This window comes from Rhodococcus sp. JG-3 (genome assembly GCF_000482405.1).
GTDB lineage: Bacteria > Actinomycetota > Actinomycetes > Mycobacteriales > Mycobacteriaceae > Rhodococcoides > Rhodococcoides fascians.
This window is the reverse complement of the sequence record NZ_KI519398.1, coordinates 2,760,497-2,991,182: the sequence shown is the minus strand read 5'-3', so window position 1 is coordinate 2,991,182 and position 230,686 is coordinate 2,760,497. Positions and strand designations below refer to the sequence as shown.

Here is a 230,686-nt window from a genome sequence, read left to right as displayed (position 1 = left end):
TGCAGGTACCCGGCTCGGACTCGTCGGCATTGACCACCAGATAATGCTCTTTACCGTCGTTCTGCGGGATGAAGCTCCACTTCGTTCCGGTCGGAAATCCTGCGCCGCCGCGACCGCGTAATCCGGATTCCTTGACGAAGGCGATGAGGTCGTCGGGGTCCATCGCGAGGGCCTTCTCGAGCCCGCGGTATCCGTCGTGGCTTCGGTAGACGTCGAGCGTCCAGGAATCCTTTTCGTCCCAGAACTCGCTCAACACCGGCGTCAGGGCCATGTCACGCTCCCTTCGTCGGTGGATCGGTCTCGGTGGTGTTCGGTTGTGGTGGCACGGTCGCCGAGGGTGCCGGTGCGGGCTTGTCTCGCACCGTCTCCGGTGCGGCCGCGGCTCCGACGTCCGGGTGATCGTCGTTCGGTCGTGCCCCGGCCTCGGGTGCCGACATCGCGTGTTCGCGCGCGTATCGCAGTCCGGCCAGGGTGGCATGGCCTGCACTACCGGTCGCTTCGAGTGCCTCGGGCCGATCGTCGGAAAATCCGGCGAGAATCCGCTCGGTCTCGCGGAACGTGCACAGCGGTGCTCCACGCGTCGGAGTGACCTGGGTGCCGGATCGAAGTGCATCGACCAGATCCCGCGCAGACGACGGGGTGCTGTTGTCGAAGAACTCCCAATTGACCATCATCACCGGGGCGTAATCGCATGCGGCATTGCACTCGATGTGTTCGAGGGTGATCGTGCCGTCGGCGGTGGTACCTCCGTGCTCGACGTCCAGGTGATCACGCAGCGCGTCCATGATGGCGTCGCCGCCCATGACAGCACACAGCGTGTTGGTGCACACGCCGACGCGGTACGTCCCGGTGGGTTCGCGTCGATACATCGAGTAGAAGGTCGCGACTGCAGTCACCTCCGCCCCGGTGAGTTCGAGTACCTTCGAGCAGAATTCGATTCCAGCGGGCGTGAGGCAGCCGTCCTCGGCTTGCACGAGATGGAGCAGCGGCAGCAGGGCCGATCTGGCCTGCGGATAGCGCGCGACGACGATATCGGCGTCGGCGTGCAGCCGGGCGAGCACCTCGGCGGGATACGACGTTCGTGCACCCGGCGTGGCCAGTTGCACCGGTTCGTCCGGCCGGGCTCCGAGTTGGATCAGAACCGGTTCCGACTGGGGCTGCGCGGTCATCGATCCACCCCACCCATCACCGGGTCGATACTGGCGACCGCGGCGATGACGTCGGAGATCATTCCGCCCTCGCACATTGCCGCCACCGCTTGCAGGTTGGTGAAGGACGGATCTCTGAAATGCACTCGGTACGGCCTGGTTCCACCGTCGCTGACGATGTGTACCCCTAGCTCCCCTCGCGGCGACTCCACCGAGGACAACACCTGGCCGGCCGGGACCCGCATTCCCTCGGTCACCAGTTTGAAGTGGTGAATCAGCGATTCCATCGAGGTGTCCATGATGGTCCGCACATGCTCCTGAGAGTTGCCCAGGCCATCGGGTCCCGAGACCAGCTCGGCCGGCCACGCGATCTTCTTGTCGTCGATGACGACCGGCCCGGGACGCAGGCGGTCGAGGGCCTGTTCGACGATCTTGAGCGATTCCTTCATTTCTTCGACGCGAATCAGATATCGCCCGTAGCAGTCGCATCCGGTGTCGGTCACCACGTCGAACTCGTAGTTCTCGTACCCGCAGTACGGATCGGACCGTCGCAGGTCGTAGGGCAGTCCGGTCGAACGCAGCACCGGACCGGTGACGCCCAGCGCCATACATCCGGTGAGATCGAGATAACCTACGTTCTCGGTTCTGGCTTTCCAGATCGGGTTGTCGTTGAGCATGAGTTCGAGGTCGCGCAGGCGTCCCGGCAGCACGCGAAGGAGCTCACGTACTCTGCCGACCGCGTCCTCGGGTAGGTCCTGCGACAGTCCGCCCGGCCGGATGTAGGCGTGGTTCATCCGGAGCCCGGTGATGGCCTCGAAAACGTCGAGTATCAGCTCGCGCTCACGGAACCCGAACAGCATCGCGGTGACCGCTCCCAATTCCATTCCGCCCGTGGCCAATGCAACGAGATGCGACGAGATGCGATTCAGCTCCATCAGCATCACCCGGATCACCGTGGCGCGCTCGGGAATGTCGTCGGTTATACCCAGTAGCTTCTCCACGCCGAGGCAGTATGCGGTTTCGTTGAAGAACGGCGACAGGTAGTCCATCCGGGTGACGAACGTGACGCCCTGGGTCCAGTTTCGGTACTCGAGATTCTTCTCGATTCCCGTGTGCAGATAGCCGATCCCGCAACGAGCCTCGGTAACGGTCTCGCCCTCTATTTCGAGAATCAACCGCAGCACGCCGTGGGTTGACGGGTGCTGCGGGCCCATGTTGACCACGATCCGCTCGGTACTCGATCCGCGGGCCAACTCGACGACGTCGTCCCAGTCCCGTCCGGAGACCGCGTAGATGGTTTCGTCCGTTGCACTCATCAGTTGTACGACCTGCGCTCGTTGGGAGGCGCGACGCGAGCGCCCTTGTACTCGATGGGAATTCCGCCCAGCGGATAGTCCTTGCGTTGTGGATGACCGACCCAGTCGTCGGGCATCTCGATCCGCGTCAATGCAGGATGACCGTCGAAGACGATGCCGAAGAAGTCGTAGACCTCGCGCTCGTGCCAGTCGTTGGTGGGATACACCCCGCACAGCGACGGACTGTGTGGATCGTCGTCGGGGACGGCAACTTCGAGTCGGAGCCGACGGCCGTGCGTGATGGAGACCAGATGGTACACAACGTGCAACTCCCGGCCGATCAGGTCCGGATAGTGCACACCCGATGCGCCGGTACACAATTCGAATCGCAATTCTTCGTCGTCCCGTAGCGCCTGGGCGACGGCAGGCACGTACTCCCGCACCAGATGCAGCGTCAATTCGCCGCGATGAATCACCACCCGTTCGACGGCGGCGTCGAACGTAGCGACGGGGTTCACAGCAAGAAGGACGGTGGCCAACCGATCGACGAGGGCATCGAAGTAGCCGCCGTAGGGCCGCGTCGCGGTGTCCTCCGCTGCCGCCGGCGGCACCAATCGGCCGTAGCCCGACGTGTCGCCACTACCGCGAACCCCGAACATCCCGCGTGGCCGCTGAGACATTTTTCCTGGCGGCTGAGACATCCCACCCGGCGGCTGCGCCGTCATCGGAGCAAACCCTTCAGATCGATCGTCGGGGTGGACGAGAGTGCAGCCGCCTCGGCGGCCGCTCGCACCTGTTCCCGGTTCACACCCAACGGCATCTGCTGAATCTTTTTGTGCAACTCCAGGATTGCGTTGAGCAGCATCTCGGGCCGAGGCGGGCACCCGGGCAGATAGATGTCGACGGGCACGATGTGGTCCACTCCCTGGACCACCGCGTAGTTGTTGAACATTCCGCCCGAGGATGCACAGACACCCATGGCGAGAACCCATTTCGGTTCTGCCATCTGGTCGTAGACCTGCCTCAACACCGGAGCCATCTTCTGGCTGACGCGGCCGGCCACGATCATCAGATCCGCCTGCCGGGGGGACGCGCGAAACGCTTCCATTCCGAATCGCGCGAGATCGAAACGGCCGGACGTGGTGGCCATCATTTCGATGGCACAACATGCGAGCCCGAAGGTGGCGGGCCACAGCGAGCCCTTACGTGCGTACCCGGCCAACCCCTCGACGGTGGTCAGCAGGAATCCGCTGGGTAGCTTCTCTTCGAGTCCCATCGATCACGCTCTTTCGCTTCCGCAGAATGAGAACAGTGCATCGTTCCGTCGTCGTATCCGAGATCGTGTGGTCAGTCCCAACCGAGCCCGCCTCGCCGCCACTCGTACACGTAGGCCACCGACACGTTCACGACGAACAACGCCATCGCGACGAGCCCGAACGCACCGAGAACGTCGAGGTGGACGGCCCAGGGATAGAGGAAGACGATCTCGATGTCGAAGATGATGAACAGCATCGCGGTGAGATAGAACTTCACCGGAAATCGTTGTCCCGTAGGCGCATGCATCGTGGGTTCGATTCCACATTCGTACGCGTCGAACTTCGCTCGGTTGTATCGGGCGGGTCCCACCATCGTGCCGACCATCACCGAGAAGACCGCGAACGCGACTGCGACGGCACCCAGGACGAGAATCGGAACGTAGGCGTTCATTCGGGCATCCGCTCCCTCGATCGACGACCGCGCCGCCGCGAAAGTAAATGCGACGGCCGTACCAATGTGACCTGAACCACACAGTATGGGTTCGGTGCAGATCTCGCGGGATTTCGAGCAGTCCAGTTTCGTAAACCGTTGACGCGCATGGGCCACCCACCCTCGGACCCAATCATTGATGTGATCCACATCACTCTTGCCTCACATGCGGTCCACACCGCGAGGGACGACCAATCACCGAACATTTCCGGCCACCCGACCCGGGCTGCCGCCACCACTGAGGAGAGACGATGAAGTCGATTTCCGTCTCGGCGCTCGCCGCCGAGGGACTGGGAACTGCCCTGCTCGTGATATTCGGCGTCGGCACCGCCGTCATCGCGGGCGACACCGTCGGAACCCCGGGCATCGCCCTGGCGTTCGGACTCACACTGCTTGCCCTCGTCTACGCGATCGGCCCGATCTCGGGCTGCCACATCAACCCGGCCGTGACGATCGGAGCCCTGATAGCTCGCGCCATCACCCCGATCAAGGCTGCGTTCTACATCGCCGCCCAGGCCGCAGGTGCAGTGATCGGCGCGCTGGTCGTACTGTTGGTCGCATCGGGCCGTCCCGGGTACGACATGTCGTCGGACGGTCTGGGCACCAACGGATTCGGCAGCTCCTCGCCCGGAGCGTACGGCTTGGCGTCGGTCGCGGTGTTCGAGACGATCGCGACCGGCCTGCTCGTACTCGTTGTACTCGCCACCACGGCCCCCACCGTTCACCCCGTCGTGGCGGCCGGCATCCCGATCGGCCTCACCCTGACCGTGGTTCACCTGCTGGGCATCGGAATCGACTCGACCTCGGTCAACCCTGCTCGGTCCCTCGGCCCCGCCCTCGTCGCCGGCGGCCCTGCCCTGTCACAACTGTGGGTGTTCGTGGTGTTCCCCGTGCTCGGAGCTGTTGTCGCCGGCTCGATCCACCGGTTCGTGCTGACGGTGCCCGCATCGGAGAAAACGGTCTGATCTACCGCGATCGAGAGACCCTGGCACCGACGCGACCCGAGTGCTGCCTCAGCAGATCGACCACCGCGCGCCCGAGTCGAATCGGATCCACTGGATGGGGAACTGCGGCCTCGGCGCGCGACCAGTCGGCCAACCACCGGTCGTCGGGGCGTCCGATGAGCACCAGCACCGGCGGGCAGTCGTCGATCTCGTCCTTGAGTTGCTTGGCCAAACCCAGTCCGCCGACGGGCGAGGACTCACCGTCGAGGATCGCCACATCGATTCCACCCGCGTCCAGGTGCTCGATGACCACGGCCGCGGTGGCAACCTCGACGAAGTCGACGACGCCGAGCGCCGGATCGGGCCGGGTGCCCACCGCAGACATCACCTGAGCGCGCGTGGCCGCGTTACTGCTGTACACGAGCACATGCACCTGACCTGCCGAACTTGCTCTCGCTGTGGCGTCGGACACACCGCGATGGTAGCGCGGCCCCCGGTGGACCGGGCCCGAACGCACGTCGCAGAGGTACTTTCGCGTCGTCGACGTCGGGTGGCGGCAGCTCAGGAGATGGTGACGATCACGGCGGCCGGTTCCTCGGTGCTGTGCACCGCGAAGTCCGGACGGTCTGACGCCACGGCGACGAAGGACTGTGAGATTCCATCGGCATCGGCCAGGAAGTCGACCGCCACCACGGCGGAGTCCGGCTCGTTGCGAATCCGATCCGGCCCGGCATACGGAACGACGGTGACATCCGGCTCGGTCGAGGTACCGGCGATGTCGACCTGGAGTACGGCTCGCCCGGGAAGCGCGACCGGCTCACTGGTTCCGTATCGGACGGCCTCGTCGACGTAGCGCACCGTATAGGACACCGGCCCGTTGCCGCGCAGTCGATACTCGACGGAGGAGGCTCGCAACACCACGTCCGTCACCGCCACGGGTGAGCCCGACGGGTGACGAATTCCCTCCAGCGACAGTCCCGGCACGACCGGCGGCACCGTTTCGGTGGGGGCGGTCGGCGCGGTGAACGGGTCACCGACCACGAGCGAGCCGGTGGCGGTCTCGAAGTTCGGTGACGACGACGCATCGGGCGTCGGGCGAGGTGCCTCACCGGCGGAGCAACCGACGAGCAGCACAGCAGCGAGCAGTGGCGCTAAGACCGACCCGGCCGCCACAGGCCTGCGATACCCCTCGCTCATCGACTCACCGTACAGATGAAACCGATCGGTTCAATAGTGTCGATCGGCCGCAGTTCGGTCACGGTCCCACCTGCCGCAAATCCTGCTAGCGTCGTCGAGCATGGAGCCCACGAGCTATTCGTCCGGTGAACGCGTGTTCGGACCTCCCAACGGGACGTTCGACGCGGACTGGGCGGCCACTGCGCTGCGGTCCAACCGACCGGAATTGGACCACCCGACCTCGGTGCGACTGGTCGAGCGGGCCTGGGAGTTGCTTCGATCGTCGAATCTTCGCGGCGAGCCACTCGCGACGGCTCTGGATCTCGAGCCCGGCCTCGCCTCGGCGGTCGCGGCCGTGGCAACGGAGACGGCGGAGCTCTACCTCGACCGACGGTAGGTCTATCGGTCGACCACCTCCGTCGCCAACCTCGCATTGCGGCGCCCGTAGGCGAAGTAGATCAACAGACCGAGGGCCAACCAGACCAGAAACCGTATCCACGTCTCCACCACCAGGTTGGCCATCAGGTAGACGCACGAGAGCCCGGACAGAATCGGCACGACGGGAGACAGCGGAACCCGAAAGGGCCGCTCGAGATCCGGCTTGGTCCGACGCAGGATCGGCACTGCCGCCGAGACCAGCAGAAACGCGAACAGGGCTCCGATGCTGACCATCTCGGCCAGTTCCTTCAGCGGTACCAGGGCCCCCAGCAGCGCCACGAACACCACGACGCCGACGGTCAACCGGGTCGGAGTCCCGAAACGGGGAGACACCTTCGCAACCGACTTGGGCAGCAAACCGTCCCTGCCCATCGCGAAGCCGATTCGGCTGATGGTCACCAACTCGACCAGAATGACCGACGTCAGACCCGCGACGGCCGCTATCGAGACCAGAACACCCGCCCAGCCTGCACCCACAGAATCGAACGCCTTGGCAATGGGTGCGCTGTCGTCGAGCTCGGTGTATTTCACCATGCCGGTGACGACGAACGCGACCATCATGTACAGCAACGTGCATGCCACGAGCGTGCCGATCAGTGCACGAGGCAGATCATGGGCGGGCCGCTCGGCCTCCTCACTGAGATTGGCAACGGCCTCGAATCCTGTGTAGGCAAAGAACACGACCGCTGCAGCGGTGACGACGCCGGCAAATCCGAACGCCGAGGGTGCGATTCCGGCCACGGCCTGCATCAGGGGCTGATCGAGCGTCGAGCCACCGGCCTCGGCGGGCACGGACTCGGGCACGAAGGGAACCAGGTTCGACTTCTGGACGAAGAACAGGCCGGCGATCACGATGAACACCGAGATGGCGACCTTGATCAGGACCAGCACGTTGGTCACTCGCGCCGACTCCTTGACTCCCACAGCGGCAATGACGCCCAGCACCGCGACGATGGCAACAGCCCCCACGTTCACCGGCGCTTCCTCCGTGAACAAGCTGGGTGGCAGAGAAAAGAGATCCGCGAGGTAGCCGGACCAGCTTCGAGCGACAACGGCAGCCCCCAAAGCGAATTCGAGGATCAAATCCCATCCGATGATCCACGCGAACAGCTCCCCCAGGGTGGCGTACGCGTACGTGTACGCACTGCCCGCCGTCGGCACGGCCGATGCAAGTTCCGCATAACACAGTGCGGCAAGCAAACTCACGACACCGGCGATGACGAAGGAGATCACGACCGCCGGGCCGGCATTTTCTTTGGCCTGTACACCGGTGAGCGTGAATATGCCGGTTCCGATGACGATGCCGACCCCGAAACCGACCAAGTCGCGTAACCCGAGCTGCTTGCGCAGACTGCCGGACCCCTCGTCGTCGACGTCGCTCTCGATCTCGTCGACGGACTTCGTGCGAAACATTCCCATTTCCCGACGCTAAGCCATCCACTGTTTCCGCGCCGGAGGAAAGGTGGTGTTTGTTTTCGCAATTGTCGGTTATCCGGACAAATCGGAAATGCTTGCGTCACAACGGTCCTCGGGACCGAGCGACACTAGGACCGTCCCAAGAATTGTTCGGCAAAAAATCCGGCCAGCAGTACCGCGGTCCCGCCGATCTCGCCGACGATCAGAGCGAGCATGAACAGGTGCGTCCCCGGAACGGGATGGACGAACTGATTCTCGGTGTCTCGCCGGATCCCGTGCACGGTGTAGCCGGCGATCGCGGCGACGAAGAACACCAGCACCACCACCGCTGCGGTCAGGTCGACCACCGTCGGCCAGGCGCTGTAGTGCGCGAGAGCCGCAAGAACGAGCGCAGCGAAGGAGTACATCAACGCTGCCCGATGCGCGATGTCGACGTATCGGTGCGCGGTTCCGTCGCTCGACCTTTTCATCTGGTGGTACTTGAGTACTCCGAGCGCCAACGCCCACATCAGCAACACACCCGACGCGAACACGATCACTTTCGTGTCGATCTCCAACTGCATCCGCGCCTCCCCTGGTTCCGCTGTCCGGGCCGAACGTAGCACCGGACGCAATAGCGGTTACGGTTCCGCAATGCCGGCCGACTCCGCCCACACTCAGAACGACTGCGCATTGCGCTTCGAGTGGGGCCTGTCCGCGATCGACGCCGTGGTCGCCGGTGCCGACATCGCCGTCGTCGTGGACGTCCTGTCGTTCACGACCACTCTGACGGTGGCGATGGACGCCGGAATCGACGTCGTACCCAGCCGATGGCGCGACGACCGTGCCACCCACCTGGCCGAGCAACACGACGCCGTTCTCGCAGTCGGCCGTTCGGTTGCCACGCCGGGAGACGTCAGCTTGTGTCCTGCCACCGTGCGCGCCGCCGCACCGCCACCGAGTCGACTCGTGTTGCCGTCGCCGAACGGTTCCACGATCGCCCACGCACTCGCCGCCCGGGTCGACGCGTGCGTGGGCGCATCGCTCCGCAACGCCGCCGCGATCGCGCAGTGGGTCGTCGACGAGCACCCCCACAGCGTGATTGCCGTCATAGCCGCCGGCGAGAGATGGCCCGATTCGTCGTTGCGGCCCGCAGTGGAGGACCTGTGGGGTGCCGGAGCCGTGCTGGCACCGCTCGTGGAGTCCGGCCTGTTCGATCCATCCCCCGAGGCGGTGGTCGCTGCGACCGCGTGGCACGCTGCCGCGGCGGATATAGCTACCGAGCTGCGGCGATGCGGCTCGGGGCGGGAGCTCATAGCGATGGGCCACCCCGAGGACGTCGACATCGCCGCCGAAGTCGGTTCGAGTTCCTGCGTGCCGATACTGCGCGGCGATACCTTCGTCGAGCACCGAGGCCGATAGCCCCATCGGGCCTCCGAAACCCGCACCGACGCGGCCGATCGTGTCCGAAATTTTGATCGGAACACGGAATCACGGATCATACGGTGGTGAGTACGGAACGAGTCGCCCCGAAGACCACCGTCGTTGTACCGACGTACAACGAACGCGAGAACCTCCCCAAGCTGGTCGAACTGCTGGCCGGGCTGAAGGTCGAGGGGCTCGGTGTTCTCGTGGTCGACGACAATTCCCCCGACGGAACCGGTGACATCGCCGACAAACTCGCCATCGACGGTCCCCTCGAGGTCTCCGTTCTGCACCGCACCGAGAAGAACGGTCTGGGCCGCGCATACGTGGCCGGCATGACACGGGCCCTCGACGAGGGAGCCGACATCGTGATCCAGATGGACGCCGATCTGTCGCACCCCACCGAGGTGATTCCGGCGATGATCGACAAGCTGCAGAGCACCGACGCCGCGGTCGTGCTGGGTTCGCGCTACGTCCCCGGCGGTTCGGTCGCGGCGGACTGGCCGTGGCACCGCAAGGCGCTGTCGGCGTGGGCCAACTTCTACGTGAACACGATTCTTCGTCTCGGAGTCAAGGACGCCACCGCCGGCTTCAAGGCATGGCATGCCCGCACGCTCCGTACGATCGACGTCGCGTCGGTGGAGAGCAACGGGTACGCGTTCCAGGTCGAGATGAACTACCGCACCGTCAAACACGGGCTCACTCTCGCCGAGGTACCGATCACGTTCGAGGAGCGCAGCGAAGGCGAGTCGAAGATGAGCCTGTCGGTCCAGCTCGAATCAGCCTTGGTGCCCTGGAAGTTGTTGCGGAACAAGAAGAAGCTCTGAGCACACCTCATCTCGACATCGGCCCACGGTGCTCATGACGCCGCCTTGACATCGGCGGCGTACAGATCGACGTACTCCTGACCCGACAGGTCCGCCAACGATGCCATGACCTGATCCGTGACAGCACGGATGATGACCCGATTGGATTGTCCCCCGGCATATCTGGAGAAGTCCATCGGTTCGCCGACGACCAGTCGCACCTTTGCCGGTCTCCACATCCGCGAACCCACCGGATTGAACCCGAGCGTTCCGTGGACGACCACCGGCACGACGGGAGCACCGGTCTCGATCGCGACCCGCGCCATACCGGTTTTACCCTTGTACAGTCTGCCGTCGGGTGACCGAGTGCCTTCCGGATAGACAGCCCAGATGTCCCCCTGTCGCAGAACACTTTTCGCGGCTTCGAGCGCCGGCTCCGAGGCGGCGGAGCCGCGTCGATCGACCGGGACTTGGCCCGTCGCGGAATAGAACCACCGGAGCGCGGCCCCCTTGACACCTCTACCGGTGAAGTACTCGCTTTTCGCGATGAACGTGACCCGACGTCGAACCAGAAGAACGAGAAAGAAAGAATCGACGACGGTCAGGTGATTTCCGGCGATGATGACCGGACCGGAGGTCGGAAGATTGTCCAGGCCGACCACCGACGGACGGCCGAGAACTCGGAGAATCGGTCCGATGAGCACGTATTTGAACAACAGGTACCACATGGTTCGACCCCTTCGGCTGGACAACGTCGACGCCGAGAGTAGACAATGTCTACGTGGCGGACAACCTCAGGACCCGATTGGTGGACGCAGGCGTGCGATTGCTCGACCGTGACGGGCAGGACGGGCTGACGATCAGAGCGGTGACCCGAGAGGCGGGAGTGTCGCACGGTGCCCCGCGGCGATACTTCCCGACGCTGAACGCTCTGGCCGCAGCCGTGGCCAGGGTCGGGCTCGTCGATCTCGGTGAACGAGCGACATCGGCGGCTCGGCAGTCGAATTCACCCCTGACTGCTCTCGACGCAATTGCCGAGGCCTACGTGCAGTTCGCGGTGGAGCGACCGGCGATGTTCGCGCTGATGTTTCGGCACGACCTGCTGGAGGGTTCCGGCGAGAAGCTCTCCGACACCTCACGCCCGCTGTTCGATACGTTGATCGAGACGGTCGGTGCGGTTGTTCCGGAGAATCCACAGTTCGTAGCCCTGCGACTGTGGACCTCCGCGCACGGGATCGCGGCGCTGCACTCCACGCGGGCGCTCGACCCCATAGGCGGCACGCCGATGGTGACATCCCTGATCCGCCGCGCAGTGCGCGACGCGATCAGGAACGTCAGCGAATCAGAGACTTGACCGACGCGGGCAATTGCCGGACCGACTTGTACGGCCCCACCACGGCGGCACCGAAGGGCCGATCGAGCAACACCGCCGCGACCTCACGCACCTCGTCGTTGCCGACACTGTCGATACGCGCCAGGGTGTCGGTGATGTCTCGGTGATTGCCGTAGTTCAGTTCGCTGCGACCGATACGGTTCATCCGAGAACCCGAATCTTCCAGTCCCAGCACCAATCCACCGCGCAACGACCCCTTGGCGCGAGCGCACTCGGCATCGGTGATGCCCTCGGCCGCAACCTTGGCGAGCACCTCGCGAATCACCGTGGTGACCTCGCCCAGGTTCTCCGGCTGGCATCCCGCGTACACCGAGAACGCCCCGCTGTCGGCAAACGTATCCACCGAGGAGTACACCGAGTAAGCCAGTCCGCGCTCTTCCCTGATCTCCTGGAACAGGCGAGAACTGAGCCCACCGCCGACAGCAGAATTCAGTACCGACAATGCCCAGCGGTGTCCTTCGTGACGTCCGAACGCCCGTACGCCCAGGCACAGATGCGCCTGTTCGCTGTCCCGGGTGGTCAGGCTCAGCGTCGGATTCTGGCGCAATCGCGCTGTGCCGCTACGCTTTTCGGCCGGCCTCAGGCCCTTTTCCAGATGACCCGCGAAGGCGCGACGTACCAAGGACACAATCTGCTTGTGATCGACGTTGCCTGCGACGGCGACGACCATCCGTTGCGGCGTATAGCGGCGAACATGGAACGAATGCAGTTGGGAACGGGTCATCGATTCGATGGATTCGACAGATCCGATGATCGGACGCCCGATCGGGTGATCACCGAACATCGCTTCCAGGAAAGCATCTCCCAGGAGATCCTCGGGATCGTCGTCGCGCATGGAGATCTCTTCGAGGACCACCTGACGCTCGACGTCCACATCTGCCGATCTACACCGACCACGAAGCACCACATCGCTGACGAGATCGATCGCGAGCGCGACGTCCTCGTCGAGCACGTGCGCGTAGAAGCACGTGCTCTCCTTGGAAGTGAATGCGTTCAGCTCTCCCCCGACACCGTCCATCACCTGGGCGATCTCGAGCGCACTACGCGTCGGCGTCGACTTGAACAGCAGATGTTCGAGGAAGTGCGCGGCACCGGCGACGCTGGGTTGCTCGTCGCGCGAGCCGACGCCGACCCACACACCGACCGATGCCGAGCGAACGCCGGGAACGAACTCGGTGACGACCCGAAGGCCGCCGGGCAGAGTCGTGCGTCGAACGCCCGTGTCGGTGCCGCTGGTCTCTGGAACGGCCGAACGGTACGTCCCGAGGGGACGTACCGTTCGGCTCGCTTGCTTCTTACTCAGCGCTGACCTCGGCGGGTGCCTCGGGAGCGTCGGCGGGAGCAGCTGCATTGTCGTCTTCGACGGGAACGAGGCTGATCTTGCCGCGGTTGTCGATATCGGCGATCTCGACGCGCAACTTCGACCCGACGCTCACGACGTCCTCGACCTTGTTGATGCGCTTGCCGTTACCGAGCTTCGAGATGTGCACCAGTCCGTCGCGGCCCGGGAGCAGCGAGACGAATGCACCGAAAGCCGTTGTCTTGACGACGGTTCCGAGGAATCGCTCGCCGACCTTCGGCAGCTGCGGGTTGGCGATGGCGTTGATCATGTCGATCGCGGCCTGTGCGGACGGGCCGTCCGCTGCACCGACGTAGACAGTGCCGTCATCTTCGATCGAGATGTTGGCACCGGTCTGCTCGGTGATGGAGTTGATCATCTTGCCCTTGGGCCCGATGACCTCGCCGATCTTGTCGACCGGCACCTTGATCGCGGTGACGCGAGGTGCGTACGGGCTCATCTCGTCCGGGGTGTCGATGGCCTCGGCCATGACCTCGAGGATCGTCGTGCGAGCATCCTTCGCCTGTGACAGCGCGCCGGCGAGCACCTTGGAGGGAATGCCGTCGAGCTTGGTGTCGAGCTGCAGGGCGGTGACGAAGTCCTTGGTTCCGGCGACCTTGAAGTCCATGTCGCCGAACGCGTCCTCGGCACCGAGGATGTCCGTGAGGGCGACGTAGCGAGTCTCGCCGTCGACCTCGTCGGACACGAGGCCCATCGCGATACCGGCAACCGGGGCACGCAGCGGCACACCGGCATTGAGCAGCGACAGAGTCGATGCGCAGACCGAGCCCATCGAGGTCGAGCCGTTGGAGCTCAATGCCTCGGAGACCTGGCGGATGGCGTACGGGAACTCTGCCTGGCTGGGCAGAACCGGCAGCAGAGCGCGCTCGGCGAGTGCGCCGTGACCGATCTCGCGACGCTTCGGCGAACCGACGCGGCCGGTCTCACCGGTGGAGTACGGCGGGAAGTTGTAATGGTGCATGTAGCGCTTGGACGTCTCGGGCCCGAGCGAGTCGACCTGCTGCGCCATCTTGACCATGTCGAGGGTGGTGACGCCCAGGATCTGGGTCTCGCCGCGCTCGAACAGAGCCGATCCGTGGGTACGCGGGATGATCGCGACCTCGGCGGACAACGACCGGATGTCGGTGATGCCGCGGCCGTCGATGCGGAAGTGATCGGTGAGGATGCGCTGGCGAACCGACTTCTTGGTCAGTGCGCGGAACGCGGCACCGATCTCCTTCTCGCGGCCGGCGAAGCTGTCTCCGACCGAGGTGAGGACCTGAGCCTTGACCTCGTCGAGCTTGTTCTCGCGCTCGGCCTTGCCGGCAATGGTCAGTGCCTCGTTGAGCGGGATCTTCGCGGCGTTCTCGACGGCTTCGAAGACGTCGCTCTGGTACGCCGGGAAGACCGGGTAGTCGCCGGTCGGCTTGGCGGCCTTGGACGCGAGCTCCTGCTGTGCGGTGCACAGGGCTGCGATGAAGGGCTTCGAGGCCTCGAGGCCCTCGGCGACAACTGCCTCGTTGGGTGCGGTAGCGCCGCCCTCGATGAGCTCGATGACGTTCTCGGTGGCCTCGGCCTCGACCATCATGATCGCGACGTCGGCGTCGGCACCGGAGCCGGAGACGATGCGGCCGGCGACGACCATGTTGAACACGGCCTTCTCGAGCTGCTCGTTGGTCGGGAACGCAACCCACTGCTTGTCGATCAGCGCGACGCGAACGCCGCCGATCGGACCGGAGAACGGCAGGCCGGCGATCTGGGTCGATGCCGACGCGGCGTTGATCGCGACGACGTCGTACAGATCGGCCGGGTTGAGGCTCATGACCGTGATGACGACCTGGATCTCGTTGCGCAGTCCGTCGACGAACGTCGGACGCAGCGGCCGGTCGATCAGGCGGCAGGTGAGGATGGCGTCGGTGGACGGACGGCCCTCGCGGCGGAAGAACGATCCGGGGATACGGCCCGCGGCGTACATGCGCTCTTCGACGTCGACCGTCAGCGGGAAGAAATCGAATCCCTCACGGGGGTGCTTGCCTGCCGTCGTTGCCGACAGCAGCATGGTGTCCTCGTCGAGGTACGCGGCGACTGCGCCTGCGGCCTGCTGTGCGAGGCGACCCGTCTCGAAGCGGATGCTCCGCTTACCGAAAGAGCCGTTGTCGATGATCGCTGTTGCTTCGTAGACGCCTTCTTCGGCGTCCAATGTTGTGGTGTCCGACATGTGTTCTGTTCTCGTCCTCTCGTCTTTGCCGTGCCCGCGTGGACACACCACCAGCCCTCCTGGCTGTGGCGGCATACCTGTGCCGTCCATCTCCGAGAGTTCGTCTCGGGACGCGGCTGCGCGGAGGCGGCCATCGATCGAAGCCCTCCGGATCTCGTATCCGAAAAGCCACTACCGAAGACCGACACCACGGCGTGACAGGCATACACGGCGGTGTGCGGATACCGTGTATCCGCTGGTCGTGCTGACTATCCTGATGTTGCGGTACAAACACAGAAAGCCAACGAGGAACAGTCTAAGCACTGCCTCGTTGGCTACTGCACTATTGCTGCGAGTCGGGTGTACACCGGCGCGTCGAACCATGCATCGGCAACATCCTCGCGTCGATCGAAATTATCGACGCAGACCCAGACGCTCGATGAGCGAACGGTAGCGAGTGACGTCTACCTTCGCGATGTACTTGAGCAGACGACGACGACGTCCGACCAGCAGCAACAGGCCGCGGCGGGAGTGGTGATCGTGCTTGTGCATCTTGAGGTGCTCGGTCAAGTCGACGATGCGCTTGGTGAGCATTGCAACCTGCGCCTCGGGCGAACCCGTGTCGGTGGGGTGCAAGCCGTACTCGCCGAGAACGGCCTTCTTCTGTTCGGTGGTCAATGCCACTGGTACTACTCCTGATCAATGACGTCCGCGTGAAAGGAAGCAACGGGCCCCGCCGTGGACGATGCATGATCATCCGGGCGGTATCGAAGCCGGTGCAGCCGCCGCGGACCGCAGCGAACACCGAGGAGTCAGCCTATCAGGCTGCGCTGGCGGCCAGGATCGAGCGGGCCCGGTCGGCGTCCCGGCCCATCTCCTCCACGAGAGCTTCCATGGAATCGAACTTCTCCATTCCGCGCAGTCGCTCGACGAAGTCGACGGCCACGTGCTGCCCGTAGAGGTCTCCCTCGCCGTCGAGCACGAACGCCTCGACGGTCCTGGTGCGTCCCGAGAACGTGGGATTCGTGCCCACCGACACCGCCGCCGGGTGCCGCTCCCCCGGAGTGACCGTCCCCATGATCGGACCCGGACCGAGCACGGTGAACCAGGCGGCGTAGACCCCGTCCGCCGGTATGGCCGAGTACATCGGCGGAGCGACATTGGCTGTGGGATAGCCCATTTGACGGCCGCGTCCGTCGCCGTGCACGACGACACCCTCGACGCGATGCGGGCGGCCGAGCGCTGCAGCTGCTGCCGCGACGTCCCCGGCGTCCACGCACGACCTGATGTAGGTGGACGAGAACGTGACGGCATGCTCGGCCAACAGGTTGACTCCGTCGACTGCGAAGCCGGACCGTTCGCCGATCTTGCGCAGCATGGGGACCGTCCCGAGCGCCTTCTTCCCGTAGGTGAAGTTCTCGCCGACGACCACTTCTGCAACGTGCAGGCGTTCGATGAGGATCTCGTGCACGTATCGCTCGGGGGTGAGTTTCATCAGTTCGGGCGTGAACGGCATGACGCAGAACACGTCGATGCCCAGTTCCTCGGCCAGTTCGGCACGCCGGGTCAACGTCGTCAACTGCGCGGGGTGACTACCCGGACGGACCACTTCCATCGGGTGGGGGTCGAACGTCATGAGCACACTGGGTACGCCGCGTTCCCGAGCTGCGGCCACTGCTCTACCGATCAACTGCGCATGTCCGCGGTGAACGCCGTCGAACACACCGATCGTGAGCACACATCGGCCCCAGTCGGCAGGTACATCGTCGAGACCTCGCCATCTCTGCACACCGCGAAGCCTACGGCCCGGCGGCCGCTCGGTCATCCTCGGACAGGCGTGTCGCGTGCGGCAGGTATGGACAAAAGGGTGTCCCCACGGTAAATATTTCGGGGTGCCTAACTTATTTCTTCGATCTCGCGGATCTCGCGTGGGTCGAATCGTTGCGAGCTGGGCCGTGGCGGGACTGCTGGTAGCGACGTCGAGCGGATGCGCTCGCGCGGTCGGCGACGACGAGCCGACGTCGATGGACGACGGCAGACCGTTGGTGCTGACGACGTTCACGGTGCTGGCCGACATGGCCGCGAACGTTGCAGGCGACCATCTCCGTGTGGAGTCGATCACCAAGGCCGGAGCCGAGATTCACGGGTACGAGCCCACACCCGGCGACCTACGCACTGCCGAAAGCGCCGATCTGATCCTGGACAACGGTCTGGGACTCGAGGCGTGGTTCGAAAAGTTCGTCGAGCGGGTGCCCGCACCGCACGCGGTCGTCAGCGCACACGTGGAACCCGTCTACATCCGCGACGACGCGTATGCGGGCAAGGCCAATCCACATGCCTGGATGTCGCCGGTCGTGGCGGAGACCTACATCACCAACATCGCCGACGCGTTCGTGGCGCTCGACGCTGTCCATGCCGAGGAATACCGCGCCAACGCCGCCGCGTACATCACCGAGCTGCGGTCGGTCGGCGACGAACTGGAATCCGATCTGGCCCAACTTCCGGCGCAGCAACGTGCTCTGGTGACGTGTGAGGGCGCGTTCGGCTATCTGGCCCGCGACTTCGACCTGCAAGAGGCGTATCTGTGGCCGGTCAATGCCGAACAGGAAGGGACACCCAAACAAGTGGTCCGCACCATCGATTTCGTACGTGACAACGACGTGCCTGCCGTCTTCTGCGAGTCGACCGTCTCGGACAAGGCTCAGCTCCAGGTCGCCGACGACACGGGTGCCCGCTTCGGCGGAAAGCTGTACGTCGACTCCCTCAGCGCCGCCGACGGACCCGTGCCCACCTACCTCGATCTGCTGCGTTACGACGCGCGGCTGATCGCCGACGCGTTGGTGGGCACGCGATGACCCGGCACATCTCGGGTGCGAACCGGGACGGTGCCGCGCTGACCGTCGACGCCGTCGACGTTCGGTACCGAGACGTCGTGGCGCTGGTCGGCGCGAGCCTGACCCTCGCACCCGGACGCGTCTGCGGCCTGGTCGGAATGAACGGATCGGGTAAGTCGACGCTGTTCAAGGCCATCATGGGCGTCGTCAAGACCGATGCCGGTTCGATCACGGTCTTCGGTGGCGACCCCGCCCGGGCCCGCAAAGCCGGGACGGTCAGCTACGTGCCCCAAGCCGAATCGGTCGACTGGACCTTCCCCATCAGCGTCCGGGACGTGGTGATGATGGGTCGTTACGGCAAACAGAACTTTCTCCGAACACCTCGAGCGGCAGACAGAGCTGCGGTGGACGCGGCCCTGAGACGAGTCGATCTCACCGAGCTCGCCGATCGACAGATCGGGCAACTCTCCGGCGGACAACGCAAACGGGCATTCGTGGCCCGCGCCATCGCTCAGGAAGCGTCGCTGCTGCTGCTCGACGAGCCGTTCGCAGGAGTGGACAAGAAGACCGAGGCGACGATCACGCGACTCCTCCGAGAACTGGCCGCTCAGGGTGCGTCCGTCCTCGTGTCCACCCACGATCTGCACGCCCTTCCGGAACTGTGCGACGAGGCGATCCTGCTGCAGCAGCGGGTCCTGATGCACGGCAGTCCAGCCGAGGTGTTGCGCCCGGAGAACCTGGCACTGGCCTTCGGCATGGACCCGTCGAGGATCGACGAACTGGGCGCGAGCTCTCCAACTTCGGAAGTGAGCTGAACCGTGTACCTGATCGACTTCGTCGTCAATCCTCTCGAATACACCTTCATGCAGCGTGCGCTGTTGGTGACCGTCACCGCCTCGATCGTCTGCGCAGTGTTGAGCTGCTGGCTCGTACTCATCGGCTGGTCACTGATGGGGGACGCCGTATCGCACGCGGTACTCCCCGGCGTCGCCCTGTCCTATCTGCTGGGTGCGCCGTTCGCCATCGGCGCGCTGCTGTTCGCACTCATCGCGGTCGGTGCCATCGGGGTGGTTCGCAACACCACCATCGTCAAGGAGGACGCCGCGATCGGCGTCGTGTTCACCACGTTGTTCGCCCTCGGCGTCGTCCTGATCTCCAAGTTTCCGAGCCAGATCGACCTCAACCACATCTTGTTCGGAAACCTGCTCGGGGTGTCGCAGTCGGACATGATCCAGGTGTTCGTGCTCGGCGGGCTGGCGTTGGCCGTGATGGTGATCAAGCGTCGCGATTTCACTCTGTTCGCCTTCGACCGCACGCAGGCTCGCGCGGTCGGTATCAATCCGAGCGTGATCTCGGCCGCGATGTTGACGCTGCTCGCGCTGACGACCGTCGTGGCGCTACAGGCCGTCGGCGTCATCCTGGTCGTCGCCATGCTGATCACACCCGGCGCAACCGCATACCTACTCACCCACAGCTTCGGCCGCATGCTGATGATTGCCCCCGCCATCTCGGTGGGCTGCGCCCTGGTCGGTATCTACGCCAGTTTCTATCTCGACGTCTCCTCGGGTGGCAGCGTGGTGCTGGCCCAAGGCCTGGTGTTCGTGCTGGCCTACCTGTTCAGCCCGGCGCAGGGCATCGTCACGCGCGCTCTGCGCCGCCGAGGACAGGTGACGGTGGCTCCGGCCGGGTGAGATGTCTTTTTCCATTGGATTGCCTAAGCTCGGCGACGTGGCGCAACGAAAAGACGATCCAGCTCCGGCCGACGAGGGCGTACAGCTGTCCGCAGTTGCGCAGGACTACCTCAAGGTCATCTGGACGGCCAGCGAATGGAGTGAAGACTCCGTCAGCACCAAGATGCTCTCCGAACGAATCGGCGTATCCGCATCCACGGTGTCCGAGGCGATTCGCAAACTCGCCGATCAGGGCATGGTGGACCACGCCCGGTACGGTGCCATCTCACTCACCGAGAAGGGCCGACTGGCGGCCATCGGCATGGTCCGTCGACATCGCCTCATCGAGACCTACCTCGTTCGCGAACTCGGGTACGGCTGGGACGAGGTCCACGACGAGGCAGAAATCCTCGAACATGCGGTATCCGATCTGATGATGGATCGGATAGACGCCAAACTCGGCCACCCCGAACGAGATCCACACGGGGACCCGATTCCGTCGGCCAACGGATCCATCGACACGCCGTCCGCAACCAGACTGAGCGAGTACCTCGACGGTCAGTCGGGACGAGTGGCTCGTATCTCCGATTCGGACCCCGCAATGCTCCGGTACTTCGATTCGGTCGGCATCGAGCTCGATCTACCGATCACCGTGGTCGAACGACGCGACTACGCCGGCACGGTGGCGATCGAACTCGCCCGACGCGGCAGCACGGAGTCCATCGATCTCGGTCACCGCGCCGCCGAAGCGATCTGGATGGTTCCGGCCACCTGAGCGGTGCAGTCCCCTCGGTCGCAGGGCCGACTCGAACGGGAAATCAGTACCCGCGCAGTGTTGCCGGCCGCACCACCATCACCGAGCTCGCCCGCTTGCCCTTTTCCTGCAGCAACGCGATGGTGTGCCCGGTGGGATCGACAGCCGCGTAGACCCCCTCGATTCCGACGGGATCGAGCCAGCGTCCCTGGCTGAGCGACTCCGCTTCGGCGGCATCGATCTGTCGGTGCGGAAATGCGGTGCGCGCGGCCTCGTCTATATCGAGGCCCACAGCGGGATTCTCGGCCAATTCCTCGAGCGTCACGGCGTGGTCGAGCGTGAACGGCCCGACCCTGGTTCTGCGCAGAACCGTCAGGTGGCCGCCGACGCCCAGTGCTGCGCCGAGATCCCGTGCGAGCGCGCGCACGTACGTCCCCGACGTGCAGTCCACCTCGACATCGAGGTCGACGAACCGGCCATCGGAATCGACGACATCGCGGCGAGCCGTCACGTCGAAGCGAGTGACAGTGACCTTGCGAGCGGCGAGGGTGAACTCCTCACCGGCGCGCGAGAGCTTGTGTGCCCGCTGACCGTCGACCTTGATGGCACTGACACTGGCCGGAACCTGCTCGATGTCACCGGTGAGTGCGGCAACCCCGGCCGCGATGTCCGAATCCGAGACATTCGTGGCCGGGACGTCGGCGAGCACCTCACCCTCGGCGTCATCGGTCGTCGTACTGCGCCCCAGTCGCACAGTGGCGGTGTACGACTTGGTCGTCAGCGTCAGCAATCCGAGCATCTTGGTCGCCCGCTCGACGCCCAGAACCAGCACCCCGGTCGCCATGGGGTCCAACGTCCCCGCATGACCGACCTTTCTGGTCTGCAACAACTTTCGGCACGACGCGACGACATCGTGACTGGTGACGCCCGGCCCCTTGTCGACCACCAACACACCGGCACCGACGAGACCGGACGAGATCTTTCCGCGAGCACTCACGAGAGTGCATTGTGCCAGGCGCGACGAGCCGGTCGTCACATCACCGAGATCGCCGTCATCACCAAACCGTCGGACACCATCCATCGACCGTCGAAAGCCGTCAGCGGAGGTCCGGACACGGTGTCGCCCGGGACCAGCAGTTCGGATCGAAACGTTCCCGAGATGTCGTCACCGGTGCCGGTGCGCTCGAACGTGATGTGCGCGTCCTCGAACCCCAGCCAGCGACCGGTCAGCGGCTCCCAGGCCTTGTACGTCGCCTCCTTGGCGCAGAACAACACTCGATCCCAGTGGACGTCTTCTCGGCCCGCGGTCGAGAGCCACTCGCGCTCGGCTTCGAGGCTGACCGCGTCGAGCACACCGTCGGGAAGAGGTCCGTGTGGCTCGGCATCGATTCCCACCGAGCGAACCTGCATGGCGTAGCCCAGAACGGCACCGCGGTAGCCGTCGCAATGCGTCAACGACCCCACCACTCCCTTCGGCCACTGCGGTGCGCCGGAGGTGCCGCGCATGATCGGCGCGGGCTCCACACCGAGCTTCTGCATCGCCACACGCGCGCAGTGTCGAGCCGAGGTGAACTCACGCTTGCGCTTGTCCACCGCCTTGGCGACCAACGGCGCTTCGAGTGGGTGCGGCATCAAACCCGGTGGATCGGTGAACAATTCGGCCGAGACGACCCCGTTGGGGAGAATCGATTCGATCACTGGCCTGCCCTCATCTTCTCGACCTCTGCCTCCATCTCGGGCGTCACGGTGAAGTGCCCGCCCCATTTGTTCAACGTGCCCGGCGGATACTCGGGAACCGGAAGAATTTGGCGCAGAACGTTGTTCGGCAGTCCACGGCGCTGCCATTCGCGCGGGTAACCCACCGAGACCTCCTCGAAGCGGACGCCGTCGTAGTAGGTGGTCCGCGGGATGTGCAGGTGACCGTACACCGAGCAGATCGCGTTGTACCTGGTGTGCCAGTCGGCCGTCAGCGTCGACCCGCACCACAGGGCGAACTCCGGGTAGAACAACACCTCGGTCGGCTGACGCACCATCGGAAAGTGGTTGATCAGCACGGTGGGAACCGTGGTGTCCAGCGCGTCGAGGCGCTCGCGGGTGGCGTCGATACGGGCATGGCACCAGGCATCGCGCGTCGCATACGGCTGAGAGGACAGCAGGAACTCGTCGGTGGCGACGACGTTCTTCTCGCGCGCGATCGCCAGCCCGTGCTCCTTGTCCCGCGCACCCTGCGGGAGAAACGTGTAGTCGTAGAGCAGGAACATCGGCACTATCGTCGCGGGTCCACCTTCGCCTTCCCAGAGCAGGTAGGGATCCTCGGGAGTGACGACGTCGATCTCGCGGCAGAGATTGACCAGGTACTCGTACCGAGCCGCTCCGTGGATCTGAACGGGGTCCTTCACCGTCGTCCACAACTCGTGATTGCCCGGAACCCAGATCACTTTCGCGAAGCGGCTGCGCAGCAGCTCGAGCGCCCATTTGATGTCGTCGGTCTTCTCCGAGACGTCTCCGGCGACGATCAGCCAATCCTCGGGTGACTCGGGATGAATGTCCTCGGTGACAGGTCGATTGCCTCGATGTCCGACATGAATGTCGCTCACTGCCCATAACTTGGCTGCCACTGATGATCCCTTCCGATGCACTCGGCCGCCGACGTCGAATCGCCACAACCGCCCGAGAACGTACCAACCTCCAATACTCCCCGGAGATTCCGCAGCGGTGCACGCGGGGTGAACCGCTGCGGTTCGTCGGACGGCTCCGAAAGGAGGGTCCACGCACCAACGACCGCAGATTCGGGTATATGGTGCCATCTATGACGCTTTTGCGGATAGGTGCAGGAAACGGCATCGTGCGATGACGGCACCGCCGATACGGGTACGCGACGCCGCCGCACTGCTCGGAGTCAGCGACGACACCGTCCGCCGGTGGATGGACAGCGGGACCCTGCCCTCCCGCGACGACGAGACGGGCCGCAAGGTCGTCGACGCGCGCGCTCTCGCGCAGTACGCCCGCGAGCACGCCGCTCCCCCGCCCGAGGTGGCATCGGGCGGTAGCTCTGCCCGGAACCGACTCGTGGGGCTGGTCACCGAGGTGGTCTCCGACGCGGTCATGAGCGAGGTCCGCATGCAGTGTGGGCCGTTCACCATCGTGTCCCTGATGAGTACCCGGTCGGTCCAGGAATTGGGGCTCGAACCGGGCTCCATCACCGTCGCGGTCGTCAAGGCCACGACCGTCATTGTCGAAACCCCCTAGGACCGAAGGACGATGTCAGTGAAGAACATTCGAGCGGTTCACGGTGCTCTGGTCGCGGTCGCCCTGATGCTTGCAGGGTGCGCGGCAGACCCCGCTGCCGAGGACGCTCCGCAGGACGGGGGTTCGAGCACGCTGACCGTGTTCGCGGCGGCATCACTGCGCTCGACGTTCACCGCCCTCGGCACCCGCTTCGAGCAGGAACATCCCGGCACTACAGTCGATTTCAGCTTTGCGGGCTCCTCCGATCTGGCCGCGCAACTGGTCAACGGTGCACCTGCCGACGTGTTCGCCTCTGCCGATACCAAGAACATGAGCACGATCGTCGATGCCGGCCTCGTCGCCGGCGACCCGGTCGATTTCGCCTCCAACACCCTCACCATCGTCACTGCCCCGGGTAACCCCAAGGCCGTCCGGTCGTTCGCCGATCTGGCGAAACCCGATGTGCTGACGGTGATCTGCGCGCCGCAGGTGCCGTGCGGCGCGGCCACGGCAGCCGTCGAGAACGCCACTGGAACCGACATCCCGGCAGTCAGCGAGGAGTCGTCCGTCACCGACGTTCTGGGCAAGGTCACCTCCGGTCAGGCCGACGCCGGACTGGTGTACGTCACCGATGCAACGGGGGCCGCAGACGCCGTCACCGCCGTGCCTTTCCCGGAATCGAGCGGGGCGGTCAACACCTATCCGATCGCAGCATTGAGCGGATCCGACAACGTGGACACGGCCCGCGCCTTCACCGACTTCGTCGCCGGACCGATCGGCCGTGAAGTGCTGACGCAGGCCGGTTTCGCGGCACCGTGACCGGGCACGCCGCGGGCACAGGTCCGACCGTCGGCGTACCCGGATGGATATTCGTCCCTGCCGCTGCCGGAGCGCTTCTCGTCGTCGCGCCGTTGGCCGCGATGTTCACCCGAATCGACTGGACGAACTTCTTCGGGCTCATCACGTCCGAGTCCGCAGTAGCCGCACTGCTGTTGAGTCTGAAGACGGCCTCGGCGAGCACGGTGTTGTGTGTGCTCCTGGGTGTGCCGATGGCAACGGTCCTCGCCCGCAGTTCGTTTCGCGGTCTGTCGACGCTGCGTTCCCTCGTCGTCCTCCCACTGGTGCTCCCCCCGGTGGTCGGCGGTATCGCCTTGCTCTACACGTTCGGTCGCCAGGGGCTACTGGGCGAACATCTCGATGCCTTCGGAATCCGGATCGCGTTCACCTCGACGGCCGTGGTGCTCGCCCAGGCCTTCGTATCGTTGCCCTTCCTGGTGGTCAGCGTCGAGGGCGCGCTGCGCACTGCCGGTGACCGATACGACGTGGTGGCCGCAACCTTGGGCGCTCCCCCTACGACGGTCCTGCGCCGCGTCACCCTCCCCTTGATCCTGCCCGGGTTGACGTCCGGAATCGTTCTCGCGTTCGCGCGCGCACTGGGAGAGTTCGGCGCGACGCTGACGTTCGCCGGTTCTCTCGAGGGAGTGACCAGAACCCTGCCCCTCGAAATCTATCTGCAACGCGAGTCCGACCCCGACGCGGCGATAGCCCTGTCGCTCGTCCTCGTCGTCGTCGCGGCAGTGGTGGTCCTGGCCGCTCGCGGTACTCGAACGACGGGAACACCATGAGTTCGCTACACCTGCGCGCCACCGTCGCGGCCCGGGGCGTCGATCTCGAGCTGGATGTCGCCGAGGGTGAAACAACGGCGATCCTGGGACCGAACGGCGCAGGTAAATCCACACTGCTGCAGCTCGTCGCGGGCCTGGCGCCACCCGACGACGGCATCGTCCACCTGGGCGAGGACGTTCTGACCGACACGACCGCAAGGACGGCCGTTCCGGTGCACGCCCGCGGCATCGCGACTCTGGCACAGGAGACACTGCTGTTTCCTCACATGACCGCACGGACGAACGTCGCATTCGCACCACGTAGTTCCGGCGCCGACCGGAGGACGGCCGGGGCAGTGGCCGATCGATGGCTCGACGCAGTCGGAGCCTCTCACCTGGCCGAGCGCCGCCCGGCACAGCTGTCCGGGGGCCAAGCTCAGCGGGTTGCCATCGCCCGCGCACTCGCCGCCGATCCCCGACTCCTCCTGCTCGACGAACCGCTCGCCGCGCTCGACGTCGACACGGCCCCGGCCATCCGAAGACTGCTGCGCACCGTACTCCGAGAGAACGGTCGTACGGCACTGATCGTCACCCACGATCTGCTCGACGTCGTCGCACTCGCCGATAGCGTTGCCGTCGTCGACGGTGGACGCGTCGTCGAACGCGGTTCGGTCGCCGACGTTCTCACCGCCCCGCGAAGCGAGTTCGGTGCTCGCATGGCCGGGGTCAATCTGATCTCGGGCCACGCACTCACCGTCGGCGACACCACCGCGCTGCGCACGCCGTGGGACACCGTCGTGCACGGCTCGGGGCAACACGGTTCGGGGACGCCGGTGGTCGCAGTCTTCTCCCCCGCTGCGGTTTCGGTACACCTCACCGCGCCGCACGCCAGCCCGCGCAACGTCTTCGAAGTAGTCATCGAGGAGATGGAAGTGCAGGGCTCGGGCATCCGCGTCCGAGCTCGTCCGCACCCCGACGGCACACCGGGTATCGCGGCAGACATCACCGCCGCCGCGGTATCGGAGCTGGGCCTCGAACCCGGCCGACGGGTGTTCTTCGTCGTCAAGAGCCGCGAGGTGGTGCTGCATCCGGCCCTGGTGTCACGGCGGTGATGCATGCGAACGCGATCAGTCTCGCAGTTGCCGATCGCTACCGGTCACGAGCCATTTACCCGACAGCACTCGACCGGCGACCGCGACCATGCGCAGGCAGACGAACACACCCAGACCCAGCCAGATGCCCACGACACCCCAGTCGAACACCAGGGCAGACCAGATGAACGGCAGGAACCCGACGATCGCACACGCCATCGTGGCGTTACGCAAGAACGCGGCGTCGCCGCTGCCCAACAGCACCCCGTCCAACGCGAACACCACACCGGCCACTGGGATGATCGCCACGAAGATCCACCAGATCGCCTGCATCTGATCGATCACCGAGGCGTCGGTGGTGAACAATCCCGGGACGACCGGCTGCCCGGCGGCGAACACCGCCGCCAGGACCACCGCGAAGACCGTCGACCATGCCGTCAACCGGCGTGCGAGCGCACGCGCATCCTCGGTCCTGCCCGCACCCAGGGCCGCTCCCACGAGTGTCTGCGCAGCGATCGCCAACGAGTCGAGCATCAACGACACCAGGTTCCACAGATGCAGCACCACCTGATTTGCCGCCACCGACGCGGCACCGAATCTCGACGCGACCGCTGCGGCAGACAGGAAGCACGCCTGGAACGCGAGACTGCGCACGATCAGATCGCGGCCGAGCACCAGCTGCGCCCGCATGACCGACCAGCGCGGGCGCAACGGCGCACCCGACCGCCCGAGGGCACCGACGAACAGAGCGCCTGCGACACCTTGGCCGATGACGTTCGCAACGGCCGAGCCCACCAATTCGAGCCGGGGAAATCCGAGCAGGCCGTGGACGAGGAGTGGACACAGCACCGCCGACACGCCGAAACCGAGCACGACGAACCGCAATGGTGTCGTCGTGTTCTGCACGCCGCGCATCCAGCCGTTCCCGGCCAGCGATATCAGAATGAACGGCACCCCCACCAGCGCCACACGCAGCCACAGCAGTGCCTCCGCGGCAATGTCACCGCCACCGGCCAGTAGCGACACGACGGGGGCGGCGAACAACTGGACCACGAGGACGATCGCGAGACCGATGGCCACCGCCAGCCACGTCGCCTGCACCCCTTCCCCGACGGCGTCGCGCTCACGACCGGCACCGTGCATGCGCGCCGCACGCGCAGTGGTTCCGTAGGACAGGAAGGTCAGCTGCGTGCTGACCTGAGCGAGGACGAGCCCCCCGATCGCCAAGCCGGCCAGGGCCAACGCGCCGAGCCGGCCGACGACCGCCGCGTCGAACAGGAGGTAGAGGGGTTCGGCGGCCAGAACTCCGAGCGATGGAAGCGACAGCACGAGAATTCTGCGAGCCGTGACAGGGGTGGAACTCACGACGCCGACAAGGCCTCACGGAGCGCATCGATCACGTCGGGGAGCTCACCGGTCGCGGTGTAGCCAGCGGCGTTGTGATGCCCACCGCCGCCGAGCCCGGTCGCCACTGCAGATACGTCCACCTGCGTCTTGGATCTGAGCGACACCACCCAGACCGACCCGAAATCCTGCTGCTTCAACACCGCGGCCACCTCCGCCTCGGAGGTGGTCCGCACGATGTCGATGACACTCTCGATCTCCTCCGACCTCAGACCGGCCGAATCCTCGCTCCGGATGACGGCGTACACGAGCCCCCGTCCGCCCGCCGCGTCGGGCAGCAACTCGGCCGAACCCAGTACCGCCCCGAGCATCGGCAGCCAGTCGAAGGGGTGCGTATCGAGGAGGCGACGGGCGATACGTGCACCGTCGATGCCGGTCGCGAGCAATCTCTCGGCGAGCAGATGCGAGCCCGGCCGCACCCACCGGAACGACCCGGTATCGGTGACCAGACCCGCGAACAGCAGATGCGCCAGGTCCGCATCGATGTCGACACCCCACCGATCCAGCAGGCGGACGATCACGGCCGTGGTGGACTCGGCGGACGCGTGGACGACGTTCAGTGTTCCGAACCGCGTGTTGCTCCGGTGATGGTCGATGACCAGGGACTCCGATGCGGAGTCGAGCCGCTCGCCGAGCGAACCGAGTCGACCTCGGCTTCCGGCGTCCACGGTGACCACCAGATCGACCGATTCGGCTACCTTCTCCGGCTCCACCAGCAGATGCCGGTTCGGTAGCTCTTCCATCGATTGCGGCAGAAACGCGGGCGCGGCGAACGCCACCTGCACCTGCGCGCCGCGACGTTCGAGTACCGAACCGATTGCCAATCCGCTGCCGATCGTGTCGGCATCCGGCTGGACATGGCAGAGCACGGTCACCGAGGAAGCGCGCTCGAGCATCTCGATCGCACGCGCCAGATCCTCGTCCAGCTCGAACTCCGAACCATAGCCATCGGACATCTCAGTCGGCTTCGGCTGGCTCGACGGCTTCTGCATCGCCGCGATCCGCGGGGGACTCCTCGCGGGGAGCCTTGTACGGGTCCGGGTCTCCGGCAGGCTTCGCGTTCGCCCGGGCGCGAGCCAGCTCCTCGTCGGCCGCGCGAGCCCGTTCGAGGAGCTCTTCCATGTGTCGGGCGGTGTCGGGGACGGTATCCGTCACGAACGTCAGCGTCGGAGTGAACCGCACACCGGTACCGGCTCCGACCTTCGAGCGGAGAACGCCCTTGGCCTTCTCCAGACCCGCCGCAGCTCCCTGCAGATCGGGCGGGGTATCGAGATCCTCGCCCATCACCGTGTAGTACACCGTGGCGTCGTGCAGGTCGGCCGTCACCTTCGTGTCGGTGATGGTGACGAACGCCAACCGTGGATCTTTGATCTCGTGGTCGATCGCCGTCGCAACGATAGCGGCGATTCGCTTGGACAACTTACGAGCCCTGGCCTGATCCACCACGACAATCACACTCCTCTTTCATGGCCGGACGTCACTGCAGTGCGACGTCTCGGCGATTACGCTCCAACATTCGCCGAACACGTTCGACGAACTCCCCGATCTAATCCTCGGGGCCGAAAATTCTTCGGCGTACTGCCAACAGTTCCAGATCCTGACGCTCGGCGACGTGCCGCTCGCACTCGTCGAGCTTGTCGTGCAACAGGTCGACGTTCGTGCCCGCCGCTGCCACGCCCAACATCGAACGCCGAATACGTTCTCGCTCACCGGTTTCGGCGGCAGACACTCCCAGCCTCTGCAGATCGCCGAGAACCGGTTCCACCATCGACCGTTTCTCGGCGAGCGAACGCACGTCCCCCAACAACACGTCCAACTCCAAAGCACCCAGATACACGCTGACGTCGCCCCTTCGATCAGCTCCGACGACAAAGCCGGTGGCGGTACATATGTCGTACCACCACCGGCTCGTCCCCGGAGTGCAGTGTCACTCCCCTGGCTTCACCACCGAGCCGACGTGACCGGGAACGGAGCTGTTCAGCTCCGGACCTGTTCTAGTCGCGCGGCTTTTCACGGAGCTCGTACGCCTCGATGACATCGCCCACCTTGATGTCGGAGTACGTCACCGTCAAACCACACTCGTATCCCTCACGAACCTCGACTGCGTCGTCCTTCTCGCGGCGAAGCGAGGAGATCGTCACGGTCTCGGCCACGACCGCATTATCACGGAGCAGGCGCGCCTTGGCGTTGCGACGGATCGTACCGGAGGTGACGAGGCAACCGGCGATGTTTCCGACCTTCGAGGAACGGAACAGCGCGCGGATCTCGGCCTGGCCCAGAGCGACCTCTTCGTAGATCGGCTTGAGCATGCCCTTGAGGGCCTTCTCGATCTCGTCGATGGCCTGGTAGATCACCGAGTAGTACCGAATGTCGACGCCCTCGCGGTTGGCGAGTTCGGTTGCCTTGCCCTCGGCCCGCACGTTGAAGCCGATGATGATCGCGTTGGATGCCGACGCCAGGTTGACGTTGGTTTCCGTGACGCCACCGACACCGCGGTCGATGACGCGCAACTCGACTTCGTCGTCGATCTGAATACCGAGCAAGGCCTCTTCGAGCGCCTCGACGGTTCCCGAGTTGTCACCCTTGAGGATCAGGTTGAGCTGCGAAGTCTCCTTCAGAGCTGCATCGAGATCGTCGAGGCTGATGCGCTTGCGACTCTTGGCCGCCAGAGCATTGCGCTTACGGGCATTACGGCGATCGGCGATCTGACGGGCGATCCGGTCCTCGTCGACGACCAGAAGGTTGTCGCCTGCACCGGGCACCGACGTGAAGCCGATGACCTGAACGGGCCGGGACGGCATCGCTTCGGTGACGTCCTCGCCGTGCTCGTCGACCATACGACGCACGCGGCCGTAGGCGTCGCCGGCGACGATCGAGTCACCGACGCGCAGCGTTCCGCGGGCGATGAGCACGGTGGCCACCGGACCGCGACCGCGGTCGAGGTGTGCCTCGATGGCGACACCCTGGGCATCCATGTCCGGGTTGGCACGCAGATCGAGTGACGCATCGGCCGTCAGCAGCACCGCTTCGAGGAGGGCATCGATGTTGGTGCCCTGCTTGGCGGAGATGTCGACGAACATCGTCTCGCCGCCGTATTCCTCGGCGACCAGACCGTATTCGGTCAGCTGCTGCCGGATCTTGTCCGGGTTCGCGCCTTCCTTGTCGATCTTGTTGACCGCGACCACGATCGGCACGTCGGCCGCCTGGGCGTGGTTGATGGCTTCGACCGTCTGCGGCATGACACCGTCGTCGGCCGCGACCACGAGGATCGCAAGGTCGGTGGCCTTGGCACCACGAGCACGCATGGCCGTGAAGGCCTCGTGACCGGGGGTGTCGATGAAGGTCACGAGACGCTCGTTGCCTTCGAGCTCGGTCAACACCTGGTACGCACCGATGTGCTGCGTGATGCCGCCGGCCTCGCCTTCGCGCACCGTGGTGTTACGAATCGAGTCGAGCAGTCGAGTCTTACCGTGATCGACGTGGCCCATGACGGTGACCACCGGGGGACGCTGCTCGAGATCTTCCTCGCCGCCGGCATCTTCGCCGTAGGTGAGATCGAACGAATCGAGCAGTTCGCGATCCTCGTCCTCGGGACTGACGACCTGCACGACGTAGTTCATCTCGCCGCCGAGAAGCTCCAGCGTCTCGTCGTTGACCGACTGCGTCGCGGTGACCATCTCACCGAGGTTGAACAGTGCCTGCACGAGTGCAGCGGGGTTGGCGTCGATCTTGTCTGCGAAGTCCGACAGCGATGCTCCGCGGGCGAGACGAATGGTCTCGCCGTTGCCGCGGGGCAGCCTGACGCCGCCGACTGCGGGAGCCTGCATGCTCTCGTACTCGGCGCGTTTCGCCCGCTTCGACTTGCGACCGCGGCGGACTGCTCCGCCGGGCCGACCGAACGCACCTGCTGCTGCGCCACGCTGACCGGGACGGCCACCGCCGCCGGGACGGCCACGGAAGCCACCTGCGGGAGCGCCGCCTGCCGGTGCACCACCGGGAGCGCCACCGCCGCGGTAGCCACCGCCACCGCCGCCGCCCGGACGTCCACCCGGTGCGCCGCCGGGGCGACCGGGACGGCCTGCTGCGGGGCCGGGACGTGCCGAACGAGTCGGCATCGCACCCGGATTGGGGCGAGGAGGCATGGAGCCCGGGCTGGGCCGAGGTCCGGCCTGACCCGGTGCGGGACGGGGGCCGCCCTGTCCGGGAGCCGGACGAGCGCCGCCTGCCGGTGCGGCCGGGCGGGGTCCGCCCTGTCCGGGAGCCGGTCGTCCGCCGCCGGGGCGCGGAGCACCGGCACCGGGAGCGGGTCGCGGGGCCGGTCGTTCGACCGGAGCCGACGAGTACGGGTTGTTTCCGACGCGCGGAGCCTTCGGGCCGGGCTTGGGGCCAGGACCAGCGGGCTTGGGGGCGGCCGGAGCCGACGCGGTTGCCTCGGCCGACGCGGCAGGTGCCTGCTCGACCGGAGCAGCGGGTGCTGCCGGACGAGGGGTGGGCGCAGCCGGTGCCGGCGTGGGCGCAGCGGCCGGTGCCGAAGGGGCAGCGGGAGCTACCTCTGCGGGCGACTGCGCTGCCGGAGCTTGCGCTGCGGGTGCCTGTGCAGCGGGGGCCTCGGGCTCGGCCGGGCGGGATGCCGGCTTGGGTCCGGGACGAGGTCCACTCGGCTTTGCTGCGCCGGGCTTCGCGGCGGAATCCGACGCACGATGTGCTGCTGCGCGACCGTTGGGTGCTGCTGCACCGGACGCCGGCGCGTCCGCGTTTGCGGACGGGAAGGATTCACGAAGTCGACGAGCCACGGGGGCTTCGACTGTGGATGATGCGGACTTGACGAACTCGCCTTGCTCTTTGAGCCGTGCGAGTAGTTCCTTACTGGTGACACCGAGTTCTTTTGCCAACTCGTGCACGCGGGCCTTGCCTGCCACTGCTCTCCTCACTGAGAGGCCGAGCGAGGCTTGGTGCCCGCACGACCTCGGGTTATCTCCGATGGACGTTCATCGTTGGTGCTTCACGGTGTGCTCATCAGTGCTGTTGCCTGTTCTTGTCGACGGGTGTTGCTCTTGTCGTGTTCTCGCCGTGCAGCCGTTCGTGCTCGTCGAGCACGTCCGATACTGCGGACGATTCCACATTTCCCGATATCCGAAACGCGCGGCCGAAGACTCGGCGACGTTCCGCATTGTGCAGGCATTCTCGGTTGTAGTGCAACCAAGCACCACGACCGGACATCGAATGCCGGATGTCGGGGACGAGAGCGAATTCGTACGAACCAGCTTCTCGAACCACGATCCTCAACAGATCGGCGGCCGGCACTCGCTCCCTGCACCCGACACATGTACGATTCGGCCGGCTTGTCACAACCGGATTCTCGCGTTCACGTCTCCGAGCGGAGAGGTCGTTACCGAACCATCGACCACTCTACCGCTGTATTGCCTCGATCTCCGCATTCCGGCCCTAGGCGCTGGTCGTCTCGGGTGCCGCCGCGTCACTGCGGATGTCGATACGCCAACCGGTCAATCGAGCGGCAAGTCGAGCGTTCTGCCCTTCCTTGCCGATCGCCAGCGACAACTGGTACTCCGGGACCACCACTCGCGCCGCGCGAGCGGCTGCGTCCACCACGGTCACAGACACAACCTTCGACGGCGACAGTGCATTCCCGACGAACGTCGCCGGGTCCTCGTCGAAGTCGATGATGTCGATCTTCTCGCCGGCCAGTTCGCTCATCACATTCCGCACGCGCTGCCCCATCGGCCCGATACATGCACCCTTGGCGTTCAGGCCCGAGACCGTCGACGCGACCGCAATCTTCGAGCGGTGCCCCGATTCACGCGCTACCGCCACGATGTCGACCGAACCGTCGGCGATCTCGGGCACCTCGAGCGCGAACAACTTGCGCACCAGATTGGGGTGTGTGCGCGAGAGCGTGATCTGCGGGCCGCGGTTGCCCCGCGCGACTCCGACGACGTAGCACTTGATGCGCTCACCGTGCTCGTACGTCTCCCCCGGAACCTGCTCGGCGGGCGGAAGCAGGCCGTCGGCCCCGTTCGCCTCGCTGCCGATCCGGACGATGACGGTGCCCTTGGCGTTGGCGCGCGTATCGCGCTGAATGACGCCGTTGACGATTTCACCCTCGTGGGTCGAGTACTCCCCGAAGGAGCGCTCGTGCTCCGCATCGCGCAAACGCTGCAGAATCACCTGACGAGCGGTGGTGGCAGCGATCCGGCCGAAGCCTTCCGGCGTGTCGTCCCACTCGGAGATCAGATTGCCCTCGGCGTCGAACTCCTTGGCCATCACCCGGACGGAACCGGTCTTGCGATCGACGTCGATTCGCGCGTTGGACTGGTGCCCCTCGGTGTGCCGGTAGGCGGTCAACAGCGCGGTCTGGATCGTCGAGATCACCATCTCGATCGGAACGCCCTTGTCCGCCTCGATGGCGCGCAGAGCTGCAATATCGATATTCACTTGTCCGACCCTTCTTCCGGTGCTTCCACATTCACGATTTCGTCGGTGTTCGCGGGTGACGGCCTACCGCCCACCACGCCGCCCGCAAGATCCATCTCTTCTGCGGTCGGCCGCGAAAATTCTACCTGCACAACAGCTTTCACAACATCGGCCAGCGCGATCGATCGTGTCGAGAGAACTCCCTTGTCCTTGATCACGAGGGCAACCGAGTCACCGTCGAGAAGTCCGACGCGGCCCTCGACCTTGCCGTCGGCGAGTTCGATCCGCACCTTGCGACCACGCGCGCGACGCCAATGCCGTGGTTGTGTCAACGGGCGATCGATTCCGGGAGTGGTGACCTCGAGGGTGTACGGCGCTTCGCCGAAATCGGTCACGCCGTCGAACACATCGGAGATCACCCGGCTCAATTCCGGTAACGCGTCGAGGTCGACGCCGTCTTCACGGTCGACCATGATGCGCACGGCACTGTGTTTACCGGCAGCGACCACGTTCACGTCCTCGAGGTCGTAGCCCCGATCTCGAACCAGGTCGCCGAGCAGTTCGACAACCCTTTTCTGGGACGGAACAGGCATGTCGCGAACTCCTCGTGTGTAGTTGTCGGCAATGCGGCACAGGTGCGCCGGACCGCGTTTGGTGAACCAACAGACTACCGCCCCGCAGGTGGTGCTCGCGACCACGCACGGCCGAGGCGACACACGGGCACGGCGCGTGTCGCCTCGAGGGTCCGACACGGTCGAGGGTCTGGCACGATATCGGGGTGCCCACGCCGACCGCCCCTCTCTCGTTGAACAGACGTGGGTTGTTCCGGCTCGCCGGTGCCGCCGTACTCACAGCGGCCACGGCGTCGACCGTCACGGCTTGCGGCGCGGAGGAAATCTCCGGTCCCGCACTCGATTCTCTGACGGCACAGTTGCGCTCCGCTCGCTCCGACGCCGCGGCTGCGTCTTCGGCGGCAACGGTCGCTCCCGATTACGCAGGAGCTCTCGGCGTGGTCGCGGCCCAGCGGACCGAACATGCGGATGCACTCGAGACCGAGATCGCCCGGGCTACCGGAGCGACCACCGACACCTCGTCGGCGACTGCCACGACGACCACGAGCGCGGCCCAGTCCGCGCCGCCACCCGATCTCGGCGCGGTGCGCGATGCGCTGACCGCCTCGGCACGCAGTGCGGCGACCGCCGCCCGCGACGAAAGCGGTTATCGCGCCGGCCTTCTCGGGTCGATCAGTGCCTCGTGCACGGTGTTCGCTCAGGTGGTACTCGCATGAGCGATCTCGGACCCGAACAACAGGGGCTCGTCGATGCACTCGTCGCCGAGTACGCAGCCGTCTTCGCGTACGGGATCGTCGCGGCGTTCTCCAACCCGACCCGAGCAGACATGGTGGCCGCGTGCACCGCGGCACACCGAGCGCGTCGAGACTCGACCATCGACGCACTCCGCGCGGCCAGCGTCACAGCGCCCCTGCCCGATCCGGCATACGCGTCTCCGTTTCCGGTGACCGATGCGATCTCGGCTGTGCAGCTCGCTGTTCAGGCAGAGATCGACACGAGTGTGGCGTGGCGCTCGGCCGTCGAGCGCAGTCGATCCGGCGGCACTCGCGAGATGGGCGTCCAGGCACTGACCGAGGCCGCGATCAGACTGGCCACATGGCAGCAGATCCTCGGCGTCACACCGTCGTCGACGGCTTTTCCCGGTCAGCCGTGACCACGTCGTCCGCCGGACCGGCGGAACGACCCGGCATGAACAGTGCCGCAACCAATCCGATCGCCACCGCCCCTGCGCCTACGAGTAGAGCGGGTGCCAACGCGTCGGTGTATCCAGCGGGGGTGAGTGATCCTCCGTTTCCGATGAACACCGCCGTCAGGACGGCGATTCCGAGCGCAATTCCCACTTCCCGCACAGTGGAGTTCGCACTGCTCGCCGTGGCGTGATCGTCGTCGTCCATGTCTCGCAACACTGCGGTCGCCGAGGGCGCGAAGGTCAACCCCATGCCGACTCCGGCCATCAGCAGCGCGGGCACCATCGACAGGTAGGCGGTGTCGGGTCCGAGGATCAGTGCCATCCACACCAGTGACAGCGACTGCAACGCCAGTCCGGACACCAACAAGCCGCGCAAGCCGACTCGATCGGCCACGAGACCCGCAATGGGTGCGACCACCATAGGCGCGGCGGTCCAGGGCAATGTGCGAAGGCCCGCCTCGAACGGGCTGTAGTGCATCACTATCTGCAGGTACTGAGCAAGCAGGAACACGGCCCCGAACATGCCGAGCGAGAACGTGATTCCGATGATGTTCGCCAGCGTGAAACTGCGTGATCGGAAGAGCGTCAACGGCAGTACCGAGAACGGGGTTCGCCATGCTCGGGAGACGAACGCGAGGAGAAGCACCGCAGAGCCGACGAAGCTCGCGAGCACGGTGGTCGATGCCCATCCGTCGTCGTTGCCGTGGACCACCGCCCACACGAGCAAGAACACCCCGCCGCCCGCGAGCACCACACCCAGTAGATCGAGAGGTTGCCTGCGTCCGGTCGACTCGGTCAGGGCGATGTACGCCAGCGGTACCGCGACGAGTGCCACCGGGACGTTGATCCAGAAGATCGCTTGCCAGGAAATACCGTCGACGACCGCACCACCGACGACAGGCCCGAGTGCGACACCGAGGCCCGAGACACCTCCCCAGATTCCGATTGCCATGGCTCGCTTGGCAATCGGGACGACAGCTGCGAGCAGAGTCAGCGACAGCGGCATGATCGCCGCGGCACCGAGGCCCTGTATCGCCCGCGCGGCGATGAGCATTGCCGGACTCGTGGCGAGCGCGCTGGCCACGGAGGCCGCGGTGAACAGCGCTATCCCGCCGAGGAACACCGCGCGCCTGCCCCAGCGATCGCCCAATGTCGCTGCGGTGAGCATGAATGTCGCGAAGCTCAGCGTGTAGGCGTTGAGGAACCACTGCAGCTGTCCGACCGACGCATTCAGATCCTGCTGGACCACCGGCAGCGCGCTGGTCATCACCAGATTGTCGAGGGTCGCCATGAACATGGGCAGGGATGCGGCGACGATTCCCAGCCACACGGGAATCGACCGAGCGGCGGGGTGCACTGCAGGCGGAGAGGCTGTAGCGGTCATGGCGAACGTCCCGTCTCGAGTTTGTAAGCATCGAATGATTACTTATGATGCGACCGTAAGTTATCGACTGATAACCTGTCAATATGTCCGACACTCCCACGCCCAAGCCCCGAGCAACCCGAATGGACGCGGCCGACCGTCGAGAACTCGTCCTCGACGCCGCGACACGAGCGTTCGCACGCGGGGGCTTTGCCGGGACGAGCACCGATGCGGTGGCCAAGGAAGCGGGCGTCTCGCAGCCGTACGTGGTTCGGATGTTCGGAACCAAGGTCGAATTGTTTCGGCTGGTCTTCCAACGCTCCATCGACGGCATCATGACGGCGTTCGACGCAGTGCTCGCTTCGGGGCCTCTGGACCCGTCGGACGACGAGACCTGGGCCGACCTGGGCGGTGCCTACGCCGATCTGGTGGCCGATCGCGACCTCTTGATGGTCATGATGCACGGGTTCGGTGCAGGGTCGGTACCCGAGATCGGCCGCCAGGCACGAGAAGGAATGGGCGCGATCTACAACCAGATCCGCAGCGGTACCGGGTGTTCGGAAGATCAGGCTCGGCAGTTCATCGCGCACGGAATGCTGCTCAACGTCTTGTTGTCGATGCAGGCACCGGAGCATCCGGAGGACAGCGACGGACTGCACGAGATGACGATGTGCGCGTTCGGAACCAAGCTCGTCCCAGCCGATTCCGGACAGCTGTGACGCCTAGGGACGCATCTCGTACCGACCGTCGTACGTGACGACGTCGTTCCAGACCGTCTCGAATCGTGCTGCGTCCACCACCGGCTTGCGTACGGCGTCCAGCGCCCATTTCTGCTGCGCATCGGTCGACGACGGCTTTCCGTACAGCGCGACGGCGTAGCCGGAGAAGTCCCTGATCTGGAAGTCGAAGATCTGGTCCAGCATGTCGGTAGAGATCTCGTCGGCCTGTTCGAGGATCAGGTGGCCGTAGACGACGAGTGAGAACAGATGCCCCACCACGAGCAGGAAGTCGAGGTCCTGTTGCTGCGACTCGTCGGGGGCGCACTCGGCGAGGAACGACGCGAACGCCTGGGCCTGCTCGTAGAAACGACCCACGTTGGGAACACCGGAATGCTTGCGATACACCGGGTTCCAATCGTGGAACCGAACCGAACTCGCGCCGCGAGCGGGGCCTTGGGCGAAGAAGAATCCGTCGTCGACGGCGTCGGTGAACCTGGTGACCTCCGCCTGATCGGTGGGCGAGAACATGTATGCCGGCATGAACTTGAGCATCAAGGCGACGTTGACATGCACCGTTCCCTCGAGTTTCGGCAGTGTTCCGATCAGTTGCGCGGCTTCACGGAAGTAGGTGTTCTTCTCGTACCCCTTGGCGGCGATGACGTCGTGCAGCAAGCGGACCACTGTCTCGCCCTCGGACGTCACCTTGGCCTTGGTCATGGGGTTGAACAACAGGTAGCGCCGGTCGCCGGGACCCGCAGCGCGGAAGTAGTCCAGCGCACGCGCACTGAACAGCTTCATGGCGGTCAGCCGCGAGTAGGCATCGACGAATGCACTGCGCACATGGGGGAATTCGGTGACACGGTTGCCGTACAGAATCCGATTGTTGGCGTGTGTGATCGCCTCGTAGAACGCGTGCTCGCAGATGCCGATCGAGCCGGTGCAGAGGTTGAACTTGCCGACGTTGACGGTGTTCAGTGCAGCCGAGAACGCGTCGGGTCCGGTATGCAGAATGTCCTCGCGGCGAACGGGATAATTCTCGAGCGAGAAGGTACTGACGTACATCTGGCCGTGAACGACGCTCTCACGCAACCGATACGCGGGATGCGAGCTGTCGGCAACGAAGAAGACGTACGACTCCGGCCCGTCGATGTCGGTGCGTCTACCGAACACCGACACCATGCCCGCCACGTTGCCGTTACCGATGTAGTACTTCTCCCCCGATGCCGTGAATTCGACGGTGTCGGAACCCTCGACGGCGGGCGTCAACAGCATGTCGGTGGAGTAGACGTCGGCACCGTGTGCGCGCTCGGACAATCCGAATGCCATGACGCCGCCGCGGTCGAGCTCACGCGCTGCGCGGCGCTTGGCGTCGTCGTTGTCGCTCATCCAGATCGGGCCGAGGCCGAGCACCGTGACCTGCCAGGTATACCAGTAGGCCAAGCCGTAGAACCCGAGAATTTCGCTCAGAGCGGCGTTGCGGGCAGCGTCCCAACGAGCGTTGGGCAACCCGTTCGCATACTCGGCCGGCGTCGAGAATGTGGCGAACAGTTTCTGCGCTGCGACGAACTCGAGGAAGTCGGCGGGCCAGACTCCCTCGAGATCGTCGGCGAGCAGCCTGGCCTTACCGCGATTCTCGAACCAATCGATCAGTGCGCGGAGCTGACGACGAGATTCCTCGTCGAGCTCGGCGGGATCGAAAGTTGTCGGATCGAACAGCGCAAACTGAGCCACGGTGTGACCTCTCCTAGTCGTGTGACCCGAAGCTACCAGCGAGTAGACCGGCGCGTGGGGAGATCGAGCGTGGAGAGATCGGGGACGGACTGTTACGCGGTGGTGCGCACCGCGGCGACGATCTCGTCGACCGCGGAATCGATGTCGAGTTCCCGGCTCTCACCCGAGAATCGGTCCCGGATTTCGACCTTGCCATCGGCCCAACCGCGGCCGAGGACGACGACGAGCGGTACGCCGATCAGTTCGGAGTCCTTGAACTTCACGCCGGGCGAGGCCTTGCGGTCGTCGAAGAGAACCTCGATGCCCTGCGAATCGAGTTGCGTCGCAATGGATTCTGCGCCGGCGCGCGCGGCCTCGTCCTTGTTCGCGATCACCAGATGTACGTCGGCGGGTGCTACCTCCGAGGGCCACCGAAGGCCCTTGTCGTCGTGCATCTGCTCGGCGATGACGGCCACCAGACGGGAGACACCGACGCCGTAGGACCCCTGTACGAGTCGCACGGGCTTGCCGGTCTCGCCGAGTACGTCGACCGAGAATGCATCGGTGTACTTGTAGCCCAACTGGAAGATGTGCCCGATCTCGATTCCGCGAGCGCTGACCAGCGGCCCCTGTCCGTCGGGTGACATGTCCCCGTCACGCACCTCGGCGGCCTCGATGGTGCCGTCGGGAACGAAGTCGCGGCCGGCCACGAGGTTCACCACGTGCTTGCCCTGCACATCGGCACCGGTGATCCACGATGTTCCGTTCACCACCCGAGGGTCGACGAGGTAGCGAACTCCGTTGGCCTGCAGCGCACGTGGCCCGATGTATCCCTTGATCAGAAACGGGTGAGCAGCAAAATCCGCGTCGGTCAGCAATGCGAATTCGGCAGGCTCGAGCGATGCTTCGAGGCGCTTCTCGTCCACCTCACGGTCACCGGGCAGGCCGATGGCCAGCAGCTCCCACTCGCCACCGGCGGACCGCACCTTGAGCAGGATGTTCTTGAGCGTGTCGGCACCGGTGACGGTACGACCCAGATCTGCGCCGTTCGCCCACTCGACCAGCGTCGCGATGGTGGGAGTATCGCCCGTCTCGTAGTCGACCGCGGCAGGCTGCCCCTCGATGGCGATGGGGTCCGGTGCCGGGGTCGTGACGGCCTCGACGTTGGCCGCGTATCCCGATTCGATGCACCGAACGTAGGTGTCCTCGCCGATGTCGCTCTCGGCCAGGAATTCCTCGGACGCACTTCCGCCCATCGCGCCGGACGTCGCGGCGACGATGACGTAGCTGACCCCGAGCCTGGCGAAGATGCGCTGGTAAGCGTCGCGGTGTGCGGCGTAGGACCGCTTCAGTCCGTCCTCGTCCATGTCGAAGGAGTAGGAATCTTTCATGACGAACTCGCGTCCGCGCAGAATCCCGGCGCGAGGACGCTCTTCGTCGCGATACTTGGTCTGAATTTGGTACAGCGTGACCGGCAGGTCCTTGTAGGAGTTGTATTCGGCCTTGACCGTCAACGCGAACAACTCTTCGTGGGTCGGACCGAGCAGCATGTCGTTGCCCTTGCGATCCTGCAACCGGAACAATGCGTCCCCGTATTCGGTCCACCGGTTCGTCGTCTCGTACGGCTCACGCGGCAGCAGGGCGGGCAGCGAAATTTCCTGTGCCCCGATGGCGTTCATTTCCTCACGCACGACGCGTTCGACCTGTCGCAGCACCCGGAGACCCAGCGGCAGCCACGAGTAGACGCCCGGCGCGATACGACGAACGTAGCCGGCGCGAACCAACAGCTTGTGGCTGTCGACCTCGGCGTCGGCCGGGTCGTCGCGAAGGGTACGAAGGAACAGCTGCGAAAGACGGGTGATCACGGGTTGTCAGACTAGTCGGTGGTGCAGCGCCTGCGGATAGGCGGCCGCGAAGTGAGTAGCCTTGACCCCCGTGCTGATTCTGCTGCCTCCCTCCGAGACGAAGTCCGACGGCGGTTCCGGAGCACCTCTCGATCTGGACCGGTTGTCGTTGCCGTCCCTGCTTCCGCTCCGCCGAACGCTTGCCGACGCCCTGGTCCGGCTCTCCGACGACGTCGACGCGTCCATCACCGCTCTCGGTCTCGGTCCGACCCAGGTGGACGAGATCGAACGAAACGCTCGCCTGTTCGCCTCGCCCACCACTCCGGCCCTGCGCCGGTACACAGGAGTGCTGTACGACGCTCTCGGGGCGTCGACCTTCACCCGTGCCGGACGCGCGCGTGCGGATGCCAGGCTGTGGATCGGGTCGGCACTGTTCGGGGCCGTTCGCGCGTCCGACCCGATTCCGTCCTATCGACTCTCCGGCGGGTCGTCCATTCCGAACTTCGGGACGTTGCGAGCGCACTGGAAGCCTCGACTGTCCGAGGCCCTTCTCACCGAGGCCGAGGGAATCGTCGTCGACCTCCGGTCCGGCACCTATCAACAGCTCGGGCCCATCCCCGGGGCGATCACGGCAACGGTGCTCACCGAGAAGCCCGACGGCAGTCGTTCGGTGGTGAGCCACTTCAACAAGCATCACAAGGGATTGCTCGCACGCGCGCTGACCCTGACCACGGCCGAGCCCAAAGATGTGAAAGCTGTTGCGCGCGTGGCGTCGAAAGCTGGTCTTCGAGTCGAAGTGGCGTCGGACACCGAACTGATCGTGCTCACCGAATGAGCGCCGTTCCGGAACTGCTGCGACAAGGAGCCGACGCATCCGTCGGCAAGAACAAGAGTCAACGCATCGCCGACGACATCGCCGATCGTCTGGTCTCGATGCAAGCGAACGAACTCGGCACGCTGGCACTGACCAACATGGTCGGCACGCTGTACGAGAACGGTTGGCAACCACTGGATCTGATGCATGTGGTCCGGCGTCAGCACACGGTGGCCGTGACGAATCTCGCTGCCGCGGCGCTGCTGCACCATGCCGATCTCATCGAAGCGGACTCCCGCGCCCCGCACGATTGGGTCGATCAGATGTCGGCGATCTGCGAACAGTTCCCGACGGTCGCAGCCCGAGTGGACGCCACTCCCGACTTCCTCACGGCGTACCTCGTGGCGTCCGGCAAGTCCGACTACATCGCCGCCAGCGATCAGTGGCTCGACGTGCTCACGCTGCTCGGCCAGTGGCAAACCCTCCCCCGTTGGCCGCAACTGGGTGCCAAGCCTTCGCAGTGGCCCCGCACACGCTCGTCGGTGCCGACGACCACCGGCTCGGATTCACCGAACAGCAAGATGCTGGCCAAGATTCGCGGTCTGCTGGCCAAGGCCGATGCCACCGATTTCGCGGAGGAAGCCGAGACGCTGACCGCCAAGGCGCAGGAGTTGATGACGCGATACTCGATCGACACGCTGCTGTTGGCCGAGGGTCATCTCGACGTTCGCGGTCGACGGGTGCACATCGACGGTCCGCACGCACCCGCCAAAGCCCAGCTCTTGCACGTCGCCGGTACTGCCAACCGGGTCAAGACGATCTGGGACGCGGAGTACGCCGTTGCGACGCTGGTGGGCGCGCCGGTAGACGTGGAACAGGCCGAGCTCGTCTTCACCTCGTTGCTGGTGCAGGCAACCCGAGCTCTCGGCCACTCGCCCGAAGCCAAGAAGCGAAAGAAGGCCGGCTCGGCCGCATTCGGCAAGGCGTTCCTCTACGCCTACGCCATCCGAATCGGAGATCGTCTCACCGATGCCGACGCGCATGCCCTCGACGAGGCGAGACAGGAATCGGGCGACCTGCTGCCGATTCTCGCGGCACAGACCGTTGCCGTGGAAGCGGAGTTCGACCGCCTCTTTCCCACCGCCAAGCCGATGCGCGGCCCGCGCCTCGATGCCGAAGGATGGGATTCGGGACGAGCCGCGGCCGACCGAGCCGATCTGTCCCGCTGAAACATTCCACGAGGTTCGTCGACCGATTCGGGAACTGTTGTAGCTTCAAGTCAGTTGAGCAGACATGAACCGAACACGCGCAGCTGCTCGACTCACCGTGCCCGTTCTGGTCGCACTGTCCGCCATCGCGGCGTGCGGTACGTCGCCCTCCACCCCGGAGCCGAACGACGTCTCCGTCGCCGCGCAGTCGCCCGACGACCGCTCCGACAGCGTCACCGAATCACGCAACGAAGAAGCAGCGCTGACGCTCTTCGAATCTGCATTCACGGCCGAAGAACCCGCCGCCGCCGCGTCGGTCGTGGCGGAGAACGCCGTCGATCGACCTGGACCAGCGGTGGGGCCCGACGCGATCGTCGCCCGATTCGAGGCCACCCGGACACGGATTCCCGGTGCACGAGCCGTCGTCAAGCATGTCGCGGCCGATGGCAGATGGGTCGCAGTGCACTGGCAGGCCACCGCTGATCCGGAATCCGAGACCACCGGTGAAGCGAACATCGACCTCTTCGCCTTCGACGGCGGCAAGGTCACCGAGCACTGGGCCATGACGCAATCCGTGCCGGCGACGTCGATGAGCGGCAACACCATGTTCAGTGACCTCTACCGCTACCCGACCGCGCCCACCGAGCCGACCGAGGACGAGGAAGAGCGCCGACGCATGTCGGTGACGGCTACCTACGACGCGCTCTTCCGCGAACACGACGCGTCCGTGCTCGCGACCGACTTCGCCCCGTCCTACCTGCAACACAATCCGATTGCGGGCAACGGCACCGCGGCACTGCAACAGTTCTTCGCCGGCGGCGCGCAGTTCCCTGCCTCGGAATCGGTCGTCTCGCTGGCCGACGGCGATCTGGTGTGGACGTTCGCGAAAGCGCCGGGCGCAGCAGAATCCGACCCCTTCGTCGCGGGAGACATCTTCCGGTTCGACGGCGCCATCGTCGAGCACTGGGACGTCGTTCCGGAGTAGCGACCGCTGTCGGTCGATGACCGCCGGCAAGGCAAAATGGACCGGTGCCCGAGACTCTCGACGACATCGTGACCAGGACATCGGAACTACTGGCCGAGCGCGACGTGGCCGCGTTGTCGACCCTGATGGCGGGTCTGTCCACGACGAACGCGGTCAGAATGCTCGAACGGGTCGACTCGGCGCAGCGGGCGGTTCTGTTTCGACTGTTGCCCAAGGACGAGGCCGTGGTCGTGTTCGAGCGTTTCGACGCGACCATTCGCAGCGAGCTGTTCGAAAGTTTGCGTAGCGACGACGTCATCGCCCTGTTCGAGAACCTCGACCCCGACGACCGAGTGGAACTGCTCGACGAGCTGCCCTCCAACATCGCGCATCGCATGATGCTCGGCCTATCGCCCGCACAACGGGCGCTCACTGCACCGATGCTGGGCTACGACCGCGGGTCGGTCGGCCGTCGAATGAGTCCGGAGTACGTGCGCCTACGCAACGACACGACGGCAGCCGAGGCTCTCGACGCGGTACGAAGGACCGGTCCCGACGCAGAATCGGTGTACCTGCTGCCCATCACCGACGACCGTCGTACGTTGCTCGGTGTGGTGACGCTCGCCGATCTCGCGACGGCGGATTCGACCACGCCGGTGGGAGAGCTCCATTCGTCGCATCCGGTGGTGCGGGCGGACTCGTCGGCGGAGGTCGCGGCACGTCTGTGTTTCGAGCATCGCAGTCCGGCGGTGGTGGTGGTCGACTCCGAACAGCGCCTGATCGGCATCCTCACCCTCGAGCAGTCCTCTCGCATTCTCGAGGAGGCCGAGGACGAGGACGCAGCCAGGGCGGGCGGTGCGGAACCGCTGCGTCGGCCGTACCTGTCGACGCCGGTCCTGTCCATCGTTCGTTCGCGCGTGGTCTGGCTGCTCGTGTTGGCGTTGTCGGCCATCCTCACCGTGCAGGTGCTCGAGATCTTCGAGCACGCACTGGCCGCGGTGGTGACCCTCGCGCTGTTCATTCCCCTGCTCACCGGCACTGGCGGAAACACCGGTTCGCAGGCCGCGACCACGGTGACCCGCGCGCTCGCCCTGGGTGACGTCCGCCCGCGCGACATCGCCGCTGTGCTGTTTCGCGAGGTCCGCGTCGGCGCGACGATGGGAGCGATGCTCGGAACGTTGGGGTTCGTCATTGCCGGACTCGTCTACGACTGGCACCTGGGCCTGGTCATCGGCACGACGCTGCTGTCGATATGCACGCTCGCCGCGACGGTCGGCGGTGCGATGCCGCTGATCGCCAAGAAGATCGGCGTCGACCCCGCGGTGTTCTCGACGCCCTTCATCTCGACCTTCTGCGATGCGACCGGCCTGATCGTCTACTTCCTCATCGCCAAGGCCGTACTGGGAGTCTGATCGGCCCCGCTCGTCAGCCCTTCTGGGCGTCTTCCTGCGCGGCCTGCGCCTGGGCCACCTGCTGCGGGGTGAATCGGATGAACAGTGCGGCGATGCCGGCGATCACGGCGCAGACCGCGCAACAGAACAGCGCGAACATGTAGCCCGAGCTCAATGCATCGAGTTGGCTCTCGTTCATCAATGTCGCCGGCCCGGATATCCCGCCCAGCGAGAGAGTGCGCGAGGTGACCAGCGCACCGATGACAGCCAAGGCCAACGGGCCACCGAGGGTTTGAGCAACCAGGGAAATCGCGGTCAACGGCCCGATTTCGGTGGGGCTCACCCCGGCGATGGCGCACAGCGGGAGCGGCACCACCGTCAGGCCCACACCGAAGCCGATGCCGATGACAGGAAAGAACAGTCCGGGGAAGTACGACGAGTCCGCGTTCATCGTGGTGACCGACACCATGAGCCAGCCGACCATGATGACGGCACCGCTCAGAATCAACCAGCGCGGAGCGATCCGGGCCACCAATTGCGAAGCCAGGAAGGCCGCGGCACCGAGCCCGAAAGCGAAAGGCACGAACGCCAGACCGGCTTGCAGAGGGCTGTAGCCCAGAATGTCCTGGACGAACAGGGCCACGTATGCGGCAAGGCTGAACATGACTCCACCGGCGAAGAAGATGGCCACGAAAGTCGCGACTCGATCCCAGTTTTCGAACAACGAGAAGGGCAGCAGCGGATTTGCTGCGCGCCGCTCGACCAGCAGGAACAGTCCTAGGAATATCAGTCCGGCGATCAGAGACACGATGACGATCGGACTGGTCCAGCCCAGTTCGGTGCCTTCACTCATCGCCAGCACCACACCGGTGCACCCCAGTGTTCCGAGAATGGCACCCGGCACGTCCAGGGCCAACCGCGTAGCCGCGGTTTCCTTCAAAGCAACCAGTGCCAGGCCGATGATGACCACACCGAGTGGAACGTTGATCAGGAAGATCCACCGCCACGACACTTCGGTCAGAGCGCCGCCAAGTATGAGCCCGACAATGGATCCGATACCGGTCATGGCTGCGAAAATGGCAATGGCCTGATTGCGTACCGGCCCGGGCGCGAAGGTGGTCGCCACCAAAGCGAATGCCGTGGGCGACGCCACCGCGGCACCGACCCCCTGCAGTGCCCTCGCCGCAACGAGCGTGGCTTCGTTGACTGCCAGTCCGCACAGCAACGAGGCGATCGTGAACAGGACGACGCCGGCGAGGAACATCTTCTTTCGCCCGAAGGCGTCGCCGAGCCTGCCGCCGAGCAACATCAGCCCACCGAAGGCCAACGCGTAGGAGGTCAACACCCAGTTGCGCCCGGCGTCGGACAGACCCAGATCGGCCTGCAGCGGAGCCAAGGCCAGGTTGGCGACGGTGCCGTCGAGAACCACCATCAGTTGCAGCCCGCTCAGGACGATGATCGCCATCCCGAACGCTCGAGTCGTCACCGGGTACTTGATCTCGGTGGCGGAGGTGTTGGGCATCGATGACTCAGGCACGAGCGTTCACGTTACCGGCGTGTACAGAGAACCCGGCCACGGTGCCGATGACGACGATCGCCGGCGGCCTAATTTCGGCCTCGCGGACCGCGTCGGCGACGGTGCTCAACGTGGCCCGAACTTCACGTTGGGTGCGCATGGTGCCCTCCTGAACGACGATGACGGGGGTGTCCGACGGGCGGCCGCCCGCCACGAGTACATCGGCGAACAGCCCGATGCGCTCGACGGCCATCAGCAACACGATTGTGCCCTTGAGCTTGGCCAACGCGTCCCAGTCGACCAGAGAATCGGGATGATCGGGGGCCACGTGACCGCTCACGACGACGAATTCGTGGGTGACGGCGCGATGCGTCACCGGGATTCCGGCCGAGGACGGAACCGAGATCGCGCTGGTGATGCCCGGTACCACCGTGACCGGAATGCCCTCGGCGGCCAGCGCTTCGAGTTCCTCGTAACCGCGACCGAAGACGTACGGGTCACCGCCCTTGAGCCGAACCACGAACTTGCCGGCCTTGGCACCGTCGATCAGCGCCTGGTTGATGGCTTCCTGCGCCATTGCCCGGCCGTACGGAATCTTCGAGGCGTCGATGACCTCGACGTGTGGTCCGAGTTCGGCGAGCAACTCGGGTGGAGCCAGCCGATCGGCCACCACGACGTCCGCGTATGCCAGCAGTCTGCGGCCCCGGACGGTGATCAGATCCGGGTCGCCCGGACCGCCGCCCACGAGCGCGACACCGGTCAGCGGCGCGTGCGCCGAGTCGGCCACGACGCCGGACTGCAGCGCTTCGACGACGGCATTGCGCACGGCGGCCGATCGGCGATGTTCGCCGCCTGCCAGCACTCCCAGCGTGAGGCCGTCCCATTCGGCCGACGCCGGAGTGACGGCTGTGCCGTCCTTGGCGATGTCGGCACGGACACAGAAAATCTTGGACGCGGTCGCTTCCGCAACAATGGCGATATTGGTCTCGGCCTCGTCGGTGCAGGCGATGGCGTACCAGGCGTCGGCCAGATCGCCGTGGCGGTAATCGCGCAGTTCGAGCGTCACCTGCCCTGCTGTCGCCATTGCCTCCACGGCCGGAGTGGCCTCGCGGGTGACCACGTGGACCACTGCTCCGGACGAGATCAACAGCGGTAGTCGACGCTGTGCGACGGTGCCGCCACCGACCACGACGACGCGCCGCCCTTCGAGATTCAGGCCGACCAGATAGGGAGAGTCAGTCGCGTTCACGAGAGGAAACGCTACCGCGCGCGCTGGACTCGCTTCTCGTCCCATACGGGCTCGGCTGCTTCGTAAACCTGCCCGGTGGCACCGAACACCAGGAATCGATCGAAACTGCGGGCGAACCACCGGTCGTGTGTCACCGCGATCACGGTGCCCTCGAATGCCGCGATGGCGTCTTCGAGCGCATCGGCCGACATCAGGTCGAGGTTGTCGGTCGGCTCGTCGAGCAGCAGCAGCGTGGCGCCGGAGAGCTCGAGCAGAAGAATTTGCACACGTGCCTGCTGCCCGCCCGACAGGTTGTCGTAGGACTGTTCGGCCGCGCGGGCCAGACCGTATCGGTCCAACGCTCGGCCGGCAGCCTCACGGCCCATGCCGTCCCGGTGCTCGTTGCCCATGTGAAGGATCTCGAGCAGCGTGTTGCCGGCAAGATCCGGACGCGTGTGCGTCTGCGCAAACAGACCGGGCCGTACCCGGGCCCCGAGTACCGCTGTCCCGGTGTGCGGAACGGGCGCGAGTGCGAGTTCCTGGACCGGCTCGTGCTCCTTCTCGGGATCGGTGCCGCCGTTGGCGAGCAGACGCAGGAAGTGCGATTTGCCCGAGCCGTTGGAACCCAATACCGCCACGCGATCGCCGTACCAGATCTCGGTGTCGAACGGTTTCATCAGGCCGGTCAGTTCCAGGGCCGTGCACACGAGCGCGCGCTTGGCCGTTCGACCACCGCGCAACCGGACGGTGACGTGCTGCTTGAGCGGCACGGCCTCGGGCGGTCCGGCCTCCTCGAATTTGGCCAGTCGCGTTTGCGATGCGTGGTAGCGGGCGGCGACGCCGTCGTTGAACTTCGCCTTCTCGCGCAGACGCAACACCAGCGCGCGCAGTTTGACCAATTCCTCGTCCCACCGCCTGCGCAGTTCGTCGAGTCGCACGTTCCGGTCTTCCCGCGCTGCGTGATACGTCGCGAACCCACCGCCGTGCACCCACGCGGTGGCCCCGCTCACTCCCGGCTCCAGGGTCACGATCCGGTTGGCAGCGTTGGCGATGAGCTCCCGGTCGTGGCTGATGAACAGGACGGATTTGTCGGAGTCGCGAATGGTCGCTTCGAGCCAACGTTTGCCGGGCACGTCGAGGTAGTTGTCCGGCTCGTCGAGCAGCAGCAGATCGTCGGTGCCGGCGAACAACGACTCGAGCACGAGCCGCTTCTGCTCACCGCCACTGAGCGTCGAAGCCGCGCGCCACTTCGCGCGATCGAACGGCATACCGAGCGCAGCCGTGGTCACCTTGTCCCAGAACGGTTCCAGGTCGTAGCCGCCCACGTCGCCCCAATCGGACAGGGCCTGCGCGTACTTCATCTGGGTCTTCTCGTCGTCGACCTCGATCATCGTGTTCTCGGCGGCGTCGAGCGCAGCAGCTGCGGACCGCACGGCTGGGGACGCGACCGACAGCAACAGGTCACGCACCGTCGAGTCGTCTCGCAGTTGCCCGACGAACTGCCGCATCACCCCGAGCGAACCGGAGCTCGACACCGCGCCCTCGTCGGGAGCCTCGTCGCCCGCCACGATGCGCGTCAACGTCGTCTTACCGGTTCCGTTGGGCCCGATCAGTGCGGTCTTGGCACCGTCGCCCACCCGGAAGCCAACGCCGTTGAGCAGCTGCCGTCCGTCGGGCAGGAAGTACACGATGTCGTTGAGTTCGAGATGGGCCACAACGAACCAGCCAACCCCATTAGCCCCTCGATGGCCAATCGTTTTCACCCGAGCATGGCGGGGATGCCTGCTCTAGGCGAGCGCCAGGCTGGACGTTCGTGTCAGGACCTGCTTCCCGGCGTCGTCGACGTGGGCATGGTGGACCTGCAGTCGCGCCGAGTCGCCGTGCAGGGTCAGCAGCATGACCCCGTTGTCGAACCACGGGCCCGCCTCGGCCTGCCACTCGACACCCGACGGGCCCACGTGGGCGGCCCGCGCGAGCTTCGACAGGATCCTCGCCGCCGGGCGTTTGACGGCAAGTTTGTTGACCGCGCGGATCGGCAGATTCAGCGGATTGCGGAACGGAGACATCGTCAGCTGATACGTCGCAGGCACGTCGCGCCCGCCGACACCGAAGTCGGCGTTCGCGACGTACGAGCAGTGCACGTCTCCCGAGAGCCACATGATCGACGCGGGCTTGTCGTCACCGCGCGAGAGCTCACGCGTCAGGGCTGCCATGTCGTTGAACGAGTTGGTGAATGCGGCCCAGTGCTCGAGGTCGAGTCCGATTCGCATCTTTTCGGCCACCTTGGCCGACCTCGGCCCCCAACTCCCCTGTGCCACAGCCTCGTTCCACTGTTCTAGATGATGCAGTGCCGGCAGCATCAGGTACGGCAGTGACGATCCGAACAGCAGGTGTCGGGGCGTCGTCTCGAGTGCGCGCTCGCGGACCCACGCCCATTCCTTCTCGTCGACCATTTCGCGGTTGTCGGGGTCGAGATTTCGTGAGCAGCGTGAGTCGATCATGATCAGACGGGTGTCGCCGAAATCTCGATAGAAGCTCCACCGGCCGGTCTCGGGGGCTCGATCGACACGTAACGCGAAGTCGGCCAACAGTTTCTCGCGATCCGCATCGGTCTCGGCGGAGCGAACGGCGGCGTACATCTCGTCCCCCGCCAGTTCTTTCGGCGAGAGATTGCCCAGATGTTGATACACCCAGTACGACGAGTACGCCCCGATCACGCGGTCGTTCCACCACGGCCGGGTCTCGATGTCACGACGCCAGGAGGCCGACGAATTCCAGTCGTCGCGCAGATCGTGATCGTCGAGAATCATGCACGACGGGATGCTCGCCAACAGCGTCCGCACCGGCTCGAGTCCCCACGATTCCCGGTACAGCCACGAGTACTCCTCGAAGTCGCAGATCTCGTTCTCCGCGTCGGTGCCGATGGCACTGGTCGGTCCCTCTCCCGACTCCCGTCGCGCCTGCAGTCGTTCGACTATCTCGGGCGACGGGTCGTCGGCGTACACCTGGTCACCCAGAAGCAACAGGGCCTGGGGCCACTGGCCCGGATCCTGCTCGATGAGGGCAGATCCGAGCCCGGCGAGTGCATCGGCACCGATCGTCTTCAGAGACTTCGCGCTGTAATCGTCGCCGCGCCGACACGACCCGAACGCAAGCGTGACCGGCCCCGCTGCGTCCACGGTGTGGATGCTGGCTCGCTTGCCGTCCTCCGGCCACACCCTGTGCTCGTCGACGAACACCTCGTAGCTCACCGGCGCGTTGGCGGGCAGGCCCTCGAGTGGAACGAGCGCGAAGTGGTGACCGTGCACTCCCCACGTTCGTTCCGATGCTCGGACGCCGACATCGGTGACGACGGTGACGGTGCACGGGTGCGCCATCTCGAACCACAGGGTCGCGGTCTCGGTGCCGACATAACGAACGATCGGGCCGAGTAGAACCAGACTGTCGGAACTCATTCGACCCACAGTGCCCTCGTCGGCTCGCTTTCGCCAGTCAGTGCGGCGGATCCGCCGGTTCTTCGTCCGTCGCGGCCACCGCGACGACCACGGTGGCCCCGACTGCCTTCGAAACCAGCAGCCGCCGCGCCGAGCCGGCCAACAGAGCCGACGCTTCCGCGACGCTGGCAGTACCGACTGCGTCTCGCACCCGGTCCGACCCGGATTCGGTGACGACTGCAGACAGGTCCGACGCCGAGAACGTCGCTCCTCGAACACCCATTCTCGACGCGATCGCTGCCACCAGTTCTGCTTTTCGGTCGATCGATGCGATGCTCACCACCGACCAGTTCTCGTGCATCACCTCGGTGATCGCCCGCAGTACCTCGTCGGGTCCGACCCCGGCTCTGGCGCCGATTCCGATGACGACGCCGCGCCTCACACGCACGCGTAATCGTGTGCGGCAGCGACGAATCGAGTGATCGACTCGGGGTTTCCCGCCGCGTGTGTGTGCAGATACGACGCGTGGACACCACCCTGCACGAAACCCTCGCGGGCGGCGGTTCTGCCGTCGACCCCATGCTTGTGCCAACCCCACGCCGCCGGTGCGCTCTCTCGGACGTCCACCAGTTTCGTTCGGTGGAATTCGTGGCCGGTGACGCGACTACCCGCGTCGAACAGCGTCGACGATTCGAGGGCGACGGCATCGCGGTATCCGAGGGTGAGCGTGTTCCCGAATTCCGCGTCGACGTCGACCACTCCGGCCATGGCGTGGCCGTCCAATCTCCTTGCGAGATAGAGCAACCCGGCGCATTCGGCATGTATCGGCAATCCGCGGGCCGCCGCTGTCCTGATATCGGCGAGGAGCACTTCGTTCGCCGCGAGGGCGGCGGCATGCTCTTCCGGGAAGCCGCCGGGGAGCACCACTCCTGCTGTGCCCGAGGGTAATCCGTCGCGCAGCGGATCGAAGACCGCAACATCTGCGCCGGCGGCCCGAAGCAGTTCGACGTGCTCGGTGTAGCCGAAGGTGAACGCCGGGCCGCCGGCGACAGCGATCACCGGTGCGCCGCCGGACGGTCTGACCTCGAGCGCAGGGTTCCAGGCCGGGACTGGCACCGACGAACGCGCCAGAGCCTCGACCGCCTCGATGTCCACGAACTGTGCGACCAATGCACTCATCGCGTCGACCGCATCGGTAGCGGCACCGCCGTGCTCCACCGCGGTGATCAGCCCCAGATGCCGTGACGGAACGACCAATTCACTCATCCTCGGCAGGGAGCCCAGAACCGGAACACCCACTCGTTCGCAGGCCTGACGGAGCACCTGTTCGTGCCGATCACTGCCGACGCGGTTGAGAATCACACCGCCGATCCGCACACTCGAGTCGTAGGTGGAGAATCCGTGCAGCACGGCGGCGAGGGATTGACTGTGCCCGCGTGCGTCGACCACGAGCACCACCGGCGCGCCGAGCATGGCCGCCACTCGCGCGGTCGAGCCCTCGGCGGACGCCTCCCCCGGACCGGTCATGTCGATCTTGCCGTCGAACAGGCCCATGACGCCTTCGACCACCGCGATGTCGCAGCCGCTGCTGCCGTGCAGAAACAGTGGGCCGATGCGGTCGGCACCGACCATGACCGCGTCGAGATTTCGACCGGGCAGGCCCGCGGCGAGCGAGTGGTAACCGGGATCGATGTAGTCCGGGCCGACCTTGAACGGAGCGACCCGACGGCCGGCACCGCGCAGGGCACCCATCAGTCCGGTGGCGACCGTCGTCTTTCCGCTGCCCGACGCGGGTGCCGCGATCACCACGGCCGGACACGACCGGTTCACCATTCGATGCCCCGCTGCCCTTTGCGACCCGCATCCATCGGGTGCTTGACCTTGGTCATCTCGGTGACGAGGTCGGCGGCCGCGATCAACTCCGGCGGAGCGTCGCGGCCGGTGATGACGACATGTTGGTTGCCCGGCCGATGTGTCAGCACCTCGACCACCTCCGCGACGTCGACCCAGCCCCACTTGAGTGGATAGGTGAATTCGTCCAACACGTAGAAGCGATGGGATTGCTGCTCGATGCGCCGTGCGATCTCACGCCAGCCTTCGGCCGCGGCGTCGGCGTGGTCGACCTCGCTGCCCTTCTTGCGAGTCCACGACCACCCCTCCCCCATCTTGTGCCATTCGACAGCGCCTCCGATTCCGGTGCTCTCGTGCGCGTCGCCCAGAGCACGAAACGCCGCTTCCTCGCCCACCTTCCACTTCGCACTCTTGACGAACTGGAACACGCCGACGTCGAAACCCTGGTTCCAGGCCCGCAACGCCATTCCGAACGCAGCGGTCGATTTCCCTTTACCGGGACCGGTGTGGACGGCGAGCACCGGCAGATTGCGGCGCTGACGAGTCGTGAGGCCGTCCTCCGGAACGGTTCCCGGAGCAGGTACTCCCTGTGGCATCGCGTGTCCCCCTACGCCGCTGCGCGAACGACGGCGGTGACCTGCTCGGCCGACAGGTCCGCGAGCGCCACGTATCCGCCTCCGAGACAGCCGGCGAAGTCCGCGGCCAATCCCAGGCGCACCATGCCCGACTCGCAGTCGACGACGACCGACGCGATCTTGTCCGCCGCGATGCGGCCGGCGGCGATTCGCGCCCGACCGACGGGATCGGTGCCGCCCGTGGCACGCCCATCCGTCAGAGCGACCACCAACGCGCGCCGCAGCGGGTCTCGAACCTTCTCGCGCAGCACCAACTCTCGCGCGGTCAGGAATCCCTGCGCCAACGGAGACTTGCCCCCGGTCTTCATCTTTCGCAGCCGCGTCACAGCGACATCGACCGAGGACGTCGGCGGCAGTACTGTCTCGGCCTCGGTGCCGCGCACGGTGATGACCGCGACCTTGTCGCGCCGTTGATAGGCGTCACGGAGCAGTGAGAGCACCGCACCCGTCACCGCCGACAGTCGGTCTCGCGCAGCCATGGATCCCGACGCGTCGACGACGAAGACGATGAGGTTGCCCTCGCGCCCCTCCTTGACGGCTCCGCGCAGGTCCTCGGGCGCCAGTCGCAGCCGCCCGGACGTGCGCCCACGCACCACCTGCTGCTCGGCTGCCGCGAACAACGTACCGATCAGATGCAGACCCCGGCCCGGTTCGACGGTGGGACGAACCGACCGTCCGTACGAGGACCTCGACCGCGAGCGCCTACCCGGAGCACCTTCACCGACCCCGGGAAGCTCGATGAGCCGCGCCTTGAACTGCGCGCCCGGTGTTCCCGCCTGCCGATCGCTGCCCGCACCGGTCGGGGCCTTTTCCTGGCTGTCGGCCGGTTCCTGCGGCGTGTCGGATTCCGTACTCGACGGCGCGTCGGGAGTTTCGGCCGCGTCGGGCTTCGGTGCTCCTCCATCACCGTCGGGATCCGGCTCCGGCTCGGGATCGGGTTGCTGCTCGGCCTGTTCGGCGGCGTCGCGCATGGCGTCGTCGAGCTGCTTGTCGTCTATACCCGGCTCGTCGAAGGGGTCGCGTCGACGCCTGTGCGGTAGCGCCAATTCGGCCGCGACGCGCACGTCCTCCTCGGTCACCTCGCTCGCGCCTCGCCACGCGGCGTGGGCCGAGGCCGTACGCGCGACCACCAGGTCTGCGCGCATACCGTCGACGTCGAACGATGCGCACAGCGCGGCGATGCGCCGAAGTTCCTTGTCGCTCAACACCACATCATCGAGGATCGTGCGTGCAGCCACGATCTGCGCTGCAACGGCGGCGTCCTCGTCGACGTACGCTGCCGCGAACGCGTGGGGATCACGCTCGTAGTTCATACGCCTGCGCACGACATTCATGCGCACGTCCACATCACGCGACGCGGTGACCTCGACCGCCAGACCGAATCGGTCGAGCAACTGTGGCCGGAGCTCACCCTCCTCGGGATTCATCGTGCCCACGAGGACGAATTGTGCTGGGTGAGAATGCGATACGCCGTCTCGTTCGACGTGTACGCGACCCATCGCCGCCGCGTCGAGCAGGACGTCCACGAGGTGGTCGTGCAACAGGTTCACTTCGTCGACGTAGAGAACGCCGCGGTGTGCCGCTGCGAGCAGGCCGGGTTGGAATGCTCGTTCCCCGTCACGCAGTACCTTCTCGAGGTCGATGGACCCCACCACGCGGTCCTCGGTCGCTCCCACCGGAAGCTCGACCAGCTTGGCCGGGCGGGCACCATCCTCGTCCTCGACGGCAGGCAGCAGAGTTGCGAGCGCCCGAACCACCGTCGATTTCGCGGTCCCCTTCTCGCCGCGCACCAGCACACCGCCGATACCGGGGTGCACCGCGCACAGAATCAACGACAACCGCAGCTGATCCTGACCGACGATCGCACTGAACGGATACCCCGGTTCGGGGACACTGCTCTCTCGCTGCACAACCAATTCCCTTCGTGCTCGGAGTTCCGCGCCGAGCGTTCGGTGGACGACACGAAGCCGGGCGGCGATCTGGCTGACAGGAGAACACTCCTGAACACAGTGGCGGGACCGCGCCTGGTTCTCACAGGACTTCTCCGCACTCGACTTCGAACGGAACACTACCGCCGAACGAACGAATGCCACACACGCCTGGACGTGTGTGGCATTCGTAGCTTCGGATCCGAACGGGCTGTTACGCCTCGCTCCAGGCGGTGCCGCCACCGCGACGCATCGGAGTGTGCGGAATACCGTCCTCGAGTACTTCCTCGCCGTCGGGCAGGAAGCCGTGCTTGGCGTACATGTCGACGAGGTAGCTCTGCGCGTTGATCCGGCACGGTGCCGAACCGACCTCGGCCAGGGCGGCCCGCAGAATTCGCGTGGTGTGTCCCTGTCCCCTGGCCGAACGCTGGGTGCACAGGCGGCCGATACGGAACGCCTTCTCGCCGTCGTCGTGCTCTTCGAGCAGACGCAGTGTGCACACCACTTCACCGTCTCGTTCGAGCCAGAAGTGCCGCGTCTCGGTCAGCAGGTCGCGTCCGTCCAACTCCGGATAGGCGCAGGCCTGCTCGACCACGAACACCTCGACACGCAGCTTCAACAGGTCGTACAACGTGCTGTTGGACAGGTCTAGTGCCCACGATCGTTTGAGAGCTGCTGCTTGCGTATTCATACCTTTTGCTATCACACACCCGTGTGCTGTGCGAGCTCACGCGAACTTTCCAGCTCCAGCGTCTTCGAGGTCCAGGCCCAGACCTCGTCGAACAGCGAGCTGTTCTGAGCCAGTTTGACCCCCAGGGACGGGACCATTTCCTTGAGCTTGGGCTGCCACGCGTCGTATTTGTCTCCGAAGCACCGCTGCAGCACGTCCAGCATGGCCGGTACGGCAGTCGATGCGCCGGGAGAGGCACCGAGCAGGCCCGCGATGCTGCCGTCGGCAGCGTTGACCACAGCGGTACCGAACTCGAGAACGCCGCCGCGTCCCTTCTTGCGGATCACCTGCACACGCTGACCGGCCGTGACCAGCTCCCAGTCCTTGGCGACGACGGTCGGCGCGAACTCCCGCAGAGTCTCGACCCGATCGGCCTGCGACTGAGCCAACTCGCTCACCAGGTACTTCACGAGCCCGAGCTCGGTCACGCCGACGCCGAGCATCGACATCAGGTTGCCCGGCTTGACCGAGCCGGGCAGATCGGTGATCTTGCCCTGCTTGAGGAACTTCGGTGACCATCCCGCGTACGGTCCGAACAACAATCCCTGCTGGCCGTTGATGACGCGCGTGTCGAGGTGCGGCACCGACATCGGCGGTGCTCCCACCGAGGCCTTTCCGTACACCTTGGCCGAGTGCTGCTCGATCAGTTCGGGGTTGGTGCACCGCAGCCATTCGCCGCTGACGGGGAACCCGCCGAAGCCCTTGATCTCGGCAATGCCCGACTTCTGCAGCAGGTGCAGCGCGCCACCGCCCGCCCCGACGAACACGAACTTGGCGTTGACGGTCTTCTTGGCACCGGTGCGCTGGTTCGCCACCTTGACGTCCCACGTGCCGTCGGACTGCTTGGTGATGTTGCGCACATCGTGCCCGAAGTGCACGGTGCCACCCGCAGCGGACAGGTAGTTCAGCAGCTGCTTGGTGAGTGCACCGAAGTCGACGTCGGTGCCTTCCTGACTCCAGTTGAGCGCGACCGGATCGGAGAAGTCACGGCCACGAGCCATCAGCGGCAGTCGCGCGGTGAACTCGTCCTTGGAATCGATGTACTCCATGCCGGCGAACAGGGGGTTGCCGACGAGCGCCTCGTAGCGCGCCCGCAGGTACTTCACGTTGTCCTCGCCGTGCACGAAGCTCACGTGCGGGATCGGGTTGATGAAGTTCTTGGCGTCGGAGAGGACGCCGGTTTCGATGCCGTGGGCCCAGAACTGCCGCGAGACCTGGAACTGCTCGTTGACGTTGAGCGCCTTGGCGATATCGACGCTGCCGTCCTTGTTCTGCGGCGTGTAGTTGAGCTCGCAGAGCGCCGAATGCCCGGTGCCTGCGTTGTTCCACGCGTCGCTGCTCTCGGCCGCTGCGGCGTCGAGACGTTCGTAGACGTCGATCGACCAGTTCGGCTCGAGCTGACGGAGCAGCGCACCGAGGGTGGCGCTCATGATTCCGGCACCGACCAGAACGACGTCGGTCTTGATCCGCTTACCCTGCTCATCTGTGGACACTGGAGAATCGACTTCCTTGTCTGTAAAGGTCTCGGCCGGTGGCGGTATCGGTCCGAGAACTCTTCTGTAGAGGGTTACTCACCCGATGCGGTCAGGTTACTAGCTGGGCCTACCCCATCGGACACCACGTCAACCTGCTCTCGATTGTGCTCCTCGGACGCTGTCGGCGGCGCCCACTACAGTTGTGATCTGTGACTACCTGGGTTCCCGATGTCCTCGGCGACGGCTACGAACAGACGACCATCCCACTCGGAGACGATCCGGACGGCGAGGGCCAGGTCGAGGCCACTCTGGTGCGGTATCAACCGCCGGGTGTCGCCAACTTCGACCGCGCGGTGATCTATGTCCACGGATTCACCGACTACTTCTTCCAGCGACACATCGCCGAGCATTTCGCCGAGAAGGGATACGCGTTCTACGCGCTCGACCTGCGCAAGTGCGGACGATCGCGCCGTGAGGGCCAGACCGCACACTTCGTGACCGATCTGGCGATGTACGACGCCGAGCTGAACGAGGCGCTGAGCCTGGTCCGCGCCGAGCGCGCGGACGCGCCGGTGCTGCTGATGGCGCACTCCACCGGTGGCCTCGTGTTGCCGCTGTGGCTCAACCGTCTCAACCGTCAGGAGGGCGGCTCGTCCGGGTTGGGCCTGGCAGGCGTCGTCCTCAACAGCCCCTGGTTCGACCTGCAGGGCCCGCCGGCGATACGTAGCGTCGGTACCGCGGCGATCGACGTGATCGGCAGATTTCGGGCAAAGACGCCGGTCCCCGGGGGCGGCTTGGATACCTACGGCCTTTCCCTCGCGGCATCGGAGCAGGGCGAGTGGGATTACGACCTGGACTGGAAACCCCTCGCCGGCTTCCCCATCACCTTCGGCTGGATCCGTGCGGTCCGGCACGGGCATGCCGAGCTGCACCGCGGCCTCGATATCGGAATTCCGTCGTTGATCCTTCGCTCGAAGGTGACGCATTTCTCCCGCCGCTACAGCTCGGCCGTCGACGCGGCCGATGCCGTTCTCGATGTCCGGCAGATCGCCCGTTGGGCCGGCTGCCTGGGTGATCGAACCTCGATCGTCCCCATCGAGGGCGCACGCCACGACGTCTTCCTGTCCACCGAGGGCCCTCGCTCACGGGCCTTCGAGGAAATGGACGAATGGCTCGAGTGGTTGCACCGGGGAGAGAAGACCGACCACGCGTCGGGCAAGGACCACACCGAGATCGGACACATTTCATGACAGAACATTTCGACGTCGTCATCATCGGCTCGGGCTCGGGAAACTCGATCGTCGATCAGAGGTTCGACGACAAGAAGGTCGCCCTGATCGAGGAGAATGCGACGTTCGGCGGTACGTGCCTCAACGTCGGCTGCATCCCCACCAAGATGTACGTGTACGCGGCCGAGGTGGCTCGTACGGTGCGAGATTCCTCCAAGTACGGCATCGATGCGCACGTCGACACGGTCCGCTGGCCGGACATCGTCGAGCGGGTCTTCGGACGTATCGACCCCATCTCCGAGGGCGGCAAGCGATACCGCGCCGAGGGCAGCCCCAACGTCACGCTGTTCGAGGGTCACGCACGCTTCGTCGCCCCGCGCACCATCGACACCGGAACCGGTACGACCATCACGGCGGACCAGATCGTCATCGCGGCCGGCTCACGTCCCACCGTGCCGCAATCGATCGAAGATTCCGGTGTCACCTACCACACCAACAACGACGTCATGCGCCTACCGGCACTGCCCGAACACCTCGTGATCCTCGGATCCGGTTACATCGCAGCCGAATTCGCGCACGTGTTCTCCGCACTCGGATCGAAGGTATCGATCGTCGCCCGTAAGGATTCACTGCTGCGCGCGTTGGATGCCGATATCGCGAAACGATTCACCGAGCTCGCCCGGGCCAAGTGGGACGTTCACCTCGATTCCGGTGACACGCGCGGGATTTCCGAGGGCGGACTGCACGGCGTCGAACTTGCGGACGGCACCAAGGTCCTCGGAGACGCGTTCCTCGTGGCCGTCGGCCGGCAGCCCAACGGCGACCGACTGAATCTCGGTGCTGCTGGGATCGAGCTGGACGACGAGGGCCGCATCACGGTCGACGAGTTCGGCCGCACCACCGCCGAGGGCGTGTTCGCACTGGGCGACGTCTCCTCGCCGTATCAGCTCAAGCATGTGGCCAACCAGGAAGCGCGCGTCGTCCAGTACAACCTGTTGCAGGACGCCTGGCACGGCGACACGTCCGCGTTGCGTACCTACGATCACCGCTTCGTTCCCGCTGCCGTGTTCACCGATCCGCAGATCGCGGAGGTGGGTATGACCGAGGAACAGGCCCGAGACGCAGGGCTCGACATCACGGTGAAGGTCCAGAACTACGGCGACGTCGCCTTCGGCTGGGCGATGGAGGACAGCGAAGGGCTGTGCAAGATCATCGCCGAGAAGGGCACCGGCAAGATACTCGGGGCTCACATCATCGGAGCTCAGGCCCCGACTCTCATCCAGCCGCTCATCCAGGCGATGAGCTTCGGACTGTCCGCCCAGGACATGGCCCGTGGTCAGTACTGGATCCACCCAGGACTGCCCGAGGTGGTCGAGAACGCCCTCCTGGGCCTCGACCTGTAGGTTTCGATCACCAGGGGCTGGTGCGGAGCACGATCTCCGTGGCCAGCGCCGCCGGGGCGTCGGCCGCGACATGTTCGACGCCGTCGAGCGCGACGACCCGAAAGTCCGAGTAGACGAAGCGGCCGCTGTTGTCGGCGGACGGACGCATCTCGGAGTTGCCGATGACCAGGGTCGTCGGCAACTCGATTGCGGGGCAATCGGCGTCCCGCACGATGCCCCGATGGTCGGCGATCGCCGGGTGGCAACGATCCACGGCGATGAGGCTGGCAAACCGACCGAAAGTCTTCGCCGCCAGTCTCCAGGCCGATTCCGCACCGGCACCGCTCCCGACGAGGTGGACCCACGACAGCTTCAGCTCGTCCAGCAAGGCGAGAACAGCGTCGTCCCCCACTCCGTCGATGTCTTCCACCGCAACGGTTTTCAGATCCGAGTTGTGCAAGCGCTCGCTCACCGAGTCGTAGCCATCGACCGAATCGCCGATGTCCGGCAACAGGAGCACGGCGTGCCGACTGTCCGGTCCCGCTACTCGTACCGACACAGACCCGCCCGCAGCACTCACATGCGTGAACTCCATGGGGACGACGGTACTGCCTCTTGCCAGAACCACGCACCGGTTCTATGGTTAGTTACATGAGTAATGAACCAGTGAGGTACCGAACCTCGCCGCCGCGGCGGTGGCTCTGATGGACGAGGGCAGGCCGATCTTCCTGCAGATCGCCGAGCTCGTCGAGAACTCGATCATCGACGGCTCCCTGGCCGAGGAAGAACAGGTTCCCTCCACCAACGAGCTCGCCGCGTTCCATCGCATCAATCCGGCCACAGCGGGCAAAGGGCTCGCGAAGCTCGTCGCCGACGGCGTCGTCTACAAGAAACGAGGGATCGGAATGTTCGTCACCACAGGCGCACGGGACGCACTCCGGTTCCGTCGACGCGATCTGTTCGCCCGTCAGTACATCGACCCGCTGGTCACCGAGGCACGCAAGCTCGGAATGACCGTGGACGAACTCAAGACCATGCTCGACAACTGGGAGGCAGCGCGATGAGCATCCACGATATCGGTACGCCCGACGAACTCCGCCGCGTCGTTGCGTCGGCCACACACCTGACCAAGAAGTTCGGCTCGTTCACCGCCGTCGACGACGTGAGCTTCGAGATCGAACGCAACAAGATCTACGGCTTCCTCGGCCGCAACGGAGCAGGCAAGACCACCGTCATGCAGATGATGACCGCCCAGATGCGCGAAAGTGATGGTGAGATCTCGGTATTCGGCGAACGCCCGTGGGAGAACCCACGCGCTCTGAGTCACGTGTGCTTCGTCAAGGAAAGCCAGAAGTATCCCGACGATTTGAAGGTCAAGAACGCCATTGCGCAGGCCTCCCACATTCTTCCGCACTGGGACAACGACTTCGCCGCCGAATTGCTGCGCGATTTCGACCTCCCGTTGGGTCGCAAGATCAAGAAGCTCTCTCGCGGAATGACGTCGGCACTCGGAATCGTCATCGGTCTCGCGTCCCGAGCGCCACTCACCTTCTTCGACGAGCCCTACCTGGGGCTGGACGCAGTCTCACGACACATGTTCTACGACCGGCTGCTGGCCGACTACGCGGAGAACCCCCGAACGGTCGTTCTGTCGACACACCTCATAGACGAGGTCAGCAATCTGATCGAGCACGTGATTCTCATCGACAAGGGAAGAATACTGCTCGACGCCGAGTCGGACGATCTGCGCGAGAGAGCATTCGAGATCACCGGTCCGACCGAGGCTGTCGACCGGTTCGCTGCAGAGCATCGAATCTTGCACAGAACTGCTCTCGGCTCGACAGCCCGAGCGACGATCGACGGGCGACTGAACGATCACCAGCAATCCCTCGGCGTGGCGTCCGGTCTCAGCATCGAACCGATTCCGTTGCAGCAGTTGATCATCGATCGAACCACTGCCCATTCCGGCTCTATCCACGAGTCGACCACCGCCGAGGAGGCCTTGTCATGAAGCGCATATTGAACGTAGCTCGGGTCCACAACACCTCCTGGGCAACCACATTCGCGTGGCCCCTGGGAATTCTCGTCGCAGTGTTCGTGATCACCTACGGCATCTTCTCGGTCGTTCCGGAAAGCGATTCGGATTTCAGCTTCAGCGGCGGCGTGTTCTCGGTCTATGGGTTCGCTATTGCCTTCTACGTCACGGCTATCACCCAGTGCTTCCCGTACGCCCTGAGCCTGAGCATCACACGTCGCGAATTCCTCACTGCGACAGCACTGGTGGGGGTAGCACAATCGGTCGCCCTCGGCACGATCGTCTACCTGTTGTCGGTCGTCGAAGCCGCGACCGGCGGCTTCGGGCTGAAGATCCGCATGTTCGGTCTGGCCCGCTACGCCACCGACAACCCGCTCCTGCAGTGGCTGACTCTGGTGATCGGGCTACTGCTGATCGGGTCCATCGGGGCGTTCGTCGGAGTCGTCTACCGGCGCTTCCGCACGAACGGTCTGTTCACGCTCGGACTCGCCGGCCTCGTCGTCTTCGGAGGCGGCGCGATCGTGATCACGTGGCAGAACTGGTGGCCCGACGTCGGGACTTTCTTCACCGACACCCCACGCGTGCTTCTGCTGGTGGTCGTTCCGCTCGTGATCACCGGGATCTTCTCGACCGTCAGTTGGATGGGCTTGCTCAAAGCATCTGCGTAACGATCTTTTTCGTCGAGCCGTCGACGCCGTTCTCTATCAGATCGAGAACGGCGTCGATATCGATGTTGCTGTCCACCAGATCCGCCAGCAGATCCAACTGCTGTTCGCGAAGGGCCGCAACCGACGTGTCGGATGCAACCTCGAATCCTGCGCGACCCGCCTTCCCCGCCACCCAGGCAAGAAAGGATCGACGGAAATCACCGGATTCGAGGAGTCCGTGCCAGTGAGTTCCCACGACACCGCCACGCACACTGCCCTCGCCGACGCCCCCCGCGGTCGTCAGCAGGGCATCGTCTTCGTTCCGGACCACTCGTCCATGGTGAATTTCGTACCCCCGCACGGGATCCGAGCCGAATGTGACGGAACGACCACTCACCTGCACGAGTACCTTCTCGGCCGCGAATTCGATGTCGAGATCGAGCAATCCCAGTCCCTCGACCGTTCCGACGCCTGACTCCACGGAATCAGAGATGGTTCGGCCCAACATCTGGTAACCGCCGCAGATGCCGAGAACCGGCCTCCCCGCAGCGGCGCGCTCGGAAAGGGCACGAGCAAGACCGGTGCGCCGCAACCATTCCAGATCCGACACCGTGGACTTGCTGCCGGGGACGACCACCAAATCCGCATCCTCGAGCCGAGAAGGCTCGGTGACCCAGTGCACCGACACTCCGGGCTCGCACGCCAGCGCCTCGACATCGGTCGTGTTGGAGATCCTCGGCAATCGCACCGCCGCCACCCGCAGCCACTGCGAGCCGAGCGGAGGACGGGGCCTGCCCACGGGCGCATCGGGAACGGTGCCGAGCGAATCCTCCGCGTCCATCCACAACCCGTCAGCGAACGGAACGACTCCGTACGTCGGCCGACCGGTCAACGCCCGCAACTGGTCGAGCCCCGGTGCCAACAGAGCCGGATCACCCCGAAACTTGTTGATCACGAACCCTGCCACGAGAGCCTGATCCTCGGGTGACAACACCGCCACCGTCCCGAACAGGTGCGCCAGCACTCCCCCGCGGTCGATGTCGCCCACCACGATCACCGGCAGCGACGCCGCCCTCGCCAATCCCATGTTGGCCAGATCGGTGGCGCGTAGATTGATCTCGGCCGGTGACCCGGCACCCTCGCAGATCACCACGTCGAATTCGGCACGTAGCGAGGACAACTCGTCGGCGACCACATGCCGGAGCGCCTGCCGATGTTCGATGTAGTTGCTCGCACTCACCTGGGCCACCGCACGCCCGCGCACCACCAACTGCGACGTCCGATCACTGCCGGGCTTGAGCAACACCGGATTGAACCGCACGCTGGGCTCGAGGCCACAAGCGGCCGCCTGCATCGCCTGAGCCCGGCCGATCTCGCCGCCGTCCAACGTGACGACCGAGTTGTTCGACATGTTCTGCGCCTTGAACGGGGCCACCCGAACACCCCGCCGCGCCAGCATCCGGCACAGGCCGGCGACCAACACACTCTTGCCTGCATCGGAGGTAGTGCCGGCGACCAACAGAGCGCCTTTCACGGCAGTATCAGATTTCTATTCACTCCGCAGGCTCCGCTCACGGCAGTGTCAGGATCTCGCAACCCGTCTCGGTCACCACGAGCGTGTGCTCGAACTGTGCGGTCCACTTCTTGTCGTGCGTGACCACGGTCCAGCCGTCGTCCCACATCTCGGCGTTGATCGTGCCCAGGTTGATCATCGGTTCGATGGTGAACGTCATGCCCGGCTCGATGATGGTCTCCACCGACGGCTGGTCGTAGTGCAGCACGACGAGGCCGTTGTGGAACGTCGTACCGATGCCGTGGCCGGTGAAGTCCTCCACCACGCCGTAGCCGAAACGGTGCGCATAGGACTCGATCACTCGCCCGACCACGTTCAGGGCGCGCCCCGGCTTGACCGCCTTGATGGCCCGCATCGTCGCTTCGTGTGTCCGCTCGACGAGCAGGCGCGCCTCCTCGGACACGTCACCCGCCAGGAACGTCGCGTTGGTATCGCCGTGCACACCGTCGATGTACGCGGTGACGTCGATGTTGACGATGTCCCCGTCCTCGATCACCGTCGAATCGGGGATGCCGTGGCAGATGACCTCGTTCAGCGAGGTGCAGCACGATTTCGGAAAACCCTTGTAGCCCAACGTGGACGGGTAAGCGCCGTGGTCGACCATGTACTCGTGTGCAATACGGTCGAGCTCATCGGTGGTCACTCCCGGTGCCACGGCCCGGCCCGCTTCCTGCAGAGCGCGAGCCGCGATCTTCGACGCCACGCGCATCTTCTCGATGACCTCGGGGGTCTGCACCCACGGCTCGCTGCCTTCGTTCACGGTCGACTTCCACGCGTATTCGGGTCGCTCGATCGACTTCGGCACGGAGAGGACGGGCGAGACGACGCCTGGCACGAGTGGCTGACGGGGCTTGCTCTCGGCGGTGACAGACATGCCGTCCAGAGTAGTCGTCGCAACCGTGTCCAGAAGAACCAGCGCTGCTGGTCGAGGCCACCGAATCCGCAACCGCGCGACGGGATATGATCTGGGTCACGTTCGCCGTCGACGTACCCGAACCGAGGAAGGAAGCGTCGTGGTCCATTCCAGTCTGTTGCGCCCCCGGGACGGCGATGCCCTTAGCGCCGAACTACGCCAGGTCGCCGCGACGTCCGCCGTGCCCGTCGTGTTCGGCGGGGAAGTGTCCTCGGAAACGCTGCACCTGAGCGAATTTCACGGCACCCGCACGCGTGGGCTGGACGGGCTCGCCATCCCGCCCAGGTCCGGTCTCGGTGGCCGGGTCATGGACCAACGTCGGCCCGCGGCCGTCAGTGATTACGGCGCGTCGATGTCGATCACCCATCACTTCGACCGGCCGGTCCTCGGCGAGGGCCTCAAGTCGATCCTGGCGGTGCCGGTTGTCGTCGCCGGAGCAGCCCGCATGGTGATGTACGCAGCGGTGCGAGAACGCGGCCCCCTCGGTGATCGAGTCGGCGACATCATGACCGCCGCAGCCCGGCGCCTCGGTCAGGAGATCGCCATCCGGGACGAGGTCGACCGCAGGGTGCGCCTCATGGAAAGTGCGCGGGCCACGTCGGACGGGAACCTCTCGCGGACGGCCGAGTTGCGCGGTGTGCACGACGAGCTCGCCGAGCTCGCTCGGTCGATCGGAGACGCGGCGGTCAAGCACAGACTGGACGCGGTCACCGCGCGACTGGCAGCAACGCTCGGTCGGACGGCGAACCAGGACAGCGACTCCGGCGACTCGCAGGCATTGACGCCACGCGAGATCGACGTCATCTCGCAGGTCGCGCTCGGTTGCACCAACGTCGAAGTCGCGGCACGGCTGTCGATCGGTGCCGAGACGGTCAAGTCCTATCTCCGCAGCGTGATGCGAAAAACCGACTCGCACACTCGATACGAAGCGGTTCTCGCGTGTCGTCGACTCGGGCTGTTGTCGGGCTGAACCCGGCCCACCGGCGTAGCGCTCAGTACCCCGGCGGAAGCTGCTCGAACATCTCCCGGGTGACGGCGACCGCATTGTCCGAGCTGCCGCCGCGTACCACCAAAGTCGCGAAGGCGATGTCGCCTCGGTAACCGACGAACCACGAATGCGATCCGCCCTCGACCTCTGCTTCTCCGGTCTTGCCGTACACCTCGCCCTGGTCGGCGATCCGTTCTGCGGTGCCGCTGGTGACCACCGAGCGCATCATGCCGCGTAACCCGTCGACCATGGCAGGTTCTATCGGTGGATGATCGCCGGTGATGGCGGTTTCCCGTCCGACCAGAAGATTTGGAACCGGTGTGGAGCCGTGGGCAACCGTCGCGGCGGCCAGTGCCATCCCGAAGGTCGAGACGACCACCTTGCCCTGGCCGAATCCGTCCTCGGTGCGCTGGACGAGTTCGTCCGCGGGCGGGACCGAACCGGAGTCGGTCGGCAACCCCACGACGTCGTAGTCCGGACCGACGCCGAACTGGGACGCGGCCACGGTCAACGCGTCGGGCGACATCTCGCTCGCCAGCTTCGCGAAGGAGGTGTTGCACGATCGGGTGAACGCGGTGCTCATGGTCACGTCACCGAGAGCGAACTCGTTGTAGTTGGGGACGCTTCGTTCGCCGATCTCGATACGACCGGGGCACGGAACGGTGCTCCCCGGGGTCGCGAGTCCGCTGGAGATCGCCGCCCCGGCGGTGATGATCTTGAACGTCGAACCCGGTGGGTAGAGACCGGCCGACGCGACCGGTCCGTCCCGATCGGCGGCCGGATTCTGCGCCACAGCGAGGATGGCCCCGGTGGACGGCTGAATGACCACCGTCATGGCCTGCTCGGCCCTGGCGTTCACTGCTCGTTGGGCCGCGACCTGAATATTCCGATCGAGGCTGATCGAGAAGGACGGTGCCGGCTCGGGCGGGGTGTCGGTGAGGACGTCGATGTCGACGCCGTTGCGGTTGCTGGTCACCACGCTCCAGCCGGCCTTGCCGTCGACGTCGTCGATGACGGCCTTCTTCACCTGGCCCACCAGGTCCGGCGCGAAGGTGGGGTCGGTGGACACGAGATCCGATTCGTCGGACGCCGTGACACCGGGGATCTCGGTCAGCGCCGCCGAGATGGGTTCGAAGTCGCTGTCTCGCAGCAGCGCCACCGGGTAGTCGCCGTCGACGGAAGTCGCCGACTCCACGATCGACTGGGCCGTGATCGACGCGTCGAACGGTGTCAGCAGTGTCGACAACGCCGTCGCCGAGGCCACGACGTTGTTCGCGGCCGACGCGTCGAACTTGATTCGATGTACGACCCCGGGCACCAGGACGTCGGTGCCGGAGCGCTCGTTGACCCGAGCGCGTGGTGCAGCCGTCGAGCGCAAGGCCATGGTCTGCGTGTCACCGAGCTTCGGGTGGATGTCCGAGGCGGTCCACCGCACCACCCACTCTCCCGCACTCCGACCCATGTTCAGTTGGCCGTCGTACGTCCACACCCGATCCTTGGGCAGCTGCCAACGATAGGTGTAGCCGACTGTGGCGGTGTCGCCGTCGACTCGAACCGACGTCGTCTCGGCGTCGAGGGCCTCCGCTTGCAGATTGGTCCACGCCTCGCGTAGCGCAGTGGCTGCGGCGTCCGGCTTGTCGGTATCGGCGGCGGCCGTGGGGATGTCGTTGGCCTCGAAGGCCGCGAGGAATGCCTGAGCTAAGGGCTCCGGACCGTCGGGCTTGGGTGTACACCCAGTGAGGCAGGCACCGACGACGGCACCGATCACGGTCACCACGCCCAGCCGTCCGCGCATCCAGGTCGCATCACGTGATCTCATTGCGCCCCATCGTAATACGGCCGGTGCGTCGACCACGGCAACGAATCGCGTTTCGGGACAAGCCGATCGAGCGACCGTTCTCAGTCCAGCAGCACCGTGGTGAACGTCGCCACTTGCGTCAGACCGATTTTCGCGTAGGCCCGGCGCGCGACGTAGTTGAAGCTGTTGACGTACAGGCTCGCAGTACGCCCCTGGCGGACGACCGAGTTCACCACGGTCGCCGTTCCGGATGCACCCAGGCCGTGCCCGCGTCGGTCCGGGTGCACCCATACTCCCTGGATTTGCCCGACCGTCCCGGACTGCGAGCCGATCTCGGCCTTGAACACCACGCGGCCGTCCTCGAATCTGGCCCAGGCACGTTGCGCTGCAATGAGACTGGCGATCCGACGCCGGTATCCCCTACCGCCGTCGTTCAGTCGCGGGTCGACGCCGACCTCTTCGATGAACATGGCAACGGCTGCGGTCAGATACACGTCCAGCTCGTCGGGTCGAACGAGCCGAACGAGAGGATCATGCGAGATGGACGACGGTACCGACGTGGCCAACAACGGTTGCTCACCGCGTACCTCTCGCGCCGGACCCCAATCCGTCTCGAGCATTTCCCACAACGGAAGCGTCAACTCCGCTCTGCCGACCAACGACGAGCACAGACGCGGCCCACGGCACGCGCGGTCCGCGAAGGAACGAAGATCGTCGCTGGAACCGAGCAACGGAACCAGATTCGCACCGTAGAAGCACAGCGACTCGTCCGGACCGCCCCTGCTCCACATCTCGCCGTGGAACGACCTCGGATCGAGGCCCGATTCCTGCACACGCGCGGCGACCATGCAGGTTGCAACGGGGTCGGCGTCGAGCACCCGGAGCACGTGCGCGACGTCCCGATTACCGAGAGGCTTCGCACCGAGGAGCTTGAGCACCTACCGACCTCCTGACCCACCTACCGCGTACGCACCGATTCTGAAGCGAATCATTCCAGACAATGTGTTCCCCCGGTGGCAGAGCGGCAAACCGGACGCCGAACAGGTGTACCCGCTCAGCTGACGGTGACCACCGGCGCGCCACCGCTGGCGATCTCGTCCTTCTCGAACTCCTCGGCGATGCGCATCGCTTCCTCGATCAACGTCTCCACGATCTGCGCTTCGGGGACCGTCTTGATGACCTTGCCCTTGACGAAGATCTGGCCCTTGCCGTTGCCCGACGCGACACCGAGGTCGGCGTCGCGGGCCTCGCCCGGCCCGTTCACGACGCAGCCCATGACCGCGACGCGTAGCGGGATCTCCATGCCTTCGAGTCCCGCAGTCACCTCGTCGGCGAGGGTGTAGACGTCGACCTGTGCGCGACCACACGAGGGGCAGGACACGATCTCGAGTTTGCGCGGGCGCAGATTGAACGACTGCAAGATCTGGTTTCCCACCTTGATCTCCTCCGCCGGCGGTGCCGACAGGGAAACTCGGATGGTGTCGCCGATGCCCTTGGACAGCAGGGCCCCGAATGCCACAGCGGACTTGATGGTCCCCTGGAAAGCCGGCCCCGCTTCGGTGACACCGAGGTGCAGTGGGTAGTCGCACTGTGCCGCCAACTGCTCGTACGCAGCGACCATGATGACGGGGTCGTTGTGCTTGACCGAGATCTTGATGTTGCCGAAACCGTGCTCCTCGAACAGGCCTGCTTCCCACAGCGCAGATTCGACGAGCGCCTCGGGTGTCGCCTTGCCGTACTTCTTCATCAGCCGCGGGTCGAGGGAGCCGGCGTTCACACCGATGCGGATCGGAATGTTCGCGTCACCGGCCGCCTTGGCGACCTCCTTGACGCGGCCGTCGAACTCCTTGATGTTGCCCGGGTTGACGCGCACCGCTGCGCACCCGGCGTCGATGGCCGCGAAGATGTACTTCGGTTGGAAGTGGATGTCGGCGATCACCGGAATCTGGCTCTTCTTGGCGATGATCGACAGCGCGTCGGCGTCGTCCTGTGTGGGGCACGCAACACGAACGATGTCGCAACCCGACGCCGTCAGCTCTGCAATCTGCTGCAGGGTGGCGTTGATGTCGTGGGTCTTGGTGGTGCACATCGATTGCACCGAGATGGGGCTTTCGCTTCCGACACCCACCGACCCGACCTGGAGCTGCCTGGTCTTTCGACGTGGCGCGAGTACGGGCACCGGCGGTGCGGGCATTCCCAATCCGACTGACACGGACACAGTGGCCTTCTTTCCTAGCTACGACTGTCGAGTCTACTTAGAACAATTGAATCGGGTTGACGATGTCCGCCGTGAGCGTCAAGAGAGAGAACCCGATGAAAACAATGATGACCACGTAGGTGACGGGCATCAGTTTCATGTAGTCCACCGGCGCACCGTCGGGCAGGCCGCGACGATTGCGGAAAATGTTGCGTATGCGCTCGTAGATGGTCACGGCGATATGGCCACCATCGAGTGGCAACAGCGGCACGATGTTGAACACACCGAGGAAGAAGTTGAGCGACGCCAGCAGCCCGACGAACGTCTGCCAGTTGTCGTTTTCCACGGCCTGGCCACCGATGACACTTGCTCCGACGACACTCATCGGCGTGTCGAGCCCTCGTTCACCACCGAAGATCGAATCCCACAGCGCCTCCACCTTGCTCGGCAACTGCACCAACGCTTTCCCGGTCTGCACGAAGATGTCCCCGGTGAAAACAAAGGTCTCGGGCACTGCTTCGATCGGGTTGTATCGAATGTTCGGCGGTGGACCGCCGGTGACGCCGATCGCTCCCACGGTTGTCGAGTTCTTCGCTTTGGTCTCAGGATCGACGACGTAGCGCTGAACCTGAAGGATCGGAACGCTCAGAGTCTGCGAAGCACCGTCGCGATCGACTGTCAGATCGGCCGACCCGGTCGAGTCCCGAACGGCGAGAACGACGTCGGACCAAGTCTCTGTCGGCTGACCGTTCACCGCAGTGATGATGTCGCCCGTGCGCAGTCCGGCTTCGGCAGCCGGACCGTCTCCCGAACACGGCGCAAGTTCACCGTCCTCGGTCTGGGACGTGCTGACACAACCGATGCCCTGGACCGTCGTTGTCGGCGTCACCCGATCCGGCGTGCCCCAGCCGAGCACCAACACGTAGACCAGAACGATTCCCAGCACGAAGTTCATCGCGATGCCGCCGACCATGACGACGATGCGCTTCCATGTCTTCTGGCGGTACATCGCACGCTCGACCTCGTCGGGCGCGAGTTCGTCGATGGCGGTCATGCCGGCGATGTCGCAGAATCCGCCTGCCGGAATGGCTTTGAGGCCGTATTCGGTCTCGCCGCGTCGGAAGGAGAAGATCTTCGGGCCGAACCCGATGTAGTAGCGGCGAACCTTCATGCCGAGCGCTTTCGCGGTCCACATGTGTCCCGCTTCGTGCAGCGCGATCGACACCCCGATTCCGACGGCGAACAGCACGACACCCAGAGCGAACACCATGTGTCAGAGGCCTTTCGGTTTCAGTAGTTCACGGGCGTGGGCCCGGGCCCAGGAGTCCGCCGCGAGTACGTCGTCGACGTCCCTGGGAGCCGTCGACCAGTCCTGCCCGCCGTCGCCCAGTACCGCGCGCACCGTCTCGACGATCTGCGGAAATTCGATCCTGTCGTTCAGGAACGCTTCTGCAGCGATTTCGTTGGACGCGTTGTACACCGCAGTCATGCACCCACCCATGATCCCGGCCTCACGCGCCAGCTGCACCGCCGGAAACACTCGGTCGTCGAGTGGCTCGAAGTCCCAGGAGAATGCGGTCGTGAAGTCGAGTGCACGGGCGACGTCCGGCACTCGATCGGGCCAGCCGAGGGCCAGCCCGATCGGCAACTTCATGTCCGGTGGACTGGCCTGAGCGATGGTCGAACCGTCGACGAACGTCACCATCGAGTGCACGATGGACTGCCGGTGCACGGTGACGTCGATTCTCTCGTAGGGCACACCGAACAGCAGGTGCGCCTCGATCAGTTCCAGACCTTTGTTGACCAGTGTCGCCGAGTTCAACGTGTTCATCGGCCCCATCGACCAGGTGGGATGCGCGGCGGCCTGCTCCGGCGTGACCGACTTCAGTTCGCTCTCGCTCCACCCTCGAAACGGACCTCCCGATGCAGTGAGAACCAGTCGATCCACTTCGCCGCGCGAACCGCTGCGCAGGCACTGGGCGAGCGCGGAGTGCTCGGAGTCGACCGGCACGATCTGACCGGGGGCTGCGGCGGCGAGAACCAGCTCGCCTCCGGCGACCAGGGATTCCTTGTTGGCCAACGCCAGGCGCGCACCGCTGTTCAGCGCGGCCAGGGTCGATTCGAGGCCGAGAGAACCCACGAGGGCATTGAGCACGACGTCCGCCGGGGTCGACTCGACCAGCTCGGTCACTGCTCGCGGACCACTCAGCACTCCGGGGAAATCGAGCTCGGCGGCGGCCTCGGGCTGGGCGACGGCTACCCGTCGGACACCGGTCTCCGCGATCTGGCGACGGAGCAGTTCGATGTTTCCACCGCCCGCAGCCAGCCCGACCACGACGAAGCGGTCCGGGTTGGCGGCGATGACGTCGAGCGCTTGGGTTCCGATCGACCCGGTACTTCCCAGCAACAGCACACGTATCGGCTCGGGGCGATCCGAGTTGGTCGTTCGCTCACGATGGTCTGGCACCGGTCCATTGTTGCCTACCGAGGCTGAGAAACCCCTATGTGCCGACGCAGGCTGGCACGCTGGGGTGCATGGACTTCTCGAAGTACCGCTCGGCACCGTTCAATTACGACGATGCGGGGGCCACCGCCGGCCCACTGCCCACCGGATACCACCACGTCACGATGTCGAGGGTCGTGGGATCGGGGCTGGACGACTTCGTGGCGGCGGCCGATGCGTTGATGCGATGGGACATGCACCGTGGGGCAGGACTGAAGGTCCGTTCCGAGGCCGAGACCGCTGTGCCCGACTCGGTGGTCGTTCTCACACTCGGGCCGGTGCGCATTCCGTGTCGTGTGGTCTATGTCATCGACGAGGCGAACCGTCAGGGTTTCGCCTACGGAACACTCGACGGGCATCCCGAGTCCGGCGAAGAACTCTTCTACGTCGACTACTCCCCCGCCGACGGTGCCGTCACCGCCCACATATCGGCGTTCTCGCGACCCGGTCGCTGGTACACCAAGCTCGGCGGCCCGGTGGGCAGGCGCGTCCAGGCAGCATTCACCGACCGCTATCTGAGCGCGCTGGCATCGGCGTGCCGACAGGCCGACTGACTCAGGCCTCGGGCGGGTGCACAGCTCGCCAGTGTTCGGCGATGTCGATTCTCTTCGCGACCCAGACCTTGTCGTGCGACTGCACGTGATCGAGGAAACGTTCCAGTGCAGCCATGCGGGCCGGCCTGCCCACCAGCCGGCAGTGAAGTCCGACCGAGAGCATCTTGGGACTCCCACTCGCGCCCTCGGCATAGAGAACGTCGAAGGCGTCACGTAGATGCGCGTAGAACTCGTCGCCCGTCGAGAATCCCCCCGGCGATGCGAAACGCATGTCGTTGGTGTCCAGGGTGTACGGCACCACCAGGTGATCGACGACCCCGCCGTCTCGGGGCACCTTCTCCCAGTACGGCAGATCGTCTGCATAGGAGTCGGAGTCGTACACGAATCCGCCGTGCTCCACCACGAGCGATCGGGTGTTCGGAGAGTCGCGCCCGGTGTACCACCCCAGTTGCGCAGACCCCGTCAGCTCGCGCAGGATGGTCACGGCCTCCGCCATGTGCTCGCGCTCGACGTTCGCGTCGATCTGCTGATACGACAACCACCGCAAGCCGTGACATGCGATCTCGTGGTCCAACTCCAGCAGTGCCGCAACCACTTCCGGGTTCCGCTCCATTGCCTTGGCGACCGCGAACACGGTCAGCGGTAACCCACGCTTCTCGAATGCGCGCAGCACGCGCCACACTCCGGCTCTGGATCCGTACTCGTACAGCGATTCCATGCTCATGTGTCGATTCGGAAACGCCTGTGCGCCGATCATTTCCGACAGAAACGTCTCGGACTTCGTGTCGCCGTCGAGCACGTTGTTCTCGGCACCCTCCTCGTAATTGAGGACGAACTGGACGGCGATGTTCGCCTCACCCGGCCACTGCGCGAGCGGCGGCGTGCGGCCGTAACCGACCATGTCGCGGGGATAGCTCAGCGGGGACCGACTCGGACGATGGGGAAGGCGCTCGGAGGTCACCGCCGCAGTCTCTCATTCGAGCCCACACACGCGCTGGGTGAGCGATGCAACCCTGATCACTACGACGGGCGGTCGTATGCCAATATTGTTCCGACAACGCGTCTGGCACCGTTCGTGCCGGGACCCACGTGAACGCATCACCCGAGAGGATCGACCGGTGGCAAATACCGAACTGGAATCCGCTTCGTACGACCCGGTCGTCGATACCCGCAACGAGGTGCCCGAGGTGCCGTCCGCCGCGTGGGGATGGAGCGGCGAGTCGAACAAGGCGATGCGCGTCGCAGCCATCGTCGTTGCCGCGTTCCTGCTGTTCATGATCATCGGAAATCACACCGGCAAGGTCGAAGACCTGTGGTTGGTCGGATTTGCCGTGGCGCTGGTCGGACTCGTCGTGCGCGACGTCATCGTCCGCCGCAAGCCCCGCTAGCGGTTCAGTTCTCGGCGGCGAGCTGACCGCACGCCGCCGCGATCTCCTGCCCTCGGGTATCGCGGACGGTGCACGAGACGCCCTGCGCGATGACCCGGCGAACGAATTCCCGCTCCACCGGCTTCGGGCTGGCATCCCACTCGCTACCCGGAGTCGGGTTGAGGGGAATCAGGTTGACGTGTACCCGGGATCCGAGCGCCTTGTGCAGCTTCTTGCCCAGCATGTCCGCTCGCCACGGCTGATCGTTGACGTCCCGGATCATCGCGTACTCGATCGAGACGCGTCGACCGGTCTGATCGGCGTAGTACCGGGCTGCGGAGAGAACCTCCGCCACCGACCAACGATTGTTGACCGGGACCAACGTGTCTCGCAGCTCATCGTCCGGCGTGTGCAGAGACACGGCCAAGGTCACCGACAGACCCTCGTCGGCCAGCTTTCGAATGGCCGGAGCAAGGCCGACCGTCGACACGGTGACCGAACGCTGTGACAGTCCCAGCCCGTCGGGGGCTGGTGAGACGATCTTGCGCACTGCCGCGACGACGCGCTTGTAGTTGGCCAGCGGCTCACCCATGCCCATGAACACGACGTTCGACAGACGACCCTCACCGCCGGGGACGACGCCGTCGCGCATGTCCGCGGCCGCCGAACGGACCTGATCGACGATCTCGGCCGTCGACAGGTTCCGCGTCAGGCCGGCCTGACCGGTTGCGCAGAACGGACATGCCATTCCGCAACCGGCCTGACTCGAGATGCACAGCGTCGCGCGATCCGGATACCGCATCAGAACACTCTCGAGCAGAGTCCCGTCGTTGGCCTTCCACAGCGTCTTTCGAGTGTCACCGTCATCACATGCCAAGTGCTTGATCGGCGTCAGCAAGGTGGGAAAAAGATCGGCACCGACCTTCTCCCGAGCCTCGGCCGGAAGATCGGTCATCTTGGTGGTGTCGGCCTCGAGCCGCGCGTAGTAGTGCCGCGCAAGTTGGTCGGCCCGGAATGCCGGTAGACCGAGTGCCTTCACTGCCTCACGCAGGCCCTCTTTGTCCAGGTCGGCGAGGTGACGCGACGGCATACCCCGACGCGGAGCTGTGAAGACCAGCGGAAGATTCGGTCTCTTCTGCTCGGTCGTGCTGTCCGTTGCGGCTGCGGAATCACTCATGCTCGACCCCCGCGTCGTTCCTGCTGGCTCAACTCCATACCCACCATTGTCCACCCGTTCTGCTCACAGTCCTATTCGCGACGGTTTTCGACGGTGCCCTGACGGGTATCGACGCCGGGACCGATTGCGCGTGCATTCGGACCACGCGTGCGAAAGGATCATCGACATGGCCACCAGAGCAGACGACAACAACGAGGCACCGTTCGACACATCGGCGTCGACCAAGCCGGGGTTCGACGAAACGGTGGGCCCGTCGCGCGAACTCGCCCCGATCACGACCCCGGATTCGGACGGCCATTCCGCGCCCGACCCCGAGTTCGTTCCGGAACAGCAGCACACCCCCACCGATGTGGCGCACACCCGCACCGCCGCCCTCTGGACCGGCCTGGTGGTCGGGGCCGTCGTCCTTGTCGTTCTCCTGGTGTTCATCGTGCAGAACCTCGACTCGGTCACCGTCCAGATCTTCGCCTGGCAGCTCGACCTACCCCTCGGAATCAGCATGCTGCTGGCCGCGATCGCGGGCGCGCTGGTGATGGCCATGGCCGGCGGTGCCCGAATCCTGCAGGTCCGGCGCGCAGCGAAGAAGAACCAGCGTCACGGTTCGTGAACACTATGTACAGAAGCTGGCACCGATGCTCTGAATCGATAAGGTTGGCGGTGCCCGACTTCACTCGAGGAGCATGACGTGACTACTTTCATGGAGACACCGGTGGCATCCGGCGTTGCACCCGACCGCGCACGATCGTGGCTGTTGGTTCCGGCCACCAAGCCCGATACGTTCGACGCTGCTGTCGCATCCGGTGTCGACGCCGTCATTCTCGACATCGAGGACGCAGTCGCTCCGGCGAAGAAGCCTGCTGCTCGCGAGACCGTCGTGCGCTGGCTGAGCGAGGGCAACTCGGCCTGGGTGCGCGTCAACGACGCGACGACCCCGTACTGGGCCGACGATCTTGCCGCGTTGTCCGGGCTGCCCGGCCTGGTGGGGGTCATGCTCGCGAAGACCGAGAGCGGCGGTCAGGTCGAGGCGACAGCCGCCCGCCTCGCCGACGGCACCCCGATCCTCGCGCTGGTCGAATCGGCAGCAGGACTCGAGGCCGCCACCGAAATCGCGCGCGCGGACTCGACATTCCGTCTCGCCTTCGGCAGCGGCGACTTCCGACGCGACACGGGCATGAGCGACGACCCGCTCGCCATGGCCTACCCGCGCTCGCGACTGGTCGTCTCCTCGCGCGTCGCACGACTACCCGGACCCATCGACGGTCCGACACTGACCGCGAACGACAGCATCCTCGGGCGCGATGCAGCCCTGACGCTCTCGATGGGCATGGCAGGCAAACTCTGTATGCACACCGATCAGGTGGCCATCGTCAACCGCGAACTGGCCCCCTCCCCGACAGACGTGTCCTGGGCTCACGATGTCATCGACGCTCTCGGTGCCGACGGTGCTCACGTCAAGGACGGCAGCGATCTGCCGCGTCTGGCAAAGGCTCTCAAGATCAACGAACTGGCTCGAATCTTCGGAATCTCCGCCGCGTCCTGATCGCTCGCTGCCGAGCCAGGCTCAGATCGACTCGACGCCGGTCGGCTTGTATCGAACGTGGATGCGATAGCGCACATTCAGGGTGAGGCCGTCGACCTGCCGTGCCGCAGCGCGCGCTACCCGCGGTGAGAACTCGATTCCCAGCACATCCCGCAAAACCCGGCGGTCGGGAAACGCCCACCTCGTGTCGACGCGTCGCATCTCGAATCCCTGGGCATCGAAGAACGCCTCGACGGCCGCAGGATCGTAGTGCGGGAGATCCGCACGCATCCAGTCCCCGTACGGAGACGACGTGGCGTCGAGGTCCACGACCACCAACGCCCCTCCGGGCCGCAGAACTCGCATCGCTTCGCTGATACCCGGGCCGCAGCCGGGGCCGAAGAAATACGCGGTTCGCGCGTGGACGAGATCGACCGAACCTGTGTCGACGGGCAGCGCGTCCGCTCTACCCGCACGCACGGCGACGTTCGCAAGTGACTCGACGCGCGTGCGGGCTGCGGCCACCAATGGGGCGTGCGGTTCCACACCGATGACGTACCGGGCGTCCGCAGCGAAGATCGGAAGATGGAAACCGCTGCCGCAGCCCACGTCCACGACGTTCTCGGCCGTCCAATCGACGGTCGATCGAATGGACGCGAACACAGCGCCGTCGACGTCCTGAGCCCTGTTCTCCGCCTCGTACAGATGCGGCCAGTGCCAGATGTTGGGACTGGGAATCACCCCGCCGCGATCACCGCTCATCGTCCGGCGGAGTCGGTCAGAGCAACACGGTGAAGACGAGCCACGCAACGAACGCAGAGGGCAGCAACGAGTCGAGTCTGTCCATGATGCCGCCGTGGCCTGGCAGCAACGAGCCCATGTCCTTGATTCGAAGGTCGCGCTTGACCTGCGATTCGATGAGGTCGCCCAGTGTTCCCGTCACGACCAGCACGACTCCTAGCAGGACACCGATCATCGAGTTGGCCTCGAGAATCAGGGTCACCGTCAGCAGGCAACCGATGACGCAGAAGATGAGCGATCCGACCAGCCCTTCCCAGGACTTCTTCGGGCTGATGGCCGGTGCCATCGGGTGTTTGCCGAACAGCACACCGGCGATGTAACCACCGACATCCGAGCACACGACGCCGATGACGAAGACCAGGATGCGACCGGCACCGTTGTCCTGCAGGACCATCAGAACGGCGAACGAGGCCAACAGCGGTAGCCAACACGCCACCAGAACGGTGACGGAGAGTTCTTCGAGATAGTTCTTGGGAGCAGTACCGAAGCCTTGTCTCAGTAACAGCCACACCATGCAGACCACGACGGTGCCCACAGCCGCACTGAGCACTCCGACGGCACCGAACGGCCAGCCCAGCCAGATCATGGCCTGACCACCGAGGATCAGCGGGATGCGCGGAACGAGAACACCGCCCTCGCGGAGCCGCTTGGACACCTCGTACGTCGCGACGGCCAACGCCACGGCCACGACACCGATCCATACCAGCGGCACGAACACGAGCACGAGGATCAACCCGATACCCAAACTGCCGCCGACGCCGATCGCGGCAGGCAGATTTCGACCCGCCTTGCCGGCGGACTTCGTGGCGGCGACCCCGGACGAGCCAGCGGGCGTGCCGCTGCCCTCCTGCCGATCCGGTCCCACCACTGTCGTCAACTCCTCGATATTCATCGTCGTTCCACCGTGTTGCGCAACTATCGAAGGAGGTCAGACCTCCATCAATTCACCCTCTTTGCGCTTGACCAGTTCGTCGACCGAGGCGGTGTACTTCGCGGTGGTCTTGTCGAGCTCGTTCTCGGCGCGTACGACGTCGTCCTCGCCGGCCTCGCCGTCCTTCTGGATGCGCTTGAGCTCTTCCATCGTCTTGCGGCGCACGTTGCGAATGGACACCTTGGCGTCCTCGCCCTTGCCCTTGGCCTGCTTGACGAACTCACGGCGTCGTTCCTCGGTCAGCTGCGGCACGCCGATACGAATCAGGTTGCCGTCGTTGGTGGGGTTGACGCCGAGATCGGAATTGCGGATAGCGGTTTCGATCGGCCCGAGCTGATTCGACTCGTACGGCTTGATCACCACCAATCGCGCCTCCGGCACGCTGATGCTGGCCAGCTGGGTGATCGGCGTCGGGGCACCGTAGTACTCGATGACGATGCGCGAGAACATTCCCGGGTTGGCCCGCCCGGTGCGGATCGAGGACAGATCGTCACGGGCAACCGATACGGCCTTTTCCATCTTCTCTTCGGCGTCGAAGAGAGCTTCGTCAATCACGATCTGTCCTCCATCGTCTTCGTTCTCGGTTCGTTCGCGGTCGTGTCGGCGGCATTCACGACGTGACCAGCGTGCCGATGTTCTCGCCCGACACGGCGCGAGCAATGTTGCCCTGAATCAGCAAATTGAACACCAACATCGGCATCTGATTGTCCATGCAGAGGCTGAAGGCAGTCGCGTCGGCAACTTTGAGGCCTCGCTCGAGGGCTTCGCGGTGGGTGATCGTGTCGAACATCGTCGCGTCGGGATCGAGCCGTGGATCGGCCGAGTAGACACCGTCGACGGCCTTGGCCATCAACAGCACCTCGGCACCGATCTCGAGCGCCCGCTGCGCCGCCGTGGTGTCCGTCGAGAAGTACGGCATGCCCATACCTGCGCCGAAGATGACGACACGCCCCTTCTCGAGGTGCCGTCGCGCGCGCAGCGGGAGGTACGGCTCGGCCACCTGGCCCATCGTGATAGCGGTCTGGACTCTGGTGGCAACACCCTGCTTTTCCAGAAAATCCTGCAGCGCAAGACAATTCATGACCGTGCCGAGCATGCCCATGTAGTCCGAGCGAGATCGGTCCATCCCCCGCTGCTGCAATTCGGCACCGCGGAAGAAGTTTCCGCCACCGATCACCACGGCAACCTGAACTCCGGTGGCCACCACCTCGGCGATCTGCTCGGCAACGTTGTTCACGACATCCGGATCGAGCCCCACCTGGCCACCACCGAACATCTCCCCACCCAGTTTGAGCATCACGCGTCGGAACCCGGGACGGTCAGGGGCCGGATCGGTCATAGCTCTCCTCGGTACTCGTCGAACACTACGGTTTACTCACCGATCATCCTGCCCTATCGGCACCCGATCGGTGGACACGGCTCCGACCTGCCTCGCGCACGAACGATGCCGTCCACTCGATGAAATCGAATGAACGGCATCGCCTCGATCGGATCGAGCGCAGACTAGCTGGCGCCGACCTCGAATCGGGAGAAACGGGTGATGGTCACGCCTGCCTCGTCGAGGATGGCCTTGACGGTCTTGTTGCCGTCCTGAACCGACTTCTGCTCGGTGAGAACGACGTCCTTGAAGAATCCGTTGACGCGACCTTCGACGATCTTCGGCAGAGCCTGCTCTGGCTTGCCCTCTTCGCGCGCGGTTTCTTCTGCGATCCGACGCTCGGCGGCGACCAGATCCTCGGGAACCTCGTCACGGGTGACGTACTTGGCCTTGAGCGCTGCGATCTGCATCGCGGCAGCGCGCGCAGCATCGCCGGCGGCGTCGCCGTCACCGGTGTACTCGACCAGCACGCCGACGGCAGGCGGCAGGTCCGCGCTGCGCTTGTGCAGGTAGGTCGCGGTGTTGCCGTCGTAGGACACGACGCGGCGAATTTCGAGCTTCTCGCCGATCTTGGCCGACAACTCGTTCAGAGCCGTTTCGACGGTCTTGCCGTTCAGGTCGAGTGCCTTGAGAGCGTCGACATCAGCAGGCTCGCCTGCTGCAGCCGTCGCCGCGACGGACGCGGCGAACGTCTGGAACTCGTCGTTCTTGGCCACGAAGTCGGTCTCGGAGTTGATCTCCACGAGCACTCCACCCTCGGCGACGACGAGGCCTTCGGCGGTGTTGCGCTCGGCGCGCTTGCCGACGTCCTTGGCACCCTTGATACGCAGGTACTCGACGGCCTTGTCGTAGTCGCCGTCGTTCTCGGCGAGTGCGTTCTTGCAGTCCATCATTCCGGAGCCGGTGAGCTCGCGGAGCCGCTTGACGTCGGCGGCAGTGTAGTTCGCCATCGTGGGCGAGCCTCCTCAAAAGTCTGAATACGGGCGTTGACGAAAGTGCTGTTCTCGAAGCGTGATCGACGGGCTCGCTGTGGAGCCGGACCGATCACAACCCTGACATACCGAAGCGGCCCCGGCCCACCCTTGAGGGTGAACCGGGACCGAATTCGATCAAGCCTGAGCGGCCGGTGCTTCTTCTGCTGCCGGTGCTTCTTCTGCTGCCGGTGCGTCGGCGGCCGGCGCATCGGCTGCGGGAGCCTCTGCTGCCGGAGCGTCAGCGGCCGGGGACGTCTGTGCGAGCTGCTCGAGCTCCCACTCTGCGAGCGGCTCGCCTGCGCCGACCTCGGGCTTGGCGTCGGTTGCAATGTTCTGGCCTGCACGGGCCTGCACACCTTCGGCCACTGCGGATGCGACGACCTTGGTCAGCAGCGCAGCGGAACGGATCGCGTCGTCGTTACCCGGGATCGGGTAGTCGACCACGTCGGGATCGCAGTTGGTGTCCAGGATCGCGATGACCGGGATCTTCAGCTTGCGCGCTTCGCCGACGGCGATGTGCTCCTTGTTGGTGTCGACGATCCAGATGGCCGACGGAACCTTGGCCATGTCGCGGATGCCGCCGAGGGTGCGATCGAGCTTGGTCATCTCACGCGTGAGCATGAGGATTTCCTTCTTGGTGCGTCCCTCGAAGCCACCGGTCTGCTCCATTGCCTCGAGCTCCTTGAGGCGGACCAGGCGCTTGTGCACGGTCTGGAAGTTGGTGAGCATGCCACCGAGCCAGCGCTGGTTCACGTAGGGCATGCCCACGCGAGTTGCCTCAGCGGCGATGGACTCCTGTGCCTGCTTCTTGGTGCCGACGAACAGAACGGTGCCGCCGTGGGCGACCGTCTCCTTGACGAACTCGTAGGCCTTGTCGATGAAGGTCAGAGTCTGCTGCAAGTCGATGATGTAGATGCCGTTGCGGTCGGTGAAGATGAATCGCTTCATCTTCGGGTTCCAGCGACGGGTCTGGTGTCCGAAGTGTGTGCCGCTGTCGAGCAGCTGCTTCATTGTTACTACAGCCATGGCTGAATAACTCTCTTTCATGGTTCGGTTGACGCAGAGTGTCGGTGACCTCTGCCCTGGCGACCGCCGAAGTTGTCGGACCTGAACCACAGGGGGATCAGGACCGCCGACAACCGGTTCTCGTATCGTGAACTCTGCCGAGGCAGTCGATACGATGACGCGGACGCGCGAAGTCGACCCGTGCACGCACAGGCCGCAACAAGGAGTGTAGACCTGCGGCGGCCCCCGTCATAACCAGGCCCGACTGTCAAGAGATTCCGGTGCCTGTGGACGAATCTTTCGGTTGTCCACAATTCGTGCCGGGCCTCGTTTTCCAGCACATTCACAGGCCATCGTCGACGAGTGAACACTCTTCGTACCGGCTGCATCGCCTGCGTTCTTGCCGCGATCGTGCTGACCACGCCGGCCGCGGCAGCCGAATCGGACTCGTTCGCGTGGCCGATTCGGCCGCACCCTCGCGTCGTGACACCGTTCGACCGCCCGGAACACGATTGGCTCCCCGGCCATCGCGGGGTCGACCTCGCCGCGGCGGACGGCACCTCGGTTCTGGCCGTCGCCGACGGCACGGTCGTGTTCGCAGGCCTCGTGGCCGGTAAGCCGGTGGTGTCGGTGGACCATCCGGGCGGACTTCGATCGACGTACGAACCCGTGACGGCGGCGATCCGGGCCGGAGCACGAGTACGACGCGGCGACATCCTGGGTTCGCTGACGTCGGGACACGACGGCTGCACGGCGACATGCCTGCACTGGGGCATCAAGCGGGGCCGCGAATACCTCGATCCGACGGCCCTGGTGCGTGCCCGTCCGATCAGATTGAAACCCGTGCAGGAGCCGGTTCGGTGACGGTCAGTGCGCAGGGCCGGAGTGACGACCGGACGCGGCAGGAAAGTCGTCCGCGACCATGGCGGCAAGCTCGACGAAAGCGCTCCTGGTCTGGGGACGCAGCTTCTCGAGATCGACCACGGCCCCCTCGGCGAGGTGCTCGTCGAACGGAACCACCAGCACCGCGCGGCAGCGCTCCAGGAAGTGTTGCTGCAACAAGTTCATGTCGACCGCGGACGAACCCGGTCGGACCGAACTGATCACCACGACCGTGCGCTCGACCAGATGGCCGTATCCGTGCAGTTCCAGCCAGTCCAGAGTCGCAGCTGCACTGCGTGCCCCGTCGACGGCCGGCGAACTGACCAGAACCAGCGCATTGGCCAGCTGCAGCACCCCGTTCATCGCCGAGTGCATGATGCCGGTTCCGCAGTCGGTGAGGATCAGGTTGTAATAGACCTGCAGCATGTCGATGACCGCGCGATAGTCCTCTTCGCCGAACATCTCCGACGCCGAGGGATCCCGCTCACCGGCCAACACTTCCAGTCGGCTCGGTGCCTGCGAGGTATGAGCGCGAATGTCGGAATACCGGCGAATGTTCGGGGCTGCGGCCAACAAGTCGCGAACAGTCGACGCGGTCTGACGCGGTACCCGCTCTCCGAGTGTCCCGAAATCCGGGTTCGCGTCGACGGCAATGACGCAATCTCCGCGCAGCGACGCGAACGTCGACCCCAGACCCAGAGTGGTCGTCGTCTTGCCGACCCCGCCCTTGAGCGACAGGAACGCGATGCGGTAGTCCCCCAGCACCGGCTGGCGTATGCGATCGACCTGGTTGCGGTAGCGCTCCTCGGCCGTCGACTCGCCGGGGTTGATGACGCCACCGGTCAACCGGTGCACACCGCGACGCCACCCCGACGACGAGGTGCGCTTGGGTCGTTTCAGCAGCGATTCGGCACCCAGGTCCTGACTGCTCGGACGATACGGATTCGGGGCACCTGCCCACGGCTGCGCGGACCAGGGTGCCTGCTGGGCCGGCTGGGCCTGCGACCGATCGTCCCCGACGGGCGGAACGGGCGGCATCTGTGCCTCGGGATAGGCGGCCGGCGGGCCCGGTCGAAGCGGCACGGGCGGGTTGTACCGCGGGGGCACGGGAGGTCGCTGCGCAGAATCGGGCGTCTGCCACGGCGGGGGCTGCCGGGGCGTAGAGCGCGGAGTGGACATCGGTTCCGACGGTGCGGATCCGGCGGCATTGTCACCCCGGCCGTCGACTGCACTGCCGTCGACTGCACTGCCGGGTCGTGCCCCGTTCACCGGCGCACTGTGGCCATGCGTCGACCACGGCTCCGATTTACCTTGCGGTCGGTCGCGGTCCACGGTCCCCCGTATTCGGTGTAGTCGATCCTGGGCAGACGCTACCAAACGATGCGCCGCCCAGCTCGACGCTCATGCTCTGGGATGCGCCTGATCGTGCACCGCCCGCAACCGTTCGACGGATACGTGAGTGTAGATCTGCGTCGTGGCAAGAGATGCATGTCCGAGCAGTTCTTGCACCACCCGGAGATCGGCACCTCCTTCCAGCAGATGCGTGGCTGCCGTATGGCGCAGGCCGTGCGGTCCCAGGCTGGGGCCGCCGGGGACTGTCTCCAGCACAGCATGCACCGCCGACCTGGCCTGTCGCTGGTCGAGTCGTCCACCCCGACGCCCGAGCAACAGGGCCGGTCCGGATCGATCGACGGCCAGGGCAGGCCTGCCGTCGGTGAGCCAGGCGTCGAGTGCCTGCGCGGCCGGCAGACCGTACGGTGCCGACCGTTCCTTGTTGCCCTTGCCCACCACCCGAACGACTCGTCGATCGGTGTCCACGTCGTCGACATCGAGACCGCACAGCTCCCCCACGCGGACCCCGGTCGCATACAACAGTTCGACGACGAGTCGATCGCGCAGCGCTATGGGATCGAGTTCGGCGGCACCCGACTCGGCAGCGTCCAGCGCTCGCGTCGCTTGATCGTGACGCAGCACTCCGGGCAGGGTGCGGTGACCCGACGGGGACGCGAGACGCTGCGCGGGACCGACCTTCACAGCCCCGACCCGTTCGAGCCACGCCCCGAACGTTCGCACCGACGAGGTGCGCCTGGCCATCGATGTCCGGGCCGCGCCGGCCGCCGAGTACCCCGCCAACCACGAGCGCACGACACGCAGATCCAGATCGGCGATCGTCGCGCCCGGTGAGGACGCGGCCAGGTGCGCCAGTAACGAACGCGCGTCGGCAACGTAGGCCCGGATGGTGTGCTCCGACCGTTCCCGTCCGAGGCGCAGGTGTTCGGCGAACTCCTCGACGTGCACCTCCAGGTGCGGCGGCAGCGAATCGGTCATCGGCTCAGCTTGGGCGCTGACGTCTCGCTCGACAACCGGACACGCCGTCGGGTGGACGTCGGTGCGCGATCAGGCGTCGACTCCCGCCTCCGCCTGTGCCAGCTCACGCTTCCAGGCTCGGAAGGTTTCCTCGGTCCGCCCCCGACGCCAGTAACCCGAGATCGACGCCCACTCGGCCCCGACCCCACGTTCCTTGCGGATGTACGGACGGAGGTTGTGCATGACGGCCTGCGCCTCACCGTGGACGAACACCTGCGCTTGCCCGGGTAACCATTCGGTGTTCTTGACGGCCTCGATCAGCGGTGCGTTGTCTCCGGCCCGGTCGTCGCCGATCTCGTTCGACGACGCGCCCCGGTGCACCCAGGTGACGTCGACGACTGCGAGAGTCTCCATGTAGATCTCGTCGTGACGATCGCCGACCTCGATGAACACCTTGGCGATGGCGTCTTCCGGGAGGGCCTCGACCGCAGCCGAGATGGCCGGGATAGCCGATTCGTCGCCTGCGAACAGGTGCCAATCGGCGTCGGGGCGAGGCGCGTATGCCCCCGACGGCCCGAAGAACGACATCTCGTCGCCCGGCTTCGCGCGTGTGGCCCACGGTCCGGCGACGCCCTCGTCGCCGTGCACCACGAAGTCGATGGCGATTTCCCGCGCGTCGGTGTCGACGGATCGAACGGTGTAGGTCCGCATGATCGGTTCGTCCTCGGTTCCGAAGAACAGCTTGACGTACGCATCGGTCTTATCGATGGCGTCGAACTCCTCGAAGCCTGGACCACCCAGATACACCCGGTGCATGTGCGGGGTCAGCGCTTCCGTGCGCACTACGGTCAACGTGGTTTTCTTACGCGGCACTACAGACCCCTCTTCGAGCGAACGACGCCGATGCTCACTGCACCGACTAAGCATTACCTAACACCCTACCTTCACCGGGCCTCGGTAGGGCCGTCACCTCAGCCGCGCACCACCCGGGCCCACCCGGTCTCGTCGTTGCTCACGAAGCCGTCCATCTCCATCACCGGTAGCGCGGCGCGGACCTTCGACAACGGAACTCCGGAACTCTCCGACAGTTCACGGGTGGACAACGCTCCCGTGGCCGGCAGCGCGTCGTAGATCAACAGTGCGGTCTCGGACAGCGCATCGATTTCCCGGAACAGATCGGGACGGGGTTCCTCCGGCGAGCCGAGCGCCCCGGCCTCGGCCACCACATCGTGCGAGCTCGACACCAGAACGGCCTCACCCTCACGAATCATGCGATGGCATCCCTTCGACGTCGGAGAAGTGACCGGCCCCGGCACCGCAAGAACGGGGCGCCCCAGTTTCGCCGCCCACGCCGCGGTGTTGCGCGCCCCGCTCCGCCATCCCGCCTCGACGACCACCACCGCCGAACCGAGAGCCGCCACCAGTCGGTTGCGCGCCAGGAACCGGTGCTTGGCCGGAGTGGTTCCGGGCGCGTATTCACTGAGAACGACACCGCTCGAGGCGATCTGACGCAACAGGCGGGAGTGGCCCGCCGGGTATGCCCGGTCGACGCCGCAGGCGAGCACCGCCATCGTCGTCCCCTCGACTCCGAGTGCCGCGCGATGCGCTGCCGCATCGATACCGAAGGCAGCACCCGACACGACGGTCCAGCCGTCCAGCGCCAGATCGGCGGAGATCTCGGCAGTGACGTGGTCGCCGTACGGACTCGACGCTCGGGTTCCGACTATCGACACCGATCGTTCGGTGTCTGCTCCGACAGACCGGTTTCCCAACGCCCACAGTGCGATCGGCGGCGATGTGTCGACACCCGCGGTGAGGCCGGACCCATCGAAGCCGAGAAAACGCCACGCAGGCCACTCGTCGTCGTCAGGGGTGATCAGCCGTCCACCGAGAGCGGCCATGTGGTCCAGATCTGCTGCTGCAGTGTCGACATGAGCCCGTGCTGCCAGTCGCTCACCCAAGTGTCCGGCGCGTACGGCTGCGGCGGTGACCTCGGGGCCGTGGGCAGCGGCGTGGTCCGTCACCGTGCGATGCGGACCCTGTGCCACCCGGGACAGATACGCCCACGCCAGCCGACGTGCGTCATAGGTCATGCCACTCCCCTGTCTCGAAAATCCAGTGCGGCACCGACCTCGTCTGCACCGGGCACGGTGCCGCCGGCGAGATCGTTCAGAGTCCACGCCACCCGAATCGCACGATCCGCGCCGCGCGCGGTCAGCGATCCATTGCGCAATGCCCGCTCGATCGGTACCAGCGTCGACCGAGCGAGCCGAAACCGTTGACGCAGTGCGGGTCCGGGCACTTCCGCATTGGTCCTCCACCCGAACTCCGACCAACGATGAGCGGCAGCATCCCTCGCTCCCGTCACGCGGGCGCGAATATCGGCCGTTCCTTCTCCGATGTCATCGACCAGCGCCCCGGTCGCGACTCCCATCATCTGAATTCGGAGATCGACCCGGTCGAGGAGCGGTCCGGACAGTTTTCCCAAGTACTTGCGGCGAGCAGTGGGCGCGCACACGCAGTCGGCCTGCCGCGCCGGGGCGCACGGACACGGATTGGCCGCCAGGACGAGTTGGAACCTCGCCGGGTACCGGGCCACCCCGTCTCGACGCGCAATCCGAATTTCACCGTCTTCGAGTGGGGTTCGCAGCGCTTCGAGTACCCGGATGCTCATCTCGGCGCATTCGTCGAGAAACAGGACTCCGCGATGCGCGCGACTGACTGCGCCCGGTTTGGCCATTCCGGTACCTCCTCCGACCAACGCGCTCACCGACGTCGAATGGTGTGGGGCGATGAACGGCGGCGATGTGATCAGCGGCCGCGCACTCGTCAGCAGCCCCGCCACCGAATGGATCGCGGTCACCTCCAGCGCCTCGGACTCGGTGAGCGGCGGGAGAATCCCCGGAAGACGTTGCGCGAGCATTGTTTTCCCGATTCCCGGTGGGCCGGTCAACATGATGTGATGCGCACCGGCCGCAGCGACCTCCAACGCCCATCGGGCATCCGCCTGACCGGCAACGTCACTGAGATCCGGATAGCTCTCCTGATGCCAGTCGGTGGGGGTGGGCGATTCCAGCGCCTGCTCACCACGAAGCCACGCAACGACATCCGCCAGGCAATCGGCACCCAACACCTCGATACCGTCCACCAGACCCGCTTCGGGCAGACACCGACTCGGCACCACCACCCGCTGCCACCCCGCCGCCTTCACCGCGAGCACTCCGGGCAGTACCCCGCGGACCGCACGCAACCTGCCGTCCAGAGCCAACTCACCCAGAAACACCGTCTCCGACAGGCTTCCCCGCGGAATGGCCTTGGCGGCGTCGAGGACCGACAATGCCAGCGCGAGGTCGTACACCGAGCCACCCTTGGGCAACGTCGCCGGAGACAACGCGAGAATCACTCGACTGTCCGGCCAGGTACCACCCGAATTCTTCACCGCGGCCTTGACCCGATCACGCGATTCGTTCAGCGCGGTATCGGGCAGTCCTACCAGATGGGTCCCCGGAAGACCCTGACCGATATCGGCTTCGATCTCCACCAATACTCCGTCGACGCCGTTGACCGCCACCGAATGGGCTCGTCCCAGGGGCATCAGAACGCCGCCCTGACGTGAGTGAGAACAGGGTCGTCACCGCGACCGATCACGATGGCGATCACGTCGAATCGGATGTGGACCCACGGCCCTCCGCGAAGCGAAAGCCACTGCAACGCCAATCCTCTGATCCGAGTCTGCTTGGTGTACGTCACCGCTTCCGCCGGCGTTCCGTAACCGATTCCCGAACGCGTTTTGACTTCGACGAACACCATCGTCTCGCCCTCGCGCGCAATGATGTCGAGCTCCCCCGAACGATGCCGCCAATTCCGCTCGATCACCTCCAGGCCGATGTGCTCGAGATGGCGCGCTGCAAGGTCCTCACCGCGGGCCCCGAGTTCTTGATTGGTCGGCATGTCGAATTCCTCCACTCTGCGGCCGCACAGCACGGCCGGATCCGGTCGCCATGACGGTGACACGACCGAAAGGAGGTGATTCCGAGAAAGTGCAGGTGCCGCATTGCCCTGTGGACACGCGCAATCCTGTGGAGAGAACCGTCGAATCGCAGGACCGAAACACCTGTTTTGTCGTACCTGTGTGCTTACCGGCGTTCATGCCCTGTCGATCGCCCGACAAATGGTTCGAACATGCAAAAGCTCCGTCCGGATTACCGCACGGACGGAGCTGAAGCACGGAATCGGTAATCGAATTCGATGACCGAACTACCGCTGACCGAAGACAGCGGGCATATCAAGGCTGGGAGGCGGTCAGTGCGCAGCCTCGTAGGCGGCCTGAACTTCCTGGCTGATTCGACCTCGGGCGCTGACCTCGTGGCCGTTCTCGCGAGCCCACGCTCTGATGTCCTGCAGATCGACCTTTCCTCGAGCCGGTGCCGGCGCGGCACCGGTCTTACGGGGGCGGCGACCGGAAATCTTCTCGGCGTGCTCGATCCAGAAAGCCAGCTGCTCGTGCAGTTCGTTCGCATGCTTGAGATTCAAGTCGATGCGGTACTGGTTTCCACCGATACCGAATTCGATCGACTCCCCCTGGCCTTCTTTGATTACTGAACCGTCGACATCGTCGATCATCTGGACAAGCGTCTTGCGTGCCATCTCGTACCTCTTACGCGTCTGGGAGAATGTGGTAATTCAAGTTCTACCACCGATTATCGGACCGAGGCAAAGACCCAACGATGTTCACATCGGCGTAGGGTCGAAAACATTCGGTACGAAAACGTGTGAATACCAGAAGCTATTTGCATCATTAAATCGAAACACTATGGGAGACAACAGAATTCGGCGCTCACATTTCGACGATTCTCCCGCGCTCGACGTAACACGGCAACGGGCCCCAGCCCGAAACAGCACACGCGGAATTATTCGGTCGGTTGTCCAGCTTTTCGCTGATCGGTGCGCTTCGGAACACTTCACACGGGGAATCCGCCGAGCGGAACCGTCCAGGTGCACCCGTCAGGCACCGGGCACACCTGCCGATCCGACCCGGAACCGACTATTCGGGGAGACGCAGATCAGGTTTGTCCAGCTCTTCGATGTTGACGTCCTTGAACGTGATCACCCGCACGTGCTTGACGAAACGAGCCGGTCGGTACATGTCCCATACCCACGAGTCCGACATCCGCAATTCGAAGTAGATCTCACCGTCGGCATTGTGCGGAATGAGTTCGACGGAGTTCGCGAGATAGAAACGACGCTCGGTTTCGACGACATAGTTGAACTGTCCGACGATGTCCCGATACTCGCGGTACAGCGAGAGCTCCATCTCGGTTTCGTACTTTTCGAGATCTTCGGCACTCATCGGTCTCTTTCATCCTCCAGTCGGGCGTGAAATTCAATCATGGCGCACCGTCGTCGGTGCAGTCCATTCGCCCCAGTGCGTCGACCTCGCTACGCGAGCGACCGGCTGCCGCGGCAGCCACGTTGGCATAGGACATTCGATGCTCCCGGCTCGGGCCGAGCGTGGTCATCGCGGTCGAATGCGCACGTGTGCTGTACCCCTTGTGCACGGCGAATCCGTAACCGGGAATGTCGGTGTCCATCTGCACCATCAACCGGTCTCTGGACACCTTGGCCAGCACACTGGCCGCAGCGATGCAGGCAGCTGTGGCATCCCCTCCGATGACGGGTAGAGACGGCACCGGAAGTCCGGGAACCCGAAAGCCGTCGGTGAGGACATACCCGGGAGTGAGGCCCAGGCCCGCCACCGCGCGGCGCATTCCCTCGATGTTCGCCACGTGCACCCCGATGCGGTCGACCTCGGCCGCGTCGACGAACACCACACTCCATGCCAGTGCCAATTTCTTGATCCGGGGAAAGAGCTCCTCCCGGCGACGCTCGGTCAGCTTCTTGGAATCGTCGAGGTCCGCGAGGGCAGTGTGCGACCGAGAGCCCAGGATGCACGCCGCGACCGTCAACGGCCCCGCGCAGGCTCCCCTGCCTGCCTCGTCGACACCCGCAACCGGACCGAGCCCGTTGCGTTCGAGTGCCGATTCCATGGTCCGCAGCCCCGCCGCCCTCCTGATGATGGGACGAGGCGGCCACGACGAGCGGCTCAGAGATGCGCGCGCACGAGGCGCGGGACGAGGACGGGCCGTCATCGACCCTGAATGTCCGGCGAGTCCAGGAGGCCGGTTCGCGATGGCGGCAACGCGGTGGCCACGGCCTTACCTATCACGTTGTCCAGCGGAACGGTGCCGGTGAACTCGTCGGTGACGTGATACCGCGAGTCTCGCGAATTGCTGCGATTGTCGCCCATGACCCAGATGTTGCCCTCGGGCACCGTTACAGGGTCGAAGCACCGGCCCGACTTCAATTCGGTCTCGCACGTCATCGTGTCCGGAACGAACGGGAAATCCATCTGTATGTACGGCTCGTCCAACGGCTTTCCGTCCACGAGCACCCGTCCCTGAGCGTCACAGCACTCGACCGTCTGACCGCCGGTGGCAATGACGCGTTTGACCAGATCGTTCTCGTCCGGAGCGACGACTCCGATCAAAGAGCCCACTTCCTGGGCCCCGCGGATGACCGAATTGTCGGAGCGCTGCGAGACGAATTCGTCGTTCCAGGAATCGGGGCCGCGGAACACGACGATATCGCCGGGCTTCGGATCGCCGAATCGATAGCCGATCTTCTCCACGACGATGCGGTCCCCGGTGCAGCCGGCGCAGCCGTGCAGTGTCGGTTCCATCGATTCGGATGGGATGAGATAGACCCGGGCGACGAACGTCTGAAGCAGAAAACTCAGCACGAGAGCTACCAGAATGAGGATGGGAAGTTCACGCCAGAAGGACCGCTGCTTGCGATCCGCACGCTTGTTCCGGGGAGACTCGTCGTCGGGCTCGTTCGTCGAACCCTGTGGGGTCGGATCCTGTGGGGACTGCGTCACCTGGACAGGTTAGCCGGAACCGTCGCCCACGGGCCGGTCGGTCCGCGCCTGCGGCGTTTTCACCGAGCATCGCTCGTACCGGTACGTCCGAAATGTCAGGGCGGTGGCTCCAACGCACCATGCCGCGTCACCGATGTTCGGTGACGCGGCATGGTTGCTGCTCGAAGCGGTCGATACGACCGGGTCAGCGCTTTTCTTTGATCTTGGCGGCCTTGCCACGCAGATCGCGGAGGTAGTACAGCTTCGCGCGACGAACGTCGCCGCGAGTGAGGACCTCGAACTGCGCGATGTTGGGGCTGTGCACCGGGAAAGTGCGCTCCACGCCGACGCCGAACGACACCTTACGAACGGTGAACGTCTCGCGGACGCCACCGCCCTGACGTCGAATCACGACGCCCTTGAAGATCTGAATACGCTCTTTCGAGCCTTCGATAACCTTGACGTGCACGTTCAGCGTGTCGCCGGGGCGGAAATCGGGGATGTCGCTACGCAGCGACTGATTGTCGAGAAAGTCCAGGGTGTTCATCGGTTGTGCCATCCTTGCGTTCTGCGCTTGAGCAGAGGAACCGAGCGGCTCGCCACCGGGGCGGCACAACTGGTTCGTACTCCGAGTGAGGTGTGTGCCTCGCGAGAGGCAACCCGCCTATTGTGCCAGACCGTCAGGCGTTCGAGGAAATCGCCCCGACCGAGGACTGGGCCACGGTTCCGGCCTGGGGTGCAGGCACGACGGTCCGCGCGAGCTCGTCCTCGGTGGCCTCGACCGCGTGAACAATGCTGGGCTTGCCCGCGATCGCATCCTGCAGGTAGATCTTGGCCCGTATCAACGGCCTGCGCCACTTCTTCTCTCGCCGCAGCGCACGCTCCATCTTCTTCGGTCTGCTCGTGTAGCGCCACCTCGCCCAGGGTGCACTCGGCCTGCTGAGTCGGACCGCGGCCAGAATGAGGATGGGCAGAACGAACAGCCCGATCAGCCCGGTCCAGATCTTGCCCTTGAGCAGCACGACGACGCACAGACTCAGGTTGAGCAGTGCCAGCACACCGAGTGTTCCGCGAACCCAGGGATCGGGATCGGCCCGGAAATCGGCGGGGCTGAGCAGCTCCAACGGGTGAAGTCCCAGTAGCAGGAACCCGGTGAAGGCGACGGCTGCGAATACCGCATCGACGGATGTTCGGCCCTGCTCGGACCAGTAGACGTCGCGGAGATAGAAGATGAGTGCAAATTCGTCGAGCACGAGGGCAGCACCGCTGCCGAAGATCGCCGCCAGCACGGCACCGATGGTCTGCGACCCGTCCACGTACACCGCGATGAGCCCGATCCCCGCCAACAGCATCAGCACGATTCCGAACACGACATGGTGAATGTGCTGGCCGCCAGGGGTGATGTTGCCAGGCCACCACTTCACATCCGCGCGAATCATTCTGACGCTCAGGCGAATCAGCAGAAATCCCACGAGTAGGCCGAGCAGGAAGCAGAGCAACGGAAGGCGGCCGTGCTCGACGACACCGTGCTCCAACCACCTCACGCGCTCCACGTCCTTCCCGCCGCACGCCCGAAACAACGGCTATCGCCGAATCAGCCTATTCTCGTTCTTCGCCGCCGGGGTCGGCATCGACCGGGAAAGTCCGAGCGCTACTTCCCGAAGCCCGCTTTGCGCAACGCGTCGGCCATGGAACCTGCCGCAGGCGTTGCTGCTTGGCCGCCGCGTCGGTCGCGTTGCGGGCGGTTGCCCTGGCCGCCATTGCTCTGACGGCCGTTGCCCTTGCTCGAGGACGTACCGCGGGAGCGGTCACCCTGCTGCCCACGAGGTGCGTCCTTGCCACCGCTCGCACCGGGCTCGTCGTCCAACCGCAGACTCAGGCCGATGCGCTGACGTGGGATGTCGACCTCCATCACCTTGACCCGCACCACATCGCCGGATTTGACGACCTCACGCGGGTCCTTGACGAAGTTGTGCGACATCGCAGAGACGTGAACGAGTCCGTCCTGATGCACGCCGACGTCGACGAAAGCACCGAACGCCGCCACGTTGGTCACGACACCTTCGAGCGTCATCCCCGGCTTCAGGTCGGCGACCTTCTCGATACCGGCTGCGAAAGTAGCGGTCTTGAACTCCGGACGCGGATCGCGTCCAGGCTTCTCCAGCTCGGAGATGATGTCGGTGACAGTGGGCAGCCCGAATCGTTCGTCGACGAATTCCGCGGGGTCGATGCGGCGCAGGAGTGCGGTGTTGCCCACCACCTCGCGCACGCCCACGCCCGCCTTGCCGACGATGCGGCGCACGACGGGATAGGCCTCCGGGTGCACGCTGGAGCGGTCGAGTGGATCCTCTCCCCCGGAGATGCGCAGGAACCCGGCGCACTGCTCGAAAGCCTTGGGACCCAAGCGCGGTACGTCCTTGAGGGTGCTACGGCTGGAGAACGGACCGTTCTGGTCGCGGTACGCCACGATGCTCTCGGCGAGCGAACCGGCGATACCGGAGACCCTCGACAGCAAGGGCACCGACGCTGTGTTGACGTCGACACCCACCGCGTTCACCGCATCCTCGACCACAGCCCCGAGAGAACGGGCGAGCAGAGTTTCGGAGATGTCGTGCTGGTACTGGCCGACACCGATGGACTTGGGGTCGATCTTGACCAGCTCGGCCAACGGATCCTGCAGCCTGCGAGCGATCGAGACCGCGCCGCGGATGGAGACGTCGAGTTCGGGCAGCTCACTCGAGGCGTACGCCGACGCCGAGTAGACCGAGGCACCCGCCTCGGACACCACCACCTTGGTCAAATTCGCCGCCGGGAATTTTGCTATCAATTCTGCTGCCAAAGAATCGGTTTCGCGAGACGCCGTACCGTTTCCGATGGCGATGAGCTCCACCTTGTGCTTGGCCGCGAGCCCGGCGAGTGTGGCCACGGCCTGGTCCCACTTGCCCTGCGGCTTGTGGGGATAGATCGTGTCGTAGTCGACGACCTTGCCGGTGTCGTCGACGATCGCCACCTTGGTTCCGGTACGAAAGCCCGGGTCGAGTCCCATCGTGGTGCGGTTTCCGGCGGGTGCGGCCAACAAGAGGTCTTTGAGGTTGCTCGCGAACACGTCCACGGCGTCCTTCTCGGCCGACTGGCGCAGTCTCATGCGCGTATCGAGTGAGACTGTGACCAGCATTTTGGTGCGCCATGCCCAGCGAACGGTATCGAGCAGCCACTTGTCGGCCGGGCGACCGCGATCTGCGATTCCGAACTTGGTTGCGATACGCCCCTCGTAGACACTGGGCACACCGGGAGTCGGCTCGTCCCGCTCGGGTTCGAACCCGAGGGACAGAATCTCTTCCTTCTCACCGCGTAGCGTCGCGAGGATGCGATGCGAGGGCAGGCTCGTGAACGGTTCGGAGAACTCGAAGTAGTCCGAGAATTTCGCGCCTTCCTCCTCTTTTCCCTTGCGCACGGTGGCGACCAGCTTGCCGGAGGTCCACATCAGTTCACGCAGCTCACCCACCAGGTCGGCATCCTCGGCGAAACGCTCGACGAGAATCGCTCGTGCCCCGTCGAGCTGCTCCTGATCGAACTGCGCCGGGTCGGTGGACGGATCGGTGAACAGCGCGTCTGCGACGGGTTCGTGGCCGGCCTCGCGCGCAATCTGTGCCTTCGTCCGACGCTTGGGCTTGAACGGCAGGTAGATGTCTTCGACGCGGGCCTTGGTCTCGGCCAGCATCAGCGACTGTTCGAGCGCGTCGTCGAGTTTGCCCTGCGAACGAATCGATTCGATGACGGCATCTCGCCGCTCGTCGAGTTCTCGGAGGTATCGAAGTCGCTCGTCGAGTTGGCGCAATTGCGCGTCGTCGAGTGTGCCGGTGACCTCCTTGCGGTAGCGCGCGATGAACGGGACCGTGGACCCGCCGTCGAGGAGTTCTACAGCGGCACGAACCTGTTCTTCGCGAACATCGAGTTCTTCGGCTATGCGCTTGTTCACAGATTTCAGAGCAGTGGTCACGGCGATGGACCCTACCGCTAGTGTGGAACAGGTCGGTCAGCGGTTCTATGTGCGGGAGAGTTCTGTAGATGGTCAGGGGGGCTCGGTTACTGACCGCCACCTGCGCCGCACTGTTGGTCCTGAGCGCGTGCTCCGTACCGCCCGATGATCAAGCCGGCGATCCCGGTGGCAGGGATTCGGCCGAGACATCGGCATCACCGTTCCCTGATATCCAGAAGGTCGACGGCGTGGCCTTGGAAGCGCGTATTCCGATGGCGGTGGAATCGGCGCGAGCCCGCGGTGCCGATGTGAATTTCGCGTTGCTGGATCGAGAGACCGGCTCCTACTACAGCAGCGATGCCGACGAGCCGATCGAAACGGCGTCGGTCTCCAAGCTCTTCATTGCCGACGAGGTGATGTTCGAGGCGCAGTCGCAGAACCGCCCCGTCTCCGCCGACGAGCTGGCCACGATGACCAGCATGCTCGAGTTCTCCGACGACAATGCCGCATACACGCTCTGGTATCGATACGGTTCGTCCGAGATCGTCCGCGCAGTCGCGGCGCGATATGCCCTGAGAAACACCGACGCTCCCGGCGACGACCAGTGGTACAACACGGAAACGACTCCCAGCGACCTGGTCGGCTACTACGCCGGGCTGCTGAACGGCAGCGGCGGTCTGACCACCGCGTCGACCGACATCATCATCGGAATGCTGCGACGCTCGGCCCCCGTAGCTGCCGACGGCTACAAGCAACACTTCGGGATCGTCGACGGCTTACCTGGCGAGACCGTGCATGCAGTCAAGCAGGGCTGGATGTGCTGCGTGTCCGATCGGTGGGTCCATCTGTCGACGGGAACCATCGGCGCGGACAATCGCTACGTACTGGCCCTGTCGTCCCGTGAAGACATCTTCTACGCCGACGACATGGAAAGTTACCCGGACACAGCCGTCGTCGACGTGAGCGACGACGCCAGCGCACTGCACGCGCGAGACACTCTCACCGGCTTCGTGTCGATGTTGTTCCCCGACGGCAGAATCAGCTGAAAACGTCAGTCCGCCAGTAGATCCGGGCGTCGGTCCGCTGTTCTGCGCAGAGATTGTTCTCGACGCCAGGCGGCGATCTTCGCGTGGTCGCCGGACAACAGAATCTCGGGGACGTCGAGTTCTCGCCATCGGGCCGGCCGGGTGTAACTCGGACCTTCCAGCAGCCCATCGGAGAACGAATCCTCTTGGTGCGACTGCTGATTTCCGAGTACGCCCGGCATCAATCTGACGACGGCCTCGGCCATGACCAGTACTGCCGCCTCGCCGCCGATGAGAACGTAGTCTCCGATGCTGACTTCCTCGACCCGAACGCGGCGTGCAGCGTCGTCGAACACGCGTTGATCGATGCCTTCGTAGCGACCGCACGCGAACACGAGATGCTGTTCGGTGGACCATCTTTCGGCCGTACGTTGCGTGAACGGCACCCCTGCGGGAGTGGGGACGACGAGGAGCGACTCGTCGGTCAGCACGTGGTCGAGTGCGTCACCCCAGACGGTCGGCTTCATGACCATTCCCGGCCCGCCGCCGTACGGGGAATCGTCGACGGCCTTGTGCACGTCGTGGGTCCAGGAGCGCAGGTCGTGAACGTCCACCGATACCAGCCCGCGATCGATCGCCTTACCGAGCAGAGCAGTACGCAGTGGGGTGAGGTATTCCGGGAAGATGGTGACGACGTCGAGGCGCACGAACTACTCCGGATCCAGCAAGCCCTCGGGCGGATCGATCTCGATTGTCTTGTCTGCCAACGACACAGAGGTCACGATGGCCGAGACGAAGGGTACGAGTATCTCGGAACGACCGGATTCCTCGTCAGCACTCGGCGTGATGGACAGCAGTTCGCCTGCTGCCGAGTGCAGGACCTCGCGGACGGTACCGACGACCGAACCGTCGGTGAGTACCACGGTGAGGCCTTCGAGTTCGTGATCGTAGAACTCGTCCGGATCGTCGGACGGCGGGAGATCGGTGGATTCGACGACGAAGAGAATCCCGCGCAGTTCGTCCGCTGCGGTCTTGTCGTCGATGCCGTTCAGACGCAGCAGAAGCCGCCCGGAGTGTTCCCGGACGGCGTCCACCGTGTGTGTCACGGGCTGTGCATTCGATCGTGGCTTGCGGCCACGCAGAACAGTGCCGACGGCGAATCTGTCGTCGGGGTCGTCGGTGCGAACCTCGACAACCACTTCACCTTTGATGCCGTGCGACTTGGCGACACGACCGATGACCAGCTCCATGATGGGTTACGTGACCTATTGGTCCGTGTCGACGACGTCGACTCGGATGCCGCGACCACCGATTCCGGAGACGAGAGTGCGCAGCGCCGTAGCGGTGCGACCACCGCGTCCGATGACCTTGCCCAGGTCGTCGGGGTGCACGTGAACTTCCACGGTGCGTCCACGACGGCCGGTGATCATCTCGACGCGAACGTCATCGGGATTGGCGACGATGCCGCGAACGAGATGTTCGACGGCATCGGCGACAACGGCACTCACTTCTCAGCAGCCTCGGCGGCCGGCGCGTCTGCCGTCTCGGTTGCTGCAGCGTCGGTGGTGTCCGCGGCAGCGGAATCGTCCGACTTCGGTGCCTTCTTCTTCTTGGCGGTGGTGGCCTCGCCCTGGGGCTCGGAATCCGCCTGCGCCAGCGCAGCGTTGAAGAGGTCGAGCTTGGACGGCTTGGGCTCGGCGACGCGGAGGGTGCCCTCGGTGCCGGGTAGGCCCTTGAACTTCTGCCAGTCGCCGGTGATCTTCAGCAGTGCCTCGACGGGCTCGGTCGGCTGCGCGCCGACGCCCAGCCAGTACTGCGCACGCTCGGAGTTGATCTCGATGACGCTGGGGTCCTGCTTGGGCTCGTACGTCCCGATGGTCTCGATTGCACGGCCGTTACGGCGGGTGCGGGCGTCGGAAATGACGACGCGGTAATGCGGGGTGCGGATCTTGCCGATACGCATGAGCTTGATCTTGACGGCCATGTTCTGGTGAAGCCTTTCGAGGAGTGGTCACTGCGCAATTCAGCGGTTCGCACGGCATGCGAACCCGGTTTTGCGTTGGAGTTGTCGTGACCGCCGCGCGGTACGTAACCGGAGACGGGCGAACAGCGGTTCATTCTGCCAGACGACCACCCGATACCCTCAATCGCCCGGTCAGGCCAGCAGAATCACCAAAGCCGGAAAGGTGTTGTTGACGGAGTGAGCCGTGGTCGACGCGACGATCGAGCCACTTCTCATTCTCGCGATGCCGATGGCGAGTCCTCCCCACAGCAGGACGACGAAGCGCCACCATTCTCGGTGCCAGATCGCGAACATCACCGCCGTGATCACCAGGACCACCCAGCGGTTGCCCAGCCACGCCATCGGCATGGGTCGAGTGCGCTTTTCGAGAGCTCCCCACAACATGCCGCGGAACATCGTTTCTTCGCAGATCGGTGCGCCGATCCAAATCCACACGGCGAAAACGACTTTCCACCCCACGGCGATGTCTGCCATACCGCCCAGCGGTGCCTGATCCTGAAAATCGATACGCGAGAGCAGCACGAGTGCGAGCAGCACTCCACCGACGAGGGCGACTCCGCCCCAGGCCAGACCCGATCGGATATGACCGACGAGTTCGTGAACGGATCTCGGTAGCCCGAAGTCGACGACGGGGCCGTTGCCCCTCGACATCGTCACCGCCACCGCCAGTCCTGCGGCGAGCAGGCTCGGGATCATGATCCCCACGACGAACAGCGGCGAGGACTCCGAGGACACGACCAGGCCGAGGAGCAGGAACCCGGCAAGATTGAGGCCGAGCACGAGGGCGGCCGCCGGCAGTCCCCACCGTTGGCCGGGTCTGCGCTCCTCGGCCGCTGCTTCGGCACGCCAGTAGGTCTCGGACAGTCCCGAGCCCTGCTGTTGCACGTGATTCATCGGTGCCATTCCCGCCCAGCTGGGCCGGTTCACGTCGAATTCCCCCGCGCCTCCTGGTGTGCGGCCGAACTGGTCGGCATCGAATCGGTCCGGGCCTTGCCGCGGATCAACCATCGACGTATCCCGATCCACTCGCGGCGCGTCCACGACGATCGGTCACGCGGCCGCGCAGAATCACCAGCTCGGGGTTGGACAACACGTCCGCTCCCCCGCGCGGGTCGTCGGAGTACACGACGAGATCGGCGGGCGCACCGTGCTCGAGCCCGCCGCGCCCCAGCCACGACCGGGCGTCCCAGCAAGCAGCACCGAGCGCGTCGGTCGGTGACAATCCGACGCGTCCCAGAGCGTCCACCTCGTCGGCGATGCGGCCGTGCGCGATGGATCCGCCGGCGTCGGTTCCGGCGAAGATCGGGATACCTGCGTCGTGGGCACGGCCGACGGTATCGCCGACTCGCGCATGCAACGCGCGCATGTGCCGGGCGTAGACCGGGTAGCGGGTGGCCGAGTCCGCGATGCCGGGAAAGGTCTCGATGTTGATCAACGTCGGCACCAACGCTGTCCCGTGCTCGACCATCATCTCGATGGTCTCGTCGGTCAGGCCGGTGCCGTGTTCGATGCAGTCGATGCCTGCCGCGATCAGTCCGGGGAGCGCGTCTTCCCCGAAGACGTGCGCGGTGACGCGTGCCCCTTCCGCATGGGCCGCGGCAATGGCGTCGACGAGGATCGCGTCGTTCCAGAGGGGCCGGAGGTCTCCCACCGAGCGGTCGATCCAGTCACCGACGAGCTTGACCCACCCGTCGCCGAATCGCGCTTGTTGCGCCACCGCCTCGGGAAGTTGTGATTCGTCCTCGATGTCGATCGCCAGGCCAGGGATGTATCGCTTCGGGGAGGCGATGTGCCGCCCCGCCCTGATGATGCGTGGCAGATCGTCGTGGTCGTCCAACGCCCGCGTGTCGACCGGAGATCCCGCGTCACGCAGCAGCAGAGCCCCGACGCCTCGTTCGGTCTCGGCCTGCGCGATCGACCCGGCCAGGTCGGTGTGTCCTCCGCCGTACTCGATGCCGACATGACAGTGCGCGTCGACGAGCCCGGGCAGTATCCACCCGCCGTCGTGGATGAAGTCGGCATCGGCGATGGGCTCCGTGGACAGGACGCCGCCGTCGATCCACAGGTCGATCGGGGACTCGTCCGGCAGCCCGCGTCCCCGCACCCGCAATGCCGACACCGCAGGCCCGCTTACTTCTTCGGCAGCTTCAGCTGCGAGAGATCGATTCCCTCGAGTCCCGGCGGCAATTGATCGAGGCCCTTGGGCATCGACGACAGGTCGGGCATTCCGGCAGGCATTCCACCCGGCATTCCGGGGAACCCGCCGCGGATCTTCGGCTGTGTGGGCCCGCGAGCACCCTTCTTGCCTTTCTTGCCCTTCTTGTTGTTGCGCACCTGCTTTCGCGCACCCGGCATGCCCATCCGACCGGCCATCGCCGACATCATCTTGCGTGCCTCGAAGAACCGATCGACCAATTGGTTGACGTCGGAGACCTTCACGCCCGAGCCGTTCGCGATCCGCAGTCGTCGGGAGGCATTGATGATCTTCGGGTCGGTGCGCTCCTGCGGCGTCATGCCGCGAATGATCGCCTGCACCCGGTCGAGCTGCTTCTCGTCGACATTGGCCAGTTCTTTCATCTGGCCCGCGCCGGGCAACATTCCCAACAAATTTCCGATGGGCCCCATCTTGCGGACGGCCATCATCTGCTCGAGGAAGTCGTCGAGCGTGAGCTGGCCGGAGCCGATCTTGTTGGCGGTGGCCTCGGCCTGCTCGGCGTCGAAGTGCTGCTCGGCCTGCTCGATGAGGCTGAGCACGTCGCCCATGCCGAGGATGCGACTGGCCATGCGGTCGGGGTGGAAGACGTCGAAATCTTCGAGCTTCTCGCCGGTCGACGCGAACATGATGGGCTGCCCGGTCACCTCGCGCACGCTCAGTGCTGCGCCGCCGCGGGCATCGCCGTCGAGCTTGGTCAGCACGACACCGGTGAAGCCGACTCCGTCGCGGAACGCCTCGGCGGTGCTGACGGCGTCCTGGCCGACCATGGCGTCGAGAACGAACAAGGTTTCGTCCGGCTCGACCGCGTCGCGAATCCCGGCGGCCTGGCTCATCAGCTCGGTGTCGATACCGAGACGGCCTGCGGTGTCGACGATGACCACGTCGTACTGCTTGCTGCGAGCCTCGGCCACTCCGGCGCGGGCCACCTCGACCGGGTCCGCGGCCGACACGCCGAGCGCGTTCTCGCCACCGCCGATGGACGTGCCCGGGTGCGGGGCGAAGACTGCCGCGCCCGCCCGTTCGCCGACGATCTGGAGCTGGCTGACGGCACCGGGACGTTGCAGGTCACAGGCGACGAGAAGCGGGGTGTGCCCCTGCCCCTTCAGCCACTTGGCGAGCTTGCCCGCCAAGGTCGTCTTACCGGAACCCTGCAGGCCGGCCAGCATGATGACGGTGGGCGGGTTCTTGGCGAACACCAGTCTGCGTGTTTCGCCGCCGAGGATGCCGACCAGTTCCTCGTTGACGATCTTGACGACCTGCTGAGCCGGGTTGAGTGCGCCCGATACTTCGGCACCCTTGGCGCGGACCTTGATGCGGTTGATGAACTCCCGCACGACGGGCAACGCCACGTCCGCCTCGAGCAGGGCCAGTCGGATCTCGCGGGCTGTGGCGTCGATATCCGCACCGGACAGTCGACCTTTGCCACGCAGGTCCTTGAGAGTCTCGGTCAACCTGTCGGAAAGGGATTCGAACACCGATTGCACTCCTGAGCTAGCCGATCACCGAAAACGAGCCGAGTCCGGCACTGTCACCAGACCGAGTCCGGCGTTGTCACCAGACTAACGCCAGCCCACCTTATCCTCGCTCAGGGCGTCGGGCAGTGAGTCCGTTCGGTGCGGTGCGACCGGTCAGGCCTTGCTTGCCGAATCACTCCACGTCACAGCGACGCCGCGGGTGGAGAGCCACTGTGCAGGATCGACTTTGACGCCGGCGGGATCGTGCACCTCGAAATGCAGGTGCGGGCCGGTCGACTGACCGCGATTGCCCACAGTTGCGATCTGTTCTCCGGCTGTGACCCGCTGACCGGGCTGCACCGAGAAGTCGTTGACGTGTCCGTAGATGGTCTCGGTGCCGTCGTCGTGCAGAACCTTGACCCAGAGCCCGAAACCGGACGCCGGTCCCGCATCGGACACCGTGCCGTCGGCTGCAGCATAGATGGGCGTGCCGATCGGAGCGGCGATGTCCAGTCCGCTGTGCTGAGTGCCCCACCGCGAACCGAAGTTCGACGTCAACACTCCGGCGACGGGCTGGACCGTCGCCTTCTTCAACGAACGCAGACTCTCCAGCGGCGACGCCGGCCCGGCACCCGTTCTACCGAGTCCGACGTCGTCGAGCCACTGCTGAGCCGCGGCGTCCACCTCGGGGCCGAGAGCGGCGAGCGGTCCCGGAGTCGGTGCCTGTGTCGCGGCGTCCGACGGGACTGCCGAAGGATCGGTCTGTGGGGCCGGAGCAAGGTCCGGTGCGGCCTGCGGCGGCGCACCGAAAGGTGGCGCGAATTGCGGCAACTCGAACTGCGGTGGCACGAACTGCGGTGGCACGAACTGGGGCAGCTCGAATCCGGCAGGCAGCACACCCTCCGGGACGGCGAAGGGGAATCCGGCCGCGGGCGGTTCCGGGACGGGTGCCGCGCCTGCGGTGCCCGCGCCCATGGTGGTCGCGCCGACGACGATGGCACCGGTTGCGGCGACGATGGTGGCCGCACGCCTGCCGGTGTCCTGAACTTCCTCCGCGGCGCGATGCTTGCCACCGGGCGTACCCGATGCCGTCTCGGCCGGTACGTAGATGTTCGACCGTCGGTGTGATCCCACAGTGCGCGCCTCTCGAAATGTCAGAATTGGAGCCTGCAGGAACGACGAGACGTTCGAGCAGCGGAGCCGGCAGTTCGGCCCGAAGGGCCTGCTGCGTCAGGTGACGAACATAACAAATCGGTCTCGGGGGTAAACCCATCGGCCGGAAGTTCGTGAAATGTCACCACGGCATGTCGGTTTCCGACGAACTTCCGACCAACGGTCAAGTGCCCTCGGGCTTTTCCGGGGGTTTGGGCGGTTCCGGCGATGGCACGACGGCGAGGAGCGCGCGTTCGAGATCCTCGCGCACAGCCCGACTGTCCGCGCCGGCCAAGTCGATGCAGAAGGAATCGACCACAGAACTACCCAGCGTCGATACCCGCGCCCAGCGAATATCGAATCCCTGCTGCTCGATTGCGCTCGCCAATCGACACAGCAGGCCGAGGCGGTCCTCGGCTCGCAGTTCGAGCACGACCTGACCCGGTTCGTTGTCGTCGAACCACAGCACCCGAGGCGGAGCCTGGGCGTACAGGACCGGCACAGCCGAATCCTCGCCGTCCTCGTCCGAGGTCTCGACGCGGGCGTCTCGTTCCTTCGCGTCGAGTACGGCGACCAGGTCGAGCTCGCCCGCCTGCGCACGGATGATCTCCTGCCGGATCAACCCCGCCTGCGGCGGAGCACCGAACAACGGTGCGACATCGAACGAGTTGATCGCCGAACCGTCGTGACTGCCGAGCGAGGCCGACAGCACCCGCAAGGAATGCAGTGCCAGCACTCCGGCCGCGTCGGACAGCAGTCCTGGAGTGTCGGGTGCAACCACGGTCACGACGAAGGTGTGCAGACCGTCGGTGGGCGTGATGTCGACGTGCACTCCCCCGCGCGAGGCCAACTCGATGTGCGCCGGGTCGAGCGGATCCGGCGACGGCAGAGTCTCTCCCGCCATCACCAGCCGACAACGACGAACGAGTTCACGGATCAGCGACGCCTTCCAGTCCCCCCACACGCCGGGTCCGGTCGCGAGAGAGTCCGCCTCGGCGAGTGCATGCAGAAGCTCCAGCAGAACGGTGTCCGCACCGAGCGCATCCACGACGGTCTGCACGGTTGCCGGGTCGTCCAGATCGCGCCGGGTGGCAGTCTCCGGCAGCAAGAGGTGATAGCGGACCATTGCCGTCAGCAGGGCCACGTCGGAGGGCCACAAGCCGAGCCGGTTACCGATCTGAACGGCGAGATCGGCACCGACGACGCTGTGGTCGCCGCCGCGTCCCTTTCCGATGTCGTGGACGAGCGCGCCGAGCACCAGCAGATCGGGACGAGCGACACGTGTGGTCAATGCACTTGCGTACGCGGCAGTTTCGACCAGGTGTCGATCCACCGTCCAGGTGTGCACCGCATCTCGAGGCGGCAGATCTCGAACCGCACCCCATTCCGGAATCAGCCTGCCCCACAATCCGGTTCGATCGAGCGCCTCGATGGCCGCGATGGCCTTGCGGCCGGATCCCAGCAGCACCAACAGATCGTTGAGTGCTTCCTTGGGCCACGGCTCACGGAGTTCGGGGGCGCTGTCGGACAGACGGTTGAGCGTGGAGGCAGACATCGGCATGCCGGTCTGAGCCGACGCTGCCGCAACCCGCATGATCAGACCCGGATCCTTGTTCGGTCGTGCGTCGCGTGCCAGCACCACCTCACCCGCGTGCTCGACGACTCCCTCGTCCAGCGGACGGCGAACGGGTACGCGACGTAGACGCGAAAGACCGCGTCGTGGAAGCGAATTGCCGGCGGTACGCAAACCCACATCGACCGAGTAGCTGATGGTGCGTGCCGAATCGCTGAGCACACGAGCGAGATCGAACCGATCGCCGATGCGAAGCGCAGCACCGATCTCGTCGGCGTCCTGCGCACGTAGCTGATCTCGGGCACGACCGGCCACCCGGTGCAGTTCGGTTCGCACGTCGAGAAGTCGCCCGTGCGCGAATGCCAAACCGCCGCCGGGTGATTCGGGTCCCAACCCGGGCATGCCATCGGTCAACTGAGCAATCGAGAGGGCGTCGAGCAGTTGCACGTCGCGCAGCCCGCCGCGGCCGCTCTTGAGGTCGGGTTCGGCACGGTGTGCGATCTCGCCGCTCCGTGCCCAGCGCCCCTGAGTCTGGCCGATCAGCTCGTCGAAGCGACCGCGAATTCCGGTGCGCCACTGCCGGCGTATGCCACCGATCAACAGGTTGCTCAATTCCACGTCACCGGCGATGTGGCGTGCTTCGAGCATGCCGAGTGCTGCGGTCATGTCCGCCGCGGCAACCTGCAGGGCCTGCGGCACCGTACGCACACTGTGATCGAGCTTGATGTGGGCGTCCCACAACGGATACCAGAGCTTGTCGGCGACGTCGGCCACGATGCGGGGGTCGAGATCGTCGTGCAACAGAATCAAGTCCAGGTCGGAGTACGGCAGCAGTTCGCGACGCGCCAGACCTCCTACTGCGACTATCGCGAAACCGGAATCCGGCTTCACGCCCAGTTCTGCGCCCTTGGTGGTCAGCCAGAACTCGTGAAGATCGACGAGCGCCTGCCTGAGCGAGGGCGCATCGAGGCGGCGGTTGCGGGTGCCGCCGTCGAGCAGTTGCTTTCTGGCCCGAGCGAGATCCGCAGCTGCATCGCTCGTGCCCTTCGATGCGGAGCCCGTAGAGACCGAAGGCCCCGGTTCTGGCGCGCGTGCGCCAGAACCGGGGCCCCCGGACCGAGACCCTGTGGGGTCAGAGCGCATCGGCGCCACGTTCTCCGGTACGGACTCGGATGACCGAATCCACCGGGGAAACCCACACTTTGCCGTCACCGATCTTGCCGGTGCGGGCTGCTTCGACGATGACCTCGACGACCTTCTCCACTGCGGCGTCGTCGACGACTACCTCGACACGCACCTTCGGAACGAAATCGACCGAGTACTCCGCACCTCGGTAGACCTCGGTGTGGCCCTTCTGGCGGCCGTAGCCCTGAACCTCACTGACGGTCATTCCGAGCACGCCGGCCTGTTCCAGCCCCGTCTTGACGTCCTCCAGGGTGAACGGTTTGACGATTGCCGTGATCAGCTTCATTTTTGCTTCCCTTCACAAGACCTCGAGTGCCCGTTGTCGTACGGTGCAGCGTTCATCTCTATCTCTACCTTGTCAGGCGAAATCATATGCAGTCTCGGCGTGCTCGGCCTCGTCGATGCCGTTCGCCTCTTCCTCGTCCGTCACGCGCCAGCCCAGCGGCTTCAGAGCGAAGGCGATGACCGCGGTCACGATTGCGGTGAAGACCAATGCGAACAACGCGATGACGATCTGCACGACGAGCTGCTTGTAGTCACCACCGTAGAACAGGCCGGTCTCGGATCCGAGGAAGCCGATTCCGATGGTGCCCCACAGGCCTGCGACCAGGTGGACGCCGACGACGTCGAGCGAGTCGTCGTAGCCGAACTTGAACTTCAGTCCGACGGCGAGAGCCGACAGCACGCCGGCGATGACGCCGAGGATCATGGCTCCGACCGGGGTGAGCGCGCCGGCGGCCGGGGTGATGGCGACCAGGCCTGCAACGATGCCCGATGCGGCACCGAGGCTGGTTGCGTGTCCGTCGCGGATGCGCTCGGTGATGAGCCAGCCTGCGATGGCCGCTGCGGTGGCTGCGGTGGTGTTGACCCAGGCCACACCGGCGATACCGTCGGCGGCGAATGCCGAACCGGCGTTGAATCCGAACCAGCCGAACCACAGCAGCGCTGCGCCGAGCATGACGAACGGGAGGTTGTGCGGACGGTAGGCGACCTTGCCGAATCCGGCTCGCTTGCCGATGATGATCGCCAGGATCAGGCCTGCGATACCGGCGTTGATGTGCACGACGGTTCCACCGGCGAAGTCGATCGGTGCGACGTTGGCGACGGTGTCACCGTCGTCGTTGACCATCGTTCCGAAAATCTTTGCGGCCAAGCCCTTCTCCGAGCCCGACAGCAGTCCACCGCCCCAGACCATGTGTGCCAGCGGGAAGTACGCGAGGGTGACCCAGATTGCGGCGAAGGCGAGCCAGGTGCCGTACTTGACTCGACCGGCGATCGAGCCGCTGATCAGGGCGACCGTGATGATGGCGAACGTGACCTGGAACGCTACGTCGATGACGTTGGCGTAACCCCATGCGCCGGCGATGTAGTTGCCGTCCGCGTCGGTGATCGAATCCTTGAGTCCGAAGAACTCGAACGGGTTGGCGAAGACACCGCCGATATCCTGGGTGCCGTAGGACATCGACCATCCCCACAGGAAGTAGATGATCGAGACGACGGCCATAGCTCCGAACGACATCATCATCATGTTCAACACGGACTTCGACTGCGACATACCGCCGTAGAAGAACGCCAAGCCCGGCGTCATCAGCAGTACCAGCGATGCTGCCATCAGCATCCACGCGGCGTTGCCGGAGTTGGCCAACATATCCTCGGGACTCACGTACACCCTCCATTCTCCTGCACACCGGTTGGCGCGCCGTTACGCAAGAAGAGTGGTTTCACGAAGTTTCATCCGTGACACTCGGGTGTTTCGGGCATGTGAACGCATGACCGAATTCTGTTGCTAAAAGGTTTCGTGCTGGCGTTTGTGCTTTTTACCCGGTTCGCGGGAGCCCGGCGAGGTCGATCAACCGAGCAGTGCGTCGACGAACGCCCCCGGCTCGAACGGAGCCAGATCGTCGGCACCTTCGCCGAGACCGACGAGCTTGACGGGTACCCCGAGTTCCCGCTGTACCTGAAAAACGATGCCGCCCTTCGCGGTTCCGTCGAGCTTGGTCAGCACGACACCGGTGATGTCCACGATCTCGGCGAAGACGCGCGCCTGAGTCAGTCCGTTCTGGCCGACCGTCGCATCCAGAACGAGCAGCACGTCGTCGACGTGGGCCCGCTTCTCGATGACGCGTTTGACCTTGCTCAGCTCGTCCATCAGACCGGACTTCGTGTGCAGGCGACCTGCGGTGTCGACCAGCACCACGTCGACTCCGTTCTCGATTCCCTTGCTCACCGCGTCGAAGGCAACGGCGGCCGGGTCGGCGGCTTCCTTGCCGCGCACCACTTCGGCACCGACTCGCTCGGCCCAGGTCTGCAGCTGATCCGCGGCAGCAGCGCGGAACGTGTCGGCCGCACCGAGGAGCACTCGCCGGCCGTCCGCGACCAGGACACGGGCGAGCTTGCCGGTGGTCGTGGTCTTGCCGGTGCCGTTGACTCCGACGACCAACAACACCGCAGGCGCGCCGTCGTGCGGAAGCGCGCGAATCGAACGATCGAACTCCGGATGCAGTTGCGCCACCAGAATTTCCCGCAGCAGCGCTCGCGCATCGGCTTCGGTACGAATACTGCGAGCTGCCATCTGCTCGCGCAGCGTACGCATGATCTCCGTCGTCGTGGCCGAGCCGATGTCGGCGATCAGCAACGTGTCCTCGACCTCTTCCCACGAGTCCTCGTCCAGGTCTCCGCCGCCGAGCAATCCGAGCAGGGACTTGCCCACCGCGGACTGGGAACGAGCCAGACGTCCACGAAGACGGTCCAACCGACCTTCGGTCGGATCGATGGTGTCCAGTCGAGGAGCAGGTGCCTCGGCGTCCGGGGCGGGTTCCGGCACCGCAGGCGCGGTGGGCTCGGCCGGCTCGGCGGGCTCGACAACCGGCACCTGAGGCTCGACGACCGGAACCTCGGGGTCGAGGACCTCCGGCTCGTCCCGAGTGTGGGTGGGTGGCACCGGCGTCGGCTCGACCGGGAAGGTCTCGACAGGCTTCGGGGCAGGCGGGACGGGCTTCGGGGCAGGCGGGACGGGCTCGGCGGTCGCAGTGCCCTGACTGAACGAGAAACCGCTGCCCGCGGTGTAGCCACCGGATCTGTCCTTGGTGGCCGCGTCCTCGATTCGGGCGGCCTCGTCCGACTTGAGGGACACTCTCCGGCGACGGGACAGAACGAACCCGACGACGAGGACGACGAGCAGGACGGCAGCGATCGCCGCGACGATGATCCACGCTTGATTACTCACGTGACCATCCTCTCAGGTGGTCACGACCGAACGCATCGGTGGTGCATCGCCGAAATGGACTGTCCGCCGTCCGGGTCGTGTCGATAGCATCGTCGCCATGACGTGGACCGCGGTGCGCGACGCCGACCAACTGACCGCCATGTTCGGCGAACCCAGCTTTCGGGCGGCCAACAAGGATCGCCGGACCCTGCATCCACTCGACGCGCAATGGCTCGCGGCCTCGCCTTTCTGCCTGATGGGAACCTCGGACGCGAGCGGGCGGTGCGACGTCTCCCCCAAGGGTGATCCGCCTGGCAGCCTGGTCCACGTCATCGACGAGGCCACGATCGCACTGGCCGAACGGCCCGGTAATCGTCGAATGGACGGCTACCGCAACATTGTCGAGAATCCGTTCGTCGGCCTGAACTTCTTCGTGCCGGGGCGCGGCGACACCCTGCGCATCAACGGTCGCGCGTCGCTGGTGACCGACGCACCGTTCTTCGACGAACTACAGGTCAAGGGCCACCGACCCATCATGTGCCTCGTCGTCGACATCGAGCAGGTGTTCCACCACTGCGCCAAGGCATTCATGCGGTCCAAGTTGTGGCAGCCGGACACGTGGGATGCGGACTCCATTCCCGATGTCGCGTCCTTGACGAAAGCGTTGATTCCGCAGGCACCCGAAACGGTGGAAGAACTCCGCGAGTACTACGGGCCCTCCTACGCCGAGCAGCTCTACCCCGAGAAGTAGCGCAACCTCACGTCGCGGTATCGGTGTCGCTGGGCACCGACACGTCCGGTTCGGCGGGTTCGACTGTATCGACGGCGACACGCTCGCGATTGAGCCGCTGCGAGATGACGGTGGTGATGCCGTCGCCGCGCATACTGACGCCGTAGAGGGCGTCGGCCACTTCCATCGTCGGCTTCTGGTGCGTGATGACGATCAGTTGCGACTTCTCGCGGAGTTGCTCGAACAAACCGATGAGTCGCCGCAGGTTGGTGTCGTCCAGCGCTGCTTCGACCTCGTCCATCACGTAGAACGGCGACGGTCGAGCACGGAAGATCGCCACGAGCATCGCAACGGCCGTCAGTGACTTCTCGCCGCCGGACAGCAGCGACAGCCGCTTGACCTTCTTGCCGGGCGGCCGTGCTTCCACTTCGATTCCGGTGGTGAGCATGTCCGACGGGTCGGTCAGAATCAGCCGTCCCTCGCCACCGGGGAACAGTTTGGCGAAGACACCGGTGAATTCACGCTCGACGTCCAGCCAGGCCTCGGTGAACACCTGCAGGATGCGGTCGTCCACGTCGGCGACGACCCCGAGCAGGTCCTTGCGCGCGGACTTGACGTCCTCGAGCTGGGTGGACAGAAAGTTGTATCGCTCTTCCAGTGCCGCGAACTCTTCCAGAGCCAGCGGGTTCACCTTGCCGAGCGTGGCCAGATCCCGTTCGGCGCGTTTGACACGCGCCTGCTGAGTGGCGCGGTCGAACGGCATCGGGGCGGGTGCCACCACCTGCTCACCGCGTTCCTTGGCCGCCTCGTACTCGGCCATTTCGAGTTCGGTCGGAGGCAGCGGGACGTCGGGGCCGTATTCCGCTACCAAGTCGTCGAGACCGATCCCGTGCTGTTCGAGAATGGTCGTCTCGAGTTGCTCGATGCGCAGGGCGGCCTGGGCACGCGCCACCTCGTCGCGGTGCACCGCGTCGGTGATCGAGGCCAACTGTCCCTGCAGTGCCCGAACCTGCTCCTTGACCGTGTCGAGTTCGGCTGTGCGCGTTGTCCGTTCGGCCGAGAGCTCGTCGCGCCGCCGTGCGGCAGCAGCGACGACCGCCCCGAGACGAGTCGCGAGCTCTTCACCCGACTCCGCCACTGCGGCAGCGACCGCGGCAGCATGACGCCGAGCCGCGCTCTCCCTCTCGGCCCTGGCTCTGGCCTCCCGCTCGGCTCGCGCCGCCCGGCGTAGCGAATCTGCCCGTCCCCGGACCGACTGCGCACGCTCCTCCGCGGTGCGCACGTTCAGCCGAGCTTCGACTTCCACGGCGCGAACCTCGGTGAGTGCGGCCGCCGCCATTTCACGCTCCATCGTGGTGGCCGCGTCGCCGCTCTCACCGTCTCCCACGAACCCGGATTGTTCGTCCTCGGCAGATCGCAGGCTGTCTTCCAGCTCGGCCAGCCGAGCGACCGCTTCCTCGCGACTCGTCTCGGCCGAATCACGCTGCGTCGTCAACCGTGCCGATTCGGCATGAGCAGACCGCGCCAATTGACCGAGCCTGCCCAGCTGCTCGTACACAGCTGCCATTGCGGCATCGGATTCGTTGAGGGCAGCCAGAGCCTGCTCCGCCGATTCACGTCGGTCGCGCTGTTCCGCGAGTGCACCGGAGAGCGCTGCATCGAGTTCCTCGGCCCGGCGCACGGCCGCAGCCAGCTCGACGGTCGAGGTGTCGATGGCGGATTGCACTTCGAGCGTGCTGGGCCGTCGGTCCGATCCTCCGGTCACCCACCCGGGTTCGACGACGTCGCCGTCCTTGGTCACCGCGCGCAGTCGGCCGTTGCCGGAGACGAGTCGGTGCGCGGTGTCGAGCGAGTCGACGGCAACCACGCCGTCGAGCAATGCCGTCATGGCACCGGCCAGGCGGTCCGGGTAGTCGATGAGATCGAGCACCCACCGCGCGCCATCAGGAAGTTCGGGGCGCGAGAGTGGTTGCACTGCAACGGAACTGCTGTGCACGATGGCAGCGCGACCACCGTCCGCGGCGCGAAGCGCCAGGACTGCATCGCGGGCAGCGGCGAAGGATTCGGCGTGGGCAGCGTCGGCCGCCGGTCCCATCGCGACTGCGACCGCGATCTCGTATCCCGGCTCGACCGTCAGGTGCCCGGCCAGCAGTCCCGACAGTCCGTCCTGTTCGTTCTCCACCAACCAGCCGGCACCGTCTTTTCGTTCGAGGCCCATCGTCAGCGCCTCGATCCTCGCTTCGAAGGACGCCACCCGCTTACCCGCGGTGCGTTCCTCGGCCTGCAATTCCGAGACACGCGCATCGGCATGACGTAGCGCAGCCACTGCGCGCTCGTAGTGGGTGTCCAAGCTCAGTTCGCTGGCGTCGAGGGTACCGATCTGGTCCTGCACGCTCTCGAACTCGCGCTGGGCCGCCTCGCCCCGTTCACGGGCCTCGTCGATGGCCACCGACAGGCGTGCCACCTCGGCGTCGATCGATTCGACCTTGGTCCGGAAAGTATCGACTCGCCCGGACAAGCGCGCAAAGCCCTCCCTACGATCGGCCACCGCACGCACGGCCGCCAGGTGCGCCCGCTCCGCAGCCGCAGCCGCCGACTCGCGTTCGGCCAACTGTTCGCGGGCCGCTTCGAGGGTTTCCCGCGCCATCTCCACGGCTTCGACGAGTTCCATCTCTTCTTCGGCAACCCGCTCGGCCTGTGCCTCCAGCTCGTCGGGGTCCTGCCCTCGGCCGGCGCTCTGCACGGAGTCGAGGTGCCGGGCCCGCTCGTGCGCGATGCGAACAGTCGCGTTGACTCGTTCGGCCAGCGCAGAGAGGCGAAACCACGTTTGCCCGGCCGCTTCGGCGCTGGGCGTCAGGCGAGCCACGGCTTGCTCGTGTTCGGCGAGGGCGACGGTCCCCGCCTCGAGGGCGTCCTGCACCATCGCATACTGCTCGCGAGCCGCTTCCTCGTCCTGCGTCTGGTTGGCGAATTCTTCTCGCCTGGCCACCAAATCGTCTGCCGCCAGCCGGAGGCGAGCGTCGCGCAGGTCTGCCTGCACCGTCTGCGCTCGACGCGCGACCTCGGCCTGCCGACCCAACGGCTTGAGTTGCCGACGCAGTTCGGTCGTCAGATCGGTCAGTCGCGCGAGATTGGCCTGCATCGCGTCGAGTTTGCGGACCGCCTTTTCCTTGCGTTTGCGGTGCTTGAGAACGCCGGCAGCTTCCTCGATGAATGCTCGCCGGTCCTCTGGGCGGGATTCGAGAATCGCCGCCAGCCGGCCCTGCCCGACGATCACGTGCATCTCGCGCCCGATACCGGAGTCGCTCAGCAGCTCCTGGACGTCCATCAAACGGCAGGAGCTTCCGTTGATTTCGTACTCGCCCGCACCATCGCGAAACATGCGGCGGGTGATCGATACCTCGGAGTAGTCGATCGGCAGCGCTCCGTCGGAGTTGTCGATCGTCAGCGTCACCTCGGCCCGACCCAGCGGCGCTCGACCCGAGGTTCCCGCGAAGATGACGTCTTCCATCTTGCCGCCGCGCAGGGCTTTGGCACCCTGCTCGCCCATCACCCAGGTCAGAGCGTCCACGACATTCGATTTACCGGAGCCGTTCGGTCCGACCACGCAGGTGATACCGGGCTCGAATCGAAGAGTCGTCGCCGAAGCGAAGGACTTGAAGCCCTTGAGCGTCAGACTCTTCAGATACATAGCGTCCGTACTTTACCGGCCAGGTGCCCACCCGCGCGCCCAGCCTCCGGTAGTGCAGGTCAGCGCTCGACGAAACCGCTCAGATCACCGCGGGCCGACCCCCAACTCTCGACGACGAGCGTCACCGTGCCGGGGGTTCCACCGCCGCGTAGCAGTTCGAGAAGCGCGTCGAGACGATCGCGCGGTCCCTCGGCGATCACCAGCACCCGTCCGTCGGCGTGGTTGGTCGCATGACCGACGAGACCGAGTTCGAGAGCACGCGATCGAGTCCACCACCGAAACCCGACGCCCTGCACCAGGCCGTGCACCCACGCCGTCAGACGCTCGTCGTTCATGCCGGGCTCAACTCTCGGACGGATCCGTCGAAACTCGTTGCGTACAACGACGTCGGGTCGAATCCCACCCCGCCGAACGCGACCGCGGATGTCAGCGGCACACCTGTCGCCACGGCACACGACGACCCCGACGTCGGGTCGATGCGAATAACTCGTCCCGCGAGATTCTGTGCGAGATAGATCATTCCGTCGACACCCACGGTCAGGTCGTCCGACATGGTGAGTGGTCCGAATCCGTCGACGCGAACACGCGAGACCGAACCGGACGGATCCTGCTCGTCGAGGACGTACACGACGGGCTCGACATCGAACGTGTTGCCCACGTAGATCTTTCCGCGCGCAATCGCAATCCCGTTGGCAGACCCCAGATCCGTACGTACCGTCGACACGGTGCGATCGGTCGCGATCCGGCTCAGGCCTGCAGCGACACCCAGATTACGGGTGGTGAAGAGATCACCCGTCTCCGATCTCGCCAGTCCGTTGGGCATCGCCAGGCCCGACGCGTACGTCGAGCGACCACCGGTATCGAGATCGAGCGCGTCGATCGTTCCGGTCGAGGAATCGAAAAGTCCTGCGGCCGCACTGTTTCCGGTGGTGAAGTACAGGGTGTCTCCGTCCCGCACCAAGCCGCCGGGTGACTCGACGCCCGACACCAGAGTGCCCCGGTCTCCGTTCGGCGCGACGCTACGTAGAGCACCCGGTCCGATCGGCGACGTCTCGGAAACGATCATCGAACCGCGGCCGTCGAACTCAAGATTCTCGAGCATCCCGAATCCCGACGCCACAGTGCGGACAGACCACGGAGTGCACGCACTCGACGCCTGTGCGGCCGGGGCCGCGGCGATCGACGCGCCGCAGAGCAACGCCGCGGTGAGGATCGCCCGAGACTTCATCAGGCGTCCACGTCGATGTCCAGGTTGATCGTCGTTCCGGCCTTCAAGGTCCGCCCGACCGTGCACACCTTGTCGATGGCACGCTCGACGACGGTCAGCAGGCGTTGCTGCGCCTCGGGGTCCATCGCGCTGAGGTCGACTCGAAGGATCTCGTTCAACTCGGGATAGAGCTCGTTCTCGCGGTCGGCGGCCCCCGACACCTCGACGGTGGCGGAGTAGTCGTCACCGAGTCGACGAGAGAGCGGGACGTCGGAGCTCATGCCCGTGCACGCCGCGAGGGCGATCTTGAGCAGCTCCCCCGGAGTGAAAACACCCTCGACAGATTCGGACCCGATGAGCACCTCGGCTCCCCGCGAACTGCGACCGGTGTATCGACGTGTGCCTGTGCGCTCGACCCAGAGGTTGGTCGGCGTGCTCTGTTCTGCCATGACCGAAATACTAGGCGGGCGGTTCAGGAGTGGAGCCTGCGGAATGACCTTGTGCGGTCAGGTCCGGAGGTGTCGCGGCCGCGGCTGGCAGGTGGGGCAGCTGAACGAGGAGCGGTTCATGAATTTTTCGCGCCGGATCGGTGCGCCGCACCTCGAACAGGGCAGTCCTTCCTGCCCGTAGGCATCGAGCGACCTGTCGAAGTAGCCGGACTGCCCGTTGACGTTGACGTACAGCGCATCGAAGGACGTTCCGCCTTGAGCGAGGGCCTCCCCCATCACCGCGTGGACCCCGGTCAGCAGACGCCGCAGCGCGGGACGCGTCAGTGTTTCTGCGATTCGATTGCCGTGAATCTTCGCGCGCCACAACGCTTCGTCTGCGTATATGTTGCCGACACCGGACAGCACGGTCTGGTCGAGCAGTGCCCGCTTGATCTCGGTGTGCTTGCCGCGCAACACGTTCACCACCGATTCGGCATCGAACAGTGGGTCGATAGGATCGCGGGCGATGTGCGCGACCGGTTCGGGTACCTGGGTCCCGTTCACCGTCACGATCGGAGCGAGTGCCCAACCGCCGAAGGTCCGTTGGTCGACGAAGCGGAGGTCGCTACCGTCGTCCAGGCGAGCTCGAATTCTCAGGTGCTTCTCGTCCGGGGCAGTGGGAGGCTGCACGAGCATCTGCCCGCTCATACCCAGGTGGACGACGGTCGCGAAATCTCCGGGTTCCATCACCAGCCACAGATACTTGCCACGCCGCTGGGCCGAGGCGATGCGCTGACCCTGCAATTGGCCGATCAGATCGAGGCCGCCGAGGTCGTGTCGCCGTACGGCGCGAGGGTGCAGTACCTCCACCGAGCGCACCGTCTTGCCGACCACGTGAGATTCCAGGCCGAGCCGGACCACCTCGACCTCAGGCAGTTCAGGCATCAGGAAGAGTCGGATGCGGAGTCGGCAACGACAGGAGTCTCGTTGTCCGACAACGAGTTCCACGCCGTGCTGGCAGCCTTCTGCTCGGCTTCCTTCTTCGACCGGCCCACCCCGACGCCGCGCGGGAATCCGCCGACGAGCACAGTGGCCGTGAATTCCTTGTCGTGGTCGGGTCCGGTGGACGAGATCTCGTACGCGGGGACACCCAGTGCACGTTCCGCAGTCAACTCCTGCAGGCTGGTCTTCCAATCCAGACCCGCACCGAGCTTGGGAGCCCGATCGAGCAAGCCGGCGAACAGTGTCAGAACCACGGTGCGGGCAACATCGATTCCGTGTTGCAAGTGGATGGCACCCAGCAAGGACTCCATACCGTCGGCCAAGATGCTGGGCTTGTCGCGCCCGCCGGTCTGCTCTTCGCCCTTACCCAGCAACAGATGACGACCGAGGCCGCCGTCACCGAGATCACGAGCCACCTCGGCGAGTGCATGCATGTTGACCACACTGGCTCTGATCTTTGCCAGCTGTCCTTCGGACTTGGTGGGGTGCACCGCGTACAGGTGCTCGGTGACCGCCAAGCCGAGCACGGAGTCGCCCAAGAACTCGAGCCGTTCGTTGGTCGGCAGACCACCGTGCTCGTAGGCGAACGACCGGTGCGTCAGAGCCAGCGTCAACAAGGGTTCGGACAGAGAAACACCGATAGCGGCGAGGAGCGACTCTCGGTCGTCCCCGCCGCTGACGGCAGTGGAGCTATTGTTCTGTGGCCCGCCGTTGTGTCGGTCCACTACTTCGTTTGTCACCTGAGCGGGAATCAGACCGCTGCGACGACCTGGCGGCCCTTGTAGGTACCGCACGAAGGGCACGCGATGTGGGGCAGCGTCTTCTCGCCGCAACCACGGTTGGGGCACGTCACGAGGGTGGGCGCAGTGGTTTTCCACTGTGCACGACGCGACCTCGTGTTGGAACGCGACATTTTGCGCTTCGGGACAGCCACTTACTTCTCCTCGGCTTCGTTGTTCACAAGTTCTGTGCTCGGTTCTGGATCCACGCCAAATTTGGCTGCAAGTCCAGCCCAGCGAGGATCAATTGTATCGTGACTGTGGCCGGATTCAGCAATCGCCAGGCGAACGCCGCATTCTGGGCACAATCCCTCGCACTCGTCACTGCAGACGGGGTGGAGTGGAAGCTCCAGACCGACCGCGTCGACGATGACGGGTTCGAGATCTATCAGGTCGTCGACGATACGGTGAATCTCGTCCGCATCCGTGGTCTCCTCGGTGATGCTGTTCGGGTAAGCGAACAGCTCGGTGAGGTAGACGTCGACATTGCCAGTGACCGGGTCGAGGCAGCGCGTGCACTCACCGGCCGTGGCAGCTCGCACGGAACCGGTGACGAGAACGCCCTCGGATACCGCCTGCAACTGCAGATCGAGCGAAACCGGTACACCGGCTTCGATGGCGATGGCATCGAGGCCGATTCGGGAAGGAGCCGGAACCGTCCGCTCGATGGTTTTCGTCGACCCGGGTCGACGACCGAGGTTGAGAATGTCCAGAACGAATCCTGCGTCCAGTTCGGGACGCGTCGTTCTCTTGGGCGGGGGCACGGCTGATCTTCCTTACTGTCGGTGTGCCTACTGTCGGTAAGCAACCACACAACGATACGCATCTGCGCATACGTGAGCAAATCGTGACGGGTCAGTGCCGACTACGACGTCCCTGGTCTGCACTTCCGTAGGAGGTGTCACCGTACGGTTCGTTGCCGTAGTCCGGGACGCCCGAGCCGGTGCGCAACTGCTGCCGACCGCGACCCACCGACCGAATGGTGCCGCTGAGGAACTCCTCGAACTCTGCAAGCTTGGTGTCGACGTAGACGTCGCACTCGCTGCGCATCCGATCGGATTCGGCGTGTGCGCTGTCGATCACCCGAGCCGACTCGGCGTGGGCCGCCTGAACGACCTCCGTCTCCGAGACGAGCCGGTTCTGTTCGGCGGTGCCGTCTGCGACCGACCGCTCGTACGACGCCGTACCGGACTCGATCATCCGATCGGCCTCGGTGCGAGCGCGAACGGTCAGCGCCTCGTACTCACGCTGGCCTTCGAGAACCGTTCGCTCGGCCTCGGCTTCGGCATCGGCCACGAGCTGATCGGCATGCGCCGACGCTTCGGACACCATGCGATCGGCCTGTGCTTTGGCGTCGGCGAGAATGCGGTCCGCCGAGTCGCGTGCGTTCTCCACCGTGTCCTGAGCTTCGGCGTTCGCACTGGTGACGGTCTTCTCCGCCGTCGCCCGCGCATCACCCACCAGCTTGTCGCGATGATCCAACACGTCCTGCGCATCGTCGAGCTCGCCGGGGATGGCGTCACGGACGTCGTCGAGCAGTTCCAGGACATCGCCGCGAGGGACGACGCACCCGGCAGTCATCGGAACGCCGCGCGCCTCCTCGACAATGGCGACGAGCTCGTCGAGCGCCTCGAATACGCGGTACACCGGTTACCCCAATCGTCGAATCTGCCACCGCGAACGCATCTGCTCCGCAGACGACACCCACAGTTCTTCGCTGTTCAGTCTGCCCGCCGATACGCCGGTCTGCGCTATACCCACCCGGTGTGTCGCCCTTTCGAACTATTGCGCCATCGAACTACTGCGCCATCGAACTACTGCGCCGTCGAACTACTGGGCGGCACGCTCGGCGATACGCGACATCAACCGGTCCTGCACGAACGGCGGCAACATACCGGTGACGTCTCCCCCGAACGTGGCCACCTCCTTGACCAACGAGCTCGACAGAAAACTGTGCGCCGGATTCGCAGGGAGGAACACCGTGTCCACTCCGGTCAGCGTCCGGTTCATCTGCGCCATCTGCAACTCGTAATCGAAGTCGACAGCACTCCGAAGACCCTTCACGATCGCCGAAAAGCCCTCTTGCCGTGCGTAATCGACCAGCAGGCCATACCACGAACCGACCCGAACGTTAGGCAGATGCTCGGTCGCGACCTCGAGCATCTCGATCCGCTCCTCGACGCTGAACATGCCCTTCTTGCTCTTGTTCACCATCACCGTCACCACCACCTCGTCGAAGGCGGCCGCCGCGCGCTCGAAGATATCCAGGTGACCGATGGTCACCGGGTCGAAGGATCCAGGACACAGTGCGCCAGTCATGCCCGCGAACCTATCAGCTCAGCCAGCTCATTCCGCTGGCTCCACTCCTGACCACTTCGGTCATTCCGCAGGCTCCACTCCTGACCCAACCCGGTCATTCCGCAGGCTCCACTCCTGACCGGATTGCGATCTCGATTCGACTCTCGCCGTACTTCTTCGACTTCTCCGGCACGAGCCCGGTCGGCCATACGGTCTCCGGCGAACGCGACGACCGTTCGAGCACGACCACCGCGTCGACCGAGAGCCATCCCCCGCTCACGAGCCGCTCGAGGAGGCCGGCCACGGCGGTATCCGTGACGGCGTACGGCGGATCTGCCAACACCAGGTCGTAGGCCGCGTCGGCGGTGCCGGCCAGGACCGAGGCCACCGGCGCGCACTTGACCGAAGCTCCGGTCAGCCCGACCGATTCGATGTTCTTGCGCACTACCGCGGCGGCCCGTGCGTCGGATTCGACCAGCACCGCCGACGCGGCCCCACGTGAGAGTGCTTCGAGTCCGAGCGCACCCGACCCTGCGAACAGATCCAACACCGCGGCCCCGTCGAGCTCCATCCGACTTTCGAGCGCACTGAACAGTGCCTCTCGAACCCGCTCCGACGTGGGCCGGGTGCCTTGGCCGGGGACCGCCAGTCGGCGACCCCCGGCAACGCCCGCGACGATCCGGGTCATTCGCTCCCGGCCTCTTCGCCCGTCGACCCCCCACCGATGACGACGAGCAGATCGCCGCCCTCCACCTGCTGAACGCCCGAGATCGCCAGACGAGTGACCGAGCCGCCCCGCGGTGCGGTGATCGCTGCCTCCATCTTCATCGCTTCGATCGTGGCAATGGTGTCGCCTGCCGAGATCTTCTGGCCCTCCTCGACCGCCAGGGTGACCACCCCGGCGAACGGAGCCGGAATGTGTCCGGAGTTGGAGCGGTCTGCCTTCTCGACCGTGGGTGCTTCGCTCGCGATGGACCGATCGCGCACCGACACCGGACGTAGCTGCCCGTTCAGGATGCACATGACGGTGCGCATACCGCGTTCGTCCGGGTCGGAGATCGCTTCGAGTCCGATGAGCAGTTCGACGCCCTTCTCGAGCGTGACTCGATGCTCCTCGCCCTGACGCAGACCGTAGAAGAACTGGTTGGCCGACAATCGGGTCGTGTCGCCGTACTTCTCTCGATGAGCTTCGAGTTCCGCTGTCGGGCCGGGGAAGAGCAACCGATTGAGAGTGGTACGGCGTTGCGCCGACGTCCCGTCGAGGTTCTTCTCGTCCTCGTCGGTCAGCGGCGTCACCGGCTTGCCCGCACCACGGCCTTCGAGCGCCTTGGTGCGCAGCGGCTCCGGCCAGCCGCCGGCGGGTGTTCCGAGGTCGCCGCGTAGGAACCCGACAACGGAATCGGGAATGTCGTACCGGCTGGGGTCCTCGGCGAATTCCTCGGCGGACGCATTCGCACCCACGAGCGCAAGAGCCAGATCGCCGACGACCTTCGAGCTCGGCGTCACCTTGGTCAATCGACCCAACATGCGGTCGGCCGCAGCGTAATTGGCTTCGACCGTCTCGAAGCGATCACCGAGACCGAGCGAAATAGCCTGTTGGCGTAGGTTCGACAGCTGGCCGCCCGGAATCTCGTGGGTGTACACGCGACCGGTCGGTGCCGGCAGCCCGGACTCGAAGGGCGCGTACACCTTTCGTACGGCCTCCCAGTACGGCTCGAGATCGCAGACGGCCTGCAGGTCGAGACCTGTGTCGCGCTCGGTGTGTGCAGCCGCGGCGACGATCGCCGACAGCGCGGGCTGACTGGTGGTTCCTGCCATCGCAGCACAGGCACCGTCGACCGCGTCGGCTCCGGCTTCCCAGGCCGCGAGGTAGGTAGCGAGCTGTCCGCCGGGAGTGTCGTGGGTATGCACGTGCACCGGCAGGTCGAAGTTGGACCGCAACGCCGTCACCAGCGTCTTGGCCGCGGGGGCCCGCAACAGACCCGCCATGTCCTTGATGGCCAGCACGTGCGCGCCGGCATCGACGATCTGCTCGGCCAACTTCAGGTAGTAGTCGAGCGTGTACAGGTTCTCGTTCGGATTCGACAGGTCGCCGGTGTAGCTCAGGGCCACTTCTGCGATGGCCGTACCGGTTTCGCGCACTGCATCGATCGCCGGACGCATCTGATCGACGTTGTTGAGCGCATCGAAGATACGGAAGATGTCGATTCCGGTGTCGGTGGCCTCGGCGACGAAGCTACGGGTGACCTTCTCCGGGTACGGGGTGTATCCGACGGTGTTCCTGCCGCGCAGCAACATTTGAATCGCGATGTTGGGCACGGCTTCTCGCAGGCTCGCCAACCGCTCCCACGGATCCTCGTGCAGGAAGCGCAACGCCACGTCGTACGTCGCCCCTCCCCAGGCCTCGATCGAGAGCAACTGCGGCGTCGTTCGCGCCACGTACGGCGCTACGCCGAGCAGACCACTGGTGCGTACACGCGTTGCCAACAACGACTGATGGGCGTCACGGAACGTGGTGTCGGTGACACCGAGCGCCTTCTGATTGCGCAGATCGCGGGCGAACCCCTCCGGCCCGAGGGCCAGCAGCCGTTGCCGGGAGCCGTCGGGAATGGGAGCCGAGAAGTCGACCTCGGGCAGCTTGTCGTGCGGGTACACCGGCGAGGGACGTTCCCCGTGCGGCTTGTTGACCGTCACGTCGGCCAGGTAGGTGAGGATCTTGGTGCCACGGTCACCCGAGGAACGCGACGTCAGCAGTTCCGGACGTTCCTCGATGAAGGAGGTGGTGACGCGTCCTGCGGTGAAATCGGGGTCGACCAGAACCGCCTGCAGGAACGGGATGTTCGTCGCGACACCGCGAATTCTGAACTCCGCCACCGCACGTCGGGCACGCGCCACGGCAGTGTCGAAATCACGGCCGCGACAGGTGAGCTTGACGAGCATCGAGTCGAAGTAGGCACCGACCTCGGCACCCAACGTCGTGCCGCCGTCGAGGCGCACGCCGGCACCGCCCGGGGTGCGGTAGGCAGTGATGCGGCCGACGTCGGGCCGGAATCCGTTGGCGGGATCCTCCGTGGTGATGCGGCATTGCAACGCTGCACCGCGCAACACGATGTTTTCCTGCTGCAATCCCAGGTCCGCCAACGTCTCGCCGGAGGCGATACGCAACTGCGACTGCACCAGGTCCACATCGGTCACTTCTTCGGTGACGGTGTGCTCCACCTGAATTCGCGGATTCATCTCGATGAAGACGTGATTGCCGCGGGTATCGAGAAGGAACTCGACGGTACCGGCGCAGGAATAGCCGATCTGCTTGGCGAACGCCACGGCGTCGGCGCAGATCTTCTCGCGTAATTCCTGAGGAAGGTTGGGCGCCGGTGCCAACTCGATCACCTTCTGGTGTCGACGCTGCACACTGCAATCGCGCTCGAAGAGATGGACGACGTTGCCTTGGCCGTCGGCAAGAATCTGTACCTCGATATGACGGGGGTCGATCACTGCCTGCTCGAGGAACACGGTCGCATCGCCGAACGCCGACTCCGCTTCGCGCGCAGCAGCTTCGATGGACTCGCGTAGTTGCTCGGGCTCGGCCACGCGGCGCATTCCGCGACCACCGCCACCCGCCACGGCCTTGACGAACAGCGGGAAAGTCATGGATTCGGATGCCGCGACCAATTCGTCGATATCGGCGGAAGGCTCGGAGGACGCCAACACCGGTAGTCCCGCGGCCTTCGCAGCGGCGATCGCGCGCGCCTTGTTACCGGTCAGCTCGAGGACATCGGCGGAGGGCCCGACGAACGTGATGCCCGCCTCCACACACGCGGCGGCGAGATCCGGGTTCTCGGAAAGGAATCCGTAGCCGGGGTACACAGCATCGGCACCGCTACGCTTGGCGGCGGCGACGATCTCGTCGACCGAGAGATACGCCCGAACGGGATGGCCCTTCTCCCCGATCTGATAAGCCTCGTCGGCCTTCGTTCGGTGCACCGAGTTTCGATCCTCGAACGGGAACACCGCCACCGTCGAGGCACCGAGTTCGTAGGACGCACGGAAGGCGCGGATAGCGATCTCGCCGCGGTTGGCAACCAAAACTTTGGAGAACATTGGCTCAACTTACCCGGCAGACAGAGCCCCGGAGGCGTACTGATCCCACGATGCGGGAACTTTTGTTCAATTTCGGCTACTGAAACGGTGCAGTGCGGACTGCGACGGGGTCAGGACTTGTCGAGGTAGTCGATTCTGTCGGATCGCCACGCCGAACGCATCATCGACGCGATGCCGGGATTGTCGGCCAGAGACGGGTCCCGCGCGAACAACGACCGGGCACAATCCTGGGCGTCGGAAATGATGTCCTCGTCGTCGATGAACGAGAGCAACCGAAGTCCGGTCACCGTGCCCGACTGCGCGGCTCCCAACACGTCACCTTCTCGGCGGGTCGCCAGGTCCAGTTTGGCGAGCTCGAACCCGTCGTTGGTGGCGGCCACAGCCTCGAGCCGAGCGAACGACCCACCGCCCGGGCTGAGCCAGCTGATCATGATGCACAGCCCCTGATGCCCGCCGCGGCCGATTCGCCCACGCAGCTGGTGGAGCTGGCTGACGCCGAAGCGGTCGGCATCCATGATCACCATGACCGTGGCATTGGGTACATCCACGCCCACCTCGACCACCGTCGTGCAGACGAGCACGTCGATCTCACCCGCGTTGAATTCCGACATGGTGATGTCCTTGTCGTCACCGGACAGTCGACCGTGCAGCAGCCCCACACGCAGATCGGCCATCGGCCCGGCGGAGAGCGTCTCGTAGAGATCCACGGCAGCCGTCGTCTCCGGCCCGTCCTCCACTTTCGGCGCAGCCTTCTTCGCCGCTCCGCTCTTCTTGCCCGTGTCCGCATCATCGCCGTCACCGATACGAGAACAGACCACGTAGGCCTGTCGGCCGGCCGCGACCTCCTCGTGAATCCGTTGCCAGGCTCGATCCACCCATCCCGGTTTGGATCTGGCCGGGACGACGTTGCTGACGATCGGCGACCTGCCGCGCGGAAGCTCCGTCAGTACCGACGTCTCCAGGTCCCCCAGTGTCGACATCGCGATCGTGCGCGGAATCGGTGTCGCCGTCATCACGAGGAGATGCGGGCTGGTGTTTCCACGAGCCTTCGCGCGCAAGGCATCTCGCTGCTCCACACCGAATCTGTGCTGCTCGTCCACGACGACCATCGCGAGGTCGAGAAACTCGACCCGATCCTCGATGAGAGCGTGGGTGCCGATGACGATCCCGGCATCACCTGTCACGGCATCGAGCAGGGCCGATCGCTTTGCCGCAGTGGACATCGACCCCGTCAGCAGAGCCACCTTGGTGGCCAGCTCGTGCGATCCCAGCTCGCCACCGGCGGCCAGCGTGCCGAGCATCGATCGAATCGATCGCGCATGTTGGGAGGCAAGCACTTCCGTCGGTGCCAACAGTGCGCACTGGTGTCCGGCGTCGATCACCTGCAGCATGGCACGCAACGCGACGATGGTCTTACCCGAGCCGACCTCGCCCTGCAACAGACGCGACATCGGATGCGGACCCGACAGGTCGTTGGCGATCTCCGCAGCAACCTGGTGCTGACCGACCGTCAACTCGAACGGCAGCCGGCGATCGAACTCCGCCGCGATGCCGTCGGTGATCGGTGGGCACCGCGCGGCTACCCGGTCGGACGCGTCGCGTCGTCGGTCCGCGAGTACCAATTGAACAGCCAATGCCTCGTCGAACTTCAATCGTTCCCGGGCGGCGTCCTTGTCCGCCGCAGTATCGGGAAAGTGGACCGAACGCAGCGCGGCGTCTATGTCGATGAGGCCACGCTCGCGGCGCACCGATTCCGGGAGCGGATCGACCACGTCGTCCAGCTGGTCGAGTACCTGCCGAACGCAGCGCATGAATGTCCAGCTCTCGACATCTTTCGCCGCGGGATAGATGGGTACGAAGGCGCGGTCGAACACCGACATGTCGACGGCTCCGGACGAATCGACCGAGCCACGCGCCAGGCCGGCCAGCGTGCCACCGCCGACGATGCGACCCGCGGGGACGATGGCCCCGTCGTTGTCGTCACCCCCGAGGATCACGTAACTGGGGTGGGTGAGGTTCCACCGCCGACCGAAATACTTGACCTTGCCCGAGAACATGCCCCGCCGCCCGGGCACGACCACGTGTTTGAGCTTGTGCGGGCTGAAGAACGTGGCTTCGATCCGCTGCCCGTCGGCCGCAAGGGTGACGGCAAGGAACTGACCGTTGCGGTTCTTCATCGAACGCAGGGTGGCCGATTCCACGGTGGCGACGATGGTGATGTGTTCCCCCTCGGGGGGTTCCTTCTCGCCGAGCTCGGAACCGTGCGTCATGTAGCGATGCGGATAGTGCCGCAGCAGGTCTTCGACGGTATGGATGCCGAACACCTCGGCCAGCGGTGCCGCAGCCGCCGCTCCGAGGACATCGTCGAGCCGATCCACCAGCGTTGCCATTGTTCCGAGATTCCCTATTCCACTCCGAATTGCACGAGATCCCCGGGCTGCCCGCCCGGGTAGACCACCACGTCGACGCCGGGATACGCACCCGCCACATAGTCGGCGAGCCGACCTCCGAGATCCGCGGGAGCCAGTGCCCCGAGCAACACCGTCACCATCTCACCGCCGGTGGCCAACAGCTGGTCCAGCAGTCTGCATCCGGCATCGAGCGGATGCTCGGCAACGATCACCACTTCCTGCCCGGCCAGACCGAGACAGTCACCCGGCTCGCACATGCCGACCCAGGTAAGCGAGCGTTGCTCGGCGATGCGCAACGAACCCCACCTCGTCCCCGCTGCAGCATCGGACATTGCGAACGCGTCGTCGACGGCTGCTCTGGCCGCGTCGTGCACTGCGAGCGCAGCCAACCCCTGCACCATCGCCGAGCACGGCAACATCGACACGTCCTTACCGTCGGCCCTGGCCGCAGCACCGACGGCAACGAGCTCCTGAGCGGACAGCGCCCCGTTCGGCAGCACCAGAACCTCGCGGTGCTTCATGCCCACGATGGCGCGATGCAACACCGACGAATCGATGGGCTCGTCGCATCGCACCACCGTCGCACCTTCCTGTACGTAGAGAGCCGCGGCACCGTCACCGGCGACCAGGGCCAAAATATCGCGACCCACCGACATAGCCTCGGGCTCGTGCTCACCGACGTTCGCGTCGACGGAGTACTCGGCCAGTCCGAAACACGAGATGCGCACTCCTCGAATATTTCCCGCCGCGATCCCGCACTCGACGGCACCGCCCGGGTCGGTGGTGTGCACATGAGCGGAGTACGCCCCGGAGCCGTCTCCGGCAACCACGACCGAATCGCCGAGGTCCGACAGCGCTGCACGCAGCGCTGCCGCGCGGGTGTCGTCGATGCCGGGGACGACGTAGAGAACCTCGTAGCCGAGCGGCCGGGACTGCGAACGAGCCGCCGCCCCGTCGGAGGCTCCGGGTGCGTTCGAAACACCGACTTCGATCACCCGTTCGTGGTCCTGAGGACGGCGATAGCGTCGCCTCGGCGGGGTGCGGCCCGTCACGACTTCGACCAACGCGTCGAAGATCACCGACAACCCCAGCGCCCCCGCATCCACGACGCCCGCCTCTCGCAACGGTGCGAGTTGGTCCGTCGTGCGATCGAGAGCGCGAGCGGTGGCCTCGGCGATATCGACCACCAGCGTGGCCAGATCGACGTTCGCGTCGTGGGCAGCGGCCTCGTGGGCAGCGGCTTCGAGCACCGTGAGCATGGTGCCCTCGGCGGGGACACTGACCGCGCCCGCCACCAGAACTCGTGCACGCCGCAACATGGCCTGGATCGACACGGTGTCCAGCGGACCGTCGGCTGCGGCCTCACCCACGGCGCGCAGGAGTTGCGAGACGATGACCCCGGAATTTCCTCGCGCGCCCGATACGGCTCCCACCGCCAGAGCCCGTCCGATCGCACCCGCGCCTGCGGCCGGCCCGGCACTGCGCATGGACTCGACCGCAGCCCGGAACGTGAACATCAGGTTGGTGCCGGTATCGGAGTCCGGAATCGGGAAGACGTTCAGTGCGTCGATCTCGTCGCACCGAGCAGTGAGGGAATCCACACAGCGATAGGCCCACCGGCGCAGGTCCGAGGCATCGATGGATTCGAGTACGTCGACCACCTCGAGCGCCTCCCCTGCGTTCCGTCCGTACCTGCGCCCGGGCCCGACGATGTCGGCCGCGGACAGTGCCCGAAGCTTAGTCGGGCAGAATCGTCAGCGCGGCGCGCGTGAGCCGGTACACCTCGTCTGCGGTGGCGGTTTGGTGATTGGGTGGGACGCCGCTATTCTTGCAGGGTTGCCTCGAGGCGATCTTCACGCATTGCAATCCTTGCATCTGCTCGTAGTTCGTTTCGATGTCTTCGACCACATGTAACGCTCAACATCTAACAAGGAGTTCGCGACTATGGCTGCCGTCTGCGACGTATGCGCCAAGGGGCCCGGCTTCGGTAAGTCGGTCTCGCACTCGCACCGACGGACCAACCGTCGTTGGAACCCGAACATTCAGACCGTTCACGCTCAGGTTGCGCCTGGCAACTCCAAGCGCATGAACGTGTGCACCTCCTGCTTGAAGGCAGGCAAGGTGGTTCGGGGCTGATTTCGGCCCCGCTCTTCGATTTCCTCCACGGCCTCGACCGCGTGCGAGAACTGTGCCCCGCATCCACTCGGATGCGGGGCACAGTTGTCTGTCGATGTTCCTGCGCATTCGGGCAAACAGTTGGACGTCCGATAGAGTGCCGAACGTGACTCATTCGGACAGCGAAAGCTCGAGCAAGGTCAGCATCGAAGACGGAGTGCTGCACATCGTCGTCGCCACCGAGGCGGGCGGTTCCTCTCTCGACCTGGACGGCATCACCTCGGGAACGCAGGCACTGCACGAGGTGAACACCGGTGTCACATCTGTAGGAAGCGTCCTGCTCATCGGCCGCGGGCCGAACTTCTGCGCCGGCGGCAACGTGCGGGACTTCGCCGGTGCCGACGATCGCGGTGCCTTCGTCGGCTCGGTTGCCGATGCGTTCCACGCCTTCGTTCGCGAACTGGCAGCAGTGACGGTTCCGATCGTCGCCGGGGTACACGGCTGGGCGGCCGGTGCCGGCATGAGCCTGGTCTGCCTCACCGACATCGCGATCGGTGGCCCGTCCACCAAGCTTCGACCGGCCTACCCCGCCATCGGGTTCACACCGGACGGTGGAATGTCCTGGACCCTGCCCCGCATCGTCGGATCCGGCCACGCGATGGACATCCTGCTGAACGATTCGATTCTCAACGGTGAGGATGCGGTGCGTCTCGGAATCCTCAGCCGCCTCGTGGGCGACGACTTCGTCGACAGCGAGGCCGAACGACTGGCCCGAACCCTCGCCGTCGGCCCCACCTCGGCGTATCAGGGAATCAAGAAGCTGCTCGCGGCGTCCGACACCGCAACTCTGGCAGAGCAATTGGATGCCGAGGCCGCCTCGATCTCGGCGGCCGCAGTCTCACCTGCAGGAGTGGAAGGCGTCGACGCATTCGTCGAGAAGCGTCGCCCCGATTTTTCCTGAGCCGGTCACAGCAACGTCCAGTCGATCGGTTCGTCTCCGCCCTCGACCAACAATTCGTTGGCGCGACTGAAGGGCTTGGATCCGAAGAATCCCCGTGATGCGGACAGCGGTGACGGATGGGCCGACTCGATGTACGGCACCGATCCCAGCATGGGTTTCAGCGTCGCCGCGTCACGGCCCCAGAGAATCGCCACCAGGCCAGGAGCCCGGGGATCCTCGGCTCTGGCAACAAGAGCACGAATTGCCTGCTCCGTCACCGCCTCCCAGCCCTTCTTGCGATGCGACGCCGCTGCGGACGGCTCGACCGTGAGCACTCGGTTGAGCAGCATCACACCCTGCTCCGCCCACGGCGTGAGATCACCGTTGCTGGGCGTCGGCAGACCGAGATCGTCCGAATATTCCTTGAAGATGTTGGCCAGACTGCGTGGAACGGGACGCACGTCGGGGGCGACCGAAAAGCTCAGCCCCACTGCATGACCCGGGGTCGGGTACGGGTCCTGGCCCACGATCAGCACCCGAACCCGGTCGAACGGGTACCGAAAAGCACGCAGAACGTTCTCACCGGCAGGGAGGTAGTGCTTTCCGGCGGCGAGCTCGGCTCGCAGAAAGTCGCCCATCGCAGCAACATTCGTCTCGACCGGAGCCAAGGCACGGGCCCAACCCGGATCTACGCTCTCGGCGAGCGGGCGGGCCGTCACCGGTCGATCCGGCGCAGCGCGTCGCGGTAGTACGCGGCGTTCGCGGAGTACATCTGCACGTTGATGTCCACGTGCCCCTCCGGAACCTCGAAGCCCTCACGGATTTTCGCGGGAACACCGAGCGCCATGCTGCGTTCGGGAACGACGAACTTGAACGGCACCACCGCACCCGCACCCACGATGGAACCGGCCCCGATCCTCGAGCCGTTGAGCACCACGGAACCCGATGCAATGAGGCAGTTGTCGCCGATGGTCGCACCCTCGATATGCGCGTTGTGACCGAGAACGCATCCGGCACCGATCACGGTCGCGTCGATGGGGGTGCAGTGGATGACGGTCCCGTCCTGGATGTTGGTGCCCGCACCGACGGAGATCGTGCCGTAATCGGCTCGGAGCACGGCCGTCGGCCACACCGACGATCCCGCCGCCAAGGTCACCGCTCCGATGACGACTGCATCGGGATGGACATAGGCGTCCGGGTGAATATCGGGTTCGCGGTCGCCGAGCGCGTAGATAGCCATCCTTGCAACTTAGCCGACTCCATGGACCCGGTCGGAGCTCACTCTCGGTCGAAGCTCGACCAACCGGATCTGCCCACGCGGTGGTGCCCGGCGACAGTGACGCCACCGTCGGTTGCATTCGACGCCGGCTCGACGCGGCCGATCACGATCCACCCCGTCGGAACGGTAGCGAGGCCGGGGAACGTGCCGACGAGAGCATGATCCTCGCCGCCGGTGAGTACCCACTCGAGGGGATCTGCCCCCAACAGCTCTGCAGCCGAACGGACTTCGTCGGCGATCGGAAGACGCTCCGGTTCCAGAACCATCGATACGCCGGATGCGTCGGCGATATGCCCCAGGTCGGCCGACAACCCGTCGGACACATCGGTGAGTGATGTCGCGCCTGCCTCGGCGGCCTCGATTCCGGCACGGTACGGCGGGGCGGGCACGCGGTGTGCATCGAGAACCGCGTCGTGCCCGGAGCGATCGCCGCCTGCGAGCAACAGAGCGAGTCCGGCCGCGGACCACCCGAGCCGCCCCGCGAACGCGATCACATCACCGACCTGCGCACCCGATCGCAGTACGGGAGCCCTGCCCTGTAGGTCACCGAGCGCAGTGATCGAGATCACCAGCTGATCCGATTGCACCACATCACCGCCGACGATCGCCGAACCCGCAGCCGACGCCTCGCGCCACATGCCCTCGTTCAGACCGTCCGTCACGCTCACCGGTGTGTCCGCCGGGCAGCCGAGAGCAACCAGGAATGCCGAGCACTGCCCACCCATCGCGGCGATGTCTGCCCCGTTCTGCGCGATCGCCTTCCGGCCGATCTCCACTGGAGTCGACCAATCGAGCCGAAAGTGCCTGCCGTGCACCAACATATCTGTCGTGGCGGCCACCCTGCCGTCGGATGCACTGACGACGGCAGCGTCGTCGCCGGGGCCGACGATGGTCGACGTCGGTTGCACTCGATCGGCGACGGCCCGGGCGATGACGTCGAACTCGCCGATCTGGGCCACCGTCGGTTCGGCGGCGGTGGTCCCCGAAGGGCCGGTGTCGTCGATGATGTTCCTCCCTCAGAGCGCAATTCGGACGTCGGTCTCCCGCGAAACCGGCACCGCGCCTGCGGTACCTTTAGCGGTGCCCGGGCCCGGTCCGGCGCAGCCGGTTTCGTGCTGTGAGTACGCAACCGACTCAACGTACAGTCGACTCAACTTACAGTCGATCGTCCCAGCAAGGAAAGGGACCACCGATGGTGCAAGCCTTCGTTCTCGTTCAGACCGAAGTCGGCCGTGCCACGACCGTTGCGCGGCAGATCGAGTCGGTCGACGGCGTCGTATCCGCAGAAGCTGTGGTCGGACCCTACGACGTCATCGTCAGGGCCGACGGCGCATCCGACACCGAGATCGCGGACATCGTCTCCCGAATTCAGAAGGTCGATGCCATCACGCGCACCCTCACCTGTCCCGTCGCCCCGCAGTCGACCTCGACGGTTCGGTAGCGCATGAATTCTGCCGACCACGACCACAACCACGACAAAGACAACGGCGACGACGCCGGCACCCGGTCCGAGAATGCAGCAGCGGCCGACGAGACCCGCGAGCAGCGCCACCCTGCGGTCATAGCCACCGCGATCGCCCTGCCGGTCGCGTTGGTGGTGGGAGTTCTCGTGGCCGCGATAGCGGTGAACAGCTCCCCCGCCCACGATCCGGTAGCGCTGGGGCCGGTCGACGCACCCGACGCCGCGAGCGCACAGTGCTCGACCCTCCTCGATGCGCTGCCCGACGAGCTGGGCGACTACAGCCGCGCCGACCTGGCCGACCCGGCACCTGTCGGAGTCCGAGCCTGGGTATCGGCCGAGGAGAACGCCGAGCCGGTCGTGCTTCGCTGCGGGCTGCCTCGCCCTATCGGATTCGATGTGGCTGCACCACTTCAGGTGATCGACGGCGTCCAGTGGTTCGAGGTGTCCGGCGAGAACGACGGCATCGACGCCAGCACGTGGTTCGTCGTCGATCGGGGCACGTACATCGCTCTCACCATTCCCGGCGACTCCGGCCCGACACCTCTGCAGGATGCCTCGTCAGCAGTGTCGGCAGCACTACCCCAGCAGCCCCTCGACCCGGCACCGTTGCAGTAGCGCCGGGTCAGCGCAGGCCGGTACCGCGTGCGAGAGCGGTGTCGATCAGGGTGCTGATCAGGGTCGAGTAGTCGATTCCGCTCTCGGCCCACATCTTGGGGTACATCGAGATCGACGTGAATCCGGGCATCGTGTTGATCTCGTTGATCACCGCGCCTTGCTCGGTGACGAAGAAGTCGACCCGCGCTAATCCTTGGCAGTCCAGTGCGCGGAAGGCCGAGACTGCGAGTTCGCGAATACGATCGCTGATGTCGTCGTCGAGTGCGGCAGGAATGTCGAATTCGCTGACATCGTCGAGGTACTTGGTGTCGAAGTCGTAGAAGGCGTGATCGTCGCTGTCCGCGTCGGGGAGCCGGATCTCGGCGATCGCGCTGGCGCGCACGCTGCCGTCGGGGAATTCGAGTACGCCGCATTCGACCTCGCGGCCGTGGATCATTCCTTCGACGATCACCTTGGGGTCGTGCTCGCGGGCAACGCCGATCGCCGACTGCAGGTGATCCCACGAGGTGATGCGCGAGATTCCGATCGACGATCCGCCTCGCGCGGGCTTGACGAAGGCAGGGAGACCGATGTGGTCGCGTTCGGCTTCGGTCAGGTCATCGGTGCCGCGTCGCAGCACGACCTGCCTGCCGATCGGTAGTCCGTCGGCTCCCAGAAGCTTCTTGGTGAACTCCTTGTCCATGCCTGCGGCACTGGCCAACACTCCGGGACCCACGTACGGGACACCGGCGAGTTCGAGCATTCCCTGCAGGGTGCCGTCCTCGCCGTACGGCCCGTGCAGCACCGGAAACACGACGTCGACCGCAGCCAGGACCTGTCCGGCGTCGCCCTCACCGAGAGCGATCAGCGCGCCTGCGCGTCCCGGATCGGTGCTCAGCGCGAGTGCGGCACCGGACTTGTCCACCGTCGGCAGTACTCGATCCCGAATCGTCAGCGCATCCGGATCACTGGAGCCGAGCACCCAGGCACCGTCGGGGGTGATCCCCACCGGGACAACCTCGTAGGTATCGGGGTCCAGATTCGCGAGCACGCTACCCGCCGAGACACAGGACACCGCGTGCTCACTGCTGCGGCCACCGAAGACGACGGCAACTTTGATTCGGGGAGTACTCACGGTGACAAACCGTACCGCCGTCTCCCCGCGAACGCGGATTCGCCCTGTTCGTGCACACGTCGCGAACGTGACCTCACTCGGGCTTGATTCGACGCCCCAGCAGGTGGCCCACCGCGTCCGGAACCGACATTCCCCCGTGACACACACGGTGCACGGCATCGGTCAACGGCATCTCGACGTCGTAGCTCTCGGCGAGCGCGCGCACCGACGTACAGGACTTCACGCCCTCGGCCACCTGCCCGTGCGCTGCTTCCTGCGCGCTCTCGAGGGAGCCGCCCGAACCGAGCCGCTCACCGAACGTACGGTTGCGCGAGAGCGGCGACGAGCAGGTGGCGACCAGATCTCCTACACCGGCGAGCCCGGACAGCGTCGACGGTGTGGCCCCGAGCGCGACTCCGAGCCGGATGATCTCGGCCAGGCCTCGGGTCATGATCGACGCGAGGGTGTTCTCGCCGTAGCCGACTCCGCTGGCCATTCCACAGGCGAGGGCGATGACGTTCTTGCACGCGCCACCGATCTCGGCACCGATGACGTCGGAGTTGGTGTACGGCCTGAAATATCCTGTGGCGCAAGCTTTTTGAATCTCAAGGGCTCGTTGCGAGTCGGAACACGCGATGACCGTCGCGGCCGGCTGCCCCTCGGCGATCGGGCGCGCCAGATTCGGCCCGGACAGGCAGGCCACCCGGCTGGGATCGGCCCCGGTCACCTGTGAAATCACCTGACTCATGCGCATGAGCGTTCCGGTCTCTATGCCCTTGGCCAGAGACAGCAGTGTCGCGTGCGGTGCGATCGCATCCGTCCACTCCCCCAGATTCGCGCGCAGACTCTGCGACGGCACCGCGAGCACCACGATGTCCGCGCCGTCGAGGGCGGTCGCCGGATCGCTCGTGGCGCGGATCGACGACGGCAGTTCGATTCCGGGGAGGTAGTCCGCGTTCTCGTGCCGTTCGCTGATCGAGGCAGCGAGTTCCTCTCGGCGCGCCCACATGGTGACATCGGTTCCGGCATCGGCCAACACTTTGGCGAATGCGGTACCCCACGACCCGGACCCCAGTACCGCTGCTCTGCTCATGCCGCCAACCTCTCACCTGCTCGCCGATGCCCTGCCTACGCGCGCATCACCCTAACGCGCAGACCTGCCCGGGCGGTCGGAGTCGGCAGACATCGGTGACGCTGGCAGGATCGAACACCATGGGCGCAATTCGAAGCAGCGACGACGACCGCGAGAGTCGGCCGTCCGATGCGCTGCGCCGCGCGGTCGGAGTCGTCATCGCGGTCAAGGACCTGACAGCGGCGAAGTCCCGTCTGGCGTCCGAGTTCTCCGGGGCCGACCGGACCCGATTGGTGCTCGCCATGTTCGTCGACACGGTCACCGCGGCCGGTTCGGTGTCGGTGGTCGATTCGGTCACCGTCGTCACACCCGATCCGGTCGTCGCCGACACCGCGCGACAAATCGGTGCCCGGGTGCTGGACGAACCGTCGGCTTCCGGCGCACGAGATCCCGAAGCCCGTCTCAATGCCGCATTCTCCGCTGCTGCGGCCGCACTGCGAGTCGATCACGCACCACGCGATCGCCACGGGAACCCCGGCGCGGCCCCGGCCGATCGGGTCGACATCGTTGCGCTGCAAGCGGATCTGCCTGCGCTGCGTCCCGCCGAACTCGCGCAGGCGTATGCGACGGCAGTCTCCGGCGGCAGGTCGGTCGTGGTCGACCATCACGGCACCGGAACCGCAGCGCTGATCCTGAAGAATTCTGCCGACGAGCTCGCGCCGCTGTTCGGATCGGATTCCGCACGCCGCCACACCTTGTCGGGAGCGCGACCACTGGACGGCACGTGGCCGGGACTTCGACTCGACGTCGACACCGTCGACGACGTACGTCGGGCTCATCGACTCGGGGTCGGACCGGAGACGACAGCCGTACTCCGCTCACTCGGTTGGAGCGACGAGGAATCCGCAACCACCGCGTGATTCGGTGAACGTGCGAACAAGTTCGGTCATCGGAGTTTCACCGACGGCGGGTATGGGGGATGATCGTGCTGTGAGCACAGACGACGCGCAGCCAGCGACCGAAGATCCGGCGATTCAGACCGCGGACAGCAACGGTGCGGAGCCGGTGTGGAGTGCCCCGGTGACCGCAACGATGCCGAGCATTCCCTCCGCCCTTCCTGCCGCCACTCCGGAATCGGTGGATGCTGCCATGGTGCTTCCCGAAAATCGGTACCTGAACCGGGAATTGAGCTGGCTGGATTTCAACTCCCGCGTTCTCGCGCTCGCAGAGGACTCGTCCCTGCCGCTACTCGAGCGTGCCAAGTTCCTGGCCATCTACGCGTCCAATCTGGACGAGTTCTACATGGTTCGTGTCGCAGGGCTCAAACGCCGCGACGAGACCGGACTGTCGGTTCGATCGGCCGATGGCATGACCCCGCGCGAGCAGCTCGCGGTCATCGGGCAGCGCACTCAGGAGCTCGCTCTCAAACACGCCCGAGTACTGCTCGATTCGATCCTGCCCGAGCTCACGGCCGAGGGCATCGCAATCATCCGGTGGTCCGATCTCGACAGCGACGAGCGTGCGCGTCTGTCCGACTATTTCACCGAACAGGTCTTCCCGGTCCTCACCCCACTGGCCGTCGACCCGGCGCACCCCTTCCCGTACATCAGCGGCCTGAGCCTGAATCTCGCTGTGACGGTGAAGGATTACTCCACAACCGGCGAGCACTTCGCCCGTGTGAAGGTACCCGACAACGTCGACCGATTCGTGCGCGTCAAGCGCGGTGAGGGGAGCCATCGCATCGACGCCTTCCTGTCGATGGAGGAATTGATCTCGGCGCACCTCGACGTGTTGTTCCCCGGCATGGAGGTGGTCGAGAGCCACGCGTTCCGCATTACTCGCAACGCCGATTTCGAGGTCGAAGAGGACCGCGACGAGGATCTCCTGCAGGCACTCGAACGAGAGCTGGCGCGTAGGCGTTTCGGTTCTCCCGTCCGCCTCGAGATCGCCGACGACATGACCGAGCACATGCTCGAACTGTTGCTACGCGAACTCGACGTCGATCCGGGCGACGTCATTCAGGTTCCCGGTCTGCTCGATCTGTCGTGCCTGTGGCAGGTCTACAGCGTCGACCGCCCCAATCTCAAGGACGCTCCCTTCGTCCCGGCAACACATCCCGCGTTCGGTGAGCGCGAAACCCCGAAGAGCGTGTTCTCGACGCTGCGCGACGGCGACGTTCTGGTGCATCACCCGTACGACTCGTTCTCCACCAGCGTGCAGCGCTTCATCGAACAAGCTGCGGCCGATCCGCAGGTCCTCGCGATCAAGCAAACTCTGTACCGCACCTCGGGTGACTCGCCGATCGTCAACGCACTCGTCGACGCGGCCGGGGCCGGCAAGCAGGTGGTCGCCCTCGTCGAGATCAAGGCACGATTCGACGAGCAGGCGAACATCGAGTGGGCACGCAAGCTCGAAAAAGCCGGGGTGCACGTGGTCTACGGCCTCGTCGGGTTGAAGACTCACTGCAAGACCTGCCTCGTCGTCCGCCGAGAAGGATCGGTCATCCGCCGGTACTGCCATATCGGCACGGGCAACTACAACCCGAAGACGGCGCGTATCTACGAGGACGTCGGGTTGCTCACGTCGTCGCCCGAGATCGGTGCGGACCTCACCGACCTGTTCAACTCGCTCACCGGATACTCGCGAAAGTCCAAGTACCGCAATCTTCTCGTGGCCCCGTACGGCGTGCGACGCGGCATCGTCGAGCGCATCGAAGCGGAAGTCGAGCACCTCAAGGCGGGTCGCGCAGCCGGAATTCGCCTCAAGGCCAACGCTCTGGTCGACGAGCAGGTGATCGACGCTCTGTACCGCGCATCGGTCGCCGGGGTCCCCGTCAAGGTGGTCGTACGCGGGATCTGCGCGCTCAAGCCGGGCGTACCGGGCCTGTCGGAGAACATCGAAGTTCGGTCCATTCTCGGCAGGTTCCTCGAACACTCACGGGTTCTGCATTTCCAGGGTGCCGACGAATTCTGGATCGGCAGCGCCGACATGATGCACCGAAACCTCGACCGGCGAGTGGAAGTGATGGCCCAGGTCAAGGATCCGAAGCTGACCAAGCAACTCGGTGACATCTTCGACTCGGCCCTCGACCCCACCACCCGCTGCTGGGAACTGGGGCCGGACGGTGGCTGGGTCGCGTCGCCTGCGCAAGGCGAAAGTGTCCGAGAACACCAGGTGGAATTGATGCGCAGCCGGAGGAATCAGGCGTCCTGATGGGCACTTCCGATGGCTCCCCCCGCGCCAACATCTTCGCGGCCGGATCGATTCTGTGGCGACGATCACCGGAGAACGACTCGGTGGTGGAAGTAGCTCTGGTACACAGGCCGAAGTACGACGACTGGTCTTTTCCCAAGGGAAAGCTCGATCCCGGGGAGACAGCGGTCGACGCGGCTGTCCGAGAAGTCAAGGAGGAGACGGGCTTCGACTCGACTCTCGGACGGTCGCTGTCCTACGTCACCTACCCGATTCCCGGCCACCGTCGCATGAAGAAGGTGCTCTACTGGGCTGCCGAGGCAACCGGCGGAGAATTCGTCCCGAACGACGAAGTGGACGAACTCCGCTGGATCGCACCCGACAAGATCGGCGGCGAACTCTCGTATCCCATGGACCACAAGATTCTTCGACGATTCGTCGCCAAGCCGGCCGCTACGTCCACCGTGCTGCTGGTCCGGCACGGCAGTGCCGGCTCGCGGTCGCGATACAAGGGCAACGACGCCGATCGCCCCCTCGACAAGACCGGTAGACGTCAGGCCGAGGCACTCGTCTCACTGCTGGGCGCGTTCGGCGGTGACTCGGTGTATGCGGCCGACCGCGTCCGGTGCGAACAGACGGTCGCGCCGTTTGCCGAATCACTGGGCGTGCAGGTCGAACCGGAGCATCTGCTGTCCGAGGAGGGGTACGCCGAGGACCCCCGAAAGGGCCGCCACCGGGCTCGCGACATCGCCGAGTCCATGAGCACACCGGTGATCTGCAGCCAAGGCAAGGTGATCCCCGATCTCATGCGATGGTGGGCCGACAAGGACGGCATCACGTTGCCTGCCAACAGAAATCGAAAAGGGAGCGTGTGGGTGCTCTCGCGCCACGACGGTCGGCTCGTCGCGGCCGACCACATCGCCAGCCCGCTACCGAACCTGGTCGCCGACGACTGAGTCGCATCCGAGGATCCTCGGATCACGAACACGGCAGAAGGCCCCGACCGAAATTTCGGTCGGGGCCTTCTGTGGAGTGCGAGAACGGCCCGGTCCTGGATGACCGGTGCCGGTCGAGCGCTACTTCTTTGCAGCGCGCTTCGCGGGTGCCTTCTTGGCCGGAGCCTTCTTGGCGGGGGCCTTCTTGGCGACGGTCTTCTTGGCCGCTGTCTTGGCCGGAGCCTTCTTGGCAGGGGCCGTAGTGGTTGCGGCCTTGCGTGCGGTCGTCTTGGCCGGAGCCTTCTTGGCAGCAGCCGTCGTGGTCTTGCGTGCGGTTGTCTTTGCGGGAGCTGCCTTCTTGGCGGCGGTCTTTGCGGGAGCTGCCTTCTTGGCGGCAGTCTTCGCCGGAGCCGCCTTCTTGGCTGCCGCGGTGGTGGCCTTGCGGGCGGTCGTCTTCACCGCTGCCTTCTTGGCGGCGGTCTTCTTCGCTGCCGCAGTCTTCTTGGCCGGAGCTGCTGCCGAACCGCGCTTGACGGCAGGTCCGGTTGCGGGCAGCTTCTGTCCACCGGCGATGACGGCCTTGAACTGCGCGCCCGGACGGAATGCCGGTACGTTGGTCGGCTTGACGCGAACGGTCTCACCGGTGCGGGGGTTACGGGCGACACGCGCCGCGCGACGACGCTGCTCGAACACGCCGAAGCCCGTGATCGTGACACTTTCGCCGCGGTGGACCGCGCGCACGATGGTGTCGACGATGTTCTCGACAGCCTCTGTGGCGCTCCGCCTGTCAGACCCCAACTTCTCGGTCAGGGCGTCAATCAGCTCTGCCTTGTTCATGGATTTCCTCCGCTATATTGTGGCCCATCGTCGGACCGACTACTACAACGGTAAACCCCAAGTCGTCAAGAGTCTATGCGCCACGCCAATTTTCATTTCGGTGTCGCGGAATGCTTCACGGCCGCAAAGCGTGTCGGACCCCCCGTCCGTCAGCCTTTCGAAGGCTCCTCGATCCTTGCCGGAAGGGTGAGGGGTTTGTATGAAGGCCTTGACTTTTCGTACTCCGTAATGGCCTCTACCTGGCGTAATGTCAGTCCGATGTCGTCCAGACCCTCCAGCAGACGCCACCGCGTGTAGTCGTCAATCGCGAAGCGCACCACCAAGGTTCCAGCCGTGACCGTCTTGTCGACGAGGTCCACGACGAGCTCCAGACCGGGCTGTTCTTCTAAGGCTTTCCACAGCAATTCGACGTCCGATTGCTCCACCTCGGCCGCCACCAAGCCGGCCTTGCCCATGTTTCCGCGGAAGATATCGGCGAATCTGGATGCGATGACGACCCGGAAACCGAAGTCCGACAGCGCCCAGACAGCGTGCTCGCGTGACGATCCCGTGCCGAAGTCCGGCCCGGCCACGAGAACCGATCCGCGGTCGTAGGGCGCGAGGTTCAAGATGAAGTTCGGATCGGACCGCCAACCGGCGAACAATCCGTCCTCGAATCCGGTGCGAGTCACTCGCTTGAGATAGACCGCCGGAATGATCTGGTCGGTATCGACATTGGACCGCCGGAGCGGAACGCCGATGCCTTTGTGTCGAGTGAAAGCTTCCATCGAAATTTCTCCTGTGAGTTCGATCGATCCGGTCGGAGGGCTCGCTGCTACGCGAGATCCGCCGGAGAGGACAGGGTTCCGCGAACTGCAGTGGCCGCCGCAACCAGAGGCGACACGAGGTGAGTGCGACCACCCTTGCCCTGACGCCCCTCGAAATTGCGGTTGGACGTGGATGCCGAACGCTCTCCCGAGGTGAGCTGATCGGGGTTCATTCCCAGACACATCGAGCAGCCGGCCTGCCGCCACTCGGCCCCTGCTGCGGTGAAGATCTCACCGAGCCCTTCCTCTTCGGCCTGCGCGCGCACCCGCATCGACCCGGGTACCACCAGCATTCGCACGCCGTCTGCGACGCGGCGGCCCTCGAGGACGGACGCCACCGCACGCAGATCCTCGATGCGGCCGTTCGTGCACGAGCCGACGAACACGGTGTCGACGGAGATCTCGCGGATCGGTGTACCGGCTTCGAGACCCATGTACTGCAAGGCCTTCTGGGCCGATACGCGCTCGCCCTCGTCGAGCATTGCCTCGGGATCGGGCACGGCATCTCCCAACGGAGCACCTTGACCCGGGTTCGTTCCCCAGGTGACGAACGGCGTCAGAGTGCTCGCATCGATGTGTACCTCGTTGTCGAACACTGCATCCGGGTCGGTTGCCAGTTCGTTCCAGGCGGCCACCGCCGCATCCCACTCTGCCCCCTGGGGCGCATGCGGCCGTCCCTTCAGGTATTCGTACGTGATCTCGTCGGGTGCGATCATGCCCGCGCGCGCCCCGGCCTCGATCGACATGTTGCAGATGGTCATTCGGGCTTCCATCGACAACTTGCGGATGGCCTCACCGCGATATTCGAGCACGTATCCCTGACCGCCGCCGGTGCCGATCTTGGCGATCACCGCGAGAATCAGATCCTTGCTCGTCACACCGGGAGCCAGTTCTCCGTCGACGGTGATGGCCATGGTCTTGAACGGTCGCAGAGACAGAGTCTGGGTGGCCATCACATGCTCGACCTCGCTGGTGCCGATTCCCATTGCGATCGAACCGAATGCACCGTGCGTCGAGGTGTGGCTGTCTCCGCACACGATGGTCATACCCGGCTGGGTCAGACCGAGCTGCGGGCCGATGATGTGGACGATGCCCTGATCGAGATCTCCCATCGGGTACAACCGAACTCCGAATTCCTCGCAGTTGCGGCGAAGAGTATCGACCTGGGTGCGTGAGACGAGATCGGCAATCGGCGCGAAGATGTCGGCCGTCGGGACGTTGTGGTCCTCCGTTGCGATCGTCAGGTCCGGGCGACGAAGGTCGCGGCCGGCCAACCGCAGACCGTCGAATGCCTGGGGGCTGGTGACCTCGTGCACGAGGTGCAGATCGATGTAGATCAGATCCGGCTCACGTGCACCGCCTTCTCCCCCACCGGGGACGACCACATGTTGGTCCCACACCTTCTCCGCCAGCGTCTTCGGCGCTTGTGCTACGGACGCATCGGATTTCGTCGTTTCGGACATCGCTGTCGCAGACCTCGTCTTCCCTGTCGTCGCGCCGGCGGACGGGCTGGTCCACCTCGCGTGATCGTCTCGACATCGTCCCCCGCGGCACGCTGGACTTCTCGCGGTTGTGCAATCTCAGCATTCGGGAGGCTAATATCGTTCTATGAGACAGCATAGCCTGAGCGGCACCGTCGACAAATCGAGCGGTATCGGTGTCCTCGACAAGGCCATGGCCGTGTTGCATGCAGTGGCCGAGACACCCTGCACTCTCAACGACCTGTGTGCCCGCACAGCGCTCCCCCGCGCCACTGCGCATCGGCTCGCGGTCGGACTCGAAACCCACCGCCTCCTCGTGCGCGATTCCGACGGATTGTGGCGCACCGGTCCGGGGCTGGGGGAATTGGCGGCGAGCGCGTCGGATGCTCTGCTCGACGCCGCAGCATCGGTACTGCCTCGGCTTCGCGAAATCACCGGAGAGAGCGTGCAGATCTACCGCCGCGAGGGGACCGTTCGTGTCTGTGTCGCATCCATGGAGCCCCCGACCGGTCTCCGAGATACCGTGCTCGTCGGGGCCCGGCTACCCATGACAGCCGGCTCCGGGGCGAAAGTTCTTCTTGCGTGGGCAGATTCGCAGACTCAACGCACAGTGCTGCCGGACGCCGAATTCGGCGAACGGGTGCTGCTGGAGATCCGCAGGCGAGGGTGGGCGCAGAGCGCAGGTGAACGTGAGCCGGGGGTCGCGAGCGTCTCGGCTCCCGTTCGCGACAGCAACGACACTGTCGTGGCAGCGATCTCGGTGTCCGGCCCGATCGACCGCATCGGACGCAAGCCGGGCGCACGCTGGGCGGCAGACCTGCTCGCCGCCGCCGACGCGCTGCACAAGCGCCTCTGAGCGCCGAACCGAGGCCGATCGAGCGGCACCCACCAAAAACCGGCTGAAGTGACCGCAGAAGTGGAGTACGTTCGTCTCGAACGGCCCACCCGGCCGGTCGCCGACTGCAAGGAGTGCCCCATGTCAGAATCCGGCAGCGAAGAGTTGAAGAAGAAGTTCCGCGAGGTTCTCGAACAGAAGAACAGCAAGTCGCACAATTCCGTCGACCACAAGGACGGTGGCCCCAAGGTGAACAATGCCCACGGTCCGGCCGATCACCAGAAGATGTTCCGCCGCAAGAGCGTCTGACGCGAAGCGATACCACCGCACGACAGCAACGACGGTCACACCGAAACGACAGCACCCCCTCGATCCGGAGATCGAGGGGGTGCTGTCTTCGTAGCCCCGACGGGATTCGAACCCGCGCTACCGCCTTGAGAGGGCGGCGTCCTAGGCCGCTAGACGACGGGGCCAGGAACTTCACCTGCATTGTTGACGCTGTATCGAACACGTGATGCTGAAGTAGCTTAACTGCCTCGGCATCGGCGGCAAAATCGCCGCTCACCTGCTCGCTGGGGTACCAGGACTCGAACCTAGAATGGCGGTACCAGAAACCGCTGTGTTGCCAATTACACCATACCCCAATGGACTTGAATCGAAATACGCATCCGATCGATGTGCACTGCGTTTCGAGCCGGGATAGAGACTATCAAAGGTCACTACCCATTCTCCAAATCGGCTGCTCAGAGCCCTGATAACCGCCCTCGACCGCCCTCGAGGCCCGCTCGGACACCATCGCGTGAACGCAGAACCCGCGCATCGTCGGCCGCAGAGCATGCAGCAGACTTCTGTGTCGTGAGCGTTCTCGAACTTCGCAGACGCCGATGAAGGTGCTGCTCGTTCCCCAGGGCAACCGGGCCGTGCTGATCCGCCTCGACGAGGACGGCTCCCCGTCCGGCGGCAGTTCCGCTGCCGAGGAGGTGACCGACGATCTGGTGGGCTCCGTGGCCGCTGTCGAGCGAGAGCACGCTCCCCGTTGGGTGTGGGAGGACACGAGCCGCATCTACCCGCGACTGCTCGACGGAGGGGTGCGGGTCCGGCGCTGCCACGATCTCGCCCTCGTCGGTGCCATTCTGGCGATGCGAACGGGGCGCACCACGACACCGTCCACACCCGCAGACCTGCGACCCGGATTGTTCGACGCCGACCCGCATGCGGATCCGGTGGCAGTGCTCGCCGACTACCGCCGTCAGAGCGAGGAGATCGGTGACGATCGGGCGCTGCAGCTGTTGGCGGCCGCCGAGTCGGCCGGAGGTCTGGCCGCGGCGGAGATGACATTCGACGGATTGCCGTTCTCGGCCGCTGCGCATCGGCGGCACCTCGACGCGACCCTCGGTGCGAGGCCGGTCGACGGATCGACTCCTCCTGCGTTGGTGAAGCTAGAGAACGAGATCTCGTCGGCGTTCGGGCGCCGCGTGAACCCCGGTTCACCCGCGGAGGTGGTCGCCGCGTTCGCGCGCGCCGGTATCGAGCTCACATCCACTCGAGCACACGTGATCCGAGACATCGACCATCCTGCGGTGCCGCTGTTGCTTCGCCACCGAGATCTGTCGAAACTGCACAGCACCAACGGGTGGACGTGGCTGGACGCGTGGGTTCGCGGAGATCGTTTCCGGCCGGTCTACGTGCCAGGGGCCGTCGTCTCCGGCCGCTGGGCGAGCCGGGGCGGTGGGGGTCTGCAGATCCCGAAACCTCTGCGCGCCAGCGTGATCGCCGACCCGGGGTACACCTTCGTCGCCGCCGACGCCGGCCAGCTCGAGCCCCGCATTCTCGCCGCGATGTCGGGTGACCCACGCATGGTCGCCGCTGCGGGAACAGCGGATCTCTACGCCCCCGTCGCGGCCGAGTCGTTCGACGGTGATCGTGCGCACGCCAAGGTCGCTGTTCTCGGAGTGCTGTACGGCGCGACGTCGGGTGAGGCTCGTGCGTTGCTGACCCGCCTACGCGCCAGATTCCCCGACGCGGTGGCGGTCGTGGAAGAGGCGGCGCGGGCCGGCGAGCGCGGCGAGGTGGTCCGGTCGTGGCTGGGCCGAGCGTGCCCTCCCCCTACGCCGCAGTGGTGGTCCACCGGTGACGCCCACGCGCGTGGCCGATTCACGCGCAACTTCGTGGTGCAGGCGACCGCAGCCGAGTGGGCGCTGTGCCTGTTGGCAGATCTGCGCGGGCGATTGCGGTCGAGCAGAAGTGAGTTGGTGTTCTTTCAGCACGACGAAGTAGTGGTGCACTGTCCACTCGGAGACGCACCGTGGGTGTCCGAGGCCGTTGCTGCGGCGGCAGACTCGGCCACGCGTCTGATGTTCGGCGACACGGCAGTGCTCTTCCCGATGGAGACCAGGATCGACCGCTTCTACGGTGCCCCGGCTGCCGAGCCGGAGTCCGACTGAGCGCTCGGTGGGTCCTCGAACGTCACGTCTATTTCCTCGAACGCGGTACTGCGCTGTGCTTCTGCCTGTCCGGTGTAGGTGAGTTTGTCACCTTCGGTCAGGTCGACGTCGTCGGTGAACGGGGCCAGAAGGGCCCGCGGAAACAGCCTGTCGACACGAACCACGTTGATCTCGATGCAGATCACGATCGATACCGAGGTCACGTACAGAAAGGCCAACAGCCCGAGCACGACCGCAAAGACACCGTTCGTCACCGTCGCACTCGCGGCGACGTACTTCACGTACACACCGCCGAAGGTCTGCAGCAGCTGCCACGTCAGACCGGCCGCTATGGCTCCCGGGAGTACCTGTCCGATCGACACCGCTCGCACTGTGGCGAGCCGAAACGCAACGACGAACACCCCGACGTACAGCAGCGTTCCGATCACGAACACGACGAGACCGGATTCCGGACCGAAATATCCTGCGGCACTGAGCACATTGAGTGCGGTGATCGCCAGTACCGCCAGACCCACGGTGCTCAGCAAACCCAATCCCCGCACTCGGGCTCGAATGGGATCGGGCCGAAGATTCTTCGGTACGGCCCATGCGGTGTTCATCGCGTTCTGCAGCGCAACGGACACGCCGAGTCCGCCGTACAGCGACCCGAGGATACCCACCGTCAGACCGACCGTGCCGCCACCTATCCGTTCGGGACGCCCCAGTTCTTCCCCGATCGCCGGGATCTGACCGAGTGCCGAGTTCAGGATCTGTTGTTGCAACTCCGGGTTGCCCATCAACACGATGCCCAGAATCACGGAGAAGAGCAGCAGCGCAGGAAAGAGCGAGACGAATGCGTAGTACGTGATCAGCGCGGCCAGGTAACCACCCTGATCGTCGACGAACTTGTAGACCACCGCAATCGGAAATCCGAGAACCGGACGCCTGCGCTGCAGTCGATCCAGTCGGTCGGCGACGCTCATGTGCGAAAGTCTCCGACCGACCTCGACGGCCGGCGTCGCACCGCCGTCACGCGATAAGGGTACGTGCGGCGGTCAAACGAGCGAGGGTCCTCTCGCGGCCGAGAAGTTCCATGGACTCGTACAGCGGCGGGCTGATGTGGGAGCCGGTGACTCCCACCCGAACCGGCGCGAAGGCCTTGCGGGGCTTGAGTTCCATCTTCTCGATGAGCGCGTCCTTGAGGGCGACTTCCAGCTCGGCCGTCGACCAATCCGTCACTGCGGTCAGTGCTTCGATGGCGGCGTCGAGTACCGGTGCCGCGTCTGCGCCGAGATTCTTGGCCGCCGCTGCAGGATCGATCTCGAACTCCGCGTCGTCGACGAAGAGGAACTTCAGCAGGCCCCACGCATCCGACAGCACGACGATGCGCGTCTGCACCAGATCCGCTGCGACAGCGAACATCTTCTCGTCGACCGGCTCGGTGAGATGCCCTCGAGCAACGAGGAATTCGCGTAACCGTGCCGCGAAGTCGTCTGCAGCCAACATCCTGATGTGCTCGGCGTTGATCGCGTCGGCCTTCTTCTGGTCGAAGCGCGCAGGGTTGGAATTGACCGACGAGATCTCGAACGCCGCCACCATCTCGTCGAGCGAGAACACGTCGTGATCGTCGGAGATGCCCCACCCGAGAAGCGCCAGGTAGTTCAGCAGCCCCTCCGGGACGAAGCCTCGGTCGCGGTGGATGAACAGGTTCGATTCGGGGTCACGCTTGGACAGCTTCTTGTTGCCCTGGCCCATCACGAACGGCAGATGTCCGAACTCCGGGGTGCGGTCGGCCACACCGATTCGGATCAGGGCCTCGTACAGTGCGAGCTGTCGAGGCGTCGACGACAACAGGTCCTCGCCGCGCAGCACGTGCGTGATCTTCATCAGTGCGTCGTCGACCGGATTGACCAACGTGTACAGCGGAACTCCGTTGCCGCGAGTCAAGGCGAAGTCCGGTACGGTCCCCGTCTTGAACGTGGTCTCGCCGCGTACGAGGTCGTTCCACGTCAGATCGTGATCGGGCATGCGCAGCCGCACCACGGCCCCGCGTCCCTCGTCGAGGAATCCCTGCCTCTGCTCCGGCGTCAGGTCGCGGTCGAAGTTGTCGTAGCCGAGCTTGGGGTCACGCCCGGCGGCCTTGTGCCTCGCTTCGACTTCCTCGGGCGTCGAGAACGACTCGTAGGCTTCGCCGGCATCGAGCAGTTGCTGTACGACAGCCACATGCTGGTCGCGTCGCTGCGACTGGCGGTAGGGCTCGTAGGGACCGCCCACCTCGGGGCCCTCGTCCCAATCCAGACCGAGCCATCGCAGCGCGTCGAGCAACGCTGCGTAGGACTCCTCGGAATCGCGAGCGGCGTCGGTGTCCTCGATCCGAAAGACGAAGGTGCCGCCGTGATGTCGCGCGAACGCCCAGTTGAACAGGGCGGTGCGGACCAGACCGACGTGCGGTGTGCCGGTGGGCGACGGGCAGAACCGAACGCGGACATCTGCTGCTGTGGTCATCGTTGTCCTACTTCTTCGCTGCGACTGGGTTGGTCAAGGTACCGATTCCCTCGACGGTGATCGACACACTGTCTCCGTCGGTGATGGGGCCGACACCCTCGGGCGTTCCGGTCAGAATGACGTCTCCGGGCAGCAGGGTCATCACTGCGGACACCCACTCGATGATCTTCGGAATATCGTGCAGTAGAAGCGAAGTACGACTCTGCTGCTTGACGACGCCGTCGACCTCGGTCTTGATCTCGAGGTCTGAAGGATCGAGGGACGTCTCGATCCACGGCCCGAGGGGGCAGAACGTGTCGTGCCCCTTCGCCCGGGTCCATTGCCCGTCGTGCTTCTGATGGTCGCGTGCCGAGACGTCGTTGGCGACGGTGTATCCGAGCACCACGTCGTACGCCTTGGAGGCGGGCACGTCCTTGCACGGACGACCGATCACGATGGCGAGTTCGCCTTCGTAGTGCACCTCGTTCGACGACGGAGGCAGCACGATGGCCGCACCCGGACCGACGATGGAGGTGTTCGGCTTGATGAAAATGACGGGAGTCTCCGGTGCTTCACCACCCATCTCGGCGGCGTGCGCGGCGTAGTTCTTACCGATGGCGATCACCTTGCTGGCGAGGATCGGTGCGAGCAGTCGCACGTCGGCCAGTGGCCACGATCGACCCGTGAACGTCGGTGTGCCGAAAGGATGTTCGGCAATTTCCTTCGCCGTCCGGGCATCCCCCTCACCTTCGATACTCACGAATGCCACACCATCAGGACTTGCAATTCGACCGAGACGCATGTCGAAAGTCTATCGACCGCCATTCTCCGCACGCCGATGCCGTCCTGTCCGTCGATCTTTCGCCGGTGTAATGTTTCGATCTGCATCCAGATAGCAAGATTACGTGTTCACATAGTGAGACGAGAGGCCGGAATGAGCGCCACGAAGCAGCTGTCCAGTATCGGCGAGACGCGACGGTGGTTCATGCTCGTGCTCGGGATGCTCGCGCAGACTGCCGGTGCCGTCTGCATCAACGGTGCTGCATTTCTCATTCCCGCCCTGCACGACGACCGGGGACTCGGACTTGCGACTGCAGGATTCGTGGTTGCGATGCCCACCGTGGGCATCATGCTGACCCTCATCGCATGGGGCGTGCTCGTCGACCGCATCGGCGAACGTCTCGTTCTGGTGATCGGGCTCGGGCTCACCGCTGCCGCGAGCCTGGCTGCGGTGGTCAGCACGTCCATTCCGGCGCTCGCCGCCCTGCTGTTGATCGGCGGTATGTCTGCGGCCAGCGCGAACAGCGCGAGCGGACGCGTCGTGGTGGGCTGGTTTCCGCCGCACCGTCGTGGGCTGGCCATGGGCATCAGACAGATGTCGGTTCCCCTCGGCGTGGCCGTCGCGGCACTGACCATCCCGCCTGTCGCACGTGACCACGGAGTCGGCGCGGCCCTGCTCGTGCCCGCTGCCGTCTGCGCTGCGAGCGCTCTGCTGTGCCTGGCCGTGGTCGACCCTCCCCGTCCGAACCGCACCGATGCGGCGGCGCAGGGTCTGCTCGACAATCCGTACCGCAACAGCAGCCAACTGTGGCGCATTCACGCCACGTCCATCCTGTTGGTGGTGCCGCAGTACGTGGTGTGGACGTATGCGCTCGTGTGGCTGATGACCGACCGAGGGTGGACGGCCGCGGCCGCGGGTGTCCTCGTCACGCTGACCCAGATTCTCGGCGCACTGGGTCGGATGAGCGTGGGCGCGCTGTCCGATCGTGTCGGTAGCCGCATGCGGCCTTTGCGGTGGGTGGCCGTGACGGCCGCTGCCAGCATGCTCGGGCTCGGCATCGCCGACTGGTTCGACTCCCCCGCCGCCATCGTCCTGCTCGTCGTCGCGTCCGTTGCCACCGTTGCCCCGAACGGCCTCGCGTTCACTGCTGTCGCGGAAATCTCGGGACCGTATTGGAGCGGACGCGCTCTCGGGGTACAGAACACGAGTCAGTACGTGTTCGCCTCGGCTGTGCCGCCGGTGTTCGGGGCGATCGCGGCCATCAGCTTCCCCGTGGCGTTCCTGGTGTCGGCGGTCTTTCCCGCGCTCTCCGTACCGATCGTGCCCGACGATCCGGCACCCGAGCCCACGGACGAGACGTCCGACGCCGGTGCAGACCGCGCCCGCTGACGTGCCTAAGGGGTGACCTGCCCGTGATACACGACATGCCACGGTGGGCTGTCGGCCCACCGTGGCATGTCGTGGCGTGAGAGTTACAGGCGAGCGGCGATCCGAGCGCCGATCTCTTTCGTCGAAACGGTCGTGGTTCCCCGCTCGGCGAGATCCGCTGCGACAGCGGCTTCTACTCGCGCGGCCCCCGCCGCGTCGCCGAGATGATCGAGTAGCAAGGACACCGACAGGATGGCAGCGGTCGGATCGGCCTTCTGCTGTCCCGCGATGTCGGGCGCACTACCGTGCACCGGCTCGAACATGCTGGGGTTGGTACCGGTGGCGTCGATGTTTCCACTTGCGGCCAAACCGATTCCGCCGGTGACGGCAGCCGAGAGGTCGGTCACGATGTCGCCGAACAGATTGTCGGTGACGATCACGTCGAACCGGCCGGGATCGGTGACGAGGTGAATCATGGCGGCATCGATGTGCTGATACGCGACCTCGACGTCCGGGAAGTCCGCCGAAACTGCCTCGACCGTGCGGGCCCACAGGCTACCGGCGAACGTGAGCACGTTGGTCTTGTGCAACAGCGTCAGGTGCTTCCTGCGGGTCAGCGCCCGCTCGAAACCGTTGCGCACCACGCGCTCCACTCCGTAGCGAGTGTTGACGCTGACCTCGGTGGCCACCTCGTGCGGTGTACCGACGCGCAGTGCACCACCGTTGCCGGTGTACGGCCCCTCGGTACCCTCCCGAACGACGACGACATCGATCTGCTTGTCCCCGGCCAGCGGACCGACCACGCCCGGGTACAACTTGGCCGGCCGCAGATTGATGTGGTGATCGAGCTCGAATCGCGCCCGCAGCAACAGCCCACGCTCGAGCACACCACTGGGCACCGACGGATCGCCGATGGCTCCCAACAGAATTGCGTCGTGCTCACGCAGTTCTGCCAACACCGAATCCGGCAGCAACTCTCCGGTGGCGTTGTAGCGCCGCGCCCCGAGGTCGTACTCGGTCTTCTCGGCTCCGGGTGCGACCACGTCGAGAACGGCAAGCGCTTCGGCGACGACCTCCGGTCCGATTCCGTCCCCGGCGATGACGGCCAGCTTCATTTCACTCCTCGTAGTTCGTGTCGGTCCGATCGGCTGCGAGCGATCAGGACAGGTCGACCAGCTCGATGGTGGACGCACCCACAGCGGTGGCGATGCTCGCACTGAGCTCTGCCGGAACGTCCTTGTCGACGCGCAGCAGAATCGTTGCGCCGTCACCCTCGGAGTCCTGGCTCAGTGCTGCGGCCTGGATGTCGATTCCGGCGTCGCCGAGCAGAGTGCCGATTCGACCCAGGCTGCCGGGCTGATCCGCGTAGTTGACGATGAGGTTCTTGCCCTCGGCGCGGAGGTCGAAGTTGCGGCCGTTGATGTTGACGATCTTCTCGACCTGCGAGGTGCCCGTCAATGTGCCGGCAACGTTGAGGACCGATCCGTCACCGTAGACGGCGCGAATGTCGACGACACTGCGGTGATTCTCGCTCTCGGGAGCGGTGGTCACTTCTGCTGTGACACCGCGCTCCTCGGCGAGCGACGGAGCGTTGACGAACGTGACCGAATCCTCGATGACGGCCGAGAACAGTCCGCGCAACGCGGACAGTTTCAGGATCTGCACGTCCTCGCTCGCGAGTTCGCCGCGAACGTCCACCGACAACGAGGTGGGCAGCTCGTCGGACAAGGCTCCGAGCAGCACACCCTGCTTACGTACGATTTCGAGCCATGGCGATACCTCTTCGCCGACGGCCCCACCCTTGACGTTGACCGCGTCGGGCACGAATTCGCCTGCGAGAGCCAGCAATACGGACTTGGCCACATCGGTGCCCGCTCGGTCCTGCGCTTCGGTGGTCGATGCCCCGAGGTGGGGAGTGACGACGACCTGCGGCAGCTCGAACAACGGGCTGTCGGTGCACGGCTCGGAGGCGTAGACGTCGATGCCCGCGGCGAACACGTGACCGGAGGTGATGGCGTCGGCCAGTGCCTGCTCGTCGACCAGTCCACCGCGTGCGGCGTTGACGACGATGACCCCGGGCTTGGTCTTGGCGAGGGCTTCCTTGCCGATGATGCCCTTGGTCTCCGGCGTCTTCGGCAGGTGCACCGAGAACATGTCGGCCCGCTCGAGCAGCTCGTCCAGGCTCACCAGTTCGATACCGAGCTGCGCCGCGCGCGCTGCCGAGACGTAGGGGTCGTACGCGATGATGTGGGTCTCGAACGCGGCCAGACGCTGCGCGAACAGCTGGCCGATACGGCCGAGTCCGACGACGCCGACGGTCTTGCCGAAGATCTCGACACCGTTGAACTTGCTGCGCTTCCACTCGTGCTGACGCAGGGTGGCGTCGGCAGCCGGGATCTGGCGCGCGGCCGCGAGAAGCAACGTCACCGCATGCTCGGCGGCCGTGTGGATGTTGGAGGTCGGTGCGTTGACGACGAGGACGCCGCGCTCGGTGGCTGCGGGCACGTCGACGTTGTCCAGGCCGACACCGGCGCGGGCGACGATCTTGAGGTTGGTCCCGGCAGCGAGCACCTCGGCGTCGACCGTGGTCGCGGACCGCACGAGAATGGCGTCGGCCTCGGGAACTGCAGCGAGCAACGCGGGGCGATCCGGACCGTCGACCCAGCGAACCTCGACGCCGTCGCCCAGTGCCTCGACGGTGGACGGCGCAAGTTTGTCGGCGATCAGAACGACAGGACGGCCTGGCTGGCTCACGTGAAAAACTCCCTATATCGGTTCGAGACGTGGTCGGAAAAATTCGGCGGGCTGTGCAGCACGAACAGTTTAGAGGTCCGAGACGTCAGACGGTGACGCCACCGGACTCACGCACCGAAGGGCACCCCCGGCAATCCAGGGGTGCCCTTCGATCAGATTGCGTGACAACGCGATTCGATGAGAATCAGGCCGTCTCGGTGATCGGGCGGTCGACCCAGCTCATGAGGTCGCGCAGCTTCTTGCCGGTGACCTCGATGGGGTGCTCGGCGTTGGCCTTGCGCAGGCCTTCGAGCTCGGTGTTGCCGTTCTCGACGTTGGCGACGAGGCGACGGGTGAATTCGCCCGACTGGATGTCGGCCAGGATGGCCTTCATGCGTTCCTTGGTGCCTGCGTCGATGACGCGCGGTCCGGAGAGGTACCCACCGAACTCCGCGGTGTCGGACACCGAGTAGTTCATGCGGGCGATGCCGCCCTCGTACATGAGGTCGACGATGAGCTTGAGCTCGTGCAGCACCTCGAAGTACGCCATCTCGGGTGCGTAGCCGGCCTCGACCATGACCTCGAAGCCCGTCTTGACGAGTTCTTCGGTGCCGCCGCACAGCACGGCCTGCTCACCGAACAGGTCGGTCTCGGTCTCTTCCTTGAACGTGGTCTTGATGACGCCTGCGCGGGTGCCGCCGATGCCCTTGGCCCACGACAGCGCGAGGGCCTGGCCCTCACCCTTCGGGTCCTGGTCGATGGCGATGAGCGCGGGAACACCCTTGCCGTCGACGAACTGACGACGCACGAGGTGGCCGGGGCCCTTGGGGGCAACCATGCCGACGGTCACGAACTCCGGAGCCTTGATCAGGTCGAAGTGAATGTTGAGGCCGTGGCCGAAGAACAGCGCGTCGCCGTCCTTCAGGTTGGGCTCGATCTCCTCGGAGAAGATCTTGGCCTGAGCGGTATCGGGTGCGAGCACCATGATCACGTCGGCCCACTCGGACACCTCTGCGGGAGTTCCGACCTTCAGGCCCTGCTCCTCCGCCTTGGCGCGGGACTTCGAGCCTGACGCCAGGCCGATGCGAACATCGACGCCGGAGTCGCGCAGGCTGAGCGAGTGCGCGTGGCCCTGGCTTCCGTAGCCGATCACAGCGACCTTGCGGCCCTGGATGATCGACAGATCAGCATCGTCGTCGTAGAACATCTCGACTGCCACTGGTTGTTACCTTTCCTCTTGGGTTTTACGCATGTTCGTCACCGGGGCCGCTAACGCGACGCAGTGATCGATTTCGGTCCACGTCCGACGGCAACGACTCCCGACTGAACTATTTCTCGAATTCCATAGGGGTCCAACATCTTCAGCAACGCGTCGAGCTTGGAGCGGGTGCCCGTCGCCTCGACCGTCACCGCCTCGGGAGAGACGTCGATGACCTTGGCGCGGAACAAATTCACCGTTTCGATGACCTCGCTCCGAACGCTGGCATCGGCGCGGACCTTGATCAGGACCAACTCGCGCGCCACCGAGGAATCGTCGTCCTGCTCGACGATCTTGATGACATTGATCAGCTTGTTGAGCTGCTTGGTCACCTGCTCGAGCGGGAACTCGTCGACCGTCACCACGATCGTCATGCGCGAGATATCGGGAATCTCGGTGCCGCCGACCGCGAGTGAGGAGATGTTGAAGCCGCGGCGCGAGAACAACGCGGCCACGCGCGCCAACACACCTGGCTTGTCCTCGACGAGAACGCTGAGGGTATGGCTCGTGCTCACAGGTCCGTGCCTTTCGCGTCGTTGTTCATCGGGTGCGGCGCCTGCTCGCGCTCCATCGCGTCGTCGAGTCCTGGCTCACTGCCCACGGTCTCGTCCTCGTCGAACAGCGGACGGATGCCGCGGGCGGCCATGATCTCGTCGTTACCCGTTCCGGCGGCCACCATCGGCCACACCTGGGCGTCGGCACCGACGATGAAGTCGATGACGACCGGACGATCGTTGATGGCGCGTGCCTGAGCGATCACCGCATCCACGTCCTCTTCCCGCTCGCATCGCAAACCGACGCAGCCCAAAGCCTCGGCCAGCTTGACGAAATCGGGGATGCGCACGGCACCGTGAGTTCCGAGATTGGTGTTGGAGTAGCGCTCCTCGTAGAACAGGGTCTGCCACTGCCGAACCATGCCGAGGTTGCCGTTGTTGATGAGCGCGACCTTGATCGGGATTCCCTCGACCGCGCAGGTAGCAAGCTCCTGGTTGGTCATCTGGAAGCAGCCGTCGCCGTCGATCGCCCACACCTCGGCGTCGGGCAGGCCCATCTTGGCTCCCATGGCGGCCGGAACCGCGTACCCCATCGTGCCCAGACCACCGGAGTTGAGCCACGTGCGCGGCTTCTCGTAGTTGATGAACTGCGCGGCCCACATCTGGTGCTGGCCGACGCCGGCGCAGTAGATCGCGTCGGGACCGGCGAACTTGCCGACCGAGGAAATGACGAACTCGGGAGACATGGAACCGTCGGACGGACGGTCGTAGCTCAACGGGTACGTCTTGCGGATGCCGTCGAGGTAGACCCACCACTGCTCGAGGTCGAGAGTCGTTCCGGTGGCGCGATCGGCCCGCAGGGCCTCGATCAGCTCGGTGATGACCTCGCCGCAGTCGCCCACGATCGGCACGTCCGCGTATCGGTTCTTGCCGATCTCGGCCGGGTCGATGTCGGCGTGGATGACCTTGGCATCGGGAGCGAAGGACGAGAGCTGACCGGTGACGCGGTCGTCGAACCGGGCACCGAGCGTGATCAGCAGGTCGCTGCGCTGCAGAGCGGCGACCGCCGCGACGGTGCCGTGCATACCGGGCATGCCCAGGTTCAGCTGGTGGGTGTCGGGAAATGCCCCGCGCGCCATCAGCGTCGTGACGACCGGGATGCCGGTCAGTTCTGCGAGCTCGAGCAGTTCTGCCGAGGCGTTGGCCTTGATGACGCCGCCACCGACGTACAGCACCGGCTGCTTGGCATCGGCGATGTAGCGTGCCGCTTCGCGAACCTGCTTGCCGTGCGGCTTGGTGACCGGGCGGTAGCCGGGCAGACGCATTTCCGGCGGCCACGAGAACGTGGTCTGCGCCTGCAGTACATCCTTCGGGATGTCGACGAGGACGGCACCGGGACGACCCGACGCGGCGATGTAGAACGCCTCGGCCATGATGCGCGGGATGTCCGCACCGTCGGTGATCAGGAAGTTGTGCTTGGTGATGGGCATCGTGATACCCGAGATGTCGGCTTCCTGGAACCCATCGGTACCGATGAGGCTGCGGGCGACCTGACCGGTGATCGCGACGATGGGAACCGAGTCCATCTGCGCGTCGGCCAACGGGGTGACGAGGTTGGTCGCGCCCGGGCCGGACGTCGCCATGCAGACGCCGACCTTGCCGGTCGCCTGGGCGTAGCCGGTGGCGGCATGACCCGCACCCTGCTCGTGGCGAACGAGCACGTGGCGCACCTTGACGGAGTCGAAGAGCGGGTCGTAGACCGGGAGAACCGCGCCACCGGGAATGCCGAATACGGTGTCGACGTCGAGTTCTTCGAGAGCTCGTACGACCGACTGTGCGCCGCTGACCTTCTCGGGTGCGACGTGGCGTCGCGATTCGTTGGTCGCCGCGTCTGCGGACGGGTTGCTGGTCGACGGGCTCGTGGCTGTCCCCGACTTACGTGTCGTGGGCCCTGGGCGTGCGGTTGGTGCGCTCACTGATTGCTTCCTCAGGAATGTGAAATTGCTGGGCGATCTCTGGGCAAGAAAAAACCCCCGTCAGCGTGAGCTGTACGAGGGTGGCGCGTCGATGCGAGTTTGAACAACCGGCTCAGGCGTTGACGCGCCGGCCGATTACGAGTATCCAATTCCGCTTCACGCACTGAACGGTAGGCGCGCGCACAGGGAAGAGTCAAACTCGTCACGACGCAATCCCATTATGTGAGATCGCGTAGATGCAATGCGAAGATGAATGGGTGTCGTCTTCGCAGCAGTCCGAACCACCTCGGCCATCATCCCACACCGGTTCCGAGCAACCGAACAGTGCCGACGGGCCACCGCCGTCGAGCAGGCAGGTCATCCGCCTCCCGCGTCTGGCCCTGATCGGCGTCGGGTTGCTCCTGTTCAGTACCTCTCTGCCTGCAGCGAGCTGGCCCGCCGCACTGGGCTGGCTGCTGATTCTGCCGATCGTCGCGTGCATCTGGGTGCTGCGTGTGCGCACCGTCATCACCCCCGAGGCGATCACGGCCCGCCGTTTCATCGGCTCCGACGTCATCGAGTGGGAGTCCGTGGTCGGACTGCACTTCCCCGATCGCCGCTGGGCACGCGTGGTGCTCACCGACAAGACGGAGAAGTCACTTCCGCTCGTGCGGTTCGATCGGCTCCCCCAACTCGCGGCCGCCAGCGGCGGTCGCATCACCGACCCCTATGCCGCGGCAGCTGCGGCGGAGGATCAGGCACGCGCAGAGGCCGAGAATGCCGAGCACGACGACGAACAGGCACCGAAGGATCGCTGACGAGGGGCCGAGTAACCTCCTCGTTGCGATCACCGCTGCAACGAACGAGGAACTGCACTATGCCGCCGCTACGCTCACGGGTCACCACTGTCGGACGCAATGCTGCGGGCGCGCGCTCGCTGTGGCGCGCCACCGGAATGACCGATTCGGATTTCGGTAAACCGATCGTCGCCATCGCGAACTCGTACACCCAGTTCGTACCCGGCCACGTGCACCTGAAGAACGTCGGCGAGATCGTCGCCGACGCCGTCCGCGCGGCAGGCGGAGTCCCTCGCGAGTTCCACACCATCGCCGTCGACGACGGAATCGCGATGGGGCACGGGGGCATGCTGTACTCGCTGCCCAGCCGCGAGATCATCGCCGACTCGGTCGAGTACATGGCCAACGCCCACACTGCGGACGCACTCGTGTGCATCTCCAACTGCGACAAGATCACCCCCGGCATGCTCAACGCGGCCATGCGCTTGAACATCCCGGCGGTGTTCGTCTCCGGTGGGCCCATGGAGGCCGGTAAAGCTGTGGTCGTCGGAGGGGTCGCGCAGGCACCCACCGACCTGATCACCGCGATTTCTGCCAGCGCGAACGATGCCGTGTCCGAAGAGGGCCTGGACGAGGTCGAGCGCAGCGCGTGCCCGACATGCGGGTCCTGCTCGGGCATGTTCACCGCCAACTCGATGAACTGCCTCACCGAAGCGCTCGGCCTGGCGTTGCCCGGCAACGGCTCCACGCTGGCCACCCACGAGGCCCGCCGCGCCCTGTTCACCCGGGCCGGCACGACCATCGTCGAGGCGGCGATCAAGTACTACCGGGACGAGGACGAGTCGGTGCTGCCCCGCAACATCGCCACCCCAGCGGCATTCCGCAACGCGATGGCACTGGACGTGGCGATGGGTGGCTCGACCAACACCGTGCTGCACACACTCGCGGCGGCGCAGGAGGGCGAGGTCGATTTCGATCTCGACACCATCGACGCGATCAGCCGCAAGGTGCCGTGCCTGGCCAAGGTGTCCCCCAATTCGGATTACCACATGGAAGACGTGCACCGGGCGGGTGGAATTCCCGCCCTGCTGGGTGAACTGCGGCGTGCGAATCTGCTCGAGACCGACGTCTCGACCGTCCACACGAAGAGCTTCGACGAGTGGCTCGACACATGGGACATCCGCTCAGGTGCCGCATCCGACGAGGCGATCGAGCTGTTCCATGCCGCTCCCGGCGGCGTCCGAACCGTCGAACCGTTCTCCACGAGCAATCGCTGGTCCTCCCTCGACACCGACGCCGCGGGTGGTTGCATCCGCGATCTCGAACACGCCTATACGGTCGAGGGTGGCCTGGTGGTGCTGCGCGGCAACATTGCCGTCGACGGCGCGATTCTGAAGACTGCGGGCATCGACGAGGACCTCTTCTCGTTCCAGGGACCTGCGCTGGTCGTCGAGTCTCAGGAAGAAGCCGTCTCGGCCATCCTGCAGAAGAAGATCCAACCCGGTGACGTGCTCGTCGTGCGGTACGAGGGACCCAAGGGTGGACCGGGAATGCAGGAGATGCTGCACCCGACGGCGTTCCTCAAGGGTGCCGGTCTGGGCAAGGTCTGTGCCCTGATCACCGACGGACGGTTCTCCGGTGGTACGTCGGGCCTGTCCATCGGACACATTTCCCCCGAGGCTGCGGCCGGCGGCGTGATCGGCCTCGTCGAGAACGGCGACCAGGTCCGCATCGACGTTGCCACGCGCACCCTCGAGATCCTCGTCGACGAGGAAACTCTGGAGACTCGACGCGCGAAGATGCTCGCGTCCGAGCGGCCGTGGCAGCCGGTCGATCGACAGCGCACGGTCACGACGGCGCTGCGCGCCTACGCCGCACTGGCGACATCCGCGGACAAGGGTGCTGTGCGCTACGTGCCCTGAGCAGATTAAAAGACATGTGAGTGGTTCCTCGTAGCAGGCTACGAGGAACCACTCACATGGTTGGTTGTCGACCGGATCAGCGGACGACCGGGTTCGCTCCGTTGAGGAAGATCCAGATGCACACGCCCGCAGCGATTCCCACCGCGAGTGCGAGGAACGATCCGATGCGCGGGCGGGTCGCCCAGCCGCGGCGGCCGTCGAACGCGATCTTTCCGGGTCCGGTGAGAATGATGGCCGCGGCCGCGAAGCCGAGAACGGTTTCGTACTCCACGCCGGTGGCACCGGAGAACTGCAGCCCCGGCTCCGCCACCTGCTTGAAGCACCAGGCGTTGATGATGGTCGCCAACACAGCTGCACCGGCCAGCGGCGTCGCCAGTCCCAGGATCAGCAGTGCGCCGCCGAGGGTTTCGCCGGCCGCGGCCGCGATGGCGAGGATCTCCGGGTATCGGAACCCGGACTCCTCCAGGAGATTCTGAAATCCGTCCAGCCCGGGACCGTTCCACAATCCGACGAGCTTCTGTAAGCCGTGCCCGAGGAACACTGCTCCGATGGCGACGCGTAGGACGAACAGGCCCAGATCGGTGGTGCCGCGTCGGGCCGGAACTTCCACGGTCTCGGTGCGCACCGGGGCTGCCGGGGCAGCGACCGTCGAATCGGAGGACTGACCGAGATACTCCGTCGGACGATCCGAGTACGCGTTCGAGGTGGCACCGGCCGTCGTAGCCGTCGTCGGCGTCTGGGTCGGCGAGTCGGCGAAGGCCGACGGGCGGTAGGTCGGGATCTTCTCTGTCGGTGCCGCATCGGTGCTCCGCTTGTCGGATGCGGAGGAATTCGGGAAGTCCAACTCGTCGTCGGTTCGGGGCAGACGATCCGAACGCTGCGCACCGAACGCTGTGGTCGATGCACCGGACGCGTCGGAACCCGAACGCGTGGGCGAAATCTTCTCGGTGGGGTTGTCGTACGGGCTCTCGGCCGGTTCGTACGAGGGATCCTGCTGGTTGGGGTCACGCGGTGTATCGGTCACCTCCCCACACTAAGGCCGACAACCCCGCGCCACCGACGTTGACGCTCACGGCCGCGTGGCGCGTCGGACTCGACGTTCCGTAACGTTCGAACCATGAAGCCGCTCGGAGCATCGTCACGAACTGCCCGCGCGGCTGTGGTCGCCCTGTCGACGACGGCTGTTCTGCTCGCCGGGTGCGCCCGATTCGACGATTCCAACTCGTCCCCGTTCACCCCCGCGCCGGATGTCGGAGCTGCCGAGCTCAAACCCACCACTCCCAGCGAGACCTCGCCCCCGGCGGGTCCGAACGCCCCGCAGCCCGTATCGGGACCGTGCGTGGATCCCGACCCGGCAGTGATCGCCACCTGCCTCGACACCACGGGCGGACTCGTAGCTCTTCCCGACGGCCAGAGCAGCCTCGTGGCAGAACGCAGGACCGGCCGCATCATGGAGGTCACCGCAGGCCGGACGCCACAGCAGGTGGCCACGATCCCCGTCGACGGCACGGGCGACGGAGGTCTGCTGGACATCGCACTCTCGCCCACGTACGCAGAGGACAAACTGCTCTACGCGCTGATCACGACGGCGTCGGATACGCGGGTCGTTCGGCTCGCGCAGGGGGACGTACCCAAGGATATCTTGACCGGAATCCCCCGCGGGGCCGCGGGAGTTCGAGGTTCCCTCGAGTTCTACACGCCGAACGAACTTCTGGTGTTGACCGGCGACAACGGCGATCCCGTCGCCGCCGCCAACCCGAACTCGTTGTCCGGCAAGCTGTTACGCGTGACATCACTGTCGCCCACTCCCACTCCCCCGCGTCCGGATATCGCGCTCAGTGGCATCGGTACAGCGGGCGACGTGTGCACCGACGGCAGCGGCAACATCTACGTCACCGACCGCACCGCCACCGAGGATCGCCTGCAGCGCATCGACAAGCTGGGAGCAGTGTTCTCCCCGGTGTGGACCTGGCCCGACCGTCCGGGTGTGGCCGGGTGCGCCGCCGGTCAGAGCGGCGTCGCGGTTGCCCTCACCACAGCGAAAGCTGTTGCAGCACTGGCCACGGACCCGAACACCGGAGCCGTGTCCGCCGAGCCGACCCTGTTGATCCAGGACAAGTACGGGCAGTTGAACGGGGCGACCAGCACGAGCGACGGTCAGATTCTGGTGGGGACGGTGAACAAGAACGGCACTGCCGTCGGCCCCACCGACGACCGCGTCGTCAAGGTGCCGTTCCCTGCCGGCGGTGGTGGCGGCTTCGACTGATCCGACAGCTCCTTCGAACGACCAGGGCGGCCGGGCAGCAATCGCTGCCCGGCCGCCCTGCTCATGCGTCGATCAGGACTGACCGCACGCCGCCAGCACGAGTTCCTTGACTCGGGCGGCATCGGCTTGTCCCCGCGTCGCCTTCATCACCGCGCCGACGATGGCGCCGGCGGCCTGGACCTTGCCACTGCGAATCTTGTCCACCACACCGGGGTTCGCGGCAAGTGCTTCGTCGACGGCGGCTTGGAGCTTGGTGTCGTCCTTCTCCAACACCAGGTTCCGCGCCGACATCACCTCTGCGGGCTCGCCCTCACCGGCCAAGACGCCGTCCACGATCTGACGGGCACCGTTGTTGTTGACCTTGCCGTCGGCCACCAAGGCTGCCACCTCGGCCACCTGAGCCGGAGTGATCGCCAGATCCCCCAATTCGACGCCGGCGATGTTGGCCTGCTGCGCCAGGTACGACACCCACCACGACCGCGCAGCCTGCGCCGACGCGCCCGCGTCGACGGTCGCCGCCACGAGTTCGAGAGCACCCGAGTTGACCAAGTCGCGCATCTCCTCGTCGGAGACGCCCCAGTCCTTCTGAATTCGCCCGCGGCGCAACCACGGCAGCTCGGGCAGAGTGGCTCGCAGCTCCTCGATCCACGCCGCATCCGGGGCCACGGGAGCGAGGTCGGGCTCCGGGAAGTAGCGGTAGTCCTCCGCGGTCTCCTTCTTCCGGCCCGCCGTGGTGGTGCCGTCGGACTCCTGGAAATGTCGGGTTTCCTGCGTCACCTCGCCGCCGGATTCGAGCACTGCAGCCTGACGGCGCATCTCGTAGCGCACGGCGACCTCGACGCTCTTGAGCGAGTTGACGTTCTTCGTCTCGGTGCGAGTACCGAACTCGGTGGCCGACTTCCGCATCAACGAGACGTTGGCATCGCAACGCAACGAACCCTGATCCATCCGCACATCGGAGACGTTCAGCGACTTCAACAGGTCACGCAATGCGGTCACGTACGCCCGCGCCACCTCCGGGGCCCGCGCCCCGGTACCGGTGATGGTCTTGGTCACGATCTCGACCAGGGGCACACCGGCACGGTTGTAGTCGAGCAACGAATGCGATGCGCCCTCGATTCGTCCGGTTGCGCCACCGACGTGCGTCGACTTGCCGGTGTCTTCCTCCATGTGGGCACGCTCGATCTCGACGCGGAACGTACTGCCGTCGTCGAGCACGACGTCGAGGTACCCCTCCGTGGCGATCGGCTCGTCGTACTGCGAGATCTGGTAGTTCTTAGGCTGATCCGGGTAGAAGTAATTCTTCCGCGCGAACCGCCCCCACGGAGTGATCGAGCAATTGAGCGCCAGCCCGATACGGATCGCCGACTCCACCGCAGCAGCGTTGACCACCGGCAGTGCGCCGGGGAGGCTGAGGCACACCGGGCACACCTGCGTATTGGGCTCCGCACCGAACGCGGTGGGGCAACCACAGAACATCTTGGTGGCCGTACCCAACTCGACGTGGACCTCCATGCCGAGCACGGGGTCGAACGTGGCGAGCACATCGTCGTAATCGATCAGATCGACGGTTGCAGCAGTCATGCTCCGTAGTTTATGCATTGCATTCGCCACCCGAGTAACCACGTGTCCTCGGGCACCGATCGCCTCGGGGTCAGCCGAAGAACGCTGCCGCGTCGTCGTACCGGGTCTGAGGGACCCGCTTGAGTTGTTTGGTGGCCTCGGCCAACGACACCAGGCCGATCTCGGCACCGCGCAGCGACACCATCTTTCCGAAGTCTCCGGAATGCGCGGCATCGGTGGCGTTGACACCGAATCGCGTTGCGAGCACACGGTCGTACGGAGTGGGAGTGCCGCCGCGCTGCACGTGACCGAGCACCGTGGTGCGTACCTCTTTGTTGATGCGACGTTCGATCTCGACGCCGAGCTGATGTGCGACTCCGGTGAATCGGACGTGACCGAATTCGTCGATACCGCCGTCGAGCAAATGCATCGAACCTTCGACGGGCTTGGCCCCTTCGGCCACGACACAGATGAAGTGGGAGTCGCCCCGCTGAAAACGCTTGCGCACCAACGTACATACCTCTTCGACGTCGAAGGGCTGCTCCGGGATGAGAGTCATGTGCGAGCCCGAGGCCAATCCCGCGTGCAACGCGATCCAGCCTGCGTGTCGCCCCATCACCTCCACCAGCATCACTCGCTGGTGCGATTCGGCGGTGCTGTGCAGTCGGTCGATCGCATCGGTGGCGATGGTGAGCGCCGTGTCGAAGCCGAATGTGACGTCGGTGCAATCGATGTCGTTGTCGATCGTCTTGGGGACACCGACCACCGGTACGCCCTCCTCCGACAGCCACGCAGCTGCCGTCAGAGTTCCTTCACCGCCGATCGGAATCAACACGTCGATGCCGTTGTCCTCGAGGGTCTGCTTGACTCGGTCGAGACCGGCCCGCAGCACGTCGGGGTTGGTTCGAGCCGTCCCGAGCATGGTGCCGCCCTTGGTGAGCAGCCGGTCGTTGCGGTCGTCGTTGCGCAGCTGGACCCGACGGTCTTCGAGAAGCCCACGCCACCCGTCCTGGAATCCGACGACCGTGGAGCCGTATCGCGCGTCGGCGGTGCGAACGACAGCGCGGATCACCGCATTGAGCCCTGGGCAATCGCCGCCTCCGGTCAGAACTCCGATGCGCATCGATTTTGGCCTCTCTGCTCGCAGGCCCGCGGAGCGGACCGAAGTGACGAACATCAGCCTAATCGGGCGTGGGTCCCCGCGCGCGCCGGTACCGGTCGGCCTCACTTGGGCGTGACGACACCGGTTTCGTAGGCCAGCACGACCGCCTGCGCGCGGTCGCGTAGCCCGAGCTTGCTCAGCACCTTGCCCACATGGGTCTTGACCGTCTGTTCGGCCAAGAACAGCGCACCTGCAATTTCCGCATTGGACATACCGGTCGCGATCAGTTCGAGAACCTCGCGCTCGCGCGGCGTCAGATCGGCCAGGCGCGAAGGAGTGTTCCTCCGCGCACCGCGACGAGTCGTGACGTCGGAGATGAGCCGTCGGGTCACCGACGGTGCCAGGAGCGCATCGCCGGCCGCGACGACTCGTACGCCTCTGATCAGTTCCTCGGCCGGCGCGTCCTTGAGGAGGAATCCGCTGGCCCCGAGAGCCAGGGCCTCGTAGACGTAATCGTCGATGTCGAAGGTCGTCAGCATCAGGACGCGGACCGGCGACGCGTGCGACGCGGACAGGATCGCGCGGGCCGCGTCGAGCCCGTTCATCTCGGGCATGCGCACGTCCATCAGCACCACGTCCGGCAACAGCCGCGCTACCTCCCTGACGGCGGTACGACCGTTGTCGGCGTCGCCGACGACCGAGATGTCGTCCTGAGCGCCGAGCAGTGCACCGAACCCCTGCCGCACCATCGCTTGATCGTCGGCGATGAACACCGTTGTAACCACGCGTGACAGCCTAAACCGCGTCGCCGGCGTCACCCGTTGCCGGCGGAGTCGACATTCCGGTCGGCACACGAACCGCAACCTCGAACCCACCGCCGGGCAGAGGGGCTGCATGCAGCCGGCCGTGTGCGGCCTGCGCTCGCTCGCGCATTCCCGCGATTCCGTGCCCGCCGCAATCGCTTCCGGGAGTGCGGGAGATGCTCGGGTTCGGAGCCGGTGCGTTGATCACCGTCATGTCCACGACGGCAGGGCCGATCGCGATACACACCTCCACCTCGGCTTCGGGCGCATGGCGCGCGGCATTGGACAGCGATTCCTGCAGAATACGGAACAGGGCCAGTCCTGTTGTCTCCGAAACCGATTCGACGGTACCGGTGATGGTCCACCGCACATTCATGCCCGCTCTGCGACTCGCCTGCAATGTGCGTTCGAGATCCAGTGCACTCGGCGCGGGCGCGTCCTGCATCTGCGCTCCATCACTGCGCAGTACCCCGAGCATCCCCCGGATTTCGTTGAGCGCCTCGCGTGCACTCGCGCCGATCGACTCGAATTCCCGAGCCGCGGCCGGTGACACGTCGTCCAGTCGGTACGGCGCGCTCTGGGCCTGAACGACGACCATCGACATGTGGTGTGCCACGACGTCGTGCAGATCGCGGGCGATCTTCGCCCTCTCCTCGAGAATCGTGCGGCGAGTGCGTTCGAGTTCGCTGACCTCCTCCTGCTGCGCGAGCTGCCTGCGCGAGAGAACGAGCCACCGGATCAGCAGCCCGAACACCACCACGGCAGTCAGGCCCACCGACCACCCGATTCCGTCGGAGCCCGGCATGTACGCGAAGAACACCAGCATGCTGGCCAACCACGCCACCAACAGCACCTGCGCCGGAGAACGCAGCGCGACCGCGAACAGCAACGCCAACAGGACGAGGATGTGCACCACTTGCCACGGGTAGTCGTAATCCGGAACGCGGTCGAACGCCGCCGGAATCACCAACGCGGACAGCGCCGATACCGCCCACCCCATCGCTGGATTGAGTCTGATCAGAGCGAACGGAAACGCTGCCAACGCTGCGACGAACGGTAGCAACGGAACCGAAACCTGATGCGTGACCGTCAGTGTCGGCCACGCGATCGAGTACAGAATTGCCGTCACCGCGATGATCAGCACGTCGACCGAACGGACACCGCCGATCTGCTCGGGCACCCGGCGCCGAGCACGTACCCCGAGTTCGAGACTCGTCGACCTTTTCTTTCGCACGTCTCGAGCCTAGGCAGCATCGACCGCCGGCGTCCTCGTACCGGGGTATCGGTTCGGCATGGCTCGGAGGTATCAGGACCGCGTCGAACCGGTCCCGGGGGCACTCACCACAGCCGAACCTCGGAGCGATGCTCGCCTCGGCCGGCCGAACTTAGCGTCGATCGCCATGAGCCGGAACATATCTCGCACCCTGATGTGCGTGGCAGCTGCCATCGTCGTCGTGACCGCCACGACGGGAGCAGCAACGTCGACACCCACCGAGGGCCGTCGCTCCCCCGTGGCACTGACCGTTCGTGCACTGGTCGCCGAACCCGCCGAGGACGCTGCGTCGACCATCCCGAGCGACTTCGCGGACGTCATGGGCTACCGGCCCGCGGTGCAGGACGGGATGGCGAGCAATCCCGGCGGGGATTGTTCGTCCCCGATCCCACTGCCACCCGAGTTCGAGGCTGCGTGCCGAGCCCACGACCTGGGCTACGACCTCCTCCGGTACGCGAACGCGACGGGCACGACCGTCGACCCACAGTGGCGCAGGGCGATCGACGCCCAACTCGACAGTCGCATGCACGACGCCTGTCACCATCGCACCGACGACGGGTCCCGGCAGATCTGCAACGCAGCTGCGGTCGTGGCGGCAACGGCAGTCGACCTCAATTCCTGGCGACAATCGTTCGGTGCACCGGTCGCCGAACCCGCCATGCCCCTGACACTGTTCGGAGCCGTGCTGGCGCTGACGCTGCTGATCGCGTCCGTTGTCGCGCGGTACCGACGTGTGTCGATGACCCCGATCCTGACGGACCGACGCTGATGTCCACCACGGCCATCCCGAACCGTGGGGTCGAGACCCCGGTCGCATCGGATAACTTCTCGCCCAACCGTCTTCGCTTGCCGAGACTCGGCACGTCGGTGTCCGTTGCAGCGGCTGTGGCGATCTCCTCGGCTCCGTCACTTCTGCCCCGTTCCACCGCCACCGCGGCCCTGTTCACCGGAATCATGGTGGCACTCGCTCTGACGGTCGCATGGGCGGGCCGACGGGCGTTCAGGCGACGACGGCCCGCGTCGCTACGACTACGAGCGTGGACCGTCGTCACTGCTGCACTGATCTCGAGCGTCGCGTTGGCCTCGAACATGCACTGGCAGAATCGATTACGAGCCGCGATGAACGTCGAGCCGGTGAGCTGGAGCTACGCCGTCGACGTTGCCGGGGGTGCCCTGTGCGTTGCGCTCGTACTGTGCGGAGCCGGTGACGCGCTCCGGCGAATCTGCTCCACTCTGGGCCGGAACCGTTGCGTGGCACTGCTCGTCACGGTCGCTGCGCTGTTATACACCCTGGCCGTTCCGTTCGTGCGGTCCACTCTGTCGGCCTCGTACTCGGCCTCGAACTCGGCGATGGACGACGCAGTGGCCGCCCCGACATCGGAGACGAGATCCGGCGGTCCCGGATCCTCGGCACCGTGGCGCACGCTGGGACGCGAGGGCCGCGCGTTCGCGTCGGGAGGGCAGGATCTCGACACCGTACGGACGTACGTGGGACTCGAGTCGGCCGCGACACCGGACGAGCGTGTAGCACTGGCCGTCTCCGAGATGGAACGGGCTGGAGCCTTCGAACGCAGCGTCGTCGTGGTCGCGATTCCTACCGGGTCCGGCTGGGTGGACGAGAATGCGATCACCGGGGCCGAAAGAACGTTCGGCGGTGACGTCGCGACGGTGGCGGTGCAGTACTCCGACAAGCCGAGTTGGGCGACCTTCCTGTTCGCCGAGGACGACGCCCGCCGGTCCGCGAACGCCGTGGTTCGAGCGGTCGCCACCCGAGCGGCGGCGGAGCCGACCACACCGAAAGTCGTCGTGTACGGCCAGAGCCTGGGTTCGGTTGCAGGAAGTGATGCGTACCTTGCCGTGCAACAGAACATTTCGTCACTCTGCGGGGCTGTCTGGGCCGGCCCGCCCGCGGGATCGGTCGACACCGACGGTGCCGCCGTCCTGGCCAACTCGTCGGACCCCGTCGCGCGATGGTCTCTCGATCTGTTGTGGTCGCCGCCGGATACGACGACGTTCACGATCGACGCCCCACGGCCGCCGTGGTTGCCTGTCGTCGGCTTCCTGCAGACGTCCGTCGACCTGCTCGCCGCATTGGATGTCACGTCGGGCCACGGCCATCGATACGGGACCGACCAAGGCGAGGCCATGGCTCGCTGCCGCTAACGAGAGGGGCCGCCGGAAAAGGGAGTGCTGGTCCGTCAGCCGAGCAGACCGAGCCGATTGCCGAGCCAGTCCATCTCCTGATCGAGCGCAGGCGCCCAGACCTGCATCGAGTGTCCTCCCGGCAGCTCGCTGTAGTGCACATCCATGCCCGCGGCGGCGGCTGCCCGGTAGGCCCGCTCGGTCTGCGGCCTGAACTCCTCGTCGTCGGCTCCGACGACGAAGGCACCGGCAGAGTCGGGAAAGCTGTTGCGGGAGAGTACTTTCAAAGGCGTATAACGATCGAACCGATCCTCGTCGGCCGGTGTGTCCGCCCCGTACGCAGCAAGGACCGACTCCGCTCTGGTGCCACGACGTTGTTCGTCCTCACCGGAGATGTCGAGAAATGTGGGGTACGCCGACGGGTCCGTCGTCGCGAGCTGAAGGGCGCAGGTTCCGCCGTAGGAGTACCCGCCGACCGCCCAGGATCGCGGGTCCGAGGACACGTGGAGGTTCGACCGAACCCACTGTGGGACATCGACTGTCAGATACGTCGCAGCATTACCGAGGTCCGAATCCATGCACATCGGGTTGGCTTCGGTGTCCCCCAGCCCGTCGGCGACGACGACAACCGGGGCGACGCCGCCGTGACGTGCCGCGAATGCGTCCATCGTCTGCGGTAGTCGGCCACCTTCGATCCAGTCGACCACGTGGCCGGGCTGTCCGGTGAGCAGCACCAGTACCGGGAGGTCGTCCGCTCCGTCGTCGTACGCGGGAGGAAGATAGACCGTCGCCGGACGAGCACGGAACTGCGACACCGTGCCGGGCACCTCCACGTCGAACAACCGGCCGTGTCCTTCGACGTGCACGACCGGTGTACGCCCGAGTGCCGACGCGGCCGTGGGGTACCGCGTCACCGTCAGGTTGGTCAGTACGGCGGTCGCCACCAGAAGCGCCGCTGCCAGGCCCAGTGCGCTCAGCCCACCGACGGGCGAGCCGAGCGGACGGCCACGGCGGATGCGAACCACGATCGCACCGGCGGCCACGATCGCCAGCACCGTGGCCGCCGCCAATCCGATGACCGGGACCGCTCCACCGAGCAAGGGCAGATGCGCCAACCGGGCGGCCCACCGATGCAGCACCTCGAACTACCGCAGATCGCCGCGGGCAGCCTCGTACGCAGCGCCGACGCGGTAGAGCCGCTCGTCTGCGAACGCGGGAGCCATGATCTGCAGACCCACCGGCAGACCGTCCTCGGACGCCAGTCCGGACGGCACCGACATCGCGCAGTGGCCGGCGAGGTTGGTGGGCAGGGTGCACAGATCGTTGAGGTACATCGCCATCGGGTCGTCGACCTTGTCGCCCAACGGGAATGCCGTCGTCGGGGTCGTCGGCGACACGAGCACATCCACCTTCTCGTATGCCGCGTCGAAATCCTGCGCGATCAAGGTGCGGACCTTCAGGGCCGATCCGTAGTACGCGTCGTAGTAACCGGCCGACAGCGCGTAGGTGCCTATCATGATGCGGCGCTTGACCTCCGGCCCGAACCCCTGAGCGCGGGTGGTGGCCATGACCGACTCGGCGCTGTGGTGGCCGTCGTCGCCCGCACGCAGGCCGTACCGCATTCCGTCGAACCGAGCCAGGTTGGACGACACCTCGGACGGGAGAATCAGGTAGTACGCAGCCAATGCATGGACGAAGTTGGGGCACGACACCTCGACAACCTCGGCGCCGAGCGAGGTCAATGCGGCCACTGCGGCGTCGAAGGACGAGATGACACCGGACTGATAGTTGTCCGAGTGCAACTCCTTGACCACACCCACCTTCACTCCGGTCAGGTCGCCGCGAGCGCCCTCTCGGGCCGCCTCGACGACGGGACGAACCGGGGTGTCGACCGACGTGGAATCCCGCGGGTCGTAACCCGCGATGACCTCGTGCAGCAACGCGGTGTCGAGCACCGTACGACCACAGGGTCCCCCCTGATCCAGCGAGGAGGCGCAGGCGATGAGTCCGTACCGCGAGACGCTGCCGTACGTCGGCTTGGTTCCCACGGTGCCGGTCAGTGCCGCGGGCTGCCGGATGGATCCACCGGTGTCGGTGCCGATGGCCAACGGTGCCTGGAACGAGGCAAGCGCAGCCGCGCTTCCGCCTCCCGAGCCGCCCGGGATCCGGGTGGTGTCCCAGGGGTTCTTGGTCGGTCCGTACGCGGAGTTCTCGGTCGAGGAGCCCATCGCGAACTCGTCCATGTTTGTCTTACCGAGAACCGGAATGCCCGCGGCTCGCAGCTTCGAGGTCAGCGTCGCGTCGTACGGCGACACCCACCCGTCGAGAATCTTCGAGCCGGCGGTGGTCGGCATGTCGGTGGTGGTGAACACGTCCTTGAGCGCCAACGGCACCCCGGCGAGCGGTGAGGCCGGTGCCGAGCCCGCGGCCAGCCCGGCGTCGACGTCGCTCGCCGCGGCCAGCGCCTGCGCGCTCGCGACATGCAGAAAAGCGTGAAGGTCGCCGTCGACCTCGGCAATCCGATCCAGATGTGCCCGGGTCACCTCCACCGCACTGACGTCACGCGAGTGGATACGGTCGGCGAGCTCGGACGCGTCGAGCTTGGTCAGGTCGGTCATTCGCTCTCTCCCAGAATCTGCGGCACCGCGAAACGGCCCTCCTCGGCATTCGGTGCACCGGACAGCGACTGCTCCGGCGTCAGACCGGGAACGATCACATCGGGACGCGTCACATTGACGATGTCGCTGGGGTTGGCTGTCGGCGCAACGTCGTCCGTCGCCACCTCGGCCACGGTCTTGACGTGATGGAGGATCGAATCCAACTGGCCGGCGAACTCGTCGAGTTCGGCGTCGCTGAGAGCCAAGCGCGACAGCCGGGCGAGGTGAGCGACCTCGTCGCGGGAGATATCGGGCACCGCGTAGACCCCTTTCACACAGTAGGAGTGGGGCCTGCAGGAACCGGCCCCGTATTTGCGCAGAGCGAACCGCACAGGTCCGCGAACGCGGTCCAGCCTAGTGCGCACCGTTTCGCCGACCTCACTCCCGGTCAGCGGTCTCGATCGGCCGCCGATCTCGCCCGCACGAGTGTCAGAATTGTCACGTCCCGCGTTGCGTGTCGAGCCGGCCAGGTCGAAGATGCAAAGATTGCTCGCGCCGGGGGTGCACAGTGTTCCCTGAACTACGCCAGACGTCGAAAGGGAGCGTGCCATGTCCTACCTGCTCCGCGTACAGCTGCCCGACCGGCCGGGCAGCCTCGGATCGCTGGCCGTGGCCCTCGGCTCGGTCGGAGCGGACATCCTCTCGCTCGACGTCATCGAACGCGGCGACGGCTATGCGGTCGACGACCTTGTGGTCGACGTTGCGCCCGGTTCGCTTCCCGACACGCTGATCACTGCAGCCGAGAACCTCACCGACGTCCGCGTGGACTCGATCCGGCCGTACACCGGCGTTCTCGACACCCATCGCGAACTGGAACTGATCGACCGGGTCGCAGCGGCATCCGACGACCGTCTGCAAGTTCTGGTCGACGGCGCTCCCCGCGTTCTGCGCGTGGGCTGGAGCACCGTGGTGGCCACCAATGCGCACGGTCCGTTCCGCCTGGTCGGTAGCCCGGGCGCACCCGAAACACACGCCGCCGAACTACCCTGGTTCCCGTTGACCTCTCCCGCTGCACTCGACTCCGACGCAGACTGGGTACCTCAGGTGTGGCGGGACATGGACACCAAGATCGCTGCCGCTCCCCTCGGCACCACCGGCACCGTGCTGATGCTCGGCCGGCCGGGAGGGCCCGAGTTCAGGCCGTCGGAGGTAGCCCGGCTCGGTTATCTCGCCGGGATCGTCGCAACCGTCCTGACCTGATCACCGGAACTCGCCCGGTCTCCCCTACTGCGACGCGTCGGTGTCCGTCGTCGGCTCCGACACTGCGTCCGGGCCTTCGGTCAACAGACGCGTGAACCCTGCCTCGTCCAGGACCGGTACGCCGAGCTCGACGGCCTTGTCGTGCTTCGAACCGGGCGATTCACCGACGACGACGAACGCCGTCTTCTTCGAAACCGAACCGGCGGCCTTTCCACCCCGCAGCAGGATCGCTTCTTTGGCCTCGTCGCGCGAGTAGGACTCGAGCGAACCGGTGACGACGATCGACAGGCCTTCCAAATTTCGCTCGATGGAGGCGTCTCGCTCGTCCTCCATCCGCACACCGGCATTCCGCCATTTCTCCACGATGGCCCGGTGCCAGTCGACCTCGAACCATTCGGACACAGCAGCCGCGATGGTGCCGCCCACCCCGTCCACCGCCGACAACTCCTCGACGGACGCTGCTTCGATGCGCTCGAGCCTGCCGAATTCTCCGGCGAGGGCTCGTGCGGCGGAGGGGCCGACGTGGCGAATGGACAGGCTCACCAGCACTCGCCACAGAGGCTGATTCTTGGCGGAGGACAAATTGTCGAGCAGTTTGCGACCGGTGGCCGACAATGCGCCCGATTTCGTGCGGAAGATCGCCGTCTTCATCAGGTCTTCTTCGGTGAGCGAGAACAAATCGCCCTCGTCCTCGATCGCACCGGTGGCCAGAAGATCCGTCGCCGCTTCGTATCCGAGACCCTCGATGTCGAAACGCTGCCGTTCGGCCACGAAGAACACACGCTCACGGCGTTGCGCCGGGCAGAACTGCGAATTGGGGCAGCGCAGGTCCGCGTCGCCGTCCTTCGCCGGTGCCAACGGCGTCGAGCATTCCGGGCATTCGGTGGGCATGACGAATTCGGTCTCGTCGCCGGTCCTGGCGTCGACGACCGGGCCGAGCACCTCCGGAATGACCTCTCCCGCTTTGCGAATCGTGACGGTGTCACCGATCAGAACACCCTTGCGCTTGACCTCCGACGCGTTGTGCAGGGTCGCGAGAGACACCGTGGACCCCGCGACGAGCACCGGCGTCATGTACGCGAACGGAGTCACTCGACCGGTTCGGCCGACGCTGACGCGAATGTCCAGCAGGGTGGTGGTGACTTCCTCAGGTGGGTATTTGTACGCGATGGCCCACCGCGGTGCTCGCGACGTCGTTCCGAGCCGACGGTGCAACGACATCTCGTCGATCTTGACCACCAGGCCGTCGATCTCGTGCTCGACGTCGTGGCGGTGCTTGTCCCAGTACTCGACCTTCTCGACGACGGCATCGATGCCTTGCACGCGCGTCGTGTGGGTCGAGATCGGCAGACCCCACGCCTGCAGAGCCTCGTAGGCGTGCCACTGCGAATCGGGGGTGAAGCCGACCATCCGTCCGAAGCCGTGACAGATCATGCCGAGACGCCGCTTCGAGGTCACGGCCGGGTTCTTCTGGCGCAGCGAGCCCGCCGCCGAGTTCCGCGGATTGGCGAACGGGGGTTTGCCCTCTTCGACGAGCGCCGCGTTGAGCGCCTGAAAGTCCTCGAGCCGGAAGAACACCTCACCGCGCACCTCGAGCAGCTCCGGGATCGGATATTCGGCGCTGCCGGTCAAGGTATCGGGTATGTCGTCGATCGTCCGAGCATTGAGCGTGACGTCCTCGCCGGTCCGCCCATCACCTCGGGTCGCACCGCGCACCAGAGTGCCGTTCTCGTACACCAGGTTCAACGCCACACCGTCGATCTTGACTTCGCACAGGTAGTGCAGATCCGGACCGGCCTCGGTCTCGACCCGCTTGGCCCACGCACGGAGCTCGTCGTGATCGAACACGTTGTCCAAGCTCAGCATTCGTTCCAGATGGTCGACGGCGGTGAACTCCGTCGCGAAACCACCGCCCACGAGTTGGGTCGGTGAATCGGCCGTGCGCAGGTCCGGGTGGGCTTGTTCGAGATCGTTCAGTTCGCGCAGCAGGGCATCGAATTCACCGTCCGAGACGATGGGCGAATCACGCACGTAGTAGCGAAATTGATGTCCACGTACTTCCTCGGCCAGTGTCTGCCACCGCTCGCGGTCGGCAGGGGTGGCAGGATCGAGTTCGACTCCGGCAGCCTCGGCGGCATCGTCGGTTCCTGCAGGCAGTTCGGTCGGCTCAGGCACGTGACGAAGATTATCCGACGGCACCGACATCGAAACGATCCTGCGTCCGGAAGGCTATCTGCCCATCAGGCCCAGCAGCAGGGTGGCGGCGATCAACGCCACCGCGCAGATTCCGGCGGTCAGCGCGAATCCGGTCAGGAAGTCGTCGGAGTAGATACCGCCGAGGACGGAGGCCATCACCGAGAGCAGGACACCGGCGGGCAGACCGCGCCGCTGGGCGTCCGAGAGTCGATACATGTCTCGATCATCGCAGATCCCCGTGTCAGATCTCGTCGACGACCACACTGTTCCCGCCGGACTGCTTGGACCGATACATCGCCGCGTCCGCCGTGCGAGCCGCTCGTCCCACGACGGAGGTGCCCACGTCCCACAGCGCGGAGTCCTCACGCAGCAGTGCCATACCGACGCTCGCCGTGACCGGAATATCGTCCCGGTGGTCGCACAGCACGCGCACCACATCGACGCCGAGGTCGACGGTGCTCTGCGCATGTCCGACGACGGCCAGCAGAAATTCTTCGCCACCGGTTCGCGCGAGCACTCCGCCGTGGTGGCGGGCCAGTCTGCGCAGCCGATCCGCGACCCGGACGATGACCTCGTCGCCCCGGCTGTGGCCGTAGCGGTCGTTGACGGCCTTGAACTTGTCGATGTCGACCACCAGGAACGCCATCGACAGTCCGCGTTTGTTCGCGAGCTGCCACAGGTCGAGCAGTTCACTGTCGATACCGCGGCGGTTGTACACCCCGGTCAGAGGATCGAGTACCGACCGCTTGGCGTCGTTGGACAACGTCGTCCACGCCACCTGCGCGAACACCGGTACCGCCACCGTTGCCAGCAACAGCACCACCGTCGCCGTCGCGACCGCCGGTCCGTCGACGGCAACCACCTCGCCGTCCATCACAGCGAGGAACGTGCGAATACCGAAGCCGATGATGAACGTCGCCGTCCACACCAGGTGGGCGACGAGCAATCGAGGGCTGAGGAAATACGTACAGAACGCTCCGGTGACGGCGAACAGCACCGTTCCGATCAAGGACGCGACCGGCGCGTACAACACCAGCACCGAGGTGGTCAGAATGTCGCCGAACGCCAGGAACCCGACGAAGAACTTCTTCCCGGGGATCGGGCCGAACACGCACCGTGCGGCAACGAGTACCTGCGTGAACAGGACGAAGAAGACCCACCCGATTGCCGGCGAACCGGTGGGGCCGAGATCGCTGAACAACATGAGAATCGACGTGAGGGCATACATCAGGACGGCGGTGCCGAAGACGACCCGGATGATTCCCGTCAGTGGACGAGTGGACCGGTGGTTGATGATCCATTCGAAGTCGTGCGGAGCCCGGTACCAATCCGACGTGGCGGCGGCGAGTTTGGCCAGAACTCCGCGTCGATGCCGGCCGGAACGTCGGAGGGAGGCGACTTCATCGAAGCCGCGACCACCTGATGCCATGTACGAACTCCCACCGATTCAAAGCAGACCCCCGACGGCCGTGTGAATGATGTCACACCTGTTGTACGTCCCGAACGACCCGGGACGGAGCCGCAGGACGCTCCAGGCATTCCGACTCGGCACACTGTGTTTCGTCACAATGTCCCGGTCCGTGGTCACAACGATTCGGGTGCGTCCCGATAGGCCGCGACAACCTCGTGGGTGAGAGCCGTTGCTCGACGAGCCCACTCGGGCGTGCTTCCGGCCAAGCCGCAGGACGGCGTCACCGACACCTGCGAAGCGAGTATCGAACGATCGAAGCCGAGGCTGTCGACCAACTTCACACCGGGCTCGGCGCACTCGCGCCACAAGGGTGGTCGGTCCGGGGTTGCCGACGGCACCGATCCCAGTACGAGGGTCTTGCCGGCCTGGAGCAGCTCTCCCAGCGCATCGAGGTCGGTTCGGCGCAGCTCGTGTGCATCCACGGCCACCGCGACGGCTCGGGTTCGGCGCAGCAGATCGACGGGAGCTCCCCCGTCACAGCAGTGCACAGCGACCGGTAACGCGATGGTGTCGATCAGTGAGTCGAGCAGGTCCAGAACCTCCGGTTCCGGGATCGCGCGCACCGAGTCGATACCGGTGATCCCGGTCAGACTGCCCGCGAGAACGGCGGCGAGACTGGGTTCGTCGAGTTGGACCACCACGTTCGCCGAGAGTCTGCGTGCCACTTCTGCGCAGTGCAGGCGCAACCCTTCGCCGAGGGATTCCGCGAAGTGCCGTAGAGCGCCGCGGTCGGTCAGCGCGCGGTGTCCGTGCCGCAATTCGACCTGCGCGGCCATGGTGAACGGTCCTGCAGCCTGCACCTTGATGGTCCGGCCGGCACCGCGTAGTCCCGCGACCTCCCACAGTTCCTCGAGCACGTCCAGATCCTCGGTGAGAAAGTCGGTCGCACGGCGACCGGCCAGCATCGGACGCGGTACGACGCGGTAGCCCGACGTCCGGACGTCGAGTTCGACGTCGACCATGATGGCTCCGGTGCGGCCGATCATGTCGGCACCGAGCCCGCGCCCTGGCAGTTCGACCACGTGTGGCAGTTCACCCAGCTCGCCGAGGACGATGGCGACGGCCTCACGAACGTCGGTGCCGGGCCACGAACCTATGCCGGTCGCCAGCCCTCCGAACGTGCTCGGGGTCACTCGCGCTCGGATCGGGTGCCCGAGATGGTCGAGCTGCCGATCACGATGTCACCGTGAATGTCCTTGCGGTACAACACCGCTGCCTGCCCTTTGGCGACACCGGTCAAGGGTGCCCGGAGCTGGATCTCCATCCCGTCGCCGACGGCCTCGGCAACCGCGTCGGTCAGCCCGCCGTGCGCCCGAACCTGTACGACGCATTCGATGGGCCCGGTGGGCGCGGTGCCCTCGGTCCACACTGCGCGGTCTCCGGTGATGGACCAGACGTCGAGCTTTTGCGCCGAACCGACCATGACGGTGCCGGTGTCCGGTTCGATCGAGGTGACGTAGCGCGGACGGCCGTCCACGGCCGGTCCTTCCACCCCGAGACCCTTACGCTGGCCGATGGTGAAGCCGTGCACACCGTCGTGGTCCGCCAACTCGGCTCCGGTCTCGGAGTCGACGACCTTGCCGGGACGAACACCGATGTGTGCGCCGAGGAAGGCCCGGGTGTCGCCCGAGGGAATGAAGCAGATGTCGTGACTGTCCGGCTTGTCGGCGACGGCGAGACCCCGCTCGGCTGCTTCCTCGCGGATCTCGGACTTGGGGGTGTCGCCGATGGGGAACATCGCACGCGAGAGCTGCCCGCGGTTCAGGACGGCCAGCACGTAGGACTGATCCTTGTCGGCGTCCACCGCACGCCGCAGAACTCCGTCGTGCAGTTGCGCGTAGTGCCCCGTCGCGACGGCGTCGAAGCCCAGTGCCAACGCGCGGTCCGCGAGCGCGGAGAACTTGATCTTCTCGTTGCACCGCAGGCACGGGTTCGGAGTCTCCCCCGCGGCGTACGAGGCGACGAAGTCGTCGATGACGTCTTCTTTGAACCGATCCGCGAAGTCCCAGACGTAGAACGGTATTCCGAGGACGTCGGCAGCTCGGCGTGCATCCCCGGCGTCTTCTTTCGAGCAGCACCCGCGAGAGCCGGTCCGCAGCGCCCCGGGAGCGGTGGACAGCGCCAGATGAACGCCCACGACGTCGTGCCCCTCGTCGACGGCTCGAGCCGCGGCGACTGCGGAGTCGACTCCCCCGCTCATGGCAGCAAGAACACGCATCAGCGATTTCCTCCTCGAGCTCCGACGCCGGCGAGTCCGGCGGCACGAGCACGTTCGACGACCTGCGGCAGGGCCGCAAGCACAGTGGTGATGTCCGAATCGGACGAGCCGGTTCCCAAAGAGAACCGAAGGGATCCGCGGGCCACGCCCGGATCGCACCCGAGCGCGATCAGAACATGGCTCGCGCTCGCCACACCCGCCGTGCAGGCGGATCCCGTCGAACATTCTATGCCCGCGGCGTCGAGAAGCATCAACAGCGAATCCCCCTCGCACCCGGGGAAAGTGAAGTGCACGTTGCCGGCGAGCCGCCCGTCGCCCTCCGGGCCGTTGAGGATGGCGTCGGAAACCACCTCGCGAACCCCGGTGATGAGTCGATCACGCAACGCGCGAGTTCGTTCCCCGTGCAGCGACAGATTCTGCACCGTCGATCGCAGTGCGGCCGCCATCGCGACGACGCCGGCCGTGTCGGGCGTGCCGGACCGGACGTCACGTTCGTGACCACCACCGTGGAACAGCGGCACGCACGGGACCTGACGGCCCAGCAACAGGGCTCCGACGCCCTGCGGGCCCCCGAACTTGTGCGCAGCGATACTCAGGGCGGACAGACCGCTGTCGGCGAATCCCACTGGTAGGTGCGGTACGGCCTGCACGGCGTCGCTGTGCATCGGAACGCCGTACTCCGCGGCAACCGCTGCGAGTTCGGCGATCGGCATGACGGTGCCGATCTCGTTGTTGGCCCACATGACCGTCACCAGCGCGGTCTCGTCTGCGTGCAGAGCCAGCTCGGCGCGCAGCACATCGGGGGTGACCCGGCCCTCGTCGTCGACCGGGAGCCAGGTGACACTCGCCCCTTCGTGCGCGACGAGCCACTCCACCGCGTCGAGCACGGCGTGATGCTCCACCGAGCTGGCGATGATCCTGGTCAGTGCAGCGTTCGAGTCTCGACGGGCCGAAAAGATGCCCTTGACGGCGAGATTGTCGCTTTCGGTACCACCGGAGGTGAAGATCACCTCGGACGGGCGCGCACCGAGGTCCGCGGCAATCGACTCGCGAGATTCCTCGACTCGGCGACGGGCGGACCGGCCCGAGGTGTGCAGCGACGACGCGTTCCCGACGGTGCCGAACACCGAGTTCATCGCCTCGATCGCACACGGCAACATGGGAGTGGTCGCGGCGTGATCGAGGTACACCGATGGCTGCGGCGGGGCGGGGGCAGGCGTACTGCGCACAGAAGGCATAACGCGCTCGACGATACCCGGTCCAGCGACCGCAGACCTACCTGCGCGAGGTGGGTCCACGGTCGCCCGGTTCAGCTGTGGATCAGGCAGCTGCAACCGTCGGCGCGCTGGGGCTTCGCTCGGCTTCGGCCATCACCTCGTGCACCGCCGGGTCGTAGACGTCCTTCCGGGGTCGTTCCGCAGGCTCTACTCCGTCGTCGCGTCGAATCGCCACCTCGCAGCGCCGCGCGAGGTCGTGTCGATCGCCGCCGGGCGCTTCCGGGGCGGTGAACTCGACCTCGGCGCGCAGTCCGGCGAGCCGGAAGATGCGGCCGATCGACGCTCCGATCGTCTCGTCTCCGACGAAGCACGTCGCGGTGGTCGGTTCGCCGTGTCGATCGAGATAGCGCAGCCGGATGGGCTGCACCCACGTCTCGGAATCGATGGCAGCCTGCAACAGGGCCGGGCGAAGCGATCCGTAGGCCAACCCACACCAGGTGGTGGCCTCGGGGAACACGACAACCGAAGCGCCCGCGCGGATTCGGTCGGCAACCTGGTCGACAACGGCCGGGAGCTCACGCAGTCGTGCGCGATCGATGGGAAGCACCTTCATGGCCCGGGCCAGTCGCCCGAGTAGCGGCCAGTCCACCAGATCGGCTCGGGCAACGAACGTCGACGGGCGCACTGCCGTGAGGACGACGACGTCGGTCCACGAAATGTGTCCGGAGACGTGCAGGGCACCACCTGCCGTACGCGACCGCTCTCGCTCCGAGCGTGTATCGAGCACGGTGAGATCGATGCCGATGGCCGATAGCAGCATCCGAGCGCCCAGCCGCGTCAATGCATGCCGTACCCGGGGAAAGGGCACCCCCAGGACGACCAACAGCGGCAGCAGCGCAAAGGCCGCGATTGCCGCAACGATGCGCAGAACGAGGACGATTCGACGCACCGTGGGCGGATTCTTCGGCAGACACCCGTCACTGCACGGAGAGGACGGCATCCAGGCGTGTGCGCGAACCAGGGGTTGCGTCATCGGGCACCCGACTCGAATGTCGTTGCTGCAGAACGAAGACGGTCCAGATACCTGGTGTTGGCCTCGTGCAGGCCGAGGAGCGCGACGAAATCCGCCACTCCGAATTCCGGGTCGTGGGCGGGCTCACCGCAGATGGAGGCACCGAGCCGGAGGTAACCGTTCATCAACGGCGGCATGGACGCTCGCTTCGCCGCCGGAATGTCGAGGAGATCGACGCCGTCGACGACCACGGGATTGTAGGGCACGACCCGCCTGTCGACCGCTGTCGCGTGTCGATCCAACAGCCGGTCGCGAACACCACGCACGTTGGCCCCGACCGCTTCCCCGGGAGCCGATTGCATCGGAACCGACACGCAACCCATCACCCACTCGTATCCCGTCACGTCGAGGTAGTGCAGGATTCCCGCCCACATCAGGCCGAGGACCGACCCCGATCGGTGGTCGGGATGCACAGCAGCCCTACCCATTTCGACGATGTTCATCCCGACCGGATCGAGCGCGGAGATGTCGAATTCGGTTGCGGTGTAATAGCCGCCTGCCGACACCGCGGCCTGCGGCGGCAACATGCGATAGCAACCGACGAACGTGTCGGTCCACTGGTCGCGAACGAGAAGGTGGTCGCAGAAATCGTCGAACCGGTCGGCGTCCAGACCGTCCGTGTCGGTGGGTATGGCAAAGCCGGGCTCGGAAGCGAACACGTCGTAGCGCAGGCGCTGCGCCGCGAGTCGGTGTTCGGGGTCGGTGGACAACACGAGCGAATAGCGGTCGGTGGCCGGGACGATCGATGCAGTCGAGCTCATGACGGAAGTGGTCATGAGGTGTGTCTAACGAGCGGGGAAGACTACCGGGCATCGCCGAGGAGAAGTGTCGGAAGAGTTTGCATGAACACGATTGCGCCCGTCGAAACGCGACGGGCCCCCACCGCAATCGCGATGAGGGCCCGTCGAGCAGAGATTTTCGCCGAGAGGCTATCCCTTGTGCTTCTTGACGGCCTCGGTCAGCTGAGGCGCGACGTTGAACAGGTCACCGACGATGCCGTAGTCGGCGATCTCGAAGATGGGTGCTTCCTCGTCCTTGTTCACCGCGACGATGGTCTTCGAGGTCTGCATGCCGGCACGGTGCTGGATGGCTCCGGAAATGCCGAGTGCAACGTACAGCTGCGGGGAGACGGTCTTGCCCGTCTGGCCCACCTGGAACTGGCCCGGGTAGTAACCGGAGTCCACGGCGGCACGCGAGGCACCCACTGCGGCACCCAGCGAATCTGCCAGATCCTCGACGACGGTGAACTTGTCGGCGCTGCCGACGCCACGGCCACCGGAGACGACGACCGTTGCTTCGGTCAGTTCCGGACGGTCGCCGCCGACGATCGGATCACGCGAGGTGACCTTGACGGTGCCCTCTTCCTGCGCCGGGACCTCGACGGTCTCGCGGGTTCCCGCTCCGGCCTTCGGCTCTGCCTCGACTGCGCCGGGGCGCAGCGAGAGGACGGGGACGTCGCCGTTGGCCTTGGCCTCGACGGTGAACGCACCACCGAAGATGGAGTAGACGGCACTGCCGTCGCCGTTGATCGCGACGACGTCGTTGTGGTAGCCCGAGCCCAGACGGGCGGCGAGGCGGCCGGCAACTTCCTTGCCCTCGATCGTCGCTGCGGTGATGATCGCCGCAGGCGAGACCGACTCGGCGAGGGACGACAGAACGTCGACCTTCGGCGTGACGAGAAATCCGTCGACGTCGTCGGACTCGGCGACGTAGATCTTCTCGGCACCGGCCTCGGTCAACGCGTCGGCGACCTTGTCGGCGGTACCGACCGGGCCGGTGACGACCGCGGACGGCTCACCCAGTGCGCGGGCCGCGGTGATCAGCTCGGAGCTGACCTTCTTCAGTGTTCCTTCGACGTGCTCCACGAGCACGAGTACTTCTGCCATGACTTTGCTCCTCGTTGGTCTTCGATTGCTCGGTGGGGCGGGATCAGATGATCTTCTGGCCTACGAGGTAGGTGGCGATCTTGTCGCCGCCGTCGCCCTCGTCGGTGAGCCGCTCGCCGGCAGTCTTGGGAGGCTTGGGGGTGGACGAGGTGACCGTCGTTCCGGCGTTGTCGACGCCGACGATGCCGTCCTCGACACCGATGTCGGCCAGAGTGATGGTCTGCACCGTCTTCTTCTTGGCGGCCATGATTCCCTTGAACGACGGGAACCGAGGCTCGTTGATCTTCTCGGTGACGCTCACGATGGCGGGCAGCGTGGCTTCGAGTCCGAAGATGCCCTCGTCGGTCTCGCGCTCGCCGGTGACCTTGCCGTCTGCGACGGACAGCTTGCGCAGCTGCGTCAGGGCCGGGATCTGCAGGTATTCGGCGATGATCGCCGGAACTGCGCCGGTACGGCCGTCGGTGGCCTCGTTACCCGCGATGATGAGATCGGCAGGCTCGTCGTTCTCGAACGCGACGTTGCCCAGTGCCGCAGCCAGGGCGTACCCGGTCTGGATGGCGTCGGAGCCGTGCAGGCTCGGGTCGTTGAGGTGTACCGCGCTGTCCGCGCCCATCGACAGAGCCTTGCGGATCGCGTCGGTGGCGCGATCGGGGCCTGCGGACAGAACCTTGACCTCACCGCCCTGAGCTTCCTTGATGAGCAGGGCTTCTTCGACGGCCCGCTCGTTGATCTCGTCGAGAACGGCGTCTGCAGCCTCGCGATCGAGGGTGTAGTCACCGTCGCTGAGCTTGCGCTCGGACCATGTGTCTGGAACCTGCTTGATCAAAACAACGATGTTCGTCATGGGTCTGCGTCGACCTCCTGGTCATGTTCTGCTGATCGTGAGTGTTCTAACGGTTGCTGCAAGTCGAACGGTTGGTGCAGTTCTACGTTCTGCTACGAGGTTACCCCACCGTAGTTACTGGTGGGTAACTTACCTCCCTGCCCGATCGACCATACATCCGCACCCCGACTGTTATGGAGACCACGTTGGCTTACCTCATCGCCGGAGGCACTAACCTTCCGTCGGTGAACGATTCATCGGCTCGGACACCGGCACCGGAACCACTCCCCCTCACCGGCGAGCGGACTGTGCCCGGCATCGCCGAGGAGAACTACTGGTTCCGCCGTCACGAGGTGGTCTACCGCGCCCTCACAGAGCGGTGCCGCGACCGCACAGTGCTCGAAGCCGGATCGGGAGAAGGCTACGGAGCCAACATGATTGCCGAGGTTGCGGCCTGCGTCGTCGGCCTCGACTACGACGTCTCGGCCGCGACGCACGTCCACGCGCGCTACCCCGCGGTGACGATGGTGCGCGGCAATCTCGACCGCCTTCCGTTCGCGGATTCCTCGGTCGGTGTCGTCGTCAACTTCCAGGTCATCGAACACCTCTGGGATCAAGGAGCGTTCCTGGCCGAAGTGCACCGCGTCCTCGAGCCCGGCGGCACGCTGCTGATCAGCACACCCAACCGCATCACCTTCTCGCCCGGACGCGACACTCCCCTCAACCCCTTCCACACCCGCGAACTCGACGCGGCAGAACTGACCGAGTTGCTCGTCGCCGCCCGCCTCGAGGTCACCGAACTCACCGGAGTCCGGCACGGCAGCACGCTGGCCGCCCTCGACGCCAAACACGGCGGATCCTTCATCGACGCGCAGATCGAACGAGCACTCGCCGGTGAACCCTGGCCTGCCGAACTCGCAGAGGACGTCGCCGCGATCACCATCGCCGACTTCGACATCGCGGCCGATCGAATCGACGACAGCCTCGACCTGGTCGCCGTCGCCCGAAAGAGCTCGGCTGCGGTGATCGGGTGACATCCGGTGCCACCGTGCCGGGCATGTTCTCCCTCGTGCTGCACTCTCACCTGCCCTGGTTGGCCAATCACGGCAGGTGGCCCGTCGGCGAGGAATGGCTGTACCAGTCCTGGGCCGACTGCTACCTCCCGCTGACCGCGGCACTGGAACGGCTGGCCGACGACGGTTACACCGACGTCCTCTCGCTCGGCGTCACCCCGGTACTCGCGGCCCAGCTCGACGATCCACATTGCCTGGCCGGCATGCACCATTGGCTCGGAAACTGGCAGCTACGCGCGCACGAGGCAACCGACCCCGCGCTCTCGATACGCGAACACCGGGCATCCGCCGCAGCTCTGGACCGCTTCGAGACGCGATGGCGACACGGCGGCTCGGCAGTACTTCGTCCGCTGATCGACACGGGCATCGTCGAACTGCTGGGTGGGCCGCTCGCGCACCCGTTCCAACCGTTGCTCGACGAAAGACTGCGGCGGTTCTCCCTGAGCGAGGGCCTACGCGACGCCGCCGCCCGATGGGGCACCACGCCCCGCGGTATCTGGGCACCGGAATGCGGATTCACCCCCGGTATGGAAACCGAATACGCGGCCGCAGGTGTCTCGCACTTCATGGTCGACGGCCCCGCCATGCGGGGCGACACCTCCCTCGGCCGGCCCGTGTGGGATTCGGACGTCGTCGCGTTCGGGCGCGACCTCCCGGTCAGCTACCGCGTCTGGTCACCGAAGTCCGGCTACCCAGGCCACGGTGCCTACCGGGATTTCCACACCTACGACCACGCGACCGGACTCAAACCGGCCCGGGTCACCGGCCGCACCGTCGACTCGAACGACAAGGCTCCCTACGAACCCGAGCGTGCCGCGGCAGCAGTGGACCGTCACGTCGCCGACTTCGTCGACGTGGTGCGTCGGCGCTTGATCTCCGAATCCGAGCGGATCGGCCGCGATGCCGTGGTGGTGGCCGCGTTCGACACCGAACTGTTCGGACACTGGTGGCACGAGGGGCCACAGTGGCTCGAAAAGTTGATGCGCGCACTGCCCGCCGCGGGAGTCACCGTCGGAACGCTGAACGATGCCCGGGAACGGGGATACGTCGGAGCCCCACTCGAACTGCAGGATTCTTCCTGGGGATCGGGCAAGGACTGGCGCGTGTGGGCAGGCGACGACGTCGCCGACCTGGTGAAGCTCAACGCCGAGGTGTCCCGGACCGCGCTCGATGCCGTCGACGCCTCCCGTGCCGTCCGAAGCCGGGCGGGTGGCCCCGAACTGCGCAATCGAGTCGACGATCAGATTCTGCGTGAGACACTCATGGCCGTGGCCAGCGACTGGGCGTTCATGGTCAGCAAGGACTCCGCCGCCGGATACGCCCGAGAGCGAGCTCACGTCCACGCACATGCGCTACGTGAAATCTCTGCCGCGCAGCAGCACCCGGCCCGAGCCGAAGAATTGGCGCGGCAATGGAATCACGCAGACGGACTGTTCGCGGCGCTGGACGCACGCAGACTGCCCGGTGCACGCCGAGAAGGCCCAGGGGGGCGTAGATGAGAGTTCTGATGGTGTCGTGGGAGTACCCACCCGTGGTGGTCGGCGGGCTGGGTCGCCACGTTCATCACCTGGCGACCGAGCTGGTGCGCTGCGGGCACGAGGTCGTCGTCCTCTCGCGCAGACCGACCGGCACCGACGCGTCCACCCATCCCACGTCCCACCACATCGAGGACGGCGTACTGGTGGTCGCCGTCGCCGAGGATCCGGCGCACTTCGTGTTCGGAGAGGACATGCTCGCGTGGACTCTGGCGATGGGGCACGCCATGGTGCGGGCAGGGGTCGCCCTCGGTAAACCCGGCCTCGGCGACGGCTGGCAGCCCGATGTCGTCCACGCCCACGACTGGCTCGTCGCGCACCCGGCCATCGCTCTGGCCGAGTTCTACGACGTGCCGCTGGTCTCGACCATCCATGCCACCGAGGCCGGACGACACAGCGGCTGGATCTCGGGCACCGTCAACCGCCAGGTCCACTCGATCGAATGGTGGCTCGCGAACGATTCCGACGCGATCATCGCGTGCTCGGCGTCGATGAAGGACGAGGTCACAGCCCTGTTCGACGTCGCCGAGTCGGCGGTCTCGGTCATTCACAACGGCATCGACGGATCCGCGTGGAGTTTCCGACGCCGACAGCCCCGCTCCGAGCCCGCGAAATTGCTCTTCGTCGGTCGTCTGGAATACGAGAAGGGCATCCAGGACGCCATAGCCGCTCTGCCACGCGTCAGACGAAGTCACCCCGGCACCACGCTGCACATCGCCGGCGAAGGCACTCAGTTCGGGTGGCTGGCAGGTCTGGCACGCACCCACCGCGTCGCCAGGTCGGTGTCGTTCCTCGGCAACCTGAACCACTCCGATCTGCTCGGATGGCTGCACGGCGCCGACGCCATCGTCCTTCCCAGCCGGTACGAACCCTTCGGCATCATCGCCCTCGAGGCCGCGGCAGCAGGCATTCCGTTGGTGGCATCGACGGCCGGCGGACTCGGTGAGGCGATCGTGGACGGCGTCACCGGGCTGTCCTTCCCTCCGGGTGATGTGGCCGCGCTGACGGCGGCGGTGCGGCGGGTGTTGGACAACGCCGATGCGGCGCAGGAGAGAGCCGTCGCCGCTCGGGAACGTCTCACCGTCGACTTCGACTGGAAGCACGTCGCGGAGTCGACGGCTCGGGTGTACCTCGAAGCCAAGCGCAAGGTTCGCCATCCGCTGGGTCGCCCGCACATCGTCGAACGCGCCCTGCCCGATCGCAGCTGACCCCATGTGAGTGGAACCTCGTAGTCCACTACGAGGTTCCACTCACATGGGTCTCAGCTCTCCCGCGCCGCCTCGGCCTGACCGAGAGCCTTCTTGCGCGCGATGTCTTCCAGCGCCGCGATGTACTTCGCTCGCTCGGCTGCGCCGGCCTCCCAGGCCGTCTTGCGATTGCGGACGACTTTGGCCGGGGCACCGACGGCGATGCTGTAGTCCGGAATCTCACCCTTGACGACGGCATGGGCACCGAGGACGCAGCCTCGCCCGATTCTGGTTTCCCGCAGGATCGTCACCTTGGCGGCGATCCAGGTGTCGGGTCCGATTCGTACCGGGCCCTTGACGATTCCCTGGTCCTTGATGGGCATGTTCACGTCGTCCATCCGGTGGTCGAAATCGCAGATGTAGCACCAGTCGGCCACGAGCGTCGACGCGCCGATCTCGATGTCGAGGTAGGTGTTGACGACGTTGTCCTTGCCGAACACCACTTTGTCTCCGATGCGGAGCGAACCCTCGTGGCACCGGATGGCATTGCCGTCGCCGATGTGGACCCACCGACCGATCTCGAGGCGAGACAGTTCAGGGGTGGAGTGAATCTCGACGTTCTTGCCGAGGAAGACCATGCCCCGCAGGATCACGTGCGGGTTCGCGAGCTTGAACTTGGCCAGACGGTAGTACCGAACCAGGTACCAGGGGGTGTAGGCCTTGTTGGCGAGCACCCAGTCGAGGGACGCCCGCGTGAGAAACCGCGCCTGCTCGCTGTCGCGTCGTCTCGACCCGCGCCAGCGTGTTCGCAGCGGCGCGTTCCACATACTCGTCATGGACGTTCACCCTAGTTTCTCGCTCGCCCGCTCTCTGCCGGCACCCGTCAGCGGGCTAGTGTTGTCTCTCGACCGATGCCCGGGCATCGGCGCAGCAGGCCGAGCGACCGCCGATCGAAAGGGCACAACGGACATCATGGGGAGTGCTCGAATGCGTGTCGGGTTCGGTGCAGGTTCGACGTCCGGAGCAGGCAAGGGTCTGACTGCAGTGGCTGCGACGGTCCTGTTGACCCTCGCCGGGTGCAGCACGGAACCTGCTGCCATCGAACCGCTCTCGCCCGACTCCTGGCCCGCGGCGCACGCGAACCTCCGCAACAGTGGCTCGACGGACGTATCGGTCGGTGCTCCACTGACGCTGGACTGGACTCGACCCACCGGCGGCACCGTGACATCACCGGTATCGATCGGCTCGAACGGGCAGATGTTCGTCACTGCCGCAACCGAATCGGGTTGCAATCTGTTCTCGTTCGAGATCGAGTCCGCCCGCAAACGCTGGTGCAACCGGATCGGCCCTTCCGTGGTGACCGCCACCCCCACCGTCGATTCTGCGATCAACGTCTACATCGGCGACGAAGGCGGGCTGAACTCATACAACGATCACGGGCAATTACGTTGGCGTACACCGGTATACGGTGTTCCGAAATCCGCCCAGTTCTTGGGCGACGGCAGCGTGCTGTCGATCACCCAGATGGGTCAGGTCAGTGTCCTCGATTCCCAGAACGGCCAACTGCGAGTACCCATTCTCGATCTCGTTCCGGCCCCGGACTTCTTGACCGACCCCGATGCGGACTTCGAGCCGATGGACACCGGACTCGCCCAGTGCAGTTCGAGTGAATCCGAATGCGCTGTGCCTGCCGCGCCCGCGGTGGACCGCGCCAGCGACGCCATCTACCTGACCCTGTGGCGACCGGGTTCGATTGCGCCGCAACTCGTCTCGCTGCAGTACTCCCGCGACGGCGCACCTGGACTCGTCGAACGGTGGTCCTCGGACCTCCCCCCTGCCGGCGTCGCATCGAGCCCGGTGCTCTCCGAGGACGGATCGACGGTCTACATCGCCGACGTCGACGGGCGACTGACCGCATTCGACACCTCGGACGGGAAACAGAAGTGGACCGAGGGCACGGGACTCGGAATCGGAGGCAGTCCATCGATCGCCTCGGACGGCACCATCGTCCCGGCCGGCGGCGACGGCACCCTGATGGGACTTCGAGACAACGGCGACTCGGCCGAGCGCGTGTGGGTTCGCGACGACGTCGAACAGGCCGGGGCAGCAGCACAATCCGCGGACGGGCGCGGCCACACCGTCGTTCGCGACGGCGACGGGCTGGCTCTGCTCACGTTCGACGCGGCGACGGGCGACAGCATCGATTCGCAGCCCTTACCCGATGTCGTCGGCACCACCGTGGGCACGTCCGTCGGTCCCGACGGGCAGGTCGTCACGGCGAGCTACCTGGGCGAGATCTTCACCTACACCGGCTGACGGACCGCGCCCGGCTCGCAGACGAACGCCACGGCCGAGCGCTCGATGCGAGTGATGACGACCGACAGCGAGACCCGGCCCCGCAGCTTGAGTTTGGGCCTGAGCAACGCGGGATCCACGTCGACTCCGCGCACCAGGATCTCCACCGCGCCACACCCCAGTCGATTCAGTTGCTGCCGAAGCACTTTCTCCGAGAACTTCGACTGCTCGAGGATTCGGAAACCACGCACTCCGACGGGTACGGCGTCGCCAGTCAGGTACGCGATCCTCGGATCCAATTGCCAGAGGCCGAATTTGGCACCGTAGTGCCGCACCAGTCCGGCCCGCACGACCGCACCGTCCGGATCCACGATGTATTCACCGGGCGGCCGAACGGGAATCTCGTCCGACTCGGCGTCGGTGATCTCGAGCGCACTTCCGTCGGATCGCAGGACCGCGGCACGTCGCCGAATTCCGCTGTCGCCGAGACCTTCCGACCATAGGCACGCCTCGCGTACTCCCCCGTCGAGGGAGACCACCTCGATCTCACCGGGCCAATCGAGGGCATCGAAATCCAGCCCGGGAGCGCATTTGACGACCAGATCTCGCCCCCGATACGCGTCGAGGAGATCCGGCAACGGAGGTTCGAGCGCTGCGGGATCGTGCCGTCGACGACCACCGACGCGTCGTCCGGGATCGGCCACGATCACGGTCCCCCGTGTCGTCGGGGTCAGTGCGTCGGCGCGCAGCACCGTCGCGGAGGGCACGTTGTGGGCAGCCATGCGCACCCGAATCGGGTCCAGGTCACTTCCCACCGCAAGTTCGGTCGTGTCGACCAACGCCGCCAGCTCGCTGCCGATGGAGCAGGTGACATCGTGCACCCGCCGTCCGGCCAGGCGGTCCGCGCGCCTGCGAGCGACGATCGTCGGCGTCGCCTGCTGCACCGCGTCGTCGGTGACGAGCCAGCCGTCGGACCCCAGCAGCTTCGCCCGTGCTTTCCGCCGCACCGTCACCGTCTCGACGAGGGCCGCAACGTGCTCGGGGTAGCGGGCACGTACCGAGGCGATATCGCGCAGAGAAGTTCGCGCGTCGAGCTCGAGTCGGTCGACTGCACCGAGTGCCTCGGCACCGGCCTCGCTTCGCAGGAAGTCGAGGTCGGTGCCGGTGAAGTCATAGCCCACGGTTGGGACCGATCGATGCAGCGTCGGCCGTACGGCCGACGGTGGTGGAACGAATCAAGCGCGGGGCGCGGGCTTGGTTCCGGTGATCATCACGTTGTAGAACATGCCTCGCGGTACCACGTGCTGCAAGACCTTCTCGTCGACCCAGCTCAGCGTCTTCCACCCGTTGAACGCGAACTTGGCCCAGTTCCAGCCGAGCTTGCCTGCCGGAACGGCAGCCTCGAACGTGCGCACCGGCCACCCGAGCAGAGCGGCAGCGAATTCTTCGGTGTTCGCCTGAACGGCCTCGGCACCTGCCGACAACGCGATGTTCTCGAGGTCGGTCGGATCGAACGTGTGCAGGTCCACGACGGCCTCGAGTGCTGCAGCTCGCGAGGACTCGTCGAGTTCTTCCTGTGGTTTGCGCCAGTCCGCCAGGAACGGCAGCTTGGTGGCACGAGTGGTCGCTTCCCAGGTGATACGGCCCAGCCAGCGAGCGTAGAAGTTGCCCACCGTGGTCGGCTCGCCTGCGAAGACGAAGCGTCCACCGGGCTTGAGAACGCGCAGAACTTCTCGAAGAGACTGCTCGACGTCCGGGATGTGGTGGAGCACGGCGTGACCGACCACCAGATCGAAGGTGTCGTCGTCGTACGGAATCGTTTCTGCGTCGGCCACCCGGCCGTCCACATCGAGTCCGAGGTGCTCGGCGTTGCGCAGCGCGACCTTGACCATTCCGGGTGAGAGGTCGGTGACCGAGCCCTTGTCGGCAATCCCGGCCTGCATCAGGTTGAGCAAGAAGAAACCTGTGCCACAACCCAATTCGAGCGCACGAACGTACGGCAGAGCCGCTCGAGCCGACGCGTCACCGGACACCGCCTGATCGAACCTGCCTCGGGCGTAATCGATGCAGCGCTCGTCGTAGGAGATCGACCACTTGTCGTCGTAGGTCTCGGCTTCCCAGTCGTGGTAGAGCACCTGCGCCAGTTTGGTGTCCGACCGCGCTGCCTCGACCTGCTCGGCCGTGGCGTGCGGATTCGGTGCCGGATCGACCTCGCGGTCTCGCGCCTCGGCCGAGACGAGAGGCGTCACAGAAGCAGTCGGTCGATTCGCACCGTCGTGGGGGCTTGCAGTCATGAGGCGAGCCTACTATCCGGTAGCCATGGAACAAGTTCGTCCACCGACCTCGATGCTCAACGCCCGGTGAAACCGGCCTTACCCGGTCCGTTCGCGATGAAGGATTCCATCCCGACGGTGCGGTCCTCGGTGGCGAATAGAGCCGCGAACTGCTGTGCCTCGACGCGCAGTCCGTTGGTCAGGTCGACGTCCAACCCCTGATCTATGGACGCCTTGGCCGCAGCCAGAGCGCGTGACGCTCCGGTCGTGAACTGCCCCGCCCATGCGCGCGCCGCGTTGTACACCTCGTCCGGCGCAACCACCTCGTCCACCAAACCGATGCGCAGGGCCTCCTCGGCTCCGACGAAACGTCCGGTGAAGACCATGTCCTTGGCGCGACTGGGCCCGATCAGACGGGCCAGGCGCTGCGTGCCGCCGCCCCCGGGAATGACTCCGAGCAGCACCTCGGGAACGCCGAGCTTGGCATTGTCTCCGGCGATGCGTCGGTCTGCGCCGAGCGCGACCTCGAGTCCGCCGCCCAGTGCGTATCCGGTCACTGCGGCCACGACCGGTTTGGGAATCGTGCTGAGCGAGCCGAGGGCGGACTGCAGTTCCGCCGCGATATCGGTCATCTCGATGACGGACATGGCCGCCATTTCCTTGATGTCGGCACCGGCCGCGAACACCTTTTCGCCGCCGTAGACGATGACCGCTCTGACGTCGGAGTTCACGGTGGCCTCGCGTGCCGCAGCCCGGATCTCCTCCTGCACCTGACGATTGAGCGCGTTCATCGGTGGGCGATCCAAGCGAATGGTGCCGATACCGTCGGATACTTCGAGAGTCACGAACTCAGCCATGGCCGAAGGCTACCGCGCCCGAGTTCAGCGATCCGACCAGGGATGGACCGTGCCCGCGTAGTACGCGTCCTCGCCGTCGAACTCCACTCGGACGGTGCCGTTCTCCCGGGTCAGGACGGGCAGGACCGCCGCGATCGTCTGCTCGTGATCGAGAACGTCGGCCACCGTGTCGAATCGGCCGAGCGCATCGAGCTGGCTCCACGTCGGTGGCAGCAGGACGGTGGTCCCCGAACGCCAGTCCGTCAACGCGTCCTCCGCCGAACGCCAGCTCACCGACGCCGCCTCGCTGGTCTCACCGTCGGCGTTCTGCCCCTCGGGGAGCACGGCAACGAAGAACCTCGTGTCGTACCGTCGGGCTTCACCGATCGGGGTGATCCAGTGCGACCACGGCCGCAGCAGATCTGCCCGCAGCACCAGATCGTGGTCGGTGAGAAACTGGGCGAACGACAGCTCCCGGCGTTCCAGTCGACCACGTTCCGCAGAGAACGGGGCGGTGTCGGCGACCACCGAATCCGCCGTCGGACCGGCCAACAACACGCCGCACTCCTCGAACGTCTCGCGCGCCGCTGCGCACACCAGCGCCTGCGCCTTCCCCTCGTCGGTGCCGAACCGGTCGGCCCACCACGACGGCGGCGGACCTGCCCACTCGATGTCCGCGGCCGCATCCGACGGATCCACACCGCCACCGGGAAATACCGTCATGCCGCCCGCGAACGCCATCCCGCCGACGCGTTCGAGAAGGAACACCTCGATGCCGGGTTGTGATCGGCCGTCACGGATCAGGATGACGGTCGACGCATCACGTGCTGGAACGGGATCGGCGGCGGTGCTCGAGCTCATCTCCGCAACGTACCGCTGAGCCGGTGCGCCCGGGCACGGGGTCCGCTCTAGCGGCGGTGCGCCCCGGCAGCGCGCGTGCGCCGCGCGAAGTAGCGACCGTCGACGCGATCGAGGGTGATCGACTGGCTGAATGCCTCGGTCAGGTTCTCCGCCGTGATGACGTCGTCGACCAGGCCCTGCGCAACCACGCCGCCCTCCTTGAGGAGTAGTGCGTGGCTGAAGCCGGGCGGGATTTCTTCCACGTGGTGGGTGATCAGCACGGTCGCGGGAGCGTCGGGGTCGGCGGCCAGATCGGCCAACCGGGCTACCAGTTCCTCGCGCCCACCGAGATCGAGGCCGGCAGCGGGCTCGTCCAGCAACAGCAGTTCGGGGTCGGTCATCAGGGCACGGGCGATCAGTACACGCTTGCGCTCACCCTCCGACAGGGTGCCGTAGGTCCGCGTCGCCAGATGCTCGGCCCCGAGGCTCTCGAGCATCTCGACGGCCCGTTCGGTGTCGATCGCGTCGTACTTCTCCCGCCAGCGCCCCAGCACGGAGTAGCCGGCGGACACGACCAGATCGGAGACCAGTTCGTCGGCAGGGATTCGGTGCGCCAACGAGGACGACGACAAGCCGATTCGAGGACGCAGTTCCGAGACATCGGTTCTGCCCATCACCTCACCGAGGACGTGAGCGACACCGGACGTGGGATGGATCTCGGCGGCAGCGATACGGAGCAGCGACGTCTTACCTGCACCGTTGGGCCCGAGTACGACCCACCGTTCGTCCAGTTCCACCTTCCAGGTGACGGGACCCACCAACGTCACGCCACCTCGGCGGACTACGACATCGGTGAAATCTACGAGCAGGTCGGGATCCGGTTCAGACACGGCTCCTATCCTCCCGCACACTGCCCGCGCAGACACGGCAGGATGTGCACGCGTGTCGCCCATTGACGATGTACCTCGCACCTCCCGCCGTCCCGTCGACGGGGTCACTCGCGTGAACCCGCCCGGGCAGCCGTTCCCCCTGGGTGCCACTGCGCATCCCAGTGGTACGCAATTCGCAGTCCACGCTCCCGGTGCGGATGGCGTCGAGGTATGTCTGATCGACCCGGACGGCGGCGAGCGGCGCGTGGAGTTGACCAACCGGACCTTCGGCATCAGACATACCTTCGTCCCTGACGTCGGACCAGGCGTGCGGTACGGCTTTCGCGCGCACGGCACCTGGGATCCCCACTCGGGCCGACGATTCAACGGGGCCAAGATCCTGCTCGACCCGTCCGCCCGCCAGGTGTCCGGGGACTTCGGGGATCCCGCGGCCCTGTTGGCCTACGAGGACGACCCGTTCGGAGCCCCCAGCAGTCGCGATTCCCTCGGCCACCTCCCGCTCGGCGTCGTCCGCGGACCGTCGGACAACGGCGACCGGCCGGCGAGGCCTGCCGTTCCCTGGGACAGAACCGTGCTCTACGAATTGCACGTCGGGTCGTTCACCGCGCGCCACAACGGCGTACCCGAACACCTCCGTGGCACCTACCTCGGGCTCGCGCAACCGGCCGTACTCGAACACCTGGCTCGAACGGGCATCACGTCGGTCGAATTGCTGCCGGTCCACACCACGTTCACCGAACCCGGCGTGCGCGCTCGAGGGATGCGAAACCATTGGGGCTACTCCACGGGTGCGTATTTCGCTCCCGATCCGCGTTTCGCAGCCGTGCGAGGCAACGAAGTGGACGAGTTCCGGACGATGGTCGACGCGTTGCACAGCGCAGGGATCGAAGTGATCCTCGACGTGGTCTACAACCACACGTGCGAATCCGCGGTCGACGGGCCGTCGATCAGTTGGCGGGGTCTCGACGCGCCGGGGTACTACCTGCTCGACGGTCGCGGATCCGACGTCGACCTGACCGGCTGCGGCAACACACTCGATTCGGCGTCTCCCGCCGTGGTCCGCATGGTGTGCGACAGCCTGCGGTACTGGGTGCAGGACATGGGCGTGGACGGATTCCGATTCGACCTGGCCAGTACGCTCGGCCGACCGGGCGGTTGGCGATTCGATTCTCGTGCACCGCTGTTGACGGCGATCGGTACCGATCCGGTGCTGTCGGGCGTCAAGTTGATCGCCGAACCCTGGGATGCGACCGGTGCCGGATATCAGGTGGGCAACTTCGGGGTCATGTGGTCCGAGTGGAACGACCGCTACCGAGATACCGTGCGAGGATTCTGGGCCGGCCATCACGGAGTGCGCGAATTGGCTTCCCGCCTGGCCGGTTCCGAGGACCTCTATGCCGGCAACGGTCGACTGCCGTGGGCGTCGATCAATTTCGTCACCGCACACGACGGATTCACCGCACACGATCTGGTCTCGTACGAACGAAAGCACAACGAAGCCAACGGCGAAGAGAACAGAGACGGCACCGACAACAACTCCTCGGTCAACTACGGCGTCGAGGGTCCGACCGACGATCCCTCCGTCCTCGACGACCGTGGGCGACACGTCCGTGCTCTGCTTGCCACCCTGACGCTGTCGACCGGAACACCGATGCTGCTCGCAGGTGACGAACTCGGCCACAGCCAGGGCGGAAACAACAACGCGTACTGCGTATCTCACGATGCACCGGCATCCGACGCCTGGGCAGTCGACTGGGACAGCGCGGATCAGAACATGATTCGATTCGTGGCACGCCTGCTGCGCGTACGCGCGAGCGCCCCGACACTGCGTCAGCAGGAGTTCTTCACCGGCCGGGCGACGCCGACCGGTCGACCGGACCTCGTCTGGTTCGATTCCGCCGGAATCGAATTCGATCACGACAGATGGAACGACGATTCGGTGCGCACGATCTCCGCCTGGGTCGACGGGTCCGACGTGCGTTCCTACGCCTCCGACGGCGGGCAGGTGGACGACGCGAGTTCGTTGCTGATCTTGCATTCCGGCGGTCCCGCGGAGATCACGCTGGCCTGCCCCAGTTGGTCGTCGTCTCGATTCGTGCCCGTCCTCGATTCCTCTCGCGTGGACGGCGTCCCACCCGATACCACTGCACTGGAGGCAGGTTCGAAGATTTCGGTGACCGGCTCCACCGTTCTCGTGTTCCGCAGCGCCGGTAGGTGAGTCATGAACAGCTGCACGAGCGGTCCTACCCCGACCGCGTAGAGCACCGTACCCACACCGAGAGTTCCGCCGAGCAGCCAGCCGGTGAGTACCACTGTCAGTTCGATTCCCGTGCGAGTGAGGCGAATCGACCATCCGGTGCGCGCCACCAACCCGGTCATCAAACCGTCTCGGGGGCCCGGGCCCATTCCCGCACCGATGTAGAGCGCCGTGGCGAAGGCATTGACGACGATGCCCGACACCATTGCCAGTGTCCGAACGATCGGCCCGTCCAGATGGGGCAGGATCGCCGACGTCGTATCCACGGCGACAGCGATGACGATCACGTTGCTCACGGTCCCCAAACCCGGACGCTGCCGCAGCGGTATCCACATCAGGAGCACCGCCACGCCGGTGATGGCAGTGATGGTTCCGAAGCTGAGCGACAGGTGCCGCGACAGACCTTGGTGGAACACATCCCAGGGGTTGACGCCGAGCCCACCGGCGATCATCAGCGACATGGACGCGCCGTACAGCCACAGGCCGACGTAGAGCGCCGTCAGGCGAGACGGGAGACGACGGCCGGCGACGCGTAGCGGTGAGAAAGGCATGGTGTCAGTGTCCGGCCACTGGATACCTCGTTCGATAGCCAGTTGCGCGACAGTGGACCCCCGGCCGATGCTGCGTTACATCCGGACAGCGATCACGGTCGTCGAACCGGGAGCCACTTCGGTGAAACCAGCATCTCGGACTGCGACGGCGCGACCCGCGCGGACCTCGTCCAGCGCGTGCGTCCACTGCTCCGGATCCGCCGATCGAACCGAACAGGCGAAACCGGAATCGGCCCAGGCTCGACAGTCGTCGAGGCTCATCGCACCGGCCAGCAACATCGACGCATGACCCACCTGCGCCGCGGCCTTGCCCACCGTCATCGACAGGGACGCGTCGATCCACAGCACCGGCCCGGCGCTCGGCGGTGACTCTTCTTCGGCCGGTACGTCGGTGCCGCCGATCTGAAGACGCTTGATGCGCGGATCCAGATCGCCGACGCGGCCCGGCACGAAAGCACGGGCCGAAGCGTTCCCGACCTCGACCGTGACACCCGGAACTTCCTGCGCTGCAGTCCATTGCGCGCCGCGGGCACGGCGGGCCACCTTCCTGATCCGCGCCGAGGTCCACGCAACGAAAGGCTCGTGCCACGAGGCGTCGACACCGACCCGTGGGTCGAGGCACAGCGCCACGACGGCTCGGGCGGCGGCTTCGAGTAGGTCGTTGCGCACCGGCGGGTCGGCCTTGGGTATGTGCAGCACCATGGGCATGGCCAGAACCTCAGACGGGTCCTCGGGATCCTCGGCACCGCCGTAGCCGCGGGCCAACTCGGCGTGACGCGAGGCGAAGGTGTTGGCGTCCGAGAACTGCTCGGGTTCAGCCGTATCGGACGTCGACCCGGCACGGTCCCGATCGACGGAGTCGCCGACGGCGGGGGCGTCGGTCATGGGATCGGGACGCGGCGGACTCCCCCGTCGACGGCATCCGCGGCTTCGATCTCGTTTCGGGTGACCCCGAGAATGAACAGGACGGCGTCCAAGTACGGGTGCGAGATCGCAGTGTCGGCGATCTCGCGTAGCGCGGGCTTGGCGTTGAACGCAACGCCGAGCCCGGCCGCGGTGAGCATGTCGATGTCGTTGGCACCGTCGCCGACCGCGACCGTCTGCTCCATCGGCACTCCGGCTTGGGCGGCGAACTCCCGCAGTGCGGTCGCCTTCGCAGCACGGTCGACGACGTCGCCGATGACGCGGCCGGTCAACTTCCCGTCGACGATCTCGAGTGTGTTGGCCTTGACGTAGTCGAGTTCGAGTTCGTGAGCCAAACCCTCGATCACCTGGCGGAATCCACCCGATACGACACCGCAGGCGAAACCGAGACGCCGAAGCGTCCGGATGGTCGTTCGAGCCCCCGCCGTCAGCTCCAAGCTGTCGGCGACGTCGTCGATGACGGATGCGTCCAGGCCGGCCAGCGCTGCGACACGCTGTTCCAACGACTCGGCGAAGTCGATCTCCCCGCGCATCGCCGCCTCGGTGACGGCACGTACCTCGTCTTCGCGCCCGGCCCGGGCGGCAAGCATCTCGATGACCTCGCCCTGGACCAACGTCGAGTCCACGTCGAACACGATGAGTCGTTTCGACCTCCGTGCGATGCCGGCTCGCTCCACTGCGATGTCGACGCCGATTCCCGCTGCGATCGCGGCGAGGCCGGTGCGTAGCTGGAGGTCTGCCTCAGGCGAGGTGTCGGTGGCGGTGACCTGAAGTTCGAGGCCCGTCACCGGGTAGTCCGCGATCCCACGGATGGAATCGATGTTGGTCCCCTGCCGGGCCAATTCTCTCGAGATGGTGCTGAATGCTCGCGCGGTGACCGGACGGCCGAGCACGACGACGACATGCGTGGCCAGTGTGCGTCCACCGTTCTGTGCCGCGTCGATCTCGACATCGACATGGACGCCCACGGTGGCCATCGCGTCTTCGAGTTCTTCCTGGAGCGCCTCGGGATCGCGTGGACAGGTCAGCAACACACCGAGGGTCAGCCTGTTGCGGATGACCACCTGCTCCACGTCGAGCAGGCTGACGTCGTGCCGCGACAGGGCCGCGAACAGCACCGATGTGACACCTGGTTTGTCGGGTCCCGTCACCGTTACCAACACCGCAGTGTCGCTCGATCTCACCGAATCTCCCTTTCGCACTGTCCCCCCATTACTGGTGTGCCCTGCTCGTGTCCCGCGACTGCCGCCGAACGGGCCGGACGCGCAGGGAAGATTGTCGCAAGCGAAGAGCCCCGCCCGGTAGCCGGGAGGGGCTCTCGCTGTGCTGTGGACTACCGGGGATCCGGGTCGCCCGAACCTTCGTGATCGCTGGTCGCGATCGGAGCCCGGCGGGCCTGTTCGAGTACCGCGGTGGTCTTGCCACCATGAGCACCAGGACCGACGTGCGCTTCGGACCGCATCCGCTCGACCATGTGCGGGTAGTGCAGCTCGAACGCCGGACGCTCGGAACGAATCCGGGGCAGCTCGGTGAAGTTGTGCCTCGGGGGCGGGCACGAGGTGGCCCACTCCAGCGAGTTTCCGTAACCCCACGGATCGTCGACTGTGACGACCTCACCGTATCGGTACGACTTGAACACGTTCCAGACGAACGGCAGTGTCGAGGCACCGAGGATGAACGCACCGATGGTCGAGATGATGTTCAGTTCGGTGAAGCCGTCGGACGGCAGGTAGTCGGCGTAGCGACGCGGCATGCCTTCGTTACCGAGCCAGTGCTGCACCAGGAACGTGGCGTGGAATCCGAAGAACGTCAGCCAGAAGTGCCACTTGCCCAGAGCCTCGTCCATCATCCGGCCCGTCATCTTCGGGAACCAGAAGTAGATTCCTGCGTAGGTCGCGAACACCACGGTGCCGAACACCACGTAGTGGAAGTGGGCGACGACGAAGTACGTGTCGGTGACCTGGAAGTCGATGGGAGGCGAAGCCAACAGCACACCGGTCAGTCCGCCGAACACGAACGTGATGAGGAAGCCGATCGAGAACAGCATGGGCGTTTCGAGCGTGACCTGTCCGCGCCACATCGTGCCGACCCAGTTGAAGATCTTCACACCGGTCGGAACAGCGATGAGGAATGTCATGAACGAGAAGAACGGCAGCAGTACCGCGCCGGTGGCGTACATGTGGTGGGCCCACACGGCGATCGACAGTGCAGCGATGGCGATCGTCGCGTAGATCAGACCCGAGTAACCGAAGATCGGCTTGCGGGAGAACACCGGGAACACCTCGGACACGATTCCGAAGAACGGCAACGCGATGATGTAGACCTCGGGGTGCCCGAAGAACCAGAACAGGTGCTGCCACAGCAGCACTCCGCCCGTTGCCGGGTCGAAGAGATGCGCGCCCAGGTGGCGGTCGGCGGCAAGGCCGAGCAGTGCGGCGGTCAGCAGCGGGAACGCCAGCAGGATAAGAATCGACGTGACCAGGATGTTCCAGGTGAAGATGGGCATCCGGAACATCGTCATACCGGGGGCGCGGAGGCAGATCACCGTGGTGATCATGTTGACGCCACCGAGGATGGTTCCCAGACCGGCGACGGCGAGGCCCATGATCCACAGGTCGGCACCGACACCGGGCGAGTGCAGAGCAGAGGTGAGAGGCGTGTACGCCGTCCATCCGAAGTCGGCTGCGCCACCCGGGGTGATGAAGCCGGCCGTGGTGATCAGCGCACCGAACAGGTACAGCCAGTAGGAGAACGCGTTGAGACGCGGGAACGCCACGTCCGGCGCACCGATCTGCAGCGGAAGAATGTAGTTGGCAAAGCCGAACACGATCGGCGTTGCGTACAGCAGCAACATGATGGTGCCGTGCATCGTGAACAGCTGGTTGTACTGCTCGTTGGACAGGAACTGCATCCCCGGCACGGCCAACTCGGCGCGCATCAACAGCGCCATCAGTCCACCGACGAGGAAGAAGGCGAACGACGTCGCGATGTACATGATCCCGAGAACCTTGGGATCGGTTGTGGTCACCGCCTTGTGGATGAACGAACCCTTCGGTCCCATCCGCGGCGGGAAAGGCCGAGCAGCATCCACCGCGGGAGCGGGCCTAGGCGCTAGGGCAGTCACAGATCCTCCTGATTGCGCGTCCGACCCCGAATCACGAGGCGACGTCACTAGTCGTGCGCTACTCGAATCGTAGACCGTCGGACCGACGCTTGCCGAACCGGTCCTACCGTGTGTCGTATTGGATTCGATCGAACCATGGTTCGGGGTGCGATCTGCCTGCGCCGTCGGCCTTTACGAGCCCTCCGACACACCCCGGAACACCGTGCGAGCAGATGGCCGAGAAGGGTCCGCGGCAGTGCTCTGCGCGAGGCGATTTCCGTTACTGTGTGAGACCACCCGACCCGCAGAAAGAAGTTCCGCGTTGCCACTTCGACCACGACTCCCCCGCCGGTTCGCGCCACACACCACGGGCACGGCGGCCGCTGTCTGTCTGATGGCAGCCGTGGCGTTGACCGGATGCTCCGACTCCGCGACCGAGGACGACGCATCCACCATCGTTCGCAGTACGACGAACATTGCCGGAGCGGGGGTGGTCGGTAACAACCGGGACACCGTCGGACTGTGTCCCGCACTTGCCCCACTCGACCCGACTGGAGTCGAGGGCGATACGCGCCCCGTCGGGCACGCCGAGGGCATCAGTGCCATCCCGGCCGATCCACAGCGCATCGTCGTCCTCGACGCTGCAGGCCTCGACGCCAGCTGCGCGGTCGGGATCTGGGAACGCGTCGTCGGCGCGGCCACGCTCGACCCCGACTTCCGGGGAGACGGAGACCAGCCGCTGTACCTGGGTACCGGCCTGGCGTCGGTTCCGTCGGTCGGCCCGGTCGGTGCCCCCGACCTCGATGCGATCGCCGCCCTCGCCCCGGACCTGATCCTGGGGGCCGATTCTCTCGGATCCGATACCTACGATTCGCTGACTGCCATCGCGCCGACCGTGTTCACCGCGACCGGACAGGGATGGAAAGACACTTTTCTGCAGTCCGCAGCCGCCTTGGGTCGAGGCCAGGCAGGATTCGACCAGCTCGCGTCGTTCTCCGCGGATGCCGAACGCGTCGGTCGCGAGATCGATGCAACCCAGACGCAGGCGTCGGTCATCCGATTCGATGCCGATTCCGTCGAGGTCGACGGCCAAGATTCGTTCGCCGGCCAGGTGCTCGCCGAGGTCGGCGTGGCACGGCCACAGAATCAGCGTGACACCGGTTTCTCGGTCGAGCCCGGCAACCTGGAGCCCGTCGAGGGCGACATCGTCTACGTGCGATTCGCGGGTCCGGACGGCGAGACCTTCGGCCGTGAGGTGATGGACTGCGACGCGTGGCACGCTCTCGGCTCGGTCACCGACGGGCGGGTGTTCGCGGTGAACGACACGGTCTGGTCGGGCAGCGGGGTCGTCGCGGCGCGGGCCGTTCTGGCCGACCTGTCCGCTTCTCTGAACGCCTACGTGTCCTGACGCGATGCCTATCCCGGACTTCGTTCAGGCGCTGCGCAGCGTCGTCGGCACGTCCCCGCTGTGGCTGTCCGGCGTCAGCGCAGTCGTTCTCGACGACGATCGGCGCGTGCTGCTGACTCTGCGGGCAGACAACAACACCTGGGCCGTGGTGTCCGGAATCCTCGAACCCGGCGAGGAACCTGCACCCGCCGCGCTGCGTGAGATCGGTGAGGAGACCGGTGTGGACGCCACGATCGTGCGCCTGACGAGCGTCGACGTGACGGAGCCCATCACGTACCCCAACGGCGACGTCGCGCAGTATCTGGACATCACGTTCCTCGCTCGCTACACCGGCGGCACTCCTCATGTCGCCGACGACGAGAACCTCGATGTGGCCTGGTTCGAGCTCGATGGCCTACCCGAAAACCTCACGGCCACTTCGCGATTGCGAATCGAGAAAGCCATCGCCGACGACCCGTCGGCATGGTTTCGACGCTGACTCCCCTGCCGCACCGAGTACACAGCTCCACCGAACCGTCCCTGTTTCGATTCGTAATGTGATATCACTTTACTATCAACATCGAGAGGGAGGTTCTCATGTCCGCACCCGCTACCGTCGCCGAGAAGCCGACGGGTACACCGACCACGACCATCGCCGAGCGCACCGGCTGGGATCTGCCGGGCTGGTCGATGCTCGGCGTCGGTCTCGCGCTGTTTCTCGGCGGAATCGCCGCGTTCGCTCTCGGACTGGTCTTCTCCGTGGTGGGGCTCACGGTCGTCGGAGTCGTCCTGTTCGTGCTCTCGCTGCCGGCACTCATGGGATTGACTCTGGTGCAACCGAATCAAGCTCGCGTTCTGCAGCTACTCGGCAGTTCGTACAGCGGGACGCTGCGTACACCGGGGCTGCGCTGGACCAATCCGTTGACGTACCGCAGGGCCATCTCGACGCGAATTCGCAACCACGAGACCGGTCAATCGAAGGTCAACGACGCCGACGGCAATCCGATCGAGATCTCTGCCATCGTCGTCTGGCAGGTTGCCGATACCGCCCTGGCGTCCTTCCAGGTCGACGATTACGAGGAGTTCGTCGCCGTCCAGACCGAATCGGCCGTCCGTCATATCGCCGGTAGCTACCCGTACGACGCCGAAGGACGAATGTCGTTGCGCGAGAACGCCGACGAGATCACCGCCGCCATGTCGGAGGAAGTACACGCGCGGGTGCGATCGGCCGGCGTCGAGGTGATCGAGACCCGCATCAACCGTCTTGCCTATGCTCCGGAGATCGCGCAGGCCATGCTGCGACGCCAGCAGGCCGGAGCTGTCATCGCAGCGCGTCAGCAGATCGTCGAAGGTGCGGTGGGAATGGTGGAGATGGCACTCTCGAAGCTCGAGGAGAAACACGTCGTGGAACTCGACGAGGAGCGGAAAGCGGCCATGGTGTCGAATCTGCTCGTCGTGTTGTGCAGCGATCGCGATACCCAGCCCGTCGTCAACACCGGATCGCTGTACCAGTGAGCCATGGCCGTCGAGCGTAAGAAAATTCTGCTTCGGCTGGACCCAGCGGTGCACGACGCTCTTGCCCGCTGGGCCTCCGACGAGCTCCGAAGCACCAACGCTCAGATCGAGTTCCTACTGCGTCGAGCACTGAGCGAGCAGGGCCGAATGCCGAAGGAGGCCAAAGACATTCGCGCGCCGGGCCGCCCACCGAAGGAGTGAGCGGCCCGGCGCGAGGATGGGTTTCTAGAAGTCCCAGTCCTCGTCTTCGGTGTTGACGGCCTTTCCGATGACGTACGAGGAGCCCGACCCGGAGAAGAAGTCGTGATTCTCGTCGGCGTTGGGTGAGAGAGCCGACAGAATTGCCGGGTTCACATCCGTCTCGTCCTTGGGGAACAGGCCCTCGTAGCCGAGGTTGTTCAGTGCCTTGTTGGCGTTGTAGCGCAGGAACTTCTTGACGTCCTCGGTCAGACCGATCTCGTCGTACAGATCCTGGGTGTACTCGACCTCGTTGTCGTACAACTCGAACAGCAGCTCGAACGTGTAATTCTTGAGCTCTTCGCGCCGCTCCTCGCTGACCTTCTCGAGGCCCTTCTGGTACTTGTATCCGATGTAGTACCCGTGCACGGCCTCGTCACGAATGATCAGCCGGATGAGGTCTGCCGTGTTGGTGAGCTTGGCCCGCGAGGACCAGTACATCGGCAGGTAGAAGCCGGAGTAGAAGAGGAACGACTCGAGCAGAGTCGACGCCACCTTGCGCTTGAGCGGGTCGTCACCGTGATAGAAGTTCAGCACGATCTCGGCCTTGCGCTGAAGGTTGACGTTCTCCTCGGACCAGCGGAACGCATCGTCGATGTCGCGGGTGGAGCTGAGGGTGGAGAAGATGGAGCTGTAGCTCTTCGCGTGCACCGACTCCATGAACGCGATGTTGGTGTACACCGCCTCCTCGTGCGGAGTGATGGCGTCGGGAATGAGGCTGACGGCACCGACCGTCCCCTGAATCGTGTCGAGCAGCGTCAGTCCGGTGAACACGCGCATCGTCAGCTGCTTCTCGACGGCGGTGAGAGTTGCCCACGACGGGATGTCGTTGGACACCGGCACCTTCTCGGGCAGCCAGAAATTACTGGTGAGACGCTCCCAGACTTCGGAGTCCTTGTCGTCCTGGACCCGATTCCAGTTGATTGCGGAAACGCGATCGATCAGCTTCACCATGTGTCCTATCTACCGAGAGAATCTGCCGAATATTGGCTTGCTTGAACACTACCCGTTGTGTCCGACATCAATAGCTAACACAAGATCTGTGTCGTGCGCGTTTTGCGTACCTGGAGGGGCGCACAACGCGCACGACGTGAGTTCGCCCTCCCAGCCCTCACGTCGAAGAACCTGCGCCACGTCTCCTGCGACGCCGCACGGATCGCTGCTGACCTCCTCGTACCCGAAAACGAGTCGCGCACGCCCGGCGAGTTCCGAAGCATTGTCACGTCGCCGATCGCGGAATGCGACCTCTTGCATCGAATGGAACCGACGACCGTCCAGGCGCACGGTCAGCGTACGAGATCCAACTCGGTACACGACGTCCTCGTAGAGTGTCCGCCCGTCGACCTTTATCTCGCTCTGCCGTTCGGCAGCAGGGAGCCCGTGAGCCTCTTCGACGTTGGTCGCATATTCGAGTTCGAGAACAGACTGAACGCCGTTCGCGAGCAAGTCGACGGCTTCGGTCAGCGCTGTGAGATACCGGTACGGCCTGCGGACAGCGATCTGCTCCCGAACGTCCGTCAATCGAATTCGCCGCTGAGTCACCGACGACACCAAGCTGTGGAAAGCCTGCCTCGGCGTAGGTTCCGACACCGCGAGATCGAGTGCAGTGTCCACCAGCGTCGTTCGCGGCATATCCCCTGGTACGCCGATGTGCCGGTGCGCACGAGATCGGTGCACCACCACTCCGGGATGCAGCGATAGTCCGATGCCCGCCACCAGCCTCGTTCCGGCCCTGGGGACCGAGCGCAGCGTCGGGCGCTGATTGCATGCAGACTTTCCGTACGGCACGGTGACGTGGACGGCCGAATCGGGATCGGGCCGTCGCAATCCCCATTCTTCGGCTGCGGAGCGGTGGCTCAGCATTGCGTGCCCACCTCCGTACAGAAGCGCTGCCATCAGGATCCGATCCCGAGTCAACGGTCCGGTGAAGATCGAGTAGACGCCGCGCAGAACAACGATCCACGCGCCACTGTCCACTAGCTTGCGGACTCGATTTCGGCTGTACCCCAACTTCGTGACCTGCGACTGAGTGAACAGCCCCCACTGCGTGTCGATCAGAACCTGAAGTTCTCGACCGTCCCCCCGACCATGTTCCATGGCCGGCCATCCTGCCCAGTGGGTACGACAACTTCCGTCGTGCGCGTTTTGCGCCCCTCCAGGTACGCAAAACGCGCACGACGGCGAAGCCCTACAGCATGCAGGAGACGCAGCCCTCGACCTCGGTGCCCTCGAGGGCCATCTGACGCAGACGGATGTAGTACAGCGTCTTGATGCCCTTGCGCCATGCGTAGATCTGCGCGCGGTTGATGTCGCGGGTGGTGGCCGTGTCCTTGAAGAACAGCGTCAAGGACAGGCCCTGATCGACGTGTTGCGTTGCGGCAGCGTAGGTATCGATGATCTTCTCGTAGCCGATCTCGTACGCGTCCTGGTAGTAATCCAGGTTGTCGTTGTCGAGATACGGTGCCGGGTAGTAGACGCGGCCGATCTTGCCTTCCTTGCGGATCTCGATCTTCGACGCCACCGGGTGAATCGACGAGGTCGAGTTGTTGATGTACGAGATCGAGCCGGTCGGCGGAACGGCCTGCAGGTTCTGGTTGTAGATTCCGTACTCCTGCACCGACGCCTTCAGCGCGGCCCAGTCGGCCTGGGTCGGGATGGCGACGTCGGAGTCGGCGAACAACTTCGCGACCTTCGGTGTCGCAGGCTCCCACACCTGGTCGGTGTACTTGTCGAAGAACTCTCCCGACGCGTACTTGGAATCCGGGAAACCCTTGAAGTACTGGCCGCGAGCCTTGGCCAGCTGGTTCGAGGCCTGGATGGCGTGGAACAGCACCGTGTAGAAGTAGATGTTGGTGAAGTCGATTCCCTCGGTCGAGCCGTAGTGAATGCGCTCGCGGGCGAGGTAGCCGTGCAGGTTCATCTGACCCAGGCCGATCGCGTGAGAGTCGTTGTTGCCCTGCTCGATCGACGGTACCGAGAAGATGTGGGTCTGATCCGACACCGCAGTCAGACCACGGATCGCCACCGCGATGGTCTTACCGAAATCGGGCGAATCCATCGTCTTGGCAATGTTCAGCGAGCCCAGGTTGCACGAGATGTCCTTGCCCACATGGCTGTACGAGAGGTCGTCGTTGAACGTTGACGGCGTCGAGACCTGGAGAATCTCCGAGCACAGGTTGGAGTGAGTGATCTTGCCCTTCACCGGGTTCGCACGATTGACGGTGTCCTCGTACATGATGTACGGGTAGCCGGACTCGAACTGCAGCTCGGCGAGAGTCTGGAAGAATTCACGCGACTTGATCTTGGTCTTGCGAATCCTCTTGTCGTCGACCATCTCGTAGTACTTCTCCGAGACATTGATGTCGGCGAACGGCACTCCGTAGATGCGCTCGACGTCGTACGGCGAGAACAGGTACATGTCCTCGTTCTTCTTCGCCAGCTCGAACGTGATGTCCGGGATGACGATTCCGAGGGACAGCGTCTTGATGCGGATCTTTTCGTCGGCGTTCTCACGCTTGGTGTCGAGGAACTTGTACACATCGGGGTGGTGCGCGTGCAGGTACACCGCGCCCGCGCCCTGGCGTGCCCCGAGCTGGTTGGCGTACGAGAACGAATCCTCGAGCAGCTTCATGATCGGGATGACACCGGACGACTGGTTCTCGATCCGCTTGATCGGCGCACCTGCTTCGCGAATGTTGCTCAGCAGCAATGCAACTCCGCCGCCGCGCTTGGACAGCTGCAACGCGGAGTTGATGGATCGTCCGATGGACTCCATGTTGTCTTCGATGCGGAGCAGGAAGCACGAGACGGGCTCGCCGCGCTGCTTCTTGCCCGAGTTGAGGAAGGTGGGCGTCGCGGGCTGGAATCGGCCGGCGATGATCTCGTCCACGAGATCGGTGGCCAGGGCTTCGTCACCGGCCGCCAGCGTCAATGCCACCATGCACACACGGTCCTCGAAGCGTTCGAGGTAGCGCTTACCGTCGAACGTCTTGAGCGTGTAGGAGGTGTAGTACTTGAACGCGCCGAGGAAGGTCGGGAATCGAAACTTCTTCGAGTACGCGTGGTTGATCAGGAACTTCACGAACTCACGTGAATACTGGTCCAGAACCTCGGGCTCGTAGTAGTTCTCCTCGACCAGGTAGTCCAGCTTCTCGTCCAGGTCGTGGAAGAACACGGTGTTCTGGTTGACGTGCTGCAGGAAGTACTGATTGGCAGCTTCGCGGTCCTTCTCGAACTGGATCTCACCGCTGGGCCCGTAGAGATTGAGCATCGCGTTGAGCGCGTGATAGTCCATGTCACCGTCGCTGCGAACGGTCGCGGGTGCGGGTGCTGCGTCGGTGATGGTCGGTGCCACGGCGGTGCTCCTACTGGTCTGTGGTGGTTGATGCTCAGTGCGTGTGGGCAGCGCGACGGACTTCCCGTTCCCAGAAGTCTTCGAGTCCCTCGCGGACTCGCACTACGTCCTCGGGGGTGCCCATCAATTCGAAGCGGTAGAGATACGGAACCGCGCATTTCTGCGAGATGACGTCTCCGGCAAAGCAGAAGGAGTCACCGAAATTGGTGTTTCCGGCAGCGATGACGGCTCTGATCAACGATCGATTGTGCTTGTCGTTGAGAAACTTGATCACACGCTTGGGGACGTAGTTGGTGTCGCGGCCGGCGTACGTCGTTCCTCCGCCGTACGTCGGCACGATCAGGACGTAGGGAGAGTCGACGCGAAACGTGCCGTCCGGATCTCGTAAGGGAATGCGCGTCGCGGGGATATCCAACTTCGACACGAAACGGTGCGTGTTCTCCGACGCGCTGGAGAAGTAGACGAGTGAGTTCGAGGACTGCTGTTGTGAACTCACCGCTCACTCACTTTCTCGATCTGTTCAAGCAGCGTTCGTCGCGAGGGTCTTGATGCGATCCGGGCGGAAACCGGACCAGTGGTCGTCACCGGCGACGACGACGGGGGCCTGCAGGTAACCGAGCGCCATGACGTAGTCACGTGCCTCGGGGTCCTGCGAGATGTCGATGACGGAGTACTCGATACCCGCTTTGTCGAGGGCGCGGTAGGTGGCATTGCACTGGACGCAGGCGGGCTTGGTGTAAACGGTGATGCTCATGGTGTCCCTCTTTCCGTTGTCGCCGTCGGGTGCACCGATGGCGACGATGTGCTCTGCGTGTGGCACCGAGAACATCTCCCGCTCAGGGCGACTGCGACCTGCTCGAACCCACGTCGTTCGGGCTCTTCGAGTTGTGGTCTCTCGGCGGGTCAAACACTACACCTAGTGTCCCCCATCTGCCTAGAACACGAGATGTTGCGAACAACATGCGTGGTATTCGCTGGTCACGGCCGTGCGACCGACGCTCGTCCACCCCACATCGGCGTGTCGGACGTCACAAAACGAGGTGTCTTTCGTCACTACCGACCGTCGCCCCGACAGTGACGATCACCGAAGACACCCGCGCACGACGACGGCCCCCCGGAGTTGCTCCGAGGGGCCGTCACGTGGATCACGCGAGTGTCAGCGTTGACGCGCCTTGAACCGCGGCTCCTTCTTGTTGATCACGAACACGACCCCATGGCGGCGAACCACCTGGGCGCCGGGCTTGTTCTTGAGCGATTTCAGAGAATTTCTCACCTTCATGAGACCAGGCTACATGAAAACGATTCCCGATACCATCAAGTGGTCACGCGCTGATGAGTTCCTTCGACGCCTTGACCAACTCGGCCACGACATGGCCGATCTCACCGGACACCTCGGCGTTCTCACGCGGGTGGGCGGCCCCGAACTTGTCGATGGTGCCGCCGATGGAGAGCTGGACGTCCTCGAGTACGGATCCGCCGGCGATGCGGACGGCCTTGCTCGTGTCCTCGTGGGCCCACTTGGCCCCGTTGCCGCTCGGCGATGCGCTGATGACCACGACCGGCTTGCCCACCATGGCACCGGCACCGTAGGGACGTGAGAGCCAGTCGATGGCGTTCTTCAGCACGGCCGGAATGGTGCCGTTGTATTCGGGCGTGACCAACAGCAGCGCAGAAGCCTTCTCGGCAGCGGCGCGCAGTGCGAGGGCGGCCGCAGGCACGGAGCCGTCGACGTCGATGTCCTCGTTGTAGAAGGGAACGTCGCCCAGCCCGTCGTAGACCACGATCTCGGCATCGGCCGGTGCGACGGTGACTGCAGTCTCGGCAATCTGCTTGTTCACCGATTCGGCGCGCAGGCTTCCGACGAGAACGAGTACGTGTGCGTCTGACATGAAATCTTCCTTCGAAAGTTCGGATGACGTGATCGTCGTGTCAATTCATACCATCCAAACGGACCGCGGTCCACTTGTATTCCTCAGCGAGGTACCCTGAACAGGTGACCGGTCCGATGCTGCCCGTAGTAGGCGAAGACTCCGAACGCTGTGACGCTGCCCGCAACCGCCGGCTGCTCCTCGACGCCGCGACGGAGCTGGTGGCGACCCTCGGTGCCGACGCCGTCACCATGGAAGCCGTGGCAACGAGGGCCGGCGTCGGCAAAGGCACCGTGTTCCGGCGCTTCGGCAACCGCGCCGGGTTGATGCGAGCCCTGTTGGATCACACCGAGAAGATGTTGCAGAGCTCGTTCATGTTCGGCGAACCGCCGCTCGGGCCCGGTGCCGATCCCATCGACCGCCTCGTCGCGTTCGGTCGGGCACGGCTGGAATTCGTCAGGGTTCAGGGCGAGGTGCTGCGGGCCGCGGAAAGCTCGGCCGACGCTCGGTATTCGGCTCCGGCGCACATGGTCAATTTCACACACGTTCTGTCTTTGCTCCGTGCAGCCGGCGTGGAGGGAGACCTGGAACTTCTCACCTACTGGCTGCTCACCCCCCTGGAAGCCACGTTGGTGCTGCACCAGTACCGAGACCTCGGAATGACGATGGATCGTCTGGCCGACGGGTGGGAAGATCTGGTGCGCAGAGCAACTCGCGTCCCATAGCGGTTGTCGGTCACGTCGCGAGGGTCGACAGTGCTGCCGAATGCAAGGCAGTTCCGTACGAACGGCCGTGTCCGGCCGCATGCACGGCCAGAGGATGCAACTGGTGGAGGGCGGTTCGGTCGCGCCACCCCGTCCGCAGCGGGTGCACGGACTCGTAGCCGTCGACCATGGCGTCCAGATGAGGACAGCCGAACAGTGCCGCCATCGCCAGATCCGTTTCGCGATGGCCGCCGTGTGCCGCGGGATCGATGAGCACGACACCCGCATCGGTCCAGAAGACGTTGCCGTTCCACAGGTCTCCGTGGATTCGACTGGGCGGTTCATCATCGTCGAACTCGCCGTCCGCCACCCGCTCGCACGCCGCCTCGACGGTCGCCGCCTCGGACTGCGTCACGTTTCCGGCGTCGACCGCGATCCGCAGAAACGGCAGCACTCGCTCGTCGGCGTAGAACGAACCCCACGTGGCGTGGACAGTGTTGGTCATGGGCCGCGAGCCGATGAACAACTGCCCGGGAAACGGTGTGCCGTCCGGGCGATTCGGCGGAGCCCCGAATCCGGCCGCGCCGCCGTCGTGCATCCGGGCCAGTGCGCGCCCGAATCGACGGGCCGCGATCTCGGTGGGACGCGCGGCCGTCAACCGCTCGAGTTCGATGAACGTCGGTCCGCGATCGAGAACACCGACGACAGGCACCCCTGTCTCACCGAGCCACGCGAGTCCCGTCGCCTCGGCCTCGAAGAAGTCCGGGTGCGCGCGGGTATCTCGCTTGACGAAGGTATCGGTGGATCCGCTCACGTCGAACGACACTACGCATCCTTCTCGACCCGAACGCGTACCCGCACTCGTCATTAGGATGATCGGATGGGACACATCAACTCGGAATTGCGCTCCGGAATCATGCGTGAGCTGGCGGTACAGTCGACCATCGATCCGGTGACGGAGGTCCGCAGGCGCGTGGACTTCCTCAAGGACTACCTCGCGTCGACCCCGGCCTCCGGTTTCGTACTCGGGATCAGCGGCGGACAGGACAGCACGCTCACCGGCAAGCTCGCACAGCGGGCGGTGACCGAACTACGAACCGACGGGCACGAGGCCGAATTCGTCGCCGTACGGCTCCCCTACGGTGTGCAGGCCGACGAGGACGACGCGGCGATCGCACTGAAGTTCATCGATCCCGACCGCACGGTGACGGTGAACATCAAGGAGGCCTCCGATGCCGCAGCCGCTGCGACCGCCGAGGCTCTGGGAACCGGCGAGGTCCGAGATTTCGTGCGCGGCAACATCAAAGCTCGTCAACGCATGGTCGCCCAGTACGCGATCGCCGGCGAACTCGGCTATGTGGTGGTCGGCACCGACCACGCAGCCGAGGCGGTGACCGGCTTCTTCACCAAGTTCGGGGACGGCGGGGTGGATCTGACGCCACTGACCGGCCTGACCAAGCGACAAGGTGCTGCGCTGCTGCGCGAGCTCGGTGCGCCCGAAAGTACCTGGCGCAAAGTCCCCACCGCGGATCTCGAAGACGACCGACCGGCTCTGCCCGACGAGGAAGCACTCGGCGTCACATACGAGCAGATCGACGACTACCTCGAAGGCAAGGACGTCACCGAGGAAGTGGCCGACAAACTCGAGAAGATGTTCGCCGCGACGCGGCACAAGCGAACCGTTCCAGTGACACCGTTCGACGATTGGTGGAAGAACGGTCACTGACCGACCTTCGTCGGCGGCGATCGGTGACGATCAGCCGCCGGCGAACGGCGGCAGTACGTCGACTCTGCTGCCTACGGACCGCCCCAGATCGCGGGTCAACTCGTCTCCGACCAGATACGCCGACACCCGCAGAATCGGTTCCATCGGGGCTCCGTACCGAGAACGGATGGCCTCGCGCAATTCTCCCAGCGTCGCACCGGCCGGCAGAGTGAGGTGTTCCGACTCGCAGCCGGACGCGTCGACGGCGGCTGCGAAGTACCGCACCTCCACCTGCATCGTTCGACTATCGGTCGTGCTGGGCTGTGTCTCAACCACCGATTGCTCCCATACTGCGGGTCGGTGGCACGAAGCCCTCGGCGTCGATGCCGTGCCCGGCCCATTTGTTCCACATGGCTCCGCGCCATACTGCTGCCAGCTCGTCATCGGTGGCACCGCCCCGCAGCGCCGCGCGAAGATCCGTCTCGTCGTCGCTGAACAGGCAGGACCTGATGGTCCCCTCGGCAGTGAGCCTCGTTCGATCACAGTCGCCGCAGAACGAGCGCGTGACGGACGCGATGATTCCCACGGTCGCCTCCGTGCCGTCCACGCTCCATTCCTCGGCGGGAGCGGACGGATCGGCGCGACCCACTTCACGTAGATCGAAAGCAGTGGACAGCTCGTCGAGCAACGTCTGGGCGTCGATCATGTTGTTGCGGGCCCATTCGTGATCGGCGTCGAGTGGCATCTGCTCGATGAATCGAAGCGCGACCCCCTCGTCCAGACACCACCGGAGCAGATCCACGGAGCCGGAGAGCGTATCTCGCATCAGTACGGCATTGACCTTCACCGGACCGATGCCCGCCTTCTTGGCCGCTCGGATACCGGCCAGCACCGACGGCAGACGATCGCGTCGAGTCAAGCGCGCGAACTGTTCACGATCGACCGAGTCCAACGACACGTTGACGCGCGTCAGACCGGCCTCGGCGAGGGCCTGCGCACGATGTTCGAGACCGACGGCATTGGTGGTCATGGACAACGGCACGCCGTCCGCCACAGCGGAGCACGAACGAAGGATGTCGTCCAGATCTCGACGCATCAGAGGCTCGCCGCCGGTGAAACGCACGTCGCGTATTCCCAACAGGCGCACGGCAACCGAGACGACCCGAGCGATCTCGCCAGCGGTCAGCAGGTCGGCTGTGGGAATTGCCGGCAGCCCCTCCTCCGGCATGCAGTACGTGCACCGCAGCGAGCACTTCTCGGTGATCGAGATGCGCAGATCGCGTGCCACCCGCCCGAAGCGATCGATCAGATGCGGCACGTCGGGACGATCGTCCACCGGGCCGAACGCCGACCCCGAGGAAGCTGCACCGATACGCGGGATCCCGAGGGACGTGACACTGTCCACCGTCACCTCACACCTCGAATCCGTCTGTTCCTGCATGTCTCACATCGGCCTGTCTACCCAGTATGCCGCAGCCCACACGCGCCCGTCGTGTCGGCGTGCCTAGGATTGGCAGCCATGACGGCTGAGCACACTCGAGCGATCACCGGACCTGCACTGTGAGCGCCGTATCCGTCGAGGAGCACGCAGCAGCGATCGAGTCGCTGCTCGCAGACTTGGGCACCCGAGCAGCCCAACGAGTGCCGCTGACCGACGCACTGGGGCGGGTGGCATTCCACGACGTGACCTCCCCCGTCGATCTACCTCTGTTCCGAAATTCGCAGATGGACGGTTATGCGGTCGATTCTCGCTCGGTGCAGTCTGCGCCCGTGACGCTTCCGGTATCGACGATCATCGCTGCCGGACCCACCCGACCCTCGACGCTGACGCCCGGTAGCGCAGCCAAGATCATGACCGGCGCACCGATACCCGACGGAGCGGACGCCATCGTCCCCGTGGAGGACACCACGGTGACCACCGCAGGTGCGGTGACCGTCGAACGAGCCCGCGTCGCAGGCGAATTCGTGCGCGAACAGGGTAGCGACGTACGCGCGGGAACGATCCTGATCGACGCGGGCAGAGTGCTCGAGCCCCGGCACATCTCGGTTCTCGCGGCCGTCGGACTGGCCACCGTCGACGTACGGTCGCGTCCTCGGGTGGCCGTGGTGACCACCGGAGCAGAGTTGGCCGACGCAGGCGAGACGCTCTCGCCCGGTCAGATCTTCGACTCGAACGGCATCACTCTTGCCGCGCACCTGCGCGCGAGCGGTGCCGACGTGCTCACCGTCGCACGCAGCACCGACGATCCGGAACGCTTCCGAAGCATCCTCACGTCCGCAGCCGCATCGGCGGAGCTCATCATCACCTCCGGTGGAGTGTCGATGGGCGACTTCGAGGTGGTCAAGGACGTTCTCGCGCCGCTGGGTGGACAGTTCGGATCGGTTCGGATGCAACCGGGTGGACCGCAGGGCATCACGATGTTCGACGGCACCCCGGTCCTGAGTTTCCCCGGCAACCCCGTCAGCACCGTGGTGTCGTACATTATGTTCGCGCGCAACATCGTTCGGCGATCGGCCGGCCTGCCACCGGTCCTGTCGGGCCCTGCGACTCTGTTCCAGTCGATCACCTCGCCGCCGGGCAGGCGTCAACTGCTCCGCGGAAAATTGCGTGACGACGGCCGGGTCGAACTGGTCGCCGGACCGGGGTCCCACCTGGTGGCCGCACTGGCGTGGGCCGACGTGCTCATCGACATCGCCGCCGAGACAACCGAACTCGCCGCAGGATCACCCGTGGAGGTATGGCCGCTGTGACCACCGAAGTTCCGCAGAACCCCCTGTCGCACCTCGACGACGAGGGCCGCGCCCGCATGGTCGATGTGGCGCACAAGAAAGAAACCTCCCGAACGGCAGTGGCGGCAGGCGAGTTCGTCACCACGCCCGAGGTCATCGGGTTGGTGCAGGCGGACGGCATGCCGAAGGCCGATGTCCTGGCGACCGCTCGGATCGCCGGTATCTCGGCTGCCAAGCGCACGTCCGATCTGATTCCGCTGTGCCATCAACTGGCGCTCTCGTCGGTCAAGATCTCCTTCGGATTCACCGACACCTCCATCACGGTCGAGGCCACCGCCCGCACGACCGGTAGGACCGGCGTCGAGATGGAAGCCCTCACCGCCGTCGCGGTTGCCGGGTTGACTCTGCACGACATGGTCAAGGCAGTCGACCCGGGTGCGACGATGAACGGCGTCCGGCTGATCACCAAAGACGGTGGTAAGCATGGACATTGGCAGCGTGATGCGAAGGCGACCGCCCCCGACGACGACGCTCGGCCGTCGGAGGGGACGAAGTCGGCGGTCGTGCTCGTGGCCTCCACCGGCGGTGCTCGCGGGACCCGCCCGGACACCACCGGCCCGTCCATCGCATCCTGGCTGACCGATCGGGGCTTCGCGGTGCGCGGCCCGCTGGTGTACGCCGATGCCGACATCGAGGCCGGACTGCGCGACTCGCTACGCGGCGAGCCGTCGCTGATCATCTCGACCGGCGGAACCGGCGTCTCCCCTACCGATGCAACTCCGGAGGCCACGGCGGCACTGCTCGACATCGAGATGCCAGGAATAGCAGACCAGATCCGCACCAAGGGAACCTCCGCGACGCCGCACGCGGTGCTGAGTCGCGGGGTGTCCGGGTTGATCGGACGTACCCTCGTCGTCAACTTGCCCGGATCACCGGGAGGCGTGAAAGACGGCTTGGCCGTTCTCGATCCGCTCCTCGATCATGTACTCGCCCAGATCTCAGGAGGAGGACCCCACGATGACTGAACTCGTCGCCCGCATCTCGAACGAGCCGCTGACGACCGCCGAAGTAGAAGCCGCGGTACAGGATTCGCACCACGGTGCCGTGGTGCTGTTCAGCGGAATCGTTCGTGACCACGACGGTGGCCACGCCGTGGAAACTCTCGAATACCGCGCCCACCCCGATGCGGAACGCTTCTTGAGCCGATGCTGCTCGGAGGTCTCGTCCGAAACCGGTCTTGCGGTCGCTGCCGTGCATCGCGTCGGGGACTTGCGGGTCGGCGATCTCGCGCTCGTGGCCGCAGTCGGATCGGCTCATCGCGCCGAGGCGTTCGAGGCGTGCGCCCGACTGGTCGAACGCATCAAGGCCGAGGTACCCATCTGGAAACGGCAGGGCTTCGAAGGCGGGCGCACCGAATGGGTCGGACTGTAGAAGACCTACGCCGGCTCGAGGTATCGATGGACAGGCAACATGGCCGAGGCGTCGACTGCGTCGTCAGGGCCGCGCACGCAGGCCCGCAGTCGATGTTCGACCGCGTCCGCATCGAGTTCGGTGCCGATCAGCACCAGTGATGTCTGCTGGGCTTCACCCCGTGACCACGCTGCACTCTCGAACCGGATGTGTCGCCCTACCGTCTGCACGATGAACTTCTGCTGGTGTCCCGGCAGGTCGAAATGCACGACACCCTTGATGCGGTAGAGGTTTCCGGTCGGGTTCTCGAGAAATTCGATCAGCCGACGCGGCTGCATCGCTGCTGTGCTGACGAACTCGGTATGCGAGTACTGCGCATGCAGGTGTCGGTGGTGTCCGTGCTCGTGGCAGCTGTCGCCGTCGAGGTGCTCGCGGAGAAGTTCGTCGAAGGACAATTGCACGGGTAGTGCGGATTCGACCGGCCCGTTCTGGGGCCGGTCGAACAACAACAGAGGATCGACGCGTCCGAACGACACAGCTGCGACAGGGACGTCGCCGACAATGGACCGAACCCTCGACACCACCGCAGAGCGCTCCGAATCCTCGACGGCGTCGGACTTGTTCAGTACCACCAGATCCGCCAATTGCAGATGCTGATCGATTTCGGGATGCAGGGTGCGGGTATCCGCGAATTCGACCGCGTCGACGACTCCCACCAATCCGCCGTACACGATGAACTCGTTCTCGCTGCCGCGCACCATTCGAATGAGATTCCGTGGCTCCGCCAATCCGCTAGCCTCCACCACGATCACGTCTATGGGCGAGCGGCGGTGTGCCAGCGCATCGAACATCGCGTCCATGTCAGTGATGTCCACCGCACAGCAGATGCATCCGTTGCCCAGTGACACCATCGAATCGACCTGTCCTGCAACGAGCATGGAATCGATGTTGATCGCACCGAAATCGTTGACCACGACGCCGATCCGAATTCCCGCATCGTTGCGCAACAGATGATTGAGCAGAGTGGTCTTGCCTGCACCCAGAAAGCCGGCAACGATCACCACCGGAATTCGTCGACGCGCCACGCCGGTCGAGACTACCGGGCGGCGAGAATTCGATTCAGGAGGCCTCGAGCGAAGGTGGAGACGCTGCTGACGTTCTCGTCGGTCACCAATCCCTTCAATCCGTCGACACCGAACGATTCAACATACGGCGAGACGCTTTCGAGCAGTCGAGACAAGGCACTACGACCCGCTACGGACGTCGACGTAGCTGCGGGGACAGTCGCGCTCGTCGGTGTCGGCGCAGAGGCGGTGGGAACTGCGACGTCCGGCGACGAGGCAGCCTCGGCTCCGAGGAGATAGTCGATGATGCCGGTGGAGATGGCGATCGCATGCTTCACCTGACCGTCCGAGCTCTCCAGCACCGCCGCGTCGTCCGGGTTGGAACCATTGCCCATCTCGACGAACACCAACGGAACAGTCGTCAGTGCGGGCCCCGCGACGTCGGATCGTTCCTGGATCCCGTCGACGACGCCCGAGTAATTGGCGGGATCGAACCCGGCGCGAACGTAGGAATCTCTCATCAGCTTCGAGGCCGAGCGCCCGCCCTCCGACTGAGCCGCATCGGCCGCCGCATTCGGAATCGGCAGTGTCGGCACGATCAGATGGAATCCGTGCTTGTCGGTATCGGTCGTCGTGCTCGTCGAGTCCGCATGAATGCTGACGGCCACATCGGCTCCGGACGCGCTGGCAGCGCGAGCCCGATCGTCGACGCACCCGCCCCACCCGGTGTCGTCGACGCGGCTGGTCTTCACCGTCGCACCGAGACTCTCCAGACTGGACCGAACCAGCTCCGAGACCTTCCAGTTGATGGTGTGCTCCGGCACCCCGTCCACCGTGGTCATGCCCGTGGTCTGGCAATCCTTGGTACCGCCGCGCCCGTCGTCGACCTGCCGTTGCAGATTCTCCGAGTGAGCTGTGCCCTGGTGACCCGGATCGAGGAAGACCGTCTTTCCCGTCAACTCTCGTCCGGCCGATTCCGTGCCGGGTGTCGCCGACGGCGCAGTGGCGGGCGCGGACGGGTCGGCCGATACCGGTGCGCCGACGAGCGCTCCAGCACTCAGTAGACCTGCGCACATCAGCGTTACCGCAGCCGACCCGGCTGTTCGTGAAGATTTCATCGACTCGTGGGCGCTCCGGTCGAGCCGGTCGCGCCACTCCCCTCTCGGCACCTCGGACGCCGTCGAGCCACGCGGTTCCCATTGGCATCAGGAGCTACCGTGCGTCACAACAGACACTTGCTGCTCGAGTGAACCAGAAATCGAACCATTCGAGTCCCTGATCGAATTTCGTTAGCCAAAGGAGTGCATTTCGTGATCGATTCGTTGCGATCTGCTCAGCCTTCTCATGTTTCCCACGACGGCGACACGAGTGCCGCGAAACTCCGAAATCGGCCGCCGGCTCGAACCGACCCCGAGAACGAATTTCCTATCAATACCGGACAGTTTGTCTTTGTTCACCGCAACAGCGATCCCTCGCACTGCGCACACACTTAATGCCTGCGCCACGTCGGTTTCGACGAATACATCTGCAGATTCTGTGGCAATGCTGCGAAACCGGTAACAATCGATCGGCCAGCATGGATATACACATTGTTCGGCCGTATAGTCGACACAGTTCGATCTGGACATCCCCCCGCATCATTCCCTGCACCATTGGAGAGCTTCAGCATGGCCAGAAAAGTCTATGTGCAACTAGTCGATGACATCGACGAAAAACCGATCGAATCCGGTGGCGAACACATAACCTATTCGGTCAACGGAGTCAGCTACGAAATCGATCTGAGCGACAAGAACGCCAAAGAATTCCACCGCAAGCTCGACTATTACATCGAGCACTCGACGAAGGTGGGTGGAAAGCGACAGAAGAAGTCGACTTCCCCGGCCACCGGGGCGAAGCGCGACGCCAATCAGACCAAAGCCATCAGAGAATGGGCGAAGGCGAACGGCCACAACATTTCTGCGCGCGGAAGAATACCCGCCGAAGTGGAGCAGGCGTTCGACGCAGCTCACTGACTCCCGCCTTCCGAATCGGCGTCTCAGGACTCACGCTGCAGACGCCGATTCGGTGGCCGAAGCCATAGACACAACAAAAGCGCCGCCCGATGGGCGGCGCTTTTGCTTTCTCGGTGGAGCTAAGGGGACTCGAACCCCTGACCCCCACACTGCCAGTGTGGTGCGCTACCAGCTGCGCCATAGCCCCGAGTACTGCGTGCTCCCGCTCATGCGGTTGCTCGAACGAAGTTACACCATGGCTCGCGGCAGCAACAAATCAGCTGGTGCGGCCCCTACTCGATGCTTTGGTACGGGCCCCCCGCGCTCGACCCCGATCAGCCGACCGTAGCCAGCCATTCCGAGTCGCCCAGCGCGTCGACCACCTGTCCGTCCACCAGAACACCCGGAGTTCCGCGTGCGCCCGATGCGGCCAAGGCGTCCCGACCGGTCGTCGCGTCCGCCACCGCTGCGTCACGCTGAGCGCCCGTGGTGATGCACTCCACCGCAAGATCGCTCGCTCCGTTCGACGTTGCCAGCTCCGCCAGCTCGGCATCGGTTCGGTCGGAGTCGCTTCCTTCCTCCGGCTGGAATTCCGGGTCGAACAGCGCGGCGTGGAAAGCCGAGTAGACCCGCGCATTCTCGGTGGCGGCCACGCAGTGCGACGCCGCAACGGCCCGCGTCGAATAGTCACCCGAGGCCGAGCTCGCATCGAGGAAATTGATCAGGTGGTAGTTGACCGAGACAACGCCGTCGTCGATTTTCTGAGCCAATTCCTGGCCGTGCTTCACCTCGAGATCACTGCAGAATGGGCACATCGGGTCCTCGTAGATATCGAGGACGCGCTGCGCGCCCGGACGAGCCAATACGACGACACCGTCTCCCGGCAACGACAATTCGACCTCGGGATTCTTGACCGATCCGTACCCGTCGTTCCGGGGCGCGTCGCTACCTCGCTGCCACAGGATCGCTACCACGACGACCGCGACCACCACGAGGAATGCAATACCGCCCAGAATGTACGTCACGGTATTCGACGAGGCCTGCGGAGTGTGTTTCGTGCTGGATGTCTTCTTCTCGCTCACAGAGCGAATACTACGGACGTATCCGTCAGCTGCGCTCGCGCTCGAGGGTGTCCGGAACGCGCGACCACCACAACCCCGCCAGTAGAAGCAGTGCGCCCGTCACGGCGAAAGCCGGACCGAACGAGACCCGTTCCACGATCATTCCGGCCACGATCGGGCCGATCACAGCGCCCACGTCGGACGCCATCTGGAAGGCAGCCAGCACGGGTCCTCCACGCGCCTTGGAGCCGATCACGTCGGCGACCGAGGCCTGCTGGGCAGGACTCATCAGGCCCGATCCGATTCCGGCGATCAACGACACCGCGAGGAACAACACCGGATCGTGGACATAGCCCATCACGACCGTTCCCAGGCCGCACACCGCCAAACCGCCCAGCATGAACGGTTTGCGTCCGCGTACGTCGGACAGGCGACCGGCACTGGTGAGAACCAGAGCGTTACCCACTGCGAACACCGTGAGAGCAATCCCGACGAACACCTCGGACCGCTGCATTGCCTCGACGACGAACAACGGCACCAGCGCCACCCGGACACCGAACACGGCCCATCCGTTTGCGAAATTCGACGCCAGGGCGGCCCGATAGGACGGGATTCGCAGAGCAGCGAGCAACGACATCGTCGGCGGCGCAGTTCCCTTCTCCGGCTTGACCAGATCGGAATTGCCGAGGGTGAAGTACACGACGGCAGCGGCGATCACCAGAGCCACGGCATAGATGACGAACGGCACCCGCAGACCGAAACCGACGAGCGCGCCGCCGACGAGCGGACCACCGATGGTTCCCAGCAAGAAAGCGGTCGCGTACAGCCCGGAGATGCGGCCTCTACTGGTAGGTGGACTGATTCTGATCAGCAGTCCGAGAGCAGACACCGAGAACATCGTCGACCCGATCCCGCCGAGTCCGCGAAACACCAGCAGCTGCCAGTACGTCTGAGCCAGAGCGCACGCACCGGTGGAGACCGCCACGATCAACAGTCCGATCAGGTAGACGGGTCGTTCGCCGAGCCGCTGAACCAGAGCGCCACTCGCCGGCGCGAACAGCAACCGCATGAGAGCGAAGGCACTGATCACTGCCGATGCGGCCGTGTATCCGACGCCGAATTCTCGAGCGAACTGCGGCAGGGCAGGCGCGACGATGCCGAATCCGAGGGCGATGACGAACGCTGCCGAGACCAGTACCCAGATCTCCGGTGGGAGTTTGCCTCCGGGTTGGAATGCCGGCTCGGGGGCCGAGCTGTCGTGGTCGGGTGTCGGTGAGTCGGTCACGAGCTCTCGAGAGCGGACGAGACCAATTCACGTGCGGCAGCCTGGACCTCGGCGAGGTGTTCCTTGCCCTGGAACGACTCCGCGTAGATCTTGTAGACGTCCTCGGTTCCCGACGGACGAGCTGCGAACCAGGCGCTCTCCGTTGTCACCTTCAGCCCACCCAGTGCGGCCCCGTTTCCGGGAGCCTCGGTCAGCGTCGCGGTGATCGGCTCCCCCGCCAATTCGGTGGCTGTGATCTGGTCGGGCGACAACTTGGCGAGCACAGCCTTCTGCTCCCTGGTTGCCGGAGCGTCGACGCGGGCGTACGACGGGTCGCCGTACTCGGCTGTGAATTCTGCGTAGCGTTGCGACGGTGTCGATCCGGTGACCGCGGTGATCTCCGAGGCCAACAGCGCCAGAATGATTCCGTCCTTGTCCGTGGTCCACACTCGGCCGTCGTGCCGCAGGAACGAGGCACCGGCGCTCTCCTCGCCGCCGAAGCCGAGCTCGCCGTCGAGCAGCCCCGGCACGAACCACTTGAACCCGACCGGGACCTCGAGCAGCTTTCGTCCGAGACCGGCGACGACGCGATCGATCATGGAGGAACTCACCAGCGTCTTGCCGACTGCCGCGGTCGGTGACCACCCGGGTCGGTGGGTGAACAGATAGTCGATCGCGACCGCGAGGTAGTGATTGGGGTTCATCAGACCACTGTCGGGAGTGACGATGCCGTGTCGATCGGAGTCGGCGTCGTTGCCCGTGGCGATGTCGAAGCGATCCCGGGCTGCGATCAGTGATGCCATCGCGTTCGGCGACGAGCAGTCCATTCTGATCTTGCCGTCCGTGTCCAACGTCATGAAGCGGAACGTGCCGTCGACCAACGGATTGACGACGGTCAGATCGAGGTTGTGTCGTTCGGCGATCGCATCCCAGTAGTCGACACTGGCACCGCCGAGCGGATCCGCACCGATGCGAACTCCGGCGGCGCGGATCGCATCGAGATCGAGCACGTTCGGGAGGTCGTCCACGTAGGTGCCGAGGAAGTCGTACCGCGAGACGCTTCCCGCGAACGCCTGCGCGAGAGTCACACGCTTGATACCGGTAATGCCCTCGCGGAGAAGCTCGTTGGCGCGGGCAGCGATCACCGACGTCGCATCGCTGTCGGCCGGTCCACCGTGCGGAGGGTTGTACTTGAACCCGCCGTCACGCGGCGGATTGTGGGACGGTGTGACCACGATGCCGTCGGCTTTCGCGGTCGGCCCCGACTCGTTGTACCGGAGAATGGCATGACTGACGGCGGGCGTCGGGGTGTAGCGATCCCCCGAGTCCACCAGAACGTCGACGTCGTTGGCTGCCAACACCTCCAGAGCCGTCGTCCAGGCGGGCTCGGACAATGCATGGGTGTCTCGACCGATGAACAGTGGCCCGGTGATGCCTTGCGCGGAACGATATTCCACGATGGCCTGCGTGGTCGCGACGATGTGCGCCTCGTTGAACGCCGAATCCAGGCTCGAACCTCGATGCCCCGAGGTCCCGAACACGACCTGCTGACTCGGCTCCGACACGTCCGGAATGCGCGAGTAGTACGCCGTGACGAGTTGCGAGAGATCGACCAGATCCTCCGGCAGTGCAGTGGTTCCAGCTCTCTCGTGCGCCACGATGCGCCTCCTCAATCCTCGAACGAACCGAATCCGGTCGACGAACCGAATTTCTCGTTCAACCCTAACGCCGCTGCCCCACCCGCGAGCTACTTGCTCTGCCGTTTCGGTGGCCGCGGCAGAAAATAGCTGGTTCGCTGCTGATATTCGCGATACCCCGGACGCTTCTCCATGCTCCGTTCCAACAGCCGAGCCCCGGTGGCGAACACCAAGAAGTACGTCATCGCGACAGGCGACAGAATCGTGAACACCCCAGGCCACGCCGAGGCCGAGACGAGGAACAGTCCCCACCACACTGCCGAGTCGCCGAAGTAATTGGGATGCCGCGTCCAGGACCACAGACCTCGGTCCATGATCTTGCCCTTGTTCGACGCGTCGGCCTTGAACTCCTTCAATTGCGCGTCGCCCACTGCCTCGAACGTCCATCCGAGTAGCCAGACCACTACGCCGAGTACGACGACGGGTAGAACCGATCCGTGTGAGACGGCGGATACCTGCAGTGGAAGGGACACGAACCACAGCGCAACCGCCTGCGTCAGATAGATCTTCCGCAGGGCGTACCAGGTTCTGTTGCCGGTGGCCTTGGACAGCAGCTCGGTGTACCGCGGATCCTCACCGTGTCCGCGTGAGCGCTGCACCATGTGCAGCGCAAGACGAAGCCCCCACACTCCGACGAGCACGACCAGCAGGAGTCGTCGCCACAGATCACCGGTTCCGGTCGCAGCCGAGATCAGCGCGATCAGAACGAAGCCGCCACCCCACGTCACATCTACGACATTGTGTCGTCCGATACGGGCACCGACGAGGGCGGTGACCATCATCAGGACAGCGGTACCGCCGAGACTCGCCAGTGACACGGTGAAGAAGTCGGACCAATTCACCGCGCGGCCACCCACACCGGGCGGACCGGTTCCATCCCGGACGACCCCTCGACCGGGCGAACGGACAAGATCTGGTCGACGCCCATCCTGTTGTCCCGGAATGCCATTCCCCCGCCGATCAGGTACAGCCGCCAGACGCGAGCGACCTCTTCCCCGACCATGGCCACCACGTCGCCGTACCGCGCCTCGAAGCGCTCCGTCCAGACATCGACGGTCCGCACGTAATGCTCGCGCAGAGCATGGACGTCGCGAACCTCGAGTCCGGCCTCCTCGATCATGGCCACGGTCCGCCCGACCGGACGCATGAACATGTCGGGCGCGATGAACGATTCGATGAATGCCCCGCCGCCGGGGTTGTCGCCCTCTCTTCGCGACATCTGCTGGATCAGCACTCGCCCACCCGGCTTGACGTTGGTATGCAGTGCGGCGGTGTAGGTCGGGTAATTGGCCTCCCCCACATGCTCACCCATCTCGATCGACGCCACCGCGTCGAAGGGCCCGTCCGGGATTTCGCGGTAGTCCTGGATCCGGATGTCGACCTTGTCCTGCAGTCCTCGGTCGGCGATACGCTTGTCGATGAAGGCTTTCTGTTCGCGTGAGATGGTCACTCCGACGACCTGCGCTCCGTATTCCTGTGCCGCATGCAGGCTGAGAGACCCCCAGCCGCAACCGACGTCGAGGAACCGTTGCCCGGAGCGTTTGTTGAGCCCGATCTTTCGGCACACGAGATCGAGCTTGTCGCGCTGGGCATCATCGAGGGTGTAATCCGACGAATCCGAGGTCCAGTACGCCGACGAGTACGCCATGTGCGAATCGAGGACCAGTTCGTAGAAGTCGTTCGACAGGTCGTAATGGTGGCTGATCGCAGCGCGGTCGCGGAGCAACGAGTGCAGCCGCCCCTTCACCGAGGCCTGCGACGCGGGTGGCGGTAGTGGGCGGCCGAACACGCCGAGATCCTTGGCCAGCCGCGCCAATCGTAGTAACGATCCCGGCCCCGGTCGTACTGCCGAGAGCCGGCGCTCACGGACCACACCCCAGACATGATCGAGAGCCGCGGCAAGATCGCCGTCGACGTCCAACTCCCCGGTGACGTACGCCTGCGCAGCACCGAGTTCACCAGGGCTCCACAGCAATCGACGAAGTGCGCTGGGGCTCCGCACCATCACTTTCGGTGCCAGGGCGTCGCCGGCAACGGATCCGTCCCACGCCTGCAGCCGGACGGGAAGCGGGCCACCCACCAGGGGTTCTATCAACTCGGCGATCCGATGCGCGACTCCGACGCCGCACTCGGTCCGGTCTGCGGTAAGTGTCGAGGCAATCATCGCTTGTCCCTTCGGTCGAGCACGATCTGCTGAACATCGAGGTACCCGGATCGAAACCCGGCCTCCGAATAACACAGGTAGAAGTGCCACATACGCGCGAACACCTCGTCGAATCCGAGAGCTTCTGCCTCACAGCGATATTCACGGAATCGACTGTCCCACAGCGCGAGGGTGCGCGCGTAGTGGTCACCCATGGACAGGCGCTCCCGAACCCGGAGCGAGGTGTGCTGCTCGGTCACCTCCTCGATTGCCCGCACCGACGGCAGGAAACCTCCGGGAAAGATGTACTTGTGTACCCAGGTGTAGGTGTTTCGGGTGGCCAGCATCCGGTCGTGTGGCATCGTGATCGCCTGCAGCGCAACCCGACCGCCCGGCGCGAGCAACGAGTCGATCGTCTCGAAGTACGTTCTCCAATACTGATGCCCGACGGCCTCGATCATCTCGACCGACACGATGGCGTCGTACTCCCCGTCGACCAGACGATAGTCGAGAAGATCGATCTGCACTCGATCCGCGTAACCCGCAGCGGCACAACGCTTACGCGCGAGCTCTTGCTGCTCGACAGACAGTGTCACCGACCGGACCGTCGCACCACGAGCGGCTGCGCGGATGGCCAGCTCGCCCCATCCGGTGCCGATCTCGAGGACCCTGGTTCCTTCGCCGACGCCTGCGCGATCGAGTAGCCGGTCGATCTTTCGGCGCTGGGCGTCGGCGAGCTCCATGCTGTCGTCGGGTCCCGATCCGGCGAACAACGCACTCGAGTAGGTCATGGTCTCGTCGAGGAAGAGCTCGAACAGCTCGTTCGACAGATCGTAGTGACGCGAAATGTTGGATCGAGTGTTCTTCGTCGTATTGCGTTCACTCCGTGGAGGTTTCGGGACGTAGAGCCCACGGAGTCGCTGCAAGGGCTCGGGAATCAGCGACGCCATGCGACGAGCGAAGACCTCGAGCACAGCGGTGAGATCCTCGGCATCCCAGTCTCCGGCCATGTATGCCTCACCGAATCCGATGAGGCCGCTGTCGCCGACGCGCGCGGCGAAGTCGTGTGGCCGATAGACCGTCATCAACGGTGCGTCGGACGATCCGGCCCCGAGCACTGTGCCGTCCGGCATCGCGACTCGGACCTGCAATCCCGCGACCGCACGACGGAAGAGAAAGTCGGCAACGGGCGCGGCGACCGCAACTTTCACGCCACCGGGAACGTGGGCGATCTGGGGCCAGACCCGAGGATCGACGAGCGGGCGCGGCCCGGCACCGGACGGGTGCGACACGGAATCGGTTCGAGACACCGTTGTCATCTGTGAGCTCCTTCCTTCTGAACTCTCCGCGCCCCCGGAGGGGCAGGTTTCTGCACGATCTTCAGACCCCGCGCCCAGAGCCGAATGCCTTGCCAGCGAATCTGTATCACCACTCGCAGCGGTGCCATCGGGATCTCGAGTGCGGTACGAAGAATCGATCGCGTCGTCACCTGGCGGCGACGGCCGACGACGGTCGCCACGAACGGAGGGTGACCGAGACGTTCGAGGACGATCGACAGCCGGAGTGTGGCGTCCGGCTCGGGCAGCTGCATGGAGTACTCGCCGTCGACGTCGTTGAACGGTGAGACGTAGAACTCCTTGGTGGTCCGTGCCTCACCGTGACGACCGGTGTCCAACAGGTACCGGTATCGCTCGCCGTAGGTGTTGTGCACCTCGGCCACCACGCAGCGGAGGTCTCCGTCGCGGTCGTGACACCAGTACACAGTCAATGGGTTGAACGTGTGCCCGAACACCCGCGCGCTGGCCAACATCGTGATGCGACCGCCGCCGAGATCGATTCCGCTCTCTGCCACGAAGGCATCGACGTTCTGGCGAATGGTGGCACCAGGGTCACCCATGTGGTCGCGGGAATCGAATGATGCGAGTGGCCGCAGGATCCGCGGCAGTTCGGGAAGTGCGTCGAGGTCGACGAACCAGCTGTAGCTCTTGTACGAGAACGTATTTCGTATCGGTGCTCGTCGGACGTGATCGATCCGAGTGAGATACAGCGCCGCCCCGTGCGCCCGGGTGTTCGGCAGAACCGACGTCAGAGCCACGAGGCCCCCACCCGTTGCGCGGCGCGCGCTCCGGACAACGCACCGTCCTCATGGAATCCCCACCCGTGGTACGCCCCGGCGAACGACACCGTATCGGTGTCCAATTCGGGCAGCCGTCGCTGCGCTGCGACGGATTCGGGGGTGTACTGCGGGTGCTCGTAGGTCATATCGTCGAGCACCGTGTTCGGGTCGATGCGATCTGCTCCCCCGAGGGTGACCAGCATCCTTCGATCGCTGTCACCCAATCGCTGCAACCTCGTCAGGTCGTAGCTGACCAGAACTCGATCGGGTTTGGCGCTACAGGACGGGAGGTGGTAGTTCCACGACGCTCTCGCTCTGATGTTTCGTGGCAGCACCGACGAGTCGGTGTGCAGTGCAGTGTGATTGACCGAATACGGCATAGCTCCGAGAACGCTGTGTTCGAGCGCAGTCGGCTCCGCGAGCATCTTCAGCGCGGCACCGGGATGGACTGCGATCACGGCGGCGTCGAACGTGCGCAGGTCGTCG

The 230,686-nt window shown here is 65.2% G+C and carries 222 protein-coding genes, 3 tRNA genes, 1 pseudogene and 1 riboswitch (2 of these 227 cut by a window edge); of the genes and pseudogenes, 65 read left to right on the top strand and 161 right to left on the bottom strand.

The genetic code is table 11. The features are described from left to right. The 6 genes from nuoF to K414_RS0115560 all read right to left on the bottom strand — a co-directional run. Positions 1-271, bottom strand: the start of a protein-coding gene (gene nuoF, locus K414_RS0115585; protein ID WP_027496780.1) for an NADH-quinone oxidoreductase subunit NuoF. It extends 1,031 nt beyond the left edge of the window; the window shows 271 of its 1,302 coding nt (coding positions 1-271); it begins with the start codon at positions 269-271; the stop codon falls past the left edge of the window. A gap of 1 nt (position 272) precedes the next feature. Further along, complete coding sequence (gene nuoE / locus K414_RS0115580) at positions 273-1,169, bottom strand: NADH-quinone oxidoreductase subunit NuoE (protein WP_027496779.1); 897 nt, start codon at positions 1,167-1,169, stop codon at positions 273-275. Continuing rightward, on the bottom strand, positions 1,166-2,464 hold the full coding sequence (nuoD, locus tag K414_RS0115575; RefSeq protein WP_027496778.1) for an NADH dehydrogenase (quinone) subunit D: 1,299 nt from the start codon (positions 2,462-2,464) through the stop codon (positions 1,166-1,168). Before nuoD ends, nuoE begins: the two co-directional genes overlap by 4 nt. After that, positions 2,464-3,144, bottom strand: coding sequence for an NADH-quinone oxidoreductase subunit C (locus K414_RS0115570; protein WP_032370971.1), 681 nt, complete (start codon positions 3,142-3,144; stop codon positions 2,464-2,466). The genes nuoD and K414_RS0115570 overlap by 1 nt, the downstream gene beginning before the upstream one ends. A 20-nt stretch (positions 3,145-3,164) precedes the next feature. Then, entirely contained in the window at positions 3,165-3,719 is a 555-nt protein-coding gene (locus K414_RS0115565; protein ID WP_027496776.1) for an NADH-quinone oxidoreductase subunit B, read from the bottom strand. Positions 3,720-3,790: 71 nt separating this feature from the next. Continuing rightward, positions 3,791-4,150 carry an NADH-quinone oxidoreductase subunit A gene (locus K414_RS0115560; RefSeq protein ID WP_027496775.1) on the bottom strand — a complete coding sequence of 120 codons (360 nt, stop codon included), beginning with the start codon at positions 4,148-4,150 and terminating at the stop codon, positions 3,791-3,793. Between the two features lie 290 nt (positions 4,151-4,440). On the opposite strand from K414_RS0115560, the gene K414_RS27130 reads away from it, so the two are divergent. Continuing rightward, positions 4,441-5,154, top strand: coding sequence for an aquaporin (locus K414_RS27130; RefSeq protein WP_032370827.1), 714 nt, complete (start codon positions 4,441-4,443; stop codon positions 5,152-5,154). Position 5,155: 1 nt separating this feature from the next. Here K414_RS27130 and K414_RS27125 read toward each other — a convergent pair whose 3' ends face one another. Further along, positions 5,156-5,605: a chemotaxis protein CheY gene (locus K414_RS27125; RefSeq protein ID WP_051365375.1), complete on the bottom strand. Its 450-nt coding sequence runs from the start codon at positions 5,603-5,605 to the stop codon at positions 5,156-5,158. An 89-nt stretch (positions 5,606-5,694) separates the two neighbouring features. After that, positions 5,695-6,330, bottom strand: coding sequence for a hypothetical protein (locus K414_RS0115545; protein WP_141214967.1), 636 nt, complete (start codon positions 6,328-6,330; stop codon positions 5,695-5,697). Between the two features lie 100 nt (positions 6,331-6,430). Between K414_RS0115545 and K414_RS0115540 the strand changes: the two genes are divergently transcribed. Then, complete coding sequence (locus tag K414_RS0115540; RefSeq protein ID WP_027496773.1) at positions 6,431-6,706, top strand: hypothetical protein; 276 nt, start codon at positions 6,431-6,433, stop codon at positions 6,704-6,706. 2 nt (positions 6,707-6,708) lie between these two features. On the opposite strand, the gene K414_RS0115535 is transcribed toward K414_RS0115540, so the two are convergent. Together K414_RS0115535 and K414_RS0115530 are read right to left on the bottom strand one after the other, a co-directional pair. Then, complete coding sequence (locus K414_RS0115535; protein ID WP_027496772.1) at positions 6,709-8,166, bottom strand: amino acid permease; 1,458 nt, start codon at positions 8,164-8,166, stop codon at positions 6,709-6,711. Positions 8,167-8,291: 125 nt separating this feature from the next. Further along, the gene (locus tag K414_RS0115530; RefSeq protein WP_027496771.1) at positions 8,292-8,726 is read right to left on the bottom strand and encodes a hypothetical protein; all 435 of its coding nucleotides are present in this window, start codon (positions 8,724-8,726) and stop codon (positions 8,292-8,294) included. Positions 8,727-8,796: 70 nt separating this feature from the next. Between K414_RS0115530 and K414_RS0115525 the strand changes: the two genes are divergently transcribed. Beyond that, a complete protein-coding gene (locus K414_RS0115525; protein WP_027496770.1) occupies positions 8,797-9,564 on the top strand; it encodes a 2-phosphosulfolactate phosphatase in 768 nt (255 codons plus the stop codon). An 86-nt stretch (positions 9,565-9,650) separates the two neighbouring features. Continuing rightward, positions 9,651-10,394 carry a polyprenol monophosphomannose synthase gene (locus K414_RS0115520; protein WP_027496769.1) on the top strand — a complete coding sequence of 248 codons (744 nt, stop codon included), beginning with the start codon at positions 9,651-9,653 and terminating at the stop codon, positions 10,392-10,394. A gap of 32 nt (positions 10,395-10,426) precedes the next feature. On the opposite strand, the gene K414_RS0115515 is transcribed toward K414_RS0115520, so the two are convergent. After that, positions 10,427-11,101: a lysophospholipid acyltransferase family protein gene (locus tag K414_RS0115515; protein ID WP_027496768.1), complete on the bottom strand. Its 675-nt coding sequence runs from the start codon at positions 11,099-11,101 to the stop codon at positions 10,427-10,429. 53 nt (positions 11,102-11,154) lie between these two features. On the opposite strand from K414_RS0115515, the gene K414_RS0115510 reads away from it, so the two are divergent. Continuing rightward, positions 11,155-11,727 (top strand): TetR/AcrR family transcriptional regulator, encoded by a 573-nt coding sequence (locus K414_RS0115510; protein WP_027496767.1) that lies wholly within the window; start codon positions 11,155-11,157, stop codon positions 11,725-11,727. Here the strand turns inward: K414_RS0115510 and K414_RS0115505 are convergent. The 4 genes from K414_RS0115505 to K414_RS0115490 all read right to left on the bottom strand — a co-directional run bounded on the left by K414_RS0115505 (position 11,708) and on the right by K414_RS0115490 (position 17,091). Then, positions 11,708-13,117: a pitrilysin family protein gene (locus K414_RS0115505; protein ID WP_196250467.1), complete on the bottom strand. Its 1,410-nt coding sequence runs from the start codon at positions 13,115-13,117 to the stop codon at positions 11,708-11,710. The two genes, K414_RS0115510 and K414_RS0115505, sit on opposite strands and share 20 nt — an antisense overlap. Continuing rightward, entirely contained in the window at positions 13,062-15,323 is a 2,262-nt protein-coding gene (locus K414_RS0115500; protein ID WP_027496765.1) for a polyribonucleotide nucleotidyltransferase, read from the bottom strand. Before K414_RS0115500 ends, K414_RS0115505 begins: the two co-directional genes overlap by 56 nt. Before the next feature lie 393 nt (positions 15,324-15,716). Further along, on the bottom strand, positions 15,717-15,986 hold the full coding sequence (gene rpsO, locus K414_RS0115495) for a 30S ribosomal protein S15 (protein ID WP_027496764.1): 270 nt from the start codon (positions 15,984-15,986) through the stop codon (positions 15,717-15,719). Between the two features lie 136 nt (positions 15,987-16,122). Then, positions 16,123-17,091 (bottom strand): bifunctional riboflavin kinase/FAD synthetase, encoded by a 969-nt coding sequence (locus K414_RS0115490; protein ID WP_027496763.1) that lies wholly within the window; start codon positions 17,089-17,091, stop codon positions 16,123-16,125. Between the two features lie 235 nt (positions 17,092-17,326). Between K414_RS0115490 and K414_RS0115485 the strand changes: the two genes are divergently transcribed. Genes K414_RS0115485 through K414_RS0115470 form a run of 4 tightly spaced genes read left to right on the top strand, consistent with a single transcriptional unit; the run spans position 17,327 to position 20,581 of the window. Next, positions 17,327-18,157: a metal ABC transporter substrate-binding protein gene (locus K414_RS0115485; protein WP_139278453.1), complete on the top strand. Its 831-nt coding sequence runs from the start codon at positions 17,327-17,329 to the stop codon at positions 18,155-18,157. After that, positions 18,154-18,951, top strand: a complete 798-nt coding sequence (locus K414_RS0115480) for a metal ABC transporter ATP-binding protein (protein ID WP_051365128.1) — start codon at positions 18,154-18,156, stop codon at positions 18,949-18,951. The genes K414_RS0115485 and K414_RS0115480 overlap by 4 nt, the downstream gene beginning before the upstream one ends. A gap of 3 nt (positions 18,952-18,954) precedes the next feature. After that, on the top strand, positions 18,955-19,827 hold the full coding sequence (locus K414_RS0115475) for a metal ABC transporter permease (protein WP_027496760.1): 873 nt from the start codon (positions 18,955-18,957) through the stop codon (positions 19,825-19,827). Positions 19,828-19,846: 19 nt separating this feature from the next. After that, positions 19,847-20,581 carry a metal-dependent transcriptional regulator gene (locus K414_RS0115470; protein ID WP_094622522.1) on the top strand — a complete coding sequence of 245 codons (735 nt, stop codon included), beginning with the start codon at positions 19,847-19,849 and terminating at the stop codon, positions 20,579-20,581. A gap of 43 nt (positions 20,582-20,624) precedes the next feature. Here the strand turns inward: K414_RS0115470 and truB are convergent, their stop codons facing one another. Genes truB through K414_RS0115455 form a run of 3 tightly spaced genes read right to left on the bottom strand, consistent with a single transcriptional unit; the run spans position 20,625 to position 23,178 of the window. Next, positions 20,625-21,557: a tRNA pseudouridine(55) synthase TruB gene (gene truB, locus K414_RS0115465; protein ID WP_027496758.1), complete on the bottom strand. Its 933-nt coding sequence runs from the start codon at positions 21,555-21,557 to the stop codon at positions 20,625-20,627. A gap of 35 nt (positions 21,558-21,592) precedes the next feature. Further along, a complete protein-coding gene (npt, locus tag K414_RS0115460) occupies positions 21,593-22,258 on the bottom strand; it encodes a 4'-phosphopantetheinyl transferase Npt (protein ID WP_027496757.1) in 666 nt (221 codons plus the stop codon). Then, on the bottom strand, positions 22,255-23,178 hold the full coding sequence (locus tag K414_RS0115455; protein ID WP_027496756.1) for a metallophosphoesterase: 924 nt from the start codon (positions 23,176-23,178) through the stop codon (positions 22,255-22,257). The genes npt and K414_RS0115455 overlap by 4 nt, the downstream gene beginning before the upstream one ends. Before the next feature lie 232 nt (positions 23,179-23,410). On the opposite strand from K414_RS0115455, the gene K414_RS0115450 reads away from it, so the two are divergent. From K414_RS0115450 to K414_RS0115435, 4 genes are all read left to right on the top strand, one after another. Beyond that, complete coding sequence (locus tag K414_RS0115450; RefSeq protein WP_027496755.1) at positions 23,411-23,809, top strand: TOBE domain-containing protein; 399 nt, start codon at positions 23,411-23,413, stop codon at positions 23,807-23,809. 66 nt (positions 23,810-23,875) lie between these two features. Then, on the top strand, positions 23,876-24,607 hold the full coding sequence (gene modA, locus K414_RS0115445) for a molybdate ABC transporter substrate-binding protein (protein ID WP_161631831.1): 732 nt from the start codon (positions 23,876-23,878) through the stop codon (positions 24,605-24,607). Then, positions 24,604-25,413, top strand: a complete 810-nt coding sequence (locus K414_RS0115440; RefSeq protein ID WP_027496753.1) for an ABC transporter permease — start codon at positions 24,604-24,606, stop codon at positions 25,411-25,413. Before modA ends, K414_RS0115440 begins: the two co-directional genes overlap by 4 nt. Continuing rightward, positions 25,410-26,504, top strand: coding sequence for an ATP-binding cassette domain-containing protein (locus K414_RS0115435; RefSeq protein ID WP_027496752.1), 1,095 nt, complete (start codon positions 25,410-25,412; stop codon positions 26,502-26,504). The genes K414_RS0115440 and K414_RS0115435 overlap by 4 nt, the downstream gene beginning before the upstream one ends. Before the next feature lie 15 nt (positions 26,505-26,519). Here K414_RS0115435 and K414_RS0115430 read toward each other — a convergent pair whose 3' ends face one another. From K414_RS0115430 to rimP, 8 genes are all read right to left on the bottom strand, one after another. Further along, complete coding sequence (locus K414_RS0115430; RefSeq protein WP_027496751.1) at positions 26,520-27,848, bottom strand: MATE family efflux transporter; 1,329 nt, start codon at positions 27,846-27,848, stop codon at positions 26,520-26,522. Continuing rightward, the gene (locus tag K414_RS0115425; RefSeq protein WP_027496750.1) at positions 27,845-28,843 is read right to left on the bottom strand and encodes a DHH family phosphoesterase; all 999 of its coding nucleotides are present in this window, start codon (positions 28,841-28,843) and stop codon (positions 27,845-27,847) included. The genes K414_RS0115430 and K414_RS0115425 overlap by 4 nt, the downstream gene beginning before the upstream one ends. Position 28,844: 1 nt before the next feature. After that, complete coding sequence (gene rbfA, locus K414_RS0115420; RefSeq protein ID WP_027496749.1) at positions 28,845-29,333, bottom strand: 30S ribosome-binding factor RbfA; 489 nt, start codon at positions 29,331-29,333, stop codon at positions 28,845-28,847. 100 nt (positions 29,334-29,433) lie between these two features. Then, positions 29,434-29,724: a DUF503 domain-containing protein gene (locus tag K414_RS0115415; RefSeq protein ID WP_027496748.1), complete on the bottom strand. Its 291-nt coding sequence runs from the start codon at positions 29,722-29,724 to the stop codon at positions 29,434-29,436. A gap of 157 nt (positions 29,725-29,881) precedes the next feature. Further along, positions 29,882-32,806 (bottom strand): translation initiation factor IF-2, encoded by a 2,925-nt coding sequence (infB, locus tag K414_RS0115410; RefSeq protein WP_027496747.1) that lies wholly within the window; start codon positions 32,804-32,806, stop codon positions 29,882-29,884. A gap of 97 nt (positions 32,807-32,903) precedes the next feature. Beyond that, entirely contained in the window at positions 32,904-33,236 is a 333-nt protein-coding gene (locus K414_RS0115405; protein WP_027496746.1) for a YlxR family protein, read from the bottom strand. 96 nt (positions 33,237-33,332) lie between these two features. Continuing rightward, positions 33,333-34,340 carry a transcription termination factor NusA gene (gene nusA / locus K414_RS0115400; protein ID WP_027496745.1) on the bottom strand — a complete coding sequence of 336 codons (1,008 nt, stop codon included), beginning with the start codon at positions 34,338-34,340 and terminating at the stop codon, positions 33,333-33,335. Then, complete coding sequence (gene rimP, locus K414_RS0115395) at positions 34,337-34,912, bottom strand: ribosome maturation factor RimP (protein WP_027496744.1); 576 nt, start codon at positions 34,910-34,912, stop codon at positions 34,337-34,339. The genes nusA and rimP overlap by 4 nt, the downstream gene beginning before the upstream one ends. Before the next feature lie 185 nt (positions 34,913-35,097). Here rimP and K414_RS0115390 point away from each other — a divergent pair, with 185 nt between their 5' ends. Together K414_RS0115390 and K414_RS0115385 are read left to right on the top strand one after the other, a co-directional pair. Next, positions 35,098-35,607, top strand: a complete 510-nt coding sequence (locus K414_RS0115390; RefSeq protein ID WP_027496743.1) for a hypothetical protein — start codon at positions 35,098-35,100, stop codon at positions 35,605-35,607. Further along, positions 35,604-36,044 carry a ferritin-like domain-containing protein gene (locus K414_RS0115385; protein WP_027496742.1) on the top strand — a complete coding sequence of 147 codons (441 nt, stop codon included), beginning with the start codon at positions 35,604-35,606 and terminating at the stop codon, positions 36,042-36,044. The genes K414_RS0115390 and K414_RS0115385 overlap by 4 nt, the downstream gene beginning before the upstream one ends. On the opposite strand, the gene K414_RS27120 is transcribed toward K414_RS0115385, so the two are convergent. Next, a complete protein-coding gene (locus tag K414_RS27120; RefSeq protein ID WP_051365127.1) occupies positions 36,007-37,464 on the bottom strand; it encodes an MFS transporter in 1,458 nt (485 codons plus the stop codon). The genes K414_RS0115385 and K414_RS27120 overlap by 38 nt on opposite strands. 83 nt (positions 37,465-37,547) lie before the next feature. Between K414_RS27120 and K414_RS0115375 the strand changes: the two genes are divergently transcribed. Continuing rightward, positions 37,548-38,162 (top strand): TetR/AcrR family transcriptional regulator, encoded by a 615-nt coding sequence (locus tag K414_RS0115375; RefSeq protein ID WP_037219288.1) that lies wholly within the window; start codon positions 37,548-37,550, stop codon positions 38,160-38,162. A gap of 3 nt (positions 38,163-38,165) precedes the next feature. Here the strand turns inward: K414_RS0115375 and K414_RS0115370 are convergent, their stop codons facing one another. Together K414_RS0115370 and K414_RS0115365 are read right to left on the bottom strand one after the other, a co-directional pair. Further along, positions 38,166-39,893 (bottom strand): acyl-CoA dehydrogenase family protein, encoded by a 1,728-nt coding sequence (locus K414_RS0115370; protein WP_027496740.1) that lies wholly within the window; start codon positions 39,891-39,893, stop codon positions 38,166-38,168. 92 nt (positions 39,894-39,985) lie between these two features. Then, a complete protein-coding gene (locus K414_RS0115365) occupies positions 39,986-41,737 on the bottom strand; it encodes a proline--tRNA ligase (protein WP_027496739.1) in 1,752 nt (583 codons plus the stop codon). A 70-nt stretch (positions 41,738-41,807) separates the two neighbouring features. On the opposite strand from K414_RS0115365, the gene yaaA reads away from it, so the two are divergent. From yaaA to mgtE, 4 genes are all read left to right on the top strand, one after another. Further along, positions 41,808-42,551: a peroxide stress protein YaaA gene (gene yaaA, locus K414_RS0115360; RefSeq protein WP_027496738.1), complete on the top strand. Its 744-nt coding sequence runs from the start codon at positions 41,808-41,810 to the stop codon at positions 42,549-42,551. Then, entirely contained in the window at positions 42,548-43,759 is a 1,212-nt protein-coding gene (locus tag K414_RS0115355; RefSeq protein ID WP_027496737.1) for a DUF2786 domain-containing protein, read from the top strand. The genes yaaA and K414_RS0115355 overlap by 4 nt, the downstream gene beginning before the upstream one ends. 64 nt (positions 43,760-43,823) lie before the next feature. Then, the gene (locus K414_RS0115350; protein ID WP_027496736.1) at positions 43,824-44,723 is read left to right on the top strand and encodes a nuclear transport factor 2 family protein; all 900 of its coding nucleotides are present in this window, start codon (positions 43,824-43,826) and stop codon (positions 44,721-44,723) included. Between the two features lie 44 nt (positions 44,724-44,767). After that, a complete protein-coding gene (gene mgtE / locus K414_RS0115345; RefSeq protein WP_051365126.1) occupies positions 44,768-46,114 on the top strand; it encodes a magnesium transporter in 1,347 nt (448 codons plus the stop codon). A 13-nt stretch (positions 46,115-46,127) separates the two neighbouring features. Here mgtE and K414_RS0115340 read toward each other — a convergent pair whose 3' ends face one another. The 10 genes from K414_RS0115340 to mqo form a co-directional block, all read right to left on the bottom strand. Continuing rightward, a complete protein-coding gene (locus tag K414_RS0115340) occupies positions 46,128-47,615 on the bottom strand; it encodes an MFS transporter (RefSeq protein WP_027496734.1) in 1,488 nt (495 codons plus the stop codon). Between the two features lie 7 nt (positions 47,616-47,622). Continuing rightward, a complete protein-coding gene (gene cobA, locus K414_RS0115335; RefSeq protein WP_048318323.1) occupies positions 47,623-48,903 on the bottom strand; it encodes a uroporphyrinogen-III C-methyltransferase in 1,281 nt (426 codons plus the stop codon). Further along, on the bottom strand, positions 48,870-50,552 hold the full coding sequence (locus K414_RS0115330; RefSeq protein WP_027496732.1) for an ATP-binding cassette domain-containing protein: 1,683 nt from the start codon (positions 50,550-50,552) through the stop codon (positions 48,870-48,872). The genes cobA and K414_RS0115330 overlap by 34 nt, the downstream gene beginning before the upstream one ends. A 72-nt stretch (positions 50,553-50,624) precedes the next feature. Then, positions 50,625-52,292, bottom strand: coding sequence for an alkaline phosphatase D family protein (locus tag K414_RS0115325; protein WP_027496731.1), 1,668 nt, complete (start codon positions 52,290-52,292; stop codon positions 50,625-50,627). Between the two features lie 37 nt (positions 52,293-52,329). Next, positions 52,330-52,719 carry a cobalamin biosynthesis protein gene (locus tag K414_RS27115; RefSeq protein WP_051365125.1) on the bottom strand — a complete coding sequence of 130 codons (390 nt, stop codon included), beginning with the start codon at positions 52,717-52,719 and terminating at the stop codon, positions 52,330-52,332. Continuing rightward, a complete protein-coding gene (locus K414_RS0115315) occupies positions 52,710-54,104 on the bottom strand; it encodes a cobyrinate a,c-diamide synthase (RefSeq protein ID WP_027496730.1) in 1,395 nt (464 codons plus the stop codon). The genes K414_RS27115 and K414_RS0115315 overlap by 10 nt, the downstream gene beginning before the upstream one ends. Then, positions 54,098-54,718 (bottom strand): cob(I)yrinic acid a,c-diamide adenosyltransferase, encoded by a 621-nt coding sequence (gene cobO, locus K414_RS0115310; RefSeq protein ID WP_027496729.1) that lies wholly within the window; start codon positions 54,716-54,718, stop codon positions 54,098-54,100. Before cobO ends, K414_RS0115315 begins: the two co-directional genes overlap by 7 nt. An 11-nt stretch (positions 54,719-54,729) precedes the next feature. Then, entirely contained in the window at positions 54,730-56,673 is a 1,944-nt protein-coding gene (locus K414_RS0115305; RefSeq protein WP_081371342.1) for a magnesium chelatase subunit D family protein, read from the bottom strand. 39 nt (positions 56,674-56,712) lie between these two features. After that, positions 56,713-56,848: riboswitch (cobalamin riboswitch) on the bottom strand. Positions 56,849-56,899: 51 nt separating this feature from the next. Further along, entirely contained in the window at positions 56,900-57,376 is a 477-nt protein-coding gene (locus K414_RS0115300; protein ID WP_027496727.1) for a GNAT family N-acetyltransferase, read from the bottom strand. Positions 57,377-57,387: 11 nt separating this feature from the next. After that, the gene (gene mqo / locus K414_RS0115295) at positions 57,388-58,908 is read right to left on the bottom strand and encodes a malate dehydrogenase (quinone) (RefSeq protein WP_027496726.1); all 1,521 of its coding nucleotides are present in this window, start codon (positions 58,906-58,908) and stop codon (positions 57,388-57,390) included. 191 nt (positions 58,909-59,099) lie between these two features. On the opposite strand from mqo, the gene K414_RS0115290 reads away from it, so the two are divergent. Continuing rightward, positions 59,100-60,140: an alpha/beta hydrolase gene (locus K414_RS0115290; protein ID WP_027496725.1), complete on the top strand. Its 1,041-nt coding sequence runs from the start codon at positions 59,100-59,102 to the stop codon at positions 60,138-60,140. Next, positions 60,137-61,522, top strand: coding sequence for a mycothione reductase (gene mtr / locus K414_RS0115285; protein WP_027496724.1), 1,386 nt, complete (start codon positions 60,137-60,139; stop codon positions 61,520-61,522). Before K414_RS0115290 ends, mtr begins: the two co-directional genes overlap by 4 nt. Before the next feature lie 7 nt (positions 61,523-61,529). On the opposite strand, the gene K414_RS0115280 is transcribed toward mtr, so the two are convergent. Beyond that, entirely contained in the window at positions 61,530-62,096 is a 567-nt protein-coding gene (locus K414_RS0115280; protein WP_027496723.1) for a hypothetical protein, read from the bottom strand. A 106-nt stretch (positions 62,097-62,202) separates the two neighbouring features. On the opposite strand from K414_RS0115280, the gene K414_RS0115275 reads away from it, so the two are divergent. From K414_RS0115275 to K414_RS0115265, 3 genes are read left to right on the top strand one after another with little or no spacing between them, the layout of a single operon-like run. Beyond that, positions 62,203-62,565, top strand: a complete 363-nt coding sequence (locus K414_RS0115275) for a GntR family transcriptional regulator (protein ID WP_027496722.1) — start codon at positions 62,203-62,205, stop codon at positions 62,563-62,565. Continuing rightward, entirely contained in the window at positions 62,562-63,512 is a 951-nt protein-coding gene (locus tag K414_RS0115270; RefSeq protein ID WP_032390104.1) for an ABC transporter ATP-binding protein, read from the top strand. Before K414_RS0115275 ends, K414_RS0115270 begins: the two co-directional genes overlap by 4 nt. Continuing rightward, entirely contained in the window at positions 63,509-64,204 is a 696-nt protein-coding gene (locus K414_RS0115265) for a hypothetical protein (RefSeq protein WP_027496720.1), read from the top strand. The genes K414_RS0115270 and K414_RS0115265 overlap by 4 nt, the downstream gene beginning before the upstream one ends. Here the strand turns inward: K414_RS0115265 and K414_RS0115260 are convergent. Continuing rightward, positions 64,188-65,717 carry a cobyric acid synthase gene (locus tag K414_RS0115260; RefSeq protein WP_027496719.1) on the bottom strand — a complete coding sequence of 510 codons (1,530 nt, stop codon included), beginning with the start codon at positions 65,715-65,717 and terminating at the stop codon, positions 64,188-64,190. The genes K414_RS0115265 and K414_RS0115260 overlap by 17 nt on opposite strands. A gap of 37 nt (positions 65,718-65,754) precedes the next feature. After that, the gene (gene map, locus K414_RS0115255) at positions 65,755-66,630 is read right to left on the bottom strand and encodes a type I methionyl aminopeptidase (protein WP_045841850.1); all 876 of its coding nucleotides are present in this window, start codon (positions 66,628-66,630) and stop codon (positions 65,755-65,757) included. Between the two features lie 139 nt (positions 66,631-66,769). Here map and K414_RS0115250 point away from each other — a divergent pair, with 139 nt between their 5' ends. Next, entirely contained in the window at positions 66,770-67,639 is an 870-nt protein-coding gene (locus tag K414_RS0115250; protein ID WP_027496717.1) for a LuxR C-terminal-related transcriptional regulator, read from the top strand. A 22-nt stretch (positions 67,640-67,661) separates the two neighbouring features. On the opposite strand, the gene K414_RS0115245 is transcribed toward K414_RS0115250, so the two are convergent. The 5 genes from K414_RS0115245 to dxr form a co-directional block, all read right to left on the bottom strand. After that, complete coding sequence (locus K414_RS0115245) at positions 67,662-69,452, bottom strand: penicillin-binding transpeptidase domain-containing protein (RefSeq protein ID WP_152530511.1); 1,791 nt, start codon at positions 69,450-69,452, stop codon at positions 67,662-67,664. A gap of 104 nt (positions 69,453-69,556) precedes the next feature. Further along, positions 69,557-70,393 (bottom strand): GNAT family N-acetyltransferase, encoded by an 837-nt coding sequence (locus K414_RS0115240; RefSeq protein WP_027496715.1) that lies wholly within the window; start codon positions 70,391-70,393, stop codon positions 69,557-69,559. Between the two features lie 116 nt (positions 70,394-70,509). After that, entirely contained in the window at positions 70,510-71,673 is a 1,164-nt protein-coding gene (ispG, locus tag K414_RS0115235) for a flavodoxin-dependent (E)-4-hydroxy-3-methylbut-2-enyl-diphosphate synthase (protein ID WP_027496714.1), read from the bottom strand. A gap of 37 nt (positions 71,674-71,710) precedes the next feature. Then, positions 71,711-72,922 (bottom strand): M50 family metallopeptidase, encoded by a 1,212-nt coding sequence (locus K414_RS0115230; protein WP_027496713.1) that lies wholly within the window; start codon positions 72,920-72,922, stop codon positions 71,711-71,713. 3 nt (positions 72,923-72,925) lie between these two features. Then, entirely contained in the window at positions 72,926-74,065 is a 1,140-nt protein-coding gene (gene dxr, locus K414_RS0115225) for a 1-deoxy-D-xylulose-5-phosphate reductoisomerase (RefSeq protein ID WP_027496712.1), read from the bottom strand. Positions 74,066-74,187: 122 nt separating this feature from the next. Between dxr and K414_RS27110 the strand changes: the two genes are divergently transcribed. Further along, positions 74,188-74,709 (top strand): DUF1990 domain-containing protein, encoded by a 522-nt coding sequence (locus K414_RS27110; protein ID WP_032366411.1) that lies wholly within the window; start codon positions 74,188-74,190, stop codon positions 74,707-74,709. 1 nt (position 74,710) lies between these two features. Here K414_RS27110 and puuE read toward each other — a convergent pair whose 3' ends face one another. After that, positions 74,711-75,610, bottom strand: a complete 900-nt coding sequence (gene puuE / locus K414_RS0115215) for an allantoinase PuuE (RefSeq protein ID WP_027496711.1) — start codon at positions 75,608-75,610, stop codon at positions 74,711-74,713. A 217-nt stretch (positions 75,611-75,827) separates the two neighbouring features. On the opposite strand from puuE, the gene K414_RS0115210 reads away from it, so the two are divergent. Beyond that, entirely contained in the window at positions 75,828-76,097 is a 270-nt protein-coding gene (locus tag K414_RS0115210) for a DUF2631 domain-containing protein (protein WP_027496710.1), read from the top strand. A 4-nt stretch (positions 76,098-76,101) separates the two neighbouring features. On the opposite strand, the gene rlmN is transcribed toward K414_RS0115210, so the two are convergent. Continuing rightward, entirely contained in the window at positions 76,102-77,253 is a 1,152-nt protein-coding gene (gene rlmN / locus K414_RS0115205) for a 23S rRNA (adenine(2503)-C(2))-methyltransferase RlmN (RefSeq protein ID WP_045841851.1), read from the bottom strand. Positions 77,254-77,419: 166 nt separating this feature from the next. On the opposite strand from rlmN, the gene K414_RS27105 reads away from it, so the two are divergent. Together K414_RS27105 and K414_RS0115195 are read left to right on the top strand one after the other, a co-directional pair. After that, the gene (locus K414_RS27105; protein WP_037220232.1) at positions 77,420-77,860 is read left to right on the top strand and encodes a lipopolysaccharide assembly protein LapA domain-containing protein; all 441 of its coding nucleotides are present in this window, start codon (positions 77,420-77,422) and stop codon (positions 77,858-77,860) included. 78 nt (positions 77,861-77,938) lie between these two features. After that, positions 77,939-78,793 (top strand): CoA ester lyase, encoded by an 855-nt coding sequence (locus K414_RS0115195; protein ID WP_027496708.1) that lies wholly within the window; start codon positions 77,939-77,941, stop codon positions 78,791-78,793. A gap of 21 nt (positions 78,794-78,814) precedes the next feature. Here K414_RS0115195 and K414_RS0115190 read toward each other — a convergent pair whose 3' ends face one another. The 6 genes from K414_RS0115190 to rpsB form a co-directional block, all read right to left on the bottom strand. After that, the gene (locus K414_RS0115190; RefSeq protein WP_197077486.1) at positions 78,815-79,534 is read right to left on the bottom strand and encodes a class I SAM-dependent methyltransferase; all 720 of its coding nucleotides are present in this window, start codon (positions 79,532-79,534) and stop codon (positions 78,815-78,817) included. 16 nt (positions 79,535-79,550) lie between these two features. Then, positions 79,551-80,465: a phosphatidate cytidylyltransferase gene (locus tag K414_RS0115185; protein WP_027496706.1), complete on the bottom strand. Its 915-nt coding sequence runs from the start codon at positions 80,463-80,465 to the stop codon at positions 79,551-79,553. Positions 80,466-80,501: 36 nt separating this feature from the next. Continuing rightward, complete coding sequence (frr, locus tag K414_RS0115180) at positions 80,502-81,059, bottom strand: ribosome recycling factor (protein ID WP_027496705.1); 558 nt, start codon at positions 81,057-81,059, stop codon at positions 80,502-80,504. A 55-nt stretch (positions 81,060-81,114) separates the two neighbouring features. Then, the gene (gene pyrH / locus K414_RS0115175) at positions 81,115-81,843 is read right to left on the bottom strand and encodes a UMP kinase (RefSeq protein ID WP_027496704.1); all 729 of its coding nucleotides are present in this window, start codon (positions 81,841-81,843) and stop codon (positions 81,115-81,117) included. Positions 81,844-82,007: 164 nt separating this feature from the next. Then, positions 82,008-82,832 carry a translation elongation factor Ts gene (gene tsf, locus K414_RS0115170; protein ID WP_027496703.1) on the bottom strand — a complete coding sequence of 275 codons (825 nt, stop codon included), beginning with the start codon at positions 82,830-82,832 and terminating at the stop codon, positions 82,008-82,010. Between the two features lie 159 nt (positions 82,833-82,991). Next, entirely contained in the window at positions 82,992-83,882 is an 891-nt protein-coding gene (rpsB, locus tag K414_RS0115165; protein WP_027496702.1) for a 30S ribosomal protein S2, read from the bottom strand. 387 nt (positions 83,883-84,269) lie between these two features. Between rpsB and K414_RS0115160 the strand changes: the two genes are divergently transcribed. Further along, positions 84,270-84,725 carry a M23 family metallopeptidase gene (locus K414_RS0115160; RefSeq protein ID WP_237606508.1) on the top strand — a complete coding sequence of 152 codons (456 nt, stop codon included), beginning with the start codon at positions 84,270-84,272 and terminating at the stop codon, positions 84,723-84,725. A 3-nt stretch (positions 84,726-84,728) separates the two neighbouring features. Here the strand turns inward: K414_RS0115160 and K414_RS27100 are convergent, their stop codons facing one another. The 13 genes from K414_RS27100 to K414_RS0115095 all read right to left on the bottom strand — a co-directional run bounded on the left by K414_RS27100 (position 84,729) and on the right by K414_RS0115095 (position 97,966). Then, positions 84,729-86,012, bottom strand: a complete 1,284-nt coding sequence (locus K414_RS27100) for a MinD/ParA family protein (protein WP_237606187.1) — start codon at positions 86,010-86,012, stop codon at positions 84,729-84,731. Positions 86,013-86,144: 132 nt separating this feature from the next. Continuing rightward, positions 86,145-87,071: a tyrosine recombinase XerC gene (locus K414_RS0115150; protein WP_027496700.1), complete on the bottom strand. Its 927-nt coding sequence runs from the start codon at positions 87,069-87,071 to the stop codon at positions 86,145-86,147. A 69-nt stretch (positions 87,072-87,140) separates the two neighbouring features. After that, complete coding sequence (locus K414_RS0115145; protein WP_027496699.1) at positions 87,141-87,923, bottom strand: siderophore-interacting protein; 783 nt, start codon at positions 87,921-87,923, stop codon at positions 87,141-87,143. A 98-nt stretch (positions 87,924-88,021) separates the two neighbouring features. After that, positions 88,022-89,143, bottom strand: coding sequence for a DNA-processing protein DprA (dprA, locus tag K414_RS0115140; protein ID WP_027496698.1), 1,122 nt, complete (start codon positions 89,141-89,143; stop codon positions 88,022-88,024). Then, positions 89,140-90,645, bottom strand: a complete 1,506-nt coding sequence (locus tag K414_RS0115135) for a YifB family Mg chelatase-like AAA ATPase (RefSeq protein ID WP_027496697.1) — start codon at positions 90,643-90,645, stop codon at positions 89,140-89,142. Before K414_RS0115135 ends, dprA begins: the two co-directional genes overlap by 4 nt. After that, entirely contained in the window at positions 90,645-91,001 is a 357-nt protein-coding gene (locus K414_RS0115130; RefSeq protein ID WP_027496696.1) for a YraN family protein, read from the bottom strand. Before K414_RS0115130 ends, K414_RS0115135 begins: the two co-directional genes overlap by 1 nt. 351 nt (positions 91,002-91,352) lie before the next feature. Beyond that, the gene (locus K414_RS0115125) at positions 91,353-91,697 is read right to left on the bottom strand and encodes an Lsr2 family protein (protein ID WP_027496695.1); all 345 of its coding nucleotides are present in this window, start codon (positions 91,695-91,697) and stop codon (positions 91,353-91,355) included. A gap of 397 nt (positions 91,698-92,094) precedes the next feature. Beyond that, on the bottom strand, positions 92,095-92,400 hold the full coding sequence (locus K414_RS0115120; RefSeq protein ID WP_008717288.1) for a DUF2469 domain-containing protein: 306 nt from the start codon (positions 92,398-92,400) through the stop codon (positions 92,095-92,097). Between the two features lie 37 nt (positions 92,401-92,437). Continuing rightward, on the bottom strand, positions 92,438-93,199 hold the full coding sequence (locus tag K414_RS0115115) for a ribonuclease HII (protein WP_080729283.1): 762 nt from the start codon (positions 93,197-93,199) through the stop codon (positions 92,438-92,440). After that, entirely contained in the window at positions 93,196-93,987 is a 792-nt protein-coding gene (lepB, locus tag K414_RS0115110; protein WP_027496693.1) for a signal peptidase I, read from the bottom strand. The genes K414_RS0115115 and lepB overlap by 4 nt, the downstream gene beginning before the upstream one ends. Positions 93,988-94,171: 184 nt before the next feature. Then, the gene (gene rplS / locus K414_RS0115105) at positions 94,172-94,513 is read right to left on the bottom strand and encodes a 50S ribosomal protein L19 (protein ID WP_027496692.1); all 342 of its coding nucleotides are present in this window, start codon (positions 94,511-94,513) and stop codon (positions 94,172-94,174) included. Between the two features lie 133 nt (positions 94,514-94,646). Then, the gene (locus K414_RS27095) at positions 94,647-95,501 is read right to left on the bottom strand and encodes a hypothetical protein (RefSeq protein WP_032366591.1); all 855 of its coding nucleotides are present in this window, start codon (positions 95,499-95,501) and stop codon (positions 94,647-94,649) included. 116 nt (positions 95,502-95,617) lie between these two features. Continuing rightward, complete coding sequence (locus K414_RS0115095; RefSeq protein WP_027496691.1) at positions 95,618-97,966, bottom strand: Tex family protein; 2,349 nt, start codon at positions 97,964-97,966, stop codon at positions 95,618-95,620. 68 nt (positions 97,967-98,034) lie between these two features. On the opposite strand from K414_RS0115095, the gene K414_RS0115090 reads away from it, so the two are divergent. Beyond that, on the top strand, positions 98,035-98,991 hold the full coding sequence (locus K414_RS0115090) for a serine hydrolase (protein ID WP_051365124.1): 957 nt from the start codon (positions 98,035-98,037) through the stop codon (positions 98,989-98,991). A 5-nt stretch (positions 98,992-98,996) separates the two neighbouring features. Here the strand turns inward: K414_RS0115090 and trmD are convergent, their stop codons facing one another. The 12 genes from trmD to ftsY form a co-directional block, all read right to left on the bottom strand. Next, complete coding sequence (gene trmD / locus K414_RS0115085; protein ID WP_027496689.1) at positions 98,997-99,677, bottom strand: tRNA (guanosine(37)-N1)-methyltransferase TrmD; 681 nt, start codon at positions 99,675-99,677, stop codon at positions 98,997-98,999. Between the two features lie 3 nt (positions 99,678-99,680). Then, positions 99,681-100,220 (bottom strand): ribosome maturation factor RimM, encoded by a 540-nt coding sequence (gene rimM, locus K414_RS0115080; protein ID WP_027496688.1) that lies wholly within the window; start codon positions 100,218-100,220, stop codon positions 99,681-99,683. A 15-nt stretch (positions 100,221-100,235) separates the two neighbouring features. Beyond that, entirely contained in the window at positions 100,236-100,478 is a 243-nt protein-coding gene (locus K414_RS0115075) for an RNA-binding protein (protein WP_027496687.1), read from the bottom strand. Next, positions 100,475-100,954, bottom strand: a complete 480-nt coding sequence (gene rpsP, locus K414_RS0115070; protein ID WP_027496686.1) for a 30S ribosomal protein S16 — start codon at positions 100,952-100,954, stop codon at positions 100,475-100,477. Before rpsP ends, K414_RS0115075 begins: the two co-directional genes overlap by 4 nt. A gap of 171 nt (positions 100,955-101,125) precedes the next feature. Next, entirely contained in the window at positions 101,126-102,001 is an 876-nt protein-coding gene (locus tag K414_RS0115065; RefSeq protein ID WP_080731228.1) for a CPBP family intramembrane glutamic endopeptidase, read from the bottom strand. After that, positions 101,994-103,112, bottom strand: a complete 1,119-nt coding sequence (locus tag K414_RS0115060) for an amidohydrolase family protein (RefSeq protein ID WP_027496684.1) — start codon at positions 103,110-103,112, stop codon at positions 101,994-101,996. Before K414_RS0115060 ends, K414_RS0115065 begins: the two co-directional genes overlap by 8 nt. Positions 103,113-103,123: 11 nt before the next feature. Beyond that, complete coding sequence (gene ffh, locus K414_RS0115055; RefSeq protein WP_027496683.1) at positions 103,124-104,683, bottom strand: signal recognition particle protein; 1,560 nt, start codon at positions 104,681-104,683, stop codon at positions 103,124-103,126. Between the two features lie 153 nt (positions 104,684-104,836). Further along, positions 104,837-105,796, bottom strand: coding sequence for a M23 family metallopeptidase (locus tag K414_RS0115050; RefSeq protein WP_027496682.1), 960 nt, complete (start codon positions 105,794-105,796; stop codon positions 104,837-104,839). A gap of 202 nt (positions 105,797-105,998) precedes the next feature. Beyond that, a complete protein-coding gene (locus K414_RS0115045; protein ID WP_027496681.1) occupies positions 105,999-108,530 on the bottom strand; it encodes a [protein-PII] uridylyltransferase in 2,532 nt (843 codons plus the stop codon). Continuing rightward, a complete protein-coding gene (locus K414_RS0115040) occupies positions 108,520-108,858 on the bottom strand; it encodes a P-II family nitrogen regulator (protein ID WP_019664269.1) in 339 nt (112 codons plus the stop codon). The genes K414_RS0115045 and K414_RS0115040 overlap by 11 nt, the downstream gene beginning before the upstream one ends. Before the next feature lie 72 nt (positions 108,859-108,930). Next, positions 108,931-110,220 (bottom strand): ammonium transporter, encoded by a 1,290-nt coding sequence (locus K414_RS0115035; protein ID WP_051365123.1) that lies wholly within the window; start codon positions 110,218-110,220, stop codon positions 108,931-108,933. A gap of 201 nt (positions 110,221-110,421) precedes the next feature. Further along, a complete protein-coding gene (ftsY, locus tag K414_RS0115030) occupies positions 110,422-111,798 on the bottom strand; it encodes a signal recognition particle-docking protein FtsY (protein WP_027496679.1) in 1,377 nt (458 codons plus the stop codon). 97 nt (positions 111,799-111,895) lie between these two features. On the opposite strand from ftsY, the gene K414_RS0115025 reads away from it, so the two are divergent. After that, positions 111,896-112,528, top strand: a complete 633-nt coding sequence (locus K414_RS0115025; protein ID WP_027496678.1) for an MSMEG_1061 family FMN-dependent PPOX-type flavoprotein — start codon at positions 111,896-111,898, stop codon at positions 112,526-112,528. Between the two features lie 7 nt (positions 112,529-112,535). On the opposite strand, the gene smc is transcribed toward K414_RS0115025, so the two are convergent. From smc to K414_RS0114955, 14 genes are all read right to left on the bottom strand, one after another. Further along, complete coding sequence (gene smc / locus K414_RS0115020) at positions 112,536-116,198, bottom strand: chromosome segregation protein SMC (RefSeq protein WP_027496677.1); 3,663 nt, start codon at positions 116,196-116,198, stop codon at positions 112,536-112,538. 59 nt (positions 116,199-116,257) lie between these two features. Further along, complete coding sequence (locus tag K414_RS0115015) at positions 116,258-116,533, bottom strand: acylphosphatase (protein WP_027496676.1); 276 nt, start codon at positions 116,531-116,533, stop codon at positions 116,258-116,260. Further along, positions 116,530-117,426, bottom strand: a complete 897-nt coding sequence (locus tag K414_RS0115010; protein ID WP_027496675.1) for an SMP-30/gluconolactonase/LRE family protein — start codon at positions 117,424-117,426, stop codon at positions 116,530-116,532. Before K414_RS0115010 ends, K414_RS0115015 begins: the two co-directional genes overlap by 4 nt. Beyond that, complete coding sequence (locus K414_RS0115005) at positions 117,426-117,854, bottom strand: OsmC family protein (protein WP_027496674.1); 429 nt, start codon at positions 117,852-117,854, stop codon at positions 117,426-117,428. The genes K414_RS0115010 and K414_RS0115005 overlap by 1 nt, the downstream gene beginning before the upstream one ends. A 57-nt stretch (positions 117,855-117,911) precedes the next feature. Then, the gene (gene mutM / locus K414_RS0115000; RefSeq protein WP_027496673.1) at positions 117,912-118,778 is read right to left on the bottom strand and encodes a bifunctional DNA-formamidopyrimidine glycosylase/DNA-(apurinic or apyrimidinic site) lyase; all 867 of its coding nucleotides are present in this window, start codon (positions 118,776-118,778) and stop codon (positions 117,912-117,914) included. Then, the gene (gene rnc, locus K414_RS0114995; RefSeq protein ID WP_230591199.1) at positions 118,778-119,575 is read right to left on the bottom strand and encodes a ribonuclease III; all 798 of its coding nucleotides are present in this window, start codon (positions 119,573-119,575) and stop codon (positions 118,778-118,780) included. The genes mutM and rnc overlap by 1 nt, the downstream gene beginning before the upstream one ends. An 11-nt stretch (positions 119,576-119,586) precedes the next feature. After that, on the bottom strand, positions 119,587-119,769 hold the full coding sequence (gene rpmF, locus K414_RS28590; protein ID WP_032397784.1) for a 50S ribosomal protein L32: 183 nt from the start codon (positions 119,767-119,769) through the stop codon (positions 119,587-119,589). Then, positions 119,770-120,378: a DUF177 domain-containing protein gene (locus K414_RS0114990; protein WP_027496671.1), complete on the bottom strand. Its 609-nt coding sequence runs from the start codon at positions 120,376-120,378 to the stop codon at positions 119,770-119,772. Positions 120,379-120,469: 91 nt separating this feature from the next. Next, entirely contained in the window at positions 120,470-121,261 is a 792-nt protein-coding gene (locus K414_RS27090) for a DivIVA domain-containing protein (protein WP_045841865.1), read from the bottom strand. Positions 121,262-121,444: 183 nt separating this feature from the next. After that, positions 121,445-121,933: a pantetheine-phosphate adenylyltransferase gene (gene coaD / locus K414_RS0114975; protein WP_027496670.1), complete on the bottom strand. Its 489-nt coding sequence runs from the start codon at positions 121,931-121,933 to the stop codon at positions 121,445-121,447. A gap of 94 nt (positions 121,934-122,027) precedes the next feature. Further along, the gene (gene rsmD, locus K414_RS0114970; RefSeq protein ID WP_027496669.1) at positions 122,028-122,600 is read right to left on the bottom strand and encodes a 16S rRNA (guanine(966)-N(2))-methyltransferase RsmD; all 573 of its coding nucleotides are present in this window, start codon (positions 122,598-122,600) and stop codon (positions 122,028-122,030) included. Then, positions 122,597-126,013: a pyruvate carboxylase gene (locus K414_RS0114965; RefSeq protein ID WP_027496668.1), complete on the bottom strand. Its 3,417-nt coding sequence runs from the start codon at positions 126,011-126,013 to the stop codon at positions 122,597-122,599. The genes rsmD and K414_RS0114965 overlap by 4 nt, the downstream gene beginning before the upstream one ends. A gap of 110 nt (positions 126,014-126,123) precedes the next feature. Beyond that, complete coding sequence (gene recG, locus K414_RS0114960) at positions 126,124-128,403, bottom strand: ATP-dependent DNA helicase RecG (RefSeq protein ID WP_027496667.1); 2,280 nt, start codon at positions 128,401-128,403, stop codon at positions 126,124-126,126. Positions 128,404-128,417: 14 nt separating this feature from the next. Then, complete coding sequence (locus tag K414_RS0114955; protein ID WP_027496666.1) at positions 128,418-130,085, bottom strand: DAK2 domain-containing protein; 1,668 nt, start codon at positions 130,083-130,085, stop codon at positions 128,418-128,420. 283 nt (positions 130,086-130,368) lie between these two features. On the opposite strand from K414_RS0114955, the gene rpmB reads away from it, so the two are divergent. Both rpmB and K414_RS0114945 read left to right on the top strand, forming a co-directional pair. After that, positions 130,369-130,560 (top strand): 50S ribosomal protein L28, encoded by a 192-nt coding sequence (gene rpmB, locus K414_RS28585; RefSeq protein ID WP_008717389.1) that lies wholly within the window; start codon positions 130,369-130,371, stop codon positions 130,558-130,560. A gap of 145 nt (positions 130,561-130,705) precedes the next feature. After that, positions 130,706-131,500 carry an enoyl-CoA hydratase-related protein gene (locus K414_RS0114945; RefSeq protein WP_027496665.1) on the top strand — a complete coding sequence of 265 codons (795 nt, stop codon included), beginning with the start codon at positions 130,706-130,708 and terminating at the stop codon, positions 131,498-131,500. A gap of 5 nt (positions 131,501-131,505) precedes the next feature. Here K414_RS0114945 and K414_RS0114940 read toward each other — a convergent pair whose 3' ends face one another. The 3 genes from K414_RS0114940 to K414_RS0114930 are packed head-to-tail and all read right to left on the bottom strand — an operon-like array spanning position 131,506 to position 133,762. Continuing rightward, positions 131,506-132,198 (bottom strand): uracil-DNA glycosylase, encoded by a 693-nt coding sequence (locus K414_RS0114940; protein ID WP_027496664.1) that lies wholly within the window; start codon positions 132,196-132,198, stop codon positions 131,506-131,508. Continuing rightward, positions 132,195-132,719, bottom strand: a complete 525-nt coding sequence (locus K414_RS0114935) for a gamma carbonic anhydrase family protein (RefSeq protein WP_027496663.1) — start codon at positions 132,717-132,719, stop codon at positions 132,195-132,197. The genes K414_RS0114940 and K414_RS0114935 overlap by 4 nt, the downstream gene beginning before the upstream one ends. A gap of 38 nt (positions 132,720-132,757) precedes the next feature. Further along, the gene (locus tag K414_RS0114930; protein ID WP_343294196.1) at positions 132,758-133,762 is read right to left on the bottom strand and encodes a thiamine-phosphate kinase; all 1,005 of its coding nucleotides are present in this window, start codon (positions 133,760-133,762) and stop codon (positions 132,758-132,760) included. Positions 133,763-133,950: 188 nt separating this feature from the next. Between K414_RS0114930 and K414_RS27085 the strand changes: the two genes are divergently transcribed. Together K414_RS27085 and K414_RS0114920 are read left to right on the top strand one after the other, a co-directional pair. After that, the gene (locus K414_RS27085) at positions 133,951-134,199 is read left to right on the top strand and encodes an Lrp/AsnC ligand binding domain-containing protein (protein ID WP_032366384.1); all 249 of its coding nucleotides are present in this window, start codon (positions 133,951-133,953) and stop codon (positions 134,197-134,199) included. Between the two features lie 3 nt (positions 134,200-134,202). Then, positions 134,203-134,835: a DUF3515 domain-containing protein gene (locus tag K414_RS0114920; protein ID WP_027496661.1), complete on the top strand. Its 633-nt coding sequence runs from the start codon at positions 134,203-134,205 to the stop codon at positions 134,833-134,835. Positions 134,836-134,842: 7 nt separating this feature from the next. Here the strand turns inward: K414_RS0114920 and K414_RS0114915 are convergent, their stop codons facing one another. Both K414_RS0114915 and K414_RS0114910 read right to left on the bottom strand, forming a co-directional pair. Then, entirely contained in the window at positions 134,843-135,949 is a 1,107-nt protein-coding gene (locus K414_RS0114915; protein WP_027496660.1) for a D-alanine--D-alanine ligase family protein, read from the bottom strand. A 73-nt stretch (positions 135,950-136,022) separates the two neighbouring features. Continuing rightward, a complete protein-coding gene (locus K414_RS0114910; RefSeq protein ID WP_027496659.1) occupies positions 136,023-137,021 on the bottom strand; it encodes an NAD(P)H-dependent glycerol-3-phosphate dehydrogenase in 999 nt (332 codons plus the stop codon). Positions 137,022-137,140: 119 nt separating this feature from the next. Here K414_RS0114910 and cofC point away from each other — a divergent pair, with 119 nt between their 5' ends. The 3 genes from cofC (at position 137,141) to K414_RS0114895 (ending at position 141,148) form a co-directional block, all read left to right on the top strand. Further along, positions 137,141-137,920, top strand: coding sequence for a 2-phospho-L-lactate guanylyltransferase (cofC, locus tag K414_RS0114905; RefSeq protein ID WP_081701608.1), 780 nt, complete (start codon positions 137,141-137,143; stop codon positions 137,918-137,920). Between the two features lie 172 nt (positions 137,921-138,092). Continuing rightward, entirely contained in the window at positions 138,093-140,213 is a 2,121-nt protein-coding gene (locus tag K414_RS0114900; RefSeq protein WP_228139401.1) for an RNA degradosome polyphosphate kinase, read from the top strand. Continuing rightward, positions 140,213-141,148, top strand: a complete 936-nt coding sequence (locus tag K414_RS0114895) for an NUDIX hydrolase (RefSeq protein ID WP_027496656.1) — start codon at positions 140,213-140,215, stop codon at positions 141,146-141,148. The genes K414_RS0114900 and K414_RS0114895 overlap by 1 nt, the downstream gene beginning before the upstream one ends. Before the next feature lie 120 nt (positions 141,149-141,268). On the opposite strand, the gene K414_RS0114890 is transcribed toward K414_RS0114895, so the two are convergent. The 3 genes from K414_RS0114890 to leuC form a co-directional block, all read right to left on the bottom strand. Further along, positions 141,269-141,964, bottom strand: coding sequence for an HU family DNA-binding protein (locus tag K414_RS0114890; protein ID WP_027496655.1), 696 nt, complete (start codon positions 141,962-141,964; stop codon positions 141,269-141,271). Positions 141,965-142,113: 149 nt separating this feature from the next. Then, a complete protein-coding gene (gene leuD, locus K414_RS0114885) occupies positions 142,114-142,731 on the bottom strand; it encodes a 3-isopropylmalate dehydratase small subunit (protein WP_027496654.1) in 618 nt (205 codons plus the stop codon). 47 nt (positions 142,732-142,778) lie between these two features. Further along, on the bottom strand, positions 142,779-144,233 hold the full coding sequence (gene leuC, locus K414_RS0114880) for a 3-isopropylmalate dehydratase large subunit (protein ID WP_037219272.1): 1,455 nt from the start codon (positions 144,231-144,233) through the stop codon (positions 142,779-142,781). Between the two features lie 145 nt (positions 144,234-144,378). Between leuC and K414_RS0114875 the strand changes: the two genes are divergently transcribed. Continuing rightward, complete coding sequence (locus K414_RS0114875; RefSeq protein ID WP_027496652.1) at positions 144,379-145,107, top strand: IclR family transcriptional regulator; 729 nt, start codon at positions 144,379-144,381, stop codon at positions 145,105-145,107. 120 nt (positions 145,108-145,227) lie between these two features. Beyond that, entirely contained in the window at positions 145,228-145,395 is a 168-nt protein-coding gene (locus K414_RS29155; protein WP_158514274.1) for a DUF5302 domain-containing protein, read from the top strand. A gap of 91 nt (positions 145,396-145,486) precedes the next feature. Here K414_RS29155 and K414_RS0114865 read toward each other — a convergent pair. Together K414_RS0114865 and K414_RS0114860 are read right to left on the bottom strand one after the other, a co-directional pair. Beyond that, positions 145,487-145,559 (bottom strand) — tRNA-Glu (locus K414_RS0114865). 99 nt (positions 145,560-145,658) lie between these two features. Then, positions 145,659-145,730 (bottom strand) — tRNA-Gln (locus K414_RS0114860). 240 nt (positions 145,731-145,970) lie between these two features. On the opposite strand from K414_RS0114860, the gene K414_RS0114855 reads away from it, so the two are divergent. Next, positions 145,971-147,530: a bifunctional 3'-5' exonuclease/DNA polymerase gene (locus tag K414_RS0114855; RefSeq protein WP_027496651.1), complete on the top strand. Its 1,560-nt coding sequence runs from the start codon at positions 145,971-145,973 to the stop codon at positions 147,528-147,530. Here the strand turns inward: K414_RS0114855 and K414_RS0114850 are convergent. From K414_RS0114850 to K414_RS0114840, 3 genes are read right to left on the bottom strand one after another with little or no spacing between them, the layout of a single operon-like run. Next, the gene (locus K414_RS0114850) at positions 147,494-148,492 is read right to left on the bottom strand and encodes a YihY/virulence factor BrkB family protein (RefSeq protein WP_027496650.1); all 999 of its coding nucleotides are present in this window, start codon (positions 148,490-148,492) and stop codon (positions 147,494-147,496) included. The genes K414_RS0114855 and K414_RS0114850 overlap by 37 nt on opposite strands. Before the next feature lie 46 nt (positions 148,493-148,538). After that, positions 148,539-150,014: a glutamate--tRNA ligase gene (gene gltX / locus K414_RS0114845; RefSeq protein ID WP_027496649.1), complete on the bottom strand. Its 1,476-nt coding sequence runs from the start codon at positions 150,012-150,014 to the stop codon at positions 148,539-148,541. A gap of 7 nt (positions 150,015-150,021) precedes the next feature. After that, positions 150,022-150,795 (bottom strand): fumarylacetoacetate hydrolase family protein, encoded by a 774-nt coding sequence (locus tag K414_RS0114840; RefSeq protein ID WP_027496648.1) that lies wholly within the window; start codon positions 150,793-150,795, stop codon positions 150,022-150,024. A gap of 132 nt (positions 150,796-150,927) precedes the next feature. Here K414_RS0114840 and K414_RS0114835 point away from each other — a divergent pair, with 132 nt between their 5' ends. Beyond that, positions 150,928-152,163 carry an MFS transporter gene (locus K414_RS0114835; RefSeq protein ID WP_027496647.1) on the top strand — a complete coding sequence of 412 codons (1,236 nt, stop codon included), beginning with the start codon at positions 150,928-150,930 and terminating at the stop codon, positions 152,161-152,163. An 83-nt stretch (positions 152,164-152,246) separates the two neighbouring features. Here the strand turns inward: K414_RS0114835 and K414_RS0114830 are convergent, their stop codons facing one another. From K414_RS0114830 to K414_RS0114810, 5 genes are all read right to left on the bottom strand, one after another. Beyond that, a complete protein-coding gene (locus tag K414_RS0114830; RefSeq protein WP_027496646.1) occupies positions 152,247-153,257 on the bottom strand; it encodes a 3-isopropylmalate dehydrogenase in 1,011 nt (336 codons plus the stop codon). A gap of 43 nt (positions 153,258-153,300) precedes the next feature. Continuing rightward, a complete protein-coding gene (gene serA, locus K414_RS0114825) occupies positions 153,301-154,896 on the bottom strand; it encodes a phosphoglycerate dehydrogenase (RefSeq protein ID WP_027496645.1) in 1,596 nt (531 codons plus the stop codon). Between the two features lie 184 nt (positions 154,897-155,080). Next, positions 155,081-156,082, bottom strand: coding sequence for a ketol-acid reductoisomerase (gene ilvC / locus K414_RS0114820; protein ID WP_186439992.1), 1,002 nt, complete (start codon positions 156,080-156,082; stop codon positions 155,081-155,083). Positions 156,083-156,144: 62 nt separating this feature from the next. Beyond that, positions 156,145-156,648: an acetolactate synthase small subunit gene (gene ilvN / locus K414_RS0114815; protein WP_008717436.1), complete on the bottom strand. Its 504-nt coding sequence runs from the start codon at positions 156,646-156,648 to the stop codon at positions 156,145-156,147. Beyond that, positions 156,645-158,603, bottom strand: a complete 1,959-nt coding sequence (locus K414_RS0114810) for an acetolactate synthase large subunit (RefSeq protein WP_027496643.1) — start codon at positions 158,601-158,603, stop codon at positions 156,645-156,647. Before K414_RS0114810 ends, ilvN begins: the two co-directional genes overlap by 4 nt. Positions 158,604-158,860: 257 nt before the next feature. On the opposite strand from K414_RS0114810, the gene K414_RS27075 reads away from it, so the two are divergent. Beyond that, positions 158,861-159,400 (top strand): PH domain-containing protein, encoded by a 540-nt coding sequence (locus K414_RS27075; RefSeq protein WP_179274019.1) that lies wholly within the window; start codon positions 158,861-158,863, stop codon positions 159,398-159,400. A gap of 59 nt (positions 159,401-159,459) precedes the next feature. Then, the gene (gene ilvD / locus K414_RS0114800) at positions 159,460-161,301 is read left to right on the top strand and encodes a dihydroxy-acid dehydratase (RefSeq protein WP_027496642.1); all 1,842 of its coding nucleotides are present in this window, start codon (positions 159,460-159,462) and stop codon (positions 161,299-161,301) included. 76 nt (positions 161,302-161,377) lie between these two features. Here ilvD and K414_RS0114795 read toward each other — a convergent pair whose 3' ends face one another. Next, a complete protein-coding gene (locus tag K414_RS0114795; RefSeq protein ID WP_027496641.1) occupies positions 161,378-162,325 on the bottom strand; it encodes a DoxX family protein in 948 nt (315 codons plus the stop codon). Positions 162,326-162,418: 93 nt separating this feature from the next. On the opposite strand from K414_RS0114795, the gene K414_RS0114790 reads away from it, so the two are divergent. Then, the gene (locus tag K414_RS0114790) at positions 162,419-163,567 is read left to right on the top strand and encodes a PQQ-dependent sugar dehydrogenase (protein WP_027496640.1); all 1,149 of its coding nucleotides are present in this window, start codon (positions 162,419-162,421) and stop codon (positions 163,565-163,567) included. Between the two features lie 72 nt (positions 163,568-163,639). Here K414_RS0114790 and gatB read toward each other — a convergent pair whose 3' ends face one another. The 4 genes from gatB to K414_RS27070 all read right to left on the bottom strand — a co-directional run bounded on the left by gatB (position 163,640) and on the right by K414_RS27070 (position 168,215). Then, a complete protein-coding gene (gene gatB / locus K414_RS0114785; RefSeq protein ID WP_027496639.1) occupies positions 163,640-165,151 on the bottom strand; it encodes an Asp-tRNA(Asn)/Glu-tRNA(Gln) amidotransferase subunit GatB in 1,512 nt (503 codons plus the stop codon). Positions 165,152-165,221: 70 nt separating this feature from the next. After that, positions 165,222-166,253, bottom strand: a complete 1,032-nt coding sequence (locus K414_RS0114780) for an ATP-dependent 6-phosphofructokinase (protein ID WP_027496638.1) — start codon at positions 166,251-166,253, stop codon at positions 165,222-165,224. Between the two features lie 101 nt (positions 166,254-166,354). Beyond that, entirely contained in the window at positions 166,355-167,017 is a 663-nt protein-coding gene (locus K414_RS0114775) for a response regulator transcription factor (protein ID WP_027496637.1), read from the bottom strand. Positions 167,018-167,027: 10 nt separating this feature from the next. Then, positions 167,028-168,215: a histidine kinase gene (locus tag K414_RS27070; protein WP_037219267.1), complete on the bottom strand. Its 1,188-nt coding sequence runs from the start codon at positions 168,213-168,215 to the stop codon at positions 167,028-167,030. Between the two features lie 220 nt (positions 168,216-168,435). Between K414_RS27070 and K414_RS27065 the strand changes: the two genes are divergently transcribed. Both K414_RS27065 and K414_RS0114760 read left to right on the top strand, forming a co-directional pair. Next, complete coding sequence (locus K414_RS27065) at positions 168,436-169,077, top strand: hypothetical protein (RefSeq protein WP_051365370.1); 642 nt, start codon at positions 168,436-168,438, stop codon at positions 169,075-169,077. Beyond that, the gene (locus K414_RS0114760; RefSeq protein ID WP_051365122.1) at positions 169,077-170,471 is read left to right on the top strand and encodes an alpha/beta-hydrolase family protein; all 1,395 of its coding nucleotides are present in this window, start codon (positions 169,077-169,079) and stop codon (positions 170,469-170,471) included. The genes K414_RS27065 and K414_RS0114760 overlap by 1 nt, the downstream gene beginning before the upstream one ends. Positions 170,472-170,506: 35 nt before the next feature. Here the strand turns inward: K414_RS0114760 and K414_RS27060 are convergent, their stop codons facing one another. The 3 genes from K414_RS27060 to gatC are packed head-to-tail and all read right to left on the bottom strand — an operon-like array spanning position 170,507 to position 173,364. Then, positions 170,507-171,589, bottom strand: a complete 1,083-nt coding sequence (locus K414_RS27060) for an alpha/beta hydrolase-fold protein (RefSeq protein ID WP_051365121.1) — start codon at positions 171,587-171,589, stop codon at positions 170,507-170,509. A 6-nt stretch (positions 171,590-171,595) separates the two neighbouring features. Then, positions 171,596-173,068, bottom strand: coding sequence for an Asp-tRNA(Asn)/Glu-tRNA(Gln) amidotransferase subunit GatA (gene gatA, locus K414_RS0114750; RefSeq protein ID WP_027496635.1), 1,473 nt, complete (start codon positions 173,066-173,068; stop codon positions 171,596-171,598). Continuing rightward, positions 173,065-173,364, bottom strand: coding sequence for an Asp-tRNA(Asn)/Glu-tRNA(Gln) amidotransferase subunit GatC (gene gatC, locus K414_RS0114745; RefSeq protein WP_027496634.1), 300 nt, complete (start codon positions 173,362-173,364; stop codon positions 173,065-173,067). The genes gatA and gatC overlap by 4 nt, the downstream gene beginning before the upstream one ends. Before the next feature lie 292 nt (positions 173,365-173,656). On the opposite strand from gatC, the gene K414_RS0114740 reads away from it, so the two are divergent. Continuing rightward, positions 173,657-174,307, top strand: coding sequence for an amino acid-binding protein (locus tag K414_RS0114740; protein ID WP_027496633.1), 651 nt, complete (start codon positions 173,657-173,659; stop codon positions 174,305-174,307). A gap of 24 nt (positions 174,308-174,331) precedes the next feature. On the opposite strand, the gene ligA is transcribed toward K414_RS0114740, so the two are convergent. From ligA to K414_RS0114690, 10 genes are all read right to left on the bottom strand, one after another. Then, positions 174,332-176,512, bottom strand: a complete 2,181-nt coding sequence (gene ligA / locus K414_RS0114735; protein WP_152530433.1) for an NAD-dependent DNA ligase LigA — start codon at positions 176,510-176,512, stop codon at positions 174,332-174,334. Positions 176,513-176,536: 24 nt separating this feature from the next. Continuing rightward, positions 176,537-176,719: a hypothetical protein gene (locus K414_RS0114730; protein WP_027496631.1), complete on the bottom strand. Its 183-nt coding sequence runs from the start codon at positions 176,717-176,719 to the stop codon at positions 176,537-176,539. Positions 176,720-176,744: 25 nt separating this feature from the next. Beyond that, entirely contained in the window at positions 176,745-177,932 is a 1,188-nt protein-coding gene (locus tag K414_RS0114725) for a GGDEF domain-containing protein (protein ID WP_051365120.1), read from the bottom strand. A gap of 155 nt (positions 177,933-178,087) precedes the next feature. Further along, positions 178,088-179,107, bottom strand: coding sequence for a methionine synthase (locus K414_RS0114720; protein WP_027496629.1), 1,020 nt, complete (start codon positions 179,105-179,107; stop codon positions 178,088-178,090). Continuing rightward, positions 179,104-180,192 carry a tRNA 2-thiouridine(34) synthase MnmA gene (gene mnmA, locus K414_RS0114715; protein WP_027496628.1) on the bottom strand — a complete coding sequence of 363 codons (1,089 nt, stop codon included), beginning with the start codon at positions 180,190-180,192 and terminating at the stop codon, positions 179,104-179,106. The genes K414_RS0114720 and mnmA overlap by 4 nt, the downstream gene beginning before the upstream one ends. Then, on the bottom strand, positions 180,192-181,430 hold the full coding sequence (locus K414_RS0114710; RefSeq protein WP_027496627.1) for a cysteine desulfurase family protein: 1,239 nt from the start codon (positions 181,428-181,430) through the stop codon (positions 180,192-180,194). The genes mnmA and K414_RS0114710 overlap by 1 nt, the downstream gene beginning before the upstream one ends. A gap of 82 nt (positions 181,431-181,512) precedes the next feature. Continuing rightward, positions 181,513-182,442 carry a lysophospholipid acyltransferase family protein gene (locus K414_RS27055; RefSeq protein WP_051365119.1) on the bottom strand — a complete coding sequence of 310 codons (930 nt, stop codon included), beginning with the start codon at positions 182,440-182,442 and terminating at the stop codon, positions 181,513-181,515. Then, positions 182,439-183,257: a GNAT family N-acyltransferase gene (locus K414_RS0114700; protein ID WP_027496626.1), complete on the bottom strand. Its 819-nt coding sequence runs from the start codon at positions 183,255-183,257 to the stop codon at positions 182,439-182,441. The genes K414_RS27055 and K414_RS0114700 overlap by 4 nt, the downstream gene beginning before the upstream one ends. A gap of 153 nt (positions 183,258-183,410) precedes the next feature. Beyond that, complete coding sequence (locus K414_RS0114695; RefSeq protein ID WP_027496625.1) at positions 183,411-184,367, bottom strand: electron transfer flavoprotein subunit alpha/FixB family protein; 957 nt, start codon at positions 184,365-184,367, stop codon at positions 183,411-183,413. Positions 184,368-184,410: 43 nt separating this feature from the next. Next, entirely contained in the window at positions 184,411-185,211 is an 801-nt protein-coding gene (locus K414_RS0114690) for an electron transfer flavoprotein subunit beta/FixA family protein (RefSeq protein ID WP_027496624.1), read from the bottom strand. 173 nt (positions 185,212-185,384) lie between these two features. On the opposite strand from K414_RS0114690, the gene K414_RS0114685 reads away from it, so the two are divergent. From K414_RS0114685 to K414_RS0114675, 3 genes are read left to right on the top strand one after another with little or no spacing between them, the layout of a single operon-like run. Beyond that, complete coding sequence (locus tag K414_RS0114685) at positions 185,385-186,224, top strand: class I SAM-dependent methyltransferase (RefSeq protein ID WP_037219263.1); 840 nt, start codon at positions 185,385-185,387, stop codon at positions 186,222-186,224. A gap of 23 nt (positions 186,225-186,247) precedes the next feature. Then, positions 186,248-187,762 (top strand): glycoside hydrolase family 57 protein, encoded by a 1,515-nt coding sequence (locus tag K414_RS0114680; RefSeq protein WP_051365367.1) that lies wholly within the window; start codon positions 186,248-186,250, stop codon positions 187,760-187,762. Continuing rightward, the gene (locus K414_RS0114675) at positions 187,759-189,006 is read left to right on the top strand and encodes a glycosyltransferase family 4 protein (protein WP_027496621.1); all 1,248 of its coding nucleotides are present in this window, start codon (positions 187,759-187,761) and stop codon (positions 189,004-189,006) included. Before K414_RS0114680 ends, K414_RS0114675 begins: the two co-directional genes overlap by 4 nt. Before the next feature lie 53 nt (positions 189,007-189,059). Here the strand turns inward: K414_RS0114675 and K414_RS0114670 are convergent, their stop codons facing one another. After that, on the bottom strand, positions 189,060-189,821 hold the full coding sequence (locus K414_RS0114670) for an acyltransferase (protein ID WP_027496620.1): 762 nt from the start codon (positions 189,819-189,821) through the stop codon (positions 189,060-189,062). Positions 189,822-189,972: 151 nt separating this feature from the next. Between K414_RS0114670 and K414_RS0114665 the strand changes: the two genes are divergently transcribed. After that, positions 189,973-191,301, top strand: coding sequence for a PQQ-binding-like beta-propeller repeat protein (locus K414_RS0114665; protein WP_051365118.1), 1,329 nt, complete (start codon positions 189,973-189,975; stop codon positions 191,299-191,301). Here the strand turns inward: K414_RS0114665 and K414_RS0114660 are convergent. Genes K414_RS0114660 through K414_RS0114640 form a run of 5 tightly spaced genes read right to left on the bottom strand, consistent with a single transcriptional unit; the run spans position 191,289 to position 196,119 of the window. Next, the gene (locus tag K414_RS0114660; protein WP_027496618.1) at positions 191,289-192,461 is read right to left on the bottom strand and encodes a hypothetical protein; all 1,173 of its coding nucleotides are present in this window, start codon (positions 192,459-192,461) and stop codon (positions 191,289-191,291) included. The two genes, K414_RS0114665 and K414_RS0114660, sit on opposite strands and share 13 nt — an antisense overlap. Before the next feature lie 54 nt (positions 192,462-192,515). Further along, complete coding sequence (locus K414_RS0114655) at positions 192,516-193,574, bottom strand: class I SAM-dependent methyltransferase (protein ID WP_027496617.1); 1,059 nt, start codon at positions 193,572-193,574, stop codon at positions 192,516-192,518. A 56-nt stretch (positions 193,575-193,630) separates the two neighbouring features. Further along, entirely contained in the window at positions 193,631-194,410 is a 780-nt protein-coding gene (locus K414_RS0114650) for an enoyl-CoA hydratase-related protein (protein ID WP_027496616.1), read from the bottom strand. 24 nt (positions 194,411-194,434) lie between these two features. Then, positions 194,435-195,250, bottom strand: a complete 816-nt coding sequence (locus K414_RS0114645) for an NUDIX domain-containing protein (RefSeq protein ID WP_027496615.1) — start codon at positions 195,248-195,250, stop codon at positions 194,435-194,437. Between the two features lie 47 nt (positions 195,251-195,297). Then, a complete protein-coding gene (locus K414_RS0114640; RefSeq protein ID WP_027496614.1) occupies positions 195,298-196,119 on the bottom strand; it encodes an ABC transporter ATP-binding protein in 822 nt (273 codons plus the stop codon). Positions 196,120-196,180: 61 nt separating this feature from the next. Between K414_RS0114640 and glgX the strand changes: the two genes are divergently transcribed. Then, positions 196,181-198,337 carry a glycogen debranching protein GlgX gene (gene glgX, locus K414_RS0114635; RefSeq protein WP_051365366.1) on the top strand — a complete coding sequence of 719 codons (2,157 nt, stop codon included), beginning with the start codon at positions 196,181-196,183 and terminating at the stop codon, positions 198,335-198,337. Here glgX and K414_RS29615 read toward each other — a convergent pair. From K414_RS29615 to ctaD, 4 genes and pseudogenes are all read right to left on the bottom strand, one after another. Beyond that, positions 198,280-198,927 (bottom strand): annotated as a pseudogene (locus K414_RS29615) (membrane protein); the annotation flags it as partial. The gene glgX and the pseudogene K414_RS29615 sit on opposite strands and share 58 nt — an antisense overlap. 75 nt (positions 198,928-199,002) lie before the next feature. After that, positions 199,003-199,812 carry an aminoacyl-tRNA hydrolase gene (locus K414_RS0114625; protein ID WP_027496611.1) on the bottom strand — a complete coding sequence of 270 codons (810 nt, stop codon included), beginning with the start codon at positions 199,810-199,812 and terminating at the stop codon, positions 199,003-199,005. Continuing rightward, on the bottom strand, positions 199,809-201,035 hold the full coding sequence (serB, locus tag K414_RS0114620; RefSeq protein WP_027496610.1) for a phosphoserine phosphatase SerB: 1,227 nt from the start codon (positions 201,033-201,035) through the stop codon (positions 199,809-199,811). The genes K414_RS0114625 and serB overlap by 4 nt, the downstream gene beginning before the upstream one ends. A 149-nt stretch (positions 201,036-201,184) precedes the next feature. Further along, positions 201,185-202,975, bottom strand: coding sequence for a cytochrome c oxidase subunit I (ctaD, locus tag K414_RS0114615; protein WP_027496609.1), 1,791 nt, complete (start codon positions 202,973-202,975; stop codon positions 201,185-201,187). A gap of 373 nt (positions 202,976-203,348) precedes the next feature. On the opposite strand from ctaD, the gene K414_RS0114610 reads away from it, so the two are divergent. The 4 genes from K414_RS0114610 to K414_RS0114595 all read left to right on the top strand — a co-directional run bounded on the left by K414_RS0114610 (position 203,349) and on the right by K414_RS0114595 (position 206,057). Further along, entirely contained in the window at positions 203,349-204,362 is a 1,014-nt protein-coding gene (locus K414_RS0114610; protein WP_051365117.1) for an iron-siderophore ABC transporter substrate-binding protein, read from the top strand. A gap of 4 nt (positions 204,363-204,366) precedes the next feature. After that, complete coding sequence (locus K414_RS0114605) at positions 204,367-204,840, top strand: NUDIX domain-containing protein (RefSeq protein WP_027496607.1); 474 nt, start codon at positions 204,367-204,369, stop codon at positions 204,838-204,840. Positions 204,841-204,938: 98 nt separating this feature from the next. Beyond that, entirely contained in the window at positions 204,939-205,856 is a 918-nt protein-coding gene (locus K414_RS0114600; RefSeq protein ID WP_027496606.1) for an SPFH domain-containing protein, read from the top strand. A 3-nt stretch (positions 205,857-205,859) separates the two neighbouring features. After that, a complete protein-coding gene (locus K414_RS0114595) occupies positions 205,860-206,057 on the top strand; it encodes a hypothetical protein (protein WP_027496605.1) in 198 nt (65 codons plus the stop codon). A 24-nt stretch (positions 206,058-206,081) separates the two neighbouring features. Here the strand turns inward: K414_RS0114595 and nrdF are convergent, their stop codons facing one another. From nrdF to K414_RS0114560, 7 genes are all read right to left on the bottom strand, one after another. Beyond that, positions 206,082-207,047 carry a class 1b ribonucleoside-diphosphate reductase subunit beta gene (nrdF, locus tag K414_RS0114590; RefSeq protein ID WP_027496604.1) on the bottom strand — a complete coding sequence of 322 codons (966 nt, stop codon included), beginning with the start codon at positions 207,045-207,047 and terminating at the stop codon, positions 206,082-206,084. Between the two features lie 48 nt (positions 207,048-207,095). After that, on the bottom strand, positions 207,096-208,190 hold the full coding sequence (locus K414_RS27050) for a type IV toxin-antitoxin system AbiEi family antitoxin domain-containing protein (RefSeq protein ID WP_032387198.1): 1,095 nt from the start codon (positions 208,188-208,190) through the stop codon (positions 207,096-207,098). A 91-nt stretch (positions 208,191-208,281) separates the two neighbouring features. Further along, positions 208,282-210,387, bottom strand: coding sequence for a class 1b ribonucleoside-diphosphate reductase subunit alpha (gene nrdE, locus K414_RS0114580; protein WP_237606500.1), 2,106 nt, complete (start codon positions 210,385-210,387; stop codon positions 208,282-208,284). A gap of 94 nt (positions 210,388-210,481) precedes the next feature. After that, positions 210,482-210,943 carry a class Ib ribonucleoside-diphosphate reductase assembly flavoprotein NrdI gene (gene nrdI, locus K414_RS0114575; protein WP_027496602.1) on the bottom strand — a complete coding sequence of 154 codons (462 nt, stop codon included), beginning with the start codon at positions 210,941-210,943 and terminating at the stop codon, positions 210,482-210,484. Between the two features lie 24 nt (positions 210,944-210,967). Next, a complete protein-coding gene (locus tag K414_RS0114570) occupies positions 210,968-211,201 on the bottom strand; it encodes a redoxin NrdH (RefSeq protein WP_027496601.1) in 234 nt (77 codons plus the stop codon). Between the two features lie 402 nt (positions 211,202-211,603). Then, on the bottom strand, positions 211,604-211,726 hold the full coding sequence (gene ykgO / locus K414_RS0114565) for a type B 50S ribosomal protein L36 (RefSeq protein ID WP_027496600.1): 123 nt from the start codon (positions 211,724-211,726) through the stop codon (positions 211,604-211,606). 43 nt (positions 211,727-211,769) lie between these two features. After that, on the bottom strand, positions 211,770-212,336 hold the full coding sequence (locus tag K414_RS0114560) for an NAD(P)H-dependent oxidoreductase (RefSeq protein WP_027496599.1): 567 nt from the start codon (positions 212,334-212,336) through the stop codon (positions 211,770-211,772). 104 nt (positions 212,337-212,440) lie between these two features. Here K414_RS0114560 and K414_RS0114555 point away from each other — a divergent pair, with 104 nt between their 5' ends. Then, complete coding sequence (locus tag K414_RS0114555) at positions 212,441-213,040, top strand: TetR/AcrR family transcriptional regulator (RefSeq protein ID WP_027496598.1); 600 nt, start codon at positions 212,441-212,443, stop codon at positions 213,038-213,040. Positions 213,041-213,050: 10 nt separating this feature from the next. Here the strand turns inward: K414_RS0114555 and K414_RS0114550 are convergent, their stop codons facing one another. Next, positions 213,051-213,833, bottom strand: a complete 783-nt coding sequence (locus K414_RS0114550; RefSeq protein WP_037220212.1) for a fructosamine kinase family protein — start codon at positions 213,831-213,833, stop codon at positions 213,051-213,053. A 66-nt stretch (positions 213,834-213,899) separates the two neighbouring features. Between K414_RS0114550 and nadE the strand changes: the two genes are divergently transcribed. Continuing rightward, positions 213,900-214,745: an ammonia-dependent NAD(+) synthetase gene (gene nadE / locus K414_RS0114545; RefSeq protein ID WP_027496596.1), complete on the top strand. Its 846-nt coding sequence runs from the start codon at positions 213,900-213,902 to the stop codon at positions 214,743-214,745. A gap of 30 nt (positions 214,746-214,775) precedes the next feature. Here the strand turns inward: nadE and K414_RS0114540 are convergent, their stop codons facing one another. Both K414_RS0114540 and moaA read right to left on the bottom strand, forming a co-directional pair. Then, positions 214,776-215,021: a MoaD/ThiS family protein gene (locus K414_RS0114540; RefSeq protein ID WP_027496595.1), complete on the bottom strand. Its 246-nt coding sequence runs from the start codon at positions 215,019-215,021 to the stop codon at positions 214,776-214,778. Between the two features lie 31 nt (positions 215,022-215,052). Next, a complete protein-coding gene (gene moaA, locus K414_RS0114535) occupies positions 215,053-216,135 on the bottom strand; it encodes a GTP 3',8-cyclase MoaA (RefSeq protein WP_027496594.1) in 1,083 nt (360 codons plus the stop codon). A 149-nt stretch (positions 216,136-216,284) separates the two neighbouring features. Here moaA and glp point away from each other — a divergent pair, with 149 nt between their 5' ends. Genes glp through K414_RS0114520 form a run of 3 tightly spaced genes read left to right on the top strand, consistent with a single transcriptional unit; the run spans position 216,285 to position 218,885 of the window. Beyond that, positions 216,285-217,475 (top strand): gephyrin-like molybdotransferase Glp, encoded by a 1,191-nt coding sequence (gene glp / locus K414_RS0114530; protein ID WP_027496593.1) that lies wholly within the window; start codon positions 216,285-216,287, stop codon positions 217,473-217,475. Further along, on the top strand, positions 217,472-218,479 hold the full coding sequence (gene moaCB, locus K414_RS0114525; RefSeq protein ID WP_027496592.1) for a bifunctional molybdenum cofactor biosynthesis protein MoaC/MoaB: 1,008 nt from the start codon (positions 217,472-217,474) through the stop codon (positions 218,477-218,479). Before glp ends, moaCB begins: the two co-directional genes overlap by 4 nt. Further along, on the top strand, positions 218,472-218,885 hold the full coding sequence (locus K414_RS0114520; protein ID WP_027496591.1) for a molybdenum cofactor biosynthesis protein MoaE: 414 nt from the start codon (positions 218,472-218,474) through the stop codon (positions 218,883-218,885). The genes moaCB and K414_RS0114520 overlap by 8 nt, the downstream gene beginning before the upstream one ends. Before the next feature lie 5 nt (positions 218,886-218,890). Here the strand turns inward: K414_RS0114520 and K414_RS0114515 are convergent, their stop codons facing one another. Both K414_RS0114515 and K414_RS0114510 read right to left on the bottom strand, forming a co-directional pair. After that, a complete protein-coding gene (locus K414_RS0114515) occupies positions 218,891-219,949 on the bottom strand; it encodes a CobW family GTP-binding protein (RefSeq protein WP_027496590.1) in 1,059 nt (352 codons plus the stop codon). Positions 219,950-219,960: 11 nt separating this feature from the next. Further along, positions 219,961-221,046 carry an N-acetylmuramoyl-L-alanine amidase gene (locus K414_RS0114510; RefSeq protein ID WP_237606186.1) on the bottom strand — a complete coding sequence of 362 codons (1,086 nt, stop codon included), beginning with the start codon at positions 221,044-221,046 and terminating at the stop codon, positions 219,961-219,963. A 549-nt stretch (positions 221,047-221,595) separates the two neighbouring features. Between K414_RS0114510 and K414_RS0114500 the strand changes: the two genes are divergently transcribed. Beyond that, positions 221,596-221,940: an Lsr2 family protein gene (locus tag K414_RS0114500; protein ID WP_027496587.1), complete on the top strand. Its 345-nt coding sequence runs from the start codon at positions 221,596-221,598 to the stop codon at positions 221,938-221,940. A 114-nt stretch (positions 221,941-222,054) separates the two neighbouring features. Here K414_RS0114500 and K414_RS0114495 read toward each other — a convergent pair. From K414_RS0114495 to K414_RS0114455, 9 genes are all read right to left on the bottom strand, one after another. Next, positions 222,055-222,127, bottom strand: a tRNA-Ala gene (locus K414_RS0114495). A 127-nt stretch (positions 222,128-222,254) separates the two neighbouring features. Next, the gene (locus K414_RS0114490; RefSeq protein ID WP_027496586.1) at positions 222,255-223,001 is read right to left on the bottom strand and encodes a DsbA family protein; all 747 of its coding nucleotides are present in this window, start codon (positions 222,999-223,001) and stop codon (positions 222,255-222,257) included. A 25-nt stretch (positions 223,002-223,026) separates the two neighbouring features. Further along, positions 223,027-224,184: an MFS transporter gene (locus K414_RS0114485; RefSeq protein ID WP_051365365.1), complete on the bottom strand. Its 1,158-nt coding sequence runs from the start codon at positions 224,182-224,184 to the stop codon at positions 223,027-223,029. A gap of 77 nt (positions 224,185-224,261) precedes the next feature. Further along, a complete protein-coding gene (gene pgm / locus K414_RS0114480; RefSeq protein WP_027496584.1) occupies positions 224,262-225,902 on the bottom strand; it encodes a phosphoglucomutase (alpha-D-glucose-1,6-bisphosphate-dependent) in 1,641 nt (546 codons plus the stop codon). 89 nt (positions 225,903-225,991) lie between these two features. Next, complete coding sequence (locus K414_RS0114475; RefSeq protein WP_152530507.1) at positions 225,992-226,723, bottom strand: DUF1295 domain-containing protein; 732 nt, start codon at positions 226,721-226,723, stop codon at positions 225,992-225,994. A 56-nt stretch (positions 226,724-226,779) separates the two neighbouring features. Continuing rightward, positions 226,780-228,105 (bottom strand): cyclopropane-fatty-acyl-phospholipid synthase family protein, encoded by a 1,326-nt coding sequence (locus K414_RS0114470; RefSeq protein ID WP_051365115.1) that lies wholly within the window; start codon positions 228,103-228,105, stop codon positions 226,780-226,782. After that, positions 228,102-229,403, bottom strand: a complete 1,302-nt coding sequence (locus K414_RS0114465; protein WP_027496581.1) for a cyclopropane-fatty-acyl-phospholipid synthase family protein — start codon at positions 229,401-229,403, stop codon at positions 228,102-228,104. Before K414_RS0114465 ends, K414_RS0114470 begins: the two co-directional genes overlap by 4 nt. Next, the gene (locus K414_RS0114460; protein WP_051365114.1) at positions 229,400-230,179 is read right to left on the bottom strand and encodes a DUF1365 domain-containing protein; all 780 of its coding nucleotides are present in this window, start codon (positions 230,177-230,179) and stop codon (positions 229,400-229,402) included. The genes K414_RS0114465 and K414_RS0114460 overlap by 4 nt, the downstream gene beginning before the upstream one ends. Further along, on the bottom strand, positions 230,170-230,686 hold the 3' portion of the coding sequence (locus K414_RS0114455; RefSeq protein WP_027496579.1) for an FAD-dependent oxidoreductase. It continues 770 nt past the right edge of the window; only the last 517 of its 1,287 coding nucleotides appear in the window; its start codon lies off the right edge, out of view; it ends in the stop codon at positions 230,170-230,172. The genes K414_RS0114460 and K414_RS0114455 overlap by 10 nt, the downstream gene beginning before the upstream one ends.

Bases quoted from the DNA above. Each gene is read 5' to 3' on its own strand.
- K414_RS0115065 (WP_080731228.1), bottom strand. From the start codon at position 102,001: ATGGTTGATCCGCGGCAAGGCCCGGACCGATTCGATGCCGACCAGTTC.
- K414_RS0114680 (WP_051365367.1), top strand. From the start codon at position 186,248: ATGTTCTCCCTCGTGCTGCACTCTCACCTGCCCTGGTTGGCCAATCAC.
- K414_RS0115300 (WP_027496727.1), bottom strand. From the start codon at position 57,376: ATGAATACGCAAGCAGCAGCTCTCAAACGATCGTGGGCACTAGACCTG.
- modA (WP_161631831.1), top strand. From the start codon at position 23,876: ATGCTTGCAGGGTGCGCGGCAGACCCCGCTGCCGAGGACGCTCCGCAG.
- K414_RS0115015 (WP_027496676.1), bottom strand. From the start codon at position 116,533: ATGAACGACGAGCGTCTGACGGCGTGGGTGCACGGCCTGGTGCAGGGC.
- K414_RS0114675 (WP_027496621.1), top strand. From the start codon at position 187,759: ATGAGAGTTCTGATGGTGTCGTGGGAGTACCCACCCGTGGTGGTCGGC.
- K414_RS0114605 (WP_027496607.1), top strand. From the start codon at position 204,367: ATGCCTATCCCGGACTTCGTTCAGGCGCTGCGCAGCGTCGTCGGCACG.
- gatB (WP_027496639.1), bottom strand. From the start codon at position 165,151: ATGACTGCTGCAACCGTCGATCTGATCGATTACGACGATGTGCTCGCC.
- K414_RS0114695 (WP_027496625.1), bottom strand. From the start codon at position 184,367: ATGGCAGAAGTACTCGTGCTCGTGGAGCACGTCGAAGGAACACTGAAG.
- K414_RS0115185 (WP_027496706.1), bottom strand. From the start codon at position 80,465: ATGAATATCGAGGAGTTGACGACAGTGGTGGGACCGGATCGGCAGGAG.
- gltX (WP_027496649.1), bottom strand. From the start codon at position 150,014: ATGACCACAGCAGCAGATGTCCGCGTTCGGTTCTGCCCGTCGCCCACC.
- K414_RS0115190 (WP_197077486.1), bottom strand. From the start codon at position 79,534: ATGAGCGGTGATCGCGGCGGGGTGATTCCCAGTCCCAACATCTGGCAC.
- coaD (WP_027496670.1), bottom strand. From the start codon at position 121,933: ATGACTGGCGCACTGTGTCCTGGATCCTTCGACCCGGTGACCATCGGT.
- K414_RS0115245 (WP_152530511.1), bottom strand. From the start codon at position 69,452: ATGCGCGGACGGCTGGGCGTGGTGACCGTGATCGGTGCCGTCGTCGGT.
- nuoE (WP_027496779.1), bottom strand. From the start codon at position 1,169: ATGACCGCGCAGCCCCAGTCGGAACCGGTTCTGATCCAACTCGGAGCC.
- K414_RS0115480 (WP_051365128.1), top strand. From the start codon at position 18,154: ATGACCCGGCACATCTCGGGTGCGAACCGGGACGGTGCCGCGCTGACC.
- K414_RS0115355 (WP_027496737.1), top strand. From the start codon at position 42,548: ATGAGCGCCGTTCCGGAACTGCTGCGACAAGGAGCCGACGCATCCGTC.
- K414_RS0115570 (WP_032370971.1), bottom strand. From the start codon at position 3,144: ATGTCTCAGCCGCCAGGAAAAATGTCTCAGCGGCCACGCGGGATGTTC.
- K414_RS0114540 (WP_027496595.1), bottom strand. From the start codon at position 215,021: ATGCAGGTGGAGGTGCGGTACTTCGCAGCCGCCGTCGACGCGTCCGGC.
- cobA (WP_048318323.1), bottom strand. From the start codon at position 48,903: ATGGGACGAGAAGCGAGTCCAGCGCGCGCGGTAGCGTTTCCTCTCGTG.
- K414_RS0114690 (WP_027496624.1), bottom strand. From the start codon at position 185,211: ATGACGAACATCGTTGTTTTGATCAAGCAGGTTCCAGACACATGGTCC.
- K414_RS0115040 (WP_019664269.1), bottom strand. From the start codon at position 108,858: ATGAAGCTGATCACGGCAATCGTCAAACCGTTCACCCTGGAGGACGTC.
- nrdE (WP_237606500.1), bottom strand. From the start codon at position 210,387: ATGGACTATCACGCGCTCAACGCGATGCTCAATCTCTACGGGCCCAGC.
- puuE (WP_027496711.1), bottom strand. From the start codon at position 75,610: ATGGTCGGTTACGGCCGCACGCCGCCGCTCGCGCAGTGGCCGGGTGAG.
- K414_RS0115315 (WP_027496730.1), bottom strand. From the start codon at position 54,104: ATGGTGAACCGGTCGTGTCCGGCCGTGGTGATCGCGGCACCCGCGTCG.
- K414_RS0115045 (WP_027496681.1), bottom strand. From the start codon at position 108,530: ATGCGCTCTGACCCCACAGGGTCTCGGTCCGGGGGCCCCGGTTCTGGC.
- rpsB (WP_027496702.1), bottom strand. From the start codon at position 83,882: ATGGCTGTAGTAACAATGAAGCAGCTGCTCGACAGCGGCACACACTTC.
- K414_RS0114665 (WP_051365118.1), top strand. From the start codon at position 189,973: ATGCGTGTCGGGTTCGGTGCAGGTTCGACGTCCGGAGCAGGCAAGGGT.
- rimM (WP_027496688.1), bottom strand. From the start codon at position 100,220: ATGGAGCTGGTCATCGGTCGTGTCGCCAAGTCGCACGGCATCAAAGGT.
- K414_RS27130 (WP_032370827.1), top strand. From the start codon at position 4,441: ATGAAGTCGATTTCCGTCTCGGCGCTCGCCGCCGAGGGACTGGGAACT.
- K414_RS0115025 (WP_027496678.1), top strand. From the start codon at position 111,896: ATGACGTGGACCGCGGTGCGCGACGCCGACCAACTGACCGCCATGTTC.
- K414_RS0115035 (WP_051365123.1), bottom strand. From the start codon at position 110,220: ATGTTGGCCAACTCCGGCAACGCCGCGTGGATGCTGATGGCAGCATCG.
- K414_RS0114920 (WP_027496661.1), top strand. From the start codon at position 134,203: ATGAATTCTGCCGACCACGACCACAACCACGACAAAGACAACGGCGAC.
- K414_RS0114560 (WP_027496599.1), bottom strand. From the start codon at position 212,336: ATGTCAGACGCACACGTACTCGTTCTCGTCGGAAGCCTGCGCGCCGAA.
- dprA (WP_027496698.1), bottom strand. From the start codon at position 89,143: ATGACCTATGACGCACGTCGGCTGGCGTGGGCGTATCTGTCCCGGGTG.
- rpsP (WP_027496686.1), bottom strand. From the start codon at position 100,954: ATGGCCGTCAAGATCAAGCTCATGCGTATCGGCAAGATCCGCACCCCG.
- K414_RS0114850 (WP_027496650.1), bottom strand. From the start codon at position 148,492: ATGAGCGTCGCCGACCGACTGGATCGACTGCAGCGCAGGCGTCCGGTT.
- K414_RS0115505 (WP_196250467.1), bottom strand. From the start codon at position 13,117: ATGCAGCTGCTCCCGCCGACGCTCCCGAGGCACCCGCCGAGGTCAGCG.
- ykgO (WP_027496600.1), bottom strand. From the start codon at position 211,726: ATGAAGGTGAGAAATTCTCTGAAATCGCTCAAGAACAAGCCCGGCGCC.
- K414_RS0115385 (WP_027496742.1), top strand. From the start codon at position 35,604: ATGAGCGATCTCGGACCCGAACAACAGGGGCTCGTCGATGCACTCGTC.
- rimP (WP_027496744.1), bottom strand. From the start codon at position 34,912: ATGCCTGTTCCGTCCCAGAAAAGGGTTGTCGAACTGCTCGGCGACCTG.
- cofC (WP_081701608.1), top strand. From the start codon at position 137,141: ATGGGCGCAATTCGAAGCAGCGACGACGACCGCGAGAGTCGGCCGTCC.
- K414_RS0115565 (WP_027496776.1), bottom strand. From the start codon at position 3,719: ATGGGACTCGAAGAGAAGCTACCCAGCGGATTCCTGCTGACCACCGTC.
- K414_RS0115525 (WP_027496770.1), top strand. From the start codon at position 8,797: ATGCCGGCCGACTCCGCCCACACTCAGAACGACTGCGCATTGCGCTTC.
- K414_RS0114500 (WP_027496587.1), top strand. From the start codon at position 221,596: ATGGCCAGAAAAGTCTATGTGCAACTAGTCGATGACATCGACGAAAAA.
- K414_RS27065 (WP_051365370.1), top strand. From the start codon at position 168,436: ATGAGCCGGAACATATCTCGCACCCTGATGTGCGTGGCAGCTGCCATC.
- K414_RS0114835 (WP_027496647.1), top strand. From the start codon at position 150,928: ATGAGCGCCACGAAGCAGCTGTCCAGTATCGGCGAGACGCGACGGTGG.
- K414_RS0115010 (WP_027496675.1), bottom strand. From the start codon at position 117,426: ATGAAGTCTCGGGCGATCCTCACCGCGGCGTTGCTCTGCGGCGCGTCG.
- leuC (WP_037219272.1), bottom strand. From the start codon at position 144,233: ATGTCCGAAACGACGAAATCCGATGCGTCCGTAGCACAAGCGCCGAAG.
- K414_RS0114465 (WP_027496581.1), bottom strand. From the start codon at position 229,403: ATGACAACGGTGTCTCGAACCGATTCCGTGTCGCACCCGTCCGGTGCC.
- K414_RS0114855 (WP_027496651.1), top strand. From the start codon at position 145,971: ATGAAGGTGCTGCTCGTTCCCCAGGGCAACCGGGCCGTGCTGATCCGC.
- K414_RS0115130 (WP_027496696.1), bottom strand. From the start codon at position 91,001: ATGCCGACCAATCAAGAACTCGGGGCCCGCGGTGAGGACCTTGCAGCG.
- pyrH (WP_027496704.1), bottom strand. From the start codon at position 81,843: ATGACCGATCCGGCCCCTGACCGTCCCGGGTTCCGACGCGTGATGCTC.
- nrdF (WP_027496604.1), bottom strand. From the start codon at position 207,047: ATGGTGAAGCTGATCGATCGCGTTTCCGCAATCAACTGGAATCGGGTC.
- K414_RS0115535 (WP_027496772.1), bottom strand. From the start codon at position 8,166: ATGGGAATGTTTCGCACGAAGTCCGTCGACGAGATCGAGAGCGACGTC.
- K414_RS0115530 (WP_027496771.1), bottom strand. From the start codon at position 8,726: ATGCAGTTGGAGATCGACACGAAAGTGATCGTGTTCGCGTCGGGTGTG.
- K414_RS0114935 (WP_027496663.1), bottom strand. From the start codon at position 132,719: ATGGCTATCTACGCGCTCGGCGACCGCGAACCCGATATTCACCCGGAC.
- mtr (WP_027496724.1), top strand. From the start codon at position 60,137: ATGACAGAACATTTCGACGTCGTCATCATCGGCTCGGGCTCGGGAAAC.
- K414_RS0114780 (WP_027496638.1), bottom strand. From the start codon at position 166,253: ATGCGCATCGGAGTTCTGACCGGAGGCGGCGATTGCCCAGGGCTCAAT.
- K414_RS0114510 (WP_237606186.1), bottom strand. From the start codon at position 221,046: ATGAAATCTTCACGAACAGCCGGGTCGGCTGCGGTAACGCTGATGTGC.
- K414_RS0114710 (WP_027496627.1), bottom strand. From the start codon at position 181,430: ATGCCTTCTGTGCGCAGTACGCCTGCCCCCGCCCCGCCGCAGCCATCG.
- mutM (WP_027496673.1), bottom strand. From the start codon at position 118,778: ATGCCTGAACTGCCTGAGGTCGAGGTGGTCCGGCTCGGCCTGGAATCT.
- map (WP_045841850.1), bottom strand. From the start codon at position 66,630: ATGTCTGTCACCGCCGAGAGCAAGCCCCGTCAGCCACTCGTGCCAGGC.
- K414_RS0115135 (WP_027496697.1), bottom strand. From the start codon at position 90,645: ATGCCCCTGGGACGAGCCCATTCGGTGGCGGTCAACGGCGTCGACGGA.
- K414_RS0114645 (WP_027496615.1), bottom strand. From the start codon at position 195,250: ATGAGCTCGAGCACCGCCGCCGATCCCGTTCCAGCACGTGATGCGTCG.
- K414_RS0115265 (WP_027496720.1), top strand. From the start codon at position 63,509: ATGAAGCGCATATTGAACGTAGCTCGGGTCCACAACACCTCCTGGGCA.
- K414_RS0115230 (WP_027496713.1), bottom strand. From the start codon at position 72,922: ATGGTGTTCGCTCTGGGTGTCGTGCTGTTCGCCGTCGGAATCGGGGTG.
- K414_RS0115560 (WP_027496775.1), bottom strand. From the start codon at position 4,150: ATGAACGCCTACGTTCCGATTCTCGTCCTGGGTGCCGTCGCAGTCGCG.
- K414_RS0114895 (WP_027496656.1), top strand. From the start codon at position 140,213: ATGGGCACTTCCGATGGCTCCCCCCGCGCCAACATCTTCGCGGCCGGA.
- ilvD (WP_027496642.1), top strand. From the start codon at position 159,460: ATGCCGCCGCTACGCTCACGGGTCACCACTGTCGGACGCAATGCTGCG.
- K414_RS0115280 (WP_027496723.1), bottom strand. From the start codon at position 62,096: ATGGAGTTCACGCATGTGAGTGCTGCGGGCGGGTCTGTGTCGGTACGA.
- recG (WP_027496667.1), bottom strand. From the start codon at position 128,403: ATGGCAACGCTGGTGGATCGGCTCGACGATGTCCTCGGAGCGGCGGCT.
- K414_RS0114890 (WP_027496655.1), bottom strand. From the start codon at position 141,964: ATGAACAAGGCAGAGCTGATTGACGCCCTGACCGAGAAGTTGGGGTCT.
- K414_RS0114700 (WP_027496626.1), bottom strand. From the start codon at position 183,257: ATGACCACTTCCGTCATGAGCTCGACTGCATCGATCGTCCCGGCCACC.
- K414_RS27050 (WP_032387198.1), bottom strand. From the start codon at position 208,190: ATGGAACATGGTCGGGGGGACGGTCGAGAACTTCAGGTTCTGATCGAC.
- K414_RS0115150 (WP_027496700.1), bottom strand. From the start codon at position 87,071: ATGACCGATTCGCTGCCGCCGCACCTGGAGGTGCACGTCGAGGAGTTC.
- K414_RS0115540 (WP_027496773.1), top strand. From the start codon at position 6,431: ATGGAGCCCACGAGCTATTCGTCCGGTGAACGCGTGTTCGGACCTCCC.
- K414_RS0114570 (WP_027496601.1), bottom strand. From the start codon at position 211,201: ATGAGCATCACCGTTTACACCAAGCCCGCCTGCGTCCAGTGCAATGCC.
- rsmD (WP_027496669.1), bottom strand. From the start codon at position 122,600: ATGACCCGGATCGTCGCGGGCGTTGCCGGGGGTCGCCGACTGGCGGTC.
- K414_RS0114875 (WP_027496652.1), top strand. From the start codon at position 144,379: ATGAGACAGCATAGCCTGAGCGGCACCGTCGACAAATCGAGCGGTATC.
- K414_RS0115090 (WP_051365124.1), top strand. From the start codon at position 98,035: ATGGTCAGGGGGGCTCGGTTACTGACCGCCACCTGCGCCGCACTGTTG.
- K414_RS0114650 (WP_027496616.1), bottom strand. From the start codon at position 194,410: ATGGCTGAGTTCGTGACTCTCGAAGTATCCGACGGTATCGGCACCATT.
- ligA (WP_152530433.1), bottom strand. From the start codon at position 176,512: ATGTCGGTGCCGTCGGATAATCTTCGTCACGTGCCTGAGCCGACCGAA.
- mnmA (WP_027496628.1), bottom strand. From the start codon at position 180,192: ATGCGTGTTCTTGCTGCCATGAGCGGGGGAGTCGACTCCGCAGTCGCC.
- K414_RS0114520 (WP_027496591.1), top strand. From the start codon at position 218,472: ATGACTGAACTCGTCGCCCGCATCTCGAACGAGCCGCTGACGACCGCC.
- K414_RS0114740 (WP_027496633.1), top strand. From the start codon at position 173,657: ATGTCCTACCTGCTCCGCGTACAGCTGCCCGACCGGCCGGGCAGCCTC.
- K414_RS0115325 (WP_027496731.1), bottom strand. From the start codon at position 52,292: ATGAGTTCCGACAGTCTGGTTCTACTCGGCCCGATCGTTCGTTATGTC.
- gatA (WP_027496635.1), bottom strand. From the start codon at position 173,068: ATGACCGACCTGACCAAGCTCGACGCGTCCGAGCTCGCCGACCGTATC.
- K414_RS29155 (WP_158514274.1), top strand. From the start codon at position 145,228: ATGTCAGAATCCGGCAGCGAAGAGTTGAAGAAGAAGTTCCGCGAGGTT.
- K414_RS0115125 (WP_027496695.1), bottom strand. From the start codon at position 91,697: ATGGCACGCAAGACGCTTGTCCAGATGATCGACGATGTCGACGGTTCA.
- K414_RS0115485 (WP_139278453.1), top strand. From the start codon at position 17,327: ATGGACGACGGCAGACCGTTGGTGCTGACGACGTTCACGGTGCTGGCC.
- K414_RS0114470 (WP_051365115.1), bottom strand. From the start codon at position 228,105: ATGATTGCCTCGACACTTACCGCAGACCGGACCGAGTGCGGCGTCGGA.
- rplS (WP_027496692.1), bottom strand. From the start codon at position 94,513: ATGAACACCCTGGACTTTCTCGACAATCAGTCGCTGCGTAGCGACATC.
- tsf (WP_027496703.1), bottom strand. From the start codon at position 82,832: ATGGCGAACTACACTGCCGCCGACGTCAAGCGGCTCCGCGAGCTCACC.
- K414_RS0115005 (WP_027496674.1), bottom strand. From the start codon at position 117,854: ATGGCAGAACAGAGCACGCCGACCAACCTCTGGGTCGAGCGCACAGGC.
- K414_RS0114475 (WP_152530507.1), bottom strand. From the start codon at position 226,723: ATGATGGTCACCGCCCTCGTCGGTGCCCGTATCGGACGACACAATGTC.
- K414_RS27085 (WP_032366384.1), top strand. From the start codon at position 133,951: ATGGTGCAAGCCTTCGTTCTCGTTCAGACCGAAGTCGGCCGTGCCACG.
- K414_RS0115435 (WP_027496752.1), top strand. From the start codon at position 25,410: ATGAGTTCGCTACACCTGCGCGCCACCGTCGCGGCCCGGGGCGTCGAT.
- K414_RS0115450 (WP_027496755.1), top strand. From the start codon at position 23,411: ATGACGGCACCGCCGATACGGGTACGCGACGCCGCCGCACTGCTCGGA.
- K414_RS0115545 (WP_141214967.1), bottom strand. From the start codon at position 6,330: ATGAGCGAGGGGTATCGCAGGCCTGTGGCGGCCGGGTCGGTCTTAGCG.
- K414_RS0115350 (WP_027496736.1), top strand. From the start codon at position 43,824: ATGAACCGAACACGCGCAGCTGCTCGACTCACCGTGCCCGTTCTGGTC.
- K414_RS0114965 (WP_027496668.1), bottom strand. From the start codon at position 126,013: ATGTTCTCCAAAGTTTTGGTTGCCAACCGCGGCGAGATCGCTATCCGC.
- K414_RS27105 (WP_037220232.1), top strand. From the start codon at position 77,420: ATGGCCACCAGAGCAGACGACAACAACGAGGCACCGTTCGACACATCG.
- K414_RS0114830 (WP_027496646.1), bottom strand. From the start codon at position 153,257: ATGAAGCTGGCCGTCATCGCCGGGGACGGAATCGGACCGGAGGTCGTC.
- K414_RS0114595 (WP_027496605.1), top strand. From the start codon at position 205,860: ATGGCCGTCGAGCGTAAGAAAATTCTGCTTCGGCTGGACCCAGCGGTG.
- K414_RS0114760 (WP_051365122.1), top strand. From the start codon at position 169,077: ATGTCCACCACGGCCATCCCGAACCGTGGGGTCGAGACCCCGGTCGCA.
- K414_RS27055 (WP_051365119.1), bottom strand. From the start codon at position 182,442: ATGACGCAACCCCTGGTTCGCGCACACGCCTGGATGCCGTCCTCTCCG.
- ilvC (WP_186439992.1), bottom strand. From the start codon at position 156,082: ATGTTCTACGACGACGATGCTGATCTGTCGATCATCCAGGGCCGCAAG.
- K414_RS0115515 (WP_027496768.1), bottom strand. From the start codon at position 11,101: ATGTGGTACCTGTTGTTCAAATACGTGCTCATCGGACCGATTCTCCGA.
- K414_RS0115375 (WP_037219288.1), top strand. From the start codon at position 37,548: ATGTCCGACACTCCCACGCCCAAGCCCCGAGCAACCCGAATGGACGCG.
- nuoD (WP_027496778.1), bottom strand. From the start codon at position 2,464: ATGAGTGCAACGGACGAAACCATCTACGCGGTCTCCGGACGGGACTGG.
- K414_RS0115120 (WP_008717288.1), bottom strand. From the start codon at position 92,400: ATGAGTGCCGAAGATCTCGAAAAGTACGAAACCGAGATGGAGCTCTCG.
- rlmN (WP_045841851.1), bottom strand. From the start codon at position 77,253: ATGAGTGATTCCGCAGCCGCAACGGACAGCACGACCGAGCAGAAGAGA.
- K414_RS0114625 (WP_027496611.1), bottom strand. From the start codon at position 199,812: ATGACCGACGCCCCCGCCGTCGGCGACTCCGTCGATCGGGACCGTGCC.
- smc (WP_027496677.1), bottom strand. From the start codon at position 116,198: ATGTATCTGAAGAGTCTGACGCTCAAGGGCTTCAAGTCCTTCGCTTCG.
- K414_RS0114600 (WP_027496606.1), top strand. From the start codon at position 204,939: ATGTCCGCACCCGCTACCGTCGCCGAGAAGCCGACGGGTACACCGACC.
- K414_RS0114730 (WP_027496631.1), bottom strand. From the start codon at position 176,719: ATGTATCGACTCTCGGACGCCCAGCGGCGCGGTCTGCCCGCCGGTGTC.
- K414_RS0114655 (WP_027496617.1), bottom strand. From the start codon at position 193,574: ATGACTGCAAGCCCCCACGACGGTGCGAATCGACCGACTGCTTCTGTG.
- K414_RS0114610 (WP_051365117.1), top strand. From the start codon at position 203,349: ATGGCAGCCGTGGCGTTGACCGGATGCTCCGACTCCGCGACCGAGGAC.
- K414_RS0115500 (WP_027496765.1), bottom strand. From the start codon at position 15,323: ATGTCGGACACCACAACATTGGACGCCGAAGAAGGCGTCTACGAAGCA.
- K414_RS0115115 (WP_080729283.1), bottom strand. From the start codon at position 93,199: ATGACGGCCCGTCCTCGTCCCGCGCCTCGTGCGCGCGCATCTCTGAGC.
- K414_RS0115340 (WP_027496734.1), bottom strand. From the start codon at position 47,615: ATGCCCAACACCTCCGCCACCGAGATCAAGTACCCGGTGACGACTCGA.
- nadE (WP_027496596.1), top strand. From the start codon at position 213,900: ATGGGACACATCAACTCGGAATTGCGCTCCGGAATCATGCGTGAGCTG.
- K414_RS0115270 (WP_032390104.1), top strand. From the start codon at position 62,562: ATGAGCATCCACGATATCGGTACGCCCGACGAACTCCGCCGCGTCGTT.
- K414_RS0114670 (WP_027496620.1), bottom strand. From the start codon at position 189,821: ATGACGAGTATGTGGAACGCGCCGCTGCGAACACGCTGGCGCGGGTCG.
- K414_RS0114685 (WP_037219263.1), top strand. From the start codon at position 185,385: ATGGAGACCACGTTGGCTTACCTCATCGCCGGAGGCACTAACCTTCCG.
- leuD (WP_027496654.1), bottom strand. From the start codon at position 142,731: ATGGAAGCTTTCACTCGACACAAAGGCATCGGCGTTCCGCTCCGGCGG.
- K414_RS0114900 (WP_228139401.1), top strand. From the start codon at position 138,093: ATGCCGAGCATTCCCTCCGCCCTTCCTGCCGCCACTCCGGAATCGGTG.
- rpmB (WP_008717389.1), top strand. From the start codon at position 130,369: ATGGCTGCCGTCTGCGACGTATGCGCCAAGGGGCCCGGCTTCGGTAAG.
- K414_RS0114790 (WP_027496640.1), top strand. From the start codon at position 162,419: ATGAAGCCGCTCGGAGCATCGTCACGAACTGCCCGCGCGGCTGTGGTC.
- K414_RS0114725 (WP_051365120.1), bottom strand. From the start codon at position 177,932: ATGGCATCAGGTGGTCGCGGCTTCGATGAAGTCGCCTCCCTCCGACGT.
- K414_RS0114840 (WP_027496648.1), bottom strand. From the start codon at position 150,795: ATGCGTCTCGGTCGAATTGCAAGTCCTGATGGTGTGGCATTCGTGAGT.
- cobO (WP_027496729.1), bottom strand. From the start codon at position 54,718: ATGCCACAGGGAGTACCTGCTCCGGGAACCGTTCCGGAGGACGGCCTC.
- K414_RS27120 (WP_051365127.1), bottom strand. From the start codon at position 37,464: ATGACCGCTACAGCCTCTCCGCCTGCAGTGCACCCCGCCGCTCGGTCG.
- K414_RS27110 (WP_032366411.1), top strand. From the start codon at position 74,188: ATGGACTTCTCGAAGTACCGCTCGGCACCGTTCAATTACGACGATGCG.
- K414_RS0114910 (WP_027496659.1), bottom strand. From the start codon at position 137,021: ATGAGCAGAGCAGCGGTACTGGGGTCCGGGTCGTGGGGTACCGCATTC.
- K414_RS0115425 (WP_027496750.1), bottom strand. From the start codon at position 28,843: ATGTCCGATGGCTATGGTTCGGAGTTCGAGCTGGACGAGGATCTGGCG.